Annotated in this window: 178 protein-coding genes and 1 pseudogene (1 of these 179 cut by a window edge); 85 read left to right on the plus strand and 94 right to left on the minus strand. The window is 69.7% G+C overall.

The features are described from left to right. The first annotated feature begins 337 nt into the window (after window positions 1-337). Window positions 338-1,117 carry an alpha/beta fold hydrolase gene (locus G4D86_RS12900; RefSeq protein ID WP_163993265.1) on the plus strand — a complete coding sequence of 260 codons (780 nt, stop codon included), beginning with the start codon at window positions 338-340 and terminating at the stop codon, window positions 1,115-1,117. 21 nt (window positions 1,118-1,138) lie between these two features. On the opposite strand, the gene G4D86_RS12905 is transcribed toward G4D86_RS12900, so the two are convergent. After that, on the minus strand, window positions 1,139-2,695 hold the full coding sequence (locus G4D86_RS12905) for an alkaline phosphatase D family protein (RefSeq protein WP_163993267.1): 1,557 nt from the start codon (window positions 2,693-2,695) through the stop codon (window positions 1,139-1,141). Between the two features lie 320 nt (window positions 2,696-3,015). Here G4D86_RS12905 and G4D86_RS12910 point away from each other — a divergent pair, with 320 nt between their 5' ends. From G4D86_RS12910 to G4D86_RS12930, 5 genes are all read left to right on the plus strand, one after another. Continuing rightward, window positions 3,016-4,641, plus strand: coding sequence for a class I SAM-dependent DNA methyltransferase (locus G4D86_RS12910; protein WP_163993269.1), 1,626 nt, complete (start codon window positions 3,016-3,018; stop codon window positions 4,639-4,641). A 116-nt stretch (window positions 4,642-4,757) separates the two neighbouring features. Then, window positions 4,758-5,975, plus strand: coding sequence for a restriction endonuclease subunit S (locus G4D86_RS12915; protein WP_163993271.1), 1,218 nt, complete (start codon window positions 4,758-4,760; stop codon window positions 5,973-5,975). A gap of 294 nt (window positions 5,976-6,269) precedes the next feature. After that, window positions 6,270-7,595: a Tox-REase-5 domain-containing protein gene (locus tag G4D86_RS53770; RefSeq protein ID WP_275899107.1), complete on the plus strand. Its 1,326-nt coding sequence runs from the start codon at window positions 6,270-6,272 to the stop codon at window positions 7,593-7,595. A gap of 14 nt (window positions 7,596-7,609) precedes the next feature. Further along, entirely contained in the window at window positions 7,610-8,353 is a 744-nt protein-coding gene (locus tag G4D86_RS12925; protein WP_240360217.1) for an immunity 52 family protein, read from the plus strand. Between the two features lie 111 nt (window positions 8,354-8,464). Further along, on the plus strand, window positions 8,465-11,545 hold the full coding sequence (locus G4D86_RS12930; protein ID WP_163993278.1) for a type I restriction endonuclease subunit R: 3,081 nt from the start codon (window positions 8,465-8,467) through the stop codon (window positions 11,543-11,545). 45 nt (window positions 11,546-11,590) lie between these two features. Here the strand turns inward: G4D86_RS12930 and G4D86_RS12935 are convergent, their stop codons facing one another. The 3 genes from G4D86_RS12935 to G4D86_RS12945 form a co-directional block, all read right to left on the minus strand. Continuing rightward, a complete protein-coding gene (locus tag G4D86_RS12935) occupies window positions 11,591-12,262 on the minus strand; it encodes a glutathione S-transferase family protein (protein ID WP_163993280.1) in 672 nt (223 codons plus the stop codon). A 58-nt stretch (window positions 12,263-12,320) separates the two neighbouring features. Beyond that, a complete protein-coding gene (locus tag G4D86_RS12940) occupies window positions 12,321-13,628 on the minus strand; it encodes a CotH kinase family protein (RefSeq protein WP_163993283.1) in 1,308 nt (435 codons plus the stop codon). Window positions 13,629-13,860: 232 nt separating this feature from the next. After that, window positions 13,861-16,680 (minus strand): M16 family metallopeptidase, encoded by a 2,820-nt coding sequence (locus tag G4D86_RS12945; protein WP_205519561.1) that lies wholly within the window; start codon window positions 16,678-16,680, stop codon window positions 13,861-13,863. Between the two features lie 320 nt (window positions 16,681-17,000). Between G4D86_RS12945 and G4D86_RS12950 the strand changes: the two genes are divergently transcribed. Together G4D86_RS12950 and sppA are read left to right on the plus strand one after the other, a co-directional pair. Further along, entirely contained in the window at window positions 17,001-17,696 is a 696-nt protein-coding gene (locus tag G4D86_RS12950; RefSeq protein ID WP_163993287.1) for a metallophosphatase domain-containing protein, read from the plus strand. 214 nt (window positions 17,697-17,910) lie between these two features. Continuing rightward, the gene (sppA, locus tag G4D86_RS12955; RefSeq protein ID WP_205519562.1) at window positions 17,911-19,704 is read left to right on the plus strand and encodes a signal peptide peptidase SppA; all 1,794 of its coding nucleotides are present in this window, start codon (window positions 17,911-17,913) and stop codon (window positions 19,702-19,704) included. A gap of 247 nt (window positions 19,705-19,951) precedes the next feature. On the opposite strand, the gene G4D86_RS12960 is transcribed toward sppA, so the two are convergent. Beyond that, window positions 19,952-20,542: a cysteine dioxygenase gene (locus G4D86_RS12960; protein ID WP_163993289.1), complete on the minus strand. Its 591-nt coding sequence runs from the start codon at window positions 20,540-20,542 to the stop codon at window positions 19,952-19,954. Between the two features lie 299 nt (window positions 20,543-20,841). Between G4D86_RS12960 and G4D86_RS12965 the strand changes: the two genes are divergently transcribed. Then, window positions 20,842-21,930, plus strand: a complete 1,089-nt coding sequence (locus G4D86_RS12965; RefSeq protein WP_163993291.1) for a GspE/PulE/PilB domain-containing protein — start codon at window positions 20,842-20,844, stop codon at window positions 21,928-21,930. Window positions 21,931-21,942: 12 nt separating this feature from the next. Here the strand turns inward: G4D86_RS12965 and G4D86_RS12970 are convergent, their stop codons facing one another. From G4D86_RS12970 to rpmH, 8 genes are all read right to left on the minus strand, one after another. Then, a complete protein-coding gene (locus tag G4D86_RS12970) occupies window positions 21,943-22,548 on the minus strand; it encodes a Uma2 family endonuclease (RefSeq protein ID WP_205519563.1) in 606 nt (201 codons plus the stop codon). Window positions 22,549-22,625: 77 nt separating this feature from the next. After that, window positions 22,626-24,113, minus strand: a complete 1,488-nt coding sequence (locus G4D86_RS12975; protein ID WP_163993293.1) for a tRNA modification GTPase — start codon at window positions 24,111-24,113, stop codon at window positions 22,626-22,628. An 87-nt stretch (window positions 24,114-24,200) separates the two neighbouring features. Beyond that, window positions 24,201-24,428, minus strand: coding sequence for a hypothetical protein (locus G4D86_RS12980; protein WP_163993295.1), 228 nt, complete (start codon window positions 24,426-24,428; stop codon window positions 24,201-24,203). 49 nt (window positions 24,429-24,477) lie between these two features. Further along, the gene (locus G4D86_RS12985) at window positions 24,478-25,284 is read right to left on the minus strand and encodes a KH domain-containing protein (protein WP_163993297.1); all 807 of its coding nucleotides are present in this window, start codon (window positions 25,282-25,284) and stop codon (window positions 24,478-24,480) included. After that, entirely contained in the window at window positions 25,281-27,098 is a 1,818-nt protein-coding gene (gene yidC / locus G4D86_RS12990) for a membrane protein insertase YidC (protein ID WP_163993298.1), read from the minus strand. Before yidC ends, G4D86_RS12985 begins: the two co-directional genes overlap by 4 nt. A gap of 49 nt (window positions 27,099-27,147) precedes the next feature. Then, a complete protein-coding gene (gene yidD, locus G4D86_RS12995) occupies window positions 27,148-27,366 on the minus strand; it encodes a membrane protein insertion efficiency factor YidD (protein WP_163993300.1) in 219 nt (72 codons plus the stop codon). Then, a complete protein-coding gene (rnpA, locus tag G4D86_RS13000) occupies window positions 27,363-27,785 on the minus strand; it encodes a ribonuclease P protein component (protein ID WP_163993302.1) in 423 nt (140 codons plus the stop codon). The genes yidD and rnpA overlap by 4 nt, the downstream gene beginning before the upstream one ends. Window positions 27,786-27,797: 12 nt before the next feature. Continuing rightward, a complete protein-coding gene (gene rpmH, locus G4D86_RS13005; protein ID WP_163993305.1) occupies window positions 27,798-27,950 on the minus strand; it encodes a 50S ribosomal protein L34 in 153 nt (50 codons plus the stop codon). 487 nt (window positions 27,951-28,437) lie between these two features. Between rpmH and dnaA the strand changes: the two genes are divergently transcribed. Together dnaA and G4D86_RS13015 are read left to right on the plus strand one after the other, a co-directional pair. Beyond that, on the plus strand, window positions 28,438-29,790 hold the full coding sequence (dnaA, locus tag G4D86_RS13010; protein WP_163993307.1) for a chromosomal replication initiator protein DnaA: 1,353 nt from the start codon (window positions 28,438-28,440) through the stop codon (window positions 29,788-29,790). Window positions 29,791-29,928: 138 nt separating this feature from the next. Beyond that, complete coding sequence (locus tag G4D86_RS13015; RefSeq protein ID WP_240360218.1) at window positions 29,929-32,010, plus strand: HEAT repeat domain-containing protein; 2,082 nt, start codon at window positions 29,929-29,931, stop codon at window positions 32,008-32,010. 94 nt (window positions 32,011-32,104) lie between these two features. Here G4D86_RS13015 and G4D86_RS13020 read toward each other — a convergent pair whose 3' ends face one another. The 3 genes from G4D86_RS13020 to G4D86_RS13030 form a co-directional block, all read right to left on the minus strand. Further along, on the minus strand, window positions 32,105-32,536 hold the full coding sequence (locus G4D86_RS13020) for a CBS domain-containing protein (RefSeq protein ID WP_163993309.1): 432 nt from the start codon (window positions 32,534-32,536) through the stop codon (window positions 32,105-32,107). Between the two features lie 45 nt (window positions 32,537-32,581). After that, complete coding sequence (locus G4D86_RS13025; RefSeq protein WP_163993311.1) at window positions 32,582-33,064, minus strand: DUF2267 domain-containing protein; 483 nt, start codon at window positions 33,062-33,064, stop codon at window positions 32,582-32,584. A gap of 202 nt (window positions 33,065-33,266) precedes the next feature. Beyond that, window positions 33,267-33,785 (minus strand): secretin and TonB N-terminal domain-containing protein, encoded by a 519-nt coding sequence (locus tag G4D86_RS13030; RefSeq protein ID WP_163993313.1) that lies wholly within the window; start codon window positions 33,783-33,785, stop codon window positions 33,267-33,269. Between the two features lie 232 nt (window positions 33,786-34,017). Between G4D86_RS13030 and G4D86_RS13035 the strand changes: the two genes are divergently transcribed. Further along, window positions 34,018-34,827, plus strand: a complete 810-nt coding sequence (locus G4D86_RS13035) for a hypothetical protein (protein ID WP_163993315.1) — start codon at window positions 34,018-34,020, stop codon at window positions 34,825-34,827. A gap of 226 nt (window positions 34,828-35,053) precedes the next feature. Next, window positions 35,054-36,892, plus strand: a complete 1,839-nt coding sequence (locus G4D86_RS13040) for a monovalent cation:proton antiporter-2 (CPA2) family protein (protein ID WP_163993317.1) — start codon at window positions 35,054-35,056, stop codon at window positions 36,890-36,892. A 4-nt stretch (window positions 36,893-36,896) separates the two neighbouring features. Here the strand turns inward: G4D86_RS13040 and G4D86_RS13045 are convergent, their stop codons facing one another. The 7 genes from G4D86_RS13045 to G4D86_RS13075 form a co-directional block, all read right to left on the minus strand. Next, the gene (locus tag G4D86_RS13045) at window positions 36,897-37,580 is read right to left on the minus strand and encodes a hypothetical protein (RefSeq protein ID WP_163993319.1); all 684 of its coding nucleotides are present in this window, start codon (window positions 37,578-37,580) and stop codon (window positions 36,897-36,899) included. Window positions 37,581-37,664: 84 nt separating this feature from the next. Further along, window positions 37,665-38,549, minus strand: coding sequence for an AraC family transcriptional regulator (locus tag G4D86_RS13050; protein WP_163993320.1), 885 nt, complete (start codon window positions 38,547-38,549; stop codon window positions 37,665-37,667). Between the two features lie 136 nt (window positions 38,550-38,685). Continuing rightward, window positions 38,686-40,314 (minus strand): right-handed parallel beta-helix repeat-containing protein, encoded by a 1,629-nt coding sequence (locus tag G4D86_RS13055; protein ID WP_163993322.1) that lies wholly within the window; start codon window positions 40,312-40,314, stop codon window positions 38,686-38,688. A gap of 122 nt (window positions 40,315-40,436) precedes the next feature. Further along, window positions 40,437-41,180, minus strand: coding sequence for an outer membrane beta-barrel protein (locus G4D86_RS13060; RefSeq protein ID WP_240360219.1), 744 nt, complete (start codon window positions 41,178-41,180; stop codon window positions 40,437-40,439). Window positions 41,181-41,304: 124 nt separating this feature from the next. Further along, window positions 41,305-42,099, minus strand: a complete 795-nt coding sequence (locus tag G4D86_RS13065; RefSeq protein WP_163993326.1) for a hypothetical protein — start codon at window positions 42,097-42,099, stop codon at window positions 41,305-41,307. Between the two features lie 67 nt (window positions 42,100-42,166). After that, window positions 42,167-42,661: a hypothetical protein gene (locus G4D86_RS13070; protein ID WP_163993329.1), complete on the minus strand. Its 495-nt coding sequence runs from the start codon at window positions 42,659-42,661 to the stop codon at window positions 42,167-42,169. Then, a complete protein-coding gene (locus G4D86_RS13075; RefSeq protein ID WP_240360220.1) occupies window positions 42,658-43,122 on the minus strand; it encodes a hypothetical protein in 465 nt (154 codons plus the stop codon). The genes G4D86_RS13070 and G4D86_RS13075 overlap by 4 nt, the downstream gene beginning before the upstream one ends. Before the next feature lie 428 nt (window positions 43,123-43,550). Between G4D86_RS13075 and G4D86_RS13080 the strand changes: the two genes are divergently transcribed. The 3 genes from G4D86_RS13080 to G4D86_RS13090 are packed head-to-tail and all read left to right on the plus strand — an operon-like array spanning window position 43,551 to window position 48,996. After that, window positions 43,551-44,990: a DUF3375 domain-containing protein gene (locus tag G4D86_RS13080; protein WP_163993330.1), complete on the plus strand. Its 1,440-nt coding sequence runs from the start codon at window positions 43,551-43,553 to the stop codon at window positions 44,988-44,990. Further along, window positions 44,987-45,616, plus strand: coding sequence for a DUF4194 domain-containing protein (locus tag G4D86_RS13085; protein WP_163993333.1), 630 nt, complete (start codon window positions 44,987-44,989; stop codon window positions 45,614-45,616). The genes G4D86_RS13080 and G4D86_RS13085 overlap by 4 nt, the downstream gene beginning before the upstream one ends. After that, window positions 45,613-48,996, plus strand: a complete 3,384-nt coding sequence (locus G4D86_RS13090; protein ID WP_163993334.1) for an ATP-binding protein — start codon at window positions 45,613-45,615, stop codon at window positions 48,994-48,996. Before G4D86_RS13085 ends, G4D86_RS13090 begins: the two co-directional genes overlap by 4 nt. 24 nt (window positions 48,997-49,020) lie before the next feature. Here G4D86_RS13090 and G4D86_RS13095 read toward each other — a convergent pair whose 3' ends face one another. After that, window positions 49,021-51,789 carry a hypothetical protein gene (locus G4D86_RS13095; RefSeq protein ID WP_163993336.1) on the minus strand — a complete coding sequence of 923 codons (2,769 nt, stop codon included), beginning with the start codon at window positions 51,787-51,789 and terminating at the stop codon, window positions 49,021-49,023. Between the two features lie 99 nt (window positions 51,790-51,888). On the opposite strand from G4D86_RS13095, the gene G4D86_RS13100 reads away from it, so the two are divergent. From G4D86_RS13100 to G4D86_RS13110, 3 genes are all read left to right on the plus strand, one after another. Next, the gene (locus G4D86_RS13100; protein WP_163993339.1) at window positions 51,889-52,275 is read left to right on the plus strand and encodes a hypothetical protein; all 387 of its coding nucleotides are present in this window, start codon (window positions 51,889-51,891) and stop codon (window positions 52,273-52,275) included. 148 nt (window positions 52,276-52,423) lie between these two features. Then, window positions 52,424-53,827, plus strand: a complete 1,404-nt coding sequence (locus G4D86_RS13105; RefSeq protein ID WP_163993341.1) for a M16 family metallopeptidase — start codon at window positions 52,424-52,426, stop codon at window positions 53,825-53,827. Further along, entirely contained in the window at window positions 53,827-55,362 is a 1,536-nt protein-coding gene (locus G4D86_RS13110) for a M16 family metallopeptidase (protein ID WP_163993343.1), read from the plus strand. Before G4D86_RS13105 ends, G4D86_RS13110 begins: the two co-directional genes overlap by 1 nt. A gap of 138 nt (window positions 55,363-55,500) precedes the next feature. Here the strand turns inward: G4D86_RS13110 and G4D86_RS13115 are convergent, their stop codons facing one another. From G4D86_RS13115 to G4D86_RS13140, 6 genes are all read right to left on the minus strand, one after another. Further along, window positions 55,501-55,797, minus strand: coding sequence for a hypothetical protein (locus G4D86_RS13115; RefSeq protein ID WP_163994168.1), 297 nt, complete (start codon window positions 55,795-55,797; stop codon window positions 55,501-55,503). 152 nt (window positions 55,798-55,949) lie between these two features. Further along, on the minus strand, window positions 55,950-57,611 hold the full coding sequence (locus G4D86_RS13120; RefSeq protein WP_163993346.1) for an alkaline phosphatase D family protein: 1,662 nt from the start codon (window positions 57,609-57,611) through the stop codon (window positions 55,950-55,952). A gap of 129 nt (window positions 57,612-57,740) precedes the next feature. Next, window positions 57,741-58,745: an alpha/beta fold hydrolase gene (locus G4D86_RS13125; protein WP_163993348.1), complete on the minus strand. Its 1,005-nt coding sequence runs from the start codon at window positions 58,743-58,745 to the stop codon at window positions 57,741-57,743. A 79-nt stretch (window positions 58,746-58,824) separates the two neighbouring features. Further along, window positions 58,825-60,060: an MFS transporter gene (locus G4D86_RS13130; protein WP_163993350.1), complete on the minus strand. Its 1,236-nt coding sequence runs from the start codon at window positions 60,058-60,060 to the stop codon at window positions 58,825-58,827. A gap of 270 nt (window positions 60,061-60,330) precedes the next feature. Next, window positions 60,331-62,325: a CapA family protein gene (locus G4D86_RS13135; protein WP_163993352.1), complete on the minus strand. Its 1,995-nt coding sequence runs from the start codon at window positions 62,323-62,325 to the stop codon at window positions 60,331-60,333. Between the two features lie 147 nt (window positions 62,326-62,472). Then, a complete protein-coding gene (locus G4D86_RS13140; RefSeq protein ID WP_163993354.1) occupies window positions 62,473-62,979 on the minus strand; it encodes a DoxX family protein in 507 nt (168 codons plus the stop codon). Window positions 62,980-63,208: 229 nt separating this feature from the next. Here G4D86_RS13140 and G4D86_RS13145 point away from each other — a divergent pair, with 229 nt between their 5' ends. Then, window positions 63,209-64,123: a hypothetical protein gene (locus G4D86_RS13145; RefSeq protein WP_163993356.1), complete on the plus strand. Its 915-nt coding sequence runs from the start codon at window positions 63,209-63,211 to the stop codon at window positions 64,121-64,123. 6 nt (window positions 64,124-64,129) lie between these two features. Here G4D86_RS13145 and G4D86_RS13150 read toward each other — a convergent pair whose 3' ends face one another. Together G4D86_RS13150 and G4D86_RS13155 are read right to left on the minus strand one after the other, a co-directional pair. After that, window positions 64,130-64,924: a tRNA1(Val) (adenine(37)-N6)-methyltransferase gene (locus G4D86_RS13150; RefSeq protein ID WP_163993358.1), complete on the minus strand. Its 795-nt coding sequence runs from the start codon at window positions 64,922-64,924 to the stop codon at window positions 64,130-64,132. A 65-nt stretch (window positions 64,925-64,989) separates the two neighbouring features. Continuing rightward, window positions 64,990-65,127, minus strand: a pseudogene (locus G4D86_RS13155) (AHH domain-containing protein); the annotation flags it as partial. 266 nt (window positions 65,128-65,393) lie between these two features. Between G4D86_RS13155 and G4D86_RS13160 the strand changes: the two are divergent. Together G4D86_RS13160 and G4D86_RS13165 are read left to right on the plus strand one after the other, a co-directional pair. Further along, complete coding sequence (locus G4D86_RS13160) at window positions 65,394-65,735, plus strand: helix-turn-helix domain-containing protein (protein ID WP_163993362.1); 342 nt, start codon at window positions 65,394-65,396, stop codon at window positions 65,733-65,735. Beyond that, window positions 65,722-66,969 (plus strand): type II toxin-antitoxin system HipA family toxin, encoded by a 1,248-nt coding sequence (locus G4D86_RS13165; RefSeq protein ID WP_240360221.1) that lies wholly within the window; start codon window positions 65,722-65,724, stop codon window positions 66,967-66,969. The genes G4D86_RS13160 and G4D86_RS13165 overlap by 14 nt, the downstream gene beginning before the upstream one ends. Before the next feature lie 51 nt (window positions 66,970-67,020). Here G4D86_RS13165 and G4D86_RS13170 read toward each other — a convergent pair whose 3' ends face one another. The 3 genes from G4D86_RS13170 to G4D86_RS13180 form a co-directional block, all read right to left on the minus strand. Further along, complete coding sequence (locus tag G4D86_RS13170) at window positions 67,021-68,829, minus strand: extracellular catalytic domain type 1 short-chain-length polyhydroxyalkanoate depolymerase (RefSeq protein WP_240360222.1); 1,809 nt, start codon at window positions 68,827-68,829, stop codon at window positions 67,021-67,023. A 387-nt stretch (window positions 68,830-69,216) separates the two neighbouring features. Next, window positions 69,217-70,182 (minus strand): glutathione synthase, encoded by a 966-nt coding sequence (gene gshB / locus G4D86_RS13175; RefSeq protein WP_163993366.1) that lies wholly within the window; start codon window positions 70,180-70,182, stop codon window positions 69,217-69,219. A 75-nt stretch (window positions 70,183-70,257) separates the two neighbouring features. Continuing rightward, window positions 70,258-71,844 carry a serine/threonine protein kinase gene (locus G4D86_RS13180; protein WP_240360260.1) on the minus strand — a complete coding sequence of 529 codons (1,587 nt, stop codon included), beginning with the start codon at window positions 71,842-71,844 and terminating at the stop codon, window positions 70,258-70,260. Between the two features lie 475 nt (window positions 71,845-72,319). Between G4D86_RS13180 and G4D86_RS13185 the strand changes: the two genes are divergently transcribed. After that, window positions 72,320-73,132, plus strand: coding sequence for a tetratricopeptide repeat protein (locus G4D86_RS13185; RefSeq protein WP_163993371.1), 813 nt, complete (start codon window positions 72,320-72,322; stop codon window positions 73,130-73,132). Continuing rightward, entirely contained in the window at window positions 73,129-74,046 is a 918-nt protein-coding gene (locus G4D86_RS13190; protein ID WP_163993373.1) for a hypothetical protein, read from the plus strand. The genes G4D86_RS13185 and G4D86_RS13190 overlap by 4 nt, the downstream gene beginning before the upstream one ends. Before the next feature lie 34 nt (window positions 74,047-74,080). Here G4D86_RS13190 and G4D86_RS13195 read toward each other — a convergent pair whose 3' ends face one another. From G4D86_RS13195 to G4D86_RS13205, 3 genes are all read right to left on the minus strand, one after another. Continuing rightward, window positions 74,081-74,377: a hypothetical protein gene (locus G4D86_RS13195; protein ID WP_163993374.1), complete on the minus strand. Its 297-nt coding sequence runs from the start codon at window positions 74,375-74,377 to the stop codon at window positions 74,081-74,083. Between the two features lie 28 nt (window positions 74,378-74,405). Further along, window positions 74,406-74,696 carry a hypothetical protein gene (locus G4D86_RS13200; RefSeq protein WP_240360223.1) on the minus strand — a complete coding sequence of 97 codons (291 nt, stop codon included), beginning with the start codon at window positions 74,694-74,696 and terminating at the stop codon, window positions 74,406-74,408. Window positions 74,697-74,914: 218 nt separating this feature from the next. Further along, window positions 74,915-76,012, minus strand: a complete 1,098-nt coding sequence (locus G4D86_RS13205; RefSeq protein ID WP_163993376.1) for a hypothetical protein — start codon at window positions 76,010-76,012, stop codon at window positions 74,915-74,917. Window positions 76,013-76,194: 182 nt separating this feature from the next. Between G4D86_RS13205 and G4D86_RS13210 the strand changes: the two genes are divergently transcribed. Beyond that, window positions 76,195-78,372: a tenascin-X gene (locus G4D86_RS13210; RefSeq protein ID WP_163993378.1), complete on the plus strand. Its 2,178-nt coding sequence runs from the start codon at window positions 76,195-76,197 to the stop codon at window positions 78,370-78,372. Between the two features lie 36 nt (window positions 78,373-78,408). On the opposite strand, the gene G4D86_RS13215 is transcribed toward G4D86_RS13210, so the two are convergent. From G4D86_RS13215 to G4D86_RS13225, 3 genes are all read right to left on the minus strand, one after another. Next, window positions 78,409-79,605 carry a tetratricopeptide repeat protein gene (locus tag G4D86_RS13215; RefSeq protein WP_163993380.1) on the minus strand — a complete coding sequence of 399 codons (1,197 nt, stop codon included), beginning with the start codon at window positions 79,603-79,605 and terminating at the stop codon, window positions 78,409-78,411. A gap of 117 nt (window positions 79,606-79,722) precedes the next feature. Further along, window positions 79,723-80,670: a hypothetical protein gene (locus G4D86_RS13220; protein WP_163993382.1), complete on the minus strand. Its 948-nt coding sequence runs from the start codon at window positions 80,668-80,670 to the stop codon at window positions 79,723-79,725. A 126-nt stretch (window positions 80,671-80,796) separates the two neighbouring features. Continuing rightward, complete coding sequence (locus G4D86_RS13225) at window positions 80,797-81,321, minus strand: DUF3592 domain-containing protein (RefSeq protein WP_163993384.1); 525 nt, start codon at window positions 81,319-81,321, stop codon at window positions 80,797-80,799. 110 nt (window positions 81,322-81,431) lie between these two features. Here G4D86_RS13225 and G4D86_RS13230 point away from each other — a divergent pair, with 110 nt between their 5' ends. Both G4D86_RS13230 and G4D86_RS13235 read left to right on the plus strand, forming a co-directional pair. Next, window positions 81,432-83,267, plus strand: a complete 1,836-nt coding sequence (locus G4D86_RS13230; protein WP_163993386.1) for a gluzincin family metallopeptidase — start codon at window positions 81,432-81,434, stop codon at window positions 83,265-83,267. Next, entirely contained in the window at window positions 83,267-84,454 is a 1,188-nt protein-coding gene (locus G4D86_RS13235; RefSeq protein ID WP_163993388.1) for a ComEC/Rec2 family competence protein, read from the plus strand. The genes G4D86_RS13230 and G4D86_RS13235 overlap by 1 nt, the downstream gene beginning before the upstream one ends. Window positions 84,455-84,490: 36 nt before the next feature. Here the strand turns inward: G4D86_RS13235 and G4D86_RS13240 are convergent, their stop codons facing one another. From G4D86_RS13240 to G4D86_RS13255, 4 genes are all read right to left on the minus strand, one after another. Next, a complete protein-coding gene (locus G4D86_RS13240; protein WP_163993390.1) occupies window positions 84,491-85,801 on the minus strand; it encodes a DUF4166 domain-containing protein in 1,311 nt (436 codons plus the stop codon). A 284-nt stretch (window positions 85,802-86,085) separates the two neighbouring features. Next, window positions 86,086-87,255 carry an SRPBCC family protein gene (locus G4D86_RS13245; protein ID WP_163993392.1) on the minus strand — a complete coding sequence of 390 codons (1,170 nt, stop codon included), beginning with the start codon at window positions 87,253-87,255 and terminating at the stop codon, window positions 86,086-86,088. A 125-nt stretch (window positions 87,256-87,380) separates the two neighbouring features. After that, window positions 87,381-87,830: a hypothetical protein gene (locus G4D86_RS13250; protein WP_163993394.1), complete on the minus strand. Its 450-nt coding sequence runs from the start codon at window positions 87,828-87,830 to the stop codon at window positions 87,381-87,383. Window positions 87,831-88,101: 271 nt separating this feature from the next. Next, on the minus strand, window positions 88,102-88,827 hold the full coding sequence (locus G4D86_RS13255) for a DUF429 domain-containing protein (RefSeq protein WP_163993396.1): 726 nt from the start codon (window positions 88,825-88,827) through the stop codon (window positions 88,102-88,104). Window positions 88,828-88,923: 96 nt separating this feature from the next. On the opposite strand from G4D86_RS13255, the gene G4D86_RS13260 reads away from it, so the two are divergent. Together G4D86_RS13260 and G4D86_RS13265 are read left to right on the plus strand one after the other, a co-directional pair. Next, window positions 88,924-89,943: an aldo/keto reductase gene (locus G4D86_RS13260; RefSeq protein ID WP_163993399.1), complete on the plus strand. Its 1,020-nt coding sequence runs from the start codon at window positions 88,924-88,926 to the stop codon at window positions 89,941-89,943. An 88-nt stretch (window positions 89,944-90,031) separates the two neighbouring features. After that, on the plus strand, window positions 90,032-91,153 hold the full coding sequence (locus tag G4D86_RS13265) for a hypothetical protein (RefSeq protein WP_163993401.1): 1,122 nt from the start codon (window positions 90,032-90,034) through the stop codon (window positions 91,151-91,153). Window positions 91,154-91,166: 13 nt separating this feature from the next. On the opposite strand, the gene G4D86_RS13270 is transcribed toward G4D86_RS13265, so the two are convergent. Then, window positions 91,167-92,147 carry an aldo/keto reductase gene (locus G4D86_RS13270; protein ID WP_163993403.1) on the minus strand — a complete coding sequence of 327 codons (981 nt, stop codon included), beginning with the start codon at window positions 92,145-92,147 and terminating at the stop codon, window positions 91,167-91,169. Window positions 92,148-92,296: 149 nt separating this feature from the next. On the opposite strand from G4D86_RS13270, the gene G4D86_RS13275 reads away from it, so the two are divergent. The 11 genes from G4D86_RS13275 (at window position 92,297) to G4D86_RS13325 (ending at window position 106,717) form a co-directional block, all read left to right on the plus strand. Next, complete coding sequence (locus G4D86_RS13275) at window positions 92,297-93,139, plus strand: enoyl-CoA hydratase-related protein (RefSeq protein ID WP_163993405.1); 843 nt, start codon at window positions 92,297-92,299, stop codon at window positions 93,137-93,139. Beyond that, window positions 93,136-93,822, plus strand: coding sequence for a TetR/AcrR family transcriptional regulator (locus tag G4D86_RS13280; protein ID WP_163993407.1), 687 nt, complete (start codon window positions 93,136-93,138; stop codon window positions 93,820-93,822). Before G4D86_RS13275 ends, G4D86_RS13280 begins: the two co-directional genes overlap by 4 nt. Continuing rightward, window positions 93,819-94,646: an SDR family oxidoreductase gene (locus tag G4D86_RS13285; RefSeq protein WP_163993410.1), complete on the plus strand. Its 828-nt coding sequence runs from the start codon at window positions 93,819-93,821 to the stop codon at window positions 94,644-94,646. The genes G4D86_RS13280 and G4D86_RS13285 overlap by 4 nt, the downstream gene beginning before the upstream one ends. A 51-nt stretch (window positions 94,647-94,697) precedes the next feature. Beyond that, a complete protein-coding gene (locus G4D86_RS13290; protein WP_163993412.1) occupies window positions 94,698-96,536 on the plus strand; it encodes an AMP-dependent synthetase/ligase in 1,839 nt (612 codons plus the stop codon). A 17-nt stretch (window positions 96,537-96,553) separates the two neighbouring features. Continuing rightward, window positions 96,554-97,693 (plus strand): acyl-CoA dehydrogenase family protein, encoded by a 1,140-nt coding sequence (locus G4D86_RS13295; RefSeq protein WP_163993414.1) that lies wholly within the window; start codon window positions 96,554-96,556, stop codon window positions 97,691-97,693. 17 nt (window positions 97,694-97,710) lie between these two features. Further along, on the plus strand, window positions 97,711-98,859 hold the full coding sequence (locus tag G4D86_RS13300; protein WP_163993416.1) for an acyl-CoA dehydrogenase family protein: 1,149 nt from the start codon (window positions 97,711-97,713) through the stop codon (window positions 98,857-98,859). Between the two features lie 34 nt (window positions 98,860-98,893). Then, window positions 98,894-100,105: an acetyl-CoA C-acetyltransferase gene (locus G4D86_RS13305; RefSeq protein ID WP_163993418.1), complete on the plus strand. Its 1,212-nt coding sequence runs from the start codon at window positions 98,894-98,896 to the stop codon at window positions 100,103-100,105. A gap of 38 nt (window positions 100,106-100,143) precedes the next feature. Continuing rightward, window positions 100,144-102,321 carry a 3-hydroxyacyl-CoA dehydrogenase NAD-binding domain-containing protein gene (locus G4D86_RS13310; RefSeq protein WP_163993420.1) on the plus strand — a complete coding sequence of 726 codons (2,178 nt, stop codon included), beginning with the start codon at window positions 100,144-100,146 and terminating at the stop codon, window positions 102,319-102,321. A gap of 29 nt (window positions 102,322-102,350) precedes the next feature. Continuing rightward, a complete protein-coding gene (locus G4D86_RS13315) occupies window positions 102,351-103,760 on the plus strand; it encodes an aldehyde dehydrogenase family protein (protein ID WP_163993422.1) in 1,410 nt (469 codons plus the stop codon). A gap of 302 nt (window positions 103,761-104,062) precedes the next feature. Next, a complete protein-coding gene (locus G4D86_RS13320; protein WP_163993424.1) occupies window positions 104,063-104,941 on the plus strand; it encodes a M23 family metallopeptidase in 879 nt (292 codons plus the stop codon). A 198-nt stretch (window positions 104,942-105,139) separates the two neighbouring features. Continuing rightward, window positions 105,140-106,717: a peptidoglycan DD-metalloendopeptidase family protein gene (locus tag G4D86_RS13325; RefSeq protein WP_163993426.1), complete on the plus strand. Its 1,578-nt coding sequence runs from the start codon at window positions 105,140-105,142 to the stop codon at window positions 106,715-106,717. Window positions 106,718-106,846: 129 nt separating this feature from the next. Here G4D86_RS13325 and G4D86_RS13330 read toward each other — a convergent pair whose 3' ends face one another. Next, window positions 106,847-107,230 carry a hypothetical protein gene (locus G4D86_RS13330; protein ID WP_163993428.1) on the minus strand — a complete coding sequence of 128 codons (384 nt, stop codon included), beginning with the start codon at window positions 107,228-107,230 and terminating at the stop codon, window positions 106,847-106,849. Between the two features lie 238 nt (window positions 107,231-107,468). Beyond that, on the minus strand, window positions 107,469-108,746 hold the full coding sequence (locus G4D86_RS13335) for a dienelactone hydrolase family protein (RefSeq protein WP_163993430.1): 1,278 nt from the start codon (window positions 108,744-108,746) through the stop codon (window positions 107,469-107,471). Window positions 108,747-109,019: 273 nt separating this feature from the next. Here G4D86_RS13335 and G4D86_RS13340 point away from each other — a divergent pair, with 273 nt between their 5' ends. The 7 genes from G4D86_RS13340 to G4D86_RS13370 all read left to right on the plus strand — a co-directional run bounded on the left by G4D86_RS13340 (window position 109,020) and on the right by G4D86_RS13370 (window position 118,149). Further along, window positions 109,020-109,559 carry a hypothetical protein gene (locus G4D86_RS13340; protein ID WP_163993432.1) on the plus strand — a complete coding sequence of 180 codons (540 nt, stop codon included), beginning with the start codon at window positions 109,020-109,022 and terminating at the stop codon, window positions 109,557-109,559. 37 nt (window positions 109,560-109,596) lie between these two features. Further along, window positions 109,597-110,610, plus strand: coding sequence for a hypothetical protein (locus G4D86_RS13345; RefSeq protein WP_240360224.1), 1,014 nt, complete (start codon window positions 109,597-109,599; stop codon window positions 110,608-110,610). Between the two features lie 9 nt (window positions 110,611-110,619). Then, window positions 110,620-111,954 carry a Dyp-type peroxidase gene (locus tag G4D86_RS13350; protein WP_240360225.1) on the plus strand — a complete coding sequence of 445 codons (1,335 nt, stop codon included), beginning with the start codon at window positions 110,620-110,622 and terminating at the stop codon, window positions 111,952-111,954. Between the two features lie 103 nt (window positions 111,955-112,057). Further along, window positions 112,058-112,576, plus strand: a complete 519-nt coding sequence (locus tag G4D86_RS13355; protein WP_163993434.1) for a DoxX family protein — start codon at window positions 112,058-112,060, stop codon at window positions 112,574-112,576. A gap of 402 nt (window positions 112,577-112,978) precedes the next feature. Next, complete coding sequence (locus tag G4D86_RS13360; protein ID WP_163993436.1) at window positions 112,979-115,135, plus strand: hypothetical protein; 2,157 nt, start codon at window positions 112,979-112,981, stop codon at window positions 115,133-115,135. An 18-nt stretch (window positions 115,136-115,153) separates the two neighbouring features. Next, window positions 115,154-117,022 carry a LodA/GoxA family CTQ-dependent oxidase gene (locus G4D86_RS13365; protein ID WP_163993438.1) on the plus strand — a complete coding sequence of 623 codons (1,869 nt, stop codon included), beginning with the start codon at window positions 115,154-115,156 and terminating at the stop codon, window positions 117,020-117,022. After that, entirely contained in the window at window positions 117,022-118,149 is a 1,128-nt protein-coding gene (locus tag G4D86_RS13370; protein WP_163993440.1) for an NAD(P)/FAD-dependent oxidoreductase, read from the plus strand. Before G4D86_RS13365 ends, G4D86_RS13370 begins: the two co-directional genes overlap by 1 nt. A gap of 552 nt (window positions 118,150-118,701) precedes the next feature. Here the strand turns inward: G4D86_RS13370 and G4D86_RS13375 are convergent. Both G4D86_RS13375 and G4D86_RS52095 read right to left on the minus strand, forming a co-directional pair. Further along, window positions 118,702-120,867: an FG-GAP-like repeat-containing protein gene (locus G4D86_RS13375; protein ID WP_205519564.1), complete on the minus strand. Its 2,166-nt coding sequence runs from the start codon at window positions 120,865-120,867 to the stop codon at window positions 118,702-118,704. Window positions 120,868-121,172: 305 nt separating this feature from the next. Continuing rightward, a complete protein-coding gene (locus G4D86_RS52095) occupies window positions 121,173-121,376 on the minus strand; it encodes a hypothetical protein (RefSeq protein WP_205519586.1) in 204 nt (67 codons plus the stop codon). A 164-nt stretch (window positions 121,377-121,540) separates the two neighbouring features. Between G4D86_RS52095 and G4D86_RS13385 the strand changes: the two genes are divergently transcribed. Both G4D86_RS13385 and G4D86_RS13390 read left to right on the plus strand, forming a co-directional pair. Further along, window positions 121,541-122,143, plus strand: a complete 603-nt coding sequence (locus tag G4D86_RS13385; RefSeq protein ID WP_163993446.1) for a helix-turn-helix domain-containing protein — start codon at window positions 121,541-121,543, stop codon at window positions 122,141-122,143. Then, window positions 122,140-122,961, plus strand: a complete 822-nt coding sequence (locus G4D86_RS13390; protein WP_163993448.1) for an SRPBCC family protein — start codon at window positions 122,140-122,142, stop codon at window positions 122,959-122,961. The genes G4D86_RS13385 and G4D86_RS13390 overlap by 4 nt, the downstream gene beginning before the upstream one ends. A gap of 197 nt (window positions 122,962-123,158) precedes the next feature. Here G4D86_RS13390 and G4D86_RS13400 read toward each other — a convergent pair whose 3' ends face one another. Together G4D86_RS13400 and G4D86_RS13405 are read right to left on the minus strand one after the other, a co-directional pair. Further along, window positions 123,159-123,689 carry a dihydrofolate reductase family protein gene (locus G4D86_RS13400; RefSeq protein WP_163993450.1) on the minus strand — a complete coding sequence of 177 codons (531 nt, stop codon included), beginning with the start codon at window positions 123,687-123,689 and terminating at the stop codon, window positions 123,159-123,161. Between the two features lie 77 nt (window positions 123,690-123,766). Continuing rightward, a complete protein-coding gene (locus G4D86_RS13405; RefSeq protein ID WP_163993452.1) occupies window positions 123,767-125,245 on the minus strand; it encodes an FAD-dependent monooxygenase in 1,479 nt (492 codons plus the stop codon). Between the two features lie 223 nt (window positions 125,246-125,468). On the opposite strand from G4D86_RS13405, the gene G4D86_RS13410 reads away from it, so the two are divergent. Beyond that, the gene (locus G4D86_RS13410) at window positions 125,469-126,299 is read left to right on the plus strand and encodes a class I SAM-dependent methyltransferase (RefSeq protein ID WP_275899113.1); all 831 of its coding nucleotides are present in this window, start codon (window positions 125,469-125,471) and stop codon (window positions 126,297-126,299) included. A gap of 242 nt (window positions 126,300-126,541) precedes the next feature. Here G4D86_RS13410 and G4D86_RS13415 read toward each other — a convergent pair whose 3' ends face one another. Next, window positions 126,542-127,552, minus strand: coding sequence for a hypothetical protein (locus G4D86_RS13415; protein WP_163993456.1), 1,011 nt, complete (start codon window positions 127,550-127,552; stop codon window positions 126,542-126,544). A 113-nt stretch (window positions 127,553-127,665) separates the two neighbouring features. Between G4D86_RS13415 and G4D86_RS13420 the strand changes: the two genes are divergently transcribed. After that, window positions 127,666-128,571, plus strand: coding sequence for an NADP-dependent oxidoreductase (locus tag G4D86_RS13420; protein WP_163993458.1), 906 nt, complete (start codon window positions 127,666-127,668; stop codon window positions 128,569-128,571). Window positions 128,572-128,646: 75 nt separating this feature from the next. Here G4D86_RS13420 and G4D86_RS13425 read toward each other — a convergent pair whose 3' ends face one another. Continuing rightward, window positions 128,647-129,783: a hypothetical protein gene (locus tag G4D86_RS13425; RefSeq protein WP_163993459.1), complete on the minus strand. Its 1,137-nt coding sequence runs from the start codon at window positions 129,781-129,783 to the stop codon at window positions 128,647-128,649. A 94-nt stretch (window positions 129,784-129,877) separates the two neighbouring features. Here G4D86_RS13425 and G4D86_RS13430 point away from each other — a divergent pair, with 94 nt between their 5' ends. Further along, window positions 129,878-131,617, plus strand: coding sequence for a bifunctional metallophosphatase/5'-nucleotidase (locus tag G4D86_RS13430; RefSeq protein WP_163993461.1), 1,740 nt, complete (start codon window positions 129,878-129,880; stop codon window positions 131,615-131,617). A gap of 53 nt (window positions 131,618-131,670) precedes the next feature. On the opposite strand, the gene roxA is transcribed toward G4D86_RS13430, so the two are convergent. Then, complete coding sequence (roxA, locus tag G4D86_RS13435; RefSeq protein ID WP_163993463.1) at window positions 131,671-133,695, minus strand: rubber dioxygenase RoxA; 2,025 nt, start codon at window positions 133,693-133,695, stop codon at window positions 131,671-131,673. A gap of 347 nt (window positions 133,696-134,042) precedes the next feature. On the opposite strand from roxA, the gene G4D86_RS13440 reads away from it, so the two are divergent. From G4D86_RS13440 to G4D86_RS13450, 3 genes are all read left to right on the plus strand, one after another. Further along, window positions 134,043-134,642 carry a hypothetical protein gene (locus G4D86_RS13440; RefSeq protein WP_163993465.1) on the plus strand — a complete coding sequence of 200 codons (600 nt, stop codon included), beginning with the start codon at window positions 134,043-134,045 and terminating at the stop codon, window positions 134,640-134,642. Between the two features lie 31 nt (window positions 134,643-134,673). Further along, on the plus strand, window positions 134,674-138,156 hold the full coding sequence (locus G4D86_RS13445; RefSeq protein ID WP_163993467.1) for a CHAT domain-containing tetratricopeptide repeat protein: 3,483 nt from the start codon (window positions 134,674-134,676) through the stop codon (window positions 138,154-138,156). Window positions 138,157-138,255: 99 nt separating this feature from the next. After that, window positions 138,256-138,921 carry a GNAT family N-acetyltransferase gene (locus G4D86_RS13450; RefSeq protein ID WP_163993469.1) on the plus strand — a complete coding sequence of 222 codons (666 nt, stop codon included), beginning with the start codon at window positions 138,256-138,258 and terminating at the stop codon, window positions 138,919-138,921. A gap of 472 nt (window positions 138,922-139,393) precedes the next feature. Here G4D86_RS13450 and G4D86_RS13455 read toward each other — a convergent pair whose 3' ends face one another. After that, window positions 139,394-140,881, minus strand: coding sequence for a hypothetical protein (locus tag G4D86_RS13455; RefSeq protein WP_240360226.1), 1,488 nt, complete (start codon window positions 140,879-140,881; stop codon window positions 139,394-139,396). Between the two features lie 145 nt (window positions 140,882-141,026). Between G4D86_RS13455 and G4D86_RS13460 the strand changes: the two genes are divergently transcribed. After that, the gene (locus G4D86_RS13460; protein WP_163993471.1) at window positions 141,027-142,472 is read left to right on the plus strand and encodes an alkaline phosphatase D family protein; all 1,446 of its coding nucleotides are present in this window, start codon (window positions 141,027-141,029) and stop codon (window positions 142,470-142,472) included. A 7-nt stretch (window positions 142,473-142,479) separates the two neighbouring features. Here the strand turns inward: G4D86_RS13460 and G4D86_RS13465 are convergent, their stop codons facing one another. The 3 genes from G4D86_RS13465 to G4D86_RS13475 all read right to left on the minus strand — a co-directional run bounded on the left by G4D86_RS13465 (window position 142,480) and on the right by G4D86_RS13475 (window position 148,013). Continuing rightward, window positions 142,480-143,208 carry a head GIN domain-containing protein gene (locus tag G4D86_RS13465; RefSeq protein ID WP_163993473.1) on the minus strand — a complete coding sequence of 243 codons (729 nt, stop codon included), beginning with the start codon at window positions 143,206-143,208 and terminating at the stop codon, window positions 142,480-142,482. A gap of 85 nt (window positions 143,209-143,293) precedes the next feature. Further along, window positions 143,294-146,671, minus strand: a complete 3,378-nt coding sequence (locus tag G4D86_RS53775; RefSeq protein WP_163993475.1) for a protein kinase domain-containing protein — start codon at window positions 146,669-146,671, stop codon at window positions 143,294-143,296. A gap of 1,132 nt (window positions 146,672-147,803) precedes the next feature. Beyond that, the gene (locus tag G4D86_RS13475; protein WP_163993477.1) at window positions 147,804-148,013 is read right to left on the minus strand and encodes a hypothetical protein; all 210 of its coding nucleotides are present in this window, start codon (window positions 148,011-148,013) and stop codon (window positions 147,804-147,806) included. Window positions 148,014-148,160: 147 nt separating this feature from the next. Between G4D86_RS13475 and G4D86_RS13480 the strand changes: the two genes are divergently transcribed. Further along, entirely contained in the window at window positions 148,161-150,053 is a 1,893-nt protein-coding gene (locus tag G4D86_RS13480) for a ribonuclease R family protein (RefSeq protein ID WP_163993479.1), read from the plus strand. Between the two features lie 82 nt (window positions 150,054-150,135). Here G4D86_RS13480 and G4D86_RS13485 read toward each other — a convergent pair whose 3' ends face one another. Both G4D86_RS13485 and G4D86_RS13490 read right to left on the minus strand, forming a co-directional pair. Beyond that, window positions 150,136-150,858: a hypothetical protein gene (locus tag G4D86_RS13485; RefSeq protein ID WP_163993481.1), complete on the minus strand. Its 723-nt coding sequence runs from the start codon at window positions 150,856-150,858 to the stop codon at window positions 150,136-150,138. A gap of 89 nt (window positions 150,859-150,947) precedes the next feature. Continuing rightward, on the minus strand, window positions 150,948-151,442 hold the full coding sequence (locus tag G4D86_RS13490; protein WP_163993483.1) for a YkgJ family cysteine cluster protein: 495 nt from the start codon (window positions 151,440-151,442) through the stop codon (window positions 150,948-150,950). A 132-nt stretch (window positions 151,443-151,574) separates the two neighbouring features. On the opposite strand from G4D86_RS13490, the gene G4D86_RS13495 reads away from it, so the two are divergent. Both G4D86_RS13495 and G4D86_RS13500 read left to right on the plus strand, forming a co-directional pair. Then, the gene (locus G4D86_RS13495; RefSeq protein WP_163993485.1) at window positions 151,575-153,143 is read left to right on the plus strand and encodes a Kelch repeat-containing protein; all 1,569 of its coding nucleotides are present in this window, start codon (window positions 151,575-151,577) and stop codon (window positions 153,141-153,143) included. Window positions 153,144-153,357: 214 nt separating this feature from the next. Next, window positions 153,358-155,394, plus strand: coding sequence for a PilZ domain-containing protein (locus G4D86_RS13500; RefSeq protein ID WP_163993487.1), 2,037 nt, complete (start codon window positions 153,358-153,360; stop codon window positions 155,392-155,394). Window positions 155,395-155,470: 76 nt separating this feature from the next. Here the strand turns inward: G4D86_RS13500 and G4D86_RS13505 are convergent, their stop codons facing one another. Then, window positions 155,471-158,443: a M36 family metallopeptidase gene (locus G4D86_RS13505; protein WP_205519565.1), complete on the minus strand. Its 2,973-nt coding sequence runs from the start codon at window positions 158,441-158,443 to the stop codon at window positions 155,471-155,473. A 182-nt stretch (window positions 158,444-158,625) separates the two neighbouring features. Continuing rightward, window positions 158,626-159,603, minus strand: coding sequence for an NYN domain-containing protein (locus G4D86_RS13510; protein WP_163993489.1), 978 nt, complete (start codon window positions 159,601-159,603; stop codon window positions 158,626-158,628). 426 nt (window positions 159,604-160,029) lie between these two features. Between G4D86_RS13510 and G4D86_RS13515 the strand changes: the two genes are divergently transcribed. Then, the gene (locus G4D86_RS13515; protein WP_163993491.1) at window positions 160,030-160,506 is read left to right on the plus strand and encodes a hypothetical protein; all 477 of its coding nucleotides are present in this window, start codon (window positions 160,030-160,032) and stop codon (window positions 160,504-160,506) included. Between the two features lie 7 nt (window positions 160,507-160,513). Here the strand turns inward: G4D86_RS13515 and G4D86_RS13520 are convergent, their stop codons facing one another. The 4 genes from G4D86_RS13520 to G4D86_RS13535 form a co-directional block, all read right to left on the minus strand. Continuing rightward, window positions 160,514-161,284 (minus strand): HAD family hydrolase, encoded by a 771-nt coding sequence (locus G4D86_RS13520; protein WP_163993493.1) that lies wholly within the window; start codon window positions 161,282-161,284, stop codon window positions 160,514-160,516. A 49-nt stretch (window positions 161,285-161,333) separates the two neighbouring features. Next, window positions 161,334-162,344 (minus strand): ABC transporter substrate-binding protein, encoded by a 1,011-nt coding sequence (locus G4D86_RS13525; protein WP_163993495.1) that lies wholly within the window; start codon window positions 162,342-162,344, stop codon window positions 161,334-161,336. Between the two features lie 79 nt (window positions 162,345-162,423). Next, window positions 162,424-163,185 carry an ABC transporter permease gene (locus G4D86_RS13530; RefSeq protein ID WP_163993497.1) on the minus strand — a complete coding sequence of 254 codons (762 nt, stop codon included), beginning with the start codon at window positions 163,183-163,185 and terminating at the stop codon, window positions 162,424-162,426. Between the two features lie 7 nt (window positions 163,186-163,192). Further along, window positions 163,193-164,101 carry an ABC transporter ATP-binding protein gene (locus tag G4D86_RS13535; protein ID WP_163993499.1) on the minus strand — a complete coding sequence of 303 codons (909 nt, stop codon included), beginning with the start codon at window positions 164,099-164,101 and terminating at the stop codon, window positions 163,193-163,195. A gap of 341 nt (window positions 164,102-164,442) precedes the next feature. Between G4D86_RS13535 and G4D86_RS13540 the strand changes: the two genes are divergently transcribed. Then, complete coding sequence (locus G4D86_RS13540) at window positions 164,443-166,155, plus strand: serine/threonine protein kinase (RefSeq protein WP_163993502.1); 1,713 nt, start codon at window positions 164,443-164,445, stop codon at window positions 166,153-166,155. 12 nt (window positions 166,156-166,167) lie between these two features. On the opposite strand, the gene G4D86_RS13545 is transcribed toward G4D86_RS13540, so the two are convergent. Beyond that, window positions 166,168-166,872 carry a tetratricopeptide repeat protein gene (locus G4D86_RS13545; protein WP_163993503.1) on the minus strand — a complete coding sequence of 235 codons (705 nt, stop codon included), beginning with the start codon at window positions 166,870-166,872 and terminating at the stop codon, window positions 166,168-166,170. Window positions 166,873-166,959: 87 nt separating this feature from the next. After that, window positions 166,960-167,532: a hypothetical protein gene (locus tag G4D86_RS13550; protein WP_205519566.1), complete on the minus strand. Its 573-nt coding sequence runs from the start codon at window positions 167,530-167,532 to the stop codon at window positions 166,960-166,962. Between the two features lie 182 nt (window positions 167,533-167,714). Between G4D86_RS13550 and G4D86_RS13555 the strand changes: the two genes are divergently transcribed. The 3 genes from G4D86_RS13555 (at window position 167,715) to G4D86_RS13565 (ending at window position 172,012) form a co-directional block, all read left to right on the plus strand. Next, window positions 167,715-168,806, plus strand: coding sequence for a glucose 1-dehydrogenase (locus tag G4D86_RS13555; protein ID WP_163993507.1), 1,092 nt, complete (start codon window positions 167,715-167,717; stop codon window positions 168,804-168,806). 26 nt (window positions 168,807-168,832) lie between these two features. Further along, window positions 168,833-170,695 (plus strand): glycoside hydrolase family 15 protein, encoded by a 1,863-nt coding sequence (locus G4D86_RS13560; RefSeq protein ID WP_163993510.1) that lies wholly within the window; start codon window positions 168,833-168,835, stop codon window positions 170,693-170,695. Window positions 170,696-170,821: 126 nt separating this feature from the next. Continuing rightward, window positions 170,822-172,012 carry an SMP-30/gluconolactonase/LRE family protein gene (locus G4D86_RS13565; RefSeq protein WP_163993512.1) on the plus strand — a complete coding sequence of 397 codons (1,191 nt, stop codon included), beginning with the start codon at window positions 170,822-170,824 and terminating at the stop codon, window positions 172,010-172,012. 48 nt (window positions 172,013-172,060) lie between these two features. Here the strand turns inward: G4D86_RS13565 and G4D86_RS13570 are convergent, their stop codons facing one another. Continuing rightward, window positions 172,061-172,495: a DUF6209 family protein gene (locus G4D86_RS13570; RefSeq protein ID WP_163993514.1), complete on the minus strand. Its 435-nt coding sequence runs from the start codon at window positions 172,493-172,495 to the stop codon at window positions 172,061-172,063. 155 nt (window positions 172,496-172,650) lie between these two features. Here G4D86_RS13570 and G4D86_RS13575 point away from each other — a divergent pair, with 155 nt between their 5' ends. Continuing rightward, window positions 172,651-173,796, plus strand: coding sequence for an App1 family protein (locus G4D86_RS13575; RefSeq protein WP_163993516.1), 1,146 nt, complete (start codon window positions 172,651-172,653; stop codon window positions 173,794-173,796). 427 nt (window positions 173,797-174,223) lie between these two features. Here G4D86_RS13575 and ppk1 read toward each other — a convergent pair whose 3' ends face one another. Continuing rightward, window positions 174,224-176,383: a polyphosphate kinase 1 gene (ppk1, locus tag G4D86_RS13580; protein WP_163993518.1), complete on the minus strand. Its 2,160-nt coding sequence runs from the start codon at window positions 176,381-176,383 to the stop codon at window positions 174,224-174,226. A gap of 216 nt (window positions 176,384-176,599) precedes the next feature. On the opposite strand from ppk1, the gene G4D86_RS13585 reads away from it, so the two are divergent. From G4D86_RS13585 to G4D86_RS13595, 3 genes are all read left to right on the plus strand, one after another. Further along, window positions 176,600-177,070: a hypothetical protein gene (locus G4D86_RS13585; protein ID WP_240360227.1), complete on the plus strand. Its 471-nt coding sequence runs from the start codon at window positions 176,600-176,602 to the stop codon at window positions 177,068-177,070. 104 nt (window positions 177,071-177,174) lie between these two features. Further along, window positions 177,175-179,088: a hypothetical protein gene (locus G4D86_RS13590; RefSeq protein WP_163993522.1), complete on the plus strand. Its 1,914-nt coding sequence runs from the start codon at window positions 177,175-177,177 to the stop codon at window positions 179,086-179,088. Between the two features lie 13 nt (window positions 179,089-179,101). Then, window positions 179,102-180,139, plus strand: a complete 1,038-nt coding sequence (locus G4D86_RS13595; protein ID WP_163993524.1) for a ferritin-like domain-containing protein — start codon at window positions 179,102-179,104, stop codon at window positions 180,137-180,139. 23 nt (window positions 180,140-180,162) lie between these two features. On the opposite strand, the gene G4D86_RS13600 is transcribed toward G4D86_RS13595, so the two are convergent. Then, window positions 180,163-182,379 (minus strand): tryptophan synthase alpha chain, encoded by a 2,217-nt coding sequence (locus G4D86_RS13600; RefSeq protein ID WP_163993526.1) that lies wholly within the window; start codon window positions 182,377-182,379, stop codon window positions 180,163-180,165. 240 nt (window positions 182,380-182,619) lie between these two features. Between G4D86_RS13600 and G4D86_RS13605 the strand changes: the two genes are divergently transcribed. Beyond that, complete coding sequence (locus tag G4D86_RS13605) at window positions 182,620-184,932, plus strand: ATP-binding protein (protein ID WP_163993528.1); 2,313 nt, start codon at window positions 182,620-182,622, stop codon at window positions 184,930-184,932. Window positions 184,933-184,941: 9 nt separating this feature from the next. Here G4D86_RS13605 and G4D86_RS13610 read toward each other — a convergent pair whose 3' ends face one another. The 4 genes from G4D86_RS13610 to G4D86_RS13625 all read right to left on the minus strand — a co-directional run bounded on the left by G4D86_RS13610 (window position 184,942) and on the right by G4D86_RS13625 (window position 189,203). Beyond that, window positions 184,942-185,847: an MBL fold metallo-hydrolase gene (locus G4D86_RS13610; protein ID WP_163993530.1), complete on the minus strand. Its 906-nt coding sequence runs from the start codon at window positions 185,845-185,847 to the stop codon at window positions 184,942-184,944. Window positions 185,848-185,991: 144 nt separating this feature from the next. Beyond that, the gene (locus G4D86_RS13615) at window positions 185,992-186,480 is read right to left on the minus strand and encodes a cupin domain-containing protein (RefSeq protein WP_163993532.1); all 489 of its coding nucleotides are present in this window, start codon (window positions 186,478-186,480) and stop codon (window positions 185,992-185,994) included. 166 nt (window positions 186,481-186,646) lie between these two features. Then, the gene (locus tag G4D86_RS13620; protein WP_163993534.1) at window positions 186,647-187,597 is read right to left on the minus strand and encodes a TIGR02266 family protein; all 951 of its coding nucleotides are present in this window, start codon (window positions 187,595-187,597) and stop codon (window positions 186,647-186,649) included. 253 nt (window positions 187,598-187,850) lie between these two features. Then, the gene (locus G4D86_RS13625) at window positions 187,851-189,203 is read right to left on the minus strand and encodes an RtcB family protein (protein ID WP_163993536.1); all 1,353 of its coding nucleotides are present in this window, start codon (window positions 189,201-189,203) and stop codon (window positions 187,851-187,853) included. 322 nt (window positions 189,204-189,525) lie between these two features. On the opposite strand from G4D86_RS13625, the gene G4D86_RS13630 reads away from it, so the two are divergent. Then, entirely contained in the window at window positions 189,526-189,855 is a 330-nt protein-coding gene (locus tag G4D86_RS13630; protein ID WP_163993538.1) for a hypothetical protein, read from the plus strand. A gap of 47 nt (window positions 189,856-189,902) precedes the next feature. Next, window positions 189,903-190,706, plus strand: a complete 804-nt coding sequence (locus tag G4D86_RS13635) for an SIR2 family NAD-dependent protein deacylase (protein WP_163993539.1) — start codon at window positions 189,903-189,905, stop codon at window positions 190,704-190,706. A gap of 12 nt (window positions 190,707-190,718) precedes the next feature. Here G4D86_RS13635 and G4D86_RS13640 read toward each other — a convergent pair whose 3' ends face one another. The 6 genes from G4D86_RS13640 to G4D86_RS13665 form a co-directional block, all read right to left on the minus strand. Next, the gene (locus G4D86_RS13640) at window positions 190,719-191,825 is read right to left on the minus strand and encodes a tetratricopeptide repeat protein (RefSeq protein ID WP_205519567.1); all 1,107 of its coding nucleotides are present in this window, start codon (window positions 191,823-191,825) and stop codon (window positions 190,719-190,721) included. Between the two features lie 561 nt (window positions 191,826-192,386). Next, window positions 192,387-193,193: a DUF4142 domain-containing protein gene (locus G4D86_RS13645; RefSeq protein ID WP_163993543.1), complete on the minus strand. Its 807-nt coding sequence runs from the start codon at window positions 193,191-193,193 to the stop codon at window positions 192,387-192,389. A gap of 135 nt (window positions 193,194-193,328) precedes the next feature. Then, window positions 193,329-195,146 (minus strand): hypothetical protein, encoded by a 1,818-nt coding sequence (locus G4D86_RS13650; protein ID WP_163993545.1) that lies wholly within the window; start codon window positions 195,144-195,146, stop codon window positions 193,329-193,331. Window positions 195,147-195,234: 88 nt separating this feature from the next. Beyond that, window positions 195,235-195,693 carry a PaaI family thioesterase gene (locus G4D86_RS13655; protein ID WP_163993547.1) on the minus strand — a complete coding sequence of 153 codons (459 nt, stop codon included), beginning with the start codon at window positions 195,691-195,693 and terminating at the stop codon, window positions 195,235-195,237. A gap of 7 nt (window positions 195,694-195,700) precedes the next feature. Continuing rightward, window positions 195,701-196,150: a PaaI family thioesterase gene (locus G4D86_RS13660; protein ID WP_163993549.1), complete on the minus strand. Its 450-nt coding sequence runs from the start codon at window positions 196,148-196,150 to the stop codon at window positions 195,701-195,703. A 150-nt stretch (window positions 196,151-196,300) separates the two neighbouring features. Further along, a complete protein-coding gene (locus tag G4D86_RS13665) occupies window positions 196,301-197,296 on the minus strand; it encodes a hypothetical protein (RefSeq protein ID WP_163993551.1) in 996 nt (331 codons plus the stop codon). Window positions 197,297-197,573: 277 nt separating this feature from the next. Here G4D86_RS13665 and G4D86_RS13670 point away from each other — a divergent pair, with 277 nt between their 5' ends. Together G4D86_RS13670 and G4D86_RS13675 are read left to right on the plus strand one after the other, a co-directional pair. Further along, on the plus strand, window positions 197,574-200,990 hold the full coding sequence (locus G4D86_RS13670; RefSeq protein WP_163993553.1) for an amidohydrolase family protein: 3,417 nt from the start codon (window positions 197,574-197,576) through the stop codon (window positions 200,988-200,990). A gap of 80 nt (window positions 200,991-201,070) precedes the next feature. Continuing rightward, on the plus strand, window positions 201,071-201,619 hold the full coding sequence (locus G4D86_RS13675) for a hypothetical protein (RefSeq protein WP_163993555.1): 549 nt from the start codon (window positions 201,071-201,073) through the stop codon (window positions 201,617-201,619). 87 nt (window positions 201,620-201,706) lie between these two features. On the opposite strand, the gene G4D86_RS13680 is transcribed toward G4D86_RS13675, so the two are convergent. Beyond that, window positions 201,707-201,913 carry a hypothetical protein gene (locus G4D86_RS13680; protein ID WP_163993557.1) on the minus strand — a complete coding sequence of 69 codons (207 nt, stop codon included), beginning with the start codon at window positions 201,911-201,913 and terminating at the stop codon, window positions 201,707-201,709. Window positions 201,914-201,938: 25 nt separating this feature from the next. On the opposite strand from G4D86_RS13680, the gene G4D86_RS13685 reads away from it, so the two are divergent. From G4D86_RS13685 to G4D86_RS13695, 3 genes are all read left to right on the plus strand, one after another. After that, on the plus strand, window positions 201,939-202,406 hold the full coding sequence (locus tag G4D86_RS13685) for a macro domain-containing protein (RefSeq protein ID WP_163993559.1): 468 nt from the start codon (window positions 201,939-201,941) through the stop codon (window positions 202,404-202,406). 61 nt (window positions 202,407-202,467) lie between these two features. After that, entirely contained in the window at window positions 202,468-202,998 is a 531-nt protein-coding gene (locus tag G4D86_RS13690) for a hypothetical protein (RefSeq protein ID WP_163993561.1), read from the plus strand. 50 nt (window positions 202,999-203,048) lie between these two features. Then, entirely contained in the window at window positions 203,049-205,889 is a 2,841-nt protein-coding gene (locus G4D86_RS13695) for a vanadium-dependent haloperoxidase (RefSeq protein WP_163993562.1), read from the plus strand. A gap of 4 nt (window positions 205,890-205,893) precedes the next feature. On the opposite strand, the gene G4D86_RS13700 is transcribed toward G4D86_RS13695, so the two are convergent. Continuing rightward, a complete protein-coding gene (locus G4D86_RS13700; protein WP_163993564.1) occupies window positions 205,894-206,772 on the minus strand; it encodes an SDR family oxidoreductase in 879 nt (292 codons plus the stop codon). Between the two features lie 40 nt (window positions 206,773-206,812). Beyond that, window positions 206,813-207,442, minus strand: coding sequence for a TetR/AcrR family transcriptional regulator (locus G4D86_RS53780; RefSeq protein ID WP_275899110.1), 630 nt, complete (start codon window positions 207,440-207,442; stop codon window positions 206,813-206,815). Window positions 207,443-207,569: 127 nt separating this feature from the next. Between G4D86_RS53780 and G4D86_RS13710 the strand changes: the two genes are divergently transcribed. The 5 genes from G4D86_RS13710 to G4D86_RS13730 all read left to right on the plus strand — a co-directional run bounded on the left by G4D86_RS13710 (window position 207,570) and on the right by G4D86_RS13730 (window position 214,875). Continuing rightward, window positions 207,570-209,279, plus strand: coding sequence for an acyclic terpene utilization AtuA family protein (locus G4D86_RS13710; RefSeq protein WP_163993568.1), 1,710 nt, complete (start codon window positions 207,570-207,572; stop codon window positions 209,277-209,279). 5 nt (window positions 209,280-209,284) lie between these two features. Further along, window positions 209,285-210,901, plus strand: a complete 1,617-nt coding sequence (locus tag G4D86_RS13715; RefSeq protein ID WP_163993570.1) for an acyl-CoA carboxylase subunit beta — start codon at window positions 209,285-209,287, stop codon at window positions 210,899-210,901. 14 nt (window positions 210,902-210,915) lie between these two features. Continuing rightward, window positions 210,916-212,928, plus strand: a complete 2,013-nt coding sequence (locus G4D86_RS13720) for an acetyl/propionyl/methylcrotonyl-CoA carboxylase subunit alpha (RefSeq protein ID WP_163993572.1) — start codon at window positions 210,916-210,918, stop codon at window positions 212,926-212,928. 374 nt (window positions 212,929-213,302) lie between these two features. Continuing rightward, on the plus strand, window positions 213,303-214,256 hold the full coding sequence (locus G4D86_RS13725) for a zinc-dependent alcohol dehydrogenase family protein (protein WP_163993574.1): 954 nt from the start codon (window positions 213,303-213,305) through the stop codon (window positions 214,254-214,256). 52 nt (window positions 214,257-214,308) lie between these two features. Continuing rightward, window positions 214,309-214,875 carry a GNAT family N-acetyltransferase gene (locus G4D86_RS13730; protein ID WP_163993576.1) on the plus strand — a complete coding sequence of 189 codons (567 nt, stop codon included), beginning with the start codon at window positions 214,309-214,311 and terminating at the stop codon, window positions 214,873-214,875. 8 nt (window positions 214,876-214,883) lie between these two features. Here the strand turns inward: G4D86_RS13730 and G4D86_RS13735 are convergent, their stop codons facing one another. Continuing rightward, the gene (locus G4D86_RS13735) at window positions 214,884-215,708 is read right to left on the minus strand and encodes a DUF1963 domain-containing protein (protein ID WP_240360261.1); all 825 of its coding nucleotides are present in this window, start codon (window positions 215,706-215,708) and stop codon (window positions 214,884-214,886) included. Window positions 215,709-215,721: 13 nt separating this feature from the next. After that, window positions 215,722-216,933, minus strand: coding sequence for an MFS transporter (locus G4D86_RS13740; protein ID WP_163993579.1), 1,212 nt, complete (start codon window positions 216,931-216,933; stop codon window positions 215,722-215,724). Window positions 216,934-216,996: 63 nt separating this feature from the next. Between G4D86_RS13740 and G4D86_RS13745 the strand changes: the two genes are divergently transcribed. After that, the gene (locus G4D86_RS13745) at window positions 216,997-218,019 is read left to right on the plus strand and encodes an isopenicillin N synthase family dioxygenase (RefSeq protein ID WP_163993581.1); all 1,023 of its coding nucleotides are present in this window, start codon (window positions 216,997-216,999) and stop codon (window positions 218,017-218,019) included. 121 nt (window positions 218,020-218,140) lie between these two features. Here G4D86_RS13745 and G4D86_RS13750 read toward each other — a convergent pair whose 3' ends face one another. The 6 genes from G4D86_RS13750 to G4D86_RS13775 all read right to left on the minus strand — a co-directional run bounded on the left by G4D86_RS13750 (window position 218,141) and on the right by G4D86_RS13775 (window position 223,948). Continuing rightward, window positions 218,141-218,668 (minus strand): hypothetical protein, encoded by a 528-nt coding sequence (locus tag G4D86_RS13750; protein ID WP_163993582.1) that lies wholly within the window; start codon window positions 218,666-218,668, stop codon window positions 218,141-218,143. Between the two features lie 3 nt (window positions 218,669-218,671). Then, complete coding sequence (locus G4D86_RS13755; RefSeq protein WP_163993584.1) at window positions 218,672-219,637, minus strand: alpha/beta hydrolase family protein; 966 nt, start codon at window positions 219,635-219,637, stop codon at window positions 218,672-218,674. Window positions 219,638-219,762: 125 nt separating this feature from the next. Continuing rightward, entirely contained in the window at window positions 219,763-220,140 is a 378-nt protein-coding gene (locus tag G4D86_RS13760) for a metal-sulfur cluster assembly factor (RefSeq protein WP_163993586.1), read from the minus strand. Continuing rightward, window positions 220,133-221,209 carry an amidohydrolase family protein gene (locus G4D86_RS13765; protein WP_163993588.1) on the minus strand — a complete coding sequence of 359 codons (1,077 nt, stop codon included), beginning with the start codon at window positions 221,207-221,209 and terminating at the stop codon, window positions 220,133-220,135. Before G4D86_RS13765 ends, G4D86_RS13760 begins: the two co-directional genes overlap by 8 nt. A 36-nt stretch (window positions 221,210-221,245) precedes the next feature. After that, window positions 221,246-223,165 (minus strand): PAS domain S-box protein, encoded by a 1,920-nt coding sequence (locus G4D86_RS13770; RefSeq protein ID WP_163993589.1) that lies wholly within the window; start codon window positions 223,163-223,165, stop codon window positions 221,246-221,248. A gap of 282 nt (window positions 223,166-223,447) precedes the next feature. Further along, window positions 223,448-223,948, minus strand: a complete 501-nt coding sequence (locus tag G4D86_RS13775; RefSeq protein WP_163993590.1) for a class I SAM-dependent methyltransferase — start codon at window positions 223,946-223,948, stop codon at window positions 223,448-223,450. Window positions 223,949-224,429: 481 nt separating this feature from the next. Here G4D86_RS13775 and G4D86_RS13780 point away from each other — a divergent pair, with 481 nt between their 5' ends. Next, on the plus strand, window positions 224,430-225,938 hold the full coding sequence (locus G4D86_RS13780; RefSeq protein WP_163993591.1) for a M20/M25/M40 family metallo-hydrolase: 1,509 nt from the start codon (window positions 224,430-224,432) through the stop codon (window positions 225,936-225,938). Between the two features lie 139 nt (window positions 225,939-226,077). Beyond that, window positions 226,078-227,319 carry an adenylate/guanylate cyclase domain-containing protein gene (locus G4D86_RS13785; RefSeq protein ID WP_163993592.1) on the plus strand — a complete coding sequence of 414 codons (1,242 nt, stop codon included), beginning with the start codon at window positions 226,078-226,080 and terminating at the stop codon, window positions 227,317-227,319. A gap of 1 nt (window position 227,320) precedes the next feature. Here the strand turns inward: G4D86_RS13785 and G4D86_RS13790 are convergent, their stop codons facing one another. Beyond that, window positions 227,321-229,051: an MDR family MFS transporter gene (locus G4D86_RS13790; RefSeq protein WP_163993593.1), complete on the minus strand. Its 1,731-nt coding sequence runs from the start codon at window positions 229,049-229,051 to the stop codon at window positions 227,321-227,323. 353 nt (window positions 229,052-229,404) lie between these two features. Between G4D86_RS13790 and G4D86_RS13795 the strand changes: the two genes are divergently transcribed. Then, a protein-coding gene (locus G4D86_RS13795) for a lysyl oxidase family protein (RefSeq protein WP_163993594.1) crosses the window boundary here: on the plus strand, window positions 229,405-230,686 show its 5' portion. Its footprint extends 665 nt past the window's final position; the window shows 1,282 of its 1,947 coding nt (coding positions 1-1,282); it begins with the start codon at window positions 229,405-229,407; its stop codon lies beyond the right edge, outside the window.

Here is a 230,686-nt window from a genome sequence, read left to right on the forward strand (position 1 = left end):
GGCTCGCCGTCGGGGCCGGAGGCTTGTCCATCGGCCCCGTCGATCACACTCCTCCGAGCCTGTCCAACCCATCCGCTAACCCCGCGTAACTACGGCACCCCGGTGTCAGGAAGATGCGATCGCCCTGGCCGGTGCCCGGTGGGGTGGCCGGACAGCCGGCCTGTTCCCGTTCTCCAATGTCGGGAGCTTGCGGCGCGAAATGTCCCGACATTTCCGAACAGCACGGTCCCGCGCCGCTCCCGGGAGGCCCTCATGCCTTCCGGAAACCCGACACGTCGTCACCCTGGAGCCACGCCGTCCGCTCACGGTGCCTGGAGTCATGGCATCGTCCGCGCCCATGGCATCCACCTCCCGCACCATCCAGGGCCCCGCGGGTCGGCTCGCCGTCACCGACTCCGGTGAGGGCGGGCTCCCCGTCCTCTTCGTCAACAGCAACGCCGGCCGCCGCGAGCAGTGGGCCGCGCAGCAGTCACATCTCCAGACGCGCTCCGTGTCCTTCGACCTGCGCGGAATGGGCGAGTCGGACCTCGACCCGCAAGGCCGCTATGGCGCCCCGGACATGGCCGAGGACGTGAATGCGGTGGCGAACGCGCTGGGCCTGGAGCGCTTCGTGCTCGTGGGGCACAGCTTCGGAGGCGCCGTCGCGGGCGAGTACGCCATCCGCTGGCCCGAGCGCCTCGCCGGGCTCGTCTTCGTGGACACGACGGGCACCATGCCGCCGCTGCCGCCCGAGCAGGTCGCCTGGTTCCAGGACGGCTTTCGCCCGGAGAAGTACCGCGACTTCATGGGCGGCTGGTTCGCGCCCATCCTGAAGAACGCGAAGCCGCACACGCACGAGGCGGTGATGCGCTGGCTGCACGCCACGCCGCGCGAAGTCGTATACGGCGCGCTGAAGAGCATCCTCACGTACAACTCGGACCGGGTCTTCGAGCGCTACAAGGGCCCCGTCCAGACGCTCGTGGTGGATGCCTTCATCCAGCCCAATTCCTATCACCTGCTCTACCCGCGCATTCCGCACACGGTGTTCACCGGCGTGAGCCACTGGCTGATGATGGACAAGCCCGAGGAGTTCAACGCCGCGCTCGACGCGTTCCTCGCCACGCTGCCGGGGAAGTGACGAGCAGGGCAGGGGAGGGCGTCACAGCTCTCCCGAGTCGAACACGGTGACGGGCTGCTCCGGGTGGCGCGAGTCCTGCCCCACCAGCTTGAAGCGCACGGTGGAGTGCGTGCCCCTGTCATTCACCTCCACTACGCCCACGTTCAGGGCGTTGTAGGGGTTTCGATTCGCACCGCCGACGCCGTCCAGCCGCACCAGCCGGGCGGCGGGTCCGTCCTCCAGCTTCAGCAGCAGCTCCGCGCGAGGCAGGTGCCCGGCCGCCCAGGCGGAGAACCCGCGCGTCACATGCGTCACCGCGCTGGAGGTGAACTGGTACAGCGAGCCCGCACTGTCGCCGAGCCAGTCGATGGCGAATGCGCAGCCCAGGTGCACGTCGCCGCTGAGCAGCACCACGCGCTGTCCGGGGCAGCGGCGCTGATGCGCGAGCAGCAGTCCCAGCAGCCTGTCCCTGTCCGGAAGGTTCCACAGGTGCGTCCAGCGGTCCCGCGCGTCGCCCCGGTGGCTGCGCAGGAGCGAGATGACCGCGGAGGCCCACGAAGGCACGTACACCATGGGCACGCTGAGCATGAGGAATACCGCGCGGCTGTCGCGGTGCGAGTCCAGCCACGAGGACAGGCGCGCGAGCTGCGCGGGTGAGTACACGCGAGGCTGCTCGCCGCCCCGGCGCTGGCTGCGCAGGTCCATAGCGTAGAAGCCGGTGCTGCCGTAGTCGAAGCTGAAGTCGAAGGTGTCCGGAGGCGCGCCCGGGCCGAGCACCCGAGCGCTCTGGTAGTCGTGATACGCCGCGCGAGCACCGTGGTGGAGCCGCTGCCACTCGGCGTCGGAGTGCTCGGGCTCGGCGCCCCAGTTGTTCACCACCTCGTGGTCATCGAGCATGGGCCACGAGGCGTAGTCCGCCTGCAGCGCGCGCCAGCCGGGCACGTCCCTGAACTGGCGATGGCGGAGCTGGTACAGGCGCCGCACCTCTTCGGCCGAGCAGTCCAGCAACCGCGCCCGTCCCGGTGGCGCCACGCCTCGGAAGTACGCGGGTGAGAAGAGGGACAGCGACGACGGCTCGTCCACGTAGACCTGGTCACCGCCCAGCAGCAGGAAGCGCGCGTCGTGTTCTGCCAATGCGTGGCGAGCAGCCTCCAGCATGGCCACGGAGAGGGGCCGCGCTTCGCCAGAGTCAGCGAAGGGTTGGTGGCAGCTCAACAGGCCGAAGGAGAAGGTAGAGGGAGTGTCCTCGGGGCGCGCGGGCAGTGTCTCGAAGCGGCCTTCACCGACGAGGACGCCCTCGTGCTCGCGAGTGATGCGGAAGCCGTGGCGCCGCAGGGGCGAGGGCGGCGGCTCGCCGGGGAAGTCGTCGGGGTAGAGCAGAGTGCCCGTGCCGTCCGCGTCCGCGTCCGCCGCGAAGTGCCAGGACACGGAGCGGCGAGGGCCTTCGCCGTCGAGCGGCCAGACCTCCAGCCGATGCGGGCCAGGAGCGTCCGAGCGCAACCACAGCCGCACCGAGTCCGGCCCCACCGCGCCGGGTGCCACGGCGCACGGGAAGCGCGAGTCGCCGAAGCGCGGGCAGGGTAGGGGAGGGCGGGACATGCGCCGTGAATCCTATGCCTGCAACCGAGGCAGTAGCGTCGGTCCGCCGTGGTCACAGTACGCATCTCGCCAATCGGGGTGCGAAGCCCAAGAACTCACTGCGCAAGATGTACCGCCGCCAGCAGGCCACGAGGCGCGGACTCAGCGCGACCAGCCGCACTCTCCGTGGCACTCGGTTGAGCATGCCGAAGGGTGCGTGCCGTCACAGGAGGTGCCGTGTCCCTGCCAGTCCGGCGCCGGTGGTGCTAGACCGCGCGCCGCACCCAGGCTCGCGGGCCTGGGTCGCCATGCAGTCCGTGGACAGCGCCGAGGAAAGCACCATGGCGAAGACCGAGAACGAAGCCAGGAAGCGTGGACGCCCCAAGGCCACTGAGCCGACCCCGCCAGGCGCGCCAGCACTCAATGGCACCACGCTGGGCTTCGAGGCGAAGCTCTGGCAGGCCGCCGACAAGCTCCGCAACAACATGGACGCGGCCGAGTACAAGCACGTCGTCCTCGGCCTCATCTTCCTGAAGTACATCTCCGATGCCTTCGAGGAGCGGCATGCGGCGCTTGAGGCCGACAGGAAGTCGGGGGCCGACCCCGAGGACCCCGACGAGTACCGGGCGGAGAACATCTTCTGGGTCCCCAAGGATGCACGCTGGTCGTACCTGCAAGGCAGGGCGAAGCAGCCGACCATCGGCAAGCTCCTCGATGACGCGATGGTCACCCTCGAGCGCGACAACCCGACGCTCAAGGGCGTGCTGCCCAAGGACTACGCGCGGCCTGCCCTCGACAAGCAACGGCTCGGCGAGCTCATCGACCTCATCGGAACCATCGGTCTCGGCGACAAGGCGAACCGATCACGCGACGTGCTCGGTCGCGTCTACGAGTACTTCCTGGGCCAGTTCGCCTCGGCCGAAGGCAAGAAGGGCGGGCAGTTCTATACGCCCCAGTGCATCGTTCGCGTGCTCGTCGAGATGCTCGCTCCGTACAAGGGCCGCGTGTTCGACCCGTGCTGCGGCTCCGGCGGCATGTTCGTGCAGAGCGAACAGTTCGTTTCGGCGCATGGTGGGCGTATCGGCGACGTCAGTATCTACGGCCAGGAGTCGAACCACACCACCTGGCGCCTCGCGATGCTGAACCTCGCCATCCGTGGCATCGACGCGAAAATCGCCTGGAACGAAGCCGGGTCCTTCCATCAGGACGCGCACAAAGAGCTCAAGGCCGACTACGTCATCGCGAACCCACCGTTCAACGATAGCGACTGGGGCGGCCAGCGACTGCGCGAGGACGTCCGCTGGAAGTACGGCGCACCGCCGGTCGGCAACGCGAACTTCGCGTGGGTGCAGCACTTCATCCACCACCTGTCGCCGACGGGCATCGCGGGCTTCGTGCTCGCCAACGGCAGCATGTCGTCGCAGCAGTCAGGTGAAGGGGAGATTCGCAAGGCACTGGTCGATGCGGATCTCGTCGACTGCATGGTGGCCCTGCCCGGACAGCTCTTCTACTCGACGCAGATTCCCGTCTGCCTGTGGTTCCTGGCGCGCGACAAGAAGAATGGATTGGGCGGGCGCGGAAAGAAGATGCGCAACCGTCAGCATGAGACGTTGTTCATCGACGCGCGCAAGCTCGGCTCGATGATTGACCGCGTCCACCGTGAGCTTTCGGATGAGGACATCGCGAAGATTGCCGACACGTACCATCGGTGGCGCGGCGACGGCTCAGGCAGGTACGCGGACGTCGCGGGCTACTGCAAGAGCGCGACTACAGAGGAGATCCGCGCCAATCAGCATGTGCTCACGCCTGGTCGTTACGTTGGTGCCGAAGAAGAGGAGGAGGACGGTGAACCATTCGACGAGAAGATGAAGCGCCTTGTCGCCCAGCTCGGCGAGCAGTTCACCGAAGGCGCGCGGCTGGAGCAGGTCATCCGGGAGACTCTGCGGAGGCTCGGATATGAAAGTTAGGACCAAATCCGACGCGCGTGGGAGAACGCACGAATACCTCACTCACAAATGCGGGGTTTAGAGGAAACAGAATTGAATGAACTTGGAGCGATGTACTGGATGCAAGGAGATAGCCAGTGACGATACTCCCCCCTGGCGGCATGCTCGCACGTGGATTCAGCGAAGGGACCACTTTCCAGTGGCCACTTGTACAGGCCCGCGAACTCTTCGAACTCAAGTACGGCAAGGCTCTTGTCGAGAGCGGTCGACGAGCTGGAGCAATCCCTGTGTTCGGAACAAACGGCCAGTGCGGCTGGCATGACACCGCACTTTTTAAGGGACCAGGTGTTGTACTGGGACGCAAGGGACAGGGACCGCTCGGCGTCGAGTGGGTCGAGACTGACTATTGGGTGATTGACACAGCGTACTCGCTTGCGCCCCTACGAAATGACATCGACCTCAAGTTTGCTTATTATTTACTTAAGTACGTCGGCCTGAATCATCTCAAAGACGGCACTTCAAACCCCTCACTCAGTCGCGACACGTTCGGCGCCCAAGTATTTCCCTTTCCGCCCTTTGAGGTGCAGCGTGCTACAGCGCACATCCTCGGCACGCTCGATGATAAAATCGAACTGAATCGGCGGATGAACGCGACGCTTGAAGCCATGGCAGAGGCAATCTTCATATCGTGGTTCTCGAAGCAGATGGCTTCGGGAAGCGCCAAGGAGAACTCGGTCGAATTGCTGTTCAACCAGGGGATATTGCAGGTCGGCGACGGATACCGAGCGAAGAACGACGAACTCGGCCTCACGGGGCTGCCATTCGCGCGAGCTGGCAACATCGACAATGGCTTCTCCTTCGAGGAAGCGGACCTCCTGCGCGAAGAATCCGTCCAGAAGGCCGCCGACAAAATGTCCCGGCCATATGACGTGGTCTTCACCTCCAAGGGCACGGTAGGTCGCTTCGCGTTCGTTGCGCCCGCGATGCAGCCCTTCGTCTACTCACCCCAGCTTTGCTTCTGGCGCAGCCTCGACCATGAAAGGCTGAACCCGTTCGTCCTACGACAGTGGATGCAAAGCCGCTGGTTCCTGGACCAGGTGGACCGGGTCAAGGGCCAGACGGACATGGCCGAGTATGTAAGCTTGCGCGACCAGCGCCAGATGCAGTTGCCGCTACCTCCACATGCCGAACAGCGGGAGGTCTCAAGACTTCTGGAATCGCTCCAACAGAAAGTCTGGAACAACGTCGCCGAGTCAAACTCACTTGCACACTGCCGGGACTCTCTGCTGCCCAGGCTCCTTTCCGGTGAACTCTCGGTGCGCCATGCGGAGCACTTCCTGGAAGCAACCCCATAGGGCCGTGTTTCCGAAGTTGGGGACACCGAGAGTAGGAACTTGATGACAGCGCGAGGATGGAGCGTGCTGCTGGCCTTCGTCGTCAGTGGATGTACTGCAGTGCGTGCGCCGCCCGGCCCTGACGGCGCCCTGGGCCACACCGCATGCGAGCCCACACTGACGAACACCCGAGCACGCGGGTCCTCAGGCCCAAGCCAGCACAGTCGCCCGCACAGACCCGAGCGCGAACCGGGCACGAACGTAGCCATACTGAGCGCGGCGGAGCTGGCCGCTCGCACCGTCACCAGCGGCGCCGTGCAACTCGACGCCTTCGAGACTCTGCTGGTGTCCGCGGGCCTGGAGACCCTGGACGCCCTGCCACCTCGCGGCGAGGCCCTGGCGCCAAACGAGGCAGCCCGGCTGCTCGCGCTGTTGACCCGCAAGCCCGTGACGCTGGACAGCTTCCCGCCACGTCTCGCGGCGAGCCACCTGTTGCGAGAGGTCCTGGAAGAAGGTGATGCATCCCGTGGCGAGCTTCTCCGCCGCGTCGAGCGCTTTGCCAACGTGGCGGTACTTCGGCCCGACGGCTATCTGGCCTGGGCGCGCAGCGGACGCACGCAGCAGAGGGTCGGTCCGGTGCAGTGGAAGGACAGTTCCTTCCGCGCGGGCCCCTTCGAGCTGGGCCGTTTCTACTCCGCCAGGTCTGGAGCCTTCCGTCTCATGGACCCACGGCTGCGCGAGCCCCAAGGAGGCGCGCTGGCCGAGCTGTACGACGATGCGGACTACATCAGCCGCACGCTGGACGGCGCCGAAGAGTCCTTCGTCGAGCTGGCCCTGGCCATCGGGCAGCTCTTCTCCACCCCCATCGCGGACAACCTCGCGGCGCTGGGGCACCTGCCAGCCGGACTCGCGGCACTGGTGGCCTCCTCGCCTGAATACCTGGAGCGCTTCCGGCACATGACGCGAGGGGAGCAGGTGAAGGCCCTCTCCAAGCTGACCGCCACCCTCATCGCCACCTGGGGCACGGCGGCGGCCACCACGCGCACGCTGACGGGGGCACTGGCCGCCGCCGAGGCCCAGGTGCCGGTGCTGTCCCTATCGGCCCAGGGCGCACTGATGATGGAGCGCGTCGCCGTGCCAGCAGGCCGGGCAGCCGCGATGCTGAGCGGCGGCCCCGGAGCGGCCCTCATCCTCCAGCGTGCCCGCACCGCGTCACAGGGCGCCTCACCCACGGGCGATCCGGGCAGGTGGGGACCCGCGAAGGAGTCGATGTCCCCTCGCGCCCGCCACTACCAGGAGCAGATTTCGGGGCGCTCCGCCGACGAGGCCTACTGGGTCGGCGGCATGGACACCCGCAGCGGAGGCGTGAAGTTCGACGGGTTCAAGGACGCCATGCTCCTGGAGGCCAAGGGGCCCGGCTATGCGAACAAGTTCCTCGATGACCTCATGCCCAGGGTCTGGTTCGAGAAGTCGGGAGCCAAGGCCCTCGTCGACCAGGCACGTCGGCAGCTCCGAGCGGCGGAGGGCATGCCCATCCAATGGCACATCGCCGAGCAGAAGACCGCCGAGGCCATCCAAGCGCTGTTCGAGCGAAACGGCGTGGTGGGAATCGACATCGTCTTCACACCACCCGTGCCTTGAAGGAGACCCAGGACGTGAACGAGACCCACTACGCAGGTGTCTACTGGGGCGCTCGGCAGGAGGCGCCCGCCCGGTGCGCCGAGCGCGCGGCGAAGCTCCTGGCGTCCCTCCCCAGCGTCGATGGCTCCCTCGCCCACTGGTTCCAGCAGGGCAAGTCCCGAAAGGACGCGCGCAAGCGCCCCATCGACCTCACGCTCCCGGCGCTGGAGGAGCTCATCCGCCGAGGCAAGGACCGGCAGTTCGACGACCTCGGATTCAGCGTGGCCGGATGGAATGGCGCGGACGACGACCAAGACGCCTGCGGCTTCAACTTCACCTGTGGCAGCTACTCCAAGTGGGTCCAGAACGCCTGCGTCTTCACCCTGCCAGCCCGGGGGCCGAACTCGGACCGGGTGCTCACCGCGCCCGCTCTCGGTGGGCTGCTGCGGATCATGGCGAGCGCCTGGGAGCCGGACTGGGGCGTGGCGATGTCGGACCCACTCCGCGAGCGGCTCAAGTCCCGCTGCGCGAAGGGTGGGCCCTACGTGGGCTGGGTCACCTACCTTGCCCGGCGTCGCGGAGCCGTGCCGCCGCTCCCCACGCCCGTGAGCATCGAGTCCGTGGAGGACAAGGGAACGCTCATCGTGCTGACACCGGAGCGCTTCACGGTCGCCAACCCGGAACATGTCGCACTCGCCGAACGAGTCCACGAACTGCTGGACCGCGCGGGTCTGCTGGGACCCCTCAATCCTTCACAGCCGGCCGCACCGACCACCTGAGCCTGGAGCCTGCTGGCCAATGTGTGGCTTTGCACGCGGGCCATTCGCGCTTTGCGTGAGATGAACGTTAGTATTCAGCACACGCCAGCAGGGTCCAGACAGGGCAGAGGAATGGCCGCTACCTTCACCGAGTCCGTCGTCGAAGAGGCCGCGCTGGAGTGGTTCGGTGCTCTTGGCTATGCCGTCGTCACAGGCCCGGAGATTGCTCCCGGCGAGCCCGCCGCCGAGCGTGCCACCTATGAGCAGGTCGTGCTGGAAGGGCGCCTCCAGGATGCGCTGCGCCGGCTCAACCCGAAGGTGCCCTCCGAGGCGCTCGAGGAGGCCTTCCGCAAGCTCACGCGCATCTCGTCACCCCAGCCCATCGACGCGAACCACGAGCTGCACCACTACCTGGTGAATGGAGTCAGCGTCGAGTACCTGCGCTCCGACGGCAGCATCGGCTACGACCCGGTCCGCGTGCTCGACTTCGACTCGCCTGGCGAGAACGACTGGCTCGTCGTCAACCAGCTCACCGTGAAGGAGCACGGCCACACGCGCCGCCCCGACATCGTCGTGTTCGTGAACGGGCTGCCCCTCGCGGTCATCGAGCTGAAGAACGCCGCCTCCGAGAGCACGACTCTCTGGAGCGCCTTCCAGCAGCTCCAGACCTACAAGGACGAGCTGCAGGCCCTCTTCGTCTTCAACGAGGTGATGGTCGCCTCGGATGGGTTGGAGGCGCGGCTCGGAACGCTCTCGTCCAACCGGGAGCGCTTCCTGCCCTGGCGCACCATCGAAGGCGAGGAACTCGCGCCCGCGAGCCTGACGCAGCTCGAGGTGCTCATTCGGGGCGCGTTCGAGCCACGGCGCTTCCTCGACCTCATCCGCTACTTCATCGTCTACGAGGACGACGGCGGCACCGTCACCAAGAAGGTGGCGGGCTACCACCAGTTCCATGCCGTGGCGCGCGCGGTCGATGCCACCCTCGCGGCTTCGCGACCCCAGGGCAGCCGCCGCGTCGGCGTCGTCTGGCACACCCAGGGCTCCGGCAAGAGCCTGACGATGGCCTTCTACGCCGGGCGCATCATCCTGCATCCCGAGATGCGGAACCCGACGCTCGTCGTCCTCACGGACCGCAACGACCTGGACGAGCAGCTCTTCGGCACCTTCTCGCGCTGCCAGGAACTGCTGCGTCAAAAGCCCGAGCAGGCCGGCAACCGCACCCAACTGCGCGAGTTGCTCAAGGTCGCCGCGGGCGGCGTCATCTTCACCACCATCCAGAAGTTCCTTCCGGAGACGAAGGGCGACACCTTCCCGTTGCTCTCTCCGCGAGAGAACATCGTCGTCATCGCGGACGAGGCGCACCGCAGCCAGTACGACTTCATCGACGGCTTCGCGCGGCACATGCGCGACGCCCTGCCGAAAGCCTCGTTCATCGGCTTCACGGGCACGCCTGTCGAGCTGACCGACAAGAACACGCGCTCGGTCTTCGGCGACTACATCAGCGTTTACGACATCCAGCGCGCGGTGCAGGACGGAGCCACCGTCCCCATCTACTACGAGAGCCGGCTCGCGAAGCTCAAGCTGCGTGACGAGGAGAGACCTCACCTCGACGAGTCCTTCGACGAGCTCACCGAGGGCGAGGAGCTCGAAGGCAGGGAGAAGCTCAAGACGAAGTGGTCCGCGCTGGAGTCCCTGGTCGGTACGGACCGCAGGCTCACGCTCGTCGCCGAGGACCTGGTCAGACACTACGAGGCGCGCCTGGCGGTGATGGACGGCAAGGCCCTGGTCGTCTGCATGAGCCGGCGCATCTGTGTGGACCTCTACAAGGCGCTCACCGCGCTGCGCCCCGCGTGGCATCACGACGATGACGCGCAAGGCGCCATCAAGGTGGTGATGACCGGCTCGGCCTCCGACCCCAAGGACTGGCAGCCGCACATCCGCAGCAAGTCCCGGCGTGAAGCGCTGGCGAAGCGCCTGAAGGCCCCCGATGACCCGCTCAAGGTGGTCATCGTTCGCGACATGTGGCTCACCGGCTTCGACGCACCGTGCATGCACACGATGTACGTCGACAAGCCGATGCGAGGGCATGGCCTCATGCAGGCGATTGCTCGCGTGAACCGCGTGTTCCGGGACAAGCCGGGCGGGCTCGTCGTCGACTACCTGGGCCTCGCCGACCAGCTCAAGCGCGCGCTCCACACGTACACGGAGAGCGGCGGGCAGGGTGATACCGCGGTGGACCAGGAAGAGGCTGTCGCGCTCATGCTGGAGAAGCATGAGATCTGCTGCGACCTCTTCCATGGCTTCGACTGGAGCGCCTGGACACATGGCAGAGCGGCCCAGCAACTCTCCCTCCTGCCCGCGGCGCAGGAGCACGTGCTCGCCCAGAAGGGCGGTAAGGAGCGCCTGCTCCAGGCGGTCACCGAGCTGTCGCACGCATTCGCCCTGGCCGTGCCACACGACGAGGCCATCCGCATCCGGGATGACGTCGGGTTCTTCCAGGCCGTGCGCGCGGCCATCGCCAAGACCTCGGCGGGTGACCGCAAGGCCTCGGGCGAACTCGACCATGCCATCCGGCAGATGGTCTCGAAGGCCGTCGTTTCGGATGAGGTCATCGACATCTTCTCGGCGGCGGGCCTCAAGAACCCGGACATCTCCATCCTGTCCGACCAGTTCCTCGCCGAAGTGCAGGGCATGCAGCACAAGAACCTCGCGGTCGAGCTGCTGCGAAAGCTCCTGCATGACGAGGTGCGGACGCGCTCACGTCACAATCTCGTCCAGGCGCGCTCGTTCGCGGAGTTGCTCGAGAAGGCCATCCGCCGTTACCAGGCCCGGGCCATCGAGGCCGCGCAGATCATCGAGGAGTTGATTGAGCTCGCCAGGGAGATGCGAGAGGCCGGCCGCCGCGGCGAGAAGCTGGACCTCACCACGGACGAGCTCGCCTTCTATGACGCGCTCGAGGTGAATGACAGCGCGGTGAAGGTGCTCGGCGATGAGACGCTCAAGCTGATTGCCCGAGAACTGGTCGAGACCGTCCGTCGCAATGTCACCATCGACTGGACCGTCAAGGAGTCCGTCCGCGCGAAGCTGCGCGTCATCGTGAAGCGCATCCTCCGCAAGTACGGATATCCACCCGACAAGCAGGATGCCGCGACCCAGACCGTTCTCATGCAGGCCGAGCTGCTGTCGGGCTACTGGACCGAGGCAAGGGCGTGATGAGCCACCCTTTTGCCCGTTCACCCGCTACCCACTTCCCGTCCGCTACCGCTGGAGTATCGACTGGACCGACTTCGCACGCTCCTCGTCGGTCGTGTCCTTCTTCAGCGGGAAGGGCACGTCGACTCCGCGCTTCACGGCGGGGCGCTCCGCAATCGCTTTCATCCACCGTTGCAGGTGGGGCAGCCCGTCCACCGACACGCCGGCCCAGTCGTGGACGCGCACCCACGGCCAGGTGGCGATGTCCGCGATGCTGTAGTCGCCCGCGAGGTACTCGCTCTCCTTCAGCCGCGTGTCGAGCACCGTGTACAGCCGCCGCGTCTCGTTCTGGTAGCGGTCGATGGCGGGCTGGAGCTTCTCCGGAAAGTAGCGGAAGAAGACGTTGGCCTGTCCCTGCATCGGCCCCACGCCCCCCATCTGGAACATCAGCCACTGGATGACGCGAGAGCGGCCCTTCGCGTCCGTGGGCATCAGCCGGCCCGTCTTCTCCGCGAGGTAGAGCAGGATGGCGCCCGACTCGAACACGGCGAAGTCACCCTCCGCCCGGTCGACGATGGCGGGGATGCGTCCATTGGGGTTGATGCGCAGGAACTCCGGTTGCTTCTGCACACCCTTGGTGATGTCCACCCCGTGCACCGTGTAGGGCAGGCCCAGCTCCTCCAGCGCTATCGAGACCTTGTAGCCGTTCGGCGTCGTCCACGTGTAGAGGTCAATCATGGGTGCGCCTCATAACGAGGCCCTCGAGTCCGCGCCGCATCAACTCGCACCCCGCGCTTCAGCGAAGCGACTCCTCCACGGTCCGCCAGCGTGTGTCCACCCAGGCGCGCAGGTACGCCACCTCGCCCGCGAAGTCGTTCAGGTCTGTGCGTCCGCGCCAGCGGGGGAAGTCCTTGTACTGCTCGCCCCAGCGCGCCTCGTCCTTGAGCGCCGCGGGGCCCAACTCGCGCGCGTACCCGTCGATGAGCCCGAGCACCACGTCCCGGTGCAGCGGCCCCTGGAGCAGCTCGCGGTAGCGCTCGCGCAGGGAGGCGGCGATGGCCGGGTCCTCCCGCATGCGCGCGAAGATGAGGTTCTCCCGCGTGAAGGGGTACAGGTCCTCCGCCTTCAGGCGCATCGTGTTCCAGTCCTGCCCGAAGCTGGCGTCCAAATCCCAGGGGATGAAGCGGAAGCGCGTCCCCGGCCCACGCGCCCGGAAGTGGTAGGCGTTCTTCGCCACCGAGTCCTTCGTGTACGCGAGGTTGGACAGAATCCACCAGTCCTCGTAGTCGCGCACGTCCATCCACTCGCCCCGCTCGGCGGCGAACTGCTCCGGGCTGGCGTCCGCCACGAAGGCGGTGAGCGCGTCGATGGTGCGGAACGCATCGTCACCGTCCTCGGGCTCGCCCGCCTTCTTCTCGTAGCCCTGGCGTAGCTTCACCTTGGGCAGGCCCATGGCGTCCAGGCGCGAGAAGTTCGCGTCACCGTCCACGGCCTTGAAGAGGTCCCCGCCCGAGTCCAGTCCCCAGTCAGAGAGGTAGTCGCGGTCGACGTGGTCCATCACGGTGTAGAGGCCCTGGTACTCGCCATTCACGTAGACGACCGCGCTGTAGCCCCTCAGCTGGAGGTGGTCCGGGGACATGCGGTTCCACACCTCGAACGCGAGCCGGGCGCGGAGGTATGAGTTGTCATTGAACGGGCTGGTGAGCACCAGCTTGCGGCGGCCCATGAAGCCACCGGCGTGCTCGGGCTCGTCGAAGGTCTGCCCCTTGTCGAGCTCCACCGTCAGGCTGCGCTTGGGGAAGCGCAGCGAGGTGTCCCCCCGGTAGCGCGTCTCCGCGGTGTAGCAGCGCCCGCGGTGGACGAGCCGCGCCGGACGGTAGCCGTCGTCGTCCGGCAGCGACGACGACATGAAGAGGTGGAGGACCGGCAGCCCGTCCTCCTCGTCATACGTGAAGGGGTCTGGAGCGCCGTCACTTCGCGCCTCGAAGCCCCGGACGAACGAGGCACTGTCAGCGCCTTCACACTCCGGAGGGGCCACGCTCCAGCCGCTCGTCGGGGCGCAGGCCGGAGCCGCCGCGCACAGGACGAGCAGCCACGGCAGCATGCTCGCGAGATGTCCGCTCCCTCTCCGCATTCCCCTCCCGTCCATGCAGGAAGGTAGCCACTGCGGGAGGCGCGGGCATCGCTCACCGCGGAGGCGCCCACCCACACCTCGGGACGCCCATTCCGTCACGCCGTGGACACTGTGCGGGCGTGGAGGAAAGACAGAGCCCCGCGGCGCCAGCAAGGCACCGCGGGGCTCGGAGCTTCACCTGCGCGCGTGAGCGGCTATCGCGTCACGGCGCGGCCGGTGCGTTGACGGGGGCCTTGGCCTTCTTCTCCACATTGGCGAAGTCGCCCGCCTTCACCTGCAGCACCCTGGCCCAGTCCACGTGCCGCTCCATCGCCTTGCGTACGTCCTCGGGCTTGAGCTTCGCGAGCTTCGCCTCGAGCGTCGCGTCGAAGGCCAGCGTGCGCCCCAGGTACAGGTACCCGGCGAGCTGCCGCGCCAGGCCACCGTCCTGCGAGCGCGCCGCCTGGCGGTACTCGAGCAGGCCCGCGCGCGCCTTCTCCAGCTCCTCCGCCGTGAAGCCCTGCTTCACCGCGCGAGACACCTCCTGGCCCATTGCCGCCTCCAGCTTCGCCGCGTTCTCCGGCGCGTAGATGGCGTAGGTGACGAAGTTGCCCACCGCGTCGATGTCGCCCGCGTCCAGGCTGCTGCCCACGCCATAGGACAGGCCGTCCTGCTGGCGGATGCGCGTGGCCAGCCGCGAGTTGAGGAAGCCGCCACCCAGCACGAAGTTGCCGAGCATCAGCGCCGGCCAGTCCGCGTCGTCCTTGCGCAGCTTCAGGGACTGGCCCGCCAGGTAGTACGCGTTCGCCTTGTCCGGCGTCTCCAGCGCCACCACCTTCGCGCCACCATCGGTGAAGACCTGCGGGACGCGCTTGAAGGGGGCCGGGCTCTTCCAGCCGCCGAACAAGTCCCCGGCGAGCGCCACCACGTCCTTCGCCTCGAAGTCGCCCACCACGGCCAGCTCGCCGTTGGACGCGCCGTAGAAGGCCTTGTGGAAGGCGCGCAGGTCCTCCAGCGGCGTGTCCTTCACGCCGGCGAGGCGCTCCTCCAGCGTGGGCACGTAGTACGGGTGCCCCTTCGGGTACTGCGCGGACATGGCGCGCCAGAAGGCGATGCTGCCCTGCGTCTCCGGCTCGCTGCGCTGCGACTCCATCGCGGCCAGCCGCTCCTGCTTGAGCAGCGCGAACTCGTTGGCGTCGAAGGCGGGCTCGCGCAGCACCTCGGCCACCAGCTTGAGCGCCTCGGGGAGGCTGGCGCGCGGGCATTCGATGGAGATGGTGGCGCCGGTGAGGCCGCCGTCCACGCCCACGCGCGCCTTGAGCTTGTCGAACGCGTCCTGGAGCTGCTGCCGACCGCGCTTCGCGGTGCCGCGCATCAGCATGCGGCCCAGGTACTGCGCCGCGTCCGACTTCCCGCGCAGCGCGTCCTCGGTGCCCCAGCGCAGGTTGAGGGCCAGGTTGACCATCTCCCCGCGCGTCTTCTTGGAGAGCAGCGCGTACTTCATGCCGCCCGGCAGCTCGCCGCGCTGCACGCGCGCCTCGACGTTGGCGGGAGACGGGTCGAAGACCTCGCCCTGCGCCACCGCCTCGCGGCCCTTGTAGCCGTCCATCATCTTCGCCATGTCCACCGGCGGCGGCATCTCCGAGCGCTCCGGCTTCGGCGTGGGGATGAACGTGCCCAGGGTGCGGTTGGAGGCCTTGAGGTACGTGGCCGCCACGCGCGTCACGTCGTCGGGCTTCACCGCTTCGATGCGGTCCCGGTGCATGAAGAACAGGCGCCAGTCACCGGTGGCGGCCCACTCGGAGAGCTGGATGGCGGCGCGCTCGGAGTTGTTGAGCGTCAGCTCGATGGCCTTGCTGAGCTGCGTCTTCGCGCGGGTGACCTCCTCCTCGGTGAAGGGCGTCTTGGAGGACTCCTCCACCGTCTTGAGGAACGTGTCGCGCGCGGCGGCCACGGGCTGGCCCTCGCGCAATTCCACGGAGAAGGTGAGGACGCCGGGGTCCCTGAGCTGCAGGTTGGAGGCGCCGGCGCGCGCGGCCTGCTTCGTCTCCACCAGGGCCTTGTAGAGGCGGCCGGACGGGTTGTTGCCCATGATGAGCGTGAGCACGTCGATGGCGGCGAAGTCGGGGTGGGCGCCCTCGGGCACGTGGTAGAGGCTGGTGAGGACGGAGGTGTCGCCCACGCGGCGCAGGGTGACTTCGCGCTCGCCGTCCTGGACGGGCTCGGCGGTGTACGTGGAGGGCACGGGCTTCGCGGGCTTCTTCAGCCGGCCGAAGGTGTCCTGAATCATGGACAGCGTCTTGCGCTCGTCGAAGCGGCCGGCGACGACGAGCAGGGCGTTATCCGGGCGGTAGTACTTCCGGTAGAAGTCCTGGAGCCGGTCGATGGGCACGTTCTCCAGGTCCGAGCGCGCGCCGATGGTGGCCTTGCCGTAGCTGTGCCAGATGTACGCGGCGGACATGACGCGCTCGAAGAGGATGCCGCGCGGGTCGTTCTCACCGGACTCGAACTCGTTGCGGACGACGGTCATCTCGCTGTCGAGGTCCTTGCGAGCGATGAAGCTGTTGACCATGCGGTCGGCCTCGAAGGAGAGGGCCCAGCGCAGGTTGTCGTCCGAGGCGGGGAGCGTCTCGTAGTAGTTGGTGCGGTCCATCCAGGTGGTGCCGTTGGGACGGGCGCCGCGCTCGGTGAGGGCCTGGGGGACGTTCTTCGTGGTGGGCGTGCCCTTGAACATCAGGTGCTCGAGCAGGTGGGCCATGCCTGTCTCGCCGTAGCCCTCGTGCTTGCTGCCGACGAAGTACGTCACGTTGACGGTGACGTTGGGCTTGGTGGGGTCCGGGAAGAGGAGCACGCGCAGGCCATTGGGCAGGCGGTACTCGGTGATGCCCTCCACGCTCGTCACGGGGGCGAGCGCCGAGCCCTTCGCGGAGCTGGCCCTGGCAGTGGCCGCGGGCTTCGCGGTGGGAGCAGGGGCCTGAGCCCATACCGGGGTGGCGGCCAGCAGCACGGCGGCCAGCAGGGAGAGCGGGGTGCGACGCTTCATGCGGTCCTCGCGAGTCGTCTGGAAGTGCACCGGCTTCTAACCCGGTATGCCCCGCCCGCCATCCCGAACGGCGTCAGTCCGGCCGGCCGGGCGTCCGAGGCGCGACATCCGGGAGGACCGGGGAGTTCACTGGGGAGCCTCATGGGTCCTGCGTGGGACTGACGCCCTGTGAGGTTGACTGCGCGCCCGGCCAGAGGCTCGAGCAGCGTGAAACGAAACACACGCAAGTCCAGGTCGTCCTGCGCGTCAGGGCTTGAGCACCGACCTGCTAACGTGACTCCACGGCCAGGGTTCCACGGCCGGAAGCAAAGGGACACGGGATGCGGCTGGTGCTCCTCTCCGATACGCACATGCACCACGAGGCACTGACGGTGCCCCCGTGCGACGTGCTCATCCACGCCGGGGACTTCACCCGACGCGGACGGCGACAGGAGGTCGAGGAGTTCCTCCGCTGGTTCTCCCTCCGCGAGGCGCGCGAGAAGGTGCTCATCGCCGGCAACCACGACTTCCTCTGTGAAGAGGCACCCGACCTGGCCCGCGCGCTCATCCAAGAAGCCGGCGTGCGCTACCTCCAGGACGAGGAAGCCCACGTCGCGGGGCTGCGCATCTGGGGCTCCCCGATGACGCCCCGGTTCGGACAGTGGGCCTTCAACCTGGACAGGGGCCCGGACCTCGCCGCCCACTGGCAGCGCATCCCCGAGGGCCTCGACCTCCTCATTACCCACGGTCCACCGAGCGGGCTGGGAGACCGCACCTGGTCCGGCGTCTCCGCGGGCTGTGAGGACCTGCTCGCCCGCGTGCGCCAGGTGCGCCCCCGGCTCCACGTCTTCGGCCACATCCACGAGGCGCATGGCGAGTACACACTGCCGGGCCTCGCCACGCGCTTCCTCAATGTCTCCAACTGCCGCCTGATGCCCTTCGGCGTCCGCCCGCCCCTCGTGGTGGAGCTGGAGCCCCGCTCGCCCCGCTCCACGACGGACGGAGGCCCGGAGGAGGGTGGGGCTTCCGTGGCGTGAGCTTGGGGCTCCTCGCGCCCGCCCTTCCACCGGGCGAGGCTGGAGACGCTCGTGCCCGCCCTTCCGCCCTGCGAGGAGCCTGGGGCCCGGAAGCACGAAGCCGCCCGGCAGCCCCTGGCGAGGACGTGCAAGCATCGTCGCCACCGCCCGTTAGTAGTAAGCACCGCGTGCGCAGGGCCGTGCCCCGTTTCGCGCGTACCAGGAGTCCCTTCGGATGAAACGATTCATCATCGGCACGCTGGCCTTCATCGGCGCGATGTCCATCCTCTTCTTCGTGGGCCTCATCGGCCTGATGGTGCTCGCCTCGGCGAGCGCCCCGACGGTGCCGTCCAACCTCGTGCTGGAGCTGGATTTGGAGGGCCCGCTGCCCGAGTACGTGCTGAGCAACTCGCTCAGCGGCGCCTTCGGCGAGGACCCGACCACCGTGCGCGACGTGGTGGACGCACTGGAGAAGGCCGGCGATGACCCGCGCGTGAAGTCACTGGTGGCGCGCGTGGGCAACCCCGGCAGCGCCGCCGCGGCCCAGGAGCTGCGCGACGCGGTGAAGGCCTTCCGCGCCAAGGGCAAGAAGGCCGTGGCCTATACGGACACCTTCGGAGAGGAGGGCAACGGCACCATGGGCTACTACGTCGCGTCCGCCTTCGACGAAGTCTATATCCAGCCGTCCGGTGACTTGAGCATCACCGGCCTGTCCTTCGAGACACCCTTTGCGCGCGACGCCTTCGCGAAGCTGGGCGTGACGCCGCGCTACCACAAGCGCGCCGAGTACAAGAACGCGGTCAACACATACACCGAGCAGGGCTACAACGCGCCCCACCGCGAGGCCACCGAGCGCTTCACGCAGAGCCTCTTCGGCCAGGTGGTGCGCGGCATCGCCGAGGACCGGAAGCTGACGGAGGACGTCGTGCGCGGCCTCATCGACAAGGCGCCGCTGTTCGGCCAGGAGGCAGTGGATTCGAAGCTGGTGGACGGGCTGCGCTACCGCGACGAGGTCCTGGCCTCGGTGAAGAAGGACGCGGGTGACGGCGCCGAGCTGCTCTACGTGCACAAGTACCTGGAGCGCGCCGGCCGCCCGCACACGTCCGGAGACACCATCGCCCTCGTCTATGGCGTGGGCGGCGTGTCGCGAGGGAAGAGCCAGGACAGCCCGCTGGGCGGCGGGCAGGTCATGGGCGGTGACAGCGTGGCGGCCGCGCTGCGCAAGGCCGCCGAGGACCCGCGGGTGAAGGCGATTGTCTTCCGCGTGGACAGCCCCGGAGGCAGCTACACGGCCAGCGACACCGTGCGCCGCGAGGTGCAGCGCGCGAAGGAGGCGGGCAAGCCCGTCATCGTCACCATGGGCACCTACGCCGCGAGCGGCGGCTACTTCGTCGCCATGGACGCGGACCGCATCGTCGCGCAGCCGGGCACGCTCACCGGCAGCATCGGCGTGTACGCGGGCAAGTTCGTGACGCAGGCCTTCTGGGAGAAGCTGGGGGTCAACTTCGAGACGATTGCCGCGGGCCGCAACGCCGCCATACACAGCTCGGACGAGGACTTCACGCCGGAGCAGGACGCTCGCGCGGAGGCGGAGATGGACTACATCTACTCGGACTTCACGCGGCGCGCGGCGGCCGGGCGGAAGATGCCGCTGGAGAAGCTCCAGGGGCTGGCGAAGGGCCGCGTGTGGACGGGCGAGGACGCGCTGGCCAACGGCCTGGTGGATGCGCTGGGCGGCTACCCGAAGGCGCTCGCGATTGCGAAGGAGCTGGCGAAGCTGCCCGCCGACGCCCGCGTGAATGTGGAGGTGTATCCGCGCAAGAAGGCCACGTCCGAGGTGCTGTCCGAGCTGCTCGGGCAGACGGGCGACAACAGCGAGGACGACGCCGCCTCGGTGAGCGCCCTGTCCCCGTGGGCCCCCCTGCTGGAGGGCGTGCGCGGGGTGTACGCGTTCGGCGCGCGGATGGGCCTGTTCGAGCACCAGCGCGGCTCCCTCTACTCCCCCATGCCCCGGGCGAGCTGGGAGTGACGCACCGCTCGCCCGGGCGGATCAGCACGCCCGGGCGGGCCGCGAGGGCAGGGCGCCAGGCCCGTCCTCCACCGGAACACCGTGCATCGAGCAGGGCGGCTCCATGGGTGCGGGCCGCCGCGTCACTCCGGGACGCAGGAGCGTCTTCAGCGGACGCCGGGCCCGGGTCTCCCGGCCGGTTCGGGTGCCTCAGACGTGGATCCACGGAAGACCGCGACTGCGCCGACGACTCCGCGAGAGCGGTGCCTCAGACGCGGATCCGCGGGTGCGCGGACTCCGGGGGCGACAGCGGGCGGCCGAAGACGGAGTGGTAGCGGAGCTGCTGCATGGCGCACCGCTGGCGCTTCGCGTCGAACACGAGACAGCGCTCCACCGGCCCCGCGTAGACGTGCAGCGAGACGGCGGGGCCCTGCTGGTTGACGACGCGGTGGATGGGCGCGTCGGGGCAGCGGAAGTCCACGTAGCCCGCGCCCACCGGCCCCACCACCGCCGGAGACCCCAGCCGCGCCGGCCCCGGCTCCAGCCCGCCCGACACCAGCCCGTAGTTCTCCAGGAGGAAGGTGCCGGACTGGATGCTGAACCAGCACTCCTGCCCGTCGTGGTCATGGATGGGCGAGACGGCACCTGCCTCCCAGCAGTTGAGCAGCACCTCCAGCCGCGCATCCCGGTAGACGAGGTTGCGCGTGTACCGGCCCCGGCTGAAGTGCAGATACGGCTGGAGACTCGACGGCTCCACCACGAGCCCCGCGAGCCGCTCGCCCACGGCCAGCAGACCCGGCTGCCCGCCCGGCTCCTCCCGAAGGAGCCCCACCAACGCCTCGAGGGTCATGACGCCCATGGGGGAAAACCTAGGTAAGGCACCGACACGGTGCCTATTAGCGTGTTGGATGGGGCACGGTCGGGCGCACGACGCGCACTTGAGGACAGGCACCCCATCGAATAGAGGACATCCTCCACTCAGGGGTCGCCACTATGCCAGGGCGGCCCCGGGTTTGCATCCTGGCGCGAACATTGAACCATCTGGCGCGCGCGAGGAAGCCGCGAGCCGGTGGGAAGCGTACAGAGAGAGTCAATTTCCTGGACCGAAGCCGTTCCTGTTGTCGAGGAGCCGCCAAGGTGGGGGCCGAGGAACCGAACATGAAGAAGCGACTGGGTGACATCCTCGTGGAGCGCGGTGTGATTGATGCGCTGCAGCTCCATTCCGCGCTGGCGTATCAGCGCAAGTGGGGGGTGCCGCTGGGGCAGGTGGTGGTGGATCAGCGCTTCTGCACGGCGCAGCAGGTCCTGGAAGCGCTGGCGACGCAGGTGGGGATGGAGACGGTGGAGCTGGACGCACAGCCGCCGGACGCCAACCTGACGTACCTGATTCCGGAGAAGGTGGCGGAGGCGCACCGGGTGGTGCCGCTGCGGCTGGAGGGCAAGGGCGGCCGGGACTCGGTGCTGGTGGTGGCCATCGCCGCGCCGGCCAGCCTGGCGTCGCTGGACGCGGTGAAGAGCGTGTCCGGCAAGTCGCGGGTGGTGGCGAAGCTGGCCACGGACGCGGCCATCCGCCGCGCCATCGGCCGCATGTACCGCGGCGAGACGGGTGAGGCCGTTCCGCGCCGTCCCGGCCTGGAGGGCTTCTCCCTCCCCGAGGCGGACGACAGCATGCCCATGCTGCTGGGCGGCACCATGGCGGACCTGACGAACATGGAAGCCCCCTCCGACGCGAGCGGGCTGCCCATGCTCTCCTCGCTGGACGAGGCCACGCGGCCGACGCCCGCGCCCGTGAAGCCCATCTCCAAGCCCATCTCCGCGCCCGTGGCGGCGGTGGCCCCGCGCCGGCCCACGCCCTCGCAGGTGAAGATTCCCACGCTGACGCCGGCCCGGCCGGAGCAGGTGGCGCAGGTGCTGGTGTACGGCTGGGGCGTGGAGGCATCGGCGGGGCTGGTGCGGGTGCTGGAGGCGTCGGGGCTGAAGGCGCAGGTGGCCAGCACCGAGGAGCTCCTGGCGGCGAGCGAGGCGCAGGTGGTGGTGGCGCCGCTGCCGTCCATGGAGGCGCTGGGCCGCAAGGTGCTGGCGCAGGTGCTGGTGGCCGGCAAGGTGCCGGAGCTGGATTTGCCCCGGGCCCAGGCGGTGGGCGCGAGGGGCTTCCTCGCGGCGCCGGTGGACCCGGACCTGCTGCTCCGCGCGGTGCGCCGGCTGGCCCGGCCCACCGACAGCACCTTTCTCAAGCGCGCCGGCTGACCGGCGCGACCCTCAGGGTACGGCTGCCAGCAACGCGGGCTTGTCCGAGCCCTCTGGCAGCCAGAGTGAAGCGAGCTCCAGGGAAGAGGACGCGAAGGGCTCGGCGCGCACCACCGAGTCCGACTCGTAGCTGCCGGTGAGGAGCCAGCCGCGCTTGACGCGCTGGTACACCTCCAGCGTGCGCGCGACGGGGTCCACCAGCCAGACGTGGGAGACGCCCGCGCGCGCGTAGAGGGGCAGCTTGCGCGTGCGGTCCAGCGCGGCGGTGGAGGGCGCGAGCACCTCGCACACCCAGTCCGGCGCCACCGTGAGGAAGGGCACGTCCGGGTCGGGCGGGGAGGCCACGCGCTCACGGCGCCAGCCAGCCACGTCGGGGACGAGCATGTCCTGGCCCAGGTGCAGCTCGGGCGCGCGCAGGAAGCACCAGCGGCCGCTGCCACCGCGGCGCCGGTCGAGCTGCTCTCCCAGCTCCACGCCCAGCATGAAGGCCGCGCGCGTCTGCGCGGCGGAGGGGCGGGGCGAGGCCACGAGCTCCTCGTCCAGAATCTCCCCCACCCAGCCCGAGGGCAGGGCCGAGAGCATGGAGTACCGCGCCAGGGGGATGGAGCCTTCCGTCACAACGCCTCCGAGAATTACCGGGTGAGGGCCGGCATTCTAGGGAGCGGTCTGACACGCCCCCGCGTGCCGACGCCGTGTCATTTCCCGATGCAGAAACGCTGGAAGATTGCGTCCAGGAGCGCTTCGGAAACGGTGGTGCCTGAGACTTCGCCGAGGGCCTCGAGCGCGAGGCCGACCTCGCCGGAAACGACTTCCAGCGTGGAAGCGTGTGACGCGGCCCCGGCACGGGCCAGGGCCTCGGCGGCGCGACGCAGGGCATCGGCGTGGCGCTCGGAGACGAGGGCCACGGCGGAGGGTGTGCCGCCTCCCCAGAGCTGGCCGAGCATGGCGGCGCGGAGGGACTCCACGCCTTCGCCTGTGAGTCCGCTGACACGCGGACGCGGCGTGGACGTGACACCCGCAGCCGTGAGCCCGCTGACACGCGAGCGCGGCGTGGATGTGACACCTGAAGTCACCTGGGCCACTTCCGCTGCCGTAGGGCCCGGACGAAAGTTCACCGCCGACAGAGGCTCCGTCAGCGTTCCGTCCGGGTGAGCATCCCCACCCTCGGCTCGGGCCGCGACATCGCACTTGCCATCCACCGCCAGCACAGGCGTGGCACCGGCGTCGCGAAGCCATGCCTTGGCCTCCGTGTCCGTGGCTTCCGGCGGCAGCACGAGCACGGCCAGATCCACGCCCGTGAGCAGCTCGCGCGTGCGGGCGATGCCGAGCGCCTCCACGCGTCCCGGCGCCTCGCGCAGCCCGGCGGTATCGAACAACGTCACGCCCAGCCCGTCCCACTCGACGCGAGCCTCGAGCGCGTCACGCGTCGTCCCGGGCTCGTCGTCCACCAGGGCGCGCGCCTCACCCACCAGCCGGTTGAAGAGGGTGGACTTGCCCGCGTTGACGGGGCCGAACAGCGCCACGCGCGCGCCCCTTCGCACCAGTCGGCCCCGTCCCGCTTCCGCGAGCAGCGTCTCTGCCTGTGCACACAGCGCGGCAACACGCCCGCTCGCGTCCGCGTCCGCTCCTTCCGCCTCGTCGGGGAAGTTGAGGACCCCTTCGAGGTCCGCATGGAGCTCGCGCAGCGGTTCCTCGAGCGCGCGCACGCGAGAGGCCAGCACGCCGGACAAGCCCGCGGCCGCCGCGCGCACCGCCGCCTCCGAGTCCGCCGCCACCAGGTCCGCCACCGCCTCCGCACGCGTGAGGTCCAGCCTCCCGTTGAGGAAGGCGCGGCGGGTGAACTCACCCGGAGTGGCCGGGCGCACGCGCTCGTCTTCCAGCGCGCGCGCCAGCAGCAGGCTCAAGAGGCGCGGGCTTCCGTGCGCCTGTAGCTCCACCACGTCCTCGCCCGTGAACGAGGCCGGCGCGCGGAAGTAGAGGAACAGGCCCTCATCCAGGGCGCGGCCCGCTCCGTCGACAAAGGTCGCGAGGTACGCGTGACGCGGAGTCGGCTGCGCGGGCACGCCCGGAGCCAGCAGCCGGCCCACCTCCAGTGCGGCGGGGCCAGAGAGCCGGAGGATGCCCACGGCCCCGGCGGTGGGCGCGGTGGCCAGGGCGGCGATGGTGGGGGAGTCGGACGTCATCGTCGGCACGGTGGCGGAACAGGCAGCCCGCGTCCACCGGACGTCATGCGGAGCTGGGTGCCCCGCGAGCAGGAAACCGGCCCCGCGTCAGCGAGGCCCCATCGGAGGCGTGGAACCGCGGGCGGCCTTCTCCACGGCCTCGCGGTTCTCGTCGATGTAGCGCTCCACCGCGTCGTCCTCGAGCTCCAGGTCGCGCAGCACGCCTGGATAGACGAACCGGAAGGCAGGGGAGTCCTCATCCCCTCGCAGGCGGAAGCTCATCTTCAGCACCGCCGCGCCGTACAGCTTGTCCTTGAGAGCTTTCGCCTTGCCCATCCCTCGTCTCTCTTCCGGAAGACTCCAACGCGTGCGGCGCGAACCGCGCTCACTCGTCGAAGTCGTCCTCGTCGTCGTCCGGCAGCAGGCTCTTCTTGGGCAGCGGAGCCGGCTTCTCCGGAGTGAACACCACACGGCGGTTGCGGCCTTCGCCTTCCACCGTCACCTTCGTTCCTCCCACTCCTTCTACTGCCCTGAGGACGCGCGCGCGGTCTTCCAGCTTCATCGCGGCCAGCGCGTAGAAGCGGCCCAGGCTGCCCGACTTCACCGCGAGCTGGCGGGCCGCCTCTCGAAGCGCCGCATCCTCTTCCACCGTCACCGAGCGCTCGTCCCCGTCGGCGCGAGCCGCCGGAGCCGCCCGAGCGGCCGGGGCCTGTGCGCCCCCCCGAGGAGCCTTCGCGGGAGCCTGCGCCGGAGCCGCCGCCTGAGGAGGAGGCCGGGGCGCGGCGGGGGCCGGAGCGGCCGGAGCCACTGCCGGAGCAGCGGCCTGGGCCGCCTGTGCCGCCGCCTGCGGCTCACGACGCTGCCGGGGCTCCGGGTGGGCGCCCGCGCCGAGCACCACCCAGCGCCGCTCCACGCCGGGCCGGTGCATCATCTTGTTGAGCAGGAACTGGAGCGAGTCCACCACCTGGCTGCGCCGCCCGTTCTCCACGCCGGGAGGAGGGCCCGCCTCGAAGTGGAGCGCCACGGAGAGGCTGCCATCCGCGGCGTCCTGCATGTCCAGGCGCGCCGGGAAGCCCATCAGCCCGAGGATGTCTCCGAGCAGCTTCTCCACGCGCGCCCGGAAGTCGCCAGAAGCAGCGCTGCCGGAGGCCGGAGCCCCCGGTGCCTGCTGCGGAACCTGCTGCTCACTCACTTGCGTCTGCCTCCCGCCGTCACCACCGCTGGCGTCCCGCCGCCCGTATTCGACTTCTTCCGGTCCAGCCACTTGCGCAGCCCGTACTGCTGGCCAATCGACAGCAGGTTGTTGGTGAAGATGTAGAGCGACAGGCCCGCGGGGTACTGGAGCAGCGTGGCCGTGAAGATGATGGGCATGAACCAGGTCATCATCTTCGCCTGGGCCGCATCCATCATCTGCGGCTGCATCTTCTGGGTGATGACCATGGACACGCCCAGCGCCAGCGGCAGCAGGTACGTGGGGTCCTTGTACGTCAGGTCGCGCCAGATGGGCCCGATGAAGGGCTCGCCGTAGATGTCGAAGCTGTTGCGCAGCGCCGTGAAGAGCGCAATCCACACCGGCATCTGGATGAGCAGCGGGAGGCACCCGCCCAGCGGGTTCACCTTCGCCTCCTGGTACAGCTTCATGATCTCCAGGTTCTGCTGCTCACGGTTGTCCGCGTGCTTCTTGCGAATCTCCTCCATGCGCGGCTGGAGCTTCTTCACCTCTTCCATGCTGACCATGGAGCGGTAGGTGAGCGGCAGCAGCACCAGCTTCACCACCACGGTGAGCAGGATGATGGACACGCCCCAGTTGCCGGTGATGCCGTGGAAGAACTTCATCACCGCCAGCAGCACCTTGCAGAGCACGGCCCAGATGCCGAAGTCGACCGTGTCCTCCAGCTTGGGGTGGAAGGCGGTGTCCCCCAGCGAGGCGGCCTTGCGCAGGTCGGGGCCGGGCACCACGGCGAGCAGGTCCGGGTCCTTGGGGCCCAGGTAGCCGCCGAAGCGCAGCGTCACCGTCTCGCCGGCGGCCACGCTGAGCGGGAAGGACGCCGTCACCTCGCGCGCCGTGGGCGACGCGTTGAGCGTGCAGTGGCCGGCGCGCGGCCCGTCCAGCGGATAGAGCGCGGACAAGAAGTACTGCTGGTCGATGCCGAAGAAGTGCAGCTCGCCCTTGGTGTCCTCTTCCTTGGGCTTGTCGTCGCCCGGGCTCATCTTGTGGAGCTTCTCGTCCACGTAGCAGGCCGCGCGGCTCAGGTTGCCCACGCCTCCGAAGAAGGACGGCGCGTGCTCGAAGTTGGGGTCCACCGCGCGGCTGTAGTGCACCTGCAGCTCGCCGTTCTGCGGCTGGCCGGAGGTGTTGCGCACCTGCACGGCGTACACCAGCTCGAAGCCCTGGGTGGGCCACTGCAGCGTCTTCACCACCTCCCACGGGCCCTGGCGGCCGGTGAAGGTGAGGCCGTTGGCGCTGCCGCCCGCGCCCTCCGTCACCGCGTAGCGCAGGCCCGCGGGCAGGGGGCTGTTGCCCGCGATGGACACGGACAGCGGCAGCGGCTGGCCCGGCACCGGCTGCGCCACGTTCATCTGCGGCGGCGGGGGAATCTCCTTGCCGACGAGCTTCTGGAAGCCCTGCTCGATGGTGAGCGACTGCTGCTCACGCATCTTCGACCCCTGGAGCACGGCCGCGGTGAGGCCACCGCCCTCCGAGGTGAAGCCGTAGTGGACCTCCTGGCGGGCCACGTCCACCTTGCGCTCGGGGAGCGCCGGGGCCTCATTGGCGGCGGGGGTGCCGGTGCTGCCGCTCCCCGGAGTGGGGACGGCGGCGGCGACGGTGCCGGCATCGGCGGGAGCGGCGACCACCACACCCGCGTCCGCGCCCTCGGCCCCGGGCTCGGGCGGCTTGGGGGCGAGGAAGAAGGTGTAGAAGGCGGTGGCCACGAACGAGAGGGCCAGGGCGGCCAGCAGTCGCTTCTGCGAATCGTTCGACTGGGGCGAGAGCGGATCGTTCATAGACTCCCCCCTCCGAGAGGGAGAGGGCTGCAGGGGGTGGATGGCCCCGTCACGGCACCGGGTCGATGCCGCCGGGGTGGAAGGGCTGGCAGCGCATGAGCCGCCACGCGGTGAGCCAGGAACCCTTGAAACCGCCGTGCTTCTCCAGCGCTTCCATGGCGTAGGTCGAGCACGAGGGGTGGAAACGGCAGACCTTCGGCAGGAGCGGGCCGAGGAACTTCCGGTAGAAGCGGATGGGCAGGGAGATGACGAAGGCGAGCGGGCTCATCTGGGAGGCTCCTTCGGCTTCGTCTCCGCGGCCGGCGCGAGCCGCTGCAGCTTACGGGTGACACCGTCGAAGGCACGCGACAGCTCCGGGAAGGACGCGTCCTTTCCGGACGAGCGCACCACCAGCACCACGTCCAGGCCCGACGGCCATTGCGTGCGGCGCTTGCGGTACAGCTCGCGCAGCACGCGCCTCAAGCGCGCCCGAACCACCGCGTTGCCCACCTTGCTCGACACGGTGAGGCCAACACGGGAGTACGTCCGGCCATTGCGCTTGATGAGGGCCAGGAGGCAGTCGGAAGGAACCTTCTGCCCGCCTTCCTGAACCTCCAGGAATTCGCGCCGCTGAAGCAGGCGCAGGGCCTTGGGGAAGCGCTGGTCTGCCGGGCCAGACTGGCCCGGCGTCGCACCCTCGGCCCTCACACTCGAACTCGCTTACTTCTTCGCGGCGGAAACGACGAGCCGCTTACGGCCCTTGGCGCGGCGGCGCTTGAGGACGTCACGGCCGCCCTTGGTGGCGTTCCGCTTGCGGAACCCGTGGGCGCGATTGCGGCGGACCTTCGACGGCTGGTACGTGCGCTTGGACACGGCTCTAACTCCTTGATGACGGCGGCGCCTCCTACCGCTCCGGCGCGACCTGAACTGGGGAAAGGGGCGGGTCCGTAACCCTCTTTCCAGGGTAAGTCAACGTTGGATCACACCTACCCGTGTATTGCCCGGGCCGAAACAGCCCCCGGTGCCGGGTACGTGTAAGGGAACACGCCCCGGGGTGAAAGCTCCTTGTGACCTCCCCAGGGCTCCCCATCTGGAGACCGGGCAGGCGGGCGGGCAACGCCCCGGGCCTTTGCAGGACGCACTGCCAGTCACAGCCGGATGATCCGCCCCCCAGCGCTTGGGGAGGGTGTCGGGGGCGGCTACCAGCGTGCCGGGTCGGCATGCCCGTTGCCGATCCGTCGCGTCCGGAAAAGCACCTGGAGATCCGCCGCGTTGGGCCGGTTCCTTGATCCACTTGGAAGCGTCTGTTAGCACGGCCGAACGCCCGCAGGCCCTTCGCTTTTGCACGGTCGAGACATACTTGAACGCCCTCGCTCACGCCGCTTCCCCCCTTCCAAGTGCCGGAATTATCTGGGCTCGGATGCTCGAACAGATCCGCCGGGAGAAGTTCGACTATGCGCTGAGGTGGCTGGAGCGGATGCGCCCGCTGGAGGTCCGCGACGGGGCCCTCGTCATGGGCGTTCCGGACCGCTTCTTCCGCGACTGGGTGGATGATCACTACCGCCCGATGCTCGACGCGCAGCTCGCGCTCCAGGGCGAGGGCCTCACCACCATCGCCTATGAGGTGGTCGAAGGTCTTGAGCCCGACCCCCACTTCCCACCCACACCGACAGTCAAGGCCAGCACGGCCCGGCCGGCGCGGCTGAACTCGCGCTTCATCTTCGACACCTTCGTGGTGGCGGACAGCAACCAGCTCCCCGCCGCCGCCGCCCAGGCCGTGTCCGAGCGCCCGGGCCACGCCTACAACCCGCTCTACATCTACGGCGGCACCGGCCTGGGCAAGACACACCTGCTCCAGGCGGTGGGCAACCACATCTGGGAGAAGGACCCGTCCCAGCGCGTCGTCTTCCTCTCCAGCGAGCAGTTCACCAACGAGTACGTGGAGAGCGTCCGCGAGCACCGCATGTCGGAGTTCCGGCGGAAGTTCCGCGAGGAGTGCGACGTGCTCCTCATCGACGACATCCAGTTCCTCGGCAAGCGCGAGGAGACGCAGAAGGAGTTCTTCTACACCTTCAACACGCTGTACGAGATGGGCAAGGCGATTGTCCTCACCAGCGACACGGTGCCCGCGGAGATACCGGGCCTGGAGGAGCGGCTGCGCAGCCGCTTCACCATGGGACTGCTGACGGACATCCGCGAGCCCACCTACGAGACGCGGGTGGCCATCCTCCAGAAGAAGGCCGTGGCGGAGGGGTTGGATTTGCCGGACTCCGTCGCGCACTTCATCGCCAAGCACATCCAGAAGAACGTGCGCGAATTGGAAGGCGCGCTGGTGAAGCTGTCGGCGGTGCACAGCCTGACGCGCCAGCAGGTGACGGAGGAGTTCGCGTCCGAGGTGCTGCGCGACATCCTCCCGGCGCAGCGCTCGGTGGACATCGAGGCCATCCAGCGCGAGGTGGCCCGCTTCTACAAGGTGACGGTGGAGGCGCTGAAGGAGGACCGCCGTCACAAGGCGCTGGCCCATGCTCGCCAGGTGGCCATGTACTTGAGCCGCAAGCTGACGAAGAGCTCCTTCCCGGAGATTGCCGCGCGCTTCAGCAAGGACCACTCCACCGTCATCTCCGCGGTGCGCAAGGTGGAGGGCCAGCGTGCCACGGACAACACCGTGCAGCGCGAGCTGGCCGAGCTGGAGTTGAAACTCGGTAGCAACTGAACAGAAGTCCTGAAACGCCGGGCATGACGCGATACGTCCGGCGCACCGGGTCATCTTCCGTGGGTGTGGCGGGCCCTACTCCCTCCGTCACCCCGCTCCACGACCAGGAATGTCCCGCGCACACGTATTCCGTGTGACGTGTCCCCTCGCCTGAAGAGCCTGTTGCTGTGTCTCGCCCTCCTGGCGGCGGCGGGCCTTTGGCGTGCGGGCTACTGGGCGACGGGTGGACGCACCGCGGACTCGGGGGCGAATCCTCCCCAGGCCCTAGGGCCCGTCGAGGTCATCCGGCAGGGCGTGAAGGGCCACCGGCGGGTGCTCACGCCGGGGCAGCGCCACCGATACACGTTCGACCTGGACACGCGGACCATCGAGAACACGGAGGCAGGCCCGCGCACGGCGCACACGGGCTGGGGCGGCGAGCTGGCCCTCACGTACCTGGGGTCCGAGGGCGGCCAGCACCTGTTCCAGGGCCAGGTGGTGCTGCTGCGCGTGGAAGAAGAGACGGACGATACACCGGTGCTGGGCGACGCGGAGCGGCGCGACTTCCAGGGCATGTTCGAGCGGCCCCTGTACGTGGCGCAGGACGCGCGAGGCCGGGTGCTTGCGGTGCACTTCGATGCGGTGCACGACGCGACGGCGCGCCGCTTCGTGCGCTCGCTGCTGGCGGCCACGCAGTTCGTGGCCGAGGAGGGCCAGGGCTGGAGCACCGAGGAGACCGACACCACCGGCGACTTCGAGTCGGAGTACCGCGCGGACGGCAGCGCGAACACCTACACGAAGACGAAGCGACGCTACCTGCGCGTCTCCGCTCCGGCGCGAGTCCCTCCGTCCACCGTGCCCCGGCTGCGCGGACACCTGGCCTTCACCCTCTTCGAGGACGGGCACGTGAAGGAGGCCGCGGGCTCGGACGTGGTGGAGTTCATGCCCCTCGAGGACAGGCACGAGAAGGAGGACGCGGGCTCGGGCGCGGTGAGGTTCATGCGCCTCAAGGAGGACGCGGGCTCGGGCGTGGTGAGGTTCATGCGCATCAACGACGGGCACATGAAGGAGGACGCGGGCTCGAACGTGGTGAAGTTCATGCGCATCAACGACGGGCACGAGAAGGAGGACGCGGGCTCGAACGCGATGGAGAAGGTCACCGTGCCGGGGCACGTGCGCGTAGAGACGCGGGTGGCGCTGACGAGCGTGGGCGTGGACCACCCGTCCCTGTCGCTCCGTGACTTCCAGGCCGTCCGCGCCTCGCTGCGCACGGAGCGCCTGTCGGAGAGAGAGCAGGCCGCACCTCCCGCGCCCTCCGAGGACCAGCGGCTCGTGGGGAACGCGAAGCCAGACGACTTGCTGAAACAACTGGCGCGCGAGACGCGGCCGGCGGCGCGGGACGCGGTGCGCGCGCGGCTGGCGGCGCTATTCCGGTTGGAGCCGGCGGAGGCGGACCGGGCGGCGCGCCGGGTGCGGCAGGGTGAGGTGGGCGCGGCGCTGTCCGAGCAGGTGATGCAGGCGCTGGGGAGCGCGGGGACTCGCGAGGCGCAGCTGGCGCTGGCGTCGGTGCTGGAGGAAGCGCGGTTGCGGCCGGAGACGCTGGCGCACGCGGCGAAGGTGGCGGCACGGTTGGAGCGGCCCACCGCCGAACTGGCCGAGGCGCTCGGCCGGGTGGTGGACGGAGCACGGGACGAGGACGTGCGGAACACGGCCGCGCTGGCGGTGGGCTCGGTGGTGAAGGGCCTGGAGCCGGTGGAGCCGGGGCGCAGCCGGGCGCTGCTGGAGCAGCTGCTGCGGCGCTGCCACGCGCGGACGGTGGGGCCGGTGGTGTGCCTGCGGACGCTGGCCAACGCCGGGGCTCCGGAGGGACTGGCCTATGCGCGGTCCGCGCTCCTGCACCCGGCGCCGCTGGTGCGCGGGACGGCCACGGAGGCGCTCCGGACGATGCCGGGGGCGGAGGTGGACGGGCTGCTGGACCAGGTGCTGCTCGGAGACCCGAGCGCGCGCGTGCGGGCCCTCGCCGTGGCCGCCATCTCCCAGCGCGTGGCCGGCCCCCACCTGCGCGCGGTGGCCATGGCCCTGCGCGCGGAGTCGAGCGAGCAGGTGCGGCTCGAGGTGGTGCGCATGCTCGGAGGCTGGAAGGCGGTGGACGAGGTCGCGGCCGCACTGCTGCGCGACGCGGCCGACAACGATGCGTCCGAGCGGGTGCGACGGCTGGCGGCGACGCTGCTGGCGGGGTAGGGCGCACCGGGGACAGGCAAAGGGCCCGGCGCTCCCTGAGTGAGGCCCGGGCCCTTGACGCAACAGCGTGGCTTCAGCCACACGGCAGCCCGTGTCAGTGCGCGGGCTGTGACGGCTCGGAGATGGACTCGAGCGTCTTGCCGGCCTCCTCGGTGCTCATCGCCTCCGCGAGGTCGCCCAGCGAGACGATGCCCACCAGCCGCTTGTCGCGGTTGACGACGAGGATGCGGCGAATCTGCTCGTCCTTCATCTTCCGCGCCACCTTGGAGATGTCCTCGTCTTCGTAGACGTACTCGAGCTCACCGGTCATCGCCTGCGACACGCGGGTGTTGTTCGGGTCCATGCCCTGCGACACCGCCCGCACCACGATGTCGCGGTCGGTGATGATGCCCTTGAGCCTGTCGCCGTCGCATACCGGCAGCGGGCCCACGTTCAGCATGCGCATCTTCTCCGCGGCGTCCTTCAGTGAGTCGTTGGGACTGATGATTTCCACGTCCTTCGTCATCACGTCCTTGACCTGTTTCATCTGGCGGCTCCTTCCGTGAGTGGGTTGGGTTGGGTGACGACGCGCTCAGGCCTCCTGCATCCACAGCGAGCGCAGGTCGATGGGAAGCTGGCCCATGACGTCCTCGGCCTCACCCTCGGAGATGTGCTCGCGCACGGTGGCGAAGACGGCGCGGCTGAGCCGCTCGGCCTCGTTGGGTGTGGTGTCCAGGTCCTCGGCCACCATCGCGAGGAACTGCTCCAGCTTGTACTTGCGGGGGATCGTGCCCTCGTGCCGGGCACACCGCTGCAACAGGTCGCGCACCTTGCGCGGGAGCTGGGCCTCCAGGTGCTTCGCCTCGGTGTCGATGAGGCGCTGTTCGAGCAGGCACAGCACGGACTGCGCCGCCTGCTCCGCGAGCTCGCGGCCGATGTTCGCCTTCTTCTCCAGGTCCTTCAGGAACAATGCGTAGGTCTGCGTGGTGCGGGACTCACTTCGCTGCGCACGCAGGTCCGGGTTGGGCGCCCGCTGCTCACCCGCCTGCTCCTGTCCCTCACGCTCATTCGCCATGACTTGCCCTCCTTCAGTTCGCTGCCCCTCTCAGAGAGCGTGGGCACCGTCACGGCGGAGGGCACCGCGTCACCCCCGCGCGCCGGGACGACGGCCCGGAGAGCGAGCCATGGTCCTCTCGCGCGAGCCGGGGTCCGCGCAGGCGAAGGAAGCGAAGCCGAGGGACGAGCGCCCGCCTCTCAGCTCTGGAGGTCCGCGCGACTCAGGGCAGCGACACGGGCTCCACGTCGGTGACGATGAGCGTGTTGGTGCGGGCGTCCACGCTGGCGCTGCCGCGCGGGGAGAGCTGGGCCCGCACGTGCGGCAGCAGGTCCGCGGCGCGCGTGTAATTCACGGGGATGAAGTACGTGCGCAGCGGCGCCACGTCCTCGCGCGCCTGCTTCAGCTTCACGCGCAGGTCCGCCTCGTCCTTGAGCTTGCGCAGGGGCGCCACGCGCATGACGCTGCCCTGCAGCTCGCGGCCCAGGCCGTGCGAGGAGAGCACCGTCTCCAGCGCCTGCTTCCACGGCACGTTGCGCAGCCGCAGCGTCACCGTGCCCTGGACCTCGTCGTCCACCACCAGGTTTAGGTGTCCCAGGTCCGCGAGCATGCGCAGCACGTCGTGGACGTCCGCGCGGACGATGTCGACGGTGACGCGCTTGCCCTCCGCCTTCGGTGAAGCGGCGAGGGCCGGCGCACCCAGCAGCGCCAGCGCGAGCACGGCGGCTCGGGCTCGGGACATGGAAGGAACCTCCAGCGTGACGGCTCGAGCATAGCGCCGACAGCCCCCGCGCTCACCCGCGCCCCACCCACGCTGTCCTCCAGCACCCGACGCACGGCCGACCGCCACCCGGAGTGACAGCGCCTACATCCCCGCGGGGCTCGGCCTTCCGGCAGGGTGGCCATTCTTCCTTTCGACAGGTCTCCTCGCTGACATCGGACGCGGCCCGGGCGTCCACACCCCCACATCCCACATGACCTCTCGCATTCCCGCCTTCCGTGGCCTCGTGCTGTCGTCTCTCGCGCTGGGCCTGACTGCCTGCGGTGGTGACGGCGCCAGCCTGCGCTTCACGTCGAATGACCGCGCGGTGAACCTCTCCAGCGCCTGGGTGCAGGCGACCTCGCAGCCGGCACCCTCCACCCTCTTCACGTCCAGCGACGGCACCAGCTTCAACCTCACCCAGGCGCGCATCCACCTGCGCGACATCCGCCTGGACCTGCCCAAGGGCACGAAGTGCGAGGACGTCAGCGGCCTGCTCGCCGGCGCCGAGTGCAAGGGCGGGGACGACTCGAAGACGCTCGTCGTCCCCGGCCCCATCGTGGCGGACCTGATGACGGGTGCGACGACGCCGGACCTGTCCGGGCTGCGCATCCCCGCGGGCACCTACAAGCGCATCGACTTCCGGCTGGAGGAGGCGAAGGCCGACGAGGTCGGCGCCACCGAGCCGCTGCTGGGCTACAGCTTCCTCGCGCGCGCGGACTTCACGCAGGACGGCGCGGCCCGCAAGCTGGAGATGTTTTTCAAGTTCAGCGAGGACGCGCGCTTCGAGTCCTCCACGGGCGTCGAAGTCCCGGAGGGCGGCTCGCTCATCGCGTTCCTCAAGCCGCAGGTGTGGCTGGAGGGGCTGCCCCTGGGCGAGTGCCTCCAGGACGGCGACGTCGAGGTGGTCAACGACACGGTCCGCATCGACGGCAAGGCCGGCGGCAAGTGCGGCGACGCGGAGGGCCTCGTGAAGAGCAACATCAAGCGCAGCGGCGACCTCCGCAAGTCCGAGGAGAAGTGACACCCCGGGCGCGCTGAAGCCCCGTCCGCCCCGCTTCGCTCGAGGCCGTGCCCGGACTCTTCCGGCGCACGGCCTTTTCATATCCGCGCCCGGAAGGCTGTCCCCGGAAGGACGGGTGCGTCGGACCGCCGGGCCGGGAAGCGCGCGGCGGTGCCGGGAACGCCTATCGCACGGGGGGCGGTCTGGACTAGGAGGGCGGACGCTCCACCGCCCCCAGGTGCTCACCATGTCCGCCAGCCCCGAGACTCCCGTCTACGTCGAGGCGCTCATCTTCCTTGGAGCGGCCGTCGTGGCCGTGCCGCTGTTCCGCAAGCTGCGCCTCGGCTCCATCCTCGGCTACCTCGCCGCGGGGCTCGTCATCGGCCCCTTCGGGCTCGGGCTGTTCTCGGACTCCACGTCGGTGATGCACGTCGCCGAGCTGGGCGTGGTGCTCTTCCTCTTCATCATCGGGCTGGAGCTGAACCTGTCGCGGCTGTGGGCCATGCGCCGGGACATCTTCGTGCTCGGCACGGCGCAGGTCGTCCTCTGCGGCCTGCTCACCATGCTCTACCCGCTGCTGGTGGCGAACCGTCCGTGGCAGGCCGCGCTCATCGCGGGGCTGGGGCTCGCGCTGTCGTCCACGGCGCTCGTCATGCAGATGCTCGGCGAGCGCGGCGAGGTGCAGCACCCCCACGGCCAGAAGGCGTTCGCCATCCTGCTGCTGCAGGACCTGGCCATCGTCCCGCTGCTCGCGCTGGTGGCGCTGCTGTCGCCGGTGGACTCGACCGGGGGAGACCCGCTGTGGCTGTCCGCGGCGAAGATGCTGGGCGCCGTCGCGGTGGTGATAGTCACGGGCCGCTACCTGCTCAGCCCCTTCTTCCGCGTGCTGGCGAACGCGGGCGCGCACGAGGTGATGACGGCCGCCGCGCTGCTGGTGGTCATCGCGGCGGCCACGCTGATGACGTACGTGGGGCTGTCCTCGGCGCTCGGCGCGTTCCTCGCCGGCGTGCTGCTCGCCGAGTCGAGCTACCGGCACGAGCTGGAGGCGGACCTGGAGCCCTTCCGCGGGCTCTTGCTCGGCCTGTTCTTCATCTCCGTGGGGATGACGGTGGACGTGAGGGCCATCGTGGACCACTGGCGCCTGCTGCTGGGCGCGGTGGTGACGCTCACGCTCATCAAGACGTCGGTGGTGTACGGGCTGATGCGGCTGCTGCGCAACCCGCACGACGTGTCACTCCGTACCGCGCTGCTGTTGCCACAGGGTGGCGAGTTCGGCTTCGTGCTGTTCTCCACCGCGGTGGCGGCCGGGGTGATGCAGCAGGAGCAGGCCACGCTGCTCGTGGTGCTGGTGACGCTGACCATGGCGCTGACGCCGCTCATCGCCGCGCTGGCGCCCCGGTTCATCCGCACGCGCACGGCGCCCGAGCGCAAGGAGGACTTCGCCGGGGCGCGAGGCTCGGTGCTCATCATCGGCTTCGGGCGGTTCGGCCAGATTGTCAGCCAGCTGCTGCTGGCCGAGGGCGTGGACGTCACCACCATCGACATCGACGTGGAGATGATTGAGGCCGCCGAGCGGTTCGGCTTCAAGGTCTACTACGGCGACGGCACGCGGCTGGACGTGCTGCGCGCGGCGGGCGCGGAGCGGGCGCGGCTCATCTGCGTGTGCGTGGAGCGCCAGGACGCGGCGACCCACATCCTGGAGTTGTGCCGCACCACCTTCCCGCTCACGGAGGTGTACGTGCGCGCGTACGACCGCGGGCACGCGCTGGAGTTGATGGAGCGCGGCGCGCACTTCCAGCTGCGTGAGACGTTCGAGAGCGCCATCGCCTTCGGGCGCGCCGCGCTGGTGGGAATGGGGCTCCCGCCGGAGCGCGTGGCCGAAGTAGAGGAGGACATCCGCCAGCGGGACAGAGAGCGCTTCGCCATCCAGCAACAGGGGCGGGATGTCCGGGCGGGCAACGACAAGCTCTACACCCGCCCCGCGCCGCGCCCCGAGCCGTTCATCCCTCCGCAGCGCCAGGCGGTGTCCCTGAACCTGGCACCGACGGGGGAGGGCGGTCCGACGAAGGACGGGAAGAAGGAGTAGGGGCTCACTGCGGCGGGGGAATGATGATGCCTCCGTCGACGACGACCTTGGCCTCCTGTCCGGAGGAGCGGAGCTTCACGCCCACCGCGACGCGGTAGATGTCCCAGCCGCTGCCGTCGGTGTTCTGGACGCCGGAGAGGCTGGTCATCGAACCGGAGTAGACCTGGAGGTTGCACTTGTTGGTGGCCGAGCTCCACACGCCCTGCTGGCTGCTGGAGCCGAGCGTGTCCCAGGTGTTGGCGGCGTTCTTCCGGTAGAACGACAGGTAGAGCCGGTAGGCCGCGCAGTCGATGGCGTTGTTGGGCAGCACCCCGCCGAGCTGCGACGAGCTGGGCAGGTCATGCGCGGCCCCGGTGGCTCCCAGCTCGTAGTTGTAGGGAGTGGCGCGCGTGTCACCGACGTAGAGGTCCACCACCCAGCGGCCGCAGCCCTCGTAGTAGTACGAGGCGTCCCCGCTCTCGCTGGCGTAGGGCAGCGCGGTGAACGGGACGTTGTACCCGGTGCCGATGTGCAGGGTGTCATTCGCGGCCACGCTGGTGCACAGAGGGCGGACGGGGACGACGATGATGTCCTGGGCGTGGACGTCGCGCGCCTCCGGCTGCGGCTCGTCTCCAGGAGGTACGGGGGCGCCGCATCCAATCTGTGCGAGGACGGCGAGGGCGAGGGCAGGGAGCTTCAGCTTGTGCATGGCGTTCTCCTGTCGTGGGTGACAGTCGGTGAACGCCCCCTTCGGAGAATCTTCCCGCCCCTATTTTCATCTTCTCTTCGCCGCTTACTTCAGCGGCAGGAACACGTCGGTGACGGCCTCGTGCTCGGGCACGTCGGGGAAGAAGCTGACGCGCTGGAAGAACAGGGGGAAGTCGCGGAGCTCCTCGCCGCTCTGGGGAAGCCACTCCGCGTAGAGGTAGCGGACGGTGGCCGCGAGTGTGTCATCCGAGCCGACGTGCCGCAGCACCGCGCACCGGCCGGCGGGGATGACCTTTGCCACGACGCCGAAGGGGTTCTCCTTCACCTCGCGGTCGGTGGCGGCGCAGATGTCGAGGCGGTAGTCCTCCGGGGCGACCTCCTCGGGGTTGTCGTGGAGGACGTTGAACGTGGCGCTGAGCCGGGGTGGCAGCGCGTTCTGCTTGCGCCAGGTGATGAACGTGCGCACGGAGTCGCCGATGCGCCGTGGGTCGCCACGGTGCTGGAGGGCGGCGACCTTCGTCTCCGGGAAGTGGATGACCTTGACCTGTGCTGACTGTGGGGTGGGCTTCATGTGGCGGCTCCTGAGCTCGCTCAACGGTTGGTACGTCGCGCTCCAGGGCTCCCATCGCGGCTGCTTCCTGAACTCCGAGGGTGTCTGTCCCACGCGCTTCTTGAAGGCGCGTGCGAAGGCCTCGGGGCCCTCGTAGCCGCTCGCGAGTGCGACCTCGATGATGGAGTGCTGATCGCGAAAGGCGAGCTGGTACGAGGCACGCTTCAGGCGCTGCAGTTGGACGTACTCGTAGACGCCCATCCCGAAGAGTGAGGAGAACTGCCGGTGGAAGTGGAACTTCGAGAAGGCCGCCACGCGGCTGAGCCCTTCCACGCTGAGGTCACCGTCCAGGTGCGCGTCGATGTGCTCGAGCACCTTCCGGAACCTGGCGAGGTATGCGTCCGCGTCCGCTGCGTTCAACGAAGTGCCTCCCTTGACGCTCGACAAGGTACCGACCCGGCCTCCTGAGTACCTGACCGATATTGCGGAAGTGGAGTGCGACTTGCGCGGCGGGCTCGGCTGAATACCTGACGACTCGTCACTGGAATACGTCCACTCACGGAGCCCGAGGCCCGGACACCTGCCTCCGCCCCGCTCGCGGTGTCTCCACCGGCGTCCGGAGCCTCCGCGCCACCGCGGGCGGAAGCTCACCGACGCACGACTCCAGGAACCCCAGGTCCGGGCCCGTGCCACAGAACTCCCCATTGCCCGGCACCCTCGGGTCTCCCGCGTTGCGCGCGGGTGAGTTCGCCCGCGTGAAGTAATCATTGTTGCGCGGGTCCTCCACGAAGCGCGGGTCCGCGAGGCGGGTGAGCGCATCCTGCCCGCTGCGCTTCCTCCACTCCGCGAGCGACCCATCCTTCCCATCCACGCGGAAGGCGATGGCTCCCTCCGGCCGGAACATCAGGTTGCGGTCCGACACCAGCCCCTTCACTCCGGCCCACTTCACGTCGAGCGCCCGAGGCGCGTCGTAGACGATGTTGCCCAGCACGCGCAGCCCCTCCGCGGGGCCGTGCTCTCCATCGCCCAGCTTCAGCCCACCCGCCGGAAGCGAGGCCAGCGTGTTGTGGTACAGCCGCACGCGCCTGCTCGTCCCCACGCGCAGCCCGTCTCCGCTGCCGCCCTTCTCCGTGCTCCCGTTGAACACCAGGTTGCGCCGGACGATGACGTCCGTGACGGGCTCCTTCCAGATGAGGTTGCCCCCGAGCGACAACCCCCGCCCGCTGTCCCAGACGCGGTTGCCCTCGATGAGGATGCGGCGCGCGGAGTAGTGCACCACCATCGCCGCCCCCTGCGGCGCGGTGCTCGCCGGGCGGTAGCCGTAGAACTTGTTGCCCCGAATCGTGACGCGCTCACACGTCTTGATGTCGACGGCGTTCTCCCGGTCCTCGTGGAAGCGATTGCCCTCCACGGTGATGTCCACCGGGATGTTCGTGCCCGGCGTGGTGTCCGGCCCCTGGCACTGGAACGAGTCCCCGCCGTTGCCCCACGCCTCGTTGCCCTGGATGAGGATGCGCGCGCTGTCCGGCTGTACCAGCAGCCCATGGCTGTCCTTCGCCGCGCCCCACCGGTAGTCATGCACCTGGTTGCGCAGGAAGCCGATGTCCGCCGCGCCGCCGTAGAACGTCACCGCGGCGGGGCCCTGGCCTCCCCACACCTGGCTCTCGCGCACGACGACATGCCGCGCGCCCTGGAAGCGCACTCCGTGCACCGCCGAGCCCGCCACCTGGATGTCGAAGCCCGCCACCACCCAGTAGCTCCGGGCAATGCGCAGCATGGGGGCCGACTTCTCGTCCCCACCCCGCAGCACGGGCTTCTCACCCGGCGCGGCGAGCAGCTGGATGGGCGCGTCCGGCAGTCCGTCACGAACGGCGCCGCCCAGGTCCACCCGCTCCTGATACGTGCCGCCGTGCACCCACGCCGCGTCACCTGGGTCCAATTGCGCCACGGCATGGCGGAGCGTGCGCCACGGACGCTGCTTCGTGCCGGGGTTCGCATCATCGCCCCGCGTGGACACATGGAAGACGCGCCGGGGCTTCACCCGCGCGAAGGACAGGTCCGGCCGCACCTGCGCGCCAATGCCCACGTCCGAGTCCGGCTCCAGCGCCATTGCCAGCGCCGGAGTGGCCGCGAGCAGGAGCAACAGCGTCCAGCAGGTCCTCGTGGTGACAGTCGCCCAGCGCATCCCTTCCTCCCCGGCACGTGCACGGCGTCTCCCTGACGGAAGATGCGACACGGACTTCACGCGGGGCCGGGAGGCCGGGGTGGCACCTGCACTCTCGGCAGGAGGGCAGGCGGGTCAGGAGGCTAGAACCGCAGCTGCAGCCGCACGCCGCCCTGGAGCCAGGCGTGGAACTCCTTCTTCTCGATGTCGTCCGATTCCTCGGCGTCCTCGAAGAAGCCGCCGTCGCCATCGACTTCGATGCTGCTCTTGACGGTGGCGTACTGCCCCGCCGTGAGCGTGACGAAGGGACCCACGGAGAACAGCTTGTTCACCCGGTAGTCGAGACCGCCCTGGAAGGCGAACTCGAAGCCCCGGATGGAGGTCGTCACCTTGGCGGCCAGCGGACCCTCACTCGTGGAGACACCCAGGTCGAGCGTTTCGTAGCCCACGCCCGCGCCCACCCAGGGCCGGAGCGTCTCGCTCGGCTGGAAGTGGTAGGACAGGTTGACGCCGAAGCGGAGCTGACGCGCGCTGCAGCTCGCGCCCTCCGTGCAGTCCTCCTTGAGCGAGCCCAGCCCGTACTGGAAGGACGCGCCCAGGTAGAGGTTCGAGTTGAAGAAGTACCCCGCATCGACCTGCAAGGGGATGACACCGGAGACGGAGTCACCCACGTCTCCACCGGAGGAGCCACCCATCGAGCCGAACTTGCCGAAGGGCGCTCCGAACCCGGCGCGAAGCCCGAAGGAGAGTCCCCGGTCCTCTGCGGCCCGCTCCTGCGCCTCGAAGTCGACGTCCTTCCGCATGAATCCATCATTGTGCCAGCTGCTGTCAGCCAGGGCGGAGGAGGAGGACAGCACGAGCGACAGCGAGGCGAGCTTCCAGAGCATGCGAGTGTTCATCGCGGTGACCTTGCGCGGGGAAAGGGAGTGCTCCCACCATTGCGGTGGTGGATGCGCTCCCGACGCCCGTCCGCTCGCTTTATTCAACTGCGCGTTGCAATAGCATCCGATGCTACGTCATCCAGTGCAGGCCGCCCGAGCCGATGAGGCGCACGGCGACCAGCGCCCACATCGCCATCGCTCCCATCCCAAGCACGATGCCGAAGATGGAGGACGCGCGCCGACCGATGGGAGGCCGGGCGTTGGGGTCCACGCGCCGCAGCGCGATGACTCCGCAGATGACGGCGGCGGGCGCGAACAGCGGCATGAAGTACGCGAGCACGCCCATCGACACCGCATGCCGCGCGAGCGGGTTGTTGACCCGCAAGTCCCAGAGCCGGCGCAGTGCGCGCTCGGGGACCTGCACGCGGAAGAAGAGCTTGTTGCGCGGGTCGAGGAAGATTTGCAGCGCGAAGATGAAGAGGAAGATGAACACCACCACCATGGCGAAGACGAGCGCGAGCGCGGCCTGGATGGCGAGAGCGACGGGCAGGAGCAGCAGCCCGTAGCGCGCCCACCGCATGCCCAGGAAGAAGCAGACGCACACCGCGAGGGCGACCAGCATCCCCAGGAGCGTGGGCACGTCCTTCTCGATGAAGGCCGCCTGCCCCCCCATCATGGCCATCACGGCGCAGCCCGCCACGAACCACGCCCCGCTGTCACGCTTGCCCCACAGACTCAGCCGGAAGGTGTCCAGGTAGTTCACCTCCGGGCGCGCGGCGCACGCGGGGCAGTACAGCGCACCCAGCAGCCACGTCGTACACGCGCCGCAGACGAAGGTGCCGCAGCGCTGACAGGTGGCGCCAGCGAGCTCGTCGGGGTGGGTGGCACAGCGGGCCAGCGCGTTGGGGGACACGTCCACGGACATGCCCCTCAGTGTCGCACGAAGGCGCGGCTCCACGGGCCTGCCCGCCTGGCCGCCCGGGTGTTCCGCGCTACTGCTGGGTGAGCACCGCGGAGCAGGCGGGATACTGCGAGACCTGCTCCGGGGCCTGACCCGGCGACACCCGTCTGTCCTTGCACTCCAGGCGCAGGATGCCTCCGACACCGGGAAGGCTCTCGCAACTCCGGAAGACCCGCACCGAAGGCGCGCCTCCATCGCTCGGCGGCTCGGAGCCTCCGTCGGGGGACTCGGCGACCTCCATCTCGCCGTTCAGAATCCAGCCGCCGTTCCACAGCGCGCCCGTCTCGGGGACGGTGACGGAGGCGGGCAGGCCGAGCTTCGGAGCCACCTCCACGTCGGCCCTGCAACTGTCCTGTCCCACCACGAGGTGGAGGGTGCCGTCCTCACCGCAGGTGTTCTCCTTCACCACGAAGGTGACGTCCTCCTCCGAGCGGCTGCACACCTCCGGCTCGGAGTCGGCGATGAGCAGCAGGGCGGTGGCCGCGAGCGTGGTGATGGTGGCGACGTTCTTCAGCAGGGGACTCATGTCGAAGCTCCGGGGATGCGGGGAGCGGCGGCCCGGCCGTACAGCAACGCCGCTCCGATGAAGGGCAGGGTGATGAGGTCCGTGGGGTCCGCGACGGCGTGGAACGGGCCCCTGAAACCCAGCGGTGCGCCAATGACTTGCAGGACGTCGCAGAACAGGTCCGCCGCGGGCTGCGACACCTTGAGCGCGGTGTAGAGGAGCGCCGTCGCGACGGCACCGAGCCCCACCCGCGTGCTCCGGGGCCAGCGCGTCACCAGGGCCAGCAGCGCGGACAGATAGAGTGGCAGGAAGAAGCAGATGGCCACGTCCGACAGCTTCCCGGTGAGCGCGTTGTGCAGCGCGGGCTTGAGCCAGCGGTCGTTCACCGCCATCAGCCCCACGGCCAGCAGCGGCAGCGGCGCGAGGAACTCCGGCATGGACGGCAGCGGCTTCACGGGCCGCCATGTCACGTGGGACGTCATGGGCCCGCGCCAGTGAGCAAGTCCCAGGCCATGGGGAACCACCTGAAAGGACTGGCCGGCCCTGCCACCGCGCCACAGTCCCCCTGACATCCCCGTCAGAGGTGGGTTCGGCCCGTGCCGCGCGGGCCAGAGGGCTCCAGGGCGTCCCGGCGTGGCGCTGATCCAGCAGCCGTGCCCTTCGGCGGTCCACGTTCCGGAGCCTCAACGTGCCGGAGCCACCCACGGGGTGCGTCCGAAACATGTCTCACGCCCCACGCCACGGCTCGCGAGGTCCATGGCCAGCAATGCCTGCCTGCTCGGTGCTCGTTTCCGACGTGTGGAGGCGGCAATGAATCATCACGCCTGCTCGCCTGCTCACAGAGGCACATCAACCCTCCAGGGTCGTCCGCATGTCCATGTCAGTCCCGGGTTGTATGGCTTGAGGTGTGATGGATTTCGCCACCCTCGATACGCTGAGACATCAGCACCCCGCGTGGCGGCTGCTCGTCGCGGACCACGCGCCGCTCATCGCCAGCTTCCTGCACCGCAGCTTCCTGGAGGCCAACGCGCGCTCGCTGCCCCAGCGGGAGCTGGTGCTGAAGCTGGAGGACCACCTCCACACGCTGCGCGAGCGGCTCGGTGAAGCCGCCTTCCCGCGCGCGGCCACGGCGTACCTGGACGACTGGGCGGAGGACGGGCGCGGCTGGCTGCGCAAGTTCTACCCGCCCGACACGGACGAGCCCCACTTCGACCTCACCTCCGCCGCCGAGCGCGCCATCCGATGGCTGTCACAGCTGGCCGACCGTTCCTTCGTGGGCACGGAGTCGCGGCTGCGCACCGTGTTCGCACTCCTGGAGCAAATGACGGATGGCACCGAGGTGGACCCCAAGGCCCGCCTCGCCGAGCTGGAGCGCCGTAAGGCCGACATCGAGGCGGAGATGGCCCAGGTGCGCGCCGGCCACGTGGAGCTGATGGACGAGGCCGCCCTCAAGGACCGCTTCCAGCAGATGGCGGACACCGCGCTCGGGTTGCTCTCCGACTTCCGCGAGCTGGAGCACGGCTTCCGCGAGCTGGACCGCGTGGTGCGCGAGCGCATCGCCACCTGGGAGGGCACCCAGGGCGAGCTGCTCGAAACCGTGCTCTCCGAGCATGACGCCATCAGCGGCTCGGACCAGGGGCGCAGCTTCCGTGCGTTCTGGGACTTCCTCATGTCCCCCACGCGACAGGAGGAACTGACGCGCAAGCTGGAGCGCGTCTTCGCGCTCCCCGCTGTCCAGGCGCTCAAGCCGGACCCGCGCCTGCTGCGCATCCACTTCGACTGGCTGGAGACGGGAGAACACACACAGCGCACCGTCGCCCGGCTGTCGGAGCAGCTCCGGCGCTACCTGGATGACCGTGCGTGGCTGGAGAACCGCCGCATCATGCAACTGCTGCGCGGAGTGGAGCAGCACGCGCTCGCGGTGCGCCACCAGCCTCCGCCGGGCCGGGCCTTCATGGTCATCGACGAGCCGTCGCCGTCCGTGGAGCTACCCCTGGAGCGGCCCCTCTTCTCACCGCCCGTGCGGCTGCGCATGGCGGACGCCGACGTGCTGGAGGCCAGCGAGGACGTGCCGGCGGAAGCCCTCTTCGCCCAGGCGTTCATCGACAAGGAGCGGCTGCGGGAGACCATCCGCCACGCGCTCCAGACACGCGAGCAGGTGTCGCTCGCGGAGGTGCTTCACGAAGCCCCGCTCCAGCAAGGCCTCGCCGAGCTGGTGGCCTACCTCGACCTCGCGTCCGACGACCGGACCGCCCTGTTCGAGGACTCACGAACCCAGACGCTGACCTGGACGGATGCGCGAGGCCGCGCGCGCCGCATCACCCTTCCCCTGGTGCTCTTCCACCGATGACTCCCAACAACACTCCCCGTCCCGCGGACTCCTGCGACTCCCTGTCCCTCGTGCTGGTCGCCTTGATGAAGGGCGTCGTCTACCAGGAGGGCGACGTCAGCCTCTGGCACGGCCTGCTCAACGTGCAGGCGCGCGTGCGCGAGCACGTGGCGGTGCTCGGCCTGCAGCTCGTGCTCGATGAGACGGAGGGCTACGCGTACCTGCGCCAGCAGCCCTCTTCCGAGGGCGGCGCGGCGCTGCCGCACCTCGTGGCGCGAAGGCAGCTCGGCTACGGGGTGAGCCTGCTGCTCGCGCTGCTCCGCAAGAAGCTCGCTGAAGCCGAGGCCACGGCGGGCGGGCACCGGCTGGTGCTGCGGCGCGAGGAGATATTGGACCTGGTCCGCCTGTTCCTCCCCGAGGGGACGAACGAGGCGCGGATGATGGACAAGCTGGACGCGGACCTGGCACGGGTCATCGAGCTGGGCTTCCTGCGCAAGCTGCGCGGCGGGGACGACGCCTACGAGGTGCGCCGCATCCTCAAGGCCTTCGTCGACGCGCAGTGGTTGGACACCTTCCAGCAGAAGCTCGCGGACTACCGCGCCCACCTGCTCGCCCACCTCACCGAGGTGAACGGAGCCACGCAATGAGCACGGCACACTCCTTCAACCAGGCGGACCTGCTCGACCTCGGCGCCACCGACGCGCGCGCGGGTTTCAGGCTGCACCGCTTCGAGGCCTACAACTGGGGCACCTTCCACCAGCGCGTCTGGCACCTGGGGCTCGGCGGCGACAACGGGCTGCTCACCGGCGACATCGGCTCCGGCAAGTCGACGCTGGTGGACGGCGTGGTGACGCTGCTCGTGCCGCCGCAGAAGCTCGCCTACAACAAGGCGGCCGGTGCCGAGTCGCGCGAGCGCACGCTGCGCTCGTACGTGCTCGGCCAGTACAAGTCCGAGCGCGGCGAGGGCGGGCACGGCGCGAAGCCCATCTTCCTGCGCGACGGGACGAGCTACTCCGTGCTGCTCGGCCACTTCTACAACGAGGGCTATGACCAGCACGTCACCCTGGCCCAGGTGCTGTGGATGCGCGAGGCGGAAGGACAGCCGGCGCGCATGTACATCGTCGCGGACGGGAAGCTCTCCGTGTCCGAGCACTTCGCGGGCTTCGGCGCGGACATCGCCGCGCTGCGAAAGCGGCTCAAGGCACTGAAGTGCGAGGTGCATGAGACCTTCCCTCCCTACGCGGCGGCCTTCCGGCGGCGCTTCGGCATCAAGGACGAGCAGGCGCTGGACCTCTTCCACCAGACGGTGTCGATGAAGGCGGTGGGCAACCTCACCGACTTCGTACGCCAGCACATGCTCCAGCCGTCCGCGGTGGAGCCCCGGCTCGCGGCGCTCATCGGCCACTTCGATGACCTGCATCGCGCGCACGAGGCCGTGCTCAAGGCGAAGAAGCAGATGGCGCAACTGGAGCCACTGGTGCGCGACTGCGAAAAGCACGAGTCGCTCGCGGGCGAACTGGCCACCCTGCGCAAGAGCCGCGAGGCGCTGCGCCCCTGGTTCGCGGGGCAGAAGGCGAAGCTCGTGGAGCAACAGCTCACGGGCTGGAGCACGGAGCGCGAGCAGACACGGCTGGAGGCCGGAGAGCTGGCGGACGAGCGTCGCCGCCAGGGCACGGAGCGGGACAGGTTGAAGCAGGCCATCGCCGCCAACGGAGGCACGCGGCTGGAGACGGTGAAGGCGGACCTGGCGCAGCGGCGGCGCCAGCGGGATGCGCGCTTCCAGAAGGCGGAGCGGTATGCGCAGCTCGCCACCTCGGCGGGACTGCCGGCGGCGGCGGACGCGGACACCTTCCTTTCCAACACGCGCGCCATCCAGACGCTGCTCACGGAAGGGGAGGGCGAGCTGACGCGAACGCACGCTGCGCTCACCGACGTGGGCGTGGAACTGCGCGGGCTGGGACAGAAGCACGCGGAGGTGGGCGCGGAGCTGGAGTCGCTGCGCCGGCGCCGCTCCAACCTGCCATCGCGCATGCTCGCGCTGCGCGAGCGGATGTGCGCCGAGCTGGGGCTGGACGCGGACGCACTGCCCTTCGCGGGTGAGCTGCTCCAGGTGCGCGAGGAGGAGCGTGACTGGGAGGGCGCCATCGAGCGCGTGCTGCATGGCTTCGGCACGTCGCTGCTCGTATCGGACGCCTGCTACTCGAAGGTGGCGCAGTGGGTGGAGCGCACGCACCTGGACGGGCGGCTCGTCTACTACCGGGTGAAGGAGGAGGGCGCGGCGCGGGTGCCTCAGCTCCAGCCGCACTCGCTGTTGCGCAAGCTGGCCATCAAGCCGGACTCCGGCATGTACCGGTGGCTGGAGGCCGAGCTGGCGCGGCGCTTCGACTACGCCTGCTGCGACACGCTGGAGCAGTTCCGGCGCGAGCGGCAGGCCCTCACCCGCTCCGGCCAGCTCAAGCGCGGCGGCGAGCAGCACGAGAAGGACGACCGCTTCCGGTTGGATGACCGCTCCCGCTACGTGCTCGGCTGGACGAACGAGCAGAAGCGCGCGGCGCTCGAAGCCGAGGCCCGCTCGCTGGAGGCGCGCCTGTCCGCCGTCACCGCGCGCGCCCTGGAGTTGGAGTCCCGCCGCAAGGGCCTGCAAGGGCGGAGGGAGCTGCTCAGCCAGCTCGCCGTCTTCGATGCCTTCCGCGAGCTGGACTGGAAGCCCGTGGCCGTCGACCTCCAGCGACTGGAGGAGGGGCTGCGCGAGCTGGAGTCCGCGTCCGACGTGCTCCACACGCTGGAAGGCCAGCTCACGAAGCAGGAGCGCGCCCTGGAGCGCACCGAGGCGAAGCTGAAGGAGGTGGAGAAGCGTCAGGCCCGCCTGGAGGTGCAGGAGGAGTCCGCGCGCAAGGCCCTGGCCGCGTACGAGAAGGCCCGGCAGGAGGCCACCGAGGAAGTGCGCGCGTGCTACCCGCGCGTGGAAGCGCTCTATTCCGAGGTGACGGGCGGCGCCGCGCTGGAGGCGGACCCGGGCGACGAGCGCGAGCGCCAGCTCCGTGAGGAGCTGCAGAAGCGCATCGACGCGGAAGGCCGGAAGATGGAGCGCGGCCGCGAGGCCATCATCCGCGCCATGCAGACCTACCGCGCGGACTTCCCACTGGAGACGCAGGAGGTGGACGCGAGCCTCGACGCGGCCGGCGAGTACGCGGCCATGCTCAAGGCGCTGCGCACGGATGACCTGCCGCGCTTCGAGACGCGCTTCAAGAGCCTGCTCACGGAGAACACCATCCGCGAGGTGCTGAACTTCCAGGGTCAGCTCCTCCGCGAGCGCCAGGACATCCGTGAGCGCATCGACACCATCAACCGCTCGCTCCGCGCCATCGACTACAACCCGGGGCGGTACATCCTCCTCGAAGCCTCACCCGGGGCGGACGCGGACGTGCGCGAGTTCCAGGCGGACCTGCGTGCGTGCACGGAAGGCACGCTGTCCGCGCCCGAGGACGACGCGTACTCGGAGAAGAAGTTCCTGGAGGTGAAGCGCATCATCGAGCGCTTCCGGGGACGCGAGGGCAGCGCGGAGGCGGACGCGCGCTGGACGCGGCGGGTGACGGACGTGCGCAACTGGTTCAGCTTCTCCGCCTCCGAGCGCTGGCGCGAGGACGACCGCGAGCACGAGCACTACACGGACTCGGGCGGCAAGTCCGGTGGCCAGAAGGAGAAGCTCGCGTACACGGTGCTGGCCGCGAGCCTCGCCTACCAGTTCGGCCTGGAGTGGGGCGAGACACGCTCGCGCTCGTTCCGCTTCGTCGTCATCGACGAGGCCTTCGGCCGGGGCTCGGACGAGTCCGCGTCCTACGGACTGGAGCTGTTCCGACGGCTCAATCTGCAGCTGCTCATCGTCACGCCGCTGCAGAAGATTCGCGTCATCGAGCCGTATGTCGCGAGCGTGGGCTTCGTCCACAACGAGGCGGGGCGCAGCTCCAAGGTCCGCAACCTCACCATCGACGCGTATCGCGCCGAGCGTGAGGCTCGCGGACACTGAGCGAAGCGCCTGGAACCGGCACCCTCACGGGTGCCTGTTCTGCCTCGCCCTGTTGTGGAGCGGAACGGTGGCGGCGTCGTGAATCCGCAGGTCCTGGGCCATCCGCGTGGCCCGCTGGACCCGGTTCCGGATGGAGGTCTGGAGCGGGACGCTGTTGGCAATCTCGACCGCGGTCTTCTTGCCAATCCACTCGGCCGCGTCGGGGTCCACCGCCAGGAGCAGGGGGTCCCGGGCCGACTGCTGCGGCTGGGCGAGCGCGGTGGCCACCTCATTGCCCGTGGGCGCGGGCGTGGCCCCCATGCTCCAGCCCCGGATGCGCAGGGTGCACAACCCGCAGAAGGTCAGCGAGGAGGCCTGGGCCACGTTGTAGCTCATGATGCAGGTCCACGTGCCGTCGTCGTGGAACGTCGGATGCGAGCCGGCCTTCGAGGTCCCCGGCGGCGCATGCGGCATGAAGAGGTGGTGGCCAATCTCGTGGGTCATCGAGATTTCCGGCGTCGCGCCGACCATCTTCCCGAGGAGCGCGAAGCCCTGCTCGCGCCAGGTCCGGGCGTCCTGATAGCGGCTCCACGGGTAGATGGAGACGATGCCGCTGTTGCCCCGCAGCCGCGTGCCGCAGGCGCACTCACGCTCTTCACGCTGCTTCACCGTCAGGACATTCGCGCACTCCCTACAGGTCGTGCGGTTGGTCCTCGAGGTGTAGGCCTCGGCGGCCATGGACCAGTTCAGGAAGTTGTCCTGATAGTCGAACTGGAAGAGGTGGAGGCCCTCGATGTCCGGGTCGGTGAGCTCATCGCAGACGTCGTGCAGAATCGTGGACGACCACTCCTTGCACTTCTCCTTGTAGAGCTTCTCGCTGGTGAGCTTGTGCTCCTTGAGGAGGGCCTTCGCAATCTCCTGGTCCGGCTTCCCCAGGAGGTTCGCGTCCTCGAGGATGAGGTCGTCCGAGTACCAGAGCCGCGTGTGGATGCCCAACCCGGTGCGCTGACGCAGCACGATGGCGTTATGCGAGATGTCCATGTCGCTCGTGATGAAGCCGCGGCACCGGTGCACGTGCGCTTCGACCTCGGCCACGAACTGCGCGTAGTCGCGGAAGTTCACACCCCAGTCATTGACGTCCTGCTGGGCCGGAGGCAGGCAGGCGCAGCGCGGGAGCATGTGAATCGCGTCCCACGAGCGCTGGAAGGCGTTCTGGTAGTCCACGGCGACGACGACCGAGGCGGCCGGTGGCACCCGGAGCTCGATGCCCGTGTGTCCGAGCAGCGCCTTCACCCGGTCCCAGGAGAAGATGCCCTGCTGAATCGCGGCGGTCTTCTTCCAGTGCCGGGCGACCTGCATGAGACGGCGGACGGTGAACTCGCGGCTCGTCGCATGGGGCAGCGTTCCCGCGTCGGCGCGCAGCTCCGCGGCCGTCCTGTTGGCGACGTCCAGATTCACGTTCGACGGGGCGAAGTAACACGTGAGCGTGTAGCCATCTCCGACGATGCGGGACGGCCGGAAGGGCACTCCCGTCTGGCCCGCGCCAAGGCCCTCGGTGCGGGCGTAGCTGTACGCCGCCCAGGTGCGGGTGCCCGCGGCCTCGACCTTGAAGGGCATCTGCGCGGCGATGGGGTTGACCGTGTTCTTCGCGTAGCCGTTGGCGGCCTGCGGCGAATCGACGGGCGCTCCGTTGGGCTCGAAGACGGGGCTCGAGCCGGGGCCGCGCTTGCCTCCATGGTCCACGTGGCAGTTGTCGAGCCCGTGCGGCCAGTCGCCAGGCTTGTAATGGACGGCGTCAGCGAGGAAGGCCTTCACGTCCTTGTCCGGGATGGTGCCCGGCGAATGCTTCGCGCCCTCCCAGTCCCACAGGAAGCGGGCATTGCCCAACGCCCTGGGCGCGTCGACGCTCGCGCCGGCGGCGTCCCTCACCTGCACCCTGGCGATGATGGGGATGATGGGGCCATCGCCCCAGAGCGCGGCGTACGCGGAGAAGAAGGCGTTGCTGTACCACTCCCACGAGTCCCGCCCGAAGACGTTGCTCTCGAGCAGGACCTGCAGCGCGTCGCCGCCCGCGTCGATGCTCATCGAGCCCGCGAGCTGCTGGGCGAGCTCCGCGTGGACAATCTGGTTGCGCCGCTCGAAGTCCTGCCGCTCGGCGGGCATGCCGATGAAGGGCATGTTGGGGACGATGGCGCCGGGGCCCAGCTCCAGCAGGATGTCGCCCACCAGCACGTCGATGTAGAGCCAGCGGACGGGGTAGGTGGCCACATTGCCCGGACGCGGGGTGATGGTGGCCTTGAGCTTGTAGGGGGAGTGTTCGACCGTCAGACAGTCGTCGGGGAACTCCGTCGGGACGTAGTGGCGCGCGATGACCGGCGCGGCGGCGGACGGGTCGCTGCACGCACGCTCCACGGGCAGGTCGTCCAGGGAGTTGAACGGTGTGTCTCCGTTCTTCGCCGCAAGGCCCGCGAAGTCGATCTTCTTCGTCCACAGCGGGACTGCCGGGATGTCGTCGTGCCTGTACAACTCCAGCTCGAGGGACTCGACGTACTCGCGGCCGGAGAGCTCCCAGTGAATCCTGATGTCATCCACCGTCGGCGCGACGCGGTAGCGCCCCCGGTCCGCGGCGGCGACCTCCGGGTTGTTGTTCGGATTGAACGATTGAGGCAGGGCGCTGGCGGGGGACAGCCACAGCTGCGTAATCGCGCACTGCGGGGGCGCATTGCACGCCTGGACCGGGCCGGGATTGAAGGGGGCGGGAACGTTGACGTCGGCGAACTGCGCGGGACGTATCTTCGAGGGGTAATCCGGCATCGAGCCTTCTGACGAGCGGGGCCCGAATGCTAGGTTCTCCAACTCCAGCGTCAAGCGAAGTGGCCCGCGGAGGTCCACGCCGGAGGATGATTCTTGCTGGTGATTCGACGTGAGCAGATGGCGGCACTCCAGCGGGCGCGCGACGGCAAGCTGGCGGAGTGGGTGGTGCAGTATCTGCGGGCCCGGCATCCGGCCACGCTCGCCGGCCTCGACGCGTCAGAGGCCATGCACCGGGCCCTCGCCGGAGTCTCACGAGCGCGGCGCCATGGCTTCGTCACCTCGAACGCCTACGGCGAGTTCATCGCGGCGATGCTGCGCCACGCGCCGGACTTCGACGCGCACCCGGAGTTCATCTCCCGCTTCGCGCCCCGCGAAGACGAGACGCCCGATGCGACGCTCGCCCGGGCGCTCCGGGAGATGACGCCCACCGCCTGGAAAGAGGTCGTCCTCGCCGCGGACGCCGGGGTCTGGAATTCATTCCCCTAGCCTCGCGGGACTGTCGCGAAAACGAGGCGCCAACCACTCGACGATGTCCGGCATTCCCGCCCGCATTCCCTATCCAGGGGGCCCGGGTCGCGTGCTAAGCGCAGGACGTGAGTCCATGGCATCGAGACCCGGAGGCACCTTGTTTCGAATGAAGGCCCTCGTCGCCGCAGCCCTCGTCATCAGCGGGCTACCGGCGCTCGCGCAATCCCCCAAGGAGGCGAAGCCCGCGGCTGGACGCGAAGCGCTCGCCATCCCCTATGAGAAGTACACCCTGCCCAACGGACTGGAGGTCATCCTCTCCGTCGACCGCAAGCTGCCGATTGTCTCGGTCAACGTCTGGTACCACGTCGGTGCGTACAACGAGCAGCCCGGCCGCACCGGCTTCGCGCACCTCTTCGAGCACATGATGTTCCAGGGCTCGAAGCACGTGGCGGACGACGTGCACATCTCCCTGCTCGAGCAGATTGGTGGCACCGACCTCAACGGCACCACCAGCTTCGACCGCACCAACTACTTCGAGACCGTCCCCAGCAACCAGCTGGAGACGGCGCTGTGGCTGGAGAGCGACCGCATGGGCTTCCTGCTGGACGCCCTGACGCTGGAGAAGCTCAACACCCAGCGCGAGGTGGTGAAGAACGAGCGCCGCGAGGGCACGGAGACCGCCCCGTACGGAGAGGCCCGCGAGAAGGCGTGGCATGCGCTCTTCCCGTTGCCGCACCCGTACCACGGGGACGTCATCGGCTCGATGGAGGACCTGAACGCCGCCACCGTGGACGACGTGAAGGGCTTCTTCCGCCAGTGGTACGCGCCCTCCAACGCGACGCTCACCATCGTCGGTGACTTCGACGTCGAGAAGACGAAGGCGCTGGTGGAGAAGTACTTCGGCTCGCTGCCCAGCCACCCGAAGCCGGTGCCTCCCCAGGTCGCCCCGGTGAAGCTCACCGCGCCCGTGGTCATCCGCCAGGAGGAGCGCGTGGCGCAGCTACCGCTCTTGTCCATCCAGTGGCTCACCGCCCCGTACCTCCAGGAGGGCGACGCCGTCGCGGACGTGCTCGCCACCGCGCTGTCCACCGGCAAGGCGAGCCGCCTCTACCGCAGGCTGGTGCTGGAGAAGCAGCTGGCCCAGAGCGTCAGCGCCACGCAGCAGAGCCAGGGCGCGCAGTCCGTCTTCACGCTGGACGTGGTGGCCCGCCCCGGTGTGTCCACGGACCTGCTGCTGAAGGAGGTGGACGCCATCCTCGATGAGGTGCGGAAGAACGGCATCACCCAGGAGGAAATCGAGCGCGCCCGCACCCGCTATGACACGCGCATGCTCGCGGGCCTGCAGTCCGTGGGCGGCGGCGGCGGCAAGGCGGACGTGCTGCAGAGCTACAACCACTTCGTCGGCGACCCCGGCTACATCGCGAAGGACCTGGCGCGCTACGAGCAGGTGACGCCCGAGTCCGTGAAGCAGTTCGCGCGCGACGCGCTGTCCTCCAACTCGCGCGTCATCCTCCACGCCGTACCGCCGGCCCGCCGGCAGGCCCCCATCGAACCGAAGGAGCGCAACTGATGCGCCGCCTCCTCACCGCCCTCCTCGCGGCCTCGCTGGCCGCCTGCGCCAGCAACCCCAAGCCGCCTCCGCCGCCCAGCCCGGACACGCCCGCGCTGGGAGCGACTTCCACCGAGGCGCCCCCGCCGCCCCCGACCGCGCAGGACCCCGAGGCCTTCCGCGACAAGCCGCCCGAGCCCGGCAAGCCGCCGGACCTGGTGCTGCCCACGTTCCAGAGCGCGAAGCTGGACAACGGTCTCACCGTCCTGGTGAGCACGCGCAAGGAACTGCCGCTCGTCTTCGCCGGCGTGGCCTTCGCCTCGGGCAGCGCGCAGGACCCGAAGGGCAAGGCGGGCCTGGCCGAGCTGTCCTACCGCATGCTGCTGGAAGGCGCGGGCAAGCGGGACACGGTGGCGCTCGACAACGCCTTCGCGGACCTGGGCGTGTCCCCCGGACTGGACGTGAATCCGGACGGCGCCGAGGTGGGCGTGCGCGTGCTGAAGCGCAACGTGGAGCCGGCGCTCGCCCTGCTGGCGGACGTGGTGATGCGGCCCAAGTTCGACGCGAAGTCGTTCGACCGGCGCAAGAAGCAGCAGCTCGCAGACCTCGTGCGGCAGCTCGGCTCGCCCATCATGCTCGCGCAGCTGGCGGCCCTGGACGCCATCTTCACCGAGGACCATCCGTACGCCCACATGTCCGACGGCCTGCCCGCCACCGTGCAGGCGCTGACGCTGGCGGACGCGAAGGGCTTCTACCAGCGCCACTCCGGCCCGCGCGCCGCCGCGCTCATCCTCACCGGGGACATCACCCTGGATGAGGCGGTGGCGCTGGCGAAGAAGCACCTGGGTTCGTGGAAGGGCCCGGGCACGCCGCCCGCCGCGCCGCCCACGCCCGCCGCGCCGCCGCGGCAGCTGGTGTACGTGGTGCCCAAGCCCGAGCTGGCGCAGACGGTGATGCTGGTGGGCCGCCCGGGACTGGCCGCGGGCCACGCGGACGAGTACGCGCTGGAGCTGGCCACCACCGTGTACGGCGGCTTCTTCGGCAGCCGGCTCAACATGAACCTGCGCGAGGCCAAGGGCTACAGCTACGGCGCGGGCGCGTTCATGGACACGCGCCTGGGCGTGGGGCCGCTGCTCTCGTACACGGCCGTGCGCCAGGACGTGACGGGCCCCGCCCTCACCGAGCTGGTGAAGGAGCTGTCCGGCCTGAAGGAGCGGCCGATTACGGAGAAGGAGCTGGAGTCCGCGCGCGAGGGGCTCATCCGCGCCATCCCCGCCGGCTTCGAGACGGTGGAGGGCCTGGGCGCCACCGCCGCGTCCATCTACTTCAAGCGCCGCCCGCTGAATGAGCTGGAGCGCACGGTGGAGGGCCTGCGCAACGCCACCGCCGCCGAGGTGCAGCGCGTGGCCGAGCTGTACCTGGCGCCGGACGCGATGCAGATCGTCCTCGTCGGAGACCCCGCAACCATCCAGGAGCAGGTGGGCCCGCTCAACCTGGGCAAGCTGACGCCGGTGGAGCCGGACGAGGAGCCCGCCGCGCCGAGCGCCGGGAAGTAGGTCGCAGGGCAACGCCGGGGCTCGCGAGCGTGCGCGAGTCCCGGCGGCCCTTCGCTGTCCACGCTCGCCGCCTGGGCGGCGTTTCGCTTCAACGCTGGGGCTCGCGAGCGTGCGCGAGTCCCGGCGACCTTGCTTGCGCTAATCCTCTTCGCCCTGTCCGGCCATGCGCGCATCGGCTCGCTCGCGGCCGATGCGCTCGCGCTCCAGCTCATCGGCTTCGTCGATGGGGCTGCGGATGTCGGGCACGTCGCCGCCCACGGGTGCGTCACTGTCGAGGGCGAACTTCGCCTCGCTCGTGGCGTGGATGGAGTCCGCGGAGTAGAGCGGCAGCGTGTCGTCCGCCTCCAGTCCCCCTTCCACGCGGTCCTTCGCGTACGGAGGCTTGTGGGGTGCTTCCTTGCCGCCCTTCAGGGGGTCGTACTTCCGGTTGGGCATGATGCGCTCCTCGTCGAAGGGCGCGGGGAAGAGCCCCACGCCGGCACACTCCTACGAGGCTCAATGTCGGGGCGCGCTCCCGGCCCACCAAGTTCCCCACGGACGCACGGGCGCATGCCTGCCCGCACGCCGTGGAGTCAGCGCGGCGCGAGCTACCGGGACGGGGACGGGGGCTCCACCACCACCTGCATGGAGAGCGGGGAGTGCTCGGTCTCCCAGCGCAGCCACAGCTTGGGACGGGAGGTGGCGTTGGTGGGCCGCTTCACGCACAGGGACAGCCAGTTGCGCTCGCGCAGGTAGTGGTCGGCGCCCACGGGGAGCAATTCCGTCTGGATGAAGGACGGCAGGTCCTCCACGCCCTCTCCCGCCAGCGTGCGCATGCCGAGGAACTCGAGCATGCCGGGGGGCGGGTGGACGATGGCGGAGGAAGTCACCTGCTCGATGGCGGCCTCGGCGACGCCGGGGGCGAGGTGCTCCGGGTTGCGCGAGCGGATGAGGCCACGCGCGCCCACGTGCACGTCGCCGGAGATGACCGTCACCGCGCAGCACGACTCCTTCGCCAGCCGGAAGAGGTCCATGATGAGCCGCGTGCGCTCACCACGGTGAACGATGGACTCCCACTGGTCGAGCATGTCGTCGCGCAGGTCCATCATCCCCGCGACACGCTCGGCGGCCTGGCCGAAGCGCAGGTGGACCAGGGGCACCGAGGACACGACGATGACGTGCCGGTACTTCGAGCCCGCGCTGGCCTGGTGCTCGAGGCGCCATGTGTCGAGGGCGGACCACTGCGCTTCGCTCATCACCACGTGCTCGGTCTTCCCGGTGGACTTCACGCGGCTGGTGCGGCCGCTGCGCAGGTCCAGCATCACCACGTCGAGGTCGCACTCGTCGCCGGTGAAGCGCACGGTGCGCAGGTAGTGCGTCTCGCCCGGCTTGCGCTCGCGGGGCGTCTTGTCGGCGGTTCGCAGGCCACCGAGCTGGAAGGCCTCGAAGGTGAGCGCGGCGGCGCTGTAGAGGGTGCGGTACCAGGGGCTGGCCTGGAGCTTCTCGTGCGAGCCCCAGCCGTCGAAGATGTCGTGGTCATCCCACGTGAAGAGGCCGGGCACGCGCGCCAGCATGGGGGCGATGCCGGCGGTGCCGCTCCAGCGCTCGCAGTACAGCTCCACGTAGCGGGCGACCATGTCGTCGTGGAAGTGGGCGGGCAGCTCGCAGATGAGCTTCTTCTCCAGGGACAGCTTGCGGAAGTCGACCAGCTCCTGCGAGGCGTACCAGATGGAGTCCGCGTACACCTGGTCTCCGCCGCCGATGAGCAGGTGGAAGCCGCCGGTGGCGTCTTCGTGCTGCTCGCGCATGTCCTCCCAGCAGGCGAAGGGGTGCCCCATCTTCGACACCGCCTTCCACGCCTCGGCGCTACCGCCGCCGTTGCAGGAGAAGAAGGCCGCGCGCGGCTGGGTGCCCCGCTCCGGCACGACGACGTCCTTCACGTCGTCCACGCCTTCGAGCGGGGTGGCGCCGTCCACGGGGACGAAGCGGTAGGCCACGCGCGTCGGGTGGGGGGCGCGAGGGAGGGAGACGTTCCACTTCCACAGCACGCCGGCCATGGGGCTCTTGAGGGCGGAGAAGTCGGCGGCCAGCTTGGGGTCGGTGATGACGGCGCCGGGGAGCTCCTGCGCGTCCCTGTCGAGGAACATGAGCCGCAGCGGAGGAGGCTTCGTGGGGTCCGTGCCGGAGAGGTACAGGTTGACGGAGAAGGTCCACGTGTCCGTGGACTGCGCGTCCGTCATGTACAGCATCGGCCCGAGCAGCTTCTTCATGGCTCCCCCCTGCGAGTGCGCCAGGGCCCATGTGCCCCAGAGCGAGAGGGATTCTAGCGCGGTGGAGACTTCACGCGGAGCGTGGGTGGTGTCCCCAAGTTGCCCACAGCCCTCAGGGCAGGCAGGCGTTCACTTCCCGAGGAAGCCGAGCAGCGCGGAGTGAAACTTCTCCGGCGCCTCGAAGTGGGGGATGTGGCCCACGCCGGGAAGCTCCGTCAGCGTCGCGTTGGGGATGGCCTTCGCCACCGCCTTGCCGAGTTGAGGGTACTGGCCCAGCGTCGCGGCGACATCGGCGGGCACCTTGCCGCGGCCGATATAGGTGCGGTCCTCCTGGCCGATGACGAGCAGGGTGCGCGGCTTCACGAGGGGGAACTCGTGGGAGACGGGCTGCTCGTAGATCATCTGCGACGTGGCGGCGGCGACCCAGGCGAGGCGCGGGTACTCACCGCTCTGGAGCTGCCGGGCGAAGATTTGAACCCAGACGTCGTACTCGGGCTTCCACTTCACGTAGTACGTCTGGTGGTACTTGCGAGTGCCCTCCTCGGTGGCCTGGAGCTGCTCGCGGTAGTAGGCCTCGGTGGACTGCCAGGGGACCTTCTCGCGGTAGTCCTCGAGACCGATGGGGTTCTCCAGCACGAGGTGCGTGGTGGTCTCCGGGTACATGAGGGCGAAGCGCGTGGCGACCATGCCGCCCATGGAGTGGCCGACAACGGCGGTCTCCTTGATGCCGAGCGTGTCGAGCAGCTTCTTCGTCAGTGAGGCGAGGGTGTGGAAGCTGTAGTGGATGTCCGGCTTGGAGGAGCGGCCGAAGCCCAGCTGGTCCGGGACGACGACGCGGTAGCCGGCGGCGGTGAGGGCGCGGATGGTGCCCTCCCAGTACGCGCCGAAGAAGTTCTTCCCGTGGAGCAGGATGACGGTGCGCCCGTTGGCGCGGCCCGTGGGCTTCACGTCCATGTACGCCATGCGCAGGTCCTGGCCCTCCAGCGTGACGGGGAGGAACTGCACGGGGAACGGGGAGGGGAGTCCTTCGAGTGCAATGCCGAGCGGCTCGGCGACACGGCGCTCCTGCGCGAGGGCGGGCGCGGTGGTCAACAGCAGGGCCGCGAGGACCAGGACGGGGGGACGCGTGAGCATGGCCCGGGTGTAACGCGAGGAGCCGAGGCCCGCACGTGTCGGTCGGCCCGCGTGTCCAGCGGTGGACCGCGCGGGCCGTCTACGTGCTGGCGTTGTCGAAGCTGCGCGGCCGCATGAAGCGCAGCGTCAGCACGAGCGCGAGGAACAGGACGCTGGAGCTCACCATGACGAAGCGAAGGCCCACGCGGTCCGCCAGCGCGCCCAGCCCCCACACGCCCGCCGCGTACCCGCCACCGAGCACCATGCTGTAGATGCTGCTCATCCGCGCCTGCAGCTCGCGCGGCACGCGGGACTGACAGTACGAGTTCAACCCCGTCATCATCATCATGTAGCTGGCGCCGAGCAGGACGATGCCCACCGCCGCCACGTGCAGCGTCGGGGACAGCCAGTACAGCGCCGACACCGCGCCAATCGCGAGCGAGATGATTCCCAGCAGCCGCCGCTGTCCCAGCGTGTCCACCAGCGTGCCCACCACCAGCGCCGCCGTCACCGCGCCCGCGCCCTGGCAGGAGACGAGCATCGACGTGGCCCCAGCGCCCTGACCGAACTCGCGGATGGCGAACACCGGCACCAGGCCGATGAAGGGCGCCACCAGGCCCGCGACGAGCAGCGTGCCCCACAGCATCAGCGAGATGTCCGGGTCCGCCCGCACCACCGAGAAGCCGTGCGCAATCTGCTTCCACAGATTCTGCGCCACCTTGCCCATGTCCCGCGGCGGCATCCGCACGCGAGACAGCGCCACCAGCACCGCGAGGAAGGACAGGGTGTTGATGAGCAGCGCCCAGGACGCGCCCCCCGTCGCCAGCACGAGCCCCGCCAGCGCCGGGCCGATGATGCGCCCCAGGTTGTACTGCGCCGAGTTGAGGCTCACCGCGCTGTGCAAGTCGCGCGGAGGCACCAGCTCCGCGAGCATCGCGGAGAAGGCCGGGCTGATGAGCGTGCTCGCGCAGCCGTTGAGCAGCGAGACGACACCCACCGCGTGCACGCTGAGCTGGTGCGTGAAGGCCAGCAGCGTCAGCACCCCCGCGAGCAGCAGCTGCACCACCGTGCCCAGCGCCACGTACGCGCGCCGGTCGAACCGGTCCGCGAGCGCACCGCCCAGGGGCGACAGAATCACCGAGGGCAGGAAGGTGAGGGCGGCGATGCCGCCGGTCCACTCGGCGCGGCCCGTCTCCTGCGTGACGTACACGCCCATGGCGACGGCTTCCATCCAGGTGCCGATGGTGGAGACCAGCGCGCCCAGCCAGACAGCGAAGTAGCCGGGGTGGTCGAAGGCGCGAAGCGAGGAGAGACGTGGCAGTCGGAGTGCGCGCACGGCGAACATCCTTGTATCGCACGGAGACCACGCGCGCCCTCATGACTCGCGTCATGCTTTGAGCCGCAATCACGCGTCCGGCAGAGGGGCCAGCAGCCGGGCTTCACCGTGCATCGGGAGACCGCACACGGACGGCGCAGGCGGCCCGGACGTGACAGGTCTCTCGCGGTACACGCGGAATCTGTGCCGAAGGAAACCGGCGCACCCGTGGGCACGGGTGCGCGGAGGTCGGGAAGGCTCGGCGTCAGCGCGTGCGGACGCGGCCCGGTATCAGCGTGCGCTGACGGGGCCCTTGCCCGCGGGCTTCACGGTGCCGTCCTCGGAGATGCGCGCGCCCGTGTCGGGGAAGTCCTCGGAGGTGAGGCCGCGGACGAGGGGGATGACGGCGCCCGCCGGGTCCGGCTGGGCAATGCCCTCGCCCACCTGCTTCGTGGGGAGGATGCGGGCGGACTCGAAGCGGCCGTCGCCGTGGAGCTCCACCTCCAGCACCATGCCCAGCCCCTGCGCGCCCGACAGGGTGAAGCGGCCGTAGGTGGCGAAGTTCCCCAGCGAGTAGGCGATGAGCCGGCCCTTGTAGAACTCCATGCCGCGCACCACGTGCGGGCCGTGGCCGATGACCAGGTGCGCGCCCGCGTCCACCACCGCGCGGGTGAAGGTGCGTAGGTCACCGCGGTCCTCGCCGAAGAACATCTCGCGCCCGTCCGGCACGTGGAGCGCCTTGCTGCCCTCGGCGCCGCCGTGGAAGGAGACGATGACGAGGTCATGCTCCGCCGCGGCCGCGCTCACCAGCGCCGTGGCCGTGGCCAGGTTGTTGAGGTGGTTGCACGAGGGCGACGTGTGGAAGGCCACCACGCCGATGCGCAGCCCGTTGCGCTCCACCGTGGCCACCGAGCCCGGCGGGCCGCTCCAGGGAATGCCCAGCGCGTCGAGCGTGGACTCCGTCTCGCGGCGGCACAGCTCGCCGAAGTCGCCGGAGTGGTTGTTCGCGGTGGAGGCCACATCCACACCGGCCTCCTTGAGGACCTGCCCATATGCAGTAGGCGAGCGGAACGCGTAGCAGTTGCCCTTGGAGCGGCACTTGGTCGTCTTGCCGCCGTCGCACAGCGGGCCCTCGAGGTTGACGAAGGTGAGGTCCGCGTCCTCGAGCAGCGGGCGCACGCCGGTGATGACGCTGGCGGGGCTCTCGGGGGGCAGGTGGCCTTCGGGCACGGTGGTGCCGAGCATGACGTCACCCACGGCGCGGATGCGCACCTTCGCGCCCGGAGGCGGGGGAGGGCGGTTGCTGGCCTGCGGCGCGCGGGAGAGCTTCTCCTGGAGGGCGGCCTGGCCCTGCGCCTGCGCGAGCGCGGTCTCCAGGTCCGCGTGGTCAGGGTCCAGCTTCTTCACCTCGGTCCACTGCGCGAGCGCATCCGTCCAGCGGCCCTCCACCTGGTACGCCCAGCCCAGCTCCCAGCGGCAGTCCACGCGCGAGGGCGCGGCCTCCACGCAGGCAGACAGCTCGGTGATGGCGGTGCGCGTGTCCTTCGCCTGGAGCGCCGCGAGGCCGCGGGAGTAGCTCGCGTCCACGTCGACCACGGGGGGAGCGGTGGGGGGCGTGCGCAGGGCCACGGCGGCGGCGCGCACGGCACTGACCGCGGCCTCGGCGGCGACGCGGCCGACGTCGGAGACGATGGCGTCGGGAGTCGGCGGTGCGGACTCCGGCGCGGCGGCGGGGGGTGTCGTCTCCTGAGGCGCGGCGACGGTACCCGCCGCGTGAATCACGCTCGCGGTGTCACTCGCCGTGCCCGCGGCCACGACGACGGCATCCGTGCCGAGCGCGGCGGGACGCAGGCTCACCGCGGCCTCACGCGTCGCACCGAACGCTGCTCCCGCGAGGATGTTGGCTTGGGCATCGCGAACCGCGGCCTTCACGGACGCACTGCCCGCGAGCACGGCGGCACTGGCGATGCGAGCCCGAGCGACATCCATCACCGCGGCCTTCACGGACCTGTCGCCCGCGAGCGAGGCGGCGGCCACCGTGCCCTCGGAGTCGGAGCTGTTCTGGAGCGCCGCGCGCACGGACGCGGTACCCGCGGCGGTGATGGCCGGCTTCGAAGCAGCGTCCTCTCGGAGCGCGGCTTTCACGGATGCGGTGCCCGCGGTGGAGAGCAGCTCGGCGGTGCGCGCCTGTGCTGTGGAGAAGTTGTGGATGGAAGCGGGCTCGCGCGCCGAGGGAGCACCCGGCGTGGTGGCGAGCGCCAGCATCAGGAAGACGGACGAGGGCATGGCCCGCGCATCTTACGGGCCGTCCGGGCGTCCGGGGGCGATTGGCATGCGCTCGCCCCATCGGCAGCCGGGCAGGCGACACACACCCCATCAGTCAGGGTGATGGGGTGTGCGGCACCGGGCAGGCATACCAGCGGTTGAGACGGCTCAGCCGAGCAGGTCCAGCAGCAGCGAGCGGCTCCGCTGGCGCGGCAGCAGGCGCAGGCGGCGCAACTCCTTGCGCTTCACCTTGCGCTCCAGGGCGCTGTGCACGGAGAGCTGACCGGGCCCGCGCAGCAGCAGCCCGAGCGCGATGGAGCACAGCGCGAGGTTGAACTCGAAGCCGCCCTTGGTGTTGTCGAAGCCCTTGGACCCGTGGACCTTGGCGATGGCGAACGCCTGGGTGACGAGCACGCCCAGCGCGGCGGGCCGGGTGGCAAAGCCGAGGATGGCGCTCACGCCCGCAATCAACTCGGTGATGCCCGTGGCCAGCACCAGGGGCCGGGCCGGCTTGAGGCCGACCTGCTCGAAGAAGCCCGCGGTCTGCTCCGTCCCCTCCTTGCGGAGCTTGCTCAGCCCGTGCACCACCATCGTCGTCCCGAGCGACAGGCGCGGTGGCAGCAGGGCCGCTGACTTCAGGATGCTCGGTTGCTCGGTCAGGGATGCCACGTTCATTCCCACTCCTCCTTGAGGCGGCCTGAGGCCAGTCCGGAAACCTGGGTACGTTGGGGTCGGTCGCTCCCCATGGCACCCGGAGTCACTCCCTCCTCACTCGCCGAGCAGGCGGGCCGGCGTGGTTGCTCGCGAGCCAACGCAGGCCGCGCCCATGCCGAGGGCACCTCCGAGGAGACGCGCATCCGGAGTGACTCGACCCGGGTGCGGACTGGCGCGAGACTCCTTCGCCATGTCCCTGCGTTGGCCGTTCCTGTTGCTGTTGCTGTCCGTCCCGGCTCTCGCGCAGGACGGTGTCGCCGTCCGGGTGCGCTGTCCGGAGAAGTGCACCGTGGTGCTCGATGGGAAGCACGGGCGGCGGGTGATGGACTCGACGTGGGAGTTCGATGGCATCGCGCCAGGCACGCGGCGCGTGGAGACCACGGGCATGTTGGGCCGTCCGCTCGCCAGCGGGTTCGCGGACATCCCGGACGTGGCGGAGGCGGAGGTCTTCATCGCGAGCAACAAGCGCATCGTGGTGGAGCGGGGCAGCACCAGCCCGCCCGGCACACCGGCATGGGCGGAAGGGAAGGGCGCGAGGCCGCGAGAGAAGGTCGGAGCGGGAGAGAAGAGCGTGGCCATCGTGAGGTGTCCCGAGGACTGCACGGTGCTGCTCGACGGACGCCGGGGTCTGGGACGGGATGGCCGCACGTGGGAGTTCAAGGACGTGGAGCCGGGACGCCGGCGCGTGGAGGCGAATGCCGCCTTGTTGAACCGGCGGCTCTTCGTCGGCTACGTGGACATGCCCGCGGGCGCCAGGGCGACCTTCTACGGGGACTCGAAGGGGAACCTGAGGCTCACGGAGGACCGGAGCCTGGAAGCGGCGGGGCAGGCTCGCAGCGGAGGGGAGTCACACCTCAACGTGCGCTGCCAGAAGCCGTGCACGGTGTCGCTCGACGGAGCGCGGCGCGGTGCGAGCAACGCGACGAGCGTGGTCATCCGTGACGTGGAGGCCGGAGCGCATGACCTGGAGGTGGTCTTCACGGTGGGGAAGAGCCGCAGGCGCACCGCGCTCGACGTGAGTGCGGGCAGCGAGCTGTTCATCACCGCTTCGGAGGGTGATGGGTTCCAGGTGACGAACACGAAGCCGCTGGCGCGCGCTCCGTAGCGCGGCTCAATCGCCAGTGTCGCCAGAGAGGGGAGACACCCGTTCCGCGAGCGGTGGGTCCATCAGCGCGGCCACCTCCGTGGAGTAGCCACCCGGTGCCTCACCGTGAACGATGAGCGGCGGGCGCACGACGAGTCCCCTGTCACGGTCTCTCAGGGCCTGCACCAGGAAGCGGGTGGCCGGTGAGCCCACGCGCGAGTGCACGAAGCGCAGCACGGAGGGGTACAGCTTCGCCTGGGTCAGCAGTCCGAGGACTTCGGCCACGCGTGAGGCGGGGTACACGAGGCTCACGGTGCCTCCGGGTGTCAGCGCATAGCGGGCCGCTGCGACCACGTCGCTTGCGTCACAGGCGACCTCGGACTTGGACACGGCGCGCTCGTCGTCGGGACTGCGGACTCCCGCGTTGGCCATGCGGAACGGTGGATTGGACACGACGTGCGCGTAGTGCCCGCCGGGCACGAGCTCACGGATGCGCCGCAGGTCACCCAGCAGGGGCTTCACGCGAGTCTCGCAGTCGTTGAGCACCACGGCCCGCTGCAGCCGCGCGTGTACCGCGGGCTGTAGCTCCAGCGCATCCACGGGGCCGAGGTTGAATTGTTTCACGAGCAGGAAGGACACCACGCCACTGCCCGCGCCCAGCTCCAGGATGGGCCTTGGAGCGCCTGTGTTTTCGCTCGCCGCGAAGTGAGCGAGGAGTACGGCGTCCAGCGTGAAGCGGTAACCGTTCCGGCGTTGAAGCACCCGCACCCCCGCCGTGCCGATGGAGTCGAGTGTCTCGTCCGGAGCGGTGGGTTCAGTCATGCGCAGGAGCGAGCCTATACCTCGATGAACTTCATGCCGGTGGCACCGGTGCGCTCCAGAGCATCCTCGACGGAACCACCCGAAGTCCGTGGCATGTGCTCCAGAGGCCGGCCGTTGCCCGTATCCAGCCGCACCACTCGCGGGCTCGCGCAGCCCACCGCCAACGGAATCAGCAGCAGGGCCCACCAGCGTCTCGCCACCACGCGTGCCTCCCCGGGCTCGACAGGCCCACGGTCAAACACGGCACGACAGCACTGGCGGAACCACACGGTCGATGGTGGAGAACCGCACTTCCTCCAGGACGCCTATCGCGGACCCAGCCGGTCTCGTCGAAAGGCGCTTCGCCAGGCGGCACCAGAGCAGGCACCCCTGTCCCGGGAGCAGCCAACCAGGCACCAACAGCTGGGTAATTCACACAACTTGGTGCAATAAAGCGCCTCTAGAGCCATTTTACAGCCAATAGATTGAAATGCCCCGACAGAATCTCACCCCTGACGTGACGCCCGTTTGCGTGGTGCGCGCCATCACGCGGCTGGGCCAGAACATCGCGCGGGCGCGGATCCGACGTGGCTTGAGGCAGGTAGACCTCGCGAAGAAGACGGGGCTCGCCCTGGGAACCCTCAAGCGCATCGAGGGGGGCAGCCCCACCACCGCGCTCAGCGCCTACTTCACGGTGCTCTGGGCCCTGGGGCTCGAGCACGAGTTCGAGAACCTCGCTTCGCCAGACCGCGACGAGGAGGGAAAGACGCTGGAGCTGGCACGTCAGCCCAAGCGCGTACGTCCCAAGGATGACCTCGATGCCGACTTCTGACGACTCCAGCTGCTACGTGTACATCCAGCTCCCGGAGTCCATGGAGGTCCTCACCTGCGGGCGCTTCGTGCAGCAGGGCGACGTGGGCCGCTTCGTCTACGGGAAGAGCTACCTGTCCAACCCTCGCGCGGTCGAGCTGCAGAAGTTCGAGCTCCCCTTGCGTCCTGGCACCTTCGAGACTGCGAGGCTCGGCGGCATCTTCGGCGCCTTGCGAGACTCCTCACCCGACGCATGGGGACGCAGGGTCATCGAGCGCCAGCTGGGACGTGTCGACCTGACCGAAGTCGACTTCCTCCTCCACTCACCCGAGGACCGGGCGGGTGCGCTGTCCTTTGGACGCAGCACCACACCGCCCGCACCCGTCCATCAGTTCAACAAGGTGCTCCAGCTGGGCCCTCTGCTCCAGGAAGTCGAACGAATCGAGCAGGCCCTGCCCACCTCCGCGCAGCAGGTCAGCGACCTGGTGAACCCTGGCAGCTCCATGGGAGGTGCACGTCCGAAGAACGTCGTTGAGGACGAGGAAGGCTTATGGGTCGCCAAGTTCCCGTCCCGTAGCGACCGCTGGAACAACGCAGCGGTCGAAGGCGGCATGCTGAAGCTCGCCAGCGAGTGCGGCCTGCGCGCGGCCTTCAGCAAGCGCGTCCACGTCGCGGGCCAGGATGTGCTCCTGGTCCGCCGGTTCGACCGGAGACGCGTCGACGAAGGCTACCTGCGGCACCGCATGGTCAGTGCGCTGACGGTCCTCCGCGCCGACGAGAATCCGCAGGACCGCTCGAAGTGGTCGTACATCCTGCTGGGAGATGAGCTGAAGCGCTGGGTGCGCAACCCGGATGAGGACCTGCGAGAGCTGTTCTCACGCATGGTGTTCAACGCGCTCATCTCGAACATCGACGACCATCCCCGAAACCATGCGCTCATCGCCGCGGGCACGGAGTGGAGCCTCTCGCCCGCCTACGACCTCACGCCGATGCCACAGGCCAGCACCGAGCGCGACCTGGCGATGGAGGTGGGCAGCGCGCAGAACCGGCGCGCCAACCGCCAGAACCTCTTGAGCGAGTGCGGCCGCTTCCGCCTGTCGAGAGAAGCTGCCACCCACCTCATCGACACAATGAAGACCCTCGTCTCGGCCCGCTGGCGTGACGTCGTGAGGGAGTGCGGCGGCACCGAGGCCGACGTGAAGGCCATCGAACGCGCGTTCAACTACGAAGGGTTCGAGTACGGCTCGGCTCCATGAACCAGGACGGCAGGCCGGACCACCACTCCGGCCCACCGTCCCCAAATCACCCTACGGCGTGTACACCACGGTCAGCGTGGCGCCCGTGCCGTCCTTGACGAACAGGTACTGCGTCGCCGTCTGATTCCCGCTGAAGCCCAGCCGCAGCTGCGTCTTCCCCGTGAGATTGATGGCGGAGCGCCCGGCGCTGCTGAAGTCTCCCGAGGCCTTCGTGCCCGCCGTGAAGCTGCCGATGCTCGCCACACCACTGGCGGTGGCGGCCGAAGCCCAGTCCGCCGTCTCCGTGGCCGCCGCGTTGAACGTGCCGTTCTTCACGTCGATGAGCAGCGTGTTCCCCGCCGGCGTGGACCACGGGTCACCCGAGCCGGACGAGTACGTCACCGTCAGGTACACACGGCTGACCGTCGCCGTGTCCGGAATGCTCGACGTGTCGAAGGACATGAACGAGCGGTTGTACTTCCCGTCCGTCCCGCGCCCCAGCGCCAGGCCCGTGAGCGTCCCCAGCGCCGGTGCGCTGCCGTCCGCGTTCGCCTTGATGTAGCCGTCATCCGCGGTGACACTCGTGAAGCTCACCGTCACGGGCGTCGGCGTGCCGCTGTTGCTCACGGTGACGCTCGTGTCGCTGTCCGTGGCCTGGTTCCCCGCCGCATCGAACGCCCGGGCTCCCAGCGTGTGCGTCCCATTCGAGACACCCGTGCTGTCCCACGCGAAGTCATACGGCGCCACCGTGTCCGTGGACACCGTGCTCCCGTCCACCAGGAACTCCACCCGCGCCACGCCCACCGCGTCCGAGGCGCTCGCCGTCACCGTGACGGTGCCGCTCACCGTGGCCCCATTGGCCGGCGCCGTCACGTTCACCGTGGGCGGCGTGGTGTCTCCCGTCGAGCCGCCCCCCGTGAGCCCGAAGAACTGGGCCTGGTAGTAGACGGCGCAGATATTCACGTCGAGCAGGTACGCGCCCGCGGTGCCGCACACCGTGGAGCTGCCCGGGAAGCTGTACTGCGGGTCCACGGGCACGCCGTGCCCCATGCCCGTCATCTCCCACGTCTCCACCTTCGCGTTACCCGCGCCGTCCCGGTACACCTTGTGCGGGAAGTTGCTCACCGTCTCGGTGGTGTCCGCCGTCTGGTCGATGCCGTGGACGTTGGTCCACTGCTCCATCGCCTCGGTGAGGTTCATCGGCTTCACCGTGAAGTCGCTCGTCCCGTGCCAGATGGAGACACGCGGCCACTCGCCCGTGTTCGAGTACGCGCCGCGCACCAGGTCACCCCAGGCGGCGGGCGTCTTGTCCACGCCCGGGCTCATGCAGTTGAAGCCCGCGGTCATCGTCAGCGCGCACTTGTACGGGCCGCCCGAGTTGATGGCGCCCGCGGAGAAGACGTCCGGGTAGGTGGCCAGCAGCGCCGGTGCCATGTACCCGCCGCCCGAGAAGCCGCTGAGGTACACGCGCGACGCGTCGATGGAGTACGCGGCCTTCATCGCGTCCACCATCTGCTTGATGGAGAGCACCTCGCCCTGACCGCGGGTGATGTCGCCGGGCTCGAACCAGTTGAAGCAGCTGCTCGCGTTGTTGCCGCTCTGCTGCTGCGGGTAGACGACGTAGAACTTGTAGAGGTTCGCCGCCGCCGTCCAGCCCGAGTTCTCCATGGCGGCGACCGTCTGCGTACAGCCGTGCATCACCACCACCAGCGGCGCGTTCGCGGGCACCCCCGTCGGCACGTGGCGGTACATCAACAGATTGCCCGGGTTGGTGCCGAAGCCCGTCACCTGCGTCAGTGAGCTCTCGACTTCCCGCACGACCTCGGGCGCGGCCTCGCGCGGGGATGCTTCTTCGGGGGAACCACAACCAACGGCACTCATGAGCAGGAGCGCCGCGAGGCGCAAACCGGGGAACCTCGAGCACGACGGAGCACGGCGGGGGTGTTGCGTGTGCATGGTGCCTCCCGGGCCGCCAGTGGGGGGAGAGCGGCGGCCGAGGAGCGAGACCTGACTCCCTCGACTCTCGTGTATTCAAGGCGCGACGCGTCGCCGGACGCATGAAACATGAACCAATATTCAATTCACCGAGCCATGCCCGTCCATGGCGCGTTGCGTCGGTAGCTGGGGTGAAAGCTGAACCACCCTTCAGCTCGCGGCACGGATGGGCAGAGGAGAGGGCACCCTCCGTGCTCACCTGGCTCTCCAGAAACACGAAGGGCCCGGAGCAGCGACTCCAGGCCCTCGGGCGCTGCACCCAGGACGGCGCGGCTACCGCGCGTTGCGCTGGGCGGCCAGTCGCTCGGCCACGTCCAGCACCTTCGCCTCCACGCAGACACCGTCCAGCTGGTTGGCTTCGTAGATGCCCGTGGGGCTCGTGACGTTCACCTCGGTGAGGTAGTCCCCGAGCACGTCGATGCCCACCAGCAGCAGCCCACGGCGGCGCAGCTCGGGCTTCAGCCGCTCGCAGATTTCCAGGTCCCGCGCCGTGAGCATGGCCTTCCGGGGCACCCCTCCAGCGGCCATGTTGCCCCGGTGGTCGTCCTCGGAGGGCACGCGCAGCACGCCGCCCACGGGCTCGCCGTCCACCAGGAGGATGCGCTTGTCGCCCAGGCGGCTCTCCGGGATGTACGCCTGTGCCACCACGGCCTCGCGGCCTCCCATCGTGAGCAACTCCACCGCCGAGCGCGCGTTCCGGTCCGTGGGCGTCAGGAAGAGGATGCCCTTGCCGCCGAAGCCGTCGATGGGCTTGAGGATGGTGCCCTGCGCGTTGTGCGCGATGAAGTCCAGCAGCACCGGCAGCTCGCGGGTGATGCGCGTGTCCGGCATCAGGTCCGGGTAGCGCAGCGCGAAGAGCTTCTCGTTGGCGTCACGGATGCCCGCGGGGCTGTTGATGAAGGCAGGCGCGCGGTCTCCACACAGCTCCACCAACTGCGTGGCGTGGAGAAACTCCGCGTCCACCGGCGGGTCCTTGCGCATGAACAACACGTCCAGCGTGGACAGGGGGTGCGCGGCGTCGTCGAGCACGTCGAAGTGCCGGCCCTGCTCGGCGCGCACGGTGACGTGGCGCATGCGGGCCTCGGCGCAGGTGCCGTTGAAGCGCAGCCAGCCCTGCTCGAAGTAGCGCACCTGGTGGCCGCGCTTCTGCGCCTCCAGCATCAGCTGGAACGTGGAGTCGTGGTTCACCCGCACCGTCTCGAGCGGGTCCATCAGGAAGCCAATGGTGAGCGCGGCCATGCTGTCCGGGGTGGAGGTTGGGGCCGCGAAGATAGCGGAGCGCGCCCCCGAGTGCCCCTCATTCGCGGGGACTGTTCACCCTTCGGGAATCTCCGCGAGCTTCAGGCGCAGCGGGAGCTTCTGCCCCGCCAGGATGGGCACGGCCAGCACGCGCTTCTTCTTGTCCGGGCCGATGACGAACAGCGTGTGGTCGCCCGCCGGCAACACCACGTTGAACAGGGGCGTGCGGCCGAGCTTCTTCTTGCCGCGGTACACGTCCGCGTCCGGTGTCACCACCAGCGTCAGCTTTCCCTTGCCCCGCGCCGAGGGCTCGGTCGTCCGCTCCGTCTTCGTGCCCTTGTCCTCACGCACCGGCGGCGGAGGCTCCACCTGCGCCACCACCGTCCCCGCGTCCGGCACCGGTGTGCCCGGCTCGCGGAAGACGGGGAGCCGCGGGTCCACGAAGGTGCGCGGCTCCGGCACGGGCTCCACCGTCGCGTTGAGCACCTGCGACAGGCGCCACGCGGCGAAGCCTCCACCCACGACGATGCCCACCAGCAGCAGTCCCCACAGCGCGTTGGACAGCCGGGAGGACTGGCTCTCCGTCTTCGCCGTATCGGCCACGGCGGACTGCTTCCCCGTCGCCCGCACGCGGCGCGACGGCTTGCGCGGCACCGCGGCGACACCGCTCTGGGGCGTGGAGTCGTCCACCCGCTCCGGCAGGTACGGCCCGTCATCCCCGCGAAGCGCGCGCTTCGCCTTGTCCACCATGGAGGTGCTCGCCGTGCCCTCCGCGCTCTCCAGCAGCGCGCGCGTGGCCGCCATCCGCTCGGCGAACAGCTCCTTCATCATCGACGCCCGGTGGTCCGAGTCCATCAGCAGCCGTCCCGCGGCCGCTTCAATCGCCCGGGCCATGTCGCGGCCGTTGAGGAAGCGCTTCTCCCGGCTGCGCTCCAGCGCCTGCATCACCACCTTGGACACGCCCTCCGGCACGTGCGGCGACACGTGCGAGGGCCAGGGGATGGGCGCCTCGAGAATCTTCACCATCTCGTCGCGCTCGTCCTTGCCGGCGAACAGGCGCGCCCCGGTGATGAGCTCGTGCATCATCACCCCCACCGAGAACAAGTCGCTGCGGCCGTCCAGCTTGTCGCCGCGCACCTGCTCGGGGGACATGTACCCGGTGGTGCCCTTCACTGTGCCCGCGCTGGTGCGCTCCAGGCTGCCCTTCGCCTTGGCGATGCCGAAGTCGAGCAGCTTCACCACGCCGTCGTACGTCACCATGACGTTCTTCTGCGCGACGTCGCGGTGGATGACGGGGCTGGCCTCTCCCGAGGGCGCGGTGAAGGTGTGCGCGTAGTGCAGCGCCATGCAGACGTCGCGCGCCACCGACAGCGTGAAGCCGATGGGCATCGCCTCCTTGCGGCGCAGGCAGGCCCCGGTGATTTGGTTCAGGTTCTGCCCGGCGATGAACTCCATGGCCAGGTAGAGGCCGTCGTCCTCCTGCCCCAGGTCGAACACCTGCGCGATGTTGGGGTGGTTGAAGGCCGCGGTGATGCGCGCCTCGTCGAGGAACATGCGCTCGAACTGCGCGTTGTCCCGCACGTCCGGGAGGATGCGCTTGATGACCACGTACTTGCGGAAGCCACCCGGACCCGAGGTGAAACCGAGGAACAACTCGGCCATGCCACCCACGGACAGCTGGGTGACGACCTCGTACTTTCCGATGCGCTCGCCCCGATACAAGTCGATGCGGAAACCCTCCACCAGCGCCCCGCTCCCGGGGACCCTCACCGTTACGGACGATAACAGGCTTGTAGGGGGCGGACGTCCCGTGAGAATCCGCCGGCACGCCCGGTGGGCCCCGCATCCACGCATTGCCTGTGGATGGCCTGTGGACAGTGGGGGTGGGGTTGTGGAGAAGCGGGGGCGTGGATCAACACCTGTGGGAGCCCGGGGGAAACCTCCAGTTTACCCACATGTAGCAGCGCGCGAATTCCTGAGTCATCTCGCGAGCTTGCTGACTTGTCCCCAAGTCTGGGGTCCCTGCTTCTACTACCGTTAGATCAATACCTCTATGAACCTATAGAAGAAGCAGTCGGCGGGTGGGGACAATGCCCCCTGTGGATGCGGTGAGACAGGGCTGTAGAGTGCCAGGCCGGTGCGTGCCCTCATCCTTCCGCTCTGGCTGTGCGCGGCTTCGGCCTGGGGCGCGGAGCCTCCGCTGACGCGGGCCGAGCAGGCCTTCGACGCGTTGGAGTTCGATGCCGCCGCCGAGGCCTACCAGGAGGCCCTGGCTGCCCCTGGGAGCCGCGCGGAGCGGCTGAAGGCATGGGAGGGGCTGGCACTGGCCCGCGCCTTCATGGGGCAGCCCCAGGAGGCCCAGGCGGCCTTCGAGGTGTTGCTGGTGCTGGACCCGGACGCGCGGGTGCAGGCGTCGCTGGGGCCGAAGATTCGCGCTCCGTATGAGGCGGCACGCAAGGCGCTCGACGGCCAGCGGCCCGTACTGACGGTGACGCGCGCGAAGGATGGGCGGGTGGTGGCGACGCTGGAGCAGCCCCGGCCGGTGGCGGTGGAGCTGCTCGTGGCGGTGCGGCAGCCGGGCGCGGCGGGCTTCAGCGCGGCGGTGGGGAAGCCGCCCGGGCCGGTGGCGGTGAAGGCGGCTCCGGAGCGCGCGGTGGAGGCCTATGCCATGGCACGTGACAGCGGCGGTGCCGTGCTGTTCGAGCAGGGCAGCATGCGGGCGCCGCTGCGGTTCGATGCCCCGGCGGCACCTCCGCCAGCGGTAGCAGCGGCGCTCGACGTGGCACCTCCGGGAGTGGAGGAGCAGGTGGAGGAGGGGCGTCCGGTCTGGCCCTTCGTGGTGGGCGGCGTGGGACTCGCGGCGGCCGCGGGCGTGGTGCTGGGCGTGGTGCTCAGCCGGCCAGAGTCGCTCGCACTGCCTCCGGCGGACCGGACGGAGCAACTGCCATGAATGGGTGCGGCACGGCTTCGCGAGCCCTCTCCTCAATATGGGTCTCACGGCTGCTCGCCCTCGCCGTGCTGTTGGTGCTGAGCGCGTGCGAGGAGACCCCGACGCTGGTGGCACCGGACCTGTGCGCGAGCGTGTCCTGCCCGGGCGGACAGACGTGCGTGGAGGGCAGATGCCTCGCCACCACGTGCCGGGGCCTGGCCTGCGGCGCGGGCCAGGTGTGCGAGCAGGGCGCGTGCGTGGAGCCCGCGTGTCTCGGCGTGACGTGCCAGCCCGGCGAGCGGTGCCGGCAGGGTGCCTGTGGCCGGGTGGGCTGCGGCTCCGGCGTGGCGTGCTTCCCGACGGAGCGCTGCGTGGACTCGGCATGCGCGTATGACACTTGTCTCGGTGTTGCATGTCCGCAGTCCACGGTGTGCCGGCCGGGCGGCGTGTGCCGGAGTGTCGCGTGCACCGGCGGCTTCGACTGCGAGCCCGACGAGCGCTGCGGCAGTGACGGCCGCTGCGTGCCGGCCTCCGGCTGCGCGGCGGTGCTCTGCCCGTCCCAGCAGGTGTGCCGTGACGGCATGTGCTCGGCGCTGGGCTGCTCCACCGACCCGGACTGCGGCGCGGGCGAGACGTGCCGCGGCGGCACCTGCCTGCCCGTCACCGATGCATGCTCCACCGTGCCCGCGTGCCCCTCCGGCCAGGTGTGCCGCACGGGCGCATGCCAGGAGGTGACGTGCGGAGTGGGGCGGCCGTGCCAGGGACTCGAAGGCTGCCGCTCCGGACGCTGCGAGGGCCCCGTGCGCCATGAGGCCCAGGGTGTGGCACCGGCCGGCGCCGTGCTGCCGTCGGGACGTGGCAGTGTGGGCGGCGGCATCGGCGGAGGGCCGATGCGCGGACCCACGCACACGCTCTATCCCGGCGTCGTTCCCTAGCGGCAGCGTGAGTCGCCGCGGCGCGAGTCGCCGCTCAGGCAAGCGCGGCGCGCAGGCGCTCCAGCAATCGGGGCAGCTTGTGCAGCAGCTCGCGGTCCATGTTCTCCAGCGCGCCGCGGAGGATGGCGAGGTCATCCGCCTCGCGCTCCGCGTGCACCATGCGCTGGAGCCCTCGCAGGCGCTGGTTGCGGAGCACCAGGCTGTCCAGCGTGTCCTCCAGCTCCTCGGACAGTTGTGGGTGCAGCTCGAGGTCGCGGCCGATCAGCTCTCGGAGCTGCTCCACCAGGTACGTCAGGTCCCAGGATTCTTCGTATCCAGCCCGGCGTGACATCTAAAGCAACCCGTCGCGTGCCACCGGCTCAAGCCAGTGCGCGGGCGCGGACGAGCCCGGCGAGGGTGAGGCGCGAGCGCGCAGGGTCCAACTCCACGCTCACCTGGCAGCCCGCCAGGTCCAGCCGCAGCGTGTAGGGCGCCGAGGAAGGCAGCAGGTTCCGTTCCTGGTGTGCAAGTGCGGCCATGCGGAACAGCTCGGCGAGCAGCTCCTGCCGGGCCTCCGGCGGCAAGCCATCCACCGTGGCCTGCAGTCCACGTGGGATGAGCACGGTGAAAGCCTGCGACGACGTGCCAGCAGAGGATTCGGCGGAGATCATGCCCCGCCCCGGTTGCCAGAACCGTACCCCCGTGCAGCCGAACCATTCCGGGCGGTTGCGGAGGCTCGACACGGACCCACCTGAAAAAATCACTGGTACATCCAGGCACAGCCCTGAACTCTTTGAAGTCCCCGCTGTGGCTCCAGGTGGGAGCGCCTCGTCCGCACTTCTCGCGTGGAGCCTGTCTCGTGGTGCGCGCGGGCCTGCCCTGGAGGGCGTCAGGGGATACGGCAGCAGATGGCGTAGGCGGTAGGCGCTGGCACACCTGTCGTGCTGTTGCGGCACCTGTAGCCCGGGCCGCCCGTGGAGACGGCGCCGCTGTCCAGCGTGACTCCCACGGGCATGAAGCTCACGCCGCCGGGGCCCTCCAGGTTGCCGCAGCCGCCTCCGTTGAGCTGCTCGCCAGAGGCACACCACGCGACGGACGCCTGGCTGTCCCCCGAGTCATTGCCCGCAGCCTGGCGGTACGTGCACGCCAGCACGGGCTTCGCGTGCGAGTGGTCCGCGCGCGCGGAGCTGCGCAAGGTGCCGTTGTTACCGCCAGCGGTGGCGAAGGTGACGCTCACGGTGGGCGGGGTGCCGGTGCTGACGGACAAGCCGTCCCCGAAGGTGGGGGCCGGCGTGTCGAGCTTCGCCTTGTCCGCGGCGGACATGAAGCCCGCGGCGGTCGTCGTGGCCGAGGCGTGGGCATGGTCCCAACGGGCGACGGTGCGCGAGGTGCCGTTGTTCCCGCCAGAGGTGGTGAAGGCGACGCGCACGTTGAGCGGCGTGCCGCTGGCGGCGAGGCCGTCGCCGTAGGTGGGCGCGGGCTCGTCCAGCTTCGCCTTGTCGGCGGCGGACAGGAAGCCGTCCGAGGTAGGCGTGGCGGCGGGGTGGTCGTGGTTGGCGTTGGCGAAGGTGGTGGCGGTGCGGCCGTCGAGGAGGTGGCTCTCCTGCGCGCGCAGGGCGAAGGGCACGGAGGCCATCTGCAGGCGCGGGGTGAGCTCCGACTGGCCGGTGAGGGCGACGCCGAGGAAGAGCGAGCTGCCCTCCGTCAGCTCGTAGCGCAGCGGCTGCACGGAGCCGAGCACCACCGCGTAGTAGCCATTCGTCACCTGGACGGAGGGCAGGCGCTCCTGCCACAGGGGCGAGCCGCCGGCAGGCGTGGCGTAGAGGGAGAAGGTGAGGTCCTGCGGCGTGTTCTCCGGCGTGCCGTCCGCGCGCACGAGGCGACCCTGGAAGGCCAGGGTGCGCGGCACGTCCTCCGCGGCGCGGGAGGCGGGCGCGGCGAGCAGGACGAGCAGGGCGAGCACGAAGGCGGAGCGAAGGGCGGACATGGAGACGGCTCCAGGTGGGAGGCGCTGCCCAGTCTACAGGGTGCACCGTTCAGCAGCCGAAACGCATGTCGTCGTGGGAGGGCGGCGGAGGGCGGCTGGCCGACAGCGGGGGCGCTTCCGGGGTGCCCCCCTCGCATCCTTCCCTCGCGAGGGTTATATGCGACCTCTCCGGGGAGGCACCCATGGCGCGCGCGATGAGAGCAGGCGGGGTGGGGCGGACGGTCATCCTGCTGGCGGTGGTGCTCGGGGCGGGCCTGGCCTGCCGGGAGAAGCCATTGGTCGGCGCCGTGGGGCGGCTGCGGCTGTCCCAGGAGCGCGTGGAGTTTCCCGCCGCGTACCCCGGCACCACACGTGATGCCGAGGTGCGGGTGGTGAATGGCGGCCGCGCGCCGCTGGACGTCACCTGGACGGAGGTGACGGGGCCCTTCTCGCTGAGGGACGTGCTGCCCGTGCGCGTGGAGGCGGGCGAGGTGCCGGTGCGCCTGCGCTTCTCGCCCTCGGTGGCGGGCACGTACGAAGTCACGGTGACGGGCACGGCTTCCGACGGCGGCCGCGTGGACCTGGTGCTCGTGGCCGAGGCGAAGCCGATTCCCGACTGCTTCACACCGGTGACATGCACCACGGCCACCTTCGATGTGAACACCGAGCAGTGCGTGGAGACGGTGCTGCCGGACGGCACCGCGTGCGACCCGGGCAATGCGTGCCTCACCGATGCCACCTGCCAGGCGGGCCGGTGCAAGGGCAGCGAGCGCAAGTGCGACGATGGCAATGCCTGCACCACGGACGTGTGCCACGCGCTGGATGGCTGCCAGACGGTGCCGGCGCCTCCGTGTCCGGGGGAGGGGAAGTGCAGGGTGGGCACGTGCGACCCGGTGAAGGGCTGCGGCCTGGCGCCCGCGCCGGATGGCACCTTCTGCGGCTCGGCGCGCGGGTGTGATGCCGCGGACGTGTGCGTGGAGGGCCGGTGCGCGCGCAGGGATTTGCCGGACGGCTTCGTGTGCGCGAGCGCCAGCCCGTGCCAGGGCGAGGGCCGCTGCAACGGCCCGGTGTGCGAGCGCCCCGAAGGGATACAGCTGGCGGCGGACTGGAGCTACGACGCGCGGGCCGACGGTCAGGCTCTGCACGACATGCTGGTGGGGCCCGAGGGCGACGTGACGCTGTCGGGCTTCTACGCCGCGCCGCTGCTGGACGCCGCGGGCGACAGGCCGGTGCGCTCTTCCGATGCGGCGCGGCGCTGCATGCTGTGGAACGACCGGCTCTTGTGCATGGACCTGCCGCAGGACGGCACGGTGTCGCTGCTGGAGCGCTCCACGGGTGCGCCGCGGTGGACCTTCACGCTGGCCCAGGCGCGGCCGGACTTCGCGCAGAAGACGCTGACGCTCTTCCTGGCGCGGCTGGCGGTGATGGCGCCGGACCGGCTGGCCGCCCTCTTCGAGGCGTACCCCGCCGGGCAGGCTCGCGACACGCTGTGCCGCATGTACTTCCTGGTGGTGCTGGATGCCTTCGGCCGCATGGTGTCCGCGCAGGAGCTGACGGACCCGCTGCTCGACGAGTGCAACCACCCGCACCCCTTCGGCCTCGCGTCGGACGTGGTGGGGGACCTGTACGTGGCCTTCTCCAAGACGACGAACGTGGGGGCGCCGCTGCAGCCGGGGGCGCCCACGTTGATGATGGCGTTCTCCTCGGATGGGGTGCCGCGCTGGAAGAAGCTGGAGCCCTTCCGTGCCGGTGAGCTGGCGGTGGTGAACGGGCTGCTGATGCCCGAGCACGGCACGCAGGCACTGAGCGCGGTGGACGGCACGCCGCTGGGCTCCATTCCCCAGGAGTTCGGCCGTCTGGTGGCCACGCGCGAAGTGGTGGTGCCGAGCGCGCCGGGCACCTCGCTGAACCCCGGCGGTGGAGCCGCCACCGTGACGGAGCTGAAGGGCTACGGGCTGTCGTCGCTGGGGCCGGTGTGGACGTACACGCTGAAGGCGGGGCAGAGCCTGGGCACCAAGGAGCTGCGGCTGGCCACGTGGCCGGTGGGTGAGGGCCTGCCGCCGGACACGCTGGTGCTCACCACCGCGGTGGGCAACAACCAGCGACTGTTGGTGGGCGTGAATGCGAAGGACGGGAGCGAGGCGTTCCAGTGCCCGCTCGCGTACACGCCGCGCACGGTGCCGCAGCTGCTGGAGCTGGCACCGGGGGCGCTGATGCTGATGGAGGGTGCCTCCACCTGCGGCGAGTGCGACCCGCCGTTCGCCTACAGCCAGGCGCGCTTCCTGCGCTTCTCCATGCCCGGGCTGCTGCCTGCGAACGAGCCGTGGCCGGGCACCTTCGGCGGACCGGGGCACGGCCACCACGAGAACCGGGTGCGCTGAAGAGGGAGGCCGGGGTGCCTCCCTCCGGGGTGAAGCTCAGCCCAGCGTCTTGATGAGGCGCTCCGCCTGCTCGCGGAGCTCCTTCTCGCCGGCGGGGGCCTTCTTGAGCACGTCGCGGGCCAGTGCCTGCGCCTTGGCCTTGTCACCCCTGCGCGCGGTGACGAGGGCCAGGTTGAGCAGCGGCTCCGCGCGTGAGGGTGCGCGGCGGAGTGCCTCCTCGAGAATCTCCGCGGCGGCGGTGAGGCGCTCGTCGGCGTTGCCCTCCTCCCAGCGCATCAGGAGGTTGCCCAGGTTGTTGGCGCAGGCCCAGTCGTTCGGGTCCAGGTCCATCGCCTCGCGCCATGCCGATACCGCGCCCTCGATGTCGGGCGGCTCCATGGACTCCAGCACCATGGCCTCGATGGACTTCGTCTGCGCCGTGGACAGCCCGCGATGCGCGAGGCTCCGGCACACGTCCAGCGCCTCCTGGCGGTGCCCGGTGGCCATCATCATCCGCGCCAGGTTGCCCTGCATCGACGCGTCGTCGGGGAACTGCACGGCCAGGCGCTTGGCGAGGCTGTACGACTCGGACACGTTGCCGCGCGCCGCGAGCACCGCGCCCAGCTGGTTGAGCAGCTCCGGGTGGTCCGGAATCAGCTTCAGGCCCTGGCGCAGCAGGTTCTCCGCCGTCTCCATCTCGCCCAATTGCTGCAGCACCACGCTCCAGATGACGTAGGTGGGCGGGTGGAGGGGGTTGAGCTCCAGCGCCTTCTCCAGCTGCGGCAGCGCGAGCTTCAGCTCCTCCAGCGCGAACAGGATGCGCGCGAGGTGGAAGCGGTACGCGGCGACCTCCGGCTCCAGCTCCACGGCCCTCTGCAGCGACTTGCGGGCACCCGGGAAGTCCTCCTCGGCAGCGAGCAGGAAGCCAAGGCCGAAGTGCGCCTCGGCGCGCGGGTTCTGCGTCGACTCGAGGATGACCTGCGTGTAGAGGGCGCGAGCGCCGTCCAGGTCGCCCTTCTCCGAGGCCAGCGCGGCCCGCACCAGGCGCGAGTCCGTGTCCTCCACGCCGTCCTTCGTGGCGCGGTTGAGGAGCTCCTCGGCGCGCGCCCAGTCGCCGTCCACCGACGCCAGCTTCGCGAGCGTCAGCAGCGCGTCACGGTGATTCTTGTTCGTGGAGAGGACGCTCTCCGCGCGCGCCCGGGCCTTGTCGACCTCGCCGGCCTTCAACAGCGCCTGCATGCTCGTGATGGTCATGGCGGGAGAGTATGCCAGGGGAGGGGGTGGCCCTGAAAACAGAGGGCGCGAGGCCCGTGGTGCTGGAGAGCACCACGGACGACTCGCGCCCGGGGGTGTGGGAGCTGGAGCGGAGCGCTACCAGAACTTCAGCTTCTTCAGCGCATTGCCGACGCCCTTGGCAATGTCCTTCACGATTTCGACGGGCTTCTCGATGACCTTCTTCACCGTGTCCTTGATGCCCTTGAGGTCGATGTCGACGTTGAAGCCCAGCTTGAAGCCCACGCCGAGCGCCGCGCCGATGTCGAAGCGGGCCTTGAGGCGGCCGTTCTTGAAGCCGAGCTCGGCGTTGAACGCGACACCCGCGCCTGCCCAGGCCTCCGCGCGGCCACCGACGCTGCCGAACTTGCCCAGGTTGGCCTGCGCCTCCACACCGGCGCGGGCGCCGACGAAGGCGTCGCCGCCAATCTTCGCCGCGTAGATGCCCTTGGCCGGGTCGATGGTCAGCTCGCCGTGAGCCTTCGCCTGGGCGCCGACGTACGCCTCACCCGAGGCCTGCAGGTTGTAGTCGCCCTTGCCGACGCGGACGTTGCCCTGCGCGTGCAGCAGCGTGGCGCTGGCCTTGATGTCACCGACGGCCTTGACCGCGCCGCCCTCGAAGGAGACCTTGCCGCTGCCGCTCGCGGACAGCTCGCCCACCGTGAAGCTGCCCTGACCCTGGGCGATGCCACCGGGGCTGCCGAAGCTGCCGGACTTGCCGTAGCCGACGACGTTCTTCTCGAAGGAGCCCTCGGCCAGCGTCATGCCGGGCAGCTTCCCGGCCAGCTTCCCCGCCTTGCTCTGGTTGGCGTTGGGGGTGAAGAGGTCGCTCGTGTCGCCGCGCGAGAAGCTCTTGTTGTAGTTCTTGTTGATCTGCCCCGAGGACTGGAAGCTGTTCTTGTAGCGACCGTTCTCGTCGATGTGGGTGTTCTTCTTGTCCGGCTGCGTCGCCACCTGGTTCTTCTGGGGCTGCTTGGCGATTTCAGGCTGCTTGAAGGCCTTCGACAGCCCGAGGAAGTTGAAGCCTTGCAGGCTCTTGGTGGACATGGGGGACGCTCCGAGGTCAGGAAATTAAAGCTTGAGCGATTGTCGGTGGGATGTAGCGCGGGGTTGCGTGGGGCTGGATCTTTTGGATCTCCACCCCGGGTGCGCACCCCATCCCACACGGGGCGGTCAGCGGCCGCTGAACCAGCGAATGAAGAAGTAGAAGGCGGTGGTGACGATGAGGCAGGCGGCGCCGGCACCGGGGATGGCCCATGAGGTGGCCTGGACCCCGGGCTCGAGCAGGGCCTGGCTCGGGTCGTTCGGGTCATAGAAGACGGTGACGGGGGCACGGGGGACGTAGCGCGCCGCGTGCGTCTTCGCGTGCTGACTGCTGCTGACCTCCACCACGTCCCGGCCCAGGGCCGTGCCGGTATAGGTCTGCCCGTCCACGGTGTAGGTGTATTCCACCCGCGGGCGGTAGAGGACCTGGGGCTTGGGCTTCGGAGCGTCGTCGTCGTAGCTCTCCTCCTGCCGCAGCGGAGGGGCCTCGCGCGAGGTGACGGTGGAGGAGCGGACGGTGCCCTGGGTGGTGGGCCAGTTCTTCGTCCGCGCGGTCTGCCGCATCCGGAGGAACCCCCAGACCAGGACGCCCAGACCGACGACGCCGAGGATGACGGCGATGGTGGAAAGCACCGACAGGAGCAGTGGCTTCATGATGGGTGCAGCACCATAGCAGCGGTCTCCAGGCAGCCGTCGAGCGGGCCCCTGTCACATCCGGAGGCCCGTCACTCCACCCGGTGAGGAATCACGCGTGGGGGAAGGGCATGGCCGTCGACATCCGCATTCCGGTGCTCGTACAGGACCCGGTCGCCGCCAGTGAGCGGAGCATTCCCCTGATGGAGTGGGTACATCTACGAAGCGAGGACGTGGTGCTGGACGGGCCCGTGTCGCCGCGCGTGGCGGTGCTGGATTTGGACGCGAGCACCGGCAGGCTGAGGCGGGGCGCGCGCTTCCAGTCCTCCGAGCAGGAGGGCACGCCGGGCACCTTCCTGCTCAAGGACCCGAAGCAGCTGGACGCAGCGGACGTCATCCAGGTGAGCGTCTTCGGCGCGGTGCTCCGGACGATGGAGATGTTCGAGGAGGACGACGCTCTCGGCCGCAAGGTGTGCTGGGCCTTCGAGGGCTCGCAGCTCCTCGTCGTGCCCCAGGCGGGCGAGTGGGCGAACGCCTTCTACCAGCGCGAGTCCCGCTCCCTGCAGTTCTTCTACTTCCGCCACCCGCTGCTGAGCGGACGCGGGGAGGAGCGCATCTACACCTGCCACTCGCAGGACATCATCGCGCACGAGACAGCGCACGCGGTGCTGGATGGCATCCTCCCGGACCTGTACCACGCGCTGTCGCCCCAGGCGCTCGCGCTGCATGAAGCGGTGGCGGACCTCACCGCGGCGCTCGCGGCCTTCCGGTGCCGGCCGCTCGTGCGGCAGGTTCTACGGACGCAGGGAGGCAGCATCGCCAGCTCCGGTGCGTTCAGCGCGATTGGCGAACAGTTCGGCCAGGCGCTGGGGAACAAGAGTCACCTTCGCGACCTGCTCAACCAGAAGACGCTGAAGCCCATCGACGGAGGGAAGCCGGAGGACGTCGTCACCTCACTGGAGCCGCACGCGCTGAGCGAGGTGCTCTCCGGCACGCTCTACTCGGTCCTGCTGCGGCTGCACGAGGCGCTCAAGGACGAGTTCGCGCGCAAGCGTCAGGCGCGCATGTCCCTGGTGGCCCCGACGGAGACGGCGCGGCAGACACCGGAAGACGCACCCGAGCCACCGCTGGCACACCAGGGCTTCGTGGCCGAGGACGCGTGGCAGGAGGCGCGAAGGCGTGTCTCCGGCAAGGCGCTGGCGGTGGCCACGTCGCGCTTCAAGCGCAGCCTGTACCGGGGGCTCGACTACCTGCCGCCGGGAGAGGTGTCGTTCGCGGACCTGGGCCGGGCCATCCTCGCCGCGGACGAGGCCGCGCATCCGGACAGCGGCGAGCCGCGCGCGTGGCTGTGCCAGGAGTTCGTGCGCAGGGGCATCGTGAAACATCCGGTCGAGCTGCGCGCGCGGACGAACTTCGCGCACCCCTCCCTGTCGCGGGTGGACCTGGACACGCTGGCGAAGAGCGACTGGGCCGCCTACGACTTCGCCAACCGGCATCGCGGCTTCTTGCGCATCCCGAGGGGACGCTCGTTCCACATCGCGCCGAGGCTCGTGGTGGAGAAGCTGTCCTACGCGGGCGGCGAGCACGCGAAGCGGCGCGTGCGTGAGTGCATCTTCAAGGTCTCCTGGAAGGTGGACGAGCCCGACGAGGTGCCCAGTGGAGAGCTGCCGGACTGGAGACAGGTGACCTTCGGCACGACGCTCGTCATCGACTGCGCGACGCGGCGGGTGCGGGTGCTGCTCACGTCGGACCGGAGCGAGACGCGGAAGGTGGAGCGGGACGGGATGCTGCGAAAGTTGCTGGATGAGGACCTGCTGCGCGTGGGGGACGAGGCGCTCGGTCCGGATGGCAAGCAGCTGTGCGGAGCCATCCAGGCTGAGATTTCCGGCGGCGTGCTCCGCGTGGTGGGCACGGCGCACATGCTGCACATGGTGGAGGAACGCCGCTACCGGAACGGGGGTGGGTGATGGCCGCGCTTCGGGTGAGGACCTACAGCGCGCGGTTCGGGGACACGCTGCTCGTCTCGGTGCCGGACCAGGACGCGGACACGGGACTGACGACGGTGCGGCACGTGCTCGTCGACGCGGGCAACCTGCTGCCGGACGAGGACGGAGTGGACCCGGCCTTTCATCCCGTGCTGGAGGATGTGCTGGCGCAGCTAGGCGGTGCGCCCCTGGACCTCTACGTGCTGGCACACGAGCACCTGGGACATGTGAAGGGGCCGCCACCGCGTGAGCCGTTGAAGCTCCGTCATGCGTGGCTGACGGCCTCGGCGGCGCCGGACTATGCCGAGCAACACCACGAGTCGGCGAGACAGCTCGCGGAGCGCAGGGCCCTGTACGACGACTTGCGCGAGTACTGCCGGCTGAGGCCGGAAGCGGCACGTGGCTCGGTGCCGTCCCTGCTCCTCGGCAATGACTACCGGAAGGCGGAAGCGCGCGCGGAGTTCCTGCGGCGCTCGGCGGAACGCGCGCACTACCTGAGCCGGGATGCATCGCTGATGGAGATGCACCCGTTCAAGGAAGCGACGCTGAAGGTCTGGGCGCCCGAGGTGGAGACTCGCGAGTACGCGGGGAGAGTCTTCCCGGTGGCACTGGGACTGGAGCGGCGGCCGGGAGGCGAGGTGTCGCTCCACGTGCCAGGCCCTCCGGCCGGAGTCGACGCGAGCGCCTTCTACAACCTGCTCAAGTGGCGGCGCCAGGGAACGGGAGACGACCTGATCGCCATCGACGCGGCGGCGAAGAACACGAGCATCGTCTTCAGCCTGGAGTGGCGTGGCTGGCGGTTGCTCTTCGCCGGAGACGCGGGGGCGCGGAGCTGGAAGGTGATGAAGCAGCGGGACGTGCTGAGGCCGGTGCACTTCCTCCAGGTGGGGGACCATGGCACGCCGGACGAAGCCATCCTCGATGCCATCCTCCCCATGGAGGGCGCGGACGGAAGGCAGCGGTACGCGGTCAGCTCCGAGGGCAACGGCGTCTCACGGCTCCGCTCACGGTGCACGGCGAGCACTCCGCCCAAAGGCGCGCTCTATGTGGACCTGATGTTCGAGGACGTGGAGAGGCAGCAGGTGCCTCCGAGACTCCGCCGTGCCGTGCCCGCGCGAGCCCACGGGCTTCGAGGGCTCACCCGGGGCGGTGGCAAGCGCAGGGCGTGACCTCCCACTGTGGAGAACTTGTGAACCGGTTCTCGCTCAGGCTTTCGCCGGAGCCTGGGTCATGCGGACATCGTCGCGCCAGGCCTTGTAGTGGATGCGGCCTGGCGGGTTCTCATGCATGCCCTCGGGTGACAGCGTGCCGATGATGTCCACGGACTCGGAGCCGTCCGGGGCGGGGTGGGTGCGGAACTCGACGCACAGTCCGAACAGCGGCACCGGCAGTCCGTGCCACAGCACGCGGCGGCCACGCAGGGACACTCCGCCGTCCTCCAGCACGCGGACGTTCAACTCCACTTCGAGTCCGTGCTCGACGAAGACCTCGTAGAGCCGGCCCTTGCGCACGACGAAGTCGGAGTCGAACACGCGCAGCACACCGTCGCAGTACAGCTCGCGCACGAAGTGCATGGAGCCGTCCACGCGGCGGAAGGTGCGGAAGCGCGAGGGGAAGGCCCGTGCACCGTGCTCGGAGACGCCCTGCCCGAGCAGCCGCGTGGCCACCCATGCGATTCCCCGGGCCATCCGCGTGTGCAGCTCCACGGAGGCAGTCACGGCCCAAGCACCGGGGTTGCTGTAGAAGCGCACCACGCGAGGGTCCACGCGTGCCACGTCCTCACCGAGTGTCGCCGCGAGCAGGGGCCATGCCTCCGCCGGGCCCACGCGCTGGCCGCGGTGGAGGGCCCGCACGCCACGGCGATACACGCCCGCCGCGGCCCACGCGGTGACGAAGCTGGAGAGCAGCAGCCAGGCCGCGCGCCGCTCGTCCACCAGTCCCGGGTACTCCGGCCAGCGAGGGAGGAGCACCGCGCGAGCGGTGGCGAGGGCGTAGTGCTGGAGCAGGCTCCACCCGGCGCGCAGCAGCCGCCTCAGTGTCACGGCCATGCCGTGAGCCATTGCCGCCTCACCGGACACGGCCCCCGCGAGGGCAGGCTGGTCGAAGAAGCGCGAGCCGAGCGTCATCTCCAGGTGCTGCATGAGCAGGCGCCACAGCGGCTCGCCGTCATGGGCCCGCGCCTCCATGAGGAAGGCCGCTTCGTGTCCCGCTTCCCGTGCCTCGGCGGCGTCCTGCAGGTGGGCTTCAATCCACCGCTCATCGCGAATCTCCAGGGGAAGTCCTTCGGCACAGGCCCGCGCGTACGAGGCCCAGGCCGCAGTGCGCGGCCGTCTGAGAGAGTCCACCGGCAGCACCGCCGCGCCCAGTCGGGCGAACGGAGCGGACACGCCCCAGAAGCGGCCCAGGGCGACGGCGCTCGCGACCAGCAGGTGCACCCGGGCCATGCGGCAGGGGTGGGCACCGTAGAAGTCCGCGAGCAGCGCCACCGCCAGGCGGGATGCACGCTGACGGTGCACGAAGGCCCGGAGTGCTTCTTCCGAAGAAGTACCGGGCAACCACTTCCGGGCGTCCGCGAGCTCCACAGCGGAAATGCCCTCATCGGCATCCTCCCGTCCCTGTTCCCACAGGCACGGGAAGACTCCCTCACTGTCATCGTGGAGCACGCCAGAGCCGTGCTCGCGTCCTCGCCCGGAAGGTCCATCGTTACCGACGGTGCGCGGGGTCTCATCGTCCGTCTCACTCGCTCGCACGAAGTCCCTCCGTTGGAATCGATGCACTCCCTCCGCCGAGACCGAGCCGCTCATGGCGATACCTCCACAAGTTCTCCACAGGAGGGCGCCGCCTCACGGTTCTCATTGCCGGAGCCGAGCCAGCTCCGCGCCGCCCCCGGAGCGGGCGCCCTGCCCAGCACACGCGCGAGGACGAACAGCGCGAAGCGCCACCGCGAGCGACCCCGGGCCGGCGCGCCCTCATCCCCGGCGCACCACTGGCGCAGCGTCTCGAAGCCCCACTCCGTGCCCAGCCGCATGACGGGGCGGAACAGCACCGCGTCGAGCAACTCGCCCACCACGCCGTGCCGTGTCTGGTAGTCGAACACCGTCTTGAAGAACGTTCCCTCCGCCCTGCGCTCGTAGAGCCACAGACCGCGGCCCTTGAGGATGAGGCTGCGGAAGTCGTCCGAGCCGAACTCGAACGTGGAGCGCACCAGCGGTGTGTTCGCGAGGTAGCGGCCCCAGCCCTTCACCTCCAGCCCGAAGCCCAGGTGCGTGCGGTAGTCCATCAGGTGGAAGCCGCGCGCATCACACTCCGGCAGATAGCGGATGGAGGTGAAGCGCACGTCCCATTGAGTGTGCAACTCCGGCTCCTGCGTGCGCTCCCACACAGTCTCGACGGGGGCGGGGATGAGCGCCTCCACGACGATGCGGCGCGGAGGCGGCTGCTTCGGAACCGCCGGCGCGCGGCGGAACGCGAACCACCGCACCAGGTCCCGAGCGAACGAAGCGAGCGCCACCACGCCCATCACCGTCATCAGCGTACGCAGGGCCACGGGGACGGCGGGCGGGTCCACGCGAAGGCCCGTGGGCAGGAGCCGGTCGGGCCACACGGCGTGGAAGATGGACATGAGGTACAGCCCGACGAGCACGCTGAGCACCACGTGCATGAAGTACTCGCCGCGAGGCAGTCCACCCTGGGGTGCGCGGCTGTCGCGCTCCTCCCAGACGTCGGCCCAGGCGACGAAGACGTCCGCCGCGTAGAGCACCGCGAGCAACCCCAGCGCCGCGCCCTGGAAGCGCAGGTGTGGCACCCAGAGGAACTGGAGCCCGTAGATGACGTGGCGCACGGTGTGCCAGAGGACTTCCCGCTGGCACTCGGCGCGCTCCTGGAGGCGGCCGCGCCACGTGTGGAAGTAGAGGACGTCGAAGGCGCCCAGCAGTCCGATGGCCAGCAGCAGGTAGAAAGCGGCAGTCATACCCGGCCCCTGTGCAACGGGGCGGCCAGCGTCGCGCCGTGCCCCAACCGCGCGGAATCTCAGGGCGTCACGGGGGCCACGGCACCGTCACTGTCAACGCCGTGGACAGTGGTGACAACGCCAGGTCAGAACACGTCCTTGGCGGGAATGGAGATGCCGGAGAGCTCGACCAGGTACAGGCATGCGGCGCGGAAGGCGCCCGCGGGGCCTTCCCGCTCAGGAGAGTGGACGTCCAGCGCGTGGTAACTCCCACCTCGGACACCCTCGAGAAGCCACGCTGCGCCGTCCGTATAGGCGAAGTTGCCATCCAGGAAGTAGCGGTCGGCGGACCAGAATCGTGCCTGTTCCAGTCGACGACGGAACTCCTGCCATTGGCTCGGCGTGAGGAGGATGCGCTGGTCGATGAGCAAGTCACCGTCCCGAAGATCCCCCATCTTGACGTGCAGGGAGTGGACGGGACCGAACTGCGTGACACGGATGAGCACGTAGTCGTTGAACGAGCGCATCCACGTGAAGCGGTAGGTCTCGGTGCCAGGTGCCGCTGGAAACAGCGGACCTTCCCCGAACGTGTTCACGATGACGGAGGAATGCCAGCAGTGGCTGAGCAGCCGGACTCTCTCATCATGGACCATCACGAAGAACTGCGGTCCGAGCTCGAAAGGGAGTGCGTATTTCGGGAACACGTCGGGCCAGGTGTCCTCACCTATGCGACAGGTCCGCGTCCCCAGCACGTCTTCGTAGGAGAAGATCCCATCCCGCAGACTCGTACAGGCCCCGAGCAGGAGCGCGAGACACATGAGCCACTGGCGCATGGGTACACCCTGCGCCACAGCCGTCCTGCAATCCTCACGGTTCGCTCATGGTTTCCGCACGGAATCGCAGGTCCAGGATGCGCCCTTCACGCAGCCACCCGTGAGCATCCACCGTGAGCGGCGCACCCACGGCCACCACCCGCTCCGGCGCCTTCCGCGTCAGCCACCCCAGCCAGGCACACAGCGCCGCATCGAGCTGGTCATGCGTGGGCAATTCCCCCTCCGGAAAGCGCAGCCCGTTCGCCTCCAGCACCGCGCGTCGCCGCTCACGCCCATCGCGTGACGCCTTTGCCCCCAACTTCTCCACAGCCAGCGTCCTCCACGTCGCGCCGGGGAACGCCTCGAACAGGCGCGCTTCACCCAGCGCATCCGTATCCACATCCAGCATCGGCAACCCACCCCGGGCCCGCAGTCCGGCGAACAGCAGCACGCTCCCGCGCACGAACCCGCAGAACGGACGCCCCGGCACGGGCAGTACGTCCGGTGTCCTCCCGGGGGCGCGCAGCAACCGCTCCGCCTCCCGCACCTGTGCCCCCGGCCGTGCCAGCGCCTGCGGCCCATCCACGACGAGCACATCCTCCGCGCCCACGGGGAACGCCGCCGCCAATTCCACGGGGTCGAAGTCACCACCCCGTGACGGAGGCGCGGGCCACCGGGCCTCGGAGAAGCGCACCCGTCCCCGCGTGTCGGCCTCCGCGATATCCACCGGGCGACACGCGCGCGAGTACGGGTCCGTCAAGTCCCAGCCCACGAAGCGCACGGCCCCCTCATGCACCGGGAGTGCTGCGCCGTCCACTCCGACCCGTTACATCTCCCGCCCTCAGTCCCCAAGCAGGACACACGAGGTGGCACGCACATGAATTACCGGCAGCTGGGCCGCACTGGCCTCTATGTCTCGGAGCTGTGCTTCGGAGCCATGACCTTCGGCGGAGAGGGCTTCTGGAAGGTCGTCGGCACGCAGGGCCAGTCGGAGGCCGACAAGCTCGTGGGCCGCTCCCTGGACGCGGGCATCAACTTCTTCGACACGGCCAACGTCTACTCCAATGGCGCCTCCGAGCAGCTCCTCGGCAAGGCCCTGGGCGCGAAGCGCTCCAACGTCGTGCTGGCCACCAAGGTCCGCGGGCGCATGGGGCCGGGTCCCAACGAGCTGGGCCTGTCGCGGGGCCACATCATGGACTCGGTCCACTCGAGCCTGAAGCGCCTGGGCACCGACTACATCGACCTGTACCAGATTCACGGCTACGACCCCGTCACGCCGCTGGACGAGACGCTGCGTGCGCTCGACGACCTCATCCATCAGGGCAAGGTGCGCTATCTCGGCGCGTCCAACCTGGCCGCGTGGCAGCTCATGAAGGCGCTGGGCATCAGCGAGAACAAGGGCCTGGCCCGCTTCGAGTCGCTGCAGGCCTACTACACCATCGCCGGACGCGACCTGGAGCGCGAGCTGGTGCCACTGATGAAGGACCAGCACCTGGGCCTCATGGTGTGGAGCCCGCTGGCCGGTGGCTTCCTCAGCGGCAAGTACCGCCGCGAGCAGCAGGGCCCGCAGGGCAGCCGCCGCGTCGACTTCGACTTCCCGCCCATCAACAAGGACCGCGCCTATGACGTCATCGACGTGATGGACGGCGTGGCCAAGGAGCACAACGTCTCCGTGGCGCGCGTGGCGCTCGCGTGGCTGCTGCACCAGCAGCACGTCACCACCATCATCATCGGCGCGAAGAACGAGCAGCAGCTCGAGGACAACCTCGCGGCCACCACGCTGAAGCTCACGCCCGAGCAGCTCACGAAGCTCGACGCCGTCTCGAAGCTCCCGGACGAGTACCCGCAGTGGATGCTCGAGCGGCAGGGCGCGGACCGCGTGACCCCCGCGAAGTAGCCACGTCGAAAAGCAGGGCACGGGAAGATTCAGGAGAGGGCGCGTTCCAGGGGCATCGCTTCAAACACGAAGCCCCAAGGAGCCTCTCATGCAACGCCGTGCCCTGCTGTCCGCCGCCCTGCTGTTCGCCTCCGCCTGTGGTCCCGTCCCCGAGGACGCGACCCCCACTGACACGTCCTCGCTGGCGAGCGCGGAGCAGGACCTCTGCGTCACCCCGCGCAAGCTGAACCTCCTGTCCAATGCGAGCTACGACACGGTGGGCTCCGTCGGGAACCCCGTCTCCCTCATCACCTCTGTACCCGGGGGTGCGGGGTGGTCCGCGGCGGCGGACTGGACGATGTTCACCAACACCGCGGGCTACATCTACTCGCGCGTGCTGCCGACGGCGCGGCCCAACGCGGGCACGTCGAACATGATTCAGGTGAACACGCTGGGCTGGGGCAACGGCCTGGTGCAGGTGTTCAAGCCCTTCGGCACGGGGCCGAGGAAGGTCATCTCGGGCGCGTGGGTCTTCGTGCTGCGCGGCAAGGTGGGCATGGGCGCGGGCAACGGTGGCAACACGGGCCTGGACACCCTCAGCCAGACGACGGGCCAGTGGGAGTGGCTGGCCGCGTCCAACGGCGTCTCTCCGGCCAACGAGTTCATCATCTACTCGGCGGACGTGGGCGGCGCGGAGTTCTTCGTCGACGCCGCGAGCGTGGTGGAGGCGCCCAACCTCCTGAAGAACGCTGACTTCGACCTGCTGAGCGGCAACAGCGTGTTCGCGACGAGCAGCGTGAATGTGCCGGGCGGCGCGGGCACCTCCGCGGCGGCGAACTGGACGCTGTTCGCGAACACGGCGCCGGCGCACTTCTACACGGAGGTGAAGCCGTCCACGCGAGTGCCGGGGACGCGGATGATGCGCGTCATGACCTCGGGCGAGCGCAACGGCCTGGTGCAGGTCTTCCCGTCCGACAACCCGTGTGACTTGGACGGGCCGGACCACGCGGTGTCGGGCGCGTGGGTCTACGTGCGCAGCGGCAAGGTGGGCCTGGGCACGGGCAACGGTGGCAACACGCACATCGACACGGAGAGCACCCTGCTGAACCAGTGGGAGTGGCTGTCCGCGCCCAACGGTGTGTCTCCGGCGAACGAGCTCATCCTCTACTCGACGAACACCACCGGCGCGGACTTCGACGTGGACTTCGCGAGCGTCAACGAGACGCCGTGAGCTGAAGGAAAGCTCAGTTCCACGGCAGGGAGGAGCGCTTCGCCCAGTAGTCGCGAGGCGCCTCCACCAGACCGAGCAGTCGTGAGTCCAGCTCCGCGCTCCAAGGCACGGAGCGCGCGGCCAGGTTGTCCCGGAGCTGCTCCACGGTGGAAGCACCGCTGAGCACCACGGAGACCCACGGCTGCGCGAGCACCGCGGCGAGCGCGAGCGCATCCGGTGTCACGCCGCGCTCGGAAGCCAGCGCGCGCAGCGGAAGCAACTCCGGGCTGGAGTCGCGCGAGGTGAGCCGGCCATTGGCCACGGCCTCCTTGACGATGACGCCCCAGCCGGCGGCATGGGCCTCCGCGAGCGCGGGCCCGGCGGAGCGCTCCAGCAGGTTCCACGTGGCCTGCACGCAAGAGAACACCGGCGCCCCATCCACACGGACCTCCAGCGCGCTCCGCAGCACGTCCGCCTGCGAGGCACCGCTGAGCGACAGTCCCACGGCGAGCCCCTGCTCCCGCAGCCGGGCCAGCGCGGAGAGGACGGCGGTGTCTCGCAGCACGCCGCTCTCAAAAGTGGCGGAGTGAATTTGATACAGCGCCAGGTGCGGCCCCAGCAGCGCGCGGCTCTCCCCGAGCTGCCGCTGGAGGGTGGGAAGGGTGTGGTCCTTCACCTCGTGGTGCTCGGCGCGGACCTGCCAGTCGGCGGTGTACGTGTAGCCCCACTTGGAGCCCACGGTGACGTCCCCGGGACGCAGCCCCCGAGCAGAGAGCCACGACGCGAGGAACGCCTCCGCGCGGCCGTACGAGCGCGCGGCGTCGAAGTAGCGGACACCGGCGTCATACGCGGCATCCAGCACCGCATGGGCCTGGCGCTCCATGGCGGGAACGGAGCGGTCCTCACCGAAGTCGGCGCCATGGCCGAGGGTGATGTAGCCCGGCCGGCCGAGCGCGGCGAGACCGAGGCCCAGCGAGGAGACAGACGGCCCGTGGGCACCGAGGGTCCGAGTCATGAGACCCTACGTAGCGCATCCAGGAAGTTCACGAACGCGCGGTGACGCAACACGTCGAAAGCCAGACAGGCTTCCGAGCAGCCCTTGTTGTTGACACTGTGCCAACAAGCTCCCATCATCATTCTCACGGGAGCACGGAGGTCCCATCCATGAGCTACCAACACATCCGGTCTTCGCTCTCGGGCCGGATTGCCACGCTGGAGCTGCACCGCCCCGAAGCGCGCAATGGCTTCACGGTGACCATGGCGGACGAGCTCGCCCACGCGCTCGACGCCGCGGATACGAACGAAGACGTGCGCGTGGTCATCCTCACCGGCGCGGGCAGGGACTTCTGCGTGGGAGCGGACCTGAGCGGCCAATCGCTCGAGGTGATGAATGAAGAGGTCCTGGCGCGCGGCTGGATTGAGCCGGCGACCCGCGTGACGCGCCGGATGTTCGCGCTGCGAAAGCCCGTCATCGCCGCCGTCCATGGCGCCGCGGTGGGTGTGGGCTCGACGATGATTCTCCCCGCGGACTTCCGCCTCGCCGCGAAGGACAGCCGCTTCGGCTTCGTCTTCAGCCGGCGTGGCATCTATCCGGAGGCGGGCTCCAGCTGGTTCCTGCCGCGCATCGTCGGAATGGGGCGCGCGCTCGACTGGATGGTGAGCGGCCGGCTCATCCCCGCGGAGGAGGCGCTCGGCGCGGGCCTGGTGCGCTCCCTCCACGAGCCCGAGGCCCTGCTCGCCGCCGCCCATGCGCTCGCCCAAGAGCTGGTGGAGACCACCGCGCCGGTGTCCGTCGCCGTCATCCGGCAGGAGCTCTACCGGATGAGCGCGCTGCCTTCGCCCGAGCCCGCCTTCGCGCTCGACAGTCGGCTCATCGCGAGCCTGGGGCAGAGCGAGGACGCCGTGGAGGGCGTGATGTCCTTCCTGCAGAAGCGGCCCGCGAAGTTCCCCCGGACGCTCGGCGAGGACCTGCCGGCATTCCTCCCCTGGCTGGAGCAGCAGTCATGAGCTCCGCCGAGGCTCCACGCTGGAAGCGGCTCGAGCCGGACACGCGCCGGGAACAGATTCTCGAGTGCGCCGCGCGGTTGTTCGGCGAGCGCCCGTACGCGGACGTCTCCACCACGGACATCGCCCTGGAGGCAGGCGTCGCGCGGGGGCTCATCAACCACTACTTCGGGCAGAAGCGGGACCTCTACTTGAAGGTCGTGAAGAGGATGCTGCTCATGCCCGGCCTGGAAGAGAACGTGCCCATGACCGGGAGCTTGAGGCAGCGGGTGGAGCGCAGCGTCGAGTGGTACCTCAACACGGTGGCGACCCACGGAAAGACGTACGTGGCCGTCACCGGTTCGGGGGGCATCGGCTCGGACCCGGAGGTGGACCGCATCATCTCCGAGGCGGACGACGTGGCCTCCTCGAAGACGCTCGAGTTCCTGGGCCTCAAGGTGGAGGTCGGAAGCGACGTACGGCACCGGGCGATGATGCGCTCCTACGCCGGCCTGGTGAAGGCCACCATCCGCGAGTGGATTCGCGGTGGGACGCTCTCCCGCGAGGACGCGCACCTGCTCCTGAGCGAAGCGCTCATCACCATCGTGCGCGACGTGTTCCCCCAGCTCGCTCAACAGGCCGGTCCCGAGCGTGGCGACGCGAAGGCGCCGAAGACGGGGCCCAAGCGGGGAAGGGACGAGAAATGACTCTCGAGCCGCTCGCGGGACGCACGCTGTTGATGTCCGGAGGAAGCCGCGGCATCGGGCTGGCGATTGGCGTCGCGGCGGGACGGCTGGGCGCCAATGTCGCGCTCCTGGCGAAGACGGACACCCCGGACCCGAGGCTGCCCGGGACGGTGCACACGGCGGCCGCGGAAATCGAAGCCGCGGGCGGCCGGGCGCTCGCGGTGGTCGGCGACGTGCGCGACGAAGCGGACGTGCAGCGGGCCGTGGACGAGACGGTGGCGCGCTTCGGCGGCATCGACTTCTGCGTCAACAACGCGAGCGCCCTCGCTCCGCTGAAGACGGAGGAGCTGTCCGTCAAGCGCTTCGACCTGATGCAGCAGATTCAGCTGCGGGGGACGTTCCTCCTGACGCGTGCGTCGCTGCCGCACCTGCGGCGCTCCTCCCAGGCGCACATCCTCTCGCTGTCGCCGCCGGTGAACCTGGCGCCGCACTGGATGGGGAAGCACCCGGCGTACACGCTGGCCAAGTACGGGATGACGCTGCTCACGCTCGGCTGGGCCGCGGAGTTCGCCGAGGCAGGCATCGCCGCGAATGCGCTCTGGCCCCGGACGCTCATCGCCACCGCCGCGGTGAAGAACCTGCTCGGGGGCGACACGTCGATGGAGCGGGCCCGCGCGCCGGACATCATGGCGGACGCGGCCGTGGCCATCCTCCAGCGCCGGCCGCGCGAGTGCACCGGAAACACCTTCATCGACGAGGACGTCCTGCGCGCCGAGGGCGTCACCGACTTCACGCGCTACGGGGGCGGGCCCGACGTCCTGCTCGACCTCTACGTCGACCCCTGAAGAGGAACACCCCACACAGCACGCAAGGCCAATGACTCGGAGGAGGTACCCATGGGTCCGTCCCTCGCAGCCCTGGAAGCGCAGTGCCAATCACAGGCGGACAAGCTCACGCTGCCGCTCCTGCTCAAGCGCAATGCCGAGGAGTACGCGGGCGAGCCCGCCCTCACCGCCGGAGACAGGACGCTCACCTGGGCCTGGCTGCGCGAGCAGACAGCCGCGCTCTGTCGCGGGCTCGGCGCGCTCGGGCTGAGGCGCGGCGAGCGGATGATGATCATGATGTCCAGCCGGCCGGAGCACTGGGTCATCGACTATGCGGCGGCCCACCTCGCCGCCATCCCCTGCACCGCGTACCAGACGCTGAGCACCGAGCAGATAGGCTACGTCGCGCGGCACAGCGCGGCCACGGTGGTGGTGCTGGAGGGCGCGGACGAAGTCTCACGGTGGTTGCCGGTGCTCGACACGCTCCGGGCGCTCAAGCGGGTCATCGTCGTCGACGCCTCGGCGATTCCCGCCGGGGATGCGCGCTTCGTTTCCTACGCGGAAGTCGAAGCCGAGGGACGCGGGCTGCACGAGGCGGACCCCACCGTCTTCGAGGACGGCTGGAAGGCCATCCGGCCCGAAGACCCCATCTCGATGATCTACACCTCGGGCACCACCGGCGACCCGAAGGGCGTGGTGCTGAGCCACCGCAACGCCTTCTACGAGGCCGTCGCGGTGGACCTCTCCGCTCCCGTCCCGATGCGGGTTCCCTCCATCGCCTACCTCCCGCTGGCGCACATCGGCGAGCGCGAGCTCGGCCTCTACCGCGCGCTCTACAAGGCGCTGCACGTGCACATCTGCACGGACCCGGCGGGCGTGATGCCGATGATGGCGCGGGCGCGTCCCCCCGCGTTCTTCGGCGTGCCACGCCTCTGGGAGAAGCTCGCCGCGGGCCTGCGGGCGAAGCTGGACGCGCTCGAAGCCCCGAAGCGCGAGGCCATCCTCGCCGCCCACGCGGTGGCGCTGGAGGCCTTCCGGCTCGAAGGCTCCGGAGGGGCCGTGTCCCCGGAGCTGCAGCGGAAGGCGGAGGAGGCGGAGGCGCGAGTTTTGAAGCCCCTGCGCCAGACGCTCGGACTGGACGCGCTGCAGTGGGCGAGCAGCGGCTCGGCGCCCATCCCCGTGGACATCCTCGAGTACCTCGGCGGCTTCGGCATCAAGGTGCTGGAGGTCTGGGGCATGAGCGAGACGACGGGCTGCGCCACCGTCAACACGCCTACGGACTTCCGCGTCGGCGCGGTGGGGCGGACCATCCCAGGGGTGCAGCTCCGGCTGGCCCCGGACGGTGAAATCTTCGTCCGCGGCCCCGTGGTGTTCCTCGGCTACCTCTCCGAGGACGGCCGGATTGTCAGCGCGACGGACAGGGACGGCTGGCTCGCCACCGGCGACATCGGCACGGTCGACTCCGACGGCTTCCTCTCCATCACCGACCGGAAGAAGGAGCTGATCATCACCTCGAGCGGGAAGAACATCGCGCCCTCGAAGATTGAGGGAATGCTGCGCGCGCACCCGCTCGTCGGTCAGGCGATGGCGATTGGTGACAATCGTCCCTTCTTGACGGCACTCATCTCCCTGGACCCGGAAGCCGCGCCGGTCTGGGCCAAGGCCCGCGGCGTCGTGGCGCAGTCGCTCGTCGACCTCATGCGCGACCCGACGATTCGCGCCGAGCTCGACTCCCTCGTGGCGAAGACCAATGCCCGGCTCTCGCGGGCGGAGCAGCTCAAGCGCTACGAGGTGGTCCCCGAGGCGTGGTCTCCGGTGACGGGCGAAATCACGCTCACCCTCAAGCTCAAGCGCCGCGTCATCCTCGAGAAGTACGCCGAGCGCATCGCCTCGCTCTACGCAAACGCCTGAAAGGGCCTCCCACTCCCATGCATGCGAGAACCCCGGAGCAAGCCTCGTTCGCCGCCGCCATCGACGCGTTCTGCCGCGACAAGACGGGGACGCGCGCGCAGCGCGACGCGCTGACCCGGAACGGCACCGAGGCCCACAACCCCACCCTCTACGCGCAGATGGCGGAGCTCGGCTGGCTCGGGGTGGGCCTCCCGCTGAAGTACGGCGGCTCGGGCGGCGGCATGGCCGACATGTGCCTCTTCGCCGAGCGCACCGCGTACGGGCTCGCCCCGGTGGGGGGCTATGTCACCACGGCGGTCGCCGCCGGGCCGTACGCGAAGTTCGGCACCGAGGCCCAGCGCGAGAAGGTCCTCGGCGGCATCATCCAGGGCCGCGTGGAGGCCATCTCCATCTCCGAGCCCGGAGCCGGCTCGGACGCCGCCGCCATCACCTGCCGCGCGACGCGGACACAGGGCGGCTTCGTCATCAACGGGCAGAAGACCTGGTGCTCCAACGCGCACCTCGCGGACCACATGTTGCTCGTGGCCCGCACCAGCACCACGGGCTCGCGTCATGAGGGACTCACGATGTTCTGCGTCCCCACCGGCACGCCCGGAGTGGAGATTCGCGGCATCCCCACCATGGCGGGCAGGGACGTCAACGACGTCTTCTTCACCGACTGCTTCCTGCCGGAGAGCGCCGTCGTCGGCGTCGTAGACCAGGCCTGGCCGCAATTGATGGCGGGGCTCAACAGCGAGCGGCTCATCCTCGCGGCGACCATGCTCGGCCGCGGCCGGCGCGCGTTCGACGACGCCGTCACGTACGTGAAGGAGCGCAAGCAGTTCGGCAAGCCGGTGGGCTCCTTCCAGGCGCTCAAGCACCGCATCGCGGATCTCGCCACCGAGCTCGACTGCTGCGAGCTGCTCCTCTACCGAGTGGCCGCGATGGCGGACGAGGCGCCCGAGCGGATGCTCCCTCGCGAGGCCTCCATGGCGAAGCTGAAGACGACCGAGACGGCCAAGCGCGTGGCGCTCGAGGGCATGCAGATGATGGGCGGCTACGGCTACGCGACCGAATACGACATGGAGTCGCATCTGCGCGCCACGGTCATCTCCACCGTCTACGGCGGCACGAGCGAAATCCAGCGCGACATCATCGGCAAGACGTTCGGGCTTTAGAACGGAGACAGGTGGACATGACGGCACGTTCTCGGTGGAGCTCGGATGAGCTCGAGCAGGTGCGCGGGCTCGCGGCCAGCTACTTCACGAAGGAAGTCCTCCCCAACGTGCCGAAGCACGTGGCCCAGGGGTATCCGGACAAGGCGCTCTACCGGCGGGCGGGCGAGCTGGGGCTGCTCTGCATGTCCATCCCAGAGGCCTACGGCGGTGGCGGTGGCACCTTCGCGCACGAGGCGGTCCTCATCGAAGAGCAGATTCGCGCCGGAGACCCGTCCATGGGCTTCGCCGTGCACTGCACCATCGTCGCGCACTACCTCCTCGCCTACGCGTCCGAGGCACAGAAGCAGAAGTGGCTACCGAAGCTCGCGAGCGGCGAGTGGGTGGGCGCCATCGCGATGACGGAGCCGGGGACGGGCTCGGACCTCCAGGCCATCTCCACCCGTGCGGTGCGTGAAGGCGACTTCTACCGGGTGAGCGGGGCGAAGACGTTCATCTCCAACGGCCACGTGTGTGACTTCCTCATCATCGCGGCGCGGACGGGGGACGCGAAGGGCCACGCTGGCATCTCCCTGCTGTGTGCCGAGGTCTCCGACACGACGCCCGGCTTCCAGCGGGGCCGCATCCTCGAAAAGCTCGGCGGGAAGGGCCAGGACACGACCGAGCTCTTCTTCGATGACCTCAAGGTCCCTGCGGTGAATGTGCTCGGCGGGGAGGAGGGCAGGGGCTTCGTCCAGCTCATGCAGCAGCTCCCCCAGGAGCGGTTGAGCACGGCGCTCATCGCCATGGCGAGCCTGGAGCGCGCCGTGGAGGTCACCATCGACTACACGAAGCAGCGGCACGTCTTCGGCAAGCCGCTTTTCGCTCTGCAGAACACGCGCTTCGAGCTGGCCGAGTGTGCGACCCTCAGGCGTGTCTGTCGCACCTTCATCGACGACTGCATCGAAGCCCACCTGGCGGGCAAGCTCGATGTGGCAACGGCGGCCATGGCCAAGTATTGGGTGACCGACCAGGCCTGCATCGTCGCGGACCGGTGCCTGCAGCTGTTTGGCGGCTACGGGTACATGAAGGAGTACCCCATTGCCCACCTCTTCGCGGATACGCGAGTGTTGCGAATCCTTGCCGGCGCCAACGAGGTCATGAAAGAGCTCGTCGCCCGTTCCCTGTAGACCCCTTCCACCCACTCCTCCAAGGAGGCTCCTGGTGAGCCAAGAAGCTTTCATCTTCGACGCCGTTCGCACCCCTCGCGGCAAGGGCAAGAAGGGCGCGCTGCATGGGACCAAGCCCATCTCGCTGCTCGTCGGGCTGGTGGATGCGCTCAAGAAGCGCAACCCCGGCCTGGACCCGAAGCGCATCGACGACCTGGTGCTCGGCATCGTCTCCCCCGTGGGAGACCAGGGCGCGGACATCGCGCGGACGCTGGTGCTCGCGGCCGGCCTTCCCGAGACGGTGGGTGGCGTGCAGCTCAACCGCTTCTGTGCCTCCGGCCTGACGGCGGTGAACATGGCCGCGCAGCAGGTGCGCTCGGGCTGGGAGCACCTGGTCATCGCGGGCGGCGTGGAGAGCATGTCGCGCGTGCCCATGGGCTCGGACGGCGGCGCGTGGGCCATGGACCCCGCCACCAACTACGACACCTACTTCGTGCCGCAGGGCATCTCCGCGGACCTCATCGCGACGATGGAGGGCTTCACCCGCGAGGACGTGGACCGCTACGCCGCGCGCTCGCAGGAGCTGGCCGCGAAGGCCTGGGCCGGCGGGTACTTCAAGAAGTCCGTCGTCCCGGTGGTGGACCAGAACGGCCTCACCATCCTGGACCGCGACGAGCACATGCGCGCGGACACCACGGTGGCCTCGCTCGGCAAGCTCAACCCGTCCTTCGAGGGCATGGGCGAGATGGGCGGCTTCAACGCGGTGGCGCTGCAGAAGTACCACTCCGTGGAGCGCATCAACCACGTGCACACGCCGGGCAACTCGTCCGGCATCGTCGACGGCGCGGCGCTGGTGCTGGTGGGCTCGGAGCAGGTGGGCAAGTCGCTCGGCCTGACGCCGCGGGCGCGCATCGCCGCCGTCGCCACGTCCGGCGCGGAGCCGACCATCATGCTCACCGGCCCGCTGCCGGCCACGAAGAAGCTGCTCGACATCGCCGGCCTCACGCCGAAGGACATCGACCTCTTCGAGCTCAACGAGGCCTTCGCCTCCGTGGTCCTCAAGTACCAGAAGGACCTCGGCATCCCCGACGAGAAGCTCAACGTCAACGGTGGTGCCATCGCCATGGGCCATCCGCTGGGCGCCACGGGCGCGATGATTCTGGGCACGGTGGTGGACGAGCTGGAGCGCCGCAAGGCGCGTCGCGCGGTCGTCACCCTCTGCGTCGGCGGCGGCATGGGCGTGGCCACCCTCGTCGAGCGCGTCTGATTCCTTCCTCTTCTATCGACACCCTTTCGAGCGAACCCATGAGCGAGCAGAACACCATCCGCTGGGAACGAGACGCCGACGGCATCGTCATCTTGACGTTGGATGACCCGAGCCAGTCCGCGAACACCATGAACGCCGCCTACGTGAAGTCCATGCGTGCGGTGGTGGACCGTCTGGTCCAGGAGAAGAACAGCATCACCGGCGTGGTCATCACCTCCGCGAAGAAGACCTTCTTCGCCGGTGGTGACCTGAATGACTTGCGCAGCGTGAAGAAGGAGAACGCGCAGCAGGTCTTCGAGCTGGGGCAGGAAATCAAGGCGCAGCTGCGCACGCTGGAGACGCTGGGCAAGCCCGTCGTCGCGGCCATCAACGGCGCGGCGCTCGGAGGTGGGCTCGAAATCGCGCTCGCGTGTCACCGGCGCATCGTCGCGGACGTGAAGGGCGCGCAGATTGGTTTGCCGGAGGTGACGCTCGGCCTGCTGCCCGGTGGCGGCGGCGTGGTGCGCACGGTGCGGATGCTCGGCATCGTGGACGCGCTGATGAAGGTCCTGCTCCAGGGCCAGCGCCTCCGTCCGCAGGAGGCCAAGGAAGTCGGCCTCGTGCACGAGGTGGTGGACTCGGTGGACGCGCTACTGCCCGCGGCGAAGGCGTGGGTGAAGGCGAACCCGAGCGCGCAGCAGCCGTGGGACGTGAAGGGCTACAAGATTCCGGGCGGCACCCCGTCCAATCCGGGCCTCGCGGCGAACCTGCCCGCCTTTCCCGCCAACCTGCGCAAGCAGCTCAAGGGCGCGAACATGCCGGCGCCGCGCGCCATCATGGCCGTGGCCGTCGAGAGCACGCAGGTGGACGTCGACACCGCCTTCGCCATCGAGTCGCGCTACTTCACGGAGCTCGCCACCGGCCAGGTCGCGAAGAACATGATTCAGGCGTTCTTCTTCGACATGCAGCACATCAACTCGGGCGGCGGCCGTCCCAAGGGCTTCCCGCAGCACACGGCGAAGAAGGTCGGCGTGCTGGGTGCCGGCATGATGGGCGCGGGCATCGCCTACGTCTGCGCCAAGGCCGGCATCGACGTGGTGCTCAAGGACGTGAGCCTCGAGTCCGCCGAGAAGGGCAAGCAGTACTCGGTCAAGCTGGTGCAGAAGGGCATCGAGAAGGGCAAGGTCACGAAGGAGAAGGGTGACGCGCTCCTCGCGCGCATCCTCCCCACCGCGGATGCGAAGGCGCTCGCGGGCTGCGACCTGGTCATCGAGGCCGTGTTCGAGGGCGTGGAGCTGAAGCACAAGGTGTTCGCGGAGATTCAGGACGTCGTCGCTCCGGACGCGGTGCTCGCTTCGAATACCTCCACGCTGCCCATCACTCTTCTGGCGGAAGGCGTGAAGCGGCCGGCGGACTTCGTCGGCATGCACTTCTTCTCTCCGGTCGACAAGATGCCGCTGCTGGAGCTCATCGCCGGCAAGAAGACGAGCGATGCCACGCTGGCGAAGGCCATCGACATCGCGGTGCAGATTGGGAAGACGCCCATCGTCGTCAACGACAGCCGGGGCTTCTTCACCAGCCGCGTCATCGGCACCTTCCTCAACGAGGCCATCGCCATGGTGGGCGAGGGCATCTCCCCCTCGTCCATCGAGCAGGCGGGTCAGCAGGCGGGCTACCCCGCGGCGCCGCTCCAGTTGATGGACGAACTCACGCTGACGCTGCCGCGCAAGATTCGCCTGGAGACGAAGGCCGCCGTCGAGGCCTCGGGCCAGAAGTGGGCGGAGCACGGCAGCTACGCCGTCGTGGACGCGCTGATTGACCAGCACCAGCGCAAGGGCCGCTCCACCGGAGGCGGCTTCTACGACTACGTGGATGGCAAGCGCACGAACCTGTGGCCGGGGCTCGCCCAGCACTTCACGAAGCCGGGCTACACCATTCCCTTCGAGGACATGAAGGAGCGGATGCTGTTCGCCGAGGCCATCGACACGGTGAGGTGCTTCGACGAAGGCGTCCTCCGCTCGGTGGCGGATGCGAACGTGGGCTCCATCCTCGGCATCGGCTTCCCGGCGTGGACGGGTGGCGTGGTGCAGTACATCAACGGGTATGAAGGGCCGACCGGCACAGGGCCTCGCGGCTTCGTCACCCGAGCGCGCCAGCTCGCGGAGCGCTACGGGAAGCACTTCCTGCCGCCCGCGTCGCTCGTCGAGAAGGCCGAAAAAGGCGAGTTCTTGAAGTAACCCCTCTCACAACAACAAGGAGCAGTCCGATGGCTCGGAGTCCCAGTCACCTCGCCGCCGAGCCGTCGCCTTCGCTCGACGCGCAGTCCCTCGTCGAGAAACAGCGCGCGTACTTCGAGACGCGCGTCACGCTCCCGCTGGAGTGGCGGCGGGAGCAGTTGCAGGCGCTGGAGCGGGCGGCGCGCAAGTACGAGGCGGAAATCCTCGCCGCCCTCAAGGCGGACCTCTCCAAGAGCGCGGAGGAGGCCTACCTGACGGAGGTGGGCAGCATCTACGGCGAGCTGAAGGGCGCCCTCAAGAGTGTGAAGGCGTGGATGAAGCCGCGGAAGGGCTCGGCTCCGCTCGTCATCCAGCCGGCGCGGGCGTACCAGTACGTGGAGCCGCTCGGCGTGACGCTCATCATCTCGCCGTGGAACTACCCCTACCAGCTGGCGATTGCGCCGCTCATCGGGGCGCTCGCCGCGGGCTGCACCGCCGTGGTGAAGCCCAGCGAGCTGTCGCCCGCGACTTCGAGCGTGCTCGCGCGGATGCTGGGTGAGGCCTTCCCGTCAGAGGTCGTCTCCGTCGTGGAAGGAGGGGTGGCCGAGAGCCAGGCGCTGCTCGCGGAGCGCTGGGACCTCATCTTCTTCACCGGTGGAACCAGCGTGGGCCGCATCGTGGCCGAGGCCGCGGCCAAGCACCTCACGCCCACCGTGCTGGAGCTGGGTGGAAAGAGTCCCTGCATCGTCGACAAGAGCGCGGACCTCGAAGTCACCGCGCGGCGCATCGCCTGGGGCAAGTACGTCAACGCCGGACAGACGTGCATCGCTCCGGACTACGTGCTCATTCCGCCCGAGCTCAAGGGCCGCTTCGCCGAGCTGGTCCAGAAGGCCGTCACGGACTTCTACGGCGCGGATGCGCGCACGAGCAGCGACTACGGCCGCATCGTCAGCACCCGCCACTTCGAGCGCATCTCCGCGCTCGCGTCTCACGGCAGGGTCGCCTTCGGCGGCGAGCGCGACGCGGCCAGCCGCTACTTCGCGCCCACCGTCATCACTGATGCGCCCCTGTCGAGCCCGCTGATGCAGGAGGAGATCTTCGGCCCCCTGCTGCCCCTCATCGATTGTCCGAGCGTCGAGGACGCCATCCGCTTCGTGCGCTCGCGCCCGAAGCCGCTCGCCCTCTACAGCTTCGCGCGCGACGCCGCGGTGAACGAGCGCGTCCTCGCGCAGACTTCGAGCGGCGGAGCCGTCACCAACGACGTGTGCGTGCACTTCGCCGCCGAGGGGCTTCCCTTTGGCGGCGTGGGTGAGTCGGGGCTCGGCGGCTACCACGGCCAGTCGAGCTTCGACGCCTTCAGCCACAAGAAGAGCGTGGTGAAGCGGCCCTTCGCGCTCGACATGAAGCTGCGCTACCCGCCGTACGCCGGGAAGCTCGGCCTCTTCAAGCGCTTCCTGTAACGGGCGTGCGCGAGGGGCGGCGGGAAGCGAACCCGCCGCCTGGTCGCGAGGACTCTCTCTCGCTTCAACCGGCCCGAAAATCCCGGGGGCAGACCTCCTCCTCCTGCCACCTCGTGGACCCGCCGCTGCAGCGCGTGGCGCTGCAACATGCTCAGCCGAATACCTCTCGCTGTAGAAGCCATCACCGTGTACTTGCGGCCCTTGGTGCCGCCCGGTGATGCCACCCCTGCAAGGACTTGCTTCGGATGGCTTAGAGTCTTCCGGACGGCGCACACCGCACGCGCCGGCAGGAGGGTCATTCCTTGTCAGCGACTCGCTGTGCCGTGGGACTGCTGCTGCTCTGGGCGTGGGGCTCCGCGCGGGCGCAGCCCTCGCCGTCCCTTCCCTACCGCCACGAGTCGTGCTCGGAGAACGGACGGGTCTGTCTCATCACCGAGCAGCCGGACACCGAGAGCGCGACGCTCACCCTGCGCACCACGGCGACCTCCGAGCTCACGGTGACGCTCGACGCGGAGGTGGAGAACGTGGAGCTCTCGACGCCGCTGCCTGTCACCGCCGTGTTCGAGGGCTCGCAGACGAAGACGCTGGTGCGGCTGCGGCGCGCGAAGCGGGGGCTGGCCTGGCGGTACAAGAACGTCCACTACAACTGGAACTGGGGCACCGCCCGGGCGCGGCACGACGACTCCGTCCTCTACCTGCTGCCCTTCGAGCCCAACCACGCCGTCCGCGTGATTCAGGGCTACGACGGCGTCACCAGCCACACCGGCCCCATGCGCTACGCGCTGGACTTCGACCTGCTGGAGGGCTCGCTGGTGCGCGCCGCCCGCGACGGCGTCGTGGCGGATGCCATCCACACCTTCAAGACGGCCGGCACCGACAAGAGCTACCGCGAGCGGGACAAGGCGAACCGGGTGTTGGTGCGCCACGCCGACGGGACGTTCGGCTACTACGGGCACCTCAAGCCGGGCGGAGTCTTCGTGCGGGAGGGCCAGTCCGTCACCGCCGGGCAGCCGCTGGGCATCTCCGGCAACACCGGCTACTCGCGCGGCCCGCACCTGCACTTCGAGGTGCGCACGGCGGTGGACGGCACGCAATGGCAGACATTCCCCGTCCGCTTCACCACCCAGCAGGGCCGGGGCCTCACGCTGGAGCAGGACAAGTCCTACTCCGCCGCGCGCTGAGCGTGCCGGCCTCCGTGAGGCGCTCGCGGCAGAACAGGGCCCCACACTGGAGCAGGTCAGAAGGGTTCTTGCTTCCAGGCGGCCCTTCAATCTGATTTTTCATTTTTCGTGGGATGGCGGAGAGGTCGGGCTCTCATGGAAGGGCTGAACGACGACGCTCCCCAGGACGGCGCCCCCAGGCGCAGGATGGACATCCCCATGAAAGTCGAAGGCTGGCTGAATCCCCGTACGTGGCTGTCAGGTCTGTCACTGGCGCTGCTGCTGAGCGGCACCGGCTGCGGTTCTGAGGACTCGATTGCAGACACGCAGGAGGCGCCCACGCAGGAGGCGTCCCTCCTCACGCCCTTGGCGCGACCCAACTTCCAGGCCCCCTTCCCCTGCGGGCAGTCCTGGACGTACAGCCACCACAGCGCCGAGGTGCGGCGCGCGCTCGACTTCGTGAACAATGGAGGGGGCACCAACGGCCAGCCCCAGCTCGCCTCCGCGGCGGGCTACGCCACGCGCCACTTCGAGTCCGGCGGCGCGGGCAACTACATCAAGGTCGACCACGGCGGCGGATGGGTGACGTACTACTTTCACCTGTCCGCCTACTCGGTGCCGAGCGGCACCCAGGTGGCGCAGGGCCAGCAGATCGGCGTGACGGGGAGCACCGGCGCGAGCAGCGGACCGCACGTCCACTACGAGCAACTGCTCAACGGCGTGGGCCAGGACATCGTCCTCAACGGCGTGTCGCTCGCGCCCTATCCCGGCAGCTACGGCTCCAGGAGCATCACCAGCAACAACTGCTCCAGCTGCGTGCTCAAGGGGGACATCAAGGCGAAGTACGACGCGGTGAACGGCCCGGCGCTGCTGGGCAGGTGCCTGGCCGGTGAGCTGCCCACGCCGGACGGGGTGGGCCGCTTCAACCACTTCGAGCGCGGCAGCATCTACTGGACTCCGACGCTCGGCGCGCACGTGGTCGTGGGGCAGATCAAGCTCAAGTGGGAGCAGCTGGGCTGGGAACTCAGCGCGCTGGGCTACCCCCTCACCGATGAGCTGACAACGCCGGACGGGCGGGGCCGCTACAACCACTTCGAGCGCGGCAGCATCTACTGGACGCCGGAGCTGGGGGCCTGGGAAGTCCACGGGAACATCCGGGCGAAGTGGGAGCAGTTGGGCTGGGAGCGCAGTGAGCTGGGTTACCCGAAGACGGGGGAGCTGGCGACGCCGGACCAGACGGGCCGCTACAACCACTTCGAGAATGGGAGCATCTACTGGACGCAGGCGACGGGAGCGCACGAGGTGCGCGGACTCGTGCATGCGAAGTGGGCGGAGCTGGGGTGGGAGAAGAGCTACCTGGGCTACCCGGTGACGGACGAGCAGGGGGCGCCGGACGGGGTGGGACGCTTCAACCACTTCCAGAAGGGAAGCATCTACTTCACTCCGGCGACGGGAGCACATGCGGTGGTGGGTGACATCAACGCGAAGTGGGTGGCGCTGAGCCGTGAGGCGGGGCTGCTGGGCTACCCGCTGACGGACGAGACGAAGACTCCGGATGGGGTGGGCCGTTTCAACCACTTCCAGAATGGCAGCATCTACTGGACGCCGGCGACGGGAGCGCAGGAGGTGCACGGCCCCATCCGGGACAAGTGGGAGTCCATGGGCTGGGAGGCGGGAGCGCTGGGCTACCCGGTGCGGGACGAGTACGCCGTCACCGGTGGACGTGAGAGCGAATTCCAGAAGGGCTTCATCACCCTCAACAGCACCACCGGCGCCGTCACGGTGCGCATGAAGTAGCAATCCCCTGAAGTTGCCCCGCGCTCCGAGCAGGAATCGAAGCCGCCTGTACGGCTTCGATTCCCGCCGCCTGGCCGCGAGGACTCCCTCACGCTTCAACTGGCCCGAAAATCGGGGAGCAGACCCGCATCAACCGCAAGTCGCTTGGATGCAGGTGGTGCTCACGCAGGTAGAGCCCGGGCAGTCTGTATTGAAGTTGCAGGACAGATTGACCCTGGAACCCGAGGAGCACCACTTGCCGCAATCCGCAGCGCTGTTGCAGTACTGGTTGACCTTGGGGCCCGAGGCACAGAACTTGCCGCATTCCACACTGGAGTTGCAAGACAGCCCTGCTCGATAGCCATTGAAACAGACGCCAGCCATTGCGGTCACCCGGCCATCCGCTCCTTCTTCCGGTGCGGCGGTGTCCTGGGAGATTTCGGGGGTCGAGGTATCCGTCTCGCCCTCAACCGGAGCGTTGCACCCCGTGAGGGCGAGCGAGATGACCAGAGCAAGCGATGCGTACTTGTTCATACTCAAGTCCTTTCAAGACTGCGGTTAATTCCGGATAAACAGCTAATTAAGGCTAAGCAGAATTAAGCGGACTCGTCAATGAGAGAAGCGCTTCTTGACCGAACGGGGTTGGGAGCTGGACGCCTGGTAGGAGTCGAGGGAGGGGCCCGGCTCTTCATGCGGTACACGAGGACGTGACTGGAGAAATGGCTTACCTGCGGCTGCCGGAAATCTGAATCCAGCGAGAACCGAGCCACGCTCAGGGCTGGCCCGGGCGCCAGTGCGTCACGGTGACGACGGGCGAGGTGCTGCTGGAGGCGTCCGGCGGCGTGGAGAGCGAGTCGAGCTCCTGCGTCTGCTGGCGGAGCTGCGCGTCCAGGAACCGGAGCGTGTCGTTGGCACTGGCGGCCCAGCCTCGCGCCGTGCTCGTGGCCCGTCCCCCGGGCGCGAGCGCGGGAGCCACGGCGGTGGCGGCGCCGACGCTGGTGAAGTCGAGGTGCCTGAGCCCCGTGATTCGTACGAGCCACCGGTCCGCGCCGCGCAGGGAGCGCACGAGGTCGAAGTCGGGCACCACCGCCGCGTCGCCCTGTTGGTAGAGGTGGAGCAGCGGCACGCGGAAGTCGTCCGGGCGGAAGCCGGTGAGGCCGGCGAGCCACTCCCTGCCCTGGCGGTTGGCGATGCCACCGTCGAGGCTGACCAGGGCGGACGTCTCGGGGTGCTCGCGCGTGAAGAGGAAGGCCGCGCGGGCTCCGAAGCTGTGCCCCACGAGCGCGACGCGCGAGGTGTCCACATGCGTGTCGGCCTTGAGGGCGTCGAGCGCACGCACCAGTTCCCGGGCCTGGCCCCGCGCGATGGCGAGGACGTCCTCGTTCTCCAACGGCGGCGCGAGGTGCGCGGGGAAAGGCGTGGTGGCCACGATGTAGCCGTGGCTCGCGAGGTACTCGGCCAGCACCGCTTGATGGTGGGCGGAGTGGAAGCGTCCCTGCGCCACGAGCACCAGCGGGAAGCGGCCCGGCGCCGGAGCGGCTCCGCGTGCCGCGAGGACGTCCGCGTTCAACCACGCCGACACGGCGGCGGCTGGCAGCCCCATCCCCGTCACGAGCTGCTGGTAGCGCGTCACCGCGGCCCTGGAGACGTCAGCGTCCTCGGAGGACTCCGGATGTTGCTCGGAGCCGGTGAGGCCCACGTAGTCGCGGTAGTGCAGGCGCGCGGTGGAGGCCGCGTCGCGCGCGGGATACCAGACGGTGAGCTGGAGCGGGCGGGCGTCCGCGGCGTCCGTGCCGGCGGGAACCGCCATGACGCGCAGGCCCACGTCATGGTTGCCCGGCGCGAGCGGCCCCCAGATTGCGGGCGCGGTGCGCGCGGGCGCCCGGCTCACCCGGGCCGGCGCGGAGGGCGCGGGCCGACTCGTGCCACAGCCGGCGAGGAGGGCCAGCGCCAGCAGTGAGGGCCGGAGTGCGCCGTGTCCGAGGGAGCTCAGCAGCACGGCGGCAAAGGGAGCAGGGCGCACGGCGCGGAGCATAGGAGTCTCCCGCATCGCCGTTCCACCCTCCGGAAGCGGTTCTTCCGTGCGGTCTACACCTCGGTGAACTTCATGCATGCAGCCGCAACAAGCGCTCGTCATCCATCGCACGGCTGGTGCTCACTCGCGGTGGCGTCGACGGGAGGCGCGGCTGCCTGGAGACGCCTCCTCCACGGAGATCCATCGCTCGATGCTGCGCTGTCCCTCCAGCCCTCAGTGGCGCTGCTTGACGCGCCACCGCCGCGTATTCACCTTGAACCCAGATCGACGACACTGCGGGGGCAAGACATGGGGCGCGAACTCAAGCCCGCGGCAATGGCGCTTCCGAAGCAGGACGACTCCTGGCCGAAAGGGAAATACGGCCCCGTCTGGCCCCGGACTCCCGCCTGCCACGGCTTCACCATCATCGCCAAGGTCAAGCCGGGCCGGGCGGACGTCATCCGAAGCTATGGCCAGAAACTGGCGAAGGCCCTCGAGGGCGACCCGACCGTGCTGGCACCGCTCAAGCTCCACTACCTGAGATGGGTCCTCTTCGATAACGACACACGTTTCATGTATCAGGGCATCTTCGACACCGACTTCGACAAATACACCGAGGACGCGGTGGCGCTGTTCAAGCAGGTCGGTGTCGATACCGTCTTCGAGAACCTGGAGGGCTTCCCCGCGGACTGGAAGACCAACTCGGAGGCCTTCATCCGCTTCGTGCGGGAACACCAGTGCCCGAGCTTCCTCGAGTACGGCGAGTACCCCTACGTCACGGCGGACGAGGTCAAGAAGGCCTTGAGGGTCAAGGACGCGCTCTCGGACATGCTGGACCAGCTCCAGTGAGCAGCCCCGCCATGCATTCCAGGCAGGAGGAGTGACGATGCCGACCGAACCCGCTCGCACCTACAACCAGAACCACGTGCCACGGAAGTATGAGCGCGGGCGGCGGCGGGTCAGCGTCTACGTCTCCTGGACGTACCCCGGAGAGGCGAACAGGGACGTCACCGTGATGGACAACCGCTACTCGACCATGACGGACGTGCGCCGCGTGCTCTGGCCGGAGTATGAGAATCCCCGCTTCTCGGACCCGATGCGGTTCCAGCAGGGAATCGCGGGCTCGCTGGAGCTCTTCTTCTGGGCCTGGACCCGCTTCCAGCAGGTGGCCGGCGAAGTCACGGGGCATCCCGTTCCCGTCTTCCAGCGCGTCGACCAGGCTGGCTTCTCCCTGCCGCTTGACGAGCGGGTGCTCGGCGACGCCGACACGCTGCTGCTCTTCGGCCTGGACCACATGGCGACGGAGCAGGCGGCCTCGGCCGGCGAAGTCGAGGCGCTGCGCAACTTCCTCAAGCGGGAGGGGACGTGCCTCGTCATCGGGCCACATCACGACGTGGGGGCGTCCACCAACCTGGAGGAGCGGGCCATGGAGTACGCCCACCATGGCGACGCCCTGGTGCCCCGGCAGCAGCGGTTCGGCCTCTTCTGCCGCTCCCTCCTGAGGAGCCTGGGGATTCCCGTCGAGAACCGCTTCGGCCTCCGCCCCGCGACCGCCGGCAAGCGAATCGCGCCGCTCACCATCCAACGGGATTTGGACACGCGGGGGTACCTGACGGGGGTGACGTCCTTCAATCTCCACTTCCACCTGCCGCACTACGAGGTGCTGGACCCGAAGGGGAAGGCGGCCCGGGTCCTGGCCCGCCAGCCCATCGACCTCACACGGCCACCCCACCCATTCACCGCGGCCGGCAACCGTGAGTTCAACACCTGTGTCTGGGTGCCGCCCGAGGGCGAGCGCGCCGGCGATGTGCTCGTCGTGGACTCCACCGTCTTCTCCACGCTGTTCGGCGTCGACGAGAGCCTCGAGCGCTTCTGGAAGAACCTCTGCCAGGCCCGGTGAGCGAGCACCATGTCCGGACGCGCAGACGGCATGCTGGAGCTGGCGGACATTCAGGCGGGAGTGGTGCGCCCCCGGCCGACGCCCTATGCCGCGACCTACGTCTTCTTGCGAATCGACGAGCGGGCCGCTGGCCGTGAAGTCCTCGGACGGCTCGGTGAAGTCGTCGCGTCGGCAGCCGACCCCGAGCGGCTCGAGGGCAGGGCCTGGGTGTCGGTGGCGCTGACGTACTGGGGGCTCGAGGCCCTGGGCCTTCCTCCAGAGTCCTTGCGGAGCTTCTCCTGGGAGCTCCAGCAGGGAATGGTCGCCCGCGCGAGCGCCCTGGGCGACACCGGTGAGAACAGCCCGGAGCACTGGGAGCGTCCGCTGGGCTCCTCGGACGTCCACATCGTCGTGGTGGCGCTCGGCCCGAATCGAAAGCTGCTCGACGGCGAGCTGGCGAGGGCGCGCAAGGCCTTCGAGACGCTTCCGGGCGTCACGCCGGTCTGGCGGCAGGACTGCCACGCGCTGCCCACCGAGACAGAGCCCTTCGGCTTCCGGGATGGCATCAGCCACCCCGCGATAGAGGGGAGCGGCATTCCGGGCACGAACCCGCACGAGCCACCGCTCAAGCCTGGCGAGTTCGTGCTCGGCTATCCGGATGAGCTGGGAGGTATCGGCCCCCTGCCCCAGCCGGAGGTCCTGGGACGCAATGGGAGCTATGCGGTCTTCCGCAAGCTGCACCAGCGCGTCGCGGCGTTCCGGCGGTACCTGCGGGAGAATGCGGCTGGCGCCGGCGAGGAGGAATGGCTCGCGGCCAAGATGATGGGCCGCTGGCGAAGCGGGGCTCCGCTGGCACTCTGCCCCGCCGCGGACGACCCCACCCTGGGCGCGGACCGCGCCAGGAACAATGCCTTCCAGTACGCGGATGACTCCACCGGATACAAGACGCCGGCCGGCTCACACATCCGGCGCATGAATCCACGCGACACGCCGGTGGCCGGAGTCGTGAGGCTGCACCGGATGATTCGCCGGGGCACCGCGTATGGTCCGGCGCTTCCGGAGGGCGTCCTGGAGGATGACGGCGTCGACCGGGGATTGATGTTCGCGTTCATCGGCGCCCACCTGGGACGGCAGTTCGAGTTCGTGCAGTCGGAATGGGTGAACGCGGGGACGTCACTGGGCCTGGGCGACACCCGGTGCCCGGTCACCGGGCCCAACGCGGGAGCGGGCGCGTTCTCCATTCCCAGGCGTCCGATTCCCAAGCGCCTTCGTGGCCTCCCCCAGTTCGTCGTGACGCGTGGTGGCGAGTATTGCTTCATGCCCGGGCTCCGCGCGCTGCGCTGGCTCGCCGAGCGCAAGTCTTGAGGGCCACCCAGAGGGTCAACACCAAGGGCATGATGGCGAAGCCTCTCTTCGAGGCCCGGCCCTCCTTCGAAATCACCTACAGAACCGGGACCTCTTCCGGGCGGTGAGCCTCTCGGCGGATGAGGCGCTCCAGCGGGAGTTGCTGCGGGCCTGCGGTCCGGAGCAGGACACCGCTCAGGCTCAGAACATGGAGCGCGCACGGGGAGAAACCGCGCTGCGCGCCGACGCGGAAACCGGGAAGATGCACACGATGAACATCCTGTTGTGGGTCCTGCAGGTCCTCGCCGCGCTCGTGTACGGAGCGTCGGGCGTCATGAAGGTCTTCATGTTCGACAAGGTCAGCGAGGGGGTCCCGTCCTTTGGTGCGTTGCCGAGGGAAGCCTGGAGGGCCCTCGGCATCCTCGAGCTCGTCTGCGTGGTCGGGCTGATCGTCCCCGCTGCCTTCCACTGGCAGCCGTCGCTCACGGTGGTGGCCGCCACGGTCCTGGCGCTCGAGAGCCTCGTGTTCATCTGGGTGCACATCAAGTACCGCGAGGTTCCGCCCATCATCATGAGTGGCGTGCTGGGCCTCCTCATGGCGTTCATCGCGTACGGCCGGATGGTCCTGGCGCCGATTCTCTGAACGGCTGACCCGGGCGACCTTCGAACCCGTTGGCGCCTGTCTTCGGATTCTCATACACCAGCGAAGGCCCGTGGAGCTGTGGCTCTGTAGCGGTTTCCCACACCTCCACGCCCCCGGGGCCGCTGATGCGCCACCCGCCGCGCTGACGTGTCAATCGCGGCCGCTAACGCGTCACCCGTCGCGCTGGCGTGTCAGCCCTCCCTCCTGACACGTGGCCCCTCCCCAGGGCACCACGCCGCGCTCCTCTGGCAAGAGCCCCTCTTCCCAGCAGCGCATCGCCCTGGCGCAAGCCCTGCACAACGCCGGCTCCGCAGCGCACCTGAGCCGGAGAAATGTATGCCTTTACATAGACCTCCCCGCCATGTCGCATTCCCCAACCGCCCTCGCCGCCGAGGTGGCCGCGTGTGGGCGGGCCTCTGCTCCGCGCTCCTGCTGCTGGGCTCGACAGCCTCCGCCCAGCCCTCCGCCCCCGGGGCCAAGCCCAGCGCTCTCAACAACGGCAGCGCGGCGGAGGCCTCGGCCTACTACAAGAAACTCGCCAGGACGCTGAACTTCCTCACGCCGGAGACCATCGAATCGAAGGCCAACATGCAGGAGCTGCTCAACTACCTCGGCTACTCGGAGCTCACTCCCGAGGTCGTGGAGTTCGAGGCCCCTGAGAAGTTGATGGGCGGCGGCTCCAACCCTGCGTCGGCCTTCCCCTACTGTGGCAAGTCCATCGAGCTCAAGTCGTGGAAGGGCGATTCGCTGAACCGTCCCGACACCGCCCAGGGTGTCACCTCCGCATCCACGGGGACCGGCAACATCTGGGCTGTCGAGTGCGTGGGAGACAAGGTCCGGCTCAAGTCCTCGAAGGGGGACTACCTGCACCGCCCCGACAGCAACCAGGGCATCACCACCTGGCACACGGGCCCCGGCAACGATTGGACGGCCGAGTTCACCAGCGGCAAGCTCATGCTCAAGTCGTGGAAGGGTGACTACCTGCACCGCCCCGACAGCACCCAGGGCGTCACCACCTGGCACTCGGGCATCGGCAATCAGTGGACCGTCGTCGAGCGCGGCGGCCCCACCCCGCCCCCTGCGTCGGCCTTCCCCTACTGTGGCAAGTCCATCGAGCTCAAGTCGTGGAAGGGCGACTCGCTGAACCGTCCCGACACCGCCCAGGGTGTCGCCTCCGCATCCACGGGGAGCGGCAACATCTGGGCCGCCGAGTGCGTGGGAGACAAGGTCCGGCTCAAGTCCTCGAAGGGGGACTACCTGAACCGCCCCGACAGCCCGCAGGGCGTCACCACCGGGAACACGGGCGTCGGCAGCGATTGGAAGGCCGAGTCCACCAACGGCAAGCTCATGCTCAAGTCGTGGAAGGGTGACTACCTGCACCGCCCCGACACCGCCCAGGGCGTCACCTCCTGGCACACAGGCATTGGCAATCAGTGGACCGTCGTCGAGCGCACCTCGCCTCCCCGCCAGAAGGGGGACATCCTCGTCTCCCGCTTCTTCGCGCCAAAGATTGTCAACTTCGCCGTGGCTCCCGAGAAACGCAACATCGGCTGGCGCCGGCTGGTGCGCATCAACTCCCGCCCCAACTCCGAGGCGGCGAAGCACCACGTGGAGAGCGCGTGGATTCTCTTCAACCACTTCACCAGCCCGCCCGTCCATGGCCCCTTCGGAGGAGGCACCCCACCTGGCAACATGAAGAACAGCTCCGTCAACACCCAGGTCTCCCTCGTCACCCACTGCACCGGCACCAGGGAGGAGTGCGCGGAGGTCGACAGCATCTACTGGGTGGACTTCGGCCCCTCGGCGAACGGCTACAAGCTCTCCTACCAGCTCGATGCCTTCTTCGACGCGGGCAACCTGGTGGCCGCGGGTGACACGGCCGGCGCGGCGCCCTACTTCGTGCCCAATGGGTGCGACACCTGCCACGGCTCGCTCAAGGGCCAGGCCATCCTCAACCTCCTGGATACGGACCACTGGATGGACCGCCTCACGGATGGCGACTTCCCCGCCCTGGCCAGACCCGACGCCCCGGCCCCTCTATTCGATGCTGGCAAGGATACGAAGTCGCCCCAGTACGCCGCGGCCTTCGACATCCTTCGCACCGTCAATCGGGAGATCGCCGACCAGCAGCGGCGCGTCAACAACCAGAGCTTCCAGCTCGCCGCCACCGACAAGTGGCTGCAATTGCACCAGAGCTCGGTCCAGCCGGAGCCGGACCTCCTCACGCGCGGCTTCGAGTTCGCCAATCTCAGCCACCCGCTCCACAGGACGCGCAAGCCGACGCCCACTCCCCTGACGTGGAGCTCCAAGCCTCAGGACAAGGAGCTGCTGGGTCTGCTGAACAAGTATTGCTACCGCTGTCATGGCGCCATTCGCTTCGATGTCTTCAGCAAGGACCTGATCGCAGACCAGACCAGTCCCATGCTCGACCGCATCGACCCGAACCCCGCTCAGGCCAAGGTCATCGGCTTCAAGATGCCCCCCGACCGCGACCTGCCCGCGAAGGACAAGCAGCGCCTGTTGGATCTCCTCGACCAGCTTGACCAGGAAACCCACTGAGAGAACGGAGCAGTCACCATGAGCCAGAGATTCTTCCGTATCCACCCCTCCATCGGCGTCGCCCGCGTGGGCGACGCCCCCACCGAGTTCTTCATCGGCCCCGAGCGGCCCAACGAGCGGCCCAACTACGACGACGCCCAGAAGAAGTTCCGCCCCTTCAAGGACAGCCAGGGCCGCATCAAGCGCCAGGCGGCCCGCTTCCGCATCTTCGAGTACGAGCTCAAGGGCACGCAGATCGTCCCCTTGCGCGAGGTGACCGCTGGCAGCCAGGGCATCACCCAGGTCACCTGGAAGGCCCACCTGGCCAACCGCAAGGCCGCCTTCTTCAAGTTCGACGGGCAGGACGGCGCGAACGGCCAATGGAAGGGGCCGGAGACCGAGCCGGGCGTGCATGACACGACGAACCGGCTGCGCAACAGCCACGTGCCCGCGGCGGACCGGGAGCGGCTGCTCGTCATCGACCCGGGCGCGAAGTCCATCTCGGGCCGCAACACCCCGCCGGTCCCCTTCACCAACACCAAGAGCCACATCCCCATCAAGTCCCTGGGAGAGCTGCGCACGGATGAGAATGGCCACCTGCTCGTGCTCGGCGGGCCCGGCCAGGCCCAGACGACGAAGCCCGGCACGCTCATCAACAACTACGTGAACAACGACCACTGGTTCGACGACATGGCGGACGGGCCGGTGTCGGCCGAGGTCACCTACGTGGTGGACGGCAAGACGCAGGTGGCGAAGCTGGAGGGTGACACCGGGGCCTGGGTCCTGGTGGGGCCGCCCGACTTCGCGCCCTCGGTGGGCATCACCGTCCGCCTGCTGGACACCCTGTGGGACGTGGCCGTGCGCTTCCCCCAGGAGGTGAAGCTCGTCGACACGGATGGTCTCTTCTCCCAGGGGCTCTTCGCGCGGCTCGCGGCGCAGCGGGCGGACTGGGACGCCCAGGGGAACACGTTCAAGAGCTACAAGCCCTCCTTCCTCCACGAGGTCTACCCTCTGCTCGAGCGTGCCCTGCAGCAGCGCCAGGTGCACAACCCCGAAGCCTCCAAGTCCTTCCATGGGAGCCTCGCGGGCGTGGAGCAGGACCTGGGCTCGCTGTCCTCCAGCCGAGGCCGGCGCATGCGCAGGACGATTTTCGGCTACATGCGCAACCCCTCCAACAACACCGGCAACGAGCCCCTGCTCATGCCCAAGGGGCTGGGAGACAAGTACTCGGACCTGGAGGTGCAGCCCGGACCGGACTACTTCATGACCCTCACGCGCGTGCAGTACGCGGTGCTCGAGCGCTGGGCCGCGGGTGAGTTCGTGGAGGACTGGGATGCGGCGGCGGCCCAGGCCATTCCCCAGGCCATCACCGCCGAGGGGCTGGACCGGGCCGCGATGGAGAACTCGGTGGGAGGCCCCTTCTTCCCCGGCATCGACTGCAGCTGGATGGTGCGCAGGCCCGAGCTGTACGGAACGCCTTTCCGCGTCAAGCACTCGGGGAATGTCTTCCCCGGTGCCCCGGACACGCTGTCCATCCGCCCAGGCTTCTTCTCCCAGCAGATGGCGCTGCCCTGGCAGGCGGACTTCTACCAGTGCAAGAAGCAGCTCTACCCCGCGGCGCACATCCCGTACGACGGCGAGCGCATGTACCACATGTGGTGGTGCGCCCACCGGCCGGATGACGTGTTCGCCAAGAAGGGGGACCTCGCCATGGTCTCCTGGACGCGCGAGCTGGAGAAGGTGGCCGAAGTCGAGGCGCAGAAGCCGGAGCTCCAATCCCAGGCAACGGAGGACACTCCCGCCAGGGACCTGGCCATGTACATCCAGATGCAGCAGAAGTGGTCGAGCCTGGGCTTCGTCCTCCAGGAGGGCGAGCACTTCTTCGAGTCGCAGGAGCGGAGCAAGTGATGGACGGGCGAGCCACCTGCACAGCCGTGGTGGTGGGCGGCGGGGTCGCGGGGCTGAGCGCCGCGCTGACCCTGGTGAGGGCGGGGGTGTCCACCTGCGTGGTGGAGCGCACGGACTACTCGCCCTGGCGCCCTGGGGAGACACTCTCCCCGGTGGCGTTCACCGAGTTGCGGCGGTGGCTCGCCCCTGAACCGTTGGAGACGGAGGGCTTCCTGGCCTCGTACGGCCTGGAAGCCACCTGGGGCTCGGAGGAACCCCATCACCACTCCTTCCTCACCAACCCCTACGGCCAGGGCTGGCACGTGGAGCGCCGGCAGTTGGACAGCCTGCTGGCGCGCCACGCGCAGTCCCAGGGCGTGGAGCTGTGGAGGAACGCCTGCGTCACCCACCTGGAGCGTGAGGAGCGCGGGTGGTGGCTCCGAATCGGCACGCCCGAGGGCCCGAGGACGTTGCACTGCACGGTGTTGGTGGACGCAACGGGACGCTCGGCGCAGGTGGCGCGATACCGCGGCGTGCGGCGGCGGAACCATGACACGCTCTGCAGCGTGTCGGCCGTCGTGGACAGGCCGCCGAGCCACGAGGAGCACCTGCTCCGGGTGGAGGCCACTCCCTCGGGCTGGTGGTACGCGGCGCCACTGCCCCAGGGGCGCCTCATCTTCACCCTGATGAGCGACGTGGATGTGCTGGAGCGCCACAACGCGTTGCGCCCCGCCGGGTGGAGCGCGCTGCTGGCCCGGACCCATCACCTGACGCGGGGGCTGGGAGGGCTGCCAACGGTGCGGCGGCTGCATGTCCGCCCCTGCGAGACGAGCCGCCTGGAGCGCGCGGCCGGAGAAGGCTGGGCGGCCGTGGGGGACGCGGCGGCCATGTGGGATCCACTGTCCTCGAGCGGTATCGTCAAGGGGCTGCGCACGGGGCAGGCGGCGGCACGCGCCCTGTTGGCCTCCCTGCGAGGGGACCGGGACGCGCTGGAGGACTACGCACGGGAGCGGGAGGAGGAGTTCTCCGGCTACCTGGAGGCACGCCAGGCCCACTACGCTCAGGAGCGGCGCTGGATGGGCGAGGCCTTCTGGCAGCGGCGACACGCGCCCGCTCTGGGCGTGCACCTGGCTGCCGGAGCAGTGTGAGCCGAGCCCCCGTCAGTCGTTGGTGCCAGAGCGCCCGAGGACCCCGGCGGCGATGGCCCGCGGCGTGCCCACGAGCTCGTCGACGCACGTTGTCCCTTCCGCACCGGGTGCGATGGGTCCTGCTGAAGGAGAAGGGGCTGCTCTCGGGCGGCCCCGTCAGCGGCCCTCCTCGGCCCCTCTGCACCCTCCCTCCCCCTCAACAGGGCCCCCATCCCTCTCATGCGTTCGCAGCCTGGTCGATCGGCGGCGCGGCGCTGCTCTTCGTGGGGCTGTTCGCGGCGCTGCGCACGCGCGCGCGGCGGGCCTGAGCGAAATCGTTCGCCCCGGCGTAACTCATGGACGCATCGCAACCGGAAGGCCCCACGTTGAGCCGAGCACGCCGCGTGGTCCTGCACCCGTGTGGAAATGCGGCCTCTGTGGAGGTGAGGTCGGGTCAGGCGCCTGCGCGTCTTTCGGTGCGCCGCGCGCGAAGCACGCGGCGCACCGATTCTCCTACCGAGACCGCGCTGAAATCAGGGCACACCGCCCCAGAGCGGTATCGCGGACAGCTCCTCAGAGTCCGTTGGGGACCACTGTCACGGTGCCGGAGCCCCTGTTGGTCAGGATGAGATCGGCGTACCCATCCGCGTCCATGTCCGCGGTGGCGATGGCGTTGAGGCCAGGCGAGGCGCCGGTCGTGACGACGGTGCCCGAGGTGAAGCCTCCGTTGCCGTTGCCGGTCATCGGGCGGACGCCGCCCGAGGCCGTTGTAACGAGGATGTAGGCGTCGAGCTTGCCATCGCCGTTGAAGTCATCGGCCACGACGCCCAGCGCCGAGTTGGTGGCCGTAGTGGCCGCGGCGGTGGACTGAACGCCGCTTGCGAAGGTGCCGTTGCCGTTCCCTTTGAAGAAGAAGAGGAACCGGCCGGCCGCGCCGTTCGAGAGGATGTCGAGCGTGCCGTCGCCGTTGGCGTCGCCGAAGGCGATGCCCGCCGTCTGGCCGTTGGCGGCGTTGCTGTAGGAGACGGGTGCGGCGAACGAGCCGTTGCCCTGGTTGATGAGGACCGACAGGCGTGCGCTGGCGGGGCTCGTCACCACGAGATCGGAGAAGCCATCGCTGTTCAGGTCACGGCAGGCGATCGTCGACTGCACGCCGCCGGTGTTCGGGATGCCGATGAACGTGGGCGCGCCGAAGCTGCCCGCGCCGGTGCCGAAGAGCACGCTCACCTGGCTCAGGGTCACGCTTGTCGTGGCGATGTCAGCCACCCCGTCGTGATCGAAGTCCCCGGTGCAGAGGTGGACGGAGCCCGGGGTGCCGGTGGTGAAGCTCGTCGGCGCGCCGAAGGTCCCGGGCGCGCTCGGGCCCAGGTTCTTGTAGACGCTGATGCTTCCGTTGATGAGGAGCAGGTTGGTCTGGCCGTTGACGGTGACGGCGTCGAGCCACCCGTCGCCGTCCACGTCCACGGCCACGACCGCGTTGCTGGAGAGCGAGGCGCTCCCGTAGTTGACCTCCGACTGGACGCTGGCGTCGCCGTTCCCCAGGAAAACGGAGAGCGAGCCAGAGGGCGTCAGGATCGACCCGGATTCGGCGTTGGCCACCAGGATGTCGAGCTTGCCGTCGCCATTCACATCGGCGACCGCCGGGGCCAGCGGGTTGTGGTTCGCGGGGGAGCTGACCGGCGTGCCGGGGACCTGGCCGGGGGGGGCGGCCTGGCAGGTGCCGTTCGAGCAGATCTGGCCCGTCGAGCACACGATGCCGCAGGCGCCGCAGCTATCGGCGTCGCTCTGGAGGTTCACCTCGCAGCCGTCGGACGAGTCCCCGTTGCAGTCCCCGAGGGAGCCGGAGCAATCCTGGCAGTTGGTCCCCTCGTAGGTGGGCGCGCACTTGCAGGTGTAGCTACCCACGCCGTCGATGCAGGTGCCGCCGTTCAGGCAGGGGCTTGCGGCGCACTCGTCGATGTTGGTGCAGGTCACGCCGTTGCCCTCGTACCCCGCGTTGCAGGCGCAGGTGAAGGAGCCCACGGTGTTGGTGCAGGTGGCGTTTTCGTTGCAGTTGTCGGTACCGGCGGCGCACTCGTTGACGTCGATGCAGGTCACGCCGTCGCCCTCGTACCCCGCGTTGCAGGCGCAGGTGAAGGAGCCCACGGTGTTGGTGCAGGTGGCGTTTTCGTTGCAGTTGTCAGTACCGGCGGCGCACTCGTCGATGTTGGTGCAGGTCACGCCGTCTCCCTCGTACCCTGCGTTGCAGGCGCAGGTGAAGGAGCCCACGGTGTTGGTGCAGGTGGCGTTTTCGTTGCAGTTGTCGGTACCGGCGGCGCACTCGTTGACGTCGACGCAGGTGCCGCTCTGGCACGTGAGGCCGTCGCAACAGGGGACCGTGGCGTCGCACGGCGCGTTCACGGACAGGCAGCCCTGGCCGCTGCACGTCGGGTCGTAGAGCGGCGAGGTCGGGTCGGGGCTGGTGACGTAGTCGCCGTTGTGAGCGCTGTGCCCGTTGATACAGGCCTGCTCACTAACACGGACGATCGTGTAGGGATGACTCGTCGAGCTGGTCTTGTGGCAGATCTGGACCTTACCGTTGACATCGAAGTAATCGCACTGCTCGGCGGTGAGGGCGGAGTCGGCCGAACCGACGTACGCGTCATTGTCTCCGTTGGAGATCGGGCTGCAACCGCCGATGAGGCCGAGCAAACCGGCCCCCGTGATCATGACGAGGAACGAAATTGATTTGTGTTTCATTGAGATCCCCCTGAAAGGACGCACCACTGCCTCGCGCGGAGCTCGCGGGCACCCAAGCTGGACTGTCGTTGAACGCGGGCTGTCTTTATTCACCCGCAGTGAAGTCAATAGCGTTCCGTTAGTGACCTGTCAATTGCCAATTCATGACCGCGGTCGGATTCCTGCCGATTGGGCACAATGCCTGTAGTCTTCGCATAGCTAAAGCCATGCATGAGTCAGCACAAACCCATCACATTCGACGTGGGTCGAACGCGCGCCAACGGCGATGAATAGTTTGTGAATGAAATAAGAGCGCCTGACAAAAGTCAGGTTTGAAGGCCCCGGAAGGGGATCAGGCAGCAGCCCAGAACGAGGAGGCCGAAGTGGATATCGTCCCGCCGTTCATCGCGCACGCGCAGACGCCGCTGCAGGAAGCCGCGCCGGTTCTTGCGCGAAGAGTACGCCTTGGCGGCATGCAGCTTGTCGGGCCGGTGACGGGGATGACCGCGGGGCTGCTTCACATCGGGCACGGCGTCCAGCAGGGGAACAGCTCGTGCGTGTCATGGACGTTGGCTCCCGTCAGGCTCTCAGCCAGCGGCTGGCCCTTGGTGTCGACGAGAAGATGATGCTTGCTACCCGCCTTCGCTCCTGAATCAGCCTTGACAAAAAAAGTTGTCAAGGACACCATCTCCTCATGCTCGACGTCCAAGTCATCGATGATCCGGCGGCGGCGACAGTGGCCCTGGGGCCGATGCGAAGCCGACTCCTCTCCGAGCTAGCCGCGCCCGCCTCGGCGGCGACGTTGGCCACGCGGGTCGGCCTGGCTCGGCAGAAGGTCAACTACCATCTGAACGCGCTGGAAGCGCACGGGCTGGTGCGGCTGGCCTCGGAACGCAAATGGGGCGGGCTGACGGAGCGGCTGCTCGTGGCGACGGCTGCTTCCTATGTCGTTTCACCGAGTGCCATGGGCCCGGTCGCCGTGGATCCGAACCGGGAGGTCGACCGGCTCTCCGCGAGCTATCTCATCGCCCTGGGCGCACGGGTCGTCCGCGAGGTCGGCGACCTCGTTCGTCGCGCGACAGAGACGGGCAAACGCCTGGCGACCCTGGCGGTGGATACCGAGGTTCGCTTCCGGTCGGCGGAGGAGCGGGCGGCTTTCAGCTACGAGCTCACCGAAGCCATCGCGAAGCTCGTCTCGAAATATCACGACGAATCCGCCCCCAGCGGCCGGCCGCATCGCCTGGTGGTGGTGGCGCACCCCCTGCCGCAGAAAGCGCATTCCAAGGAGCCATCATGAGCGTGAAGAAAGAAGCCTCTGGACGCCGCTCCATCCAGGTTGAAGTCGAGGTCCCCGGTACGCCGGAGGAAGTCTGGCAGGCCATCGCCACCGGGCCGGGTATTTCGTCCTGGTTCGCGCCGGCTGAGTTCGAGGAGCGCGACGGGAAGCCCGTCGCGCTGACGTTGAACCTCGGACCCGGCATGGAATCCCGCGCCGTGGTGACGGCCTGGGATGCACCGCGGAAGTTCACCAGCGAGGCGGACGGCTGGTTTCCTGGCTCCCCGCCGGTCGCGAACGAGTGGAGCGTCGAAGCGCGGGATGGCGGCGTCTGCGTCGTCCGTGTGGTGCAAAGCCTCTTCGCCAGCACGGACGACTGGGACGACCAGCTGATTGGCACCGAATCGGGCATCCCCGGCGCCTTCCGCATCCTGCGGCTCTATCTCACGCACTTCCGCGGCCAGCGCTCTGCGTTCATGCAATTCATGGCTCCCGTCGCGGGAACGCCGGCGGACGCCTGGGCGACGCTGACCGCGGCACTGGGGTTCGACGGAGTGGCTGTCGTCGGGCAGGGTTGGGCCGTTCCGGCAGGCATCCCGGCGCTGGCCGGCGTGGTGGAGCACGTCAACCCGAGTCCGCCCGGCGCCATGATCCGGCTCGAGCAGCCGGGGCCCGGCACCGCCGTCCTGTTCACCATGGATTTCGGCGGGCCGTCGGTCATGGCGACGTTCAGCTTCTATCTCTACGGCGACCAGGCGGCCGCCACCGTCGCCCGCGAGAAGCCGCTGTGGCAGGCGTGGCTTCAGGAACGCTTCCCGATGCCGATGGAGCCGAGCTGAGAACGCTCAAGCTCATCGAACACATCTCTCTGGACGGCGTGATTCAGCACACCGCCGATGACGACGATTTCCCCTACAGCGATTGGACCGCGCCCTATCGGACCCCCACCGGCCGGGACGCAGTCCTCGCCGCGCATGGCGAGAGGTTCGAGCTGCTGCTGGGCCGTCGCACCTACGATGCCTGGTCGGCACGGCGACTAAGCGGGAACGTACTCCAACTTGATCACGTTCTCGTCCATTTGCTCGCTGGCTTTGAGGCGGAGTGGCGGCCGAGGGCCGGCGAAGAAGGGCTTGCCGGAACCCAGCACGACTGGGTGCAGGTAGATTCGATACTCATCAATGAGACCGAGGTCCGTCAGGCTTCGCGCCAGGTCCGGGCCTGCAACGTCAATCTCTCCATCAAGCTCAGCCTTCAGCTTGCGGATTGTCGCCTCGAGGTCGTTCGCGACAAGGGTGGCGTTGGGGCCGACGGACTTCAGCGTGCGTGACACGACCCACTTCGGCTGGCTCCGCCAGGCCGTTGCGAAGTCGCGTCGCGCCGCGTCCCACTCAGGATGATCCTCGTCCCAATAACGCATCAACTCGTAGATGCGGCGACCGTACACACTGCCAGTCAGGCCGCGAGCCTGCTCGATGAAATGACGAAAGAGGGTGGGGCCTGGCCCAAACGCCATGTGGTCGACGTAGCCGTCCAACGACTGGTTCATTCCGAAGACGAGTCGCGCCATATCAAGCAATCTCCCTTCCTGAAGAGCAGACGGCAGCCAGACTGCCGGGCGTAGTCCGCTGAGGCAAGCGAAACGCATTACGTGGCACGCGGTGGCCCGAACCATCGGGTCAGGGCCTCACGCAGACCCTGGTCCGTGCCCTCCCCGACCCACGCGACGTGTCCGTCCGGTCGAATCAGCACCGCAACGGGCGCAGTGACCGCGCCGAGCACCGGGAGCTCCCACTCCCCCGTGTAGCGAGCAGCGACCCGCCGAACCCGGTCCGCCCAGGGCGTGACGTCGAGAGTGCCGGGCCCGCCCAGGTCGAGCAGCACCGGCCGCGCGTCGTGCAACAGGTGGAACACGCGCCGCGGGCCGCCGGCGGTGACCAGGTCGAGGTCCGGCATGCGGCGCCCGAGCAGCGGGTGGCCGTTGCCCAGGTCGTAGTGGACGTCCAGCCCCGACATCATCGCCGCGTACTGCTTGCGGGGCCCGTCCATCCGCAGCAACTCAGTCAGCGTCTCGCGCACGGCGTCCATCCGCGCGTCACCGCGGCTCAGCGCGGTCTGCGCCATGGTCTTCCGCAGCGCCCGGGCCGCGACGGGGTGCCGCTCGGCCTGGTACGTGTCGAGCAGGTTCTCCGGCGAGACGCCGCGCACGACCTGGGCCAGCTTCCACCCCAGGTTCACGGCATCCTGCACGCCGAGGTTGAGCCCCTGTCCGCCCATCGGCGAGTGCACGTGGGCCGCGTCGCCGGCCAGGAGCACCCGCCGGTCCCGGTAGGACGCCGCCTGCCGCGTCATGTCGGTGAACCTCGAGAGGTACGTGGCGCTGCGCAGGCCGTAGTCCGTCCCGTAGAGCGCGACGAGCCCCTCGCGCAGAACCTCGAGGGTCGGCGCGTCGCCCGTGCCGACCCGCTCCTCTCTCAGCACGACGCCCACGCGTCCGCCCTCCATCGGGCCCATGGCGTAGGTGCCCTTCTCGTCCCGGCGGATGCCGAACGTCGGCGCTCCGGTCATCTCGACCTCGGCGATGAGGTAGCTGACGGACGCGTCCCACCCCGGGAACTCGATGCCTGCCGCCTTGCGGACGAGGCTGCGACCCCCGTCGCACCCGACGAGGTACTTCGCCCGCAACGCACGGCCGTCGGACAGCGCGACGTCGACGCCGGTGTCGTCCTGCGCGAAGCCCGTCACCTCGCACCCACGGTAGATGGGCACCGCCAGCTCGCCCACCCACTCCGCCAGGATGCGCTCGAAGCGCTCCTGCAAGAGCGCGAGCCCATGGTTGTGACGCGTCGGGAAGTCGCTGAGGTCCAGAGGCGCCTGCCCGAACGCGACGTTCTGGACCGCCTGCCCTTGCGAGACGAAGCGCTCGACGACCCCGCGCTGATCGAGCACCTCCAGGCTGCGCGCGTGCAGGCCGCGCGAGCGCGAGCCGGCGACCTCCTGACTCGCGCGCCGCTCGACGATGGCCACGTCCACCTGCGCCAACGCCAGCTCCGCCGCCAGCATCAGCCCGGTCGGGCCCCCTCCAGCAATCACCACCGCGTGCTGCGTCACCATGTCCGCGTGCATCTCTCGGCCTCCCGCTCCTGGCTCGAAACGGTCGACGGTGGACCACGGCCGGGGGGGCTTGCGGCAATACCCGGGGTCTGGCATCTGCTGGCAGTGGAGAGAGCGGAAGAGGGCTGCCGTGGCTCCTCCAGCGGCCCGTCGCGGACGGAGTCTTCGCCCCCAGATTCTCCACCTCAGGAGGACACAGAACATGAAGGCAGGGCGTGCGAGTCAGACCGCGTCGATGGTCGCCTTCATGCGGGCGCTGGCGGATGGAGGCATCACCACGGTGCCCGACTTCCGTGACCCGACGGCGCGTCACCTGCTGGCACGGCCCTGGTCGACCTTCCTCCGCCTCTCGGAGCGGCGCCTGCAACGGGCGTCTCCTCAGGCGCGACAGGCCGCCGCCCTTTGGGCCGATGTACTGGCGGTGCGGACCGTGGCCATCGATTCGTACCTTCGCGAGGCCCTCGCGCGCGGTATCCGGCAGGTCGTCATCCTGGGCGCGGGCCTGGATGGGAGGGCCTACCGTGTCCGCGAGCTCGCGGAGGCCGATGTCTTCGAGGTGGACCATCCCGCCACCCAGTCTTTCAAGAGGTCTCGGTTGGGTTCGCTCACTCCTGCCTCGAAGCAGCTTCACTTCGTCGCCGTCGACTTCGAGCGCGACTCCCTCGATGCAGCTCTCGAGCGGGCGGGTCATCGCACCCGCGAGCCCACGTTCTTCATCTGGGAGGGCGTGGTGATGTACCTCTCCGACGAGGCCGCCCGCAGCACCCTGCGCGTGGTCTCCGCGCGCTCCCCTCCCGGCTCCAGCATCGTCATCAACTATTCGACACCCAATCCACGCCCCCGGGGTCTGAGCATTCTGCTCCGCCTTTGGAGCGAGCCTCAGATTGGTGAACGGACCCCCTCCGCGATGCAGGCCCTGGTGAAAGAGGCCGGTTTCGATATCGCCGAAGACGTCGGGATGCCTGAGTGCTCGCAGCGCTTTGGCGCTCAGCCACCCCCTCCACGCCTCTCGCAGCGCTTCCGGCTCCTTCTCGCCACGGCCCGAGACTCCCTGGCGGGCCAGTGACCTGTTGCATCTGGGCGAGCTCAGCCCCGCCCTGATGCCGACCGATGCGCGTGGCCGGGCCGAGGCCGTCGAATGGGTGTTCGCCGCCCTCAACTCGGTGGAGATGGCGAGCCTGCCCTGGTCGTTCTTCCAGTTCGGCACGGGGGACAGGGCGGCGTCGAAGCCGTTCGACGACTTGCGGACCAGCTCGCCCACTTCGCCGCGGCGGACTGAGCGCAGCCCTCCATCGGTTGTGGGGACCGTCAGCCGAGCTCGAACCTGGCGCTCTCGGTGGCGCGCGGCTCCCCACGCGCGCCCTCTTCCAGCGCCTGACGGAGCGCCACGTCGCGCACCCGCAGCCGCACGTGGGTGCTGTCCGCGCTGAGCGACAGGGGGGCGACCCCGAAGGCCGCATAATCGAGGAACCGTGCGCCCCAGTTCATGAGGAACAGTGTGCCCGCCACGGAGATGCAGAGACACACGAGCCGGAGGCGCGGTTCGAGCTCTTCCATGGGGGCAAGCCCCCGCCCGAAAAGGAAGTAGACGAAGGTCAGGATGGGTACCGCATAAGCGGCGAGGCCGAGCACGGTCCGGCGCGTCTTGCACGCGCGGCACCCGGGCGCCTCGAGGTCGCGGACGAGGAAGAAGCCGACCAGGAGGAGCGTGAAGCCCCGGCGCGCCTCGAGCTCGAGGACGGTTTCTGCCGGACGCCGACAGCCAATGCACTGGCCCCCGGGGAAGCGGAGGGCCGCGAGGGGAAGGTCGAGCACGTCCGCTCGCGTGCTCACGCCGCGCCGCCGCGGCTGGCTCACCGGGAGCGTCGCGAGGAAGTCGGCGATGCGCGTCCCCTCCGGTCCCAGCGCGGCGAACCAGACCCACGCGCCGTCACGGAAGACGATGCGCTGCATGCCGAAGAGCCCCGGGCTGAGGCGCGCGAAGTCCGACAGCGGACGGCTCCAGCGCAGCCGCCCACGGCGGAAGAAGCGGATGCCCGCCGGGTCGGCCTCGACGCGCGGTATGCCAAACAGGGCGAAGAACAGCGTGGTCCCGAGGAGGCAGAAGGCCACCACGTCCAGTTCGCCGATGCCGATGCCGAGCGCGCGTGAGACCACCAGATAGATGACGGCCGCGATATCGAGCAGCGCGATCAGTACCCACTCCGCCACGTACTCGTCCCTTCTGTCGGGTTCTGCCGGGGGCTTCCGAGGCGACATGCCAGTCAGGATACCCGCTTCAGGGCGGCCTTCCGCGTTGGGTATTCCCTCCGGCGTCATCCTCGGTGGGGCTCGCCTGCCCGCTCCGCCGCGGCGTCCGATGGCGTGCTCACTCCCGGTGATTACCCTTCGTGCGGAGTTGGAGTCTTCCCTTTCGCGCCGAGGAGGCCCTCATGAAAGCCGTGGTGCTGAAGTCCTATGGGGATGTGGATGCGCTCGCCGTGCAGGAGATGCCCGAGCCCCAGGTGGGACCGGGCGAGGTGAAGGTGCGCGTCTCCGCCGCGAGCATCAACCCGGTGGACTGGAAGATTCGCCGGGGTGACCTGAAGGCGCGGATGCCCGTGCAGTTCCCCAAAATCCTCGGGCGGGACGTGGCCGGTGAGGTCATCGAGGTCGGCGCGGGCGTGGACGCGTTCAAGCCCGGTGACCGGGTGATGGGCCTGGTGAATGCCGGCTACGCGGAGAAGGTCGTCGCCCCCGTGGACGCCTGGGCGAAGGTGCCCGAGTCGATGGACTTGAAGGACGCCGCCGCGTTGCCGCTGGTCACCCTGACGGGCGTGCAGCTGATGGAAGAAGCGGTGGACCCGAGCAAGGGCGACACGGTGCTCGTCACCGGAGCGCTGGGCGCGGTGGGGCGCGCCGCTGTCTTCGCGGCGAAGGCCCGGGGCGTGAAGGTCTGGGCCGGCGTGCGCGCGAAGCAGAAGGCGGAGGCGGAGAAGCTGGGAGTGGAGGGCGTGGTCGCGCTCGATGTCGCGGAGGAGGTCGAGAAGCTGCCCATGATGGATGCCATCGCGGACACCGTGGGTGGAAAGACCGTGGCCGCGGTGCTGGAGAAGCTGAAGCCGGGCGGCACCCTGGGCAGCGTGGTGGGAGAGCCTCCCGAGGCGAAGGGACGGCGCATCACCGTGCGCGCCATCTTCAGCCATCCGGACTCGCGCCGTCTCACGCAGCTGGGGCAGAGCGCGGCGAAGGGCGACCTGGTCATCCCCGTAAGCAAGCGGTTTCCGTTGGACCAGGTGAAGGAGGCCCAGAAGCTCGCGGAGCAGGGCGGCGTGGGCAAGGTGCTGCTCATCAACTGACGGCGGCGGTACCGCGCCGGCAACGGCTGCTCAGCTCATGGACGGGAGCGCCCATGGGCTGAGCAGCGGCTGACGTCATTCAATCGTGGAGCTCGTGACCACGATGGGCGTATCCGAGTGATTCGATATCTGGGGATACTTCACGTACCACGAGCCGCCGAGGTTGTTCTTGATGACCGAGCGGTCGATGCGGATGTCGCCCGAGTGGTCGTTGCTGACGAAGAAGATGGCGCTGCCGTGGGCGTTGACCTCGTTGTGCTCGATTCGCGTGCCGCAGAGGGACAGCGTCATGGTGTTGCCGTCGTTGTAGATGGCCCCGCCGCTGCCCCCGCCCGGGGTGCCCGGACTGGCGGGATTCGCGCCGTTGCCGATGGCCCGGTTGTAGGAGAAGAGGCTGTTGATGACGGTCCACGACACGCCGATGCTGCTGATGCCGCCGCCGTTGGAGCAGACCCCGCCATAGCCCGGCTTGCCGCCGAAGGTCGTGTTCACCACGTAGACGGGCAGTCCGTTGTACTGGCTGAACACCCGCAGGGCGCCGCCACCGACGTCGGGCCCGACATCGGCGCACGCGTTGTTGAAGAAGCGTGAGTTGATGACCTTCACGCGCCCACCGCGCACCCAGACCGCCCCGCCTCCGTCGAACTCCGTCTCACTCTTGGAGCTGGCGTCCACGAACGTCAGGTTCTGCAGCGTCAGCCGGGGGTGGTCCTGGTTGTCGCAGTGAGCCGTCGTCCACACCTGTGCCTTGTCGCAGGTGTTCATGTAGAGGATGCGGTGCTTGCCCGCGCCGCTGAGCGTCACCAGGCCCTTGCCGTCGATGACGATGTCCGGCCCCTTGTCGTTGAAGACCTTCGCGGTCCTGTCGAGCGTGAGGGTGATGGGCTCCGGTCCGCAGTCGAACGTGATGACTCCGCCCTTGGCAACGGCCGCGAGGAAGGCCTCGCTGGTGCAGCTTGCCGGCGTTCCCGTACCGACGATGGTGGTGGGCTTGGAGACGTCAGCGAGGCCTGCCTCGGCGGGGACGCTGCACGTGGCCTCCGGATTCGGATTGCCGGCGGGCGGGCCGTCCTTGGGGTTGGTCAGGGGGTTGGGCACGTCGACGCTCTGTTCGTCGTCGCCCGAGCAGCCCGCCGCGAAGGCGAGCGCGAACCCCGTGGCCAGCGAGAGGAGCGTGGACGCGGGCCAGCGGTGAAGTCTCTTCGGGTGCATCAAGCCTCCGGGGTGGGGGCAGTGTAGCAGCGGCACGGACCGCGGATTCTCTGCATCATTTTCCGCCTCGCCGGCTCATCTCCTGAAACCCACTATGAAAATCCCCATCCCTGCCAGCGAGAGCCCGCGGAGCAGCCGCCGCGCCTTCAAGTTCCTCGGCGCCTTCTTCACCAGCGCCATGCTCCTGACCCAGCCCGGCTGCGGCGAGGAGGAGCCCGAGCCTGAGCCCGAACCCGCGGAGCCGATTCGCGTCCAGGTGCTGGCCTTCAATGACTTTCACGGCAACCTGGAGACCCCCTCGGGCAGCACCGGCCGCATCCGCGTGCCTGCCACGGATGGCGGCACCGCCGTGGATGTGCCCGCCGGTGGCGCGGCCTACCTGGCCCACCACATCCAGGCGCTGCGGCAGGACAACCCCAAGAACACGGTGGTCGTCTCGGCGGGAGACCTCATCGGTGCCTCGCCGCTGGTCTCCGGCATCTTCCACGACGAGCCCACCATCGAAGTGATGAACATGATGGGGCTGGACCTCAACTCCGTGGGCAACCACGAGTTCGACGAAGGCTTCACCGAGCTGCTGCGCATGCAGAGCGGCGGCTGCCACCCGGTGGACGGGTGCCAGGCGGGCGCGAGCTTCCCCGGCGCGAGCTTCAAGTTCCTCTCGGCCAACGTGTTCACCGACGTGGCCACCCGGAAGACGCTGTTCCCGGCCTACAACATCCGCGAGTTCGAGGGGGCGAAGGTCGCCTTCATCGGGATGACGCTGAAAGGCACGCCGCTCATCGTCAGCCCCACGGGCATGTCGGGGCTCACCTTCCAGGACGAGGCGGACACCGTCAATGCCCTCATCCCCGAGCTGAAGCAGCAGGGCGTGGAGGCCATCGTGGTGGTCATCCACGAGGGCGGCCTCCCGACGGGCTCGTTCAATGAGTGCCCGGGCCTCTCCGGCCCCATCAAGGACATCGTCGAGCGGCTCGACGACGAGGTGGACGTGGTCGCCTCCGGCCACACGCACCAGGCCTACAACTGCCTCATCGACGGCAAGCGCGTCACCAGCGCGGCCAGCAATGGGCGCCTGATCACCGACATCGACCTGGTGCTGGACCCCACCACTCATGACGTGGTGGAGGCGACCGCCCGCAACGTCATCGTCACGCGTGAGACCGCGCATGCCCCGGTGGACGCCTACGTGAAGGGGCTCGTCAGCAGGGTCGCGCCCCTGAGGGACAAGGTCATCGGCTACACCGAGAGTGGGCTGGCGGCCCCCGTGCGGCCCCTCCCGGCGGGTGCCTCGGGGGAGTCCACGCTGGGCAACGCCGTGGCGGACGGGATGCTGGCGGCCACGCGCGGCGAGCGGACCGGCGGGGCCGTCATCGCCTTCCAGAACGCGGGCGGTGTGCGCGCGGACATCAACGCGGGGGACATCACCTACGGCGAGGTCTTTGCCGTCCAGCCCTTCGCCAACAACATGGTGACGCTGACCGTCACCGGCGCGCAGATCGAGACGCTGCTGGAGCAGCAGTTCCAGCCGGGAGACACCTCCATCATCCAGGTGTCGCAGGGCTTCGCCTACAGCTGGAGCGCGTCGGCGCCGGCGGGAAACAAGGTGGACCCGGCGTCCATCACCCTCAACGGCACGCCCCTCAGCCCGACGGCGAACTACCGCGTCACCGTGAACAACTTCATGGCCGCCGGCGGTGACAGCTACACGGTGCTCACCCAGGGGAAGGACCCGCTCACGGGCCCCATCGACCTCGACGTACTCGAGGCCTACACGCGCGCCAACAACCCGCTGCCCACGCCGCAGTTGGGCCGCATCACCGTCATTCCGTAACGCGAGGTGGAGCGCGGGGAAGGGCGGCGGGAATCGAACCCGCCGCCCGGCCCTTAGAGCGTCTTCATGTACTCGATGAGGGCCCAGCGCTCGCTGTCGGTGAGCGACTGGGTGAAGTCATGCCCGCCGTTGCCCAGGCCGTACAGGTACGAGTTGAAAATCATTCGCGAGCGAATCTGCTTCGCGGTGATGGGCGGCGGCGTCTGGTACAGCAGCGAGTTGTAGTTGGCGGCGAGGTTGGCGATGTTCGCGAAGAGGATGTCGGGCGTCGCCATCTCCTGGCTGCAGGGGATGAACGGGTCATTGGCCGGGACGTCGCCGCAGGCCAGGGGCGTCACCTTCCAGCCGAGCTTCGCGAAGTCATACGACGCGAAGCTCGCGTCGTAGCCGGCGTTGGTCCCCAGCCCGTTGGCGGAGGTCTGCAGGCGCTTCCACACCTTCCGGCGGTCCGACGGCTTCAGCACCTCCCAGAGGGTGGGCACGCTGCCGTTGTGGAAGAAGGGCGCGGAGGCCCACGCGCCGTAGAGCGGCGGCGCGACGTAGCCGAACGGGTTGATCCACTCGTTCGGCCCCAGGGGTGAGTAGACGGGCCCGGTGCCATTGTCGTACGCACTGCGCGGCACGCGGCGCAGCGCGCTGGAGATGGGGTCGTCGTAGAAGGGACCGTGGTTGGGGGCCTCGTCGTTGTAGGCGAGGAAGGACGTGTTCCACGTCTTGCGCTTGCGCTCGTCCGCCATCAGCTGCACGCGCGCCGGGTCCGTCCGGATGGTCTCAATGGGCGTGATGACGCCAGCGATGCCCTTGAGCCGGGGGTCGGGGAGGAACGCCGGGTTCGCGGCATGGCGTGGCGAGTAGACGCCGTGGCAGCTCGCACAGGAGCCGTTGCCCGGCGTCTTCGGAATGCCGGCATTGGCGCCGTTCGCCCAGAGGTCCCGCTCGTGGAAGAGGATGGCGCCCTGCTCGGCGAGCGCGGTGTCGATGGGCTTGGAGTAGACGGGCGGCGAGAGCGAGATGAAGAAGTTGTCGTTGTCGTCGAACTCGGCGGTCAGCGCGCGGCGCTCTTGCGCCGTGCGGCCCAGGTTCGCGATTCCGAACGCCATCTCCGAGCGGACGTTGTCCGAGGTGAGCGCGCCGTCCCAGAACTGGCGCGTCTTGAACGCGCGGTACCACCAGTTGGGCGCGCGGGACATGCCTCCCGCGTGGGTGGGGAAATATTCGAGCAGGCTCGGCACGAGCGCGAGCGAGTCCATGTCGAAGATGGCGGGCAGCAGGTCGACGATGCCGATGGCGTCACTCGAGCCGCGGCCCACGCTCCAGGGCACGGGCGTGAGCAAGAGCGGCGTCTCCCAGACGGTGGAGCGGAAGAAGTCGGACTGGATGAGGCCCGCATCCACCGCGTCATTCGTACGGCCCCACGCGAAGCCCGCCTCCTGCTCGGTGCCGAAGCGCGAGTCGTGGCAGCCCGAGCAGTTCGAGGCAATCTTCCCCGTGAAGCGCCCGTTCGTGTCCCGCTCCTGCACCATGCCCAGCGGGAGCTGGCCGCTGCCACCATTGGTGAGGTTGGGGTTCTCCCACGGCATCGGATAGGGATTGCGGAAGGGCGCCTTCGACAGCCCGTAGCGCTTGATGACCTGCTCGTCGAAGTCGGCGGGGCGCAGGAGGTAGCCCCAGAGCCTGAAGAGGTTGTAGTAGGCGAGCGAGTCGCTGAAGGGCTGGAAGTAGGCGCGCGTCTCGATGTTCGAGCGGCCCCGGGCCACGCTCGCGCGGAACTCGCCGCACGTCTGGGGATTGGGTGCCAGCGTCGAGACGAACGGCGCTGGCGGGGTGTGGAGGTCCACCCAGTACGCGTTGAACTGCACCGCGGCCCCGGGCTTGTTGACGCCCGGCACCACCAGCGTGCGCGGGTCCACCGGCAACGGAGTGGAGTCCGGCTTCCCCTGGCACGCCGCCGAGAACGGCGAGCGGAGGGCCGTCGTTTCCAGCAACGGCAGCGGGTCCGCCGCGGCCGCCTGGGAAACGCCCATGGCGAGGGTGAGGCAACCCGAAAACGCCCACCTACGGTTCCATCGCAGTCTCATGCGCGCAGCCCTCCATCGGTTATTGGCACTGTGCCAATAACGCGATTCGTAGGCTCCTGGGAGGGCACCCACAATACGCAGCGCGTCATGCCGGGCCGCGGGGTGTTGAGCCTCGGGCCGGCTGCCGTGGGTTTCGTGCATCGATTTCCCCCACGTCGGCTCATTCAATTTCGAGGGGGACGGACTCGGCTCCGCGAAGCCAGCCCGGAACAGAGCGAGCGACCAGGCCCTTGGACGGGCCACGCTCGGCTTCCTCAACGGCACGGCGCGGGATTAGCGACTGCGGGTCGTCACTTTCTGGTCTTCAAAGCCAGGCCATGACCCCCAGCCAGATGCGACAGAGCGCAATGACGGACGCCATCGAGGTCAGAGTCATGTCGAGCCGGGAAGAGCTCGACACCTACCGAAGGGTGTTGTTCGACGTCTACATCCAGGAACCGGGCTGGAATTTCAGTCCGACGAATCCCTCCGGAATCAGGGTCGCGGGGCAGCGGCTGTTGGATGACCGGGATGGCATCGCCACCTGCCTCGGTGTCTTCAGTCAGGGCAGCCTGGTCGGGGGCGCCAGGCTCTGCGGGAGGTATCAGGGCCGATTCGAAATCCATGGCTACCAACCCCATCGGGACCTGTCCTGCCTCGACATTCCCAATCTCATCGAGGGGAACAGGGTCGTCCTGCTCCCGGGGTTCAGGGGCGGCGGCGCCTTCAAGTTGTTGATCTGGTCCGTGCTCGAGTTCTGCAAGAACAACCACTTGTTGTTTTTTGGAGCCCCCAGCGCGCCGTCCGTGATGCGCCTCTTTTCAGACATCGGGATGCCGGCGGTCGAGGGCTTCAGGTTCAAGTTCGAACCCCAGGACCCGGCGGAGGCGCAGCTGTACCTCGCGAACTCAGAGGAGGTGTTGGGCACCGTCCTCGAGAATCTGGGTCGACGCATCCGCGGGCGGTGAGGGCGCGAGGGAGAAAGTCGAAGGAGCCAACATGCGGCAGGTTCGCGGGTGGATGGTGGTGTTGTTGGTGGTGTGCTGTGCGGCCGGAGCGGCGAACGGGGAAGCGCCACCGGACACGCGGCTGCAGGAGGCGCAGACCGCCTTCGATGAAGCGAGCTCACTCTGGGACGCGGGCAGGTATGCCGACGCCATGGCGAGGGGTGAGCATGCGCTGGGGCTGCGGGAGGCGGTGCTCGGGGGCACACACCCGGAGGTCGCCCGGGGTCTGGACTGGCTCGGTGCTCATCACCTGCTTCAGGGGAACCTTGTTCAAGCCGAGTCGTTGCTTCTGCGTGCGCTGGCCATCCAGGAAGCGGCCCTCGACAAGAACCACCCGGATATCGCTCAAACGCTCACCCACCTCGCCAACGTCTACATGGTCGAAACGTCATACAAGCGAGCCGAGCCGCTCCATGCGCGTGCGCTGGCCATCCGGCAAGCGGCCTTCGGCGAGAACCATCCCCTCGTTGCCGAGTCGCTCAACAACCTCGCCAACGTCTATTCAGGGCCAGATTCGTCCATTCGCGCCGAGCCGCTCTTGTTGCGCGCGCTGGCCATCAGGGAAGCAGCCCTCGGCAAGAACCACCCGGATGTCGCCGAAACGCTCCACGATCTCGGATTGGTCTACCGATCCCAGCAGTTGTTCTCTCGTGCCGAGCCACGCTACTTGCGCGCGCTGGCCATTCGGGAAACGGCCCTCGGCAAGAACCATCCCCTCGTCGCACACACGCTCGCGGACCTCATCTACGTCTACCAGAGCCAGGGGCTGTCCGTTCGTGCCGAGCCGCTCCAGGCGCGTGCGGTGGCCATTCTGGAAGCAGCCCTCGACAAGAACCCTCCCGACGTCGCGGACCTGCTCCTCAGCGTCGCGTCGTTCTACATTCGCCAGGGGTTGTTCGCTCGTGCCGCGCCGCTTTTCGAACGCAGGGTTGCTCTTCTGGAGGCGGCCCTTGGCAAGAGCCATCTCCTCGTCGCCGATTCGCTCTACCGGCTCGCGGTGGCCTGCCAGTTCCAGGGGTTGTACGGCCGAGCCGAGCCGCTCTTCGAGCGAGTGATGGCCATCCGGCAAGCGGCCTACGGCGAGAACCATCCCCTTGTCGCCGATCCGGTCGTAGCACTCGGCAACCTCTACCTGGCCCAGGGATTGTACGCCCGTGCCGAGCCGCTCTTCTTGCGCGCGCTGGCCATCCGGCAAGCGGCCTACGGAGAGAAACACTACCTCGTCGCCCTAACGCTCGACAGCCTCGGCAGCCTCTACATGGCGCAGGGAGCATACGCTCGCGCCGAGCCGCTCCTGGAACGCGCGTTGGCGACCCTGGAGGCGGTCTCCGGCAAGAGAAACCCCTACGTTGTCAGGCCGCGCAGCAAGCTCGGCCAGCTCTACCTGGCCCAGGGGCTGTACCACCGCGCCGAGCCCTTCCTTCAGCGCGCGCTGGCCATCGCGGAATCAGCCTATGGCAGGAATGATCCCGACGTCGCCGACCCGCTGCACGACCTGGCCGACCTCTACTCGGCTCAGGGGTTGTACAGACAAGCCCGGCCGCTCTACGAGCGCGCGCTCGCCATTCGGGGAGCGACTGCCGGCAGCAACCATCACCGCAACGCGGAAACGCTCAACCGCCTTGCCATGGTCCATCTGGCGCGGCATCGCCTCGCCGAAGCCCTGCCGTTGCTCACGCGCGCCTTCGCCATCTCCGAGCAGCGTCTGCGCCAGGAGGCACTCGGCTTCTCGGAGGTGCACCTGGCCCGCTTCCTCCAGCTTCTACGCACCGACGAGGAGCGGCTCTATGCACTGCTGCGCACCCATCCTGAAGACGCCAACGTCAGACGCCTGGCCCTCAGCGCGGCCCTGCTCCTCAAAGGCCGCTCCGTGGAGGAGAGTGCTGAAATCTCCCGCACCATCTACCGGAGCCTGGGCGCGCAGGACCGCGACGCCTTCGGACGGCTGAGAGGGTTGCGCACCCAGCTGGCCCAGTTGTCACTCCAGGGGCCCGGCTCGCTTCCGCCCGCGGCCTACCAACAGCGTTTCAAAGAGCTCTCCGAGCAGGGCACTGCCCTCGAAGCCGACCTGGCCCGGCGCTCCGCACCGCTGCGCGCGCTGACCGCGCTGCCGTCTCCCGCGGACATCGTTGCTCGGGTCGCCGAGGCACTGCACGAGGACGGTGCCCTCGTCGAGTTCATCAGCTACGAGGACCGCCCGCTCGTGCCCAGGCGCGGTACGCCCGAGTCCAAGCGCCCCAGCCAGCTGCGCTACCTGGCGCTGGTACTCCTTCCAGACGCGACCATTCGCACGCTGGACCTGGGCCCGGCCGAGCCCATCGACCTTGCCGCCTCGGGTCTGCGAGACGCCCTGGCCAACCAGGACGCTGCCTTCGAGGCCAGGGCTCGGTCCGTCTACCAGCTCGTGTTCCAACCTCTGCTTCCGCTGCTGGGAAAGACGCGCCGCCTCTTCCTCGCACCGGATGGCCAGCTGGCCCTGGTGCCCTTCGCCGCCCTGCACGACGGGAAGCAGTTCCTCGTGGAGTCCTTCGACTTCACCTACCTCACCTCCGGCAAGGACCTGCTGCCCCGCTCCCAGGAGAAGGCCCCGGCTGACTCCGTCGTCGTCCTCGCCGACCCGGCCTTCGGTGCCCCGCTGCAAGCACCCGCTGCCTCCACGGAAGAGGCTTCAGCGGCGGCCGAGCGCTCCGTTTCCATGGAGCGTTTCTTCTCCGAGCTGCGAGAGAGCCCGACGCAAAGAGCCTGGGACGTCGTTTCGCTGCCGGGCACCCGCAAGGAGGCGGAGAGCATTCAACGCCTGCTTCCCCAGGCCCGGCTCTTCCTGGGCCCCGAGGCCACCAAGGAGCGGCTGTTGCACCTGCCGCCCCCTGGCATCCTGCATCTGGCGACGCACGGCTTCTTCTTACAGGACGCCCCCGTTCCCACGGGCTCCCGCTCCGTTGTCTCCTTTGGTTCGCTGGGTGATGGCACTCCCGCCTCGCTGCCACCGGACCCCCTGCTGCGCTCCGGCCTCATCTTCGCGGGGGCGCGCGCCCCGGCCCCTGGCGACGCCAGCCCCCACCCGTCCCCGCCCGAGAACGCGCTGGCGACGGCCCTGGAGCTGGCCGGCCTCAACCTGTGGGGCACCCAGCTGGTGGTGCTGTCCGCGTGCGATACGGGACGAGGGGACGTCAAGCCGGGCCAGGGCGTCTACGGGCTGCGCCGAGCGCTCGTGGTGGCCGGAGCAGAGACGGTGGTGATGAGTCTGTGGAAGGTGAAGGACGACACCACGCAGCATCTGATGGAGGCCTACTACCGCAACCTGCTCGAGGGGATGGGGAGAGCCACCGCCCTGCGCGAGGCCATGCGCTGGCTGCGTGCCACGAAGCCCCATCCCCACTACTGGGCACCCTTCATCGCGCTGGGCAAAGACGCCCCCCTCCACGCACTGGCACCCCACTCGCGGGAGCCACCGGCGCCGCAGCGGCGGCCTTGAGGGGAAGGTGGCCTCGGAGGCGGAAGGCGACCGCCGATTTCCTGCATCATTTTCCTGCTCATCGGCTCATCCAACAACAAGTACCGAAAGGGGATGGGGATGATGACCAAGGCATCTTCCTTGGCGGGCAACGCTCAGCTACCCAGCAGGATGCGGCAGGGCGCAGGGACAGACTCCGTTGAGGTCATGGTCATCAAGAGCCGGGAAGAGCTCGACGATTACCGAAGGCTGCTTTTCGACGTCTACATCAACGAGCTGGGCTGGAAGTTCAGTCCGACGAATCCTTCCGGAATCCGGGTCGCTGAGCATCGGCTGTTGGATGACCGGGATGGCATCGCCACCTGCCTGGGCGTCTTCAGTCAGGGCAGATTGGTCGGGGGCGCCAGGCTCTGCGGGAGATATCAGGGTCGATTCGAAATCCATGGTTACCAACCCCATCGCGACCTGTCCTGCCTCGACATTCCCCATCTTGTCGAGGCGAGCAGGGCCGTCCTGCTCCCGAGGTTCAGGGGCGGCGACGTCTTCATGTCGTTGGTCCGGGCTGTGTTTGAATTCTGCAAGAACAACCACTTGTTTGTTTTTACCGTCCCAAGCGTGCCGTCCGTGATGCGCCTCTACTCCAGCATCGGGATGCCGGCGGTCGAGGGCTGCAGATTCAAGTTCGAGCCCGAGGACCCAGCGGAGGCGCAGCTGTTCCTCGTTGATTCAGAGGAGGTGCTGGGCACCGTCCTCAAGAATCTGGGTCAACTCCTCCATGGGGGTTGAGGGGAATGGGATGGGGCCTTGCCCCGGGCGTGGGCAGGCGAGCGTGCCGCAAAATGGGGCGTGCCCACCCCATGCAGCGCGTCAGCCCGGCCTCTCGGGGGGACGTGGGTGCCATGAGCCCCATGCAAAGTGCCTGCCCGTACCGGAGGTGAACCCGAATCGGCTGCGGGTCGGTCCAGGCATCCAGCCTGTCACGACACCCCCCGGGGGAACGACCCTGCGGGTGGACAGAGCCGGCGCAGCCGATATTCTTCGGCCCGCGAAGCGTTGAAGCTGTGGAGGTATTCCACGGTGCCCACGCGCAGGCCGCCCGGGATGCACCCCCTTGGTCCCGGCTCTCGCGTGGAAGGAGTGCGGTTGCCCGGACGACCTTGGAGGTCCGGCGTGCGGCGGCTCCGTTGCATCGTGGGGGGCCTGCTCGGGCCCCGGGGGGCATGTATCCCGGGGCCCGAGAGTCCTCGTTTCCCTCTCGCTAATGCTGCTCGCCGGAGGCCCGCGCCGGCTGCGCCCCCGCCGCGAAGGACAGCAGGTACGCAGGCTCGTCGCGCGTGGTCAGCTCCAGCAATTCCTCCGTCAGCGAGTGCAGCGGCCACCGCGCCAGCTCCGTCTTCTGGAACTCCTTGATGGCCGCCTCCAGCGCCTCAATCTGCGCGAGCGCCAGCTTCCGGCCGATTTCCTCCTCCATGTCCTGCGTGCCGGCGCGGATGAGCTGCAGGCCGTTCATGCGCTCCGCCAGCGTCGGCTGCTCCAGCATGCGCGAGCCGATGTCCCGGTTGATGCGGCCCAGCCGCTTCACGCCCTCGGGGGGCAGCTCGCCCCGCGTGCCCACGTTGCGCGTGCGCAGCACCCACGAGCCCCGCTCCATCACGCTGCGCGCCGCCGCGGTCATGGCCATGGCGCTGGCGTCCGGTGCCCCCGCGTCCTTCAGCACCTTGCGCGCGTGCTGGTACAGGTCCGCGAAGGAGTTCTCCCGCCACGCCGGCAGCGCGGCCAGCTTCTCCAGCGCGGCCAGCTCCGCGGCGCTCAGCACCGAGCCCTGCTCCGTGTCACCCAGCAGCAACAGCAACTGCAGCTGCATGGAGCGCGGGTGCGCCGCGGCCAGCTTCACCAGCGTGTCGTGGAACACCTTCCGGGCCTCCGCGTGCGAGGACTCGGGCAGCGCGTCCCCGCGCAGCGCGTCCATCACCGCCAGGTAGAGGGCCGGGTCTTCCAGCTTCGGCACCTGCGACAGCAGGAAGAGGCCCTTCTCGGCGTCCAGCTTCCGCGCGCCCAGCGCCAGCATCAGCTTCGCCTCGTCCGAGGTGGCGCGCTTCCATGCGGCCTGCTCCGCCTCCGCGTCGGTCGGGTCGGGCGGCAGGGGCGTGGCGCCCGGCAGCAGCCGGCTCTTCTGGAAGTCGGGTCGGCCCAGGGCCACCCACGCCTCGCGGAAGGCCTGCTGCCAGGAGGTGCCCGGGGTGCGCCGCAGCTCGCGCAGCCGCTGGAGCAGCTTCAACTCCCTGCTGCCCGGCGCGGCGTCCTCCAGCTTCTCCAGCGCGTCGCCGGCCTCCGCGTCGTTGCCCGCCTCCAGGGCCAGGCACGCCTGGACGAAGAGGGCGGGGGCGTGCTCCGGCGCCAGCTTCAGCGCCTCGGCCAGTGCGGCGCGCGCCGTGGCCGCGTCCCCGGTGGCGGCGGCGCGCGCCGCGCGGTCCGTGTGGCGCAGGACTTCCACGGGGGCCGGTAGCGCCGCCGATTGGGGGCCCTTCGCCTCGTGGTCGTGGCCGTGCCCCTCTCCCGCCCGCGAGTGCGCGCCGGGACGGCCTCCCCAGAGGACGAAGGCCGCCGCCGCGAGTGCCACCACCATGCCGCCGAGTCCGAAGAGCAGCGGCTTGCGACGGTGGGACGGGCCGGTGGGGGAAGAGGGCGGAGCGGGCGTCGGGTCCTTCATCGGGCGTTCATCTCCGGAGGGCTGGGGGAGGCGCATTCCAGCCTTCCAGGGGAAGCAGGGCAAGCCGGGTCGCGTCGTGGAGGCGTTATCGGCTGCACCCCTGCCTCCGCGAGCGATTGACGCAGCGTGCGCGCTGCTCCGGAATCCGCTCTGGAAGGCGGGGGACAGGAGGCCCCACCCCATGGCGCTCGTGTTCCCCGTCCACCCGGTGACGGTGGGCCCCATCGTCGGGTCCACCACCGACACGTCCGTGCGCCTGTGGGGGCGGGGCGAGCCCCCTCGCCCGCCGGGCGGCCGCTACTGCTACGGCATCGCCCAGATTCTCACGGCCGGGTCCACCACGCCCGCCCAGGGGGCCTACTTCAAGCTGCGCGCCGAGGACGACTTCACCGGCAGTGTCGACTTCGACGGCCTCCAGCCCGCGCACGCGTACGCGTACCGCATGGGCTACTTCTTCTCCGACGTGGAGGAGCACCTGCTGGTGCCGCCGGTGGGGCTGGAGCTGCAAGGGGCCACGGCCGGGGCCTTCCGCTCCGCCCGGCCTCCGGGCAGCCCGGAGCTGTCCTTCGTCTTCGGCTCATGCCGCAGCCCGGGCCCGTCCGAGGAGGAAATCGCCGGCCTGGGCAACCGCGGCGACCGCATCTTCAACACCATCTACGAGCAGGCGGACAGCACGCCCACCGATTTGCTCCTCATGGTGGGGGACCAAATTTACGCGGACGTGCGCCGCGACGCGCGCACCTTCGAGGAGTACTGCGCCACGTACCGGGAAGCCTTCACCCAGCCGGGCCTGCGCAGGCTGATGGCGCGGGTGCCCACGTACATGACGCTGGACGACCACGAGGTCGCCGACAACTGGTCCATGGACAAGCTGGTGGACCCGGGGCTGAGCAACGAGACGCGCTGGGCGAACCGGGTGCGCTTCTTCGCGGCGATGGAGGCGTACCGCGCCTACCAGGTGGTGCACGGGCCGGCGCTGGAGCGGCGCGACGTGCCGGGACTCACCAACACGCTGACGCGCTACTGGTACGACTTCCAGGTGGGGCCCGCGCGCTTCTTCGTGCTCGACACGCGCACGGAGCGCTACCACCGGGCCCGGCCGCCGCAAATCATCGGCCCGCCGCAGCTGGACGCGCTGAAGCACTGGCTGACGAAGGACCCGGGCGGGCTGAAGTTCGTGGTGTCCTCGGTGCCGCTCTTTCCAGACGTGAAGCTGGCGGGCATGGCGGCGGTGGAGCGCCACGACAAGTGGGCGGGCTTCCTGCTCCAGCGCCAGCACCTGCTGGACTTCATCCGCGACAACGGCGTGCGGCGCGTGGTGTTCCTCTCCGGAGACATCCACGCGTCGCTGTGGAGCGAGCTGCGCAGCACGTCGCGGCCCGACTTCCGCCTCTACTCCGTCATCTCGTCCGCCTTCGCCGCGCCGGCCTTCGTGCCGCCGGAGTTCATGTACGAGCAGGCCGGCGTCCTCGACGGGCAGTCGGACTACGCCATCACCCGGCACGGCGGCTACGTGCAGCTGAGCAACTTCACGCGCCTCACCTGGAAGGAGCCGGTGCTGCGCGTGGAGGTGTTCGAGCGCAAGGGCGCGCGCGTCCAGGACGCGGAGCTGCGCCTGGACGCGTGAGCTTGAGTCAGTCCTTGTAGGTGACGCGGGAGCCGCCGCTGGTGTCCACGTCGCTCTTGTTCGGGCGGGACACGAGGCGGATGGTGCTGCCGCCGGAGGCATCACCGGAGACGCGCTCGGAGACGTCCGCCTCCACGCGCGAGCCGCCGCTGGCCTCGGCCTCCAGCTCCTTCAGGCCCTTCACGTCGAAGGCGAGGACCTCGGCGCCGCCGCTGGCCTCGGCGTCCATCTCCTGCGCGCGGCCGGACAGCTTCACGCGCGAGCCGCCGCTGGCCTCGGCGTCCACCTTGCGCGCATCCACGCCGCGCACGGTGAGGACGGCGCCGCCGCTGGCCTCGGCGGTGAACTCATCGGTCTCGGTGGCCTCGGCTTCGACGTGGCTGCCGCCGCTGGCGCCCACGGCGAGCACCTTGGGGCTGGTGACGTAGAGGTGCACCTTGCCGCCGCGGAAGTTGCTGAAGAGGCCATCTCGCTCGACCTCCGTGACGAGCGTCCCGTCCTCCACCTTGAGCTTCACGCGGGCCACCAGGTCCGACGGGCCTTCGAGGCGTACGGACTTGGGACCGACCTTCACCTCGGCCTGGATGCCGTGGCTCACGGCCACGCTGTGGAAGTCGGGCACGTCGCGGGACTCGCCCTTCTGGGCGGAGGCGTCGTTCTTCTGCGCCTCCTGGGCATGGGCACAGGCGGCGAGCGCGAGGAAGGAGACGAGGAAGGAGATGCGGGCGGTCTTCATGGGGCACGCTCCAAAGGAACCGGGGCCCGACACGGGCCCGTCATGCCCGGGGGTACGGACGGCGCGTGAGACCGATTGCATCCGCCTACTGGCGGGAGAGCATCTCCAGGGGGATGCGGACGGCGGTGGTCTCCCCGGGCTTGATTTCCACCGGGAGCTTGAGCGCCTTTCCATTGCCGTCCACCAGCTTCAGGACCTGCTTGCCGGAGGGCAGCTTCACCTTGAAGAGCGGGGTGTCCCCCAGCTCGCGGCTGCCGAGGAAGACCTTGGCGTAGGGCTCGGTGACCAGGGTGAGGAAGCCGGGCTCGGCCGCCTGGGCGCTGTCCGAGTCGGTGGAGGCCGCCGGCGCATCCGTGCCCGTGCCCGCCACGTCCCGGGGCTCGGGCTTCTTGGGCGAGGTGTCCCGGGTGCGCTTGGGGCTCCGGGAGGGCTTCTTCGGCGCGGGGGCGTCGTCGGCGCGGGGGCCGTCGTCCTGCGCCACGGCCTGGGGTTCCGCGGGCTTCGTCTCCGCGTCCGTGTCCGTGTCGGCCGTGTCCACCGCGGTGGCAGGGTCCACCGGGCGGGTGCCGGGATTGGCATTCGCGACGGGGGCCGGGCTGGAGCCCGGCGCGGGAGTGGGGCCGGAGCCTGGCGCCGTGGCTGGAGCGTTCGGGCCGGCGGCCACGGTCGGCTTCGCGGGAGGGGTGCCTTGGGTGGTGGCCGGAGGGGGCGGAGTGCCACCCTTCACTTCCAGGCCGAGCATGGGCTTCACCCAGGCGGAGACCCGTCCCCCGTCCAGGCCCAGAATCACCACCACGGCGCCACCGCCGAGCAGCAGCAGCACCGCGATGATGGCCATCATCGCGCCGCCGCGTTGCTCGCGGCGAGGGGCGCGCATGCCACTCTGGGTGTTCTCGTGCGCGTCCTCGTCATCGAGCGCCGCGCCCTCCAGGTCCCCGGGGAAGACGTCCTCGTTGGAGCTGAGGGCGCGGACCGCTTCCGTGCGGATCTCCGGCTCCGGGAAGGAAGGAGGAGGGGGCGGCTGGCGGCGCCGGCTCGACTTGATTCGGCGCGGGGTGTGCGCGGGCGTGATGGAGACGGTCTCCTCGCGGCGCTCCGGTTGCGCGCGAGCCCGCTGCCCTTCGCGCTCGGCGGAGGACTGCGGACGGGCCGTCGCGGCCTGGGCTTCGCGCTCGACGTGAGGCGAGGACGGACGGGGCGACGCCTGGGCCTCGCGCTCGACCGGAAGTCCCGAGCGCCCCATGGCTGGAGGTGCTTCGCGCTCCGAGGGAGGCGGGGGCGGACGCGATGCCGCCTGTGCTTCACGTTCTGACGGAGGCGGCGGGGGGCGCGATGCTGGCTGCACTTCGCGCTCGGCGTGCGGCTGACGGGATGGCGCCTGTGCCTCGCGCTCGGCATGCGGCTGACGGGACTGCCCCTCGCGCTCCGACGGAGTCTGGCGCGCCGTGGCCTGAGCCTCACGCTCCGAGGCAGGCATGCGGGACGGAGTCAGTGCCTCACGCTCCAACGGCGGTGCGGGCGGGCGCGCCGTGGGTGGAGCCTCACGCTCCGAGGGAGGCGCGGGAGGCCGGACCATCGCCGTCTGCAGGTCGCGCTCCACGGGCGCGGCGGGAGGCCGGACCATCGCCGTCTGCAGGTCGCGCTCCACGGGCGCGGCGGGAGGCCGGACCATCGCGGTCTGCAGGTCGCGCTCCATGGGCGCGGTGGGGGGACGGACCATCGCCGTCTGCAGGTCGCGCTCGGCCCCTGCCGCATTCGGGCGCACCATCGCCGTCTGCGCATCGCGCTCGGGGGTCGGCGGGGTGAGGGCCGGAGTGATGCGCAGGTTGTCCAGCGTGCCGCGCCCGGAGCGAGCCCGCGCCGGCTCCTCCGCGCCGCGAGCGGGAGCCTCCGGCGGTGCCACCGCGCGCATCCCCTCCACGGTGCCGCGAGGGTTGCGGGGCGCACGCACCGGTTCGTCCTGGAGCGTCGAGGGCTCCGCCGTCACGCCGCCGCGCTGGGCCGACCGCGAGGAGTTGTCCTCGGCCGCGGAGTGCGGCGCGGTGATTTGCTGCGCGCGGACGGTGTGCTCCGGCATCAGCGCGGGGCGTCCCGGCTGGGTGCGGGCGCCCGACTGCTCGTGCACGGGGGGCGACACCGGCTCGGAGGGAGGCGGGGTCGGTCGGGTGACTTCCCCGGACATGGTGCGCGCGGCCCCGCGCTTCTGCGCCGCCGCGGGCGGGGCCTTGCGCACCGTGCCCACCTCGGCGGGAGGCGGAGGCAGCGCGGGCGCCGACACCGTGGGCCGCCGGACCGCGGGCGCGCCCTGCGCCGGAGTGACGGGCTTCGCCGGCGCCGCGCCCTTCACCGTGGGCACCGCCACCGAGGGCCGCTGGGGCACCGGAGCCGGCACGTTGGCGGCACCCGTGGGCAGCTCGGCGGGCTCCGCGCCCATGGCCAGCACGCGCGCGAGGTTCAGCTCGCCCGTCGCGTCCGCGGTGATGGCCTGTCCGGCCATGAGCAGCTGCCGCGTCTGCTCGCGCCGGTCGGAGAAGAGGCGGAGCATCAGCTCGCTGCTCTGCTCGGGGTGCCAGATGAGCGGGCCCACCGCGCGCTCCAGGGCGCGGGCGAACTCCAGCGTGGTGGCGTAGCGGTCCTCGCGCTTGCGCGACAGCGCGCGCATCACGATGGCGTCCAGCTCCGGCGGCACCTGCTTGTTGGTGCGAGACGGCGGCGTCACCTCGCACTTCAGCACCGCGTTCATCATCGCCTCGGCCTGCTTCGCGTAGAACAACCGCATGCCGGTGAGGCACTCGTGCAGCACCACGCCCAGGCTGAACAAGTCACTGCGAGCATCCAGCGGCTCGCCCATGATCTGCTCCGGGGACATGTAGCCGCTGGTGCCCTTCACCATGCCCACGGCGGTGCGGCTGGCGCGGGCCAGGCTCTTGGCGATGCCGAAGTCGAGCAGCTTGGTGACGCCCTCGTACGTCACCATGATGTTCTTCTCGGCCACGTCGCGGTGGATGACGGGCGAGGGGTGACCCAGCGGGTCCGTGAAGGTGTGCGCGTAGTGGAGCGCCACGGCGGTGTCGCGCACCGCCATCAGGCTGTAGCCCAGGGGGATGGGGTGGTTGGCCTGCCGGCACGCCCGGGCCACCTCCACCAGCGTGGCGCCCGGCACGAACTCCATGGACAGGAACAGCTCGCCGTCCGCGATGTCCAGGTCGTACACCTGGGCGATGTGCGGGTGGTTGAACGCGGCCGTCACCTTGGCCTCGTCCAGGAACATCCGGACGAACTCCTCCTCGCCACGGATGTCGGGGAGGATCTGCTTCAGCACCACGAGCTTGCGGAAACCCGCGAGTCCTCGCTGGGACGCGAGGAAGATCTCCGCCATCCCGCCCGTGGACAGGCGGCAGAGCACCTCGTACTTGCCCAGCGAGCGCGCATCCGGCGCGAGCGGCAGCGTGTTCCCACTCATCGGAATCCGCCGAATCTACACTCTCAGCCGGACGGACGCGAAAGCCCGGCCCCCGCCGGTCTGATACAAGACTCCACGACTTCCTGGGATGGTCTGAATTGAAGCGCCATTCAGGTAGGGAATCGTGCGCGGAACCGGCCCCGGGCCGGGGGGCGTCGGGGAGGGCTGGCGGGGAGGGAAGGCCTGAGCCGTTCCGCGGGGACGACCTGGTGGGTCCGGTGGGCGCCAGGGCCGTTTGGCCGCGGGGGCTACGTGTCCGGCTGGCAGACCCAGGGCCGTTCCGGCTTCTTTCCCTGCTGGCAGCGATAGCCATTGGCGCAGGTGTTGGGGCCTTGGGGGTCACAGCTGGGGAGGCAGTGCCAGCGGTCGCAGGTGAAGCCGGTGGGGCAGGGAGGTTGGTCGGGGCCGCACCGCTCCACGCACTCCGTCCATACCTTGCCGGGGTGAGAGGTCGAGGTGGAGTCTTCGCACTCGCGGTCATCGGGGCAGGGTGATTGCTGACAGTGGGGCCCGTAGACCACCGCGCACTGGGACGCACCGTTGTCGTGGCGGATGCAGTGCTGGCCGTCAGGGCACCCGCGTGTCTCGCACGTCGGCAGGCAGATGGGCTCGGGCGTCAGTCCCGCGCAGAAAAAACCTTCCGGGCAGCTCGTGGCACCATCCCAATTGCAGGGACGGCCGCACCACTCCTGGCGGCTGCCACCACAGTGCAGGCCTGGCTCACAGGCATATTCCGGGTCAGGCGCGAGCTCGATGCATCCTTCTCCTTCCTTGCGCACTCCCAGCGGGATGCAGAAGCGCACCAGGGGCCCCCCACCGAGGGTGTTCAAGCCGCGGCAGATGGACCCCTCCGGACACTGCGCATCCGTCATGCATTGGCTGTCGGTGCAGTAGTGCTTGAAGACGCGCACGTCCTGGAGGCAGCCCATGGGGGCTTCACAGTCGGAGCTTTGCTGGCAGCGCCGATGGTAGGTCATTCGCTGCCGACGCTCCTCGAAGGAGAGCACCGGACTGACTCGTGGGTCTTCCGAGAGGAGCGGGCGCGAGGGTGGATTCAGGCTGAGGCCCAGCAGCATGAACGGCACCGGCAGGAACCAGCCGATGACGAGCCCGAGGAAGACGTGTCGTCTTGTCAGCCGCACTTCTCGCGACACTCCTTGCTGTGCTCCTTGCCCTCACAGAACTCTCGCTGGTCATCCAGCGAGCAGCCCTTCTCGTCGATGCGCTCCTCCAGGTCCTCCCGAGCCGCCTGGTCCGCGGCGCCTCCACGGCCATAGGTTCCCGGGCAGCCCGTCAGGACCGCCAGCAGCGACACGTCCACGCACACGGTTCGCCAACGCATTCGCGGTCCCCCCGGCGAAAAGCAGGCCGCTCAAAAGTAGCAGGCCCCCGGGACCGACACTTTCCGCGCACATCCGCCCCTCGTTCTCCCGTGGACACGCTCCACCGGGCACGAAGTGGGCTAAGACGCGCCTCAAGGCTCACTCAAATGGATACCTCCGCTTCCCCTCGCACCGTCACCGGTCGCATCGACGTCCACCCTCGCGGCTTCGGCTTCCTCACCGTGCAGTCCGCCGGTTCGCTTGAAGTCCTGTCCGCCTTCATTCCTCCCCCGGACCTCAACCCCTTCTTCGCCGGAGACATCGTCACCGCCACCGTGACGGCGGCGGCCGACGGGCGCTGGACGGCGAGCGGCCTGTCGCTCGTGGAGCGCCCGCGCACCGTGGTCTACGGCGAAGTGGTGCTGCGCAAGGGCACGCCCTTCCTGCGCGTGGACCGCGAGGTGGCCAACGCGGACTGGGCGCTCGACACCGCCGGCACGCAGTTGGCATTCGGCGACGCGGTGGTTGCGCGCATCGCCGAGGGCAAGCTCGTCCTCCTCTACCGCGTGGAGCCCGGTGAGGACCGCTCGCTGGAGCGCATCATCGCGCGGCACGGCCTGCGCAAGTCCTTCCCCGCCGAGGCGCTCGACGAAGCCCGCCGCGCCCGCGCGGTGCCGCATGCGCTCGGTGCCCGTCGGGACTTGCGCTCCATCCCCACGGTGACGGTGGATGCGCCGTCCACGCGAGACATCGACGACGCCATCTCCGTGCTGCCCGCGGGGCCGGACGGCGCTCTGCGCCTGCTGGTCTCCATCGCGGACGTGAGCGAGTACGTGACGGAGGGCACGCCGCTGGACCTGGAAGCGCGCGAGCGGGCCACCAGCGTGTACCTCGCCGGGCGCGTGCTGCCGATGCTGCCGGAGGAGTTGTCCTCGCACTGGCTCAGCCTGGTGCCGGGCGAGGAGCGGCTGTGCCTCACGGTGGAGCTGCGCATCGACCCGCAGGGGCGGGTGACGGCGGCGGACGTGTACGAGAGCATCATCCGCTCGTGGGCGCGGCTGAACTACGACGAGACGGCCGCCTTCCTCGACCGGGGCGAGGTGTCCCCGGCCATGGAGCCGGTGAAGGACGTGATGCCGTGGTTCCGCCTCGCGGCGGCGCGGCTGGCGGTGGCGCGGGCGGCGCGTGGTGGCATGGAGTTCGCTCGCGAGGAGGCGCGCTTCACCTTCGACGAGCAGGGCGAGTTGTCCGGCCTGGTGAGCGAGCGGCTCACGTCGGCGCACGGGATGATTGAGCGCTTCATGGTGGCGGCGAACGAGGCCATCGCCACGTGGCTGCTCGCGCGCGGCGTGCCGGGCGTGTTCCGCGTGCACGAGCAGCCGGACCCGCTGCGGGTGGCGGACCTGAATGCCTTCGCTGAGACGTCGGGCTTCGCTGCGGGCTTCGGGCGCGAGCTGACGCCGCTGGCACTGGCCGCGTTCGACCGGCAGATTGCTGGCGCGGCGGCGGAGGCGGCGCTGCGCTCGGTGTTGCGGCGCTCGCTGGGCCCGTCGCGCTACACGGTGAAGCCGCTGCCGCACTTCGGGCTCGCGGCGCCGCTGTACCTGCACTTCACGTCGCCGATTCGCCGGTATGCGGACCTCGCGGTGCACCGCACGCTGAAGGCGTACCTGCGAGGCCGGCGCGACTTCGTGGACATGGACCCGGCGGTGGAGGAAGTCGCGGTGCACATCAACGCGAAGGCACGCGCGTCCGCCCGGGCGGAGACGGACCGGCACCGCGAGCTGGAGGCGCGGTGGATGGCGGCGCGCGTGGGTCAGCAGTTCCCCGCGCGTGTGACGCGGGTGAAGCCGTTCGGCCTGGTGGCGCAGCTCGATGGAATGCTGGTGGAGGGCGTGGTGCCCTCGGACGGGCTGCCCGGAGGCCCCTTCCGTCCCGACGCGCGCGAGCTGTCGCTGGTGGGCAAGGAGCGGACCTTCACCGTCGGCATGCCGGTGACGGTGAAGGTGGCGTCCACGGACGAGCAGCTCGGGCGCGTGGAGCTGGCGCTGGTGCAGTAACCGGCTGACGCCTCACGGCGGTTGGCACACCAGGCATGAGCTCCGTGCTCACTCACGGAGTCCGCGCCTGGACCGATACGGTTCAACCGGCGAGGGGCAGGCCCTCGGTCTTTCCCGTCAGGTCCTTCGTGGTGGCCCAGCCGAGCAGCCCGCTGGCGGACTTCACGAGGTACAGGTACTCGCCCGGAGCGCCCGTGGGCGCGGCGGCCAGCACCTGAATCTTGGAGCCCTGCGCCAGCGTGGCGACGGCGGTCTTGTCGGTGCGGCTGCGCGCGAGCGGGAAGGACTGCTTCACGGTGGCCTCGACGCCGACGGCGTACAGCTCCTGGGGCACCTCGATGACCTTGCCCGCCTTGTCGAGGGCGTACTTGTCGCGCCGGTTCCAGAAGCCCTGCCATGAGTCGGACAGGATGATGCCGTTGCCCTTGGCCTCGGTGAGCGCGGGGACGTTGCCCACGGCCTTCAGTGCCTTGCCGTCGAAGGCGTAGAGGTGCTGCTGCTTGTCGTAGTCCGTCTGGCCGGTGGTGACGGCGAGCTCCTTGCGCTTGTCGCCGCTGTCGATGTCGACCACGACGAAGCCGGGGGGCGCGTTGCCGTCCGTCCCGCCGCGAATGGTGGCGCTGCCGGCCTTGAGGACGAACTCGTCCTTCTTCTCGTCCCACGTCAGGGAGATGGCCTCCGGCTTGCCGTCACCATTCAGGTCCACCGAGGCGGAGTTCATCGGCTCCCCATCGCCCGCGAGCACGGGGGGCGCGGTGAGCAGGGTGAACGTCATCACGGCCAGGACGGGGGCCTTCGTCTTCATGGTGAGACCTCGAGGTGGCGCGGGGCGCGCGAGCGGATGCGCATCGTAGTCAGGACCGCGGGTGAGGCACGCGGATTCACGGGGCGCGTCTACTCGCGCCGGCCGAAGCGTCCGCGGAAGTGCTTGTCGAGGAAGGCCTCCGCGCGCTCGCGGGCGGCGTGGGCCTGTGGCGGCAGCGGGCCACCGTGCTCCGGTTGCTCCGCGAGGCGGGCACGTTGCATCACGGAGCGGGGCTCACCGGTGGAGGCGGGTGGCAACTCCCGTCCCACGGCGGCTACGAGAGATTGAGCCTCATCCACCACGGCGAGGGCCTCATCGAGGGAGACCTCCTTCTCCGCGAGCGCGGCATAGAGCTGGCAGTGGTAGCGGCGGCAGCTCGCCGGGCGGTCCGCGTAGACGGTGCAGGTGCGCCCCTCCAGGGCCGCGCAGTGCTGCGCGAGCGCCGGGGACCCGTCCGCACGCTGTGTCAGCGAGAGCCCGCGCTGCTGGAGGGCCGTGACTTCCGCCGGCTGCAGCGAGACGTGCGTGAAGAGCGTGCCGTCACAGCACATGCCGCAGCGCAGGCAGAGGGTGGAGAGGGGCAAGCGGGGCCTCGGTTGCTGATGCGTGACGCGGAAGCGGAAGGAGGGACTCCCTACCAACGCTCCTGGGAAGACGCCCCATCAATCCGACCGGGCATGGAGGTGCCTGCCTGCCCCCTGCACTACAGTGCACCCATGCGCGCCGCGCTCCCCATCCTCCTGCTCGCCCTGCTCGTCGCCTGTGAGAAGACGCCCGAGGGCCTCCACGTGGTGGTGTCCGGACCGCTGACGCCCCGCGTGCACTTCGACCGGCTCTCCGTCGTCGCCTCCCTCCCGGACGGCGCGCCCCTCGCCCTGTCCACGCTGGAGGGCGACGCACTGAAGCTCCCCGCCACCTTCAACTTCGAGTCCGGCCCCACCACCCCCGAGGGCACCCGCGTCTCCGTGCGCGCCACCGCGGAGCTCGCCGGAATCGTCCGCTCCACCGCCTCCGGCGAGGCCACGCTCAGCCCCGGCACCGGCTCCACCTTGGAGCTCACCCTCCCGCCCATCTCCGCTCCCCCCGATGCGGGCATGCCCACCGAAGCGTGCGACAACGGCGCGGACGATGACGGTGACGACCTGCGCGACTGCGCGGACCCGGACTGCGACGGCCGGGGCTGCCAGCCCGGCGGCCTCACCTGCTCCAGCGGAGTGTGCAGCTGCGCCAGAACCACCACGGGCATCGTCACCGAGCACCCCGGCTTCACGCGCCGCACCGCACCCCTCGCGCTCGCCCCCTCCGTGGGCCCGTTCGCGGGCCTGCTCCTCGTCACCGGAGGCCGCGACGGCGCCGGCCGTCCCCTCGCCACGGTGGAGACCTTCACTCCCGGCGCCGTTCCCACCGTGCGCGGCGCGCTCTCCGTCGCTCGCGCGGAGGCCGCGGGCCTGGCGCTGGCGGACGGCGGCGTGGTGGTGCTCGGCGGCCTTCGCGTGGACGGCCAGCACGAGGAGACCCTCGAGCGGCTGGAGCCCGACGGTGGCTCCACCGTGAGGTTCTTCTCCCCACCGCTCACCGCGAGCGGTGTCCTCGCCGGAAGGCTCGGCCCGGACGCGGTGCTCGCCGGAGGCCAGCTCGCCCAGCGGCCCCTGCCTCCCACCAGTGACACGGCCGTGCGCGTGAAGCTCGAAAGCCCCGGCTCGGGCGACCAGACCCTCCTCGGCCGTCTCTCGCTGTCCTGTCCCGCTGGCGGCGCCGCGATCGGTGACGCCTTCGTGCTCGTGGGCGGCTGCGCGGGCCGGGGCGCCTCCGCGCGCACGGACGTGGTGGAGCCCTCGGGCCTCATCGGCGTCGGGCCGTCGCTCCCCGTCGCGCTGGAGTCCCCCGCCGTCGTCGAGGTGTCCTCGGGCCGCGCGCTCGTCGTCGGCGGCCGTGAGGCCCTGCCGAGTGGTGGCCTCGCTCCTTCCGCGCGCGTCTTCCTCCTCGAGCGCGCCGGCACCGTGGTGCGCGTGCGCGAGCTCGCCGCCATGGACGTGCCCCGTGCTTCACCTCGCGCGACTCGCGCCGGCAACGGCTGGGTCTACGTCGAGGACCGCGCCGGTGCCGGGCCCGCGTGGTTCGATTCGGCCTCCGAGCGCTTCACTCCCGCCACGCCCGCACCGACACCGCGTACGGGACACACGCTGGTGGGCGGCACCGACGCACGCGTGTTCGCCGTGGGTGGCAGCGGACCCGATGGGGGATTGTCCGACACAGCGCTCGAAGTACAGGTGAGATGTCCATGAAGCAATCCGCCGTGTTGCGAGCGGCGCTTGTGAGACACTCCCAACGTCACTTGACGACGACTGTCCCGGAGACCGAGTTCTTCGCGGTTCATCCGTGTGCAGGCTCCCCACAACCACGCATCACGTCCTCGTACTTCAGGGCTCGTACTTTCAGTGGGACTGACTCTTTTCGCGTGAAGCTGTATCGTCGGCGTCATTCAACAACGGAGCTGTCATGCAGGCGGACACGCTGGATGAGATGAGCGGCCGGGAGTCGGTGCTCGGCTACCGGATGGGGACGGAGCTGACGGCGGTGGCGTCGTTCGGCAACCGCCACGCGCCGGGCCGTCTGGTGCAGCTCTCGCTGGAGCACCTGACACTGCAGCTCGCCTCGCAGACGGCGCTGGAGCCGGGGCAGGCCGCGTCGGTGGTGCTCGGGCACGGCGAGCGCTGGGCCACGGCGCTGGACGCCGAGGTCATGGACGTGCGCGGCACGCCCGAGGTGAGCCTGCGCTTCGTCGCGCCGCCGCTCGCCGCGGGCCGCCGCATCGTCTCCGTGCTGGAGGCGCTGCGCGACAACGGCCTGCTGCTGCCGCCGGAGACGCGGCCGGTGTGGCGCGAGAGCATCGACCATCCGGACCGCGTGGCGCGCATCTGCGACGCGCTCGCGGCGCGGCAGGCGCGCGGCGTGGCGCGGCTGCCGGACGGCCGCAGCCAGGTGGTGACGGCGGTCTTCTTCGACGTGCACGAGGGCCAGATGGGCTGGCGCTTCGACGGCCCGGCCCCCGCCGCGCCCTTCGTGCTGGAGGCCTTCGGCTACAGCAGCGTGGTGCACGTGGAGGTGCGCGAGGCGCGTGAGACGGCGGGCCTGGTGGTGGTGCCGGCGCCCAAGGAGCTGGTGCGCTACCGCCACCGCTGGCTGCGCCGCGCCACGCCGAGCAGCCCGTGCACCCTGTCGTTCGACCACTCGCTGTGGCCGCAGGTGCACGTGCGCCGCCCGGTGCTGGACCTCTCCTACGAGGGCCTCGCCTTCATCACCGAGCCGGGCGAGGACCTGCTGTACCCGGGCCTGCGCCAGCCGGTGCTCGAGGTGGCCATGGAGGGCCTGCCTCCGGTGCGGCTGCGCGCCGAGGTGCGCAACATCTCCAGCACGTCCACCGGCCGCCGCTGCGGCATGTCCGTGCGGCCGCTGGACGGGACGGGCGCCCGCGCGTGGCGCGCGCTGGTGGAGGCGCAGATGCACCCCACCACGAAGGTGGAGGGCGACTGGAGCGAGGCCACGTGGAGCCTCTTCGAGCGCTCGGGCTACTTCCGGCTGCCGGGCAAGTCGCCCGAGGACTTCGAGGACCTGCGCCCCACGTTCGACGCGACGCAGGCCCGGCTGGAGGGCCGCACGCACCTGGGCTACCGCGTGGTGCGCCCGGCGGGCGACGCACTGGAAGCCACGGTGTCGGTGTCCAAGCCGTATGAGAGCAGCTGGATGGCGCACCAGCTCGCGCGGCAGCAGGTGCCGGGCACCCGCGCCTCCGCGCGCGAGGCGCTGCGCGACATCTACCTGCGCGGCTACGAGCCCACGCAGGTGGACCCGGACGTGAAGTGGTTCTTCGCCTTCTGCGAGGCGAACGTGCGCTGGGTGCGCTTCACCAAGTTCGACTTCGCCACCTGGTACGAGCACACCGGCCAGACGTGCCTCGTGCCCTTCCGCCTCATGGAGGGCGAGGTGGAGCGGCCCTGGGAAGTCCCCGTGGGCATCGACGTGGGCACCCCCACCGCCGACGAGCGCGCGCGCTTCTTCGAGCAGGTGTCGAGCACGCGCCCGGTGGCCTACCGCGAGGCGCTGGACCTGGTCCCCGAGCGCTTCGACCTGGCGGGCCCGCGCGAGAAGTGGGGCGAGGCGGGCCTGGGCCGCGAGCGCGAGCTGTTCGTCGCGCGGCACGGCGGCAAGCCGGTGGCGCTGGCGGTGGTGGAGTCCGCCGAGCCGGGGCTCAACCTCTTCAACGTGCTGGACGGCGTGCGGCTGGTGCCGCTGATTGACGACACGCTGCCCGAGGCGCAGGACGCGCTGCTGGCGCTGCTGGCGCGCGCGGCGGACTGGTACCGCGCTCGGGGCCGCAAGGTCTTCGTGCACTACGTGGAGTCGGAGTGCGTGGAGTACGTCGAGCGCGCCGCCCTGGCGGACCTGGGCGACGGCAAGCTGTGGGTCATCTCCGCCAGCCTGCTGCCCGAGTTCCTCGAGCACCTGCACGAGTCCACCACGCCCCGCGGGGGCTGAAGAAACACGACGGGCCGGGTGGCCTCGAGAGGCACCACCCGGCCCGGTGTGAATCACGTGCGAGCGCTGCGTGTGACTACTGCGGCCCGGCCTGCAGGTAGTAGGTCACGCCGCCCACGTTCGGGTTCTCGCCCTCCTTCACCTGCGGGTCCTCCTGGACGACGCCGAAGGTGTACTCCACGTAGGCGCCCTGCGGGTCCTTGGCGGGCTTGAGGTCGGTGAAGTTCATCTTCACCTCGAACTCCTGCTCCCCCTGCAGCGGAATGGCGAAGTAGGCCTTCGTCGGGTCCGCCACCTCGAACTGCGTCTCACCCACCTGCTGGACGCCCTCGGCCCGGCCGCCGGACGCCTTCCACAGCGCGGTCAGCTCCTGGCCCAGGTCCACCGTCACGCGGCCACGGGCGAGGAAGGGCTCCTGGCCGGCCACCGCGCCCTGCTCGAGGAAGCGCACGTTGAACATCCGCGGCTCACGCAGCACGTTGCGCAGGATGAAGCGCACGTCCACGAAGCCGAAGGGCAGCAGGTTCACGATGTTCGTGTTCCGCCAGAAGATGTTGTTGTTGTAGCGCGTGTTGTAGTTGGGGTCCGACGTCTCGACGAAGGCCATCGGGTCCTGCGGCGTGACGAGGCGCGACAGCAGGCAGTAGTGGCCGACGAAGGGCGGGTTCCAGGGGATGACCACCTCGGTGACGCCGCCCGGCGGCAGGTACACCACCGTGGCCTGGCCGATGTCCGTCCACAGGCTCTGCCACGAGGTGCTGGTGGCGGCGTTGGTGCCGTACGCCTTCACCACCACGTTGTGGGCCGCGACGGTGGTGCTGCGGTTGCGCACGCGCACGTGCACGTAGTTCGTCTGGCCGAACTCCGGGTTCTGGTGCGGGCCGTTGACCGTGCTGGTGCGGACCCAGATGTCCTCGCTCTCCCACATCACGTTGCCCGCGGTGGCGGGGTCCGGCTGCAGGCCGGTGTCCCACGGCTTGTCCTTGCCCCACACGTCGGTGCGGCAGGCGGTGGGCACGTTGAAGCCGTTGGTGACGGCGGTGGTGTTGGGGCCACCGGAGACGGCGTCCACGCCCAGGCCGAAGCCGGCGAAGGCCGTCCACAGCCGGCAGACGTCCTCGCCGCTGTGCAGGGTGGTGGCCGCCTGGATGATGCCGTCACGCACCTGCGTGAAGGTCGGGCTGCACGGCGTGTTCTTCAGGCCCTGCGTGAAGTACAGCATCATGCGCTGGTTGCCGGCGCTGCCGGTGGCACCGTACAGGTTGGTGCTGAAGCCCCAGCGGTCCACCAGCGCCCAGTACGCCTCCCACATGCCCTGCGCGAAGACCTGACCCACCGCGTGCGGGCCGGACATCGACGTGAGGCTCTGGTACGTCCACGTGTTGAGGGCGGGGTTGGTGCTGTACGGCTGGGCACGGATGCCGTTGCCGGTGGTGGGCTGGAACAGCGCGTACGTGCCGATGCCGCGCTTGAGCGGGCCGGTGTCCGTGGCCTTCGCCGTGTACATGAGCGCGAGGAAGTCGCTGATGCCCTCGCCCGGCTGCTGCGTGTTGCCGAGGCAGGACACGTTCATGGGGCCGCCGACGAGGCGGTTGGAGATGCCGTGGCCGAACTCGTGGACGATGATGCCCGAGTCCAGGTCTCCGTCGCGGTTCGGCACGCCGCCGTTCCACAGGTACATCTGCATGCGCGGGCGCTGGCCGTCGACGGGCGTGAAGAAGTTGGCGTTGTTCGTGCCGCCGCCGTCCTGGGCCTCCGCGCGCACGTCGTCGTTGCCCAGGCCGCCGTTGCCGTAGTTGTTGACCTGGAAGTTGCCGGACACCTCGTCGAACCCGTACTGGTACTGGACGTCGTGGATGATGTTGTTCCAGTAGAACAGGTTCGTCACGGCCGCCGGGGTGTACGTGGACGGCGCGCCGAGGAGGTTGATGGCGAAGCTGCAGTTGAGGACGCCGCCGCAGTTCGGCTCGATGGCCGGGGGCAGGTTGTCGGCGTTGATGTCGTCGTAGGCGTGGACGTTGTTGCCGCGGTGGATGGTGAACTCGGCCCCGGCGACGCCGTTGGTGTCATGCCAGCCGAAGGGCGAGGCGATGGCGTTGGCGGGGTTGAGCACGTTCACCCGGCCGTCCGCGGGCGGCAGCGGCGTGGTGTGGTTGGGGCTCTCCACGGGGCGCGGATAGACGCGGTACGTGTCCGCGGCCACGTGGTCCACGCGCGTCCAGACCTCGCCGGTGCTGGCGTCCACCGTCATGTCGTAGACGTGCTGCGAGTCCGCGGTGTGGACCAGGAAGTTCCAGACGAGGCGGGCCTCGCCGGAGCGTACCGGCAGCACGGCGAGCTGCGCGTTGATGGGCTCGGTGGAGACCCCGGCGTTGTCCACCTGCGTGCGCTGGCGCGGCCCCAGTTCCGTGCGGAGCTCGCGGGGCGTGGCGGCCAGCTTCAGGCCCAGGTGGCGCGCGGCGCCGGCCACGGCCTCACCGGCACCCAGGCGCGGCTGCGCGCTGGTGAGCGTCCGGGAGAGCGCGGGCAGGAAGTCGCTGTGCACGCCGAGGACGCGGCCCTCGGCGTCCACGTTGATCTGCAGCTGCCCGTTGTAGACGGGCACGCCCTGGTACGTCTGGCGCAGGTAGAGGTTGGTGACGCCGCTGATGCGCGAGTAGACGCGGTCGACGACCTCCAGGTTGGCCAGGTCCGACAGCTCCAGGCCGAGCAGCTCGCGCTGGGACTGGACGAAGTCGAGGCCGATGGCGAGCGCATCGCCGCTGCGCGGCGCGGAGAGGGCGCCCACGGGGTTGGTGAGGGAGCGGACGAGGCCGAGGGCCGGGTCATGCTCCACGCGGAGGTCCGGCACGCTCTTGCGCAGCTCGGCGGCCCGGCTCAGCTGGGCGGCGGAGAGGGCGCGCTTGACGCCGGAGTTGTAGGTGACGCGAGCATCGAAGTGGCGGGTGCCGTCCTGCTCCTGCGCGGCGCCCAACGCCAGCGGGGCCGTGAGGGTGCCCGTGACGACCAGCGCCTGGAACAGGCGCCTGCGATAAAGACCCAACGACATGGTGTCTCCTTCCAGCTGCTCTGCGGGGGTGTGTGCCGGCTCATGCGAAAAGCCGGCGCCACCCCGTGAGCAGAACCCGTGCCAATCGGCACTTCCTGGGGAAACACGAAAGAAAAGTAACTCTGGATGCCACAGTTTCCGCGCCGGCTGTGGCGCGGAATGTCACTGCGCGGGGGCGCTGACTAGACGCCCTCGTCCTCGTCCGGGTCCGGGTAGGACTCGAGCTCCTCGTCCTCCTCGACGTGGGCCTGGCGCTTCTTGCCCTTGCCCTCGCCGTGTCCGCCGCTGGGGGCGGCGGCGAGGTCCGAGTCCGCGGCCACCACGTACCACTGGCGGCCCTGCTGGATGCGGCGCAGGAGCCCTTCCTGCTCCAGCGCGGCCAGCAGCCGGGCGAAGGTGGAGAAGCCGTGCTCGCGCTCGTCGAAGTCCGGCTCCTTGCGGACGATGGCTTCCTTGATGAGCGACGGATTCACCGCCCCCGTCGCGCGCGCGAGCATGCTCTGCACCACCTCGCGGGCGATGTCCGGCACCTCCGTGCGCGCCTGGCCCTTCGCGGCCTGCGCGGGCTGCGCCGCCTCGGCCTTGCCCCCGCGCTCGCCGCGGGCATGGCGGCCGCCGCGCTTGCCGTGTCCCGGCTCCTCGGCGACCACGCTCTGCCGGCCCTTGTCCTTGTCTCCCTTTTCGGAGCGCGACTGGCGCGGGCGCAGGTAGATGAACTCGTCACACGCCTTCACGAAGAGGGGGGACGTGGACTCCTTCACCGCGAGCCCAATCACGGTGCGGCCATTCTCACGCAGCTTGTAGGCCAGCGGGCAGAAGTCGCTGTCCCCGGAGCCGATGACGAAGGTGTCGATGCTCTCGCGCGCGTAGCACAGCTCCAGCGCGTCGATGACCAGGCGCATGTCCGCGCCATTCTTCCCGGCGCGCGTGGAGGGCGGGACGTCCAGCAGCTCCACGCCGAACTCGTGCAGGCGAATCTTGGCCTCGGCGAAGCGGGACCAGTCGCAGTACGCGCGGCGGTAGACGACCTTGCCCTTCTCCAGCAGGCGGTCGAGCGACGGCTGCAAATCGAAGCTCGCGGAGTTGATACCGGTGTTGGTGACCAGGTTCTCGAAATCGATGAAGAGGGCGATGCGGTGTTCTTCGGTGCGACCGTTCACGTGCGGCCCCTGCGTATGGCCGCCCCCAGCAGGAGGCGGTGGATGAGTCCGGGCGCTCGCGGTGGAGCCGTGCCGGACAGCCCACCCTAGCCCTTTCCAGGCGCCATGGGGTGTTGGCCTTCGTGGGGTGAACACTCGAATGCTGAGTCCGCACCGCGAGCATGCAGTCGAGCGGTGCGGCGGACACGTGGGGCATGCCTCCGCCGCATGTCCTCCCCCGGCCGCGTGAAGCCCGTGAGCCCGGTGGTGCGATGCACCGTCCCGACGGCGGCCACGCGACGTGAGCGGAGGCCCGGTGCGCGGAGCGTGGCACGGCCTTCGGTACGTCCGCTGCTGGCACCCCCGGTCCGCACGGGGCCTCCGGGCCCCTAGCTTCAGGGGAACGGGTCGAAGGACCCCCGAGCCCGGAGCAGGACCATGATGCGGATGATTCCCAGGAGGTGGCGCGGCCTCGCGTTGGCGGCGCCATCGCTGACAGCGCTGTTGCTACCCGTGGCCACCCAGGCCAACGAACCCAGCCAGCCCACGGAGGAGGTCAAGCGCGAAAGCATGGGCGACCAGACCGTCAGCGGCCGCGCGGGCCTCCAGGACCCCTTCGTCGACTCCGCCCACCAGAGCCAGGGCCTGGCGGTGAGCCTCAATGGCGTCGCGGGCATGCCGGTGCGGCGCGTGACGCCGGACCAGGATCGGATGCGCCAGCTGACAGGAGAGGTGGTGAAGCTCAACGGCCAGGTCCTCTACGTGGAGACCGAGATTGGCGCCGTGGTGCCGCTGGACCTGAGCGCCCTCCAGCTTCGCAAGGCGCCCGAGAAGGGCCAGCTGGTGGTCGCCACCTACCAGGTGGAGAACACGACGGAGAACGTGGCGCTGTCGCTCGCGGGCGAAGTCCCGAACAAGGGCTGAGCCGGCGTCACTCCTCCGGGTGGAGCTGCACCAGCGAGGGCAGCTCCGCCGCCCGCGCGCGCAGGCGGGGCTTGGGGCGGATGGCCACCGGCACGCGCGAGGCGGCGAGCAGCTCGAAGTCGAACACGTTGTCGCCGAACGCCGCGTACAGCGGCTGGGGCGTGCGGGCGCGCAGGCAGTGCACCTTCCCGGCCGCGTAGGGGATGGGCTCGACGATGGAGGCCAGCACCGTCCCGTCCTCCTCGCGCGGCGTGCACGCCAGCACGTTGGCGGGGTCGATGCCCACCTCCACCACCGCGGCCTCCACCACCGCGAGCGGCGACGCGCTGACCACGTAGCAGGCGATGCCCCGGCCCAGCGCCCACTCCACCACGCGGCGCGTCTCGGGGTGCAGGCGCCGCTTCACCTCCCGGCGGGCCACCACGTCGCGGGCGAACGCTCGCACGGCGTCCACGCGCCAGCCGGCGAAGAGCCACGCCACCATCTCGTAGATTTCCTTCTCCGGAATCCGGCCCGCCTCGAACTCGGTGAAGAGCCGGTGCGCCAGCTCGCGCGCCTCCAGGCCCGGGGCCAGGCCGTGCGCCGCGCCCAGCCGCTGGAGCGCCGCGTGCGCCGGCGGGCGGATGTCCCCGTGCTCAAGCAGGGCGAGGAAGAGGTCGTCCCCCACGTCCCCGCTCCACAGCGTCCCGTCCCCGTCGAACGCCAGCACTCCGCCGGGCGCCCGCGCGGCCTCCTGGGCGATGCGCTCCAGCGTCTCCTCCACGCGCTCCATCCTCATGGGCGCGCATCCTCCCCCGGCTCCAGGGACGGAGTCACCTGCCGGGCCCTCACTTCGCCGCGGCGCCCCGCACCTCATCGAGGACGCTCAGGTCCACCAGGCCCTTGATGTCGGCGTCGGCGGTGAAGCCCAGGTCCTTCGCATGCTGCGCGGCGGTGGCGAGCGCGGAGGGCACCGGGTCCAGGCTGGGCTCCAGCCGGGAGAAGGCGTCCTGGATGATGGGCCCGGGCATGGGCTTGTGGGTGAGCCGGCCGAAGGCGGCGTTGACGGCGGTGGTGAAGCCGGCCCTGTCATTCTTCCACCGCTCGGTGAGCTGCACGTGCGCGCGCAGCAGCGCGGCCACGCGAGGCCGCTGCGTCTCCAGCACCTTGCGCGTCGTGACAATCACCGTGGTGGGGAAGCGCTTGTCGGGCCATAGGTCCCGCTCGTCCACGAGGATGTGGCCTCCGCCCTCGGCCACCATGCGCGCGCCCCACGGCTCGGGCACCCACGCGCCCTCGATGCCGCCATTCAGGAACTGGCCGAGGATGTCCGGGTTGCTCAGCGGGACAATCTGCACGTCGCCGGTGCCTTGAAGGTTGGTGACCAGCCCCTTCTGCTTCAGCCAGTAGCGCAGGGCGATGTCCTGCGTGTTGCCCAGCTGCGGCGTGGCCAGCTTCTTCCCCTTCAGCTCCTCGGCGGACTTCGCGCTCTTCACCACCAGCACCGCGCCGCCGTTCACCGCGCCGGAGATGATGCGCAGCTCGCGCCCGGCCTTGAGGAACGTGTTGATGGCCGGGCCGCTGCCCACGTAGGACACATCCAGCGAGCCGGCCACCAGCGCCTCCATGGCGGCGGGGCCGGCGTTGAACTGCTTCACCTCCAGCCGTCCCACGCCGGGCTGCGAGCTGAAGGTGTCCTCGGCGTTGCCCACCAGCGCCTGGGCATGGGTGATGTTGGGGAAGAAGCCCAGCCGCAGCGGAGCGTTGGGACTTCCAGCGGGAGCTTCGCGCTTGCAGCCGGCGCCGAGCACCGCCAGTCCGGCGAGCGCGAGAAGAAGCAGAGAGCGGGTTGGGCGCATACGCCGCCAAGAAAGGTACGGGCAGGCGGGATTTCAACGTACGCGAGGACGAAGCGTCGGGCGCTTTACGTCCAGTGCGTCACACCGCGTTCGTCAGGCCCCAGCGGCGGCGCAGCTTGCCCTCCACCGTCTGGAACAGGACACGGTCCACCGTCATCCCAATCAGGATGATGGCCACCATGACGGCCATGACCTGGGCCACGTCCATCAGCTCACGCCCCACGGTGAGCAGCTGCCCCAGGCCGCCGGAGACGAAGAGCAGCTCGCCGGCCAGCAGCGCGCGCCAGGCGAAGCTCCACCCCAGCTTGAGGCCGGTGACGATGCCGGGCAGGGCCGCGGGCAGCATGACGCCGAGCTGGAAGCGCATGCCCTTCACGCCCAGGGTGCTGGCCACGCGCACGAGCTGCGGGTCCACCCCGTTGACGCTGTCCTCGGTGGCGATGGCGATGGCCAGCACGCTGCCCATGACGACGACGAAGAGGATGGCGGAGTCCGTCAGCCCGAACCACAGGAGCGCCAGCGGCAGCCAGCAGATGGAGGGCAGCGCCTGCAGGCCGGAGACGACGGGCTTCACCGCGTTGCGGAAGAAGGCCAGGCGCGCCATCAGCAGCCCCAGGGGGACGCCAATGGCCACCGACATGAGGTACGCGCGGCCAAGTCGGCCCAGCGAGCGCAGCGTGGCCTCGGCGAGGCGGCCGTCGCCGACCATGGCGACCAGGCTCTTCGCCACCGTCAGGGGCCCTGGGAAGAGGTGGGGCGACCAGACGCCCACCCGCGTCAGCAGCTCCCAGCTTCCGAGCAGCAGCAGGAACATGCCCAGCTTCTGGACGTAGCGCTTCATGGCTCACCTACCTCGCGGGGCGGGGCATTCCGTGGGCGGGAAGGGTGGGGCGCGCGGCGGGGCGCTCGGGCACCCGGTGGGTGGCGGCCTCCGCGCGCGCGGGCTCCTCCACGTCGCGCAGCAGGCCGCGCAGGTGCCGCACCATCTCGTTCAGCCCGGCGTCCTCCGGCTTGCGCGGCATGGGCAGGTGGACCTCCAAGTCACTGACGACGCGGCCCGGCCGGGGCGCCATCAGCACCACGCGGGTGCCGAGCATCAGCGCCTCGTGCACGTCATGGGTGACGAACACCACCGTCTTGCCGGTGCGCAGCCAGATGGACTGAAGCAACTCCTGCATGTGGATGCGCGTCTGCGCGTCCAGCGAGCCGAAGGGCTCGTCCATCAGGAGCACGGTCGGGTCCATGGCGAGCGCGCGGGCCAGCGAGGCGCGCATCTTCATGCCGCCGGACAATTGGTGGGGCAGGGTGTCCTCGAAGCCGGTGAGCTGCACGCGGCGGATGTACATGTCCGCCCGCTCGCGGCGCTCGGAGCGCGGCACGCCCTTGGCACCCAGGGCGAAGGTGATGTTGCCGCGCACGGTGAGCCACGGGAACAGGGCCGCCTCCTGGAACATCAGGAGCCGCTCCGGCCCGGGCCCGCGGATGGCCTTCCCGTCGATGCGCACGGTGCCGCCGGTGGGCGTCACCTGGCCCGCCAGCGCGTAGAGGAGCGTGGACTTGCCGCAGCCGGACGGTCCCAGCAGACAGACGAACTCTCCGGAGCGGACGTTGAGGTCCACGTTCTGGAGGGCCACGACCTTGTTGGCGTACTGGTGGCCGAGCTGGGCGACGGAAATCTTCGCGCGCTCCGGCTCCACATGTGCCGGCCGGAGCAGGCGCAGCGAGCTTCGCCATCGGCCGAGGAGCGCACGTAGCATCAGCGACAACCTACGCACGTGGGTACAGGTGGGAAGGGGGCATGAGCGGCCGACATGCCGTCGGCCCGCCTGCCCGCCCGCTCCCACTTACCCTTGAGGTCCGATGAATTGCGTTCCGGCCCTGGTCCCCTGTGCCTGGGTCCAATCCCCTCCGAGCCCCAATCTGGGGATTCGGACGACGGCTGGTTTCGCCGCTCGCCCGGCCGTCCCGGACAGGAGGGCAGGTTCAGCAGGGCAGGTTCAGCGGACCCACCGGCTTTCCTGGCGACGGGGCCGCGGATGTCCTGGACGTCTTCGGCAGGGATTTCCCTTTGGACGCAAACCTGGGAGAACCCGGGCAAATGCAAGTGGGCAAATATCAGCTCATCCGCAAGCTGGCGGTGGGGGGCATGGCGGAGGTCTTCCTGGCGAAGGCCGAGGGGCCCGGGGGCTTCGAGAAGACGCTCGTGCTCAAGCGCATCCTCCCGCACCTCGTGGAGGACGCGTCCTTCGTGGAGATGTTCCTCGGCGAGGCGCGGCTGGTCGCCGGGCTGAACCATCCCCACATCGTGCAGATTTTCGACTTCGGCGAGGCCGAGGGCACCTACTTCCTCGCCATGGAGTACATCGACGGCCCCAACCTGCGCCGGTGGCAGCGGCAGGCCGCGTCGCGGGGGATGAGCCTGCCTCCCGCCATCTGCGCCCGGGTGGTCTCCGCCGCCGCCGAGGGCCTGGCCTTCGCGCATGACTTCAAGGACCCCGCCAGTGGGGCGCCGCTGGGGTTGATCCACCGGGACGTGAGCCCGGACAACATCCTGGTGTCGCGGCAGGGCGCGGTGAAGGTGGTGGACTTCGGCATCGCCAAGGTGGCGGGGCAGAAGCACCGCACGCAGACGGGCGTCGTGAAGGGCAAGGTCGCGTACATGCCGCCGGAGCAGGTCACGGCGGAGCCGCTGGACCGGCGGGTGGACGTGTACGCGCTGGGGGTCGTGCTGTACGAATTGCTCACCGGCCGCCTTCCGTTCGAGGCCGCCAACGAGCTGGGGATGATGCAGGCCATCGTCTCCGGCACGCCCGTGCCCGCGACGCGCTACCGGCCGGACCTGCCGCGCGTGCTCCAGTCCATCCTCACCACCGCGCTGGCGAAGGACCGCGAGGCCCGCTACCCCGACTGCCGCGCGCTCCAGGCGGACCTGGACCGCTTCGTGATGTCCACGGGCGTCCCGGTCGGTGCGTACCAGATTGCCCAGCTCGTCGAGCAGGTCGTGGACGGTGCCGGCGCGCAGGTGGCGCTCACGCCCGCGACGTCGCCGCGCCGTCCGGAGGGCGGGAGCGACGCGGAGCCGACGCGAGGCATGCCACGCGGTGCGCGACGCAAGGGAAGCGAGCCGGGGACGCCGGAGCCACGGGAGTCCATCTCCCAGGTCTCGACGGTGATGCGGATGGAGGGCGCCCACGACGCCACCGAGGAGCGCTCGGGGGGCTTCAAGAGGCTGCTGCCGGCGGCGGTGGCGGGCGCGGTGCTGCTCGTCGGAGGAGGCGGATATCTGTGGGTCGGGAGGACGCCAGGGCCGGTGCTCCCAAGGCCCCTTCCGGTGGAGGCCGTCGCTGTCCCCGCTACCGACGTGAAGTCTGGCGAGGTGGCAGCGGAGCAGGTGGACGCCGGGGCCCGCGAGCCCCCAGTGGCTCAGGCGACCGCGGCGACGGGCGGGGAGCAGGGCACGCCCGATGCCTCGGCGGAGCCCCTGGCGGATGACGACACGGCGGCACCTGGAATGGGGGGGCCGCCGGAGGCCGCCCGGGAAGACGCCGCGTCCCCCCGGGAGCGCAAGCCCGGCTCGTCGCGAGCGGTGAGGGGGAACCTGGGCACGCTCGAGTTCCGCATCCGGCCGTACGCCATCGTGTACCTGGATGGGAAGAAGGTCGGGGAGACGCCGTTCGACGCCATCGACGTGCCCGAGGGCCTCTACGCCGTGACGGCCGTCAACCCGAAGCTCGGCAAGAAGGTGACGCGGAGCATCGAGGTGAAGGCCGGCGAGGCCAACGTCTTCAAGCTCAACCTGCTGGAGGAGTGAGGGCGGCGCGGGCTACGGCTCGTCCTTCGCGGTGGGCTTCGCTTCCGGGGTCGCCTGCGCGGGCTTGTCGTCCGTGCCCACCACCACGTCCAGGGCCGAGCCCAGGGCCGACCCGACATTCTTTCCCACCTCCGCGCCCGTGACGCCCAGCCGGGAGCGCAGGCTCGAGAACGGGGACGACGAGGCCGTCTCGGGAGGAGGCGTGGACGGAGCCGGAGCGGCGGGCTTCTCGGCCAGGGGCGCCGGGGCCGTGAGGGTCTCCTCCGCGGGCTTCTCCGCGTCAGCGCGCGGGGCGCGTGAGTCCGTGGAGCCCAGCTTGCGCAGCACCTGCTTGCGCACGGACTCGAAGTCCCGCTGGACCTTGGGCGCCACCGGCAGGGGCAGCGCGCTCTCCGGGTGGAGCGACAGCCCGGCGCGGAACGCCTCCAGCGCCTGCTTCCTCCGGCCCAGGTCGGCCAGGACGATGCCCCGGTAGAGCGCCACCTTCACCTGCTCCTCGATGGTGGACGCCACCTGCTTCGCCTGGGCCAGCCAGTTGAGCGCCTTCTCGTACTCGAGCGACTCGTACAGGTGCGCGGCCCGCTCGATTCGCCGCTGGAACGTGCTCCCGGCGCCCTCGGACCCGGAGGACTCCACGTCGCCTCCCAGGGCCACGCCCGGCAGGACACACAGCGCCAGCAGCACCACCGCGCTTCGGAAGGCAACAAAGGCATTCATGCCATCCCTGCTTACCATGGACGCAATCCCGACTCCCAACCCGGGGCCGTCCCCCGGTGTCGGAAAGCCGATGCGCTCACGTGCGAGTCACGCCGCCTGCGCCAGCCGCTCCGCGCGCCGGTGTGCCCGCGTCCTCACGAGCAGCCACCCGCTGAAGGCGAGCAGCAGCAGCCCCACGGCGGTGAAGGCGCCACCCACGCGCAGCGACGCGCGGCGGTCGTCGTGCACCAACTCGAGCGGGGCCTCGCGGGGAGAAGCGAGGTAGCGCTTCACCTGCGCCTCCACGCCCGTGGCCTCGGCTTCCTCGGTGGCCCACTGGTGGAAGAGGGGAAAGCGCCCCTGCGTCGTCTCCAGCTCCGGCCGGTAGATGGGGACGCTGTCGCGCCGTGCGCTGCGGGTGCGCTCCACCCGGACGCCCTGGATTTCGTCCAGCGTGAAGCGCCCCGCCTCCTCGCGGGTGAGCCAGCCGGCGCGGGTGAGGGTGCACGGGCCGCCCGGCTCGCAGCGCAGCTCCACGCGGGCCTTCGCGTCCAGCAGGTACGGGCCGAGCACGAGGAAGGGCAGCGCCAGCAGCACGCAGGCCGCCGCGCCAATGGCGGTGGAGCGGCTGCGGCGCGGCTCGTCGTCAGCCGGAAGGGCGGGGGAGGAGGGCTCGCTCACGGCCCCTCTCATAGACCCGGGCCGTCCCGGGGGGCAGCGGTTTCGTGTGCGCCCGGAGCGTTGACCCCTGGGCAGCGGCCGGGCGAGCGCTGTGCACCGGTGGACTCCTCGCCCCACCTTACCAGGCGGGAGTGCCGCGCCTGCTGCAAGGGACACGCGCTCGCAACGCGAAGGAGCCGCGCATGAAGGCCGTCGCCGTTTTTCCGAAGCAACGCGAGGTGCGCGTCATCGACGCCCCCGAGCCGCGGCTCCAGTCCCCCACGCAGGTGAAGGTGCGCACGCGCGAGGTGGGCGTGTGCGGCACGGACGAGGACATCCTCCAGTTCACCTACGGCACGCCGCCGTCCGGCTCGGAGTACCTCATCCTCGGCCACGAGTGCCTGGGCGAGGTGGTGGAGGTGGGCAACGCCGTGCGCGGCCTGCAGCGCGGAGACCTCGTCGTGCCGCGTGTGCGCCGGCCCTGTCCGCATGCCACCTGCCCCGCGTGTCGGCACGGGCACCCGGACTTCTGCATCACCGGTGACTACACCGAGCGCGGCATCAAGGAGGCACACGGCTTCTGCTCGGAGCTCTTCACGGAGGACGTGGCGTACCTGCACCGCGTCCCCACGGAGCTGCACGGGGTGGCGGTGCTCACCGAGCCGCTGACGATTGCGGAGAAGGCCCTGCGCGAGGTGAAGCGCATCCAGGAGCGGCTGCCGTGGCGTCACGAGCCGGGGCGCGCGGTGGTGCTGGGCGCGGGCCCCGTGGGGCAGCTCGGTGTCATGGCGCTCTTGCGCCGGGGCTTCGCCACCACCGTGTACTCGCGCAGCCCCAAGCCCAACGTCAAGGCGGACTCCGCCGAGGCGCTGGGCGCGCCCTACCTGTCCTCCAAGGAGGTGTCCCCGGACGAACTGGTCCGCCGGGCCGGCGCGCCGGATGTCATCTACGAGGCGACGGGCGTGGCGAAGGCCGCCTTCGAGACGCTGAAGGCGCTGGCCCCCAACGGCGTCGTCGTCTTCACCGGCGTGCCCGCGCACCCGGAGGCGCTGTCGCTGGACGGGGCAGAGCTCTTGAAGCAGCTGGTGCTGCGCAACCAGGTGGTGCTGGGCACGGTGAACGCGGCGGACTCGGACTTCGAGACGGCGCTGGAGGACCTCGGTCGCTTCCGTGCCCGCTGGCCGGGCGGGCTGGAGCGGCTCATCACCGCCCGCCATCCGCCCGAGGACTTCGCCGACGTGGTGACGGGCAAAAAGGGTGGCGGCGGCATCAAGCACGTCATCAGTTTCGGGTGAGCACGCGCGGGCCGAGGAGACTCCGAATGGAAGCGGCACCCCAGCAGGGCAAGACGGTGGACGGCTCGGTACCGATTGAGAATCACGGCATCATCGGCGACCTGCGGACGGTGGCCTTGATTGGAAGCGAGGGCACGCTCGACTGGCTGTGTTTCCCCCACTTCGACAGCCCGAGCATCTTCGCCGCGCTGTTGGACGCGGAGAAGGGCGGCCACTGGCGCATCTGCCCCGAGCCGGACGGGGTGATGAGGAAGCAGTTCTACTGGCCCGACACCAACGTGCTGGTGACGCGCTTCTATACGCCGGACGGCGTGGGCGAACTGGTGGACTTCATGCCCATGTCGCGCCACGGGCGGAAGTACGAGCGCGAGGTGCTGCGGCGCGTGCGCGTGGTGCGCGGGGTGATGCGCTTCGAGATGGAGTGCTTCCCGGCCTTCAACTACGCGCGGGACCCGCACGAGACGCGCCTCATCCACGGCGGGGCCTGCTTCTCGTCGAAGAAGCTGGATATGACCCTGGCCTCGTCGGTGCCGCTGCGCAAGGAGGGCCGGGGCGTCAGCGCGCACTTCACGCTGCATGAGAACCAGTCCGCCGTCTTCTCCATGCGGGAGGGCGCGCGCCTGTCGTGCCAGGAGCTGGTGCACAGCCACGAGTCCGCGGAGGTGCTCTTCCGCGACACGGTGGACTACTGGCGACATTGGCTATCGGGTTGCAACTACCGGGGTCGCTGGCGCGAGACGGTGCAGCGCTCGGCGCTGGCGCTGAAGCTGATGACGTACGAGCCGACGGGGGCGATTGTCGCCGCGCCCACGTGCAGCCTGCCCGAGTTCCCGGGCGGCACGCGCAACTGGGACTACCGCTACTGCTGGCTGCGGGACGCGGCCTTCACCGTCTACGCCTTCCTGCGCATCGGCTTCAAGCAGGAGGCGGCGGCCTTCATGCGCTGGGTGGAGGCGCGCTGCGCGGAGCAGGGCGACGGGCCGCTGCCGCTGATGTTCTCCGTGGACGGCAGCCGGGTGCCGGAAGAGGTGGAGCTGTCGCACCTGAGCGGCTACGGCGGAGCGCGGCCGGTGCGCATCGGCAACGCGGCGGCGGACCAATTGCAGCTCGACATCTACGGCGAGCTGATGGACTCGGTGTACCTGTCCAACAAGTACGCGGCGCCCATTTCGTATGACTTCTGGCGGCACCTGCGGCGGATGGTGGACTGGGTGTGCAACCACTGGAACCAGCCGGACGAGGGCATCTGGGAGGTGCGCGGCGGGCGGCGGCACTTCGTGTACTCGAAGCTGATGTGCTGGGTGGCGGTGGACCGGGCGATTCGCCTCGCGGACAAGCGCAGCCTGCCGGCGGACCGGCCCCGGTGGCTCGCGGTGCGCGACACCATCTTCGAGGAAATCATGACGCAAGGGTGGAGCCAGCAGCGCGAGGCCTTCGTCCAGGCGTATGACCGCGAGGCGCTGGACGCGGCGAACCTCCTCATGCCGCTGGTCTTCTTCCTCTCACCGGTGGACCCGCGCATGTTGTCCACGCTGGACCGCATCCGGCGTCCGCCGTCCAAGGGCGGCCTGGTGTCGGACGGGCTGGTGTTCCGCTACGACGTGGACGCGACGCTGGATGGAATCGCCGGCCGCGAGGGCACCTTCAACCTGTGCAGCTTCTGGCTGGTGGAGGCGATGACGCGCGCCAGCGTGGCGAGGCCGGATTTGCTGGAGGAAGCGCGGCTGACCTTCGAGCGGATGCTGGGCTACGCCAACCACGTGGGGCTGTACGCGGAGCAGACGGGCCAGTCCGGCGAGGCGCTCGGCAACTTCCCGCAGGCGCTCACCCACCTGGCCCTCATCAGCGCCGCATACAACCTGGACCGGACGCTGGGCGGACGGGACTGAAAGCGCGGCGGCCAGAACCGGGCCGCCCCGGCCTCCGTACACACGGCACACCGGCGTCGCGCCGGCTCGACAGGTGACCTCCAGTCACTTATATGTGACTCCAGGTCATTTCCCGCGAGGCTTTCCGTGGCCGCTCCGACTCCCCTTCCTGGTGCACCGTTTCCCTCCGCCGCGCCCCGCCGGGGCGCGACGTGGCTCAAGGTGGTGGGGGGCGTGGCGGCGCTGCTGGTGCTCGCGGCCGGCGGCGTGCGCCTGCGCTACGGCGGCGGTGAGCCGTACCCGGACGTGACGGGCATGCCGCTGCTGCCGGACAGCGCGCTGGAGGTGGTGGCGCAGAGTCCGGAGCCCATCGGCAACCTGGCGGTGTCCTCCACGGGGCGGCTGTTCTTCACCATCCACCCGGAGAGCCGCCCGGAGGGCGCGAAGCTGCTCGAGTGGGTGGACGGCAAGGCGGTGCCGTACCCCAACGCGGAGCTCCAGGCGAAGCTGTTCGAGACGCCGCTGGGTGTCACCATCGACCGGCGCGACTGGCTCTGGGTCATCGACCACGGCAACCACGCCATGGGCACGCCGCGGCTGCTGGCCTTCGAGCTGGCCACGGGCCACCTCGCGCACGAGTTCGTCTTTCCGCCCAACGTGGCGCCGCCGGGCTCGTTCCTCCAGGACCTGCGCGTGGACGCGAAGGGGGAGACGGTGTTCATCGCGGACGTGGCCTTCTGGCGGCGCAAGCCGGGGCTCGTCGTCTACGACGTGGCGGCGAAGCAGGCGCGCCGCGTGCTGGACGGTCACGCGTCCGTGTTCCCTCAGGACTTCATCATCCGCAACCCCATCAAGGAGATGGTCTTCTTCGGCGGGCTCGCGGCGCTGAAGGCGGGCGTGGACGGCATCGCCATGGACCCGTCGGGCGAGTGGGTGTGGTTCGCGGCGATGAACCACGACACCATGTACCGCGTGCGCGCGGCGGACCTGCGGGACGCGTCGCTCTCCGAGGAGGAATTGGAGAAGCGGCTCCAGGCCGTGGGCCGCAAGCCGCTGAACGACGGGCTGAGCGCGGACGTGGAGGGCAACGTGCTCATCACCGACGTGGAGCACGGCGCGGTGCTGCGCATGAGCCCGCAGGGGCGGCTGGAGACCCTGGTGAAGTCGCCGCGCATCCGCTGGGCGGACGCGCTCAGCCACGGGCCGGACGGCTGGCTCTACGTGGCGGACAGCGCCATTCCGCACCAGATGCTCCAGTCGAAGGAGCACATCGCCGCGAACGCGCCCTATTACATCTACCGCTTCAGGTCCGGCATCGCGGGCGTCGCCGGCATGTGATGCCCCGGGAGCGCGAACCACACCGTCCGCGCTCCCGCGGCCTTCACGTCACTGCACGTTGAAGTGGAAGTTGTTGCCGTAGTTCGAGTCCCACGCCTGGCAACCCCAGCGGCTGGTGTTCTCGAACCAGATGGACAGGTCGCCCTTGGTGTTGAGGGGAATCGAGGGCGCGGGCGGGTTGGGGACGGACGAGAAGCCGGCCACCCAGAAGTCCTGCACCGGGCCGTTGTTGAACTTGTAGTGGCCGGTGATGGTCCACCCCGGCGTGGTGGCGTTGATGTTGCCGCGGCACTGCGTCAGCCGGTCGGCGCTGTAGTTGATGGCCGCCGTCTGCCCGAAGGGCAGCGGGTTGGACGACGCGAAGACGTTCCAGTTCTGCGACGGCGACTGGAAGGTGATGCTCGGCGACGTCTGCGAGACAGCGACGGTGCCGACGAACAGCACGGCGGCGGCGAGGAACCAGCGGGTGGAATGACGCAGCAAGGTGATGCTCCTGGTAGAGGGGGAACTACAGTGTCGATACGGACGCCGCGGCCGTCACGGGCTGTGTCGGCCGGGTGGCGCTCCTCGCGGGATTGCCCCGCGCGGGTCCTGGAGTCTTCTACAGTCTCACACCGACTCTTCTTACGCCCTGCGCCATGGCCGACCTCTTCCCAGCCTTCTATCGCCTCGCCGTCCGAGCGGACGCGCACTACGACGCACTGAGCCGGAGCCTGCGCCAGAAGCTGGGCATCGCCCCGCCGCTGCGAATCCTCCCCTACCGGGGCTATGGCACCGCCGAGCGCGCCGTCATCAAGGCGCGCGTCCTGGAGGACAGACACGTCCGCCCGCCGCAGCAGCGGCACACGCTGGTGGGCAGCGCGATTGCTTCCTACAAGCGCTACATGACGCGCGAAATCGCCGGCGCGCACGTGGCGGTGCGCTGGGGCGACAAGCGCTGGGAGGGCACCACCGACGAGGAGGGCTTCCTCGAGCTGTGGGTGCCGCCGCCGGAAGGCGTGCGCTCCGGCTGGCACATGGTGGAACTGGAATTGCTCTCCCCGGAGGCACACGGCGTGCCTCGCGTGGCCGCGCCGGTGCGCGTGGCGGGCCGGAGCGCCGAGTACGGGGTCATCAGCGACATCGACGACACCGTCATCGTCACGGGCGTCACCAATCCGCTCAAGCGCGCGTGGGCGCTCTTCCTCACCGAGCACCGCGTGCGGCTGCCCTTCCCCGGCGTGGATGCCTTCTACGCGGCGCTCCAGGGCGGGCGCGGCGCGGCGGCGGACAACCCCATCTTCTACGTCTCCAGCAGCCCGTGGAACCTGTACGAGCACCTGGACGAGTTCCTCGGCCTGCACCACATCCCCCCGGGGCCGCTGCTCCTGCGCGACTGGGGTCTGTCCCGACACGGCTTCGCACCCGGGGGCGGGCACGGGCACAAGCTGGAGAAGATTCGCGGGCTCATGGACACGATGGAGCGCCTGCCCTTCATCCTCATCGGCGACAGCGGCCAGGAGGACGCGGAGCACTACCGCACCATCTGCCGCGAGTACCCGGGCCGCATCCTCTGCGTCTACATCCGCAACGTGCCCGGCCACCCGCGCCGAGCGGAGGAATTGGAGAAGATTGGCGCGGACATCCGCGAGGCCGGCAGCCAGTTGCTCGTGGTGGACGACACCACTGCCGCGGCGCGGCATGCGGCGCGCTCCGGCTGGATTGACTGGCGCGAGGTCCAGGAGGTCGAAGCCCACCGCCTCGAGGACGCCGCCCGCGGGCTGCGGGGTGGCCGCGACCCCTGAGTCTTTGATTAATTTCCAGGTCTGTGGAAAAACGGTGCCCTCACTTGAATTCCAGTCTTCAAGTGTGGCAAAGGCGCGCCACGTTTTCGGGACATCCCCTGTGTCCCCCTCCTCCCCCTGGAAGTGAGTCTAGGCGTGGCTACCTGGTGCGTACGTTTTGCTGGGCGCTCTCCGCGCTGGTGTTGGGCGCGTGTGGTCAAACAGAAGTCGCTGAAGTGCCAGAGCTCGGTGAGAGCTCGCAGGCGGTCCTCCATCCGCCGCCGGCGCCCCCGAGCGGCAGCATCGTGGACAGTACGGCCTTCCTCGGCCCGGTAGGCCTGAACGGCGCCGTGTCTGGTCAATGGCAGCTGGGGCACCACGCGGGTGGCGACGTGTGAATGATTGGAACCGCCGGTGCTCTCGTAAAGGGAGCACCGGCGTCGTCGTCTCAGGGCAGCGGCCGGCCGCCCTGGAACTGCGCCATGCGCAGGGAGCGCTCCATCAGCTCCGCCTGGGCGGAGCGCTTCTCGGCGGGGGAGGGCGGGGTGCGGCGCTTCCACGTGCCGTCCGCCATCAGCTCCCACGAGGAGGTGTTGTCGGCCATGCAGCGGTCCAGCATGTCGCGCACCTGGGCTGACAGGGTGGGGTCCTCCACCGGCGCGAGGATTTCCACGCGGTGGTCCAGGTTGCGAGGCATCAGGTCCGCCGAGCCGATGTAGCAGCGCGTCTCCGCCCCGCGCTCGAAGTTGTACACGCGCGAGTGCTCCAGGAAGCGGCCGAGCACGGACACCACGCGGATGTTCTCCGACACGCCGGGCACACCCGGGCGCAGGCAGCAGATGCCGCGCACGTTGAGCTCCACCTTCACGCCGGCCTTGGACGCGTCGTAGAGCGCGCGGATGATGGCGGGGTCCACCAGCGCGTTCATCTTCATCTGGATGCGCGAGGGGCGCTCCAGCGTGTGCGCCATGATGGTGCGCTTGATTTCCTCCATCAGCCCCTCGCGCATGGTGAGCGGCGCCACCAGCAGCTTGCGGAAGGACTTCGGCCGGCCGAAGCCGGTGAGGTAGTTGAACAGGTCCGCCACGTCCGCGCCGATGTCCGGGTCCTTGGTGAACAGGCCCAGGTCCGTGTAGAGGCGCGCTGTCTTCGGGTTGTAGTTGCCCGTGCCGATGTGCACGTAGTGCCGCACCCGCTCGCCCTCGCGCCGGACGATGAGGATGGCCTTCGCGTGGGTCTTCAGCGACGGAATCCCATACACCACGTGGACGCCCGCCTCTTCCAGCGCGTTGGCCCACTTGATGTTGGTGCGCTCGTCGAAGCGCGCCTTCAGCTCCACCATGCACACGGCCTGCTTGCCGTTCTCCGTCGCCGTAATCAGCGCGGGCACCAGCGGTGAGCTGTCCGACGTCCGGTACACCGTCTGCTTGATGGCCAGCACGTCCGGGTCCGCCACCGCCTCGGCGACGAAGCGCTCCACGGAGGAGCCGAAGGACTCGTAGGGGTGGTGGACGAGCAAATCTCCCCGGCGCATGGCGGACAGCACGGTGCCGCCGTCCTGCACGTCCGTGTCCGGGCGCAGGCGCGGCTGGGTGACGGGCGTCCACGGCGCGTCCTTCAGCTCGGGGAAGCCGGGCCCGAAGGCGATGGCCGCCAGGTCCGACAGGCCGACGAGGCCGTGCTCCTCGTACACCTGCCGCTGCTCCAACCCCAGCGCCTCCACCAGCGGCTCCAGCAGCTTGGGGCTCATGCCCGCCCCCACCTCCAGGCGGATGACGTCGCCGAAGCGGCGCTGGCGCAGCTCTGTCTCCACCGCCTTGAGCAGGTCCTCGGCGTCCTCGGACACGGTGAAGTCCGCGTCGCGGGTGACGCGGAAGACGCCCCAGTGCAGCACCTGCATGCCGGGGAACAGGTCCGCCAGGTGCTGCGCGATGACCTCCTCCAGCGGGACGAAGACGTTGCCCTTCAGCGGCAGGAAGCGCGGAATCAGCTCCTTGGGCACCTTCACCCGCGCCACGCTCTCCTCGTCCGCCTCCGGGTCTCTCAGCAGCACGGCGAGGCTGAGCGACAGGTTGGAGATGTACGGGAAGTGCCGCCCCAGGCCGATGGCCAGCGGGGTGAGCACGGGAAATATCTGCTCGCGGAAGCGCTGATCCACCTGGTTGCGCTGCTCGGAGTCCAAATCCTTCGCGGAGAGGATGCGCAGGCCCTTCTCCGCCAGCGCGGGGCGCAGCACCTTCTCGAAGCAGTCCGCGTGGCGGCGGCCCTGCTCGAAGATGCCCTGGTGCAGCCCGTCGAGCGTGAGGCTCGGGGACGCGCCGTCCGGCACCAGCCGGGCCAGGTTGCCCCGCACCTGCTCGTGCAGGCGGGCAACGCGAATCATGAAGAACTCGTCCAGGTTGCGCGCGTAGATGGAGATGAACTTCAGGCGCTCCAGCAGCGGGATGTCCGCCGACTCGGCGAGCTGGAGGACGCGGTCGTTGAACGCCAGCCAGGACAGCTCGCGGTTGAAGAAGAGCTCCGTGTCCGTCGGCTCCGTGCCCGCGGGAATGACATCCCGCTCCAGGGGCTTCTGGGTGACACCCCGCCCGCCACCGCGCTTCGCCATGGTTCCGTGACTCCTCTTGAACGCCTTGTGGGGACGATGTAGCAGTTGGGTGTCCTGGACTTTGTAAACTTCCCCGTTACCTGGGGGAGCAGGCTCACAGGCCATCTATTCCTCGGGTGGCGAGCGAGCAGTGGGAAACGTGGGGCGGCGTGGACTTTCTTGCACCCGGGATATGAGGTCGGCATGTCAGGCGACGTGAGCGCGACAGAAACCACCTTGAGAGCCTCCCCGGAGTCGGATTCGACGGGTCTGTTCACTGCCTTCAAGGACGACGGCCGGCCCGTGCCGCGCGGCCGCTGGGCCCTGGCGCTGCTGGGGGCCCTGTTTCCGGTGGTGCTGGGCGTCGGCTTCTGGACCCTGGCGAAGAACGAGGAGCACACCTTCCGGCTCGTCACCCCGCAGGGCATCAAGTCCTTGCGCGGCGGCATGACGTCGGACCAGGTGGTGGCCCTGCTCGGACGCCCGATTACCTTCGAGCAGGACGAGCGCGGGGCGGACTGCTACCGCTACGGGACGCCCAACTTCATCAACCCGCAGTTCCTCATCTACAAGGTCTGCTACGAGGGCGGGAAGCTGCGGGACGTGACGCAGCACAAGTTCTCCGCCTGGTCCGTGGACCCGGAGACCGGCACCTTCGCGGCGCCCGAGGGCGGCGCTCCGGCCGCCTCCCCGTCCAAGGACGGGTAGTCTCCCCGTCGCTTCGAAGTCTCAGGCTTTTCGGGTATGCCTGTTCTTCCACGTACAGGCGCGTCGGGGCATGTTCGCCCGGCGCCGAGTGTGGAAGAGGACGCATGAGCTACCTGGACCCGGTGCGGTTGCACTTCGCGGGGCGCTTCCAGTCCGACCCGGTGACCGTCAACAACGACGTGCGCCACTTCGACAACGCGCGCTTCAAGCCCGAGTACCAGGAGACGCGCGTCCCGGGCGGTGACTACAAGGGCTGGTGGAACCCGGATGGCTCGGGTGCCTTCCGGCTGGTGGGCTGCAAGGTGACACGCGTCTGCTACGCGGACGGCGGCTCGGCCACGACGCCCCAGGTGGACCCGGTGGTGGGCATGTGGATTGCCGACGCGAACGAGCGCGTGGCCGGCAAGCTCGTGGACCTGGACCCGCAGCAGCAGCTCGTCTCGGAAGTCTGGGGCATGCTGCTGCGTCTGAGCGACGGCGAGCGAGACTTGTTCTCCGGCCGCTTCCACGTGGCGGCCTTCTCGGACCTCTGGTCGCGCGCGAAGAGCCTCGGGCCGTACCGGGGAGACTCGGGCGCGTCGTGCTTCTACCAGTCCGTCATCGGCCCGGTGGACTGGGGCTCGCTGCCGGACTCGCGCTTCCTGCGGGAGCTGAGCCGCGCGGCGCCGCAGGGGCTGTTGTCCATCCGGTTCATGTTGGACGGGTACAACAGCAGCGCCCACCTGCCGGGCTTCACGCTGGGGCGGATTGTCGGCACCCTCGGCCCGTACGAGCACCACGAGCCGCGCCACTTCGTCGCCGGGCGGCACCTGCTGCCGCGGGTGGCGAACCAGGCGCCGGTGGCTCCGCTGGGCTTCGTGCCGTGCGTGGTGGACTCGCGGCGGGACGGGGTGTTGGCGGACTTCGGCAACGCGCTGCCCACGGCGACGGTGGCGGGCCCGCTCGCGGACGTGGGTGACGTGGAGGTGGGCTACCTGGAGGCGGACGGCGGCTTCCACTCGCTGGGCGCGGCGGACTACCGGAGGCCGGACTGGTACGAGAGCACCGCCGGCATCCAGGCCTTCCCGAAAGACAGGCCCCTCACGAAGGAGGAGCGGCGCGCGCTGGAGCACAGCCGCCTCGCGGTGGCGGTGGCGGGGCAGGTGGTGCTCAAGGAGAACGAGGGCGGCGTGCACCTGCGCGCGGACACCTTCGTGCACCGGCTGGACGCGGGAGAGACGGCGCGCGTGGAGCTGTATGCGACGCGCTACGGAAAGCCGTACCCGGGGGCCACGGTGGTGGCGTGGCATGACAGCAGCGGCTTGCAGCCCGGTGTCGGCCCGGGGCCGCTGGGGCCGGTGCCCGCCTTCGCGACGCCGGTGGAGGCACTCACCTTCGAGGAGTGCGTGCACACGGACCGCGACGGCCGCGTCACGCTGGAGTTGCACGCGTCGTCACCGGGCGCGCCGCGCGGCTACATCGACGGGCAGGTGTATGGCGTGCGGTACCTGCTGAAGGAGGTGGCCCAACTCTTCACGGAGGGTCTGCCGCCGGCCTTCGGGTACAACCCGGCGGACTTCATCAGCGTGCTCGTCTGGGACGCATTCCCGGTGCCGGCGCTGCCGTCGTGGCACGAGCACCTGCAGCCCATCTTCCAGCAGTACGCCAACCTCTATCCCGTGATGGGCCGCATCCTGGACCTGGGGAACTACGAGGAGCTGGCGCGGCACACGCAGTTGCTGGCGTTCGCCTTCGGCCTGCCGCGCGAGGACCCGAACCACATGCCGGTGACACGGGCCCTGTCGGGCGGCAAGCGCCGGGCGATTCTCGAGTGGCTGCGCAACCCGGGACCGGATGGGAAGCCGAGGCAGGGCACGCCCGTGCCGCGTCCGGCGGTGGAGCCCCGGGCGCTGGCCCCTGCCTCCACCGAGCCGCAGCCGTCCACCGCGAGCCCCGAGGAGTCGAAGACGCTCATCTCGAAGCAGCGGCGGCTCATCTCGCTGCCCGCGCGGCTGATTCAACGCATCCAGTCCGAGTGAGTCCGAGGCCCTCATGCTCTACCTTCGAAAGCCGCGTCTCGACACATTGGAAGACTTGAGGGCCTGTCTGCAGAAGGCCATCGAGCTGGAGCACGCCACGATTCCGCCGTACCTGACGGCGCTGTACTCCATCAAGGAAGGCGCCCTGCCGGAGATTGCCGCGCTGCTGCGAGGCATCGTCACGCAGGAGATGCTGCACCTGAGCCTGGCGGCCAACGTGCTCAACGCGATTGGAGGCCACCCGGTGCTCAACGCGCCGGGCTTCCTGCCGACGTACCCGGGCCCTCTGCCCATGGGCATCGGCAGCGAGCCGGGCCAGCCCTTCATCGTGCACCTGCGCCGGCTGTCGCTGGAGCTCATCGAGGACACGTTCATGGTCATCGAGGAGCCGGAGACGCCGCTCGTCTTCCCGGTGGGCGCGCTCGCCGCGGCGCTGCCGGAGTACCGGACCATCGGCCAGTTCTACGAGTCGCTGAAGGACAAGCTCGACGAGCTGGGGCCGCGCATCTTCACGGGGCGCAAGGACAGACAGGTGACGGGCTGGTTCGCCCGGGACGAGCTGTTCGCGGTGAAGGACGTGGCGTCGGCGAAGCGGGCGCTGGACCTCATCGTCGCGCAGGGTGAGGGCTCGCGGACGAGCCCGCTCGGGCCGGACGGGCAGCTCGCGCACTACTACCGCTTCGCGGAGATTCGCCACGGGCGCCGGCTGGTGCCGGATGCGAGCGTGCCGGAGGGCTATTCGTACTCGGGCGAGCCGATTCCGTTCGACGCGGCAGGCGTGCTGCCGATGGGAGACGACCCGGGGGCGCAGGCGTACCCGGTGGACTCGGAGGCGTGGCGACTGGCGGAGCGGTTCGACGCCACGTACAGCAGCCTGCTCAATGCCTTGCACCTCACGTTCAACGGCGAGCCGGGCCAGTTGAACCCGGCCATCGGGCTGATGTTCTCGCTGCGCGTCCAGGTCGCGCAGTTGATGACCACGCCGGTGCCGGGCACGGGCTTCACCGCGGGGCCCCGGTTCCGCTACTCGCGGGTGCCGAGCAGCGCCTGAGCGGAGCGGATGGCCCGGGCGCGCTACCGGCAGTCCGTATCCGCCGCGTCCGCCCTGCCATCCGCGTCGTTGTCCGCGCCGTCCAGGCAGCGCTCCGCCTCCGTGGGGGCGTACTCGCTGACGTGGAGCGTGTAGCGGATGGGCGTGTCCTGGTCGGGGTGGGCCATGCCGTCCACCACCACCAGCACCGTCTGTCCCTGCTCCAGCGTCACCTTCACCGCGGGCGAGCCCTGCGCGCTGGCATTCGGGTTGGCCGCGCAGCCCAATTCCGTGCCCCGGCAGCCGGTGAGGACATAGAGCGCGTTGCCCCAGCCTCCCGGTGACGTGTCGAAGACGAACGTCCCGGCGCGCGGCGCCGTCCACAGGTGCGCGCGGTCCTGCTGCAACAGCGCGCCGCAGGTGCCCTGGAAGCCGTCTCCCGAGCCCGCCGTCTCACCCTGGAAGGTGACGGGCAGCGCGCTGCCCAGGTCGTGGTGCGCGCAGCCCCGCCCGTCGCAGCCCGGCGTGCCGTGGCAGTCCGTGTCCGCGCAGTCCACCCAGCGGTCCCCGTCGTTGTCCATGTTGTCGAAGCACGCACCCGCCTCGCTCGCGCGCAGCTCGTCGATGTGCAGCTCGAAGTGGCCCGCGCTGAACCGGTCGCTGCTCGCCGAGTCCACCACCACCAGCACCGACGCTCCCTGCACCAGCGGCACCGTCACCCGCGCGCCGCCGCCGTAGCTGATGCCGTCCGTGGCGCACGCCACCTCCGCGCCGCCGCACCCGTCGCGCCGCACCGAAATCAGCGAGCGCAGCGCCGAGCGCGCCGTATCGAAGGTGAAGGTGCCGCTCTTCGGCGCCGTCCAGCGGAAGCCCCGGTCCGGCGCGGGCCGGCCTCCGCACGAGGCCACGTGGTCATCCCCCGCGTACGCGGTGGAGCCCTTCACCGTCACCGGCAACGTGTTGCCCAGGTCCCTGTCCGTGCACACCGGCTGCGTCGACGCACAGACGTTGGGTACGTCCGCCGCGCCGCAGGACTCGGGCGCCGTGCACGTGCCGCAGTCCAGCGTCCCGCCGCAGCCGTCGGGCACGGAGCCACAGTTCTTCCCCAGCAGGCCGCAGGTATACGGCCGGCACGCTGGCGCCCCGCAGACGTTGGCCGCGCCGCCACCGCCGCACGTCTGTCCCACCGCGCATGTGCCGCAGTCCAGCCCCCCGCCGCACCCGTCGGGCACCGTGCCGCAGTTCTTCCCCAGCACCTCGCATGTCGCCGGAGTGCAGGGCGGCGGGGCGCACACGTTGGGCTCGCCACCTCCGCCGCATGTCTCCGGTGCCGTGCAGACGCCGCACTCGAGCACGCCGCCACACCCGTCCGGCACCGGGCCGCAGTTCTTCCCCAACACCTCACACGTGGCCGGAGTACACGCGCCGCCGCCGCAGACATTGGGCTCGCCACCTCCGCCGCATGTCTGGCCGAGCGCGCAGGTGCCGCACGAGAGCAGCCCGCCACAGCCGTCCGGCAGGCTGCCGCAGTTCTTGCCCAGGGCCTCGCACGTGGCCGGCGCACACGCTTCACCCCCGCACACGTTCGGCACCGAGTCGCCGCCACACGTCTGTCCTTCCGGGCAGGCGCCACACTCGAGCATGCCGCCGCACCCGTCCGACACCGGCCCGCAGTTCTTCCCCAGCGCCGCGCACGTCGCCGGGACGCAGGTGTCGTCGCCGCACACGTTGGGGGCGCCGCCTCCGCCGCACGTCTGCCCCGGGCCGCAGGCCCCACACTCCATCGTGCCGCCGCATCCGTCCGGCACGGTGCCGCAGTCCTTGCCCAGCCCCGCGCAGGTGTCCGGTACGCACGACGGCTTGCCGCAGACGTTGGGCGTGCCGCCTCCGCCACATGTCTCCGGCGCGGCGCACGCCCCGCAGTCGAGCACGTGGCCGCACCCGTCCGACACCTGGCCGCAGTTGCTCCCCAGGGCTTTGCAGGTAAGGGGCACGCAGGGCCCGACGTCGCACACGTTGTGCTTGCCACCGCCGCCGCACGTCTCGCCGGAGGGGCAGGTGCCGCCACAGTCCAGCGTGCCGCCGCAGCCGTCGATGGCGATGCCGCAGTCCATGCCCTGCAAGGCGCACGTCATGGGCTCGCAGTGCGAGGGCTGCCGCGCGCCATGTGAATCGGGTGGGGGCCGTGTGTCGGTACACGCCGCCCACAGCGACAGCAGACACGCCCAGACCCACGCCCCTCGACGTCCTTCGCCCCGCATGTCCGCCCGCCGCACCCTGAACCGCCGCCCGCGTCACAACGTGGTGGCTCGCGAGGCCCCTGCCCAGCGCCTGCGTGTTCCATCTGGCGACCGGTGGACAGACGCGAGCGGACGCTCGCACCGCCCCGGCGGCGCCCGGTTCCCGACAGTGTGCCACCCGTCAGCACGGCTGGTTGCGGTGGAGCGGGCCGTCCACCTTGCACGCGGCGGAGCCGGACGTTGCAGCCGGAGGGGGGCGGAGTGGGGCGTCCGTGGACGTTCACGCAGCGCATTGGCGCGGGCTTCATCGCCTCGTTGCTGGTGGCGCTCGTGCTGGCGGGCACCTCGGTGGTGGCGCTGCTGTCGGTGCGGACGAGCAACAAGGCGCGCATCCTCGACCTCTCCATGGACCTGCTGGAGGTGGAGCGGCTGCGCCGCGCCTTCAGCGACAAGGTGTCCAGCGGGCGCGGCTATGCGCTGTCGGGGGACCCGCTCTTCGCGCAGGACATGGCGGTGTCGCGCCAGCGCTTCATCGCCACCTACGAGCGGCTCAAGCCCCGGCTCGACGGCGAGCCCGTGGCCGGGCTGCTGGAGTCCGCCGCCCACGCGGAGCTGGAGCACGAGGAGTCCGTGCGGAACCTGCTGACGGCGGAGGACCTGCGCATCAGCCGCCAGCAACTGGAGGACATCTTCGAGGAGCGCGTGGGCGAGGCGCGCCAGCGTGCCTTCGAGGCCCTGCGACTTCTCGCGGAGCGCAGCGAAGAGCGGCTGTCCCTGGGCATCCAGGACGCGGTGGAGGCGGACCGACGGGTGCACCTGCTCATCCTGCTGGCGGCGGGGCTCGGGCTGACGGTGGCCGCGGTGCTGGCCTGGGTGCTGACGCGGCGGCTGCGGCCGCTCCAGTACGAGGCGGAGGTCAGTGCCCACCGCTTCCAGTCCCTCGTCGAGGGCGTGCAGGACTACGCCATCTACCTGCTGGACACGCGGGGCCGCGTGGCCAGCTGGAACCCGGGCGCGCAGCGCATCAAGGGCTACAGCGAGCGGGAAATCCTCGGCACCCCGGCATCCGTCTTCTACCCGCCGGAGGAGGTGCGGGCGGGGCAGCCGGAGCGGGACATGGCGCGGGCCCGGAGGGACGGGCGGCTGCGCATGGAGAGCTGGCGCGTGCGCAAGGACGGCACCCGCTTCCTCGCCGAGGTCATCATCACCGCGCTGCGCGACGCGCACGGAGAGCTGCAGGGCTTCGCCCATGTGTCGCGCGACATCACCGAGCGGCGGAGGACGGAGCAGACCCAGCGGCTGCTCGCGGAGGCCGGGCGCCTGTTCCACCAGTTCCTGGACCCGGACCTGACGGTGGCGGAGCTGGCGCGGCTGATGGTGCCCGAGGTGGCGGACGTGTGCCTGCTGTTCCTGTTGACGCCCTCGGGAGAGCTCAGGCCCCGCGCCGTGAAGCACGTGGTGCCGGAGAAGGAGCAGTGGATATGGGAGGCGGTGCGGCGCTACACGCCCCCTTCCGGTGCGCCGGGCGGCATCTGGCAGGTGCTGCGCACGGGGCGCTCGGAGCTGGTCAGCCACGTCGCGCACGAGGCGCTGGCGCAGAACGCGCAAGACGCGGAGCACCTGGCGCTGATGGAGCGGGTGGGCGTCCACTCGTACCTCGGGGTGCCGCTGCGGGTGGGGGCGCAGACGCGGGGCGTCTTCGTCCTGCTGACGTCCTCGCCGGAGCGGCTGCTGACGCCGACGGACCAGCTCTTCGTCGAGGAGCTGGCGGGGCGGGCGGCGCTCGCGCTCGACAATGCGCGGCTGTTCCGCGAGGCACAGGAGGCGGTGGAGCTCATCGGCGTGGCGGCGCATGATTTGGGCAACCCGCTGAACACGCTGCAGCTGCTGCTGCGCCGGCTGCACCGGATGGAGCTGCCCTCGGGCGGGGAGAAGATGCGCGAGGGACTGGGCGCGGCGCTGAAGCAGACGCAGCGGCTGGGGCAGCTCTTGCTCAACCTGCTCGACTTGTCGCGACTGTCGTCGGGAAAGCTGGTGCTGGACGTGGCGCAGGTGGACCTGGCGGACCTGACGCACGAGGTGGTGGAGCGCTTCGCCGAGCAGGCGGAGGAGGCGGGCTGCAAGCTGATGTTCGACGCGGAGCTGGGGCTGGTGGGGCGGTGGGACCGGCTGCGGTTGGACCGGGTGGTGACGAACCTGCTGTCCAACGCGCTGAAGTTCGGCAAGGGGCGCCCGGTGGAGGTGCGGGTGGAGCGCGGGCCGGGGCCGAGGGCGCGGCTGCGGGTGAAGGACCTGGGCCAGGGCATCGCCCCGGAGTCCCAGCGGCGCATCTTCAACCGCTTCGAGCGCGAGCCCTCCGCCGGCAAGCACGCGGGCTTCGGCCTGGGGCTCTACATCGTCCAGCAACTGGTGGAGGCGCACGGCGGCGTCATCCGCGTGGAGAGCACGCCCGGCGAGGGCGCGCTCTTCACGGTGGAGCTGCCGCTGTCCCAGCCGGGCGCAGAGTCGGGTCTGGCGCCGGGTCTGGAGCCGGGCCCGGAGACGGAACCGCCAGGGCCGCCCACTCCGTCCTGAGCCGCGGGCTCACGCGTGCAGCGTGGACTCCGTCCCGGGCGCCAGGAAGCTGCGCAGCGGGGACTCGCCGGGGGCCTTCTCGCGCTCCTCGAGCAGCTCGAACTCCAGCGAGTCGTGCGCGCAGAACACGGTGACGTCGCGGCCGTGCCGCTGCACCAATTCACGCAGGCGGCGCAGGTTGTACCAGCGCTGGTACCCGTCCTTCTGCATGAGCTTCTGGTAGAAGCGCAGCCCCGGCGTGCAGCGGTACCGGTCCGGGTCCATCTCCCCGTGGTAGAAGTACGCGTCCCCGGCGTGCAGCAGCCAGCCGTCGTCGGACTGGATGGCCACGCCCGCGTGCCCCAGCGTGTGCCCCACCAGCGGCACCAGCAGGATTTCCGGCGGCAGGCCCTTCAAGTCCCGCACGCACTCGAAGCCGAACCAGCGCTCCGCGGCGCCGCCCATGGGGTACGTCACCCAGTTCTCCTCGTGAATCCACTGGAGGGGACGGAAGCGGCCCCTGTCCAGCGGCGTGGCCTGCGCGGTGGCCTGGAGGTACTCGTCCGCGAGCAGGTGCACCCGCGCGTTCGGGAAGTCGTCCAGGCCGCCGGCATGGTCGAAGTCCAGGTGGGTGAGGACGATGTCGCGCACGTCCTCGGCCTTGAAGCCGAGCCGCTCGATTTGACGGATGGCGGTGGACTCCTCGATGAGGCGGGGCCGGCACAACACGTCGAGGAACAGGGGCGCCAGGCGCGGGCGCGGGTACAGCACGTCCTGCAGGCCGAAGCCGGTGTCCACGAGGATGAGGCCGCGTGCGCCCTCCACCAGCAGGCAGTGGCACGTCAGTGCCGCCGGCCCGGCGAAGCCCTTCCGCCCGTCCATCAGCCGGCGTCCAGGCGGGCACATGGTGGTGCAGTTGAGGTGGTGGATGCGCATCGCTTCCGCTCCTGGCGTCGGGCCCCTGGTGGGGCCGCTCGGGTCCGGAGCAAAGGTGCGCTGTGGAGAGTCGGTGAGGAATCCACCGACACGCGGGAGCCCGGAGGCTCGCCTGCCCGGTTGCCGCCCGGGGGCGCGCCCTGCTCAGAGGCGCTGGAGCTGCTCGACGGTGCGCTCGCCTCGGACGTTGCCGGTGTTGAGGGTGGAGGCGGGCTCGAAGAGGAGCACGTGGACTTCTTCCTCGGCCACGGGCCGGTGCTCGACGCCGTGGGGGACGATGATGAACTCGCCCGGCTTCACGTCCACGGTGCGCTCGCGGAACTCCATGCGCAGGTGGCCCTGGAGGACGAGGAACAGCTCGTCCTCGCTCTCATGGTGGTGCCAGATGAAGGGGCCCTGGAGCTTGACCAGCTTCACCTGCTGGCCGTTCAGGTCACCGACGACCCTGGGAGACCAGTGCTCGGAGAACAGGGCGAGCTTCTCCGCGAGGTTGACCTTGTCCACGACGGGCGTGGCGGCCTGCTCGGGCTCGAGCTCTGTGGAGGTGTTGTCCGCGGCCTCGGCGCGGCGGCGGTTGTCCCAGCGCGGCGGCCGGGCGACGGTGACGGTGGAGCTCCGGGTGGGCGTACTCATGCCGGTTTCGACTCCTTGTGCGGCGTCGCTGCAATGGCTCGCGCCATGACGTCCCCTCGCATTGTCTGTCTTTCGCGAAGGATAATCCCGAAGGTTGGCGCCGTGCAGCGAGAACCGGTCGAATAGCGGACGGATGCGGCGGAGGGACGCGCGCCGTGCCCGGTCTTCAGTCCGGGAAGAACATCGGGTCTCGCGTGGTGACGAACGAGGTGATGGCGTGGGCCACCTCGGGTGCCAGCCCGGTGAATTGCACGCCCACGCCGGGCATCAGCTCCGGGGTGCGGGGATTGGACTCGCGCACCCAGCGCACCACGCCTGTCACCTTCATCGGCCGGCCGCCCGGCAGCGTGAAGTCCAGCTCCACCTGCGTGCCGCGCGCCACCGGGTCCACCGTGGCGATGAAGACGCCGCCCTCGCTGATGTCCATCGAGAAGCCGGTGAAGAAGTTGGAGTCGCTGCGCATGTCGATGGACGTGTGCATCCGCACCCGTCCGTTGCGCCGCGCGTCCAGCCCCTCGGTCGCCCCCGAGGGCCGCTTGCTCTTCGGCACCATGGCCGGCGGAACCGCCGGAGCCGGAGTCGCGGGCCCCTGCGCCCGGGCCTGCTCGGCCTGACGCGCCCGCGCGGCCTCCTGCTGGGCCCGCGCCGCCGCTTCCTGCTTCGCGCGGGTGCGCGCCGCGGCCGCCTCGACCTGGAGCTTCACCACCGTCTCCGCGTCGGCCACCACGCGCGCTACCTGCGCCGCCTGCTCCTGGTGGGCCTTGAGCGCGGCCTGCATCTCCTGCCCCGCCTTGCGCCGGGCCTCCAGCGCCGCCTGGCGGGCCGCCAGCGCCCTCTCGCGCGGCGCCTCCACGTCCAGTCCGGGCACCCCGGCCGCCTGCAGCCGCTCGGCCTGTTCCTCCAGCATCGGGTCCGCGGTGGGCTCCGACTGCACGCGCTCAATCGCCGCGAGCGTCTGGCTCAATCGCTGGGCGAGCACGGACGCCTCGGCGGTGGCACGAGCGAGTTGCTCGGCGAGCCGGGCTTCATGGGAGGACAGCTCGTTCTCGGCGCGAGTCAGCTCCGCCTCGCGGGCAGGAGCCGGAGGTGGGCGGGCAGCAGGGGACGGCGAGGTCATTCTCGGAGACTCCAAGGCGACCCACTGTAGCGACTCCGGCCCGCACCCACGAGTCCCACGTCCCGTCTCCTTCGCGGGACTCGCGCAGTGGGGTCCCACCCACCCGCGAGGAGCGGGCAGACGGGCGTCCCGCGCCCGGATTCCAGGGGCTTACGGCGCGTCTCATTCCAGACACGGGGAGCCCCCGGACGGGCGGCCCCATGGAAGGAACGTTCCTTCCACCGGGCCCGGCGCCCGCGGGCCCCAGCGTGAATCAGTCCGCGCCCTTGATGCAGGCCACCGGCTTGAGGCGGTGGGCGACCCTGGCGAGCCCGGCCAGCTCCACCGTCTCCAGCACGTCGTCCAGGTTCTTGTAGCAAGGCCCGGATTCGTCGAGCGGCGTGGTGCGCGTGTTGAGGAGGATGCCCGCCTCGGCCATGCGCTTGTCGGTGACGTCCTGCTTCAGCACGCGCCGCGCCTCGCCGCGAGACAGCCTTCGGCCGGAGCCATGGTTGACGGAGTAGATGGACTTCTCCGCGCCTTGTTCCGCGAAGAGGATGGCGCTGCCCGTCTCCATGGAGCCGGGGATGAGGATGGGGTGGCCCGTCTTCTCCCACGGCGTGCCCTTGAGCGCGGGGTGCTTGCCGGGGAAGGCGCGCGTGGCGCCCTTGCGCGCGACGAACTTCCCGGCCTCCTTCTGGATGAGGTTGTGGGAGATTTCGTAATACACGCTGGCGGTGCCGCCGAAGACGTCCTCGAGCGAGGCGCACACGGCCTCGCCGATGATGAGCCGGTTGGCCACGGCGAAGTTGGCGGCCATGTTGTGGAGGTTCCAGTACTCGCGGCCCAGGGCGCTCTCCGCGTCCAGCCAGATGAGGTCCTCGCTGCGGCTCTTGAGGCCGAGGTGCGCGGCGCCCGCCACGAAGAAGTGCTTGGCGATGTTCCACCCGAAGCCGCGGCTGCCGGTGTGGAGCATCACCCAGACGCGCCCGTCCTGGTCCACCTGCATCTCGGTGAAGTGGTTGCCGCCGCCCAGGCTGCCCAGCTGGTCTCGCTTGCCGAAGGCGCGGTCGGGGATGTCCACCCGGTCGTCCTCGACGGGGATGAAGTCGCGCTCGGTAATCGACGAGCCGCGGCCCAGGGCCTTGGCGCCGTGGCGGACGACTTCGGCGAAGGTGCGGTCGGTGACCTTGCGCTGCTTCTGCACGCGGCTGGCGCCCACGCCCACGGCGATGCGCTTCGTCACCTCGTCAATCCACCGGCGGCGCTTGACGGGGTCGGCGACGTCCTCGGCCATGAGGGACGTCTGCAATTGCACCATGCCGCAGCCGATGTCGTAGCCGGCGGCGGTGGGCAGCAGGATGCCGTCCGTCTCCACGACGGTGCCGATGGGCACGCCGTAGCCCACGTGACAGTCGGGCGTGACGGCGACGCGGGTGACGCCCGGGAAGGACGCGGCGTTGACCACCTGGTCGAAGACGGCGTCCTCCAGGCCGGGCAGCTCGGGGCCTTCACCCCAGAGCAGCTTGTCGGACAGGAACAGGTCCGCGTCGACCTTCATGCTCTTGGTCTTCGGCAGGACGTAGTGGCCCTCGGCGGCCTTTTCCAGATGCTGCTTCCAGCTCATGGCGTGAATCCCCCGGAGGGTGATGAACAGGCGGCAGGGACGGGAGCGTCCGGGAGAGGCTGACTGGCGGTGCCCGAATACCGGCCCGCACCGAGAATGGAGGGCAGGCAGGCGGGAAGGCGAGCGATTTCAGCAGGCTCCGTGTTGCCGTGGCGACGTCAGACTCCCACCTTGGGATGAGACGGGCAGCGTGCCCGCGCGCGGAGCCGGCCGAGCGAAAGTCAGCTCGCGTGCGAACGACACGATTCCGATCGCCCTGGGGCTTGCGGTGTTCCGCGCCCATTCCCATCCATTGCTCAGCATCCAGGTAGGGGGTTGGGCGATGGGTTTTCTCGGTGGGGTTTTCCTGGCGGTGGCGCTGAACACGGCGCCCGTGGAACAGAATCAGTCTCATACGAAGGAGACGCCGGAGATGGTGGCCGCGCCGGTGTTCAGTCCTTCCACCTGCGCGAAGAAGCGCGTGGACCCCTGTGGTTGCCACCACGTGTACGGCATCCGGCACTGCCATCCGAACCGGAAGGGTGACCACTGCGAGGCGCCGGTGAAGGCGCAGCTGCCCGCCGAGAGCACCGAGGCGCAGCCGACGCCCGTGAAGGCTCCGGCTCCCGAGCAGAAGAAGCAGATCGACCCGAAGAAGTCGGTGTCCATGTAGGCTCTCGGGGCGCGCCCTGCCTTTCTGGGCGCGTCCTGGAGCTCGAGATGGACTTCAAGGAGTTCCTCGCGGCGGTGCGGGGGCCGGCTGGAGAGGCCACCCTCGTCGTCACCGGCGCGGGGGTGAGTCTGGCGAGCGGCATTCCCACGTTCCGCGGCTCGGACCCGGGCGCGGTCTGGGCGAATGACGTGACGGAGAAGGGCACGCGCGCCTACTTCAAGCTGTCGCCTCACGCGTCCTGGCTCTGGTACCTCAAGCGGTTCGAGCTGGCGCGGGGTGCGAAGCCCAACGCGGCGCACCAGGCGCTGGTGGCCTGGGAGGCGTGGCAGCAGCGCCAGGGGCGCGACTTCCTCCTCGTCACGCAGAACGTGGACACGCTGCATGAGCAGGCGGGAAGCCGCGCGCTGGTGAAGGTGCATGGAAGCCTGGACCAGGCGCGGTGCACGCAGCTGTGCTGCAAGCACGGCCCGCCGTCGGGCACCTTCCCGATGGCGGAGGTGGACTTCGGGCCCCTTCATGCGGACCCGAGCCCCAAGACCGTGCCGCGCTGTCCCGAGTGTCGCAGCAAGCTGCGACCGCACGTGCTGTGGTTCGACGAGTTCTACACGGAGCACGAGTCGTACCAGTTCGACCACGTGCTCCTGAGTGCGAAGCGGGCCCGGCTGGTGGTGTTCATCGGGACGTCCTTCTCCGTGGGCGTCACCGAGCGGGTCTCCGAGCTGGGGCTGAAGAACGGCGCGCAGGTCATCAGCATCGACCCGTCCGGAGTGAGCCCCCATCCGCGCATCCACGTCGTGGCCGAGCGCGCGGAGGTGCTGCTGCCACGGGTGGTCGAAGCGCTCGCGGAGTGACGGGCTGCTGACTCAGTGATTGGCGGACGCGGGACCCACGGGGCGCGCCTCGGGTGCATACGCCGCCCCGGCCTGCTGCTCGCCGGGCGCGGGGAGCGCCTCGGCGCGGCTCACCTCCAGCGGGCTGTCCGAGCGGATGATGACCCAGCGCGCCTGCGGCGACACCCGGAGCGCCACGGCATTCGGCCCCAGGCGGCGCAGCTCGGGACGGTACGGCATCGCAGCCGGCGCGGCGGTGCGAGCATCCCCACCCGCTCCAGGAGTCGCACCCGCACGAGGTATCGGCAACATCGTCAGCGGGGATGAACCGGAGCCCGCGGCCTGTCCCGGCATGGCACCTGCCCGAGGCAGCGGCACCATCGTGGCTCCAGTAGGACGTGAGGGACGCAGCGCCGGAGGCACGGCCGGCCTCGCCGCTGCTCCCTCACCAGGCCCCGCCACCCGTCCGGCCGGAAGCGCCGGAGGCACGGGGGCCTGCGTGATGAGCCGTCCCTGGATGACAGGAGTGATGCTCGGCACGACACCGCTCGCGCGCAGCGGAACCGGGACCATCGTCCGCCCGGTCGCGCGCAGTGCATTCGCATTCAACGGGGCGATGTTGGGCACGGCGGGAAGCGGTCCCGGCGCGGGAGTCTCCTCGGCCGCGCGGAGGACATACGACGGAGGCGGCGGAGGTGGCGGCAACAGCTGGCCCTGGGGCGCACGCGGCGTCGCGGAGCCCTTCGCGGACACGGTGCCCGGCCGCTCGAAGAAGCCGGTGGCGCCCGACGGATGGAGCTTCTCGTCCTCCAGCGTGTTGACGGGCGACGCCTGCTGCCCCAGCCGCGCGAGGTCCGAGAGAATCATCGGGTCCCTCGGGTCCAGCTCGAGCGCGGCGCGCAGCGCGCCCCGGGCCCGCGACTCGCAGCCCTGCTCCAGCAGCAGTGTCGACGCGGCACGATACGAGGTGATGGCCGACTGGCGGTCCCCCGCGCGGCGGCAGGACTCCGCGTGGCGCACGCGCACGTTCGGGTCCTTCGGAGCCAGCCGGAGGATGCGCTCGTAGGTCTCCGCACATTGGGCATACCGCCCCCTCGCGAACAGGGCGTGCGCGGCTTCCTTCAGCTCCCTCAACTTCATCAACTCCCGCTCGCCCATCTCCCTGGCCCCCCTTGCCGATGCGCGGGTTCAGAAGCAGGCGGCGTGCCGCTCGGTGCAGGGCCGTTGAAAGGTCTGATGGCGGGCGGAATCTCCACCCGGCGCCGCACCGGCCTGTCACCGGGCGTGCAGCGACCATGCCCGCGGTGCGAGGCCGCGCGCACGTCGCCGGGACGCGCGCGGCGCCGGACCCTGTAGAAATGGGAAAGGGCCCTGTAACAAGGAAAGCCTCCGAACCGGCCTGAGCGCCGTGCGCGGACGCTGACCTGGGTGTGCATACGAGCACTGCGGAGCCGGTCGCGCCTCTTCAACCCACACCTGCGTCCCGGAGCCCGTGCGGATGCGGACGTGCCCGTACCGCGGGACATGCGTGCCTCGCCGTGCGCCACGGGACAGCGGGCCTGGACCCCGGTGCTCCTGGCCGCGGAGGCGCATGTCGCTGGGAGCGAGGTGCGCGAGACGGCGCCGGGTCCACGCACGTCATGGCGTGGACCCGTGACGACCGGCTCCTTCGCGACACCGTGTCGCTGAGCGCGAGCTGCTTCAGCGGTTCTGCGGCGACGTGCGGGCCTGGCGCGGCTTCTCCTGGCCGAGCAGCTTGTACGCCTGGTCGCGGTGCTGCTTCAGCGTGGGCAGCGTTCCGTCGAGCAGGCCCTTCAGCTCGGCGTTGCTGGCGAACTGCTTCTGGCCGGCCATCACCTTGGCGATGTCGGCGTCGTGGTCACCCACCGCGTGCGCGAGGAAGGCGCGGTCGAAGGCGGGGCCCTGGAGCGACTGGAGCTTCGCCATCGAGGCCTCACTGGCGTTCTTCATCGTCTTCTTGAAGTCGTTGTCCGCCTTCGGCTCACCGAGCTGGAGGTTCTTCTTCTGCGCGTACGTCGTCAGCTTCTGGTCCGCGGCCTGGTGGTCCTTCACCAGCTTTGCGCCGTAGTCCTTCACGCCCTGCGACGTGCCCTTCTGCTGCGCGAGCTGGCCGAGCTGCACCTCCTCCTGGTTCCCGTGGTGCAGCATCTCCAGGAAGGCCTGCTCCTCGGTGGGGATGGGCAGCAGTCCCTCGTCCATCAGCTTCGCGCCGGCCGCGTCGGGTTTCGCGGGTTGGGCCTGCTGGCCGGAGCCGCCCGTGCCCTGCATGCCGCCCGTCGTGTCCTTCACATCCTCGCCCTGGTCGATGGCCTCGGCCTCGCCCATGCGAAACATGCCCTGGCTGTCATCCGTCCCGTTCTGCGTCCCGCTCTCCTTCTGCCCGCTGCGGTCCTCCGAGGGCTGCTTCTGCCCCGACGGGTCCTGCGCGACGGCCGCACCGCCCATCGCCAGCGAGCCCACCAGCATCCAACCCATCCATCGCTTCATCGCCTGCCTCCTTCGGCATGGAAGTTCCGGCTGGAAGGTGGAGGCGACGGCATGCGAGAGGCCAGGGGAGGACGGCCAGCGGAGCGAGCGGTCCGAGGCAGGAGCGCCGGGCACGCACCGGCGCTCCCGCGCGAGTCAGATGGGCTTCGACTCCGGCCAGACGCGTGTCACGCCGGTGGGATTCTGCTGGTACAGCTCGGTGAGGCGGGCCTTCACCTCGTCCACGGTGCCGACGACGACGTAGGTGCGCGTGGCGATGTCCTGCGGCACGTTGCTGCCCATCCCGAAGGTGACGCCCATCTTGCTGGCGTTGTACCGCGTGTCTCCGCCGGTGTTGGCGAAGTCGAACTGGTGGAAGCGGTACTGCAGGTCCGTGCGCGCCTCGTCCGGAGACCAGATGGCCATGGCGTGCTTGCCGTCCGGCGTGGAGACGATGAGCGGTACGTTGCCGGCCTCGTCCTTGAAGCCGTTGGCGTTCGGGTCATTCGGGTCCAGCTCCGAGTGGACGCGTCCGTACTCGCGCGACTCGCCGGTGGCCGGGTCGAAGCGGTGGTGGTGGTCGAACTCGGCCGGGAGGTACGTGGTGGGCGCCTCCACGTAGATGCTGTCGTGCGGCTCGGCCAGGTGGATGTGGCTGTCGTACTGGATGACGTTGGAGTGCCCGCCCACGCCGGCCGTCACCGTCTTGGACAGTATGTCCTCGGACACCTCGGTGGTGTTTTTCGCGACGCGCGCGTCGGGGCCGTTGTAGCCACCGGCGGCCTCGCCGGGCTCCAGCCAGTAGGCGGGCTTGACGGCGGTGGTGACGCTGCCGTCCTTCACGCTCACGCCCTGCACCTGGGTGGTGGACGTGGGGCCGTCGGCGTCCCGGTTGTTGCCGGCCTCGGTGGGCATCAGCGTCTCGCCGCTGCCGTCCAGCGAGTACGCCACCTGCATCTGCCGGCCATGGTCGATGTTGTTGATGAACTCCTTGCCGTCGTAGACGAGGCTGTTGATGGCGCCGCCGTACTGGTCGGCCGTGCCGAGCTGCACCGTCTCGTTGCCGAAGGACGTGTCCCCCTTCCCCGCGCCGTGGACACCGTACGGGCCCGTCGGCTTCTGGGGACCGCCGGGGCCGCCCACGCCGCCGGCGTCCATCTTCCCGTCGGGCCACGCGGTACCCAGGCGCTTGCCGTCGAGGCCGAAGGCCTGCACCTTGCCGCCCAGGTCCACGAGGTAGCCGTTCTGGAACTTCTGGAAGGGGACCTGGGCCAGGTCCTTCACCAGCGGGTCGTCCAGGAAGGGCGCGCCCGTGCGCCGCGCGTCCTCACGGCCCGAGTCGGGGAAGCCCAGCACCGAGTTGGTGCCCAGCTTGTCGCTGGTGAAGGCCGGGTCCGAGTACGCCTTGCAGATGTCGCCGTACACCTCGAAGCAGACCCACTGCTTGGAGTCTTCCGGGTTCAGCTGCCCCGACTCTGGCCGGCAGAAGGTGTAGAGCTGCATCTGCCGGTCGGCGCTGCTGGGGAAGTCCTGGAAGAAGGCGGGGACGTTCTCGTTGCCGGGCACGTTGGAGCGGCCGGCGACGAAGACGTCGCTGCTCTTGCCTCCATGCATCAGCGCGTTGGCGGCGTCGTCCGGGAGTTGGGTGCCCTTCTTCCAGTTGAGGTCGGTGACGGCGTTCGTCTTGAACTGGTTGCAGTAGTCCTGCCACTGCCGCGCGCCCGCGTCACGCTGCTCCTGGGTTGCGTCCGGAGGCAGGGGCGGAGGGGGCGGCCGTGCCGGGGGCGCGGCGGGCTCGGAGAAGGCGCGCACCGGGGTGCCGGACTCGAAGCGGCTCTGGGAGAACAGGTCCACCCGCTCGCGCGGGGGCGCCTCGGGCTCCTGTCGGGAGCTGGGCTCCGGCGCTGGAGAGGACTGCTGCGTCGACGAGATGCGCGGGCTGCTCTGGCCTGAAAAACGAGAAACGCCGTCCATGATGAATCCCCCCTCGGTGGCGCCTGGGCGCCAGACCTACACGGGGATTATCGCGAGCCATGGGGCGCGGGTTGCGCCGGCCCCGTCCTCAGGGTTCGGCGAGCAGGAACAGCGCGTGGGCGCTGGCGATGGGGCGGGTGCGGTCATCCTGCCAGGCCTCGACGCGCACGTTGGCGACGCGCCGGCCCTGGCGCGTAATCAGCGCCTTGGCGAAGGTGTCCTGCGGCTTGCCCGAGCGCAGGAAGTCCACGGTGAGCGAGATGACCTTGGGCACGCGCTCGGTGTCCGTCTGGAGGAGCAGCTCGAAGACGGCGGCGGACTCCAGCAGTGCGCCCAGCGAGCCGCCGTGCAGGGCGGGGATGAGGCTGTTGCCGATGAGCCTGGGGGCATAGGCCATGCGGCAGAGCATCTCTCCGGCGAGGTTCTCCACGCCGATGCCCATGTACCGCGTGTACGGAATCGCGTCGGTGAGCTGCCGGTACTCGCGCGTCTTGCGCACCTGTCGCACGAGGTCCGCGAGGGGAGGGGTGGGCGTCGTGTCGCTCATGGGGCTCTCACTCCTCCAGCTTCATGAAGGTGCCCTGCGATGAGGCCACCGGATTGCTCTTGTCACCCTGGTGCACGAGCGCGCGGACGAAGGCCACCTGCCGCGTCATGCGGTAGCACTCGGCCACGCAGGTGAGGGTGATGCCGGGGCGCGCGGGGCGAAGGTAGTCGATGCGCAGGTCCAGCGTGACGAGCGGCGCGAAGCGTCCCAGCTTCAAGAACACGGAGGAGCCGCAGGCCGCGTCGATGAGCGTCGTCACCGCGCCGCCGGCGAGCACGCCCGTCTCCGGGTTGCCGACGAGGAAGTCCGCGTAGGGCAGCTCGACGATGGCCTCGGCGGGTCCGATGTCCACCAGCTTCAGGCCGAGCGCGTGGTTGTGCGGAACGACGTCGGTGTAGAACACCGAGCAGCGCTCCAGCCGCGCGGCCTTGTCTTCGGGAAGCGTGAAGTCCGACATGCAGATGCGGATAACAGAATCACCGGCGCGTGGCGCGCGGCGTTTCAGCGGACGGCTGACGGTGGACGCCCGCGGGCCCGCGAGTGTCCACCCGTCCCACACGGCCCGTGCCGCGCGCTTCGCTCACCGTCCGCGAGGCGCCCGGCTGCCCTACGCCGCGACCGGTGGTGAAGCTCCGAGCTCTCGCCACGCCTCCGCAAGCGACTCGCCGATGGCGCCCATCACCGACTCATCCGACCAGTAGAAGGGGTGCACCAGCGGCGTCCACGAGAACAGCGGCCCGGCGAGGCGCACGGGGCGGTCCTCCACGGACTCACGGTACGCGTCACTCAGCGGCTGCAGCGGCCAGGCGAAGACGTCATCGTCGTCATGGAAGTTGAGCCACTCGCCGCCGAGGCCCGGGTGGTAGCGCACCAATTCCGGCGCGGGCACCTGGACGGGGCGGTCCAGCTCCGTGTGCCGGTAGCGCAGGCTCCACAGCGCCATGGGCGTGCCCAGCGTGTAGAAGCGGCTGAGCGTCTCGCCGCGCTCCAGCGGTGAGTCGCCCTGCGCCGCGCGGATGGACGTCTCGATGATGTCGCGTCCCGTCTGCCGGTGCGTCTGCAAGTCGTAGAAGTAGTTGCTCGCGATGACGCCGCCCAGGCTGTGCGAGATGACGCACAGGGGCGCGGTGTCGCCGGCCCGCGCGCGCAGCCGGCCGAGCGCCTCGGCCACCTTGCGGTGGATGCCGGTGTACACGTCCGGGTCCGCGGGGTTGCTCTGGTAGGCGATGATGTCGCCCACGAAGTGGACGATGAGCCAGCGCAGGCCGGGGTAGCGCAGGTCCATGCCGCGAAGGGACGGCTTCATCATGCGCAGCATCAGCGGCACCAGCGCGGACTCGCGGCCCTGATTGACGCTGCGCACGCCGTCGTAGAGGGACTTCCAGTAGTCCTCCGCGTCGGGCGGGGCATGCCGGGCGAGGAAGTCCTTCTCCGCGCCCTCCAGCACCGAGGCCCAGTTCACGGTCTCCACCTCGAGTGTGTCCGCGGCGGCGGTGCCGGCCTGCGCGGCGAACTGCTCGCGCAGCCGGCGCAGGGCGGTGTCGAAGAGACCCGGGTCGTCCACCTCGATGCCGTGGATGATGAGGACGGCGAGCTTCTTCATGGCCGGTCCTCCTGGCCAGGGCGCGGGCCGGTGGCCCGGACGGTGCTACGCGGCGGCATGGTGTTCCCCCCTCGGTGCGGTGGTGCTCGGCGGATGGGCGTGGGTGGCGGATCAGCGCCTGTGACAGGCGGGCCGTCCGCCGCTTCACCCGAGGCGCACCTTACACCGCCAGGAACACGCCCGCCTGCCAGCCTGTTCACGGCCCGCAACCTCCGGCCCCACGGGGCCGGGTAGTCTCCCCCACCCGACACACCCCGCCCTGTCACGAGGACTCCCGGTGAAACGACTGACCTCCGCCCTCTGCGCCGCGCTGCTGCTTCCCGGCGCGCTGCTGGCCGCGCAGCCCACGACGACGCCCCAGGCGAAGCAGGACCAACCCCCGCCGCCGGAGCAGAAGCAGAAGGATGACGCCGCGCGTGAGGCCGCCCGCGCCGCCGAGGTGGACGGGGGCACTCCCGCCACCACCACCGCCGACGCCGCGAAGGACGCGGCGAAGGAGGGTGAGGACAAGGACGCGTGGAAGGTGGACGCGCCGGGCTTCCCCGCCACCCAGGTGAGCATCGACGTCACCGAGGGCACGTGGATGAACGTGGACGTCAGCCCGGCTGGGGACGCGCTCGTCTTCGACCTGCTGGGCGACATCTACGAGCTGCCCATCGGCGGCGGTGAGGCGAAGGCGCTGTCGTCCGGCGTCGCCTGGGACATGCAGCCGCGCTACAGCCCGGACGGGAAGTCCATCGCCTTCACGAGCGACCGCGGCGGCGGCGACAACATCTGGGTGATGAAGCGGGACGGCTCGAATGCGCAGGCGGTGACGCAGGAGAAGTTCCGCCTGCTCAACAGCCCCGCGTGGAGTCCGGACGGGCAGTTCATCGTCGCGCGCAAGCACTTCACGGCGCGCCGCTCGCTGGGCGCGGGCGAGGTGTGGATGTACCACCGCTCCGGCGGCGAGGGCGTGCAGCTCACCGAGCGCAGCAACGACCAGAAGGACCTGGGCGAGCCCTCGTTCTCCCACGACGGCCGCTACGTCTACTTCAGCCAGGACGTCACGCCGGGCAAGACGTTCGAATACAACAAGGACCCGAACGGGGAGATCTACGCCATCCAGCGGTTGGATTTGGAGACGAAGGAAATCGACCCCTTCGTCTCGGGCCCGGGCGGCTCGATTCGGCCCACGCCGTCGCGGGACGGCAAGCAGCTCGCGTTCATCCGCCGCGTGCGCAACCAGAGCGTCCTCTACGTCACCGACGTGGCGTCGGGTGCCGAGCGCCCGCTGTTCTACGGGCTCGACCGCGACATGCAGGAGACGTGGGCCATCCACGGCGTGTACCCGACGATGGCGTGGACGCGGGACAACCAGTCGATTGTCTTCTGGGCGGGCGGCAAGCTGCAGCGAATCGAGGTGGCGTCGAAGAAGGTGACGCCCATTCCCTTCCACGTGAAGGACACGCGCACCATCTTCCAGGCGGTGCGCACGCCGCAGGCCGTCGCGCCCGAGAAGTTCGAGGCGAAGATGCTGCGCTGGGTGCAGGTGTCGCCGCGCGGGGACCGCGTGGTGTACCAGGCGCTCGGGAAGCTCTACGTGCGCGAGCTGCCCAACGGCACGCCGAAGCGCGTGACGAAGCAGGAGGACCACCTGGAGTTCTTCCCGTCGTTCTCCCGTGACGGGAAGTCCATCGTCTACACGACGTGGGACGACGAGAAGCTGGGCACCATCCGCATGGTGTCCGCGACGGGCGGCGAGGGGAAGGTGCTGACGACGAAGCCGGGCTACTACGTGGAGCCGACGCTCAGCCCGGACGGTAGGTCGCTCGTGTACCGCGCGTCGGGTGATGGCTACCTGATGCCCGGGCAGTGGAGCCGCGAGACGGGCCTGTTCGTGATGCCGGCGGCGGGTGGCACGGCGAAGCGGCTGGTGCGCGACGGCGAGCAGCCGCACTTCGGCGCGCGCTCGGACCGCGTGTACTTCCTGCACGTGGAGTCGAAGGAGAAGGAGGATGTGCGCTCGCTGAAGAGCATCAGCCTGGTCGGCGGCGAGGAGCGCACGCACCTGACGAGCGCGGAGGCGACGGAGTACCGCGTGTCTCCGGACGAGCAGTGGGTGGCGTTCCGGGAGAACTTCAACGCGTTCATCACGCCGTTTCCCCGGGGAGCGAAGTCGGCGGCGGTGGGGCCGGAGGCGAAGGCGCTGCCGGTGGCGCGGGTGACGAAGGACGCGGGCGAGTACCTGCACTGGAGCGGCGACGGCAAGCGCCTGCACTGGGCGCTGGGGCCCGAGCTCTTCACGCGCGAGCTGAAGGACAGCTTCCGCTTCATGGACGGCGCGCCGGAGAAGCTGCCGGCGGCGCCGGAGAAGGGCGTGGACATCTCCTTCGTGGCGAAGACGGACGTGCCGGAGGGCACGCTGGCCTTCGTCGGTGGGCGCGTCATCACGATGAAGGGTGACGAGGTCCTCGAGAATGGCGTGGTGGTGGTGCGGGGCAACCGCATCGTCGCGGTGGGGCCTGCGGAGAAGGTGCAGGTGCCGGCCGGGGCGAAGGTGGTGGACGTGAAGGGCAAGACGCTGATGCCGGGGCTCATCGACGTGCACTGGCACGGGGCCATGGGCGTGGACGGGCTGATGCCGGAGCAGAGCTGGGTGCATGCGGCGTCGCTGGCGTTCGGAGTGACGACGCTGCACGACCCGTCGAACTCGTCGGAGCAGGTCTTCGCCGCGAGCGAGCTGGGGAAGACGGGCGCGCTGCTGGCGCCGCGCATCTTCTCCACGGGGACGATTCTGTATGGCGCGGCGGGGGCGGGCTACCGCGCGCCGATTGAGACGTTGGACGACGCGCGCTCGCACATGCGGCGGATGAAGGCCATCGGGGCGTTCAGCGTGAAGAGCTACAACCAGCCGAGGAGAGACCAGCGGCAGAAGGTGCTCCAGGCGGCGCGGGAGCTGGGGATGCTGGTGGTGCCGGAGGGTGGCTCGCTGCTGAACCACAACCTGACGATGGTGGTGGACGGGCACACGGGCGTGGAGCATGCGATTCCGGTGGCGCGCATCTACGCGGACGTGAGGCAGCTCTGGGGGAAGAGCAGCACGGGCTACACGCCGACGCTGGGCGTGGCGTACGGCGGCAACTGGGGTGAGAACTACTGGTACCAGACGACGAACGTCTGGGAGGACGAGCGGCTGCTCTCCTTCGTGCCCCGGCGCGTGGTGGACAGCCGGAGCCGCCGGCGCATGGAGGTGCCGGAGGACGAGCTCAACCACTTCAACGCGGCGAAGGTGGCGCGGGAGCTGAATGACTCGGGAGTGAGCGTGCAGCTCGGAGCGCACGGCCAGCGCGAGGGCCTGGCGGCGCACTGGGAGCTGGCGATGATGGGCCAGGGCGGGATGAAGCCGCTGCAGGCGCTGCGCGTGGGGACGCTGAATGGCGCGAAGTACCTGGGGCTGGACAAGGAAGTGGGCTCGCTGGAGGAGGGGAAGCTGGCGGACCTCATCGTCCTGGACAAGAACCCGCTGGAGGCGCTCCAGAACAGCCGCACGGTGCGCTACACGATGGTGAACGGGCACCTGTACGACGCGGCCACGCTGAATGAAGTGGGGACGCGGCAGCGCCAGCGCGCGAAGTTCTTCTTCGAGAAGAACGGCAACGAAGGCTGGAGCCCGAAGGCCACGGCACACACCGTGACGCACGAGTGCGACTGAGCACAGTGTAAGGCGAGGGGCCTCCTGGCGTGGGTGTCAGGAGGTCCCGTGCGCAGCATCCTGGCGAGGAGAGGTTCCCCATGAGAGGTCTACTCCTCGCCGCGGCCATGGTGCTCTTCAGTTGCGTGCGCAGCCAGAGTTGGCGTCCGGCCCCCATCGAGGAAGACACGTCCATCGTCTTCCCCAACTTCTCCGAGCGCGAGGCCATGCAGGCCGGCGCGGGGGGCCAGCCATACGAGCTGGACGGTGCGGTGCTTCGGGCCCTCGCGATTGCGGCCGATGACTTCCAGCCACCTGACTCCAGAGGGCGGTCATGCTGGAACCGGCAGGAGTCGTATCGCTACCGATTCATCAAGCAGGGCGACATCATCTTCGTGGAAATCAGCGCCGACTCCGACGCCTGCAAGCCCGGGCCCCGGATGCTGGATGGCGGAGTGAAATACGCCATCAGCTCCGACGGTCGCGTTCTTCAGCGTCTCTTCGATGGCGAGCCTGAAGCGCTCCCCGCTCCCGAAGTAACGGATGCTGGGCTGCCGAAGACTCCGTCCGACCCGGCCATTCCCTTGGGTGACACCACGTGGGGCGAGCCGCAGCCGCTTCCCCCGCAGTGGCTGGATGGCGGCATGTGAAGACTGGGCCTGAAAGCCACGGTGCACAGGGTTACTCACGAGTGCGATTGCTTCGGGCGCGAGGAGTGGGGCTTCCTGGCGCGTGCGTCAGGAAGTCTGCTCGTCTTCGTGCTCCTCCTTGGGTCGTAGCGCCTCGTACAGCTCGGTCATGCGCTGGAGTTGCTCGAGACGCTCTGTCGGGCTGAGCCGGAGGTTCTCCTCCAGGAGGGAGACGTCGACGCCGGCCTCGATGGCCGCGTCCCAATCAGGCCCATGGCTCGGATAGGCCCTTCGCAGCGCCTCGCGCATGTCCATGCGCCAATGCTAGAGACTCGCGTCCATGCCCGTCCACATCGTCGAAGGAGACCTGCTCGACCAACCCGTAGAGGCCATCGTCAACGCGTGGAACCGGAACATCATCCCCTGGTGGCTGCTGTTGCCGCAGGGCGTCTCCGGGGCCATCAAGCGCAAGGCGGGGCTCGGCCCGTTCCGTGAGCTGGGCCGCGTGGGGCCGATGCCGCTCGGCACGGCGGTGGTGACCTCCGCCGGCCGGCTTCCCTACAAGGCCATCATCCACGTCGCCGGCATCAACATGCTCTGGCGGGCATCGCAACGCTCAATTCAGGACTCCGTGCGCAACGCCCTGGCCCGAGCCCGTGAGCAGAACCTGCGCTCCCTCGCCTTTCCCCTCATCGGCGCCGGCTCCGGTGGCTTCAACGAAGAGCGCGCCCTGGATCTCATGCGCCACGTCCTGGACGCCGAGGCCGGCGACTTGGAGGTGCGCGTGGTCCGCTTCCGCCCCGCCTGATCCGCGCCCGCGAAATCACGTATGCTTTCGGAAGCGGCCGGCAGCCTCGGAGTCCTTCGTGTTGAGCCCCCATTCATCCCCCGCGTCACGCAAGGTGACCTCGGGTTCCCTCCCTCGTGCCCTCACGGTGTGCCTCGGCTGGCTTGCGCTGAGCTTCGGGCTCGCGGGTTGTCCCGGTGCGCCCGACGGCCCGCTCCGTCAGCTCGAGGTGGGCACGGGGATCTCCTTCACCCCTATCGAGGAGGGCAGCACGCTGGAGCTGAACTCCGGCGGCCAGGGCAGCCAGCACGTCTTCGTCTCCCTGCGCGCCTGGGAGCTCACCAACGTGAAGGCGAAGGTGAAGATGTCCCTGGAGCGCATCTCCGACGGAGAGCAGCTCTCCGCCCCCTACTCCGTCAATCTCCGCTTCGACCAGGCCATGCAGGAAGGTGAGCCGGCGAAGCTGGAAGGACTGCTGCTCGTCATCGAAGACCCGTTCGAGGCCGTGGACCGCGAGGTCCGCCTGAACGCGTCCTTCGAGAGCGATGACGGCGAGCACGGCTCCGACTCGCGCACCGGCACGCTCCAGTGGGCCGAGAACACGTTCCCGTAGCCCACGGCGCATTCCTTCCCATCCACTTTCGCGACACCAGGAGTCGCTCCATGCCCCAGCACCTCCACACCCCCTTCCGTGGCTGGCTCCTCTCCCTCACGCTGGGCGCGCTGCTCACCGGCTGCCCGGACGAACCCGACCCCATCCCCACGCCGGACCCCATCGCCTGGGCCACCGTGACGCAGGTCCGTCCGGAGGCACTGCTCGGCATCTCCGGCCGCTCGGCCACCGACGTGTGGGCCGTGGGCGCGGACCGGGGCCGAGGGCCCGAGGTGCTTCACTTCGACGGCACCCAATGGACCGAAGTCCCCACCGGTCTGCGCGGAGACCTGTGGTGGGTGCACGCCCTCAAGGACGGCCCGGTGCTGATGTCCGGAGGTAGCGCCACCGTCCTCCGCTACGAGAATGGCGTCTTCACCCGCATGCGCACGCCGGGCCTCGCGCGCCACACCGTGTACGGCGTCTGGGGCTCCAGTCCGGAGAACCTGTACGCAGTGGGCGCCGTGTCTGACCGCAGCGGCTTCATCTGGCACTACGACGGCACGCAGTGGAGCGAAGTGCCGCTGCCGCTCGCAAACCTGCCGCGCACCGCCGACGGAGACATCCCCGGCTTCTTCAAGGTGTGGGGCACCGGCGGCGACGTGTACGTGGTGGGCGCGCAGGGCGTGGCGATGCGCTCGCGCGGAGGCGGCGCCTTCGCGGTGCTTCCCACCGGCACCACCAGTCGCCTCTTCACCGTGCACGGCGCGGGAGGCGTCGTCGCGGTGGTGGGCGGAGAGAACCAGGGAGAAATCCTGGAGCTGGACGAGGCCGCCGGCCGCTTCGTGAGCCGCGCCCCCGAGGGCACCCCGCTCATGCAGGGCGTGTCCCTCTCCGAGGACGGCACCGGCTGGGCCACGGGCTTCCGGGGCGAAATCTATCGGCGCTCGGCGGGGAAGTGGGCGCAGGCGGACCTCGACGCCACCGCGCCGGTGGAGTCCCTGCACGCCGCCTGGACGGACCCGGAGGGCGGAGTGTGGGTCGTGGGCGGCAACGTGCTGTCTGGCGGTCTGGATGCCGGCGCGCTGGTACACGGGGGCGCGCAGGTGGCCTTCGCACCCGACGTGGTGACGCCGACACCGCCGGCGGTGTCGTGTCCCGAGTCCGCGGTGGACCCGCGTCCGACGGGCACCATCGCCCGTCGCTGGGATGAGCAGCTGCTGAATGCCATCCGCCGAGACATCCCGCGTCCGACGGTGCACGCGCGCAACCTGTACCACGTGTCCGCGGCCATGTGGGACGCGTGGGCCGCGTATGACGCGACGGCGGACGGCGTCTTCCTGCGCGAGAAGCACACCGCCAGCGACGTGGCGGCCGCGCGCGCGGAGGCCCTCAGCTACGCCGCGTATCGCGTGCTCGCGCACCGCTACACGAAGGCCACCGGCGGGCCCACCTCAGCAGCGTGCTTCCGCGCCTTCATGACGAAGCTCGGCTACGCGCCGGACGACACCGTGGCGACGGGCGACAGCCCGCGCGCCGTGGGCAATCGCATCGGCCAGGCCATCATCAGCGCGGGTGCGGGCGACGGAGCCAACGAGCAGAACGACTACAAGGACACCACGGGCTTCCAGTTCGTGAACGCGCCACTGGTGGTGGACACGCCGCTGGTGACGCTGGCGAATCCCTCGGTGTGGCAGCCGCTCAACCTGGCGGTGTCCGTCACGCAGAACGGCATCATCACCGGCTCCGGGGTGCAGGGGTACATCGGCGCGCACTGGAGGAATGTGACGCCCTTCGCCCTGACGCGGCCGGAAGGCGGCGGGCTGTACCTGGACCCGGGCGGGCCGCCGAAGTTCGACGCGGAGGTGCGCGCGCACGTGGTGGACGTGCTGCGCAAGGAGAGCTGGCTGGGCAGTGACGAGATGATGGACACGTCGCCCGGCTCGCTCGGCAACAACAGCCTGGGCACGAATGACGGCACCGGCCACGCGGTGAATCCCGTCACCGGCCAGCCCTATGCACAGCGGATGGTGCGGCGCGGGGACTTTGGCCGCGTGCTCGCGGAGTTCTGGGCGGACGGCCCGAAGTCGGAGACGCCGCCGGGGCACTGGAACGTGCTCGCCAACAGCATGGCGGACGCGCCCGGCTTCTCGCGGCGCCTGTTCGGCGCGGGCGCGGGATTGGACCCTCTCGAGTGGGACGTGAAGGTGTACCTCGCGCTCAACGGCGCGGTGCACGACGCGGCCATCGTCGCGTGGGAGGTGAAGCGCGAGTTCATCGCCGCGCGGCCGCTCTCGCTCATCCGGTACATGGGGAAGCTGGGCCAGTCCACGGACCCGAGCGGCCCGGCGTACCACCCGGACGGCCTGCCGCTGGTGCCGGGGCTCATCGAGGTCATCACCGCGGAGAGCTCCGCGCCGGGCCAGCGGCACGCGCACCTGGCGCGCTTCGTGGGGCAGGTGGCGGTGCACGCATGGCGGGGCGAGCCGGGAGACCGCCGCAACGAGGTGGGTGGCTCGGCGTGGATTCGCGCGGTGGAGTGGATGCCCTACCAGCTGCGCACCTTCGTGACGCCGGCCTTCCCGGGCTTCATCTCCGGGCACAGCACCTTCAGCCGCTCCGCCGCCGAGGTGCTCACCGCGCTCACCGGCAGCGAGTACTTCCCCGGCGGATTGGGCGAGTTCGTCGCGGGCGCCAACAGCTACCTCACCTTCGAGCGCGGCCCCACCACCGACGTGCGCCTGCAGTGGGCCACCTACTACGACGCCGCGGACCAGGCGGGACAGTCGCGCCTGTGGGGCGGCATCCACATCACGCCGGATGACTTCGTGGGCCGGAGGCTCGGCAGCAAGGTGGGCCTGTCCGCCGTGGCCCGCGCGCGGCGCTTCTTCGAGGGCACCGAGGTCCCCTGAGGCCCTACTTCTTGGGCTCTCCGCCGAGGATGCGCGGCGCCTGCGCGCGGTGGAAGCCCTCGTAGGGCTTGGAGGCGGAGGTCTCCTCGAGGGGATAAATCTTCGTGTTGCACGAAGCGCCACCGTCAATCTTGATGACGTCGCCGGTGATGAACGCGGCGGCGTCGGTGAGCAGGAAGACGATGGCGGCGCTCACCTCGGACTCGGTGGCCAGCCGCTGCAAGGGGACTTCCTTCTTGAGCAGGGGGATGAGCGCCTTGACGCCCTCGTCCTGGTAGCTGTCCATGCCGCTGGACATCACCCACCCGGGAGCCACGGCGTTGACGCGCACGCCGGAGGCGGCCCACTCGACGGCGGCGGTCTCCGTGAGGTTGAGCATGCCCGCGCGCGCCGCGCCTGAGTGCCCCATGCCCGGCATGCCGCCCCAGAAGTCCGCGAGCATGTTGACGATGGCGCCGCCGTGGCTGCTCATCGACTGGAGGTACACCTCGCGCGCCATGAGGAAGCCGCCCGTGAGGTTGGTGGACACCACCGCCTCGAAGCCCTTCTTGGAGATGGCGGCCAGCGGAGAGGGGAACTGCCCACCCGCGTTGTTGACGAGCCCGTGGATGCGCCCGCGCGCCGCGACAATGCGGCCCACGGTCTCCTTCACGCCGTCCTCGTTGCGGATGTCGACCACCTCCAGCGAGCACTCGCCGCCGTCCTCGCGAAGCTCCGCCGCGACGGCCTCCAGCTTGTCCTGCTTGCGGCCCACGAGGACGACGTGCGCGCCCAGCGACGCCAGCTCGTGCGCGGTGCAGCGGCCGATGCCACTGCCGCCGCCCGTCACGATGACGTTGCGGTCCTTGAAGCAGCCCGGCGCGAAGAGAGAGCGGTAACCCATGTCAGCTCCAGATGTTGGCGTGTGCCTGAAAGAAGAAACGTCAGTCCCTGCGTGAGCGCCGGGCGCCGAGCGAGGCGTCGAGCGTGCGAGCCCACCGGTGCAGCACCTTCTTGCGCCGGGCGCTGTCGTCGCGAAGGAGGTTCGCCAGCGCGAGCCCGCGGATGAGGTCCAGTGTGGCCTGCACCAGCTCGCGCACCTCGGGGTCACGGTCATCCACGTCGAGCAGCTTCACCGTGAGCCGGTGCACCTCGCGTCCGGTGCGCGCCTCCAGGGGCGTGAGCTGCGCGCGCAATTCCGGGTCCGCCGCGGCGGCGACCCAGAGCTGCACGGCGGCGATGAAGAGGGGGCTTGTGAAGATGTCCGCGAGCATGTGGAGGATGGCCTCCGTGCGCCGCTCGTCCGCCGGGAGCTGGGCCGACCGGCGCAGGGCCTCTTCCACCTGCTGCTGCCCGACGTACTCCACGGCCGCCGCCACCAGGTCCGCGCGGGTGGGGAAGTGGTGCTGGCACGCGCCACGGGAGACGCCCGCGCGCTCGGCAATCACCGTCATGGTGGCGCCCGCCCACCCCAACTGGCAGAGCGCGCCAATCGCCGCCTCCATCAGCCGCTGGCGGGTGACGCGGCTGCGCTCCTGCTCCTGCCTGCCCGTCGCGCCGGATGAGTCACTCACACCCGTGAGGATGAAAGTCGCGGGAGAAAAAAGCAAGCGCGCTTGCTTTTTTAAGGGGCGCCTCCCACACTGATGTGGACCCTGGCTGGTGGGATGGGAGACCTGCCCGAGGCCGGATGGAGAGAGCATGAGCGCGTCCCCCCTGCGTATCGGCAATGCCTCGGGTTTCTACGGAGACCGCTTCTCGGCGGTGAAGGAGATGCTGGAGGGCGGGCAGCTCGACGTCCTCACCGGCGACTACCTCGCCGAGCTGACGATGCTGATTCTCGGCCGGGACAGGATGAAGGACCCGACCACGGGCTTCGCCAAGACGTTCCTCCGCCAGATGGAGCAGTGCCTGGCGCTGGTGGTGGAGAAGAAGGTCAAGGTCGTCACCAATGCGGGAGGGCTGAACCCGGCGGGGCTCGCCGCCGCGCTGCGCGAGGTGGCCGGCCGGCTGGGCGTGAAGGTGCAGGTGGCGCACGTGGAGGGGGATGACCTCTCCGGCAGCGCGGACGAGCTCGGGCTGGGCAGCCCGCTCACGGCCAACGCGTACCTGGGCGCGTGGGGAATCGCCGAGTGCCTGCGCGCGGGCGCGGACCTCGTCGTCACCGGGCGCGTGACGGACGCGTCGCTGGTGGTGGGCCCGGCGGCGGCGCACTTCGGGTGGAAGAAGGACGACTGGGACAGGCTGGCCGGGGCGATGGTGGCCGGCCACGTGCTGGAGTGCGGCACGCAGGCGACGGGTGGGAATTACTCCTTCTTCACGGAGGTGGACGCGCGCCGTCCCGGCTTCCCGCTGGCGGAGCTGCACGAGGACGGAAGCTCGGTCATCACCAAGCATGCGGGCACGGGCGGCGCGGTGACGGTGGACACGGTGCTCGCGCAGCTCGTCTACGAAATCACCGGCGCCCGGTACGCGGGCCCGGACGCGACGGCGCGCTTCGACAGCATCTCGCTGGCCGCTGACGGCAAGGACCGCGTGCGCATCACCGGGGTGCGCGGTGAGCCGCCGCCTCCCACGGTGAAGGTGTGCCTCAACAACCTCGGTGGCTACCGCAACGAGGCGACGTTCGTCCTCGTGGGGCTCGACATCGAGGAGAAGGCCCGCCTCGTCCGCGAGCAGCTGGACGCGGCGATGGTCCGCAAGCCGAAGGAGGTCCACTGGACGCTGGTCCGCACGGACCGCGAGGACGCGGCCACCGAGGAGCAGGCAGCCGCCTTCCTCCGCGTGGTGGTGAAGGACGCGGACCAGAAACTGGTCGGCCGCGCCTTCAGCGGTGCCGCGGTGGAGCTGGCGCTGGGCAGCTACCCGGGCTTCACCATGACGGCACCGCCGTCGGATGGTGCGCCCTACGGTGTCTACACGCCGGCCTATGTGGAGGCGGGCAAGGTGGAGCATGTCGCCGTGCTTGCCGACGGGACGCGCACCGTGATTCCGCCCTCGGAGAAGACGCTGGCCCTGGGGCCGGTGGAGCCGCCCGTGCTTCCCGCGCCGCTGAGTGCGGGCCCCACGCGCCGCGTGCCCCTGGGGCGCATCGTCGCCGCGCGGAGCGGAGACAAGGGCGGCACCGCGAACATCGGCGTCTGGGCGAGGACGGATGAGGCCTGGCGCTGGCTGGCGCGCACGCTGACGCCGGAGAAGCTCCGCGAGCTGCTCCCGGAGGCCGCCGCCTTCCCGATGGAGCGGCACGTCTTCCCGCACCTGCGCGGGCTGAACTTCGTCATCGACGGAATCCTGGGTGAAGGCGTGTCGTCCTCCACGCGCTTCGACCCGCAGGGCAAGGCGCTGGGCGAGTGGCTCCGCTCGCGCCACATGGACATTCCCGAGTCGCTGCTGCGCGAAGGGCAGGGGTGAGAGCAATGCCGAGAATCACGTCCCGAATCGACCCGGGCTCCGAAGCCTTCAAGGCCCACCGCGCGGACATGCTCGCGCGCGTCGCGGAGCTGCGCGCGGTGGAGGCGAAGGTCCGCGACACGGAAGCCAAGGCGCGCGAGAAGTTCCACAAGCGCGGCCAGCTCCTTCCTCGTGAGCGGCTCACGCTCCTGTTGGACCGGGGCTCGCCGTTCCTGGAGCTGTCCACGCTGTGCGGCTTCGGCTACCACGACGACAGCGACGGCTCGCTGGCCGGAGGCAACAGCATCATCGGCATCGGCTACGTGTCCGGCGTGCGGTGCATGGTGTTCGTGAACAACTCCGCCATCAAGGGAGGCACCGCGTCGCCGTGGGGCGTGCAGAAGGCGCTGCGCGCGCAGGAGATGGCGCTGGAGAACAAGCTCCCCATGGTGTCGCTGGTGGAGAGCGGCGGCGCCAATCTCATGTACCAGCAGGAGATCTTCATCCCCGGCGGTGAGACCTTCTACAACCAGGCGAAGCTGTCGGCGGCGGGCATCCCTCAAGTCACGGTGGTGCACGGCTCCAGCACCGCGGGCGGCGCGTACCTGCCGGGCCTGTCCGACTACGTCGTCATGGTGAAGAAGAAGGCCAAGGTCTTTCTCGCCGGCCCGCCGCTGCTCAAGGCCGCGACGGGAGAAATCGCGACGGACGAAGACCTGGGCGGCGCGGAGATGCACGCGACAGTGGCGGGCACGGCGGACTACCTCGCTGAGGACGACGCCGACGCCATCCGCATGGCGCGCGAAATCGTGGCGAAGCTCGGGTGGAACGCGCGGCTGGCTCGCGAAGGCCAGGCGCCGTACGCCGAGCCCGTCTATTCCCCCGACGAGCTGTGCGGCGCCGTCCCGGTGGACTACCGCAAGCCCTACGACTGCCGCGAGGTCATCGCGCGAATCGTGGACGGCTCCGAGTTCGCCGGCTTCAAGGACGAGTACGACCCGCACACCGTCTGCGGGCGCGCGAGCATCTTCGGAGTGCCCATCGGCATCATCGGCAACAACGGGCCGATTACGCCGAAGGGGGCCACCAAGGCGGCGCAGTTCATCCAGCTCTGCTGCCAGTCGGACACGCCCATCCTCTACTTGCAGAACACGACGGGCTACATGGTGGGCACGCAGCCGGAGCAGGCCGGCATCGTCAAGCACGGCTCGAAGATGATTCAGGCGGTGGCGAACGCGACGGTGCCGCAGCTCACGCTGCTCATCGGCGGCGGGTTCGGCGCGGGCAACTACGGCATGTGCGGCCGGCCCTTCCACCCGCGCTTCATCTTCGCGTGGCCCAACGCGCGCACCGCCGTCATGGGCGGCGAGCAGGCGGCGAAGGTGATGTCGATTGTCTTCGGCGAGAAGCTCGCGCGGCAGGGAGAGGTCGTGGACGAGGAGGGGATTCGCGCGTTCTGCCAGCCCATCATCGACCAGTTCGACAAGGAGTCGCATCCGTTCAACTGCAGCGCGCGGCTGTTCGATGACGGGCTCATCGACCCGCGCGACACGCGGCGGGTGCTCGGCTTCACGTTGTCCGTGTGCCGCGAGGCGAAGCGGCGAGAGCTCAAGCCCAACACCTTCGGCGTGGCGCGCCTGTGAGAGGGACGGACCGCATGGAGCGATTCAAGAAGGTCCTCGTCGCCAACCGGGGCGAGATTGCCGTCCGGGTGATTCGGACCTGCAAGCGGCTGGGCTACCGCACGGTGGCGGTGTTCTCCGAGGCGGACCGCGCGGCGCCGCACGTGCTCGCGGCGGATGAAGCGGTGCCCATCGGCCCGTCGCCCGCGAAGGAGTCGTACCTCGTCATCGAGAAGCTCATCGCGGCGGCGAAGGCGTCGGGCGCGGATGCGATTCACCCGGGCTATGGCTTCCTGTCGGAGAACGCGGAGTTCGCGCGCGCGTGCCGGGACGCGGAGGTGACGTTCATCGGCCCCGGGGCCGAGGCCATCTTGCTGATGGGGAACAAGCGGCAGGCGAAGCTGCGGATGCTCGCGGCGGGCGTGCCCTGCATCCCCGGCTACGAGGCCACGGACGCGGACGACGAGGCGCTGGCGAAGGAGGGCGAGCGCATCGGCTTCCCGCTGATGGTCAAGGCAGCGGCGGGTGGCGGCGGGCGCGGCATGCGGCTCGTGCGCGAGGCGGCGCAGTTGCGTGAGGCGCTGCGCTCGGCGCGCTCGGAGGCGACGAATGCCTTCGGGAGCGGTGAGCTGATTCTGGAGAAGGCCGTCATCGGCGCGCGCCACGTGGAACTGCAGGTCTTCGCGGACGAGCACGGCAATGTGGTGCACCTGGGCGAGCGCGACTGCTCCGTGCAGCGCCGGCATCAGAAGATTGTGGAGGAGAGCCCGTCACCCGCGGTGAGCCCTGAGTTGCGCGCGCGTATGGGTGAGGTCGCCGTGGCGGCGGCGCGGGCCATCAGCTACCGGGGCGCGGGGACCATCGAGTTCCTGCTCGCTCCGAGTGGCGAGTTCTACTTCATGGAGATGAACACCCGCCTCCAGGTGGAGCACCCGGTGACGGAGGCGATCACCGGGCTGGACCTGGTGGAGTGGCAGCTGCGTGTCGCCGCGGGTGAGCGGCTGCCGCTCACGCAGGAGCAGGTGTCGTGGTCGGGGCACGCCATCGAGGTCCGCCTCTGCGCGGAGGACCCGGCCAACAACTACGCCCCGCAGACGGGGCGGCTGCTGGCGTGGCGGCTGCCGGCGCGCGAGGGCGTGCGCATCGACTACGGCGTGCGCGAGGGGCAGGACATCCCGCCCTTCTATGACTCGATGCAGGCGAAGGTGATTGCCCACGGGCCGGACCGCGAGACGGCTCGACGGCGGCTCGTGGAGGCGCTGCATGAGCTGACCGTGTTCGGCGTCACCACGAACAAGAACCTGCTGCTGTGGGTGCTCGGGCATGTGGCGTTCAGCTCGGGCGAGTACGACACGGGCTTCATCCCGAAGTATGCGGATGCCGTGACGCTGGAGGCGCTGTACCGGACGCATGCGAAGGACCTGGCCCTGGCCGGTACTGCGCTGTTCCACGCCGAGGCGCTGACCCTGGCGCGTGATTCCGGCCTGGACGCGTCGCTGGTGAACTGGAGCACGACGCGGACCTCGCATCCGGTGAGGCTGAAGCTCGCGAGTCGGGAGCGCGAGGAGCACGTCACGGTGCGTCCGGTAGCCGCGGAACGGTACGAGGTCGCGGTGGGCAGCGACACGTTCGACCTCGCGGTCCTCGGGATGGCGGAGGGAGTGCTGGACTACGCCGTTGCTGGAGCGCGGGGACGTGCACGCTACACGCGGGATGGGGACACGCTCTGGCTGGACCTGGGGCACGGTGCGCATGCCGTGTCGGACGTGACGTTCCGCCCGCCGTCGAAGTCGGAGGGCGCGGGGAGCGGCCGGCTCGTGGCGCCGATGGACGGGCGCATCCTGCGCGTGGATGCACAGCCCGGTACGGCGGTGAAGGCGGGACAGGTCCTCGCCGTGCTGGAGGCGATGAAGATGGAGTTCCAGGTCATCGCGGACGTGGCGGGCACGGTGGAGGCGGTCAACGTCACCGTGGGCAGCCAGGTCGCCGCGCGGCAGGTGCTGGTGGTGCTGACGCCGGAGGCGAAGCCGCAGCCCGGGGCGAGCTGATTCCATCTGGCCTCGCCCGGATGAGACATGTGGAAGGAGCATTCCTTCCTCCCCCCGCTGCCGCCTGGCTGAAGTGGAATGAACGTTCCTTCCGCGCCTGGCACGCTCCGGGCGAGGGGCTGAAGTGGAATGAACGTTCCTTCCGCGCCCGGCACGCTCCGGGCGAGGGGCTGAGGTGGAATGAACGTTCCTTCCGCACCCGACTCGCTCCGGACGAGGGCTGAGGTGGACTGAACGTTCCTTCCGCGCCCGGCTCGCCCCGGAGGCTGGATGAGGTGGAACGAACGTTCCTTCCGCAGTTCAGCCGTCGGACCCCGGACGCTTGGCCTGACGAGGCATTGCCCGTCCCGGGGCGCCCGGTTACTCCCGCACCCATGCGAGCCATGGTCCTTCCCCGCTTCGGCGGGCCCGAGCTGTTCGAAGTCCGCGACGTTCCGACGCCCACGCCTGGCCCCGGGCAGGTGCTCGTCCGGGTCATCGCCTCCGGCACGAACCCCGTGGACGCCAAGCTGCGCCAGGACGGGACGTGGGCGGGCCTCCAGCCTCCGGCCGTCATCGGCTACGACGCGTCGGGCGTCGTCGAGCAGGTGGGCCCCGGCGTCACCGACTTCAAGGCCGGCGACGAGGTCTTCTACACGCCGGAAATCTTCGGCAACCCGCACGGCACCTACGCGGAGTTCAACCTCGTCTCCGCCAGCATCATCGCCAAGAAGCCACCGAGCCTCTCGCACGAGGAGGCCGCCGCCGTCCCGCTGGCCGGAGGCACCGCGTGGGATGCGCTGGTGCGGCGGATGCAACTCCGCGTCGGAGAGACGGTGCTCATCCACGGTGGCGCGGGGGGCGTGGGCTCGTTCGCGGTGCAGATTGCGAAGGCGCTGGGCGCTCGCGTGCTGGCCACCTCTGGCCCGGACAACCTGGAGACGCTGCGCAAGCTCGGCGCGGACGTGGTCATCAACTACAGGAGCGAGGACCCGGCGCAGATTGCGCTGCGTGAGACGGGCGGGCAGGGCGTGGACGCGGTGTTCGACACGGCGGGCAAGAACATGATTCCCAGTCTCCCGGCGACGCGGCCGGGGGGACGGCTCGCGACCATCCTGGGCTTCAGTGGTGACGTGTCTGCCTTCTACCCGCGCAACCTGACGCTGCACGGTGTCTTCCTCACGCGCGAGCGGCGCCGGTTGGAAGAGATGACCGTCCTCCTCGAGCGCAAGCAGATGAAGCCGCTGGTGGAGCGCGTGCTGCCGCTGGAGAAGGTCGGCGACGCGCACCGCATCCTCGATTCGGGGCACGGGCGCGGGAAGCTCGTGCTGACCGTGGGGAAGAAGTAGGTCCACTTTCCCGACGGAGGCGTGCAGGCTGCTCCCAGGGAGGCAGCACCTAATGGCAACTGCGCGTCAGAAGGCGGCGCGGCGCATTCTCATCAAGGGCCCGCGAGTCGTCCTGCGGGCGCCTCACGCGGAGGACCGTGAGGCGTTCCTCGCCGCCACCCGTGCGAGCCGTGCCTTCCACCGGCCCTGGGTGGCGCCGCCCACCACGCGCGAGGCGTTCGACGCGTATCTCCAGCGCAACACGCGCGAAGACTTCGAGGCGCTGCTCGCTTGCGAGAGCGAGTCCGGGGACATCATCGGCGCCTTCAACTTGAGCCAGATATTCCGGGGTGGCTTCCAGAATGCGTACCTGGGCTACTGGGCTGTGTATGGCTTCCAGGGACGCGGGCTCATGTCCGAGGCGTTGCAGCGGGTCCTCGCGTACACCTTCCGCACTCTGAAGCTCCATCGCATCGAAGCCAACATCCAGCCAGAGAATGTCGCGTCGAAGGCACTGGCCGAGCGCGCCGGGTTCCGGCTGGAGGGATTCTCACCTCGCTATCTCAAGGTCGCCGGCCGCTGGAGGGACCACGAGCGCTGGGCCATCTGCCGTGAGGACTGGCGGCCCACCACCCGGTGAGGAGGGCCTCACGCGTTCGCAATCGCGAAGCCCACGCGGTCGAGGCGCTCCTCCCGCAGGTCGTCCTGGTGGATGAGCAGGTAGACCCAGTTCGTCCCCCACGCGAAGCCGGCTGCGTTGTCGAAGGTGAGTCGGAGCAGCTGCTCGTATGCCCCCACATCGGTGGGACCACCGGGTGGCGGCGTGAAGCGGGAGACGGCATCCAGGTCCAGCGAGCGATGGCCGCCGAGGCGGTGACATGAGTCCCGCTCGTCCAGGAAGAAGCCTTCCGGCTCCCACGCGTTCCATGAATCCAGCAGCTCAGGGTTGGAGCCCTGCAACAGCGCAGTCCATTCCTCTCCGCGCGGGAGTGAGTCCCCACGGCGGAACTGGAGCGCTGCTTCATACTGCCCGACGGCCCGCACGTCCTCGGGCGTCACGGCTGCTGCCTCCGAGGGCCGCGGGTACCAGCGCGAGTGAAAGGAGAAGCTCCCCTCCGGACCGAGGTCGATGGCGAGCAGTCCCTGCCGGGGAAGCTCGGGAATGCACTGCGGCAGCTCCGCCAGGTGGAGCTGACCGAGGAAGCGCTGTCCGCGTCGCGGTGCCAGGTCCGCTGTCGCATAGGACATCCCGCCCAGCTTGCTGCTCAGCAGGGGCAGGCGTGGAGCCGCCACGCGCAAGCTCAGCATCCGGGCGAGGGGTCCTCGATGGAGCGGCGCCTGGCTGACCCGTTTCGACTTCACCCAGAGGCAGGGGCGCAGGCTCGCGTGCAGCGACTGCTCCACCCGCGCCACGGCCTCCGGGCCCTGACGTGCCAGCAACGCGCGCAACTTCGGGGGAAGCGGAGGGGACATGCGATTCACGCGCTCAGCTCCGCGCAGTGTCCGGTGACGGGCGCGACGAGCGCAGCCACAGCGTCAGCAGCGCGATGGCACACAGCGCGGCGCCCGCGGCGCACACGCCCGTCCAGCCAAGGTGTGTCCACGCGGTGGTGCCCAGCCACGAGCCGCCCGCGCCGCCCGCGAAGTACGTCACCATGTAGACGGTGTTGAGCCGGCTGCGCGCCTCGGGCTTCAGTGAGTACACGCGCGTCTGGTTGGAAATCTGGTTCGCCTGCGTGCCCAGGTCCAGCAGCACCACGCCCAGCGCCATCCCCCACAACCACCGCCCCAGCGGCCACATCACCACGAAGGACAGGAGCAGCACCGCGATGCCCAGCGCGTTGATGCGCCGGTCCCCTCGCTGGTCCGCGTAGCGCCCCACCAGCGGCGCAACCAGCGCACCCGCCACGCCGACCGCACCGAAGAGGCCCGCCACCTGCGGCCCGTGGTGCTCCGGCAGGCTCTGGAGATAGAGCGCGAGCGTGGACCAGAAGACGCTGAACGCGCCGAAGGTGAGCGCGCCCAGCAGCGAGTGGAGCCGCAGCACGGGCTCGGTGCGCGTCAGGTGTCCCAGCGAGCGCAGCAGTGCGAGGTACGGCATCTCCGCCATGGCCGGCTGCGACGGCAGGACGAAGCGCATCACCCCGCCCAGCGCGAGCATCAGCCCCGCCGCAATCCAGAACATGGCCCGCCACCCCAGGTGCGTGCCCACGAAGCCCGCCGCCGTGCGCGACAGGAGGATGCCGATGAGCAGCCCGCTCATCACCGTGCCCACCACGCGCCCTCGCTGTGCCGCCGGAGCCAGGTGCGCGGCGAAGGGGACCAGCAGCTGCGGAATCACGGTGGTGGCCCCCACCGCGAAGCTCGCGAACACCAGCAGGGGCAGGGTGGGCGCCAGCGCCGCGCCCACCAGCGCGAGCGTCACCAGCGCGGACATGGTGACGATGACCCGCCGCCGCTCCAGGCTGTCGCCGAGCGGCACGATGAACAGCATCCCCGCCGCGTAGCCCACCTGCGTCATCGTGGGCACCAGCCCGAGCGCACTGCCCGAGGCGCCCAATTCGCGGCCGATGTCTCCGAGCAGCGGTTGGTTGTAATAGAGGTTCGCGGCGGTGGCGCCCGAGGCGGCGGCCATGAACCACACCATCCCGGGACTGAGGGCGGCGTGCGAAGCATCCGAAGGTGATGGAGTCTGCATGGAAGGCGCGGCGCACTCTGGCGCCGGCCTCCCTCGGGGTCCAGGCCCGTGTAGGCTCGCGGCATGGTTGGAACCGAGCCCGCACCCGGCGGCCTGCCCGTCATCGACATGGCGTCTCTCTTCGACTCCACCCGCACCGCCGAGCGAGCAGGCGTGGCGCGCGCAATCGAGCTGGCCTGTCGCGACAGCGGCTTCTTCTACGTCACCGGCCACGGCGTCTCCGCTGACGTCCTCACGCGGCTGGAGCGCGAGAGCCATCGCTTCTTCGCCCTTCCGGAAGCCGCGAAGCAGGCCCTCTCCATGGAGCGTGGTGGGGCCGCGTGGCGGGGCTGGTTCCCGCTCGGCGGAGAGCTGACCTCCGGACGCCCGGACCGGAAGGAGGGCCTCTACCTGGGCACGGAGCTGGGTCGCGAGCACCCGCGAGTGAAGGCCGGCTGGCCGCTGCACGGCGCCAACCTGTGGCCCGCCGAGGTGCCGGAGCTGCGCGAGGCCGCGCTCGACTACATGGACGGCGTCACCCGCGCGGCGCATGCGCTGGTGGAGGGCATCGCGCTCAGCCTGGGCCTGGAGGCGGACTACTTCCGGCGCCACTACACCGCCGAGCCCACCGTGCTCTTCCGCATCTTCCACTACCCCGCGGAGCCCGAGCCCGCCGACGGCGAGGAGCGCTGGGGCGTGGGCGAGCACACCGACTACGGCCTGCTCACGCTGCTCGCGCAGGACGTCCACGGCGGCTTGCAGGTGAAGACGCCGCGCGGCTGGATTTCGGCGCCGCCGCTGCCCGGGACGCTGGTGTGCAACATCGGCGACATGCTCGACCGGATGACGGGCGGGTGGTACCGCTCCACGCCCCACCGCGTGAAGAACGTCAGCGGCAGGGACCGCCTGTCCTTCCCGCTGTTCTTCGACCCGGACTTCGCCGCCGAGGTGAAGCCGCTCCCTCGCGCCGCCAGCGCCGACGTGGACGAGGACCGCGCGCGGCGCTGGGACGGCGCCAGTGTCCACGCCTTCCAGGGCACCTACGGCGACTACCTGCTCGGCAAGGTGTCCAAGGTGTTTCCGCAGCTCGTGCGGCGCGTGCTGTAGGCCGCTGGAAACACGAGTGGGGCGACGCGGTCCAAGGACCGTGCCGCCCCACTCAGTGCGACTGAAGCTCTTCGACATGGACCCGTGTGAAGCGGCGCGGTTCAGCACCACGCCGCCCCGCTCAGGGCTTCTGAAGCTCCTCGGGGTGGAACACGCGTGAGGCCACGCGGTCCAGCACCTCGTCGCCCCACTTGAGGCTGGTCTTCATCAGCCGGCGCATGTCCTTCGCGAACGCGCGCTCGGTGGGCATCAGCTTGTACGTGCGGCTGAGGAACAGGCCCCGGTTCTCCGGCTCGTAGTCCACCGTGCCGCCACCGGCGTCGGTGCCCTCGCGCTCCTCCGCGTGGAAGCCGTCGATGACGCCCTGCTTCGGAGGCTCGCGGAAGCGGTACACCAGCGCGCTGCACTCCAGCGACTGGGACTCCTCGTGCCACTCGAAGTAGACGCTCGCGCCGCCAGCGGAGAGGCCGCCGAAGCCCTTCTCGTTGATGCCGGCGCTCGGCGGAGTGCCTTCCTCGCCGAGGAAGCCCTGCACCAGCCGACGCGCGGACTCGCGCGTCAGCGGGGTGTTCTCCGGTGCGGCCGGGGCCAGGACGGAGACCCAGGACCGCAACAGGCCAGCGAGGCCACTGCCCAGTGCGGTCGCCATGGCCTAGTTTCCGAAGTTGCCCTCACGCGCCTGGTCGAACGGCACGCGGTGCTGGAGGTACACGGACTCGAAGCCGTGCGCGGCGATGGGGTTGAGGTGCGGCTCGGTGAAGTGGTGCACCTTCGAGCCCTTGCCGCCGTCCACCGCGGGGTTCCACTTGTCCGCCACCGGCCCGAGGCCGAACAGGCTGGGCACCGGGTCCGCGCGGTTCACGTAGTGCACGTACTTGGGGCCGTCCGGGTAGTGCATGGCCGCCGCGCCGAACGTCTCCACGCTGATCTTGCCCATCATCTTCTGGGCGTCGCCCTGGCTCATCCCATCTTCAATGCGCAGCCGCTTGTAGACGTCACCCAGCGCGCGGCTGGAGATGAGGCCTCCCTGGCTGTGCGCCATGAGATGCACGTCCCGGCCCGACTTGATCTCGTTGTAGAGCGTGTCCGCCAGCGTATCCACGGCGGGGTTGTGGCCCTTGTCCAGCTTGTCCTTCACGCACTGGGCCAGGTCCGCGGCCATGCCCTCGGTGGCGTTGTGGATGCCGATGACGCGCGCGCCGCTGGTGTCCGCGATGGACTGCAGGCTGCTGGCCTGAGCGTCCTTCGACGTGTTGATGCCGTTCACGTAGAGGATGGTCTGGGACGGGTTGGGGTTGTTGCGCGGCGTGACGGCCGGAATCTGGCTCAGCGGCGTGTCAGGCGAGAAGGTCTGCCCGCCCGCGCCCACGAACTTGCCGTCGTGCACGCGGTCCGGCTGGTTGCCGAAGCCGAACACCCCGCCCACCGCCTGCGCGCCCTTCGCCGCGGTTTTCTCGAAGCCGTCCACCGCGTTGCCAACAGCACGCCCACCCGCGACGACCGTGTTCTTCACCGCACCGGCGGCGTCACCGACGACGTCCTGGGCCTTGTTGAGGACCTTCCCAGTGCCGCTGGCGACATTGGAGATGAGTTGACGGCCGCGCTGGATGGGATTCATGGGGGCTCCGGGGGAGGAGAGATTTGGGGGTAGTGTAACCCGTGTAGGTGATTGTCCTGGGATCGCACGGAGAGTTGCGTCATCCCTGTGCGATTCCCGTAGACACGTTCCCTACATGCCTGAAATCAGCCGGTTACACGCTCGGGCGTCGACGCAGCGCGTGGAAGCAGCCGGCCGCCGAGCATCGTGATCCGCTTCGCCGCGAGCCGCTCACGCGCCTCGGGCTGGATGTCCGCGGGCGTCCACTGGAGCTCCTTGTCGAACTCCACGTGGACGGATGCGACGCCCTCCTGGCCGGTGAGGCGCTGCTCGATTTCGCGCATGAAGTACGCGGCCATCATGCACATGGGCGAGGTGATGTGGAGGCGCACCGTCACCTTCCCCTCCGTGCACGCCACGGACTGAATCAGCCCCATCTCACCGATGCCCAGCGGCACGCCGGTGGCGAGGCTGCACGGGTCCGGGATGTCCTGGATGCGCGCGCGCAGCTCGTGCTCAGTCATGGAGGCCCGCCTGGTAGCTGTAGGGCGCGACGTCGCCCTTCGCGCGCGCCTTGGAGAACTTGTCATTGGCGATGCGCGCCTTGACTGCCTCCACGTCCACTCCCGCGTAGCGGGCGTAGTTGTCGCAGAGAATCATGCGCTTCACCTCGGGCGTCACCTGCATGCCCGCCACGCTCACCAGGTCGTCCGGCAGCTGGAAGTCGTGCCAGAACTTCTGGAGCGCCGGCTGCGGGTGGCAGAACACCGTCCCGGAGCCCCACATGATTTTCGCCGGGCCCGCCCACTTCAGCAGCGCGGCGAGGGACTCGGCGAACCAGCGCTCGCGCTTCACGATGAGCGCGCCCGTCACCTCCAGATTCACATACACGTTGGGGAACAGCGACAGCTGCATCCCCGTCTCGTCCAGGAAGGCCATGCCGCCGTGGACGATTTCGAAGTTCAGGTCCGGGAAGGCATCCGCCGCGCCGCCAATGTCATCCACCTTGTAGGGCTCGAGCGGGACGGCGCCCATCGGCAGGCCCTTGTGCACGGCGATGTTCTTGATGCCCAGCTTGCGCGCGCGCTCGAAGAGGGGGAACGCGATGCTCGGGTCGTCCATGCGCCAGCCGGTGTGGCGGAACGAATCGCCCAGCCACGCGGCGGGGTAGAGCTTGAGGCCGCTGGGCTTCAGCTCCTCGGCCTGCTTCTCCAAATCCTCCAGCGCCGCGGTGCCGCGCAGCGGGTCCACGCCCGCGTAGAGGAGGAAGCGGTCCGGGTAGCGTTTCTTGATTTCGAGCGTCTTCTCGTACGAGCACAGCCCGTCGCTGTAGAGCGTCTGCAGCGGCAGCACGTGGTGCACGGCGAGGTCGACGCCGCTCTCCACGAAGAGGATGTGGGCCAGCTCCTGGACGGACCAGTTCTTGAGGAAGCGCTTCTCCTCGGGCACGCGGTGGGTGTCACCGGACAGGCCACTGTGCAGGCCCCAGATGAGCTGCGCGAGCGACGCGGCATACTTGCCGGCTCGGTAGTTGGATGGGTCGAGGTTGTACGCGTGCGTTACCGCATCGATGACGAAGCCGCCGCCAATCACCAGGAATCTCCTTTCAAGGTCAGACCACCTCGGGGACTACCGCTCCCCGAGCACTTCACCCAGGAACTGATGAATCAAGCCCACGTCGAAGGGCTTCTCGATTTGCCGGTTGGGCACCCGCTCGAGGAACTGACGGGCACGGGCGGTGTACGAACCGCCGGTGATGAAGATGAAGCGCCGGGACAGCTCCGGTGACGCCTCGCGCACCCGCTCATAGACGTCCATGCCGGAGATGCCGGGCATCATCAAGTCGCAGAAGACGGCGTCGAAGGGCGTGCCGGAGTTGAGCGCCGCGAGGGCCTCCTCGCCGCTGCCCACCACGGTGACCTTGTGCGCGACGCCGAGGATGCGCGCGAGCGAGCGTCCCACGGGGGGCTCGTCGTCAATCACCAGCACCTGTCCCCGGCGCTCGGTGGAGGACGCGGGCTCCGACACCGGCTTCGACACCGGCTTCGCGGCGGGGCGGGGGCTCTCGGGCGCGGTGGGCAGGAGGACGGTGAAGGTCGTCCCCTTCCCCAGCTCGCTCTGGACGGTGATGTCGCCGCCGAGGTTGCGGATGAGGCTGTGGCAGATGGACAGCCCCAGCCCCGTGCCCTGGCCCACGGGCTTGGTGGTGAAGAACGGGTCGAAGATGCGCGGGAGCACGTCGGGAGGAATGCCGCTGCCCGAGTCGCTCACGTCCACGGCCACCATCCCGGCGGGCCCGGGGCGGACCCAGACGGTGATGTGGTGCTCCTCGGCGCTGCCGTCGGGGATGGCCTGCGCGGCGTTGACGAGCAGGTTGAGGAAGACCTGCCCCAGGCGGGACGCGTCGGCGTACACGGTGGGCACGGGCTCGTACTTCTTGATGAGCCGGGCGCGGTGGCGCAGCGCGCTGGACGCCATGTTGAGGGAGAAGTCGAGCGGCTCGCGCACGTCCACGGACTCGCGTTTCTCCGCGTCCTGGCGGGAGATGAACTTGAGGTCCCGGACGATGTTGCGCACGCGGGTGGCGCCTTCCTGGGCCTCCTTGAGCAGCGCCTCCGTCTCGCGCAGCGTCGTGCTCCACGCCACGGTGCCGGGGCCGTCGGGGACGGCCTGCGTCAGCTCTCCGCCGAGCCGGGCCATGGCCTCCATGGCCGAGTCCAGGTTGGCCATGACGTAGGTGAGCGGGTTGTTGATTTCGTGGCCCACACCGGCGGCGAGCGTGCCCGCCAGCACCATGCGGTCGTTCTGGAGGAGCTGTGTCTGGGCGCGCTTGCGCTCGGTGACGTCGCGGGACATCACCACCACGGCCTTGTCGCCGTCGAACTCGACGGGGATGCCCACGCTCTCCGCGTCGTACCAGGTGCCGTCCTTGCGCAGGTAGCGAATCTCCCGCAGCGGGGCCAGCTCGCCGCCGACGGCGGTGCGCACGCGCTGGCGCACCAGCTCCAGGTCATCCGGGTGGACGATGCTCCAGATGGGCTGGCCGATGAGCTCGTCCGCATTCGCATAGCCGAGCGCTTGGAGCAGGGTGGGGTTGGCGTAGATGAAGCGGCTGTCGCGGTGGACGAAGATGCCCTCGGGCGCGGTGTCGATGAGCCTGCGGAAGTTCTGCTCCGAGCGATGGAGCGCCTCCTCCACCGAGGGCGGCGCGCTCAGCGGCCGGACGACGCAGTAGACCTCGTCGCCTCCCGCGCTGGCGGCCATGCTCCATGACAATGATTTCCAGGTGCCGTCCTGGCAGCGCCAACGACAGGCGAGGTCGGCATGGCCTCCGGCGGCGGTGAGCGCCTTCAGGCGGGAGTCCACGGCTTCGACGTCGTCGGGGTGGAGGAAGCCGCGGGTGGGCTGGTGGGTCAGGGCTTCGAGGGACCAGCCCACGAGGCGGCGCCAGGCGGCGTTGGCCTCGAGCAGCTGCCCGTGGGAGGCGAGCACCACGAGGGGCTCGGGGGAGAGCTCGAAGAAGCGATGAGCTCGGTGCGCTATCGACATGCGTCCCTTGGGGGGAGGTGCAGCAGAGCCGGCGGGGGGAACTCCGGCTCATGGCTAACGAGGTGTAGTGGGATTGCAACGGGTCTGATCGGGACATAGACACTATTTCTGGAAAATTTGCATGTCCGGAATTCACTGACCCCTTGCGTGGCGTTGGCCTGTGCGCCGGGAGGCGTCCGTGCACCACATGGCGCGGGGAGGCACTGGGGTTCGCATGACTGCGAATGAGAATGCGGGAAACCCTGACGTCTGGGCTTGCGGGTGGGCGAGGGCCGCGAGCGCTCAGGTGGCGCGGTTGCGCAGCAGGTAGAACACGTAGCCGTAGCTGTCGCCGTGGGGGCGGAAGAGGGCGATTTCCTCCTCTGTGGCGGTGAAGACCTCACGCAGGGCGGGGTCCGCCGTGGGGTGCAGGCGCTCCATGCGCTGGAGCAGCGGCGTGTAGTAGTCCCACCATGCGGAGTGGGGAAGCGTGAAGGTGTCGAGCACCTCGTAGCCCTCGGCCTCGGCGGTGGCGCGGTTCCGCGGCGTGGTGCCCATGGTGGGGTAGCCCTCGGTCCAGAAGCGGGCGGCCTCGGCGGGGCGCGGGTCCACCGCGAGGATGCGGGTGAGCAGCGCTTCGGCGAGCACGAGCGTCTGTCTTCCGGAGCCGCAGCCCACGTCCACCACTCGGGGGGCGGGAGGCAGGGTGGGGAGCCGCTTCAGCGCTTCGAGGGTGCACGCGACACTGCCGGGCCCGAATTGGGGCAGGTCGTTGTAGAGGGTGAAGAAGGCCTCGAGGTTCATGCCAGGGTTTCGATGAGAGGAATTCGCGGGTGGATCAGCTCTAACGTGGGGGCTCCCGATTCGCGTCTCGCTGCGTTGACGGGCCGCTGGCACCCCGAGAAAGCCGTGATCTGCGGTCCCGCAGACACTCCAGGTGTAAAGTTCCCGCAATTTGGAACCAAACTGTTCGTTTGTATGCCTGAGGGGGGAGGGTGCTTGACGCTCGCTCGAAGGGCCTTCAGAGTGCCTCACACGTTTCATCTTCGGATTGAGACGCGGCGGCGGTGAATGCCTCCCCCAAAAGCAGCACCGCCGTGGAAGTCCCAGTTGAGCCCCGCGCGCCGCGTTCCCCCTCTCGGCGCGCGGTGGCCCCTGGGATTCCCCTCCTCCTCGCACCCAAGCTTCCCGGCCAGCCGTCATTTGCGCACACCGTGCGCGAAGGCCATCTCGCTTGCGAGCACCCGGTGACTTGCGGAGAGTGGGCACCTCCTTGGAGGTCCCCTTGCCCGTCGCTTCCTTCGTCCTGCCTGCCTCCCTCGCGCTCCAGCTCCTCTCGGGCGCGGCGCCGGCCGTTGCCGCGAAGCCCACCCTCCCGCCTCCCACCCGGCCCCCGGCTGCCTTCATCAAGCCCGCCGCGCCCGCGTCCGCGTACGCACAGGCCACCGCTGACCAGCTCATCGGCCCCGCGCTCACGGAAGGCCATGCCTACGCGCGCCTCGCCGAGCTCACCGACGGCATCGGCCCGCGCCTGTCCGGCACCGAGGCCGCCGAGGCCGCCGTGCAGTGGGCCGTGCGCAGCTTCAAGGCCGACGGCGTCAAGGTGTGGACCGAGCCCGTCAAGGTGCCGCGCTGGGTCCGCGGCGAGGAGCGCGGCGAGGTGCTCGCCTCGGAGCGCACGCGCGGACACCCGCTCACGCTGCTCGCCCTGGGCGGCAGCCCGCCCACCGCTCCCGAGGGCCTCACCGCCGAGGTGGTGGAGGTGACGTCACTCGAGGAGCTGACCGCGCTCGGTGGCGCGGTGAAGGGGAAGATTGTCTTCTTCAACCACTCCATGACCGTGGCCGCCGACTACGGCCGCTTCGCCGGGCTACGAGGCCGTGGGCCCTCCGCCGCCGCGAAGGCCGGAGCCGTGGGCGCGCTGGTGCGCTCGCTGGCCACCGCGTCGCTGCGCACGCCGCACACCGGCTCCACGCGCTTCGAGGACGGCGAGGCGCGCATCCCCGCCGCCTCCATCACCACAGAGGAAGCGGACCAGCTCCACCGCATGCTCGCGGGCGGCTCCGTGCGCGTGAAGCTGGTGCTCGGCTGCTCCGAGTTGCCCGACGCGGACTCGTCCAACGTCATCGCGGAGATTCGCGGCCGCGAGAAGCCGCAGGAAATCGTGCTCATCGGCGCGCACCTGGACTCGTGGGACGTGGGCACCGGCGCGCATGACGACGGCGCCGGCGTGGTCATGGTGATGGAGGCCGCGCGCCTCATCGCGAAGCTGCCCAAGGCGCCGAGCCGCACCGTGCGCGTGGTGCTCTTCATGAACGAGGAGAACGGCCTGCGCGGCGGGCGCGCGTACGCGGAGGCCCACGCCGCGGAGTTGCCCAAGCACGTGGGCGCCATGGAGATGGACTCCGGCGGCGGCCGGCCCCTGGGCATCAGCCTGCGCGCGGGCGCGGGCGGCCAGGACCTGGTGCGCCCGTGGCTGAAGCCGCTGGTGGCGCTGGGGGCGTCCAACTTCTCCGCGCGTGAGGCCGGCGGCGCGGACATCAGCCCCATGGTGCCCGCGCGCGTGCCCTTCTTCGGCGTGGAGGTGGACAGCAGCCGCTACTTCGACGTGCACCACACCATGGCGGACACGCTGGACAAGGTGGACCCGCAGGACCTGGCGCGCAGCACCGCCGCGACGGCGTGGCTGACGTATGCGCTCGCCGAGATGCCGGGCACGCTCCTGCGTCCGGAGCCGCCCGTGCCGCCTTCCGGTGCGCCCGCGGCCATGCCGCCGAAGGCCTCGGCGCACTGAAGTCCCCGCCCTCCCGGCATTCCGGGAGGCCCCTGTCTGCCTGGCTCCTCCGAGCCGGCCCGCATGCCTCGCGCACGGGTCGGTTCGGTGGAACAATGAGGCGGTTCTGGCGGCCGCTCCCCGTCGGGCAGGGGCCACCGTGACAGCGAACACCGGAGACTCGCGGATGATGCGCGGACAGCAGGCCCCAACGGGCCCGGATGTCGCGGGATGGCTCGTGTCGGAAGCGCGGAGCGTGGAGAACCCCGCCGTGCTGCTCGAGGGCCTCTGCCAGCGCCTGCTCGCGCAGGGAGTCCCGCTGGCCCGCGCCTCCATCTCCCTCTTCACCCTGCACCCGCTGCTGCACGCCCGCAGCCACCGCTGGCGCCCCGGACAGCGGGCCTCCACCGAGGTCCACCCGCACGGCCTCCAGCACCTGCCCGGCTTCGCGCTCAGCCCCTTCAAGTCGCTGCTCGACGGCTCGCCCGGCATCCACCGCCGCCTGGAGGAGCCGCCCGCGCCGGACGACTTCCCGATGTTCGCCGAGCTGCGCGCGGACGGCCTCACCGACTACCTCGCGCTGCCGGTGTGCTTCAGCGACGGCGCGCGCCACGCCGTCTCCTGGGCCACCTCCGCGCCCGGCGGCTTCACGGACGCGCACCTCACGCTGCTCCACGGACTGCACCCGCTGCTGGCGCTCGTGCTGGAGGTCATGGCGCGCAAGGACATGACGGGCGTGCTGCTGGACACGTACCTGGGCCGCGACACGGGCCGGCGCATCCTCCAGGGGCAGATCCGCCGGGGCGACGGCGAGACGACCTCCGCCGTCATCTGCCTGAGTGATTTGCGCAGCTTCACCGCGCTGTCGGACGCGCTCCCTCGCGACATGGTGCTGGAGCTGCTCAACGCGTACTTCGAGACCATGGTGGGCGCCTTCCACGCGCACGGCGCGGAGGTGCTCAAGTTCATGGGCGACGCGGTGCTCGCCATCTTCCGCATCGACGCGGACTCGCCGGTGGCGGAGCGCTGCGAAGCCGCCGCGCGCACCATCCGCGAGGCCGTGGCCGCCAGCACCCGCGACAACGCCGAGCGCCGCCGCAAGGGCCTGCCCGCCTACGAGTTCGGCGCCGCGCTCCACGTGGGCGACGTCATGTACGGCAACATCGGGGCGACAGACCGGCTGGACTTCACCGTCATCGGCCCGGCGGTGAATCTCGCCAGCCGCATCGGCGGACTGTGCGCCTCACTCAACGAGCCCGTGCTCCTGTCCGAGGCGTTCGTCTCGAACTTCCGGGGTGGCACGAGGGATTTGGGCCAGCATGCGCTCAAGGGCGTGGGGATGCCCGTGCGCATCTACTCGCTCGCACCCACCGCTGACTCCCAGGCGCTCACCGCCGCCTGAGTCACTCCACCGATGACGGTTCGGGTCCTCGCCCCCGTCGCAGGGGCTGCTCCGGCAGGAAGAGCGTCACCAGGAACGCCAGCAGCGCGATGAGGATGGCGACGCGGTACACGGCCGACACGCCGCGCGTGAAGGACTCCTTCACCGCCTGGTGGGACCGGTCCACCGCCTCCAGCGCGCGGGCCTCCTCCGCGTCCACCCGCGCACGCTGCGCCTCGCCCACCCGGCGGCGCTCGGCGTCGAACTCCGTGCGCAGGCGTGCCTTCACCGCCTCGCCCTGGAAGCCCTCGCCGGGGGCGCTGCCCTCACTGCTCGCTCCTGGCACCGTCACCGCGACCTGGGCCCGCACCGACTCCGGCAGTCCCGCCGTCGCTTCCGGCAGGCGCGTGCCCAGCTCGCGTGACAGCGTGGCCGCGAACACCGTGCCCAGCAGCGCCACGCCCAGCGTCATCCCGAGCTGCCGGAAGAACGTCGCCGCCGACGTGGCCACGCCGATGCGCTGCGGAGGCACCGCGTTCTGGATGGCCATCGTGTAGAGCGGAATCGACGGCCCCAGCCCCAGGCCCACCAGCACCATCTTCGCCGTCACCTCGGCCTGGGTGGACTCGGGCGTCAGCGTGAAGCCCATCACCGCGAAGCCCACCAACAGCAGCCCGAGCGAGCCGAGCAGCAGCACCTTGTACCGCCCCAGCTTCGCCACCAGCTGCCCGCTGAGCACGTTGCCCGCCACCACGCCCAGCGTCAGCGGCATGATGGTCAGCCCCGAGCGCGTCGCCGACAGCCCCACCACGTTCACCATGAACAGGGGCAGGAAGACGACGCCCGACAGGAACGCCGCGCCGATGACGAACACCGCCGCGTTCGCCGTGCTGAAGGCGCGCAGGCGGAACAGCTTCAAGTCGAGCAGCGGCTCCTTCGCGTGCAGCTCCACCCGGAGGAACAGCGCCGTGCCCACCCCGGCCAGCGCGAACAGGCCGAGGATTCGCCACGAGCCCCACGCCCAGGCTCCGCCGCCACTGCGTCCCAGGCTGAGCGCCAGCAGCAGCGGCACCACCGCCAGCGCGAGCGAGCCCGCGCCGCGCACGTCCAATCCTCCGCGCGTCACGCCCGGAGGCCGCAGCTTCGGCATCCGCAGCAGCACGAGCGTCAGCGCCACCACGCCCACCGGCAGGTTGATGAAGAACACCCAGTGCCAGCCGAAGTGGTCGGTGATGAAGCCGCCCACCAGCGGGCCCACGACGCTCGACAGGCCGAACACCGCGCCGAAGAGGCCCTGGTACTTCCCGCGCTCGCGAGGCTCGAACAGGTCCGCCACCACCGCGAGCGCCGCGGTGAAGAGCGCCGCGCTGCCCAGCCCCTGCACCGCGCGGAAGATGATGAGCGCCACCGTGGACCGGGCCGCCCCGCACAGGAAGCTGCCCGCGAGGAAGACGAGGATGCCCACCGCCAGCACCGCGCGCCGGCCCAGCAGGTCCGACAGCTTCCCCCACACCGGCACCATCATCGTGGACGCCACCATGTACGCCGTGGTGAGCCACGCGTAGAGCGACGCGGGGATGCGCAGGTCCACCTGGATGGACGGCCCCGCCGTCGCGACAATCGTCTGATCCAACGCCGCGAGCAGCAGCCCGAGCAGCGCCCCCAGCATCGTGAAGACCTTCTGTGAACGGGTGAACGCGGGCAGCGCGGCGGACAGGGCGTCGGCGGAGGCTGTGGCGGCGGACGGAGCCATGTGGCGCGAGGGTCGCCCGTAACTCGGGCGCCGGGAGCAAAGGTGGGGATGCTCCCGGCCGAGGCCAATCACCCCGGATGGCCGGCTGCCCGGTCGCCTCTCCAGCCGCCCGGTCCTCACTGCCAGGACTGTGTTGCGGGCCCTCCCGCCCACGCGCGGGCTCGACGCACATCGCACCGGCGGGCCTCTCGGCGTTCGATGCCCTTCATCCGGCAAGCATCTGGAGAGGGAAATCGGACGTGCGCGTAACCTGCCCCGCACGTCGCGCCATCGCGGCCGGGCTTCGTGCGACGTCCGCCACCGTTCCCCCAGGCAGGTCCCCTTCCGCAGTCCCCCACGAGAGGAGCCGTGTCATGCCGTCGTCACGCAAAGCCCTGGCCGCCGTGTCCCTGCTGTTCGCGCTGGGGGCCTGTAAAGACGAACCGGAACCCAAGCCGGAGCCCTCGAGCCCCGAGCTCTCCGAGACGCCGCTGTGGCAGGTGAAGGCGGACCCGTCCCTGAAGGACGAGTGCTTCGGCAGCTCCGTCGCGCTCGCGGACTTCAACGGCGATGGCCGCAAGGACCTGGCCGTGGGCACCGAGCCGTGCCGCACCAACTTCGTTGCGGCGAAGCACCCCGGCCGCGTGTCGTTCTTCGCGGGCGAGGAGCGCTTCTTCTCCACGCAGCCCGTCTCCGCGCTGATGACCTGGACCAACACCCACCCTCGGACGACGGGGCAGGGGCTCCGGACGGTGGCCGGCGACGTGAACGGGGACGCGTACGCGGACCTGCTCGTCCAGGGTCGGTACGGCGCGTCCGTCTTCCTCGGCGGGCCGGACCTGGGAGCCATCCTCGCGACGCCGGCCTTCCGCGTCCCCGGCAACGGCTTCTTCTTCACCACGGCCTTCATCGACTTCAACGGGGACGGGCTGGACGACCTGGTGAGCAGCCGGGCCGGTGCGCTGTCCTTCTTCCAGGCCACGCCCGGGGCGGAGGGCGGGCCCTTCACCCTCGTCCATACACGGCAGGGCTTCAGCTTCTCGAACCAGGGAGACGTCAACGGCGACGGCGCCGATGACGTGATGATTCCGTCGGACGACACGGAGAACCTCCAGGAGCTGTACCTGGGCTGCAAGGCCGGCGGTTCCTTCACCTGCGAGGGCCCCCTGTCGGCCGAGCCCGTGCAGGCCCTGGTGGCCAGCAGCGCGAAGCTGTACCCCGACATCAATGGGGACGGCCACCGCGAGGCCTTCCTGTTCATGGACAATGGCGTGTCGAACTTGCACCTGTCCGAGCCCGGAGGCGCCATCTCCTCCACGGCGGCCTGGACGATGATGGAGGACGCTGCCTTCCCCGGCCTGGGCCTGCCTATCGAAGTAGGAGACATGGACGGAGATGGCGAGCGCCATGACTTCGTGGTGAGCACGCTGGGGCGCCTCTACTTCTACTCACCCGCGAAGGGCATGTCCGCCGAGCTGAAGCCCACCTGGAGCTGGCCCCGCTCGGACTCGCTGCCCGCCAACTACGACGTCTACCGGCGCCCCTCGGTGGTCGTGCCCGGGGACCTGGATGGTGACGGCTACGACGACCTGGTGGTGGCCACCGCTGCCGCCGGCGACATCCTGAATGTCCCCGTGGGAGAGGTGTCCATCTACG

Source organism: Pyxidicoccus caerfyrddinensis (assembly GCF_010894405.1).
GTDB classification, from domain to species: Bacteria; Myxococcota; Myxococcia; order Myxococcales; family Myxococcaceae; genus Myxococcus; species Myxococcus caerfyrddinensis.

Excerpts from the sequence above, each read along its gene's own strand:
- G4D86_RS13665 (WP_163993551.1), bottom strand. The coding sequence starts at position 197,296 with ATGAAGAAGCTCGCCGTCCTCATCATCCACGGCATCGAGGTGGACGAC.
- G4D86_RS12960 (WP_163993289.1), bottom strand. The coding sequence starts at position 20,542 with ATGGGCGTCATGACCCTCGAGGCGTTGGTGGGGCTCCTTCGGGAGGAG.
- G4D86_RS13535 (WP_163993499.1), bottom strand. The coding sequence starts at position 164,101 with ATGCTACGTGCGCTCCTCGGCCGATGGCGAAGCTCGCTGCGCCTGCTC.
- G4D86_RS13600 (WP_163993526.1), bottom strand. The coding sequence starts at position 182,379 with ATGCGGGGCGAAGGACGTCGAGGGGCGTGGGTCTGGGCGTGTCTGCTG.
- G4D86_RS12935 (WP_163993280.1), bottom strand. The coding sequence starts at position 12,262 with ATGATTGACCTCTACACGTGGACGACGCCGAACGGCTACAAGGTCTCG.
- G4D86_RS12980 (WP_163993295.1), bottom strand. The coding sequence starts at position 24,428 with ATGGGCAAGGCGAAAGCTCTCAAGGACAAGCTGTACGGCGCGGCGGTG.
- G4D86_RS13610 (WP_163993530.1), bottom strand. The coding sequence starts at position 185,847 with ATGCGCATCCACCACCTCAACTGCACCACCATGTGCCCGCCTGGACGC.
- G4D86_RS13030 (WP_163993313.1), bottom strand. The coding sequence starts at position 33,785 with ATGTCCCGAGCCCGAGCCGCCGTGCTCGCGCTGGCGCTGCTGGGTGCG.
- G4D86_RS13325 (WP_163993426.1), top strand. The coding sequence starts at position 105,140 with ATGAAAGTCGAAGGCTGGCTGAATCCCCGTACGTGGCTGTCAGGTCTG.
- G4D86_RS13210 (WP_163993378.1), top strand. The coding sequence starts at position 76,195 with ATGGCGCGCGCGATGAGAGCAGGCGGGGTGGGGCGGACGGTCATCCTG.
- G4D86_RS13170 (WP_240360222.1), bottom strand. The coding sequence starts at position 68,829 with ATGAGTGCCGTTGGTTGTGGTTCCCCCGAAGAAGCATCCCCGCGCGAG.
- G4D86_RS13700 (WP_163993564.1), bottom strand. The coding sequence starts at position 206,772 with ATGGGTTACCGCTCTCTCTTCGCGCCGGGCTGCTTCAAGGACCGCAAC.
- G4D86_RS13740 (WP_163993579.1), bottom strand. The coding sequence starts at position 216,933 with ATGCAGACTCCATCACCTTCGGATGCTTCGCACGCCGCCCTCAGTCCC.
- G4D86_RS13350 (WP_240360225.1), top strand. The coding sequence starts at position 110,620 with ATGTCCGGACGCGCAGACGGCATGCTGGAGCTGGCGGACATTCAGGCG.
- G4D86_RS13345 (WP_240360224.1), top strand. The coding sequence starts at position 109,597 with ATGCCGACCGAACCCGCTCGCACCTACAACCAGAACCACGTGCCACGG.
- G4D86_RS13275 (WP_163993405.1), top strand. The coding sequence starts at position 92,297 with ATGAGCTACCAACACATCCGGTCTTCGCTCTCGGGCCGGATTGCCACG.
- G4D86_RS13190 (WP_163993373.1), top strand. The coding sequence starts at position 73,129 with ATGAATGGGTGCGGCACGGCTTCGCGAGCCCTCTCCTCAATATGGGTC.
- G4D86_RS13055 (WP_163993322.1), bottom strand. The coding sequence starts at position 40,314 with ATGCGCTGGGCGACTGTCACCACGAGGACCTGCTGGACGCTGTTGCTC.
- G4D86_RS13310 (WP_163993420.1), top strand. The coding sequence starts at position 100,144 with ATGAGCGAGCAGAACACCATCCGCTGGGAACGAGACGCCGACGGCATC.
- G4D86_RS13215 (WP_163993380.1), bottom strand. The coding sequence starts at position 79,605 with ATGACCATCACGAGCATGCAGGCGCTGTTGAAGGCCGGCGAGGTCGAC.
- G4D86_RS13725 (WP_163993574.1), top strand. The coding sequence starts at position 213,303 with ATGCGAGCCATGGTCCTTCCCCGCTTCGGCGGGCCCGAGCTGTTCGAA.
- G4D86_RS12930 (WP_163993278.1), top strand. The coding sequence starts at position 8,465 with ATGGCCGCTACCTTCACCGAGTCCGTCGTCGAAGAGGCCGCGCTGGAG.
- G4D86_RS13525 (WP_163993495.1), bottom strand. The coding sequence starts at position 162,344 with ATGCGCCCAACCCGCTCTCTGCTTCTTCTCGCGCTCGCCGGACTGGCG.
- G4D86_RS13095 (WP_163993336.1), bottom strand. The coding sequence starts at position 51,789 with ATGCCGGATTACCCCTCGAAGATACGTCCCGCGCAGTTCGCCGACGTC.
- G4D86_RS13540 (WP_163993502.1), top strand. The coding sequence starts at position 164,443 with ATGCAAGTGGGCAAATATCAGCTCATCCGCAAGCTGGCGGTGGGGGGC.
- G4D86_RS13685 (WP_163993559.1), top strand. The coding sequence starts at position 201,939 with ATGCCCGTCCACATCGTCGAAGGAGACCTGCTCGACCAACCCGTAGAG.
- G4D86_RS13200 (WP_240360223.1), bottom strand. The coding sequence starts at position 74,696 with ATGATCTCCGCCGAATCCTCTGCTGGCACGTCGTCGCAGGCTTTCACC.
- G4D86_RS13445 (WP_163993467.1), top strand. The coding sequence starts at position 134,674 with ATGCGGCAGGTTCGCGGGTGGATGGTGGTGTTGTTGGTGGTGTGCTGT.
- G4D86_RS13265 (WP_163993401.1), top strand. The coding sequence starts at position 90,032 with ATGCAACGCCGTGCCCTGCTGTCCGCCGCCCTGCTGTTCGCCTCCGCC.
- G4D86_RS13300 (WP_163993416.1), top strand. The coding sequence starts at position 97,711 with ATGACGGCACGTTCTCGGTGGAGCTCGGATGAGCTCGAGCAGGTGCGC.
- ppk1 (WP_163993518.1), bottom strand. The coding sequence starts at position 176,383 with ATGGCGAAGCGCGGTGGCGGGCGGGGTGTCACCCAGAAGCCCCTGGAG.
- G4D86_RS13195 (WP_163993374.1), bottom strand. The coding sequence starts at position 74,377 with ATGTCACGCCGGGCTGGATACGAAGAATCCTGGGACCTGACGTACCTG.
- G4D86_RS13555 (WP_163993507.1), top strand. The coding sequence starts at position 167,715 with ATGAAGGCCGTCGCCGTTTTTCCGAAGCAACGCGAGGTGCGCGTCATC.
- G4D86_RS13180 (WP_240360260.1), bottom strand. The coding sequence starts at position 71,844 with ATGGCCGAGTTGTTCCTCGGTTTCACCTCGGGTCCGGGTGGCTTCCGC.
- G4D86_RS13145 (WP_163993356.1), top strand. The coding sequence starts at position 63,209 with ATGTCCCTGCGTTGGCCGTTCCTGTTGCTGTTGCTGTCCGTCCCGGCT.
- G4D86_RS13505 (WP_205519565.1), bottom strand. The coding sequence starts at position 158,443 with ATGTCGTTGGGTCTTTATCGCAGGCGCCTGTTCCAGGCGCTGGTCGTC.
- G4D86_RS13075 (WP_240360220.1), bottom strand. The coding sequence starts at position 43,122 with ATGACGTCCCACGTGACATGGCGGCCCGTGAAGCCGCTGCCGTCCATG.
- G4D86_RS13385 (WP_163993446.1), top strand. The coding sequence starts at position 121,541 with ATGCTCGACGTCCAAGTCATCGATGATCCGGCGGCGGCGACAGTGGCC.
- G4D86_RS13090 (WP_163993334.1), top strand. The coding sequence starts at position 45,613 with ATGAGCACGGCACACTCCTTCAACCAGGCGGACCTGCTCGACCTCGGC.
- G4D86_RS13450 (WP_163993469.1), top strand. The coding sequence starts at position 138,256 with ATGATGACCAAGGCATCTTCCTTGGCGGGCAACGCTCAGCTACCCAGC.
- G4D86_RS12965 (WP_163993291.1), top strand. The coding sequence starts at position 20,842 with ATGAAGAAGCGACTGGGTGACATCCTCGTGGAGCGCGGTGTGATTGAT.
- G4D86_RS13375 (WP_205519564.1), bottom strand. The coding sequence starts at position 120,867 with ATGAAACACAAATCAATTTCGTTCCTCGTCATGATCACGGGGGCCGGT.
- G4D86_RS53775 (WP_163993475.1), bottom strand. The coding sequence starts at position 146,671 with ATGAGTGGGAACACGCTGCCGCTCGCGCCGGATGCGCGCTCGCTGGGC.
- G4D86_RS13370 (WP_163993440.1), top strand. The coding sequence starts at position 117,022 with ATGGACGGGCGAGCCACCTGCACAGCCGTGGTGGTGGGCGGCGGGGTC.
- G4D86_RS13390 (WP_163993448.1), top strand. The coding sequence starts at position 122,140 with ATGAGCGTGAAGAAAGAAGCCTCTGGACGCCGCTCCATCCAGGTTGAA.
- G4D86_RS13415 (WP_163993456.1), bottom strand. The coding sequence starts at position 127,552 with ATGACGCCGGAGGGAATACCCAACGCGGAAGGCCGCCCTGAAGCGGGT.
- G4D86_RS13220 (WP_163993382.1), bottom strand. The coding sequence starts at position 80,670 with ATGTCCACCAAGAGCCTGCAAGGCTTCAACTTCCTCGGGCTGTCGAAG.
- G4D86_RS13625 (WP_163993536.1), bottom strand. The coding sequence starts at position 189,203 with ATGAGCTGGAAGCAGCATCTGGAAAAGGCCGCCGAGGGCCACTACGTC.
- G4D86_RS13160 (WP_163993362.1), top strand. The coding sequence starts at position 65,394 with ATGCCCCGACAGAATCTCACCCCTGACGTGACGCCCGTTTGCGTGGTG.
- G4D86_RS13110 (WP_163993343.1), top strand. The coding sequence starts at position 53,827 with ATGCGCCGCCTCCTCACCGCCCTCCTCGCGGCCTCGCTGGCCGCCTGC.
- G4D86_RS13620 (WP_163993534.1), bottom strand. The coding sequence starts at position 187,597 with ATGACCTCGCCGTCCCCTGCTGCCCGCCCACCTCCGGCTCCTGCCCGC.
- G4D86_RS13640 (WP_205519567.1), bottom strand. The coding sequence starts at position 191,825 with ATGAAGTTGAGGGAGCTGAAGGAAGCCGCGCACGCCCTGTTCGCGAGG.
- G4D86_RS13745 (WP_163993581.1), top strand. The coding sequence starts at position 216,997 with ATGGTTGGAACCGAGCCCGCACCCGGCGGCCTGCCCGTCATCGACATG.
- G4D86_RS13020 (WP_163993309.1), bottom strand. The coding sequence starts at position 32,536 with ATGAAACAGGTCAAGGACGTGATGACGAAGGACGTGGAAATCATCAGT.
- G4D86_RS13315 (WP_163993422.1), top strand. The coding sequence starts at position 102,351 with ATGGCTCGGAGTCCCAGTCACCTCGCCGCCGAGCCGTCGCCTTCGCTC.
- G4D86_RS13615 (WP_163993532.1), bottom strand. The coding sequence starts at position 186,480 with ATGAGTACGCCCACCCGGAGCTCCACCGTCACCGTCGCCCGGCCGCCG.
- G4D86_RS13480 (WP_163993479.1), top strand. The coding sequence starts at position 148,161 with ATGGATACCTCCGCTTCCCCTCGCACCGTCACCGGTCGCATCGACGTC.
- G4D86_RS13045 (WP_163993319.1), bottom strand. The coding sequence starts at position 37,580 with ATGCACAAGCTGAAGCTCCCTGCCCTCGCCCTCGCCGTCCTCGCACAG.
- G4D86_RS13715 (WP_163993570.1), top strand. The coding sequence starts at position 209,285 with ATGCCGAGAATCACGTCCCGAATCGACCCGGGCTCCGAAGCCTTCAAG.
- G4D86_RS13650 (WP_163993545.1), bottom strand. The coding sequence starts at position 195,146 with ATGGACGGCGTTTCTCGTTTTTCAGGCCAGAGCAGCCCGCGCATCTCG.
- G4D86_RS13405 (WP_163993452.1), bottom strand. The coding sequence starts at position 125,245 with ATGCACGCGGACATGGTGACGCAGCACGCGGTGGTGATTGCTGGAGGG.
- G4D86_RS13515 (WP_163993491.1), top strand. The coding sequence starts at position 160,030 with ATGATTCCCAGGAGGTGGCGCGGCCTCGCGTTGGCGGCGCCATCGCTG.
- G4D86_RS13125 (WP_163993348.1), bottom strand. The coding sequence starts at position 58,745 with ATGCTCACGCGTCCCCCCGTCCTGGTCCTCGCGGCCCTGCTGTTGACC.
- G4D86_RS13790 (WP_163993593.1), bottom strand. The coding sequence starts at position 229,051 with ATGGCTCCGTCCGCCGCCACAGCCTCCGCCGACGCCCTGTCCGCCGCG.
- G4D86_RS13645 (WP_163993543.1), bottom strand. The coding sequence starts at position 193,193 with ATGAAGCGATGGATGGGTTGGATGCTGGTGGGCTCGCTGGCGATGGGC.
- G4D86_RS13770 (WP_163993589.1), bottom strand. The coding sequence starts at position 223,165 with ATGTCGATAGCGCACCGAGCTCATCGCTTCTTCGAGCTCTCCCCCGAG.
- G4D86_RS13455 (WP_240360226.1), bottom strand. The coding sequence starts at position 140,881 with ATGCGCCTCCCCCAGCCCTCCGGAGATGAACGCCCGATGAAGGACCCG.
- G4D86_RS13365 (WP_163993438.1), top strand. The coding sequence starts at position 115,154 with ATGAGCCAGAGATTCTTCCGTATCCACCCCTCCATCGGCGTCGCCCGC.
- G4D86_RS13280 (WP_163993407.1), top strand. The coding sequence starts at position 93,136 with ATGAGCTCCGCCGAGGCTCCACGCTGGAAGCGGCTCGAGCCGGACACG.
- G4D86_RS13105 (WP_163993341.1), top strand. The coding sequence starts at position 52,424 with ATGAAGGCCCTCGTCGCCGCAGCCCTCGTCATCAGCGGGCTACCGGCG.
- sppA (WP_205519562.1), top strand. The coding sequence starts at position 17,911 with ATGAAACGATTCATCATCGGCACGCTGGCCTTCATCGGCGCGATGTCC.
- G4D86_RS13595 (WP_163993524.1), top strand. The coding sequence starts at position 179,102 with ATGCTCTACCTTCGAAAGCCGCGTCTCGACACATTGGAAGACTTGAGG.
- G4D86_RS13295 (WP_163993414.1), top strand. The coding sequence starts at position 96,554 with ATGCATGCGAGAACCCCGGAGCAAGCCTCGTTCGCCGCCGCCATCGAC.
- G4D86_RS13260 (WP_163993399.1), top strand. The coding sequence starts at position 88,924 with ATGAATTACCGGCAGCTGGGCCGCACTGGCCTCTATGTCTCGGAGCTG.
- G4D86_RS13025 (WP_163993311.1), bottom strand. The coding sequence starts at position 33,064 with ATGGCGAATGAGCGTGAGGGACAGGAGCAGGCGGGTGAGCAGCGGGCG.
- G4D86_RS12900 (WP_163993265.1), top strand. The coding sequence starts at position 338 with ATGGCATCCACCTCCCGCACCATCCAGGGCCCCGCGGGTCGGCTCGCC.
- G4D86_RS13165 (WP_240360221.1), top strand. The coding sequence starts at position 65,722 with ATGCCGACTTCTGACGACTCCAGCTGCTACGTGTACATCCAGCTCCCG.
- G4D86_RS13235 (WP_163993388.1), top strand. The coding sequence starts at position 83,267 with ATGGCCGCGCTTCGGGTGAGGACCTACAGCGCGCGGTTCGGGGACACG.
- yidD (WP_163993300.1), bottom strand. The coding sequence starts at position 27,366 with ATGAGCCCGCTCGCCTTCGTCATCTCCCTGCCCATCCGCTTCTACCGG.
- G4D86_RS13135 (WP_163993352.1), bottom strand. The coding sequence starts at position 62,325 with ATGCCCTCGTCCGTCTTCCTGATGCTGGCGCTCGCCACCACGCCGGGT.
- G4D86_RS13225 (WP_163993384.1), bottom strand. The coding sequence starts at position 81,321 with ATGAAGCCACTGCTCCTGTCGGTGCTTTCCACCATCGCCGTCATCCTC.
- G4D86_RS13475 (WP_163993477.1), bottom strand. The coding sequence starts at position 148,013 with ATGCGTTGGCGAACCGTGTGCGTGGACGTGTCGCTGCTGGCGGTCCTG.
- G4D86_RS13465 (WP_163993473.1), bottom strand. The coding sequence starts at position 143,208 with ATGAAGACCGCCCGCATCTCCTTCCTCGTCTCCTTCCTCGCGCTCGCC.
- G4D86_RS13730 (WP_163993576.1), top strand. The coding sequence starts at position 214,309 with ATGGCAACTGCGCGTCAGAAGGCGGCGCGGCGCATTCTCATCAAGGGC.
- G4D86_RS13635 (WP_163993539.1), top strand. The coding sequence starts at position 189,903 with ATGGACTTCAAGGAGTTCCTCGCGGCGGTGCGGGGGCCGGCTGGAGAG.
- G4D86_RS13430 (WP_163993461.1), top strand. The coding sequence starts at position 129,878 with ATGAAAATCCCCATCCCTGCCAGCGAGAGCCCGCGGAGCAGCCGCCGC.
- G4D86_RS13410 (WP_275899113.1), top strand. The coding sequence starts at position 125,469 with ATGGTCGCCTTCATGCGGGCGCTGGCGGATGGAGGCATCACCACGGTG.
- G4D86_RS13120 (WP_163993346.1), bottom strand. The coding sequence starts at position 57,611 with ATGAAGAAGCTGCTCGGGCCGATGCTGTACATGACGGACGCGCAGTCC.
- G4D86_RS13285 (WP_163993410.1), top strand. The coding sequence starts at position 93,819 with ATGACTCTCGAGCCGCTCGCGGGACGCACGCTGTTGATGTCCGGAGGA.
- G4D86_RS13060 (WP_240360219.1), bottom strand. The coding sequence starts at position 41,180 with ATGCTCTGGAAGCTCGCCTCGCTGTCGCTCGTGCTGTCCTCCTCCTCC.
- G4D86_RS13530 (WP_163993497.1), bottom strand. The coding sequence starts at position 163,185 with ATGAAGCGCTACGTCCAGAAGCTGGGCATGTTCCTGCTGCTGCTCGGA.
- G4D86_RS13205 (WP_163993376.1), bottom strand. The coding sequence starts at position 76,012 with ATGTCCGCCCTTCGCTCCGCCTTCGTGCTCGCCCTGCTCGTCCTGCTC.
- G4D86_RS13335 (WP_163993430.1), bottom strand. The coding sequence starts at position 108,746 with ATGCGGGAGACTCCTATGCTCCGCGCCGTGCGCCCTGCTCCCTTTGCC.
- G4D86_RS13070 (WP_163993329.1), bottom strand. The coding sequence starts at position 42,661 with ATGAGTCCCCTGCTGAAGAACGTCGCCACCATCACCACGCTCGCGGCC.
- G4D86_RS12975 (WP_163993293.1), bottom strand. The coding sequence starts at position 24,113 with ATGACGTCCGACTCCCCCACCATCGCCGCCCTGGCCACCGCGCCCACC.
- G4D86_RS13735 (WP_240360261.1), bottom strand. The coding sequence starts at position 215,708 with ATGTCCCCTCCGCTTCCCCCGAAGTTGCGCGCGTTGCTGGCACGTCAG.
- yidC (WP_163993298.1), bottom strand. The coding sequence starts at position 27,098 with ATGAACGATCCGCTCTCGCCCCAGTCGAACGATTCGCAGAAGCGACTG.
- G4D86_RS13660 (WP_163993549.1), bottom strand. The coding sequence starts at position 196,150 with ATGTCGGACTTCACGCTTCCCGAAGACAAGGCCGCGCGGCTGGAGCGC.
- G4D86_RS12940 (WP_163993283.1), bottom strand. The coding sequence starts at position 13,628 with ATGCTGCCGTGGCTGCTCGTCCTGTGCGCGGCGGCTCCGGCCTGCGCC.
- G4D86_RS12945 (WP_205519561.1), bottom strand. The coding sequence starts at position 16,680 with ATGAAGCGTCGCACCCCGCTCTCCCTGCTGGCCGCCGTGCTGCTGGCC.
- G4D86_RS13545 (WP_163993503.1), bottom strand. The coding sequence starts at position 166,872 with ATGAATGCCTTTGTTGCCTTCCGAAGCGCGGTGGTGCTGCTGGCGCTG.
- G4D86_RS13425 (WP_163993459.1), bottom strand. The coding sequence starts at position 129,783 with ATGCACCCGAAGAGACTTCACCGCTGGCCCGCGTCCACGCTCCTCTCG.
- G4D86_RS13760 (WP_163993586.1), bottom strand. The coding sequence starts at position 220,140 with ATGACTGAGCACGAGCTGCGCGCGCGCATCCAGGACATCCCGGACCCG.
- G4D86_RS13420 (WP_163993458.1), top strand. The coding sequence starts at position 127,666 with ATGAAAGCCGTGGTGCTGAAGTCCTATGGGGATGTGGATGCGCTCGCC.
- G4D86_RS13500 (WP_163993487.1), top strand. The coding sequence starts at position 153,358 with ATGCAGGCGGACACGCTGGATGAGATGAGCGGCCGGGAGTCGGTGCTC.
- G4D86_RS13495 (WP_163993485.1), top strand. The coding sequence starts at position 151,575 with ATGCGCGCCGCGCTCCCCATCCTCCTGCTCGCCCTGCTCGTCGCCTGT.
- gshB (WP_163993366.1), bottom strand. The coding sequence starts at position 70,182 with ATGGCCGCGCTCACCATTGGCTTCCTGATGGACCCGCTCGAGACGGTG.
- G4D86_RS13080 (WP_163993330.1), top strand. The coding sequence starts at position 43,551 with ATGGATTTCGCCACCCTCGATACGCTGAGACATCAGCACCCCGCGTGG.
- roxA (WP_163993463.1), bottom strand. The coding sequence starts at position 133,695 with ATGAGACTGCGATGGAACCGTAGGTGGGCGTTTTCGGGTTGCCTCACC.
- G4D86_RS13520 (WP_163993493.1), bottom strand. The coding sequence starts at position 161,284 with ATGAGGATGGAGCGCGTGGAGGAGACGCTGGAGCGCATCGCCCAGGAG.
- G4D86_RS13755 (WP_163993584.1), bottom strand. The coding sequence starts at position 219,637 with ATGAATCCCATCCAGCGCGGCCGTCAACTCATCTCCAATGTCGCCAGC.
- G4D86_RS12950 (WP_163993287.1), top strand. The coding sequence starts at position 17,001 with ATGCGGCTGGTGCTCCTCTCCGATACGCACATGCACCACGAGGCACTG.
- G4D86_RS13655 (WP_163993547.1), bottom strand. The coding sequence starts at position 195,693 with ATGAGCGACACGACGCCCACCCCTCCCCTCGCGGACCTCGTGCGACAG.
- G4D86_RS13230 (WP_163993386.1), top strand. The coding sequence starts at position 81,432 with ATGGCCGTCGACATCCGCATTCCGGTGCTCGTACAGGACCCGGTCGCC.
- G4D86_RS13630 (WP_163993538.1), top strand. The coding sequence starts at position 189,526 with ATGGGTTTTCTCGGTGGGGTTTTCCTGGCGGTGGCGCTGAACACGGCG.
- G4D86_RS13330 (WP_163993428.1), bottom strand. The coding sequence starts at position 107,230 with ATGAACAAGTACGCATCGCTTGCTCTGGTCATCTCGCTCGCCCTCACG.
- G4D86_RS13245 (WP_163993392.1), bottom strand. The coding sequence starts at position 87,255 with ATGACTGCCGCTTTCTACCTGCTGCTGGCCATCGGACTGCTGGGCGCC.
- G4D86_RS12905 (WP_163993267.1), bottom strand. The coding sequence starts at position 2,695 with ATGTCCCGCCCTCCCCTACCCTGCCCGCGCTTCGGCGACTCGCGCTTC.
- G4D86_RS13590 (WP_163993522.1), top strand. The coding sequence starts at position 177,175 with ATGAGCTACCTGGACCCGGTGCGGTTGCACTTCGCGGGGCGCTTCCAG.
- G4D86_RS13040 (WP_163993317.1), top strand. The coding sequence starts at position 35,054 with ATGTCCGCCAGCCCCGAGACTCCCGTCTACGTCGAGGCGCTCATCTTC.
- G4D86_RS13560 (WP_163993510.1), top strand. The coding sequence starts at position 168,833 with ATGGAAGCGGCACCCCAGCAGGGCAAGACGGTGGACGGCTCGGTACCG.
- G4D86_RS13065 (WP_163993326.1), bottom strand. The coding sequence starts at position 42,099 with ATGTCCGTGGACGTGTCCCCCAACGCGCTGGCCCGCTGTGCCACCCAC.
- G4D86_RS13140 (WP_163993354.1), bottom strand. The coding sequence starts at position 62,979 with ATGAACGTGGCATCCCTGACCGAGCAACCGAGCATCCTGAAGTCAGCG.
- G4D86_RS13775 (WP_163993590.1), bottom strand. The coding sequence starts at position 223,948 with ATGAACCTCGAGGCCTTCTTCACCCTCTACAACGACCTGCCCCAATTC.
- G4D86_RS13035 (WP_163993315.1), top strand. The coding sequence starts at position 34,018 with ATGACCTCTCGCATTCCCGCCTTCCGTGGCCTCGTGCTGTCGTCTCTC.
- G4D86_RS13085 (WP_163993333.1), top strand. The coding sequence starts at position 44,987 with ATGACTCCCAACAACACTCCCCGTCCCGCGGACTCCTGCGACTCCCTG.
- G4D86_RS13680 (WP_163993557.1), bottom strand. The coding sequence starts at position 201,913 with ATGGACATGCGCGAGGCGCTGCGAAGGGCCTATCCGAGCCATGGGCCT.
- G4D86_RS13710 (WP_163993568.1), top strand. The coding sequence starts at position 207,570 with ATGAGCGCGTCCCCCCTGCGTATCGGCAATGCCTCGGGTTTCTACGGA.
- G4D86_RS13675 (WP_163993555.1), top strand. The coding sequence starts at position 201,071 with ATGAGAGGTCTACTCCTCGCCGCGGCCATGGTGCTCTTCAGTTGCGTG.
- G4D86_RS13750 (WP_163993582.1), bottom strand. The coding sequence starts at position 218,668 with ATGGCGACCGCACTGGGCAGTGGCCTCGCTGGCCTGTTGCGGTCCTGG.
- G4D86_RS13575 (WP_163993516.1), top strand. The coding sequence starts at position 172,651 with ATGGCCGACCTCTTCCCAGCCTTCTATCGCCTCGCCGTCCGAGCGGAC.
- G4D86_RS13485 (WP_163993481.1), bottom strand. The coding sequence starts at position 150,858 with ATGAAGACGAAGGCCCCCGTCCTGGCCGTGATGACGTTCACCCTGCTC.
- G4D86_RS13115 (WP_163994168.1), bottom strand. The coding sequence starts at position 55,797 with ATGCCCAACCGGAAGTACGACCCCCTGAAGGGCGGCAAGGAAGCACCC.
- G4D86_RS13290 (WP_163993412.1), top strand. The coding sequence starts at position 94,698 with ATGGGTCCGTCCCTCGCAGCCCTGGAAGCGCAGTGCCAATCACAGGCG.
- G4D86_RS13150 (WP_163993358.1), bottom strand. The coding sequence starts at position 64,924 with ATGACTGAACCCACCGCTCCGGACGAGACACTCGACTCCATCGGCACG.
- G4D86_RS13695 (WP_163993562.1), top strand. The coding sequence starts at position 203,049 with ATGCCCCAGCACCTCCACACCCCCTTCCGTGGCTGGCTCCTCTCCCTC.
- G4D86_RS13340 (WP_163993432.1), top strand. The coding sequence starts at position 109,020 with ATGGGGCGCGAACTCAAGCCCGCGGCAATGGCGCTTCCGAAGCAGGAC.
- G4D86_RS12910 (WP_163993269.1), top strand. The coding sequence starts at position 3,016 with ATGGCGAAGACCGAGAACGAAGCCAGGAAGCGTGGACGCCCCAAGGCC.
- G4D86_RS13270 (WP_163993403.1), bottom strand. The coding sequence starts at position 92,147 with ATGACTCGGACCCTCGGTGCCCACGGGCCGTCTGTCTCCTCGCTGGGC.
- G4D86_RS13400 (WP_163993450.1), bottom strand. The coding sequence starts at position 123,689 with ATGGCGCGACTCGTCTTCGGAATGAACCAGTCGTTGGACGGCTACGTC.
- G4D86_RS13440 (WP_163993465.1), top strand. The coding sequence starts at position 134,043 with ATGACGGACGCCATCGAGGTCAGAGTCATGTCGAGCCGGGAAGAGCTC.
- G4D86_RS13460 (WP_163993471.1), top strand. The coding sequence starts at position 141,027 with ATGGCGCTCGTGTTCCCCGTCCACCCGGTGACGGTGGGCCCCATCGTC.
- G4D86_RS13720 (WP_163993572.1), top strand. The coding sequence starts at position 210,916 with ATGGAGCGATTCAAGAAGGTCCTCGTCGCCAACCGGGGCGAGATTGCC.